Here is a 230686-nt window from a genome sequence, read left to right on the forward strand (position 1 = left end):
GCAGTTATATGGAGATGGGAAAATCACACATTCAACTTCAAGGAAAATAGCCTATCAAATAACCGCAAACTTAAACAAGCTACCTACAAAATGGAGAAGATATATGGAAGGTGTGCAAGTAAACAATGGTGTCGAAAGTGGTACATCTAAAGATGATCCAAAACCTTTCGCAATAGGATGGGAAGTAGAAAAAACCGGTGATCACAAAGAAATAATATGGTTCCTCTATTGTTTGGCTGAACCAATTCAACAGTCTGATAAGCAATCAGAAGATAATATAAATTATTCAACCGATAGTGTGACTATTACAGCATTAGAAGATGATTACCTAGGAAGATTCTATACTTTTATAGATTCAGAGGATGAAGAAGTAACCTCTGAAATGGTAGAAAACTTCTTCAAGAAAGTACAAACTACAGATGCGATAACAGCAGCTTAAAATTTCATATACCCCTTTCTTTCAATATACTGTATAATATTGGTAAAAGGGAGGGGAATACATGGAGAAGAACATTAAAACAAGTGATAAGGTATTTAAACTACTTGTTAGGATATTTATGGTACTAATAGTAATATCATTAATCTTATTTGGTGTTAACAAATACTTAGATAAACAAGAAAAAAAGCAATTAGAACAACAAGCTATAAAAAGTATACCAATTATAGAAGAGAGAATTAGCAAAATAATCGACGATAACACAGATATTTATGATATTAAAACACATTTTGAGTATGATGGTATTAATTTTATCGAATTATATGTCATGGACACTTGGTTTAATTCGACTGACATTCAAAAGAAAAGATTCGCTAATGATGTGAGAGATAATATCAAAGCTATATTGTTTGAAGAAGGATTTATAAAAGCTGACGATAGGGTAGGCATATATGTATATAGCGTAGATGGTATAAGTTTAGCAGAAGATGGAATAGGTGGAGAAATTAAATTAAAGGATTAGCACTCATTAAAGTGAGTGCTTTTTTTATTTATAAAAAAATAACGAGGTGATTTAATGGCAAGAGTATCAATTAAACCTATAGAGCCGTTGGAAATGGAATTTACAGACGGGACAGTTAAAGAAGCTTTGTTTAATAACGAGGCTTTTATTATTTATACAGAAGAATTTGGTAAATTAGATGTAAAAAAATTAGAAGAATTAAAAGATAAGCCTTATGATTTAATTTCAAGGTTTCTGTACTGTGGAATGAAAGTAGTAGACAAGTCTATAACATTAGATGAAGCTAGGTCAATTACAATCGGTGGTGGTGAACCATTGGCAACAGAAATATTAAATTCTGTAATAGATAATTTTATGGCAGTAGCTGATGAAGATTCAAAAAAAAAGTTCCTGAAGGAAGTGGAGAAGTTCAACAATGCTCTGCTATAGATAATGAATTTTGGGAAACTCTTCATTTTGCATATTGTATTAAATTAGGCAGAAGTGAAGAAGAGTTTTTTAGAAATAGCACAAGCAAGACAATTAGAATATTAGAAATAAATGCAAATGGAATAAAGAGAAAACCTCAAATAACTTACGTTAGCTCAATGAGGGACTTTCTAAAGTAAGGTGGTGATAAATTGGCATCATTTAAAGGATATTCAAGAAAAATAAAGTTGGAATTTGATTACGACCAGGTAAAAGAAGGAATACCAAATGTAAAAAAACAGATGGCAGTACTTAATGCCGAATTTAAAAGGTCTAGTGCTGAGGCAGAGGCAAGTGGAAAAGAGATTGATAAACTAGGCACTAGATACGATTATCTTGGCAATAAATTAAAGATACAAGAAAAAGAAGTAGAAAACTATAAAAAGAAGCTTGAAGATGCAACTAATGCTAAAGGTAATAATACTAAAGCTATAGAAAATAATACAGCTAGTTTACAAATTGCAGAAGCTAAACTAGCACAAACAAGAGCAGAACTAGACAAGGTTAGTCAGGAATTAGAAAAACAAAAAACAATATTAGGTAAAACTTCAGAAGAATGGAAAGATTTAAGTGAGAAAACTACTGAAATAGGTAAGAGCATGACGTTAAAGCTTACCACTCCAATTGTAGCAGCAGCTGGTGCAAGTTTTAAATTGGGAGCAGACTTTGAACAAGCTCTAGGTAAAATGGATGTAGTATTTGAAAATAATGCAAGGAATGTAGAGAAATGGGCGCAAAATTCTCTTAGGGATTTTGGACTTGCTAGAAGTACAGCAATTACAATGGCTGGTGACTTTGGAGCGTTATTCAAGGGAATGGGCATCAACATGCAAAAGACAGAAGAGTGGTCAAAGACATTAACTGAAAGGACAATGGATTTATCAAATTTCTACGATACTACTGTAGAAGAGACAACTAGAGCATTAAACGCAATAGTAACGGGGCAAACAGAGCCTTTAAGAAGATTTGGTATTAACATGACCCAGGCAACATTAGCAGAATATGCAAGGCAAAAAGGTATTAGAAAATCAATTCAGGATATGACAGAAGCTGAAAAAGTACAGCTTAGATACAATTTTGTAATAGAAAGAACTAATATAGCCGTTGGTACTACTGCAAGAGAATCTGATACCGCAACAGGACAATTAAATAGATTTAAAGAAGGGGTAAAGGAATTAGGAGAAGGTTTTTCTCAACATATATTACCTATGTTTGTTCCTGTAATAGATGGGTTAAACAATACAATAGAAAAGATTGCTGGATTAAGTGATGGAACAAAGAAGTTTATAGTTGTAGTAGGGGGGATTGTGGCAGCAGTTGGCCCTGTATTATTAGTGCTAGGAAAGGTCTTTGGAACAATAAGAGACATCAGTGAGGGTATGCAAGTTGCCAAAAGAGGAGTAGAGGCAGTAAGTAAAGTTGGTGGATTATTCAAAGGTGCTTTAGATAATACCCAATTTTTCGGTTTCTTGAAATGGGCTTTAATTATCGGAGGTATAGTAGCATTAATAGCTTTTTTAATAAATCAGCTAAATGTATTGCTTGGCAAAGGTAAAGAAGCAAATCAAGCATTAAATAACTTAGGAGATATTGCAGGAAATGTAACGGGCACAGCTAATAGAGGAAGGAATATAGCTTATCAATATATAGATGGAAGTCACAGAGATGGACTTGATTACGTTAAGAGGGATGGGTATATAGCTGAACTTCACGAAGGAGAAAGAGTATTGACCAAAGAAGAAAATCAAAGATATTCGCAAGGTGGTGGAGATACCTACATTCTCCAAGTAAATATGGATGAAGTAGATGAGGTATACAAACTAGTAGAAGTATTTAAAGACTTCAAGTCAACAAGAAGGGCAGGTGTCATATAAATGGCTAGACATACTATACAAATACCTATTACGAAAAGTAGCAATGATGATTTGAATATCTATATATATGAAAAAGAGGACACATATACTGGAAAGTTGTTGGATTATGAAAAATTAATTGTGGGGACAACGACTAATAAGTTATATTGTGCAAAGCCTTCAACATCACCAAATGCACCTCTATATGGAATGGGATTGGCATGGAATGGAGACTTGATTCCAAAAGACAAAAAGATAATAAGTGCAAGGTTATATTTATACTCACTGAAAGGGCATAGTAGAGATATTCGCCTTAGATATACCCCCTTTACTGAAGGAGGAAGAATACCTACTTACAATCCATTCAGAAGAATCAGTGGTGGAATGGCTACTGGATGGGATTATATTAATATTAGTCCTTTGTCGGATAATTCTGTTGTCATATATGCAGAATTACAATTTTCAGAGGAGATAGATAGGCAAAGAGAATTAGCTTATTACTATGGAGAGGTTTGGGAAATTTACTCGCATAGAAATGCTAACTATAAGCCTTATTTAGAAATAGTTTATGATGATATTCCTCCTGAACCACCAACATCACTTTACCCAGAGACAATAACCTTAAATCCTCGGGACACAATCAAGTTTTCTTGGCTACACAATAGTAAAGAAAATTTACAACAAAAAGGATTCACATTACAATACTCAACAAATGGTGGAAGTACATGGACTACTATAAGTAGAACAACTTCAAATCAATACTATGATATGCCATCTAATACATTACCTACAACTGGTACTGTATTGTGGAGAGTAAAAACTCTAGACAGCAATGATTCGGAGTCTGAATATTCGACAGCTAGTTTTACATTAGGGATAGTACCCCAAAAGGCTCCTATACCTATTTCTCCGATAAGTCAATATTTAGATGAAAACAAACCTATTCGATTTGAGTGGAGCTTCACAGGTGGATCGGCTACAGAAATTCAATCTAAATTCGACCTTCAATATAGTACAAATGGTGGAAATACGTGGATAACCAAAACAGTAACTACTCCAAATACATTTTACGAATTGCCTGAAAAGACATTTAGTGGGGGGAATGTTACTTGGAGAGTAAGAACCTATAACAACTGGAATGAGGTATCTCCTTGGAGTGAGAACAAATCCTTTACAGTGATAGGAAGTCCTCCAATACCTTTAATATCGAGTGTGAGTAATTCAGCTAGACCTATAGTGACATGGCAATCCACTAATCAACATCTTTATGAATTACAGATACTAAGAGATAATAAAATTATATTTGAAACTGGAACTATACCTAGTACAAGTGATAGAAACTTTAAACTTCCTATATATTTAGAAGATGGGAACTATCTTGTAAAACTTAGGATAGCAAATGAATATAATCTTTATTCAGCATGGGCAGAAAAAAGCTTCATAATCTCTACAGTAAAGCCTACCAAGCCTATTATGAGTGTTTATAGTAGTGACTATAGTGTTACTATTAAGACATTAAATACAAGCCTAAAAACCCTCGTTTATCGTGACAATATTTTAATAGGCGAGGTAATTAATAATAATTTTGCAGACTACACAGGAGAGAATAACAAAGAATATCAATACTTTATCAGAATAATAGATTCTAATGATAATTTCTCCGATAGTGATATTAAGTTAGCGAAATGCAAATTCAGTGGCAATACTTTAGCTTTAGTAAGTAAGCCTAGCGAATTTGTAAAATTAAAAAATGGATTAAATGCCAATCCTAAGAAAACGAATAGTTTTGGAGTTGTGGGAGATCTAGTCTATTATGATGGAAGAAAACTTCCTGTTGTAAATTATACAGAATTCAATAGCATATCAAAAACTCTATCATTCTATGTTAAGACTAGAAATGAGATTGATAAAATAATTGATATGATAAATGAGAGGGAAACTTTCCTATACAGGAATAATGACGGAACAAATATCTATGGAAGTATATTAAGTATAGATTATGATGATAATGAAACTTTTCGTGGTTATGAAATAGGATTTACTATCACTAAAACAGATTACAAAGGTGTTCAATATGATTAAGTTAGAAAAAGATATAATACATCAGCTACACAGCGACAGAGAGGTATCTTTTAGATATGACTTATTAAACTATAACGAAACTAAAATAGGTGAATTAACTTCCCTAGGTGGTAGTCTAGGATTAAACTCCTTGTCCCAAATGAAAAGAAAGGGTAGATTCAGTTTTAGAGAAGATGAACTGAAGGATATAGACTGGTTGAATGATAAAGTTCAGCCAGTTTTTATTTTAAATAATCAATATGAATTTAAACTAGGTGTATTTATGATTTCATCACCTACAAGAACACTAAAAAATAAAGAAATATTCAGAGAAGTAGAATGTTTTGATACTTCTTTAGTTTTATTAGAAGATAAATTCGATACCAGGTATAGGGTTATCAAAGGCACTAATTATATCACGGCCATAGAGCAAATTATAAGTTCGGCGGGGATATGGAAGATTAATATACCTTTCATAAACGCAAAGATAAAAACTGATAGAGAATTTGAGATAGGGACAAGCAAACTTGAAGCAGTAAATTATCTTTTAGATGAAATAAATTATACAAGTATATGGGTAGATGAACTAGGTAATTTTACAGCTAATCCTTATATACTACCTAATGACCGCATAGTCGAATACAGCTATAAAAATGATGATATGAGTATTATTCTTCCTGATTCATCAGTAGAAGAAATAGACTTGTTTTCAGTACCTAACAAATGGGTTGTGGTTGCTACTAATCCTGAAACTGATCCCTTAGTATCAAGATTCACGAATGAAAATGGTGGAAGTCCCACCAGTACTGTAAACAGGAGAAGAATTATTGTAGATTTTAGAGAGGTAGACGATATAGCAAGTCAATCAATCTTAGATGAATATGTGAGAAGGATTGCTTATGAAGCTTCAAATGTGTATGGAAAGTTTATATTTGATACAGCTATAATGCCACATCATTCATACATGGATGCTCTTTATTGCGAACATACTGACTTAGGTATTAAAAATAAGTATATAGAAACTTCATGGGAAATGGATCTAAAGGCAAATGGTAAGATGAGACATAATGCTAGGCATGTAATTCAACTCTAATTAATACAAGGATGGTGATTCAGTTGTGATAACAGCAGAAGAATTTGTACAAGAAATAGACGATAAGGAAGAAAATAAAAATTATAAGCTAGGCATAGTTGTAGATTTGTTTGAAAATGCAACTGCAAAGATTCAGTTTGATGGAGAAGATACTCCTTCAGAAAAACAATATGCCTATTTAGATTCATATATTCCCAAAAAAGATGACAGAATTTTACTTGGTGCAATGGGGGGAACTTATGTAATTTTAGGGAAAGTAAATTATAATGTATCTCCATCTACAGAGGAAGAAATAGACAGATATTTATTTGATTTAAAGAAAGTAATCATGCAGAAAGGATTAAATATTACTGATGGACTAGAAACTGACACCTTAACAGTTAACAATGGTGCTACTATAAATGGAGAAGTTACAGCTACTAAGTTTTCCTCGACAGGTGCCATAACTGGTACTAGGGTTGATGTAGCAGGTGAAGTTAAAGGAAACTCTTTAAATATTGCTAATTCTGTTAAAGTAAATGGATTGACTTCAAACGGAACGCTTTACGCAGAAAGCACCTTTCTGCACAGAGGTTCTCATTTAAGTTTTTTTGGCAAAAGTTCTGTAGCATCAAGACAAACAGTTTTTAGGTCATCGGGCACACCTACACCTGAGAACTTACAACTTAAAATAAATGAACTAATATCCGCATTAGAAATGTACGGATTAATTGGATAGGAGGTGGCTAATATTGCAGATAAAAGAATTTGATATTATTTTAGATATTAAGAAATATAAAAAAATAGAAGAAATAGAAGTAGTGCAAGGTGATTTAGATACCAATCAACTAAATATAACAATCTATGATGGGCTTAATCTATATTCGTTAGAAAACTTAAATATAGAAATTGCTTTTGCTAAATCAGATGGAACTACTGTATTACAAAGTAGTCAAGATGAAGATAATCCGATTATTATAGAAGGAGATAAAATAATATGTACCCTAAAGACGAATACTATAGCAAGTCCAGGTAAAGTCTTAGCAGAAGTAAGATTATTAGAAGATACTAGATTACTGACATCTACTAGATTTGAATTGTATGTAAGAAAAGCTATCGTAAATGATGAAACTATAGAATCTACTAATGAGTTTCCTATACTAAATAAACTTATAAATGATGTAGGGGACATAATAGAAGCAGTCCCTGTTATAGAAGGTAAGTTAGATGAAATAACCAATACTGAATCTGAACTAAACCAATCAATCTCAGAAGGAAATACCTTAAAAGGAGATTTAGATAGTTCGATTCAAGAAGGAAATATCTTAAAAGCAGGCTTAGACAATTCGATAGCAGAGGGAAACATAGTAAAGGGAGAACTTGATGACATTATAGCAGGTACTGACTTCGAGCAAGTGCTAATGAGATTGAATGACAAAGCTGATAAGACAGAATTAGAAAACCTTGCAGGAGAAGGAAGGACAACTGAAACCGTCAAAGATAATGCAGATAGAATTGGCATTTTAAACGGAAAGGTGAGTCCTGAAACCCCGTTAAACACTATATCGCAGAATTTAAGTGGTGCTGTAAATGAAGTAAAAAGTGATTTAACGACGCATGAGGCAAAAAAGGCGACGGATATAGCAAGGCCTCATGGCTTAGGTAGAATCGCCAGCCAAGAATATGAAGAAGGAACATGGAATCCAGTTTGGGGTACAGCAACATTTACATTAAGTTATGCAAGATATATTAGGCAAGGAAATATGGTACATTGTTGGTTGGCGCTACAAGTGACAAACAAAGGAGATGCAGTACAGACAATAACAGGTCTACCATTTGTGCCAAAACATCCATACACTGTTGGAACTATAGGACAGTACGGAAATATAGCATTTAATGCTGGTGAAATTTTATACGCAAGAGCATTTAAATCAAGTGCGGCTTTGCAGATATTAAAAACAAGACCAAATCAGGAAGTTACCGTAGTGAGTAATGCTGATTTAAAGGATAATAGCTACATTGGCATCTATGTAGCATATGAAATATAAGGGGAGATAAAAAGTGATAGAAAAAATAACATTAGACATGCTAACACAAGATAGCGTCAGCGTTAAAAAACAACAGTATGTAGTTCAAGAAGGCAAAGAATATGCCATAGGAGATATTTGGAGAAGAGCATATGTCAACTCTTTGCAAGGAAGACAGCAAATACAAGAAGAAGTTACGGAGCCTTACAAATCAGTAGTATTACTAATGTGGGGTGACAATCCTACAATAGTAGAGGAAATCAATTGACGAACATAAGGTTCATTATGCGACATAGATAATTAGAAATATATGTATTAACGTATTGAAGTACGTACAAATGTTTGGTATAATAGACATAAGAAAAGGACCTCACTCGATCAAAAGTAAAAGGCCCTTTTCAAATACACGACCCCACAAAGGAGATCAATTTAATTATACCAAATTTAATACTTCAATGCAATAACTTATTATGCATGATCTCTTATGCGAGGGCATAGGAGGAGTAAGGAATGAAAGGTCAAGAAGTTGCTATTAAGATTATCAGTAAGCTAGATGAGTTATATGGTGATGTATTCGACCAGGCAGTTGTTAGACAGGCTATAGAAGAAGTCCTCTATGACTATACTGTAGAAGACAAAGAAACATCTTTGGCAGTTATAGACAACATAGGAGATATGGCACTTCTTTATTTAGCTACTAGAAAAACAGAAGGGTTAGCGAAGTCAACCTTACAGAGTTATGGAAGAACTATAGGAAGATTTGCAAGACATATTAGAAAGAATGTAGAAGATATAACGGCAATGGATATAAGGATGTATATAGCACAAAGAAGTAAAGAGAATTTAAAAAACACTACATTGGCCAATGATACAGATATTTTAAGAGGATTTTTTAATTTTCTTGAAGATGAAGAATATATTAATAAAAGTCCAATGAGAAAAATAAAAACTCCTAAAGTTGAAAAAAGGCTTAGGGAAGCTTTGACTAAAGAACAGTTTGAAACTCTACGAACTGGTGCCAAAACATTAAGACAAAAAGCATTATTGGAAACTTTATACTCTACAGGATGCAGATTAGAGGAAGTAGAACAGATGAAGAAACATCATATAGACTGGCAAAGGCTCCAGGTAAGAGTTGTAGGTAAAGGCAATAAAGAAAGAGTAGTATATATAAATGCTACTTGCCAAGTACATTTAAGAAAATATCTAATGAGTAGATTAGATGAAAGTGAAGCAGTATTTGTTACTGAAAGAAAGCCTATAAAATTTATGGGTAAAAGAGCTATTCAAAGAGAAATAAATATGATAGCCCAACAATCAGGAATAGATATAAATATTTATCCTCATCTTATTAGGCATACCTTTGCTACTCATATGTTAAATTCAGGTATGAGCTTAAATATTCTTCAACAAATACTAGGTCATGATGACCCTTCTACAACTCTTGTATATGCAGAATTAGATAATCAGACAGTTGAAAGTGAATATAGGAAGTATAGTTAGAGGGCTTAGGCTCTCTTTTTTATGCAAAAATATCTTTTCAGGAGGTAAGGTATGGATGAAAAAATTTGTGAAATGAGACATCAGAGATTAGATGAAAAAATAGAAGTACATGACAAAAGGATAAACAATCATTCTGAAAGACTAGATGTAATCGAAAGAGTAAATGGAAGATTAGAGGAAAGATTAGATGGATTAATTAAGCAGTTATCAGTATTGAACTCTACAATGAAATGGTTCATGGGGTTGTTGTTAGGAGGAATTGTTTCCTTCTTTTTTTATGCGATTCAACAAGGAATATTAAAATAGAAAGGGGATTTAATAATGGAATATGGAGGAATAGCAATAATACCTTTATTGATAGGTATATTAGAGATGTTTAAAAAAGTAGGTTTAAACGAAAGATATATACCTGTAGTATCAGTAGTACTTGGAGTAGCAATAGGAATAGGATTATTTGGAAATGGGGACATGAAAACTGGATTAGTACAAGGTATATTCATAGGATTATCGGCGGTAGGACTATACTCAGGAACTAAAAACACATTAGAAAGATAAGGAGACGATTTTGTAATGAAAGTATTTTTAGATCCAGGGCATGGAGGAAAAGATCCAGGAGCATTAGGTAATGGATTAAGAGAAAAAGATATAGCATTATCAGTAACATTAAAAGTAGGAGAAATACTAAAAAGACATAATATAGAAGTGATATATTCAAGGACCACAGATGTATTCTTAGAACTATCAGAACGTACCAATTTAGCAAATAAAGCTAATGCAGATATATTTGTATCTATACATTGTAATGCTGCTGAAAACATAAATGCTAAAGGTGTAGAGACATTTAGCTATCCTAATAGCACTAAAGGTACTGCTTTAGCAAAATGTATCCAGGATAGTATAATTCAAAGTAAAGTTTATACATCAGACAGAGGAATAAAAACAGCTAATTTTGCAGTATTAAGACAAAGTAATATGCCAAGTGCTTTAGTAGAATTAGCTTTTATTACTAATGTTGATGATGGTAAAATCTTAAAAGATAGACAAGATGAATTAGCCTTAGCAGTAGCAAAAGGGATTCTCAATTACTTAGGAATTAAATATATTGAGAAAACTAAAGAACTAGATTGTAGTCCATGGGCAGTAGAAGCTATGGAATGGGGAATGAAAAATAATCTTACTGATGGAACTAATCCCAAAGAACCTATTTCATTAGAAAGATTTATTACAATATTATATAGATATGGCAAGGCTCTAGAGTAAATCTAGGGTCTTTTTTTATTTTTTGCAGAAACGTCCATTCGCTTAATTTTGACCGATTTATTGACGTACAGAGGATAGGAAATATACATAATAATAGAATAGGTGTCTTACATATATAAAACATCTATACAGAGGGATTAAAGGCTTAGAAGTAAGTTTTATGTAATAGAAGGATTTTTAAAAGATTTATAGAATTATATATTGAGGTGATTCTATGAAAGAGAAGATAATAGAGAATAAAAAGTATATAATAGCAATAATTATAGCATTTACGATAGGATATGCTGTAGGAATATTGATTACATATAATAGTCTTTCTAATTTATTAAAGAAATATAATTTAGAATTTATATTATAAGTAATTTAAGACTAGATTAATTCTAGTCTTTTTTATTTTTATTTGAAATATTTTTATAATAATTTACAATAAATCGACTAGGAATAGTGTTTTCAATGGTTGTGGCATTAAAAATAATTTCAAATAATTTATAAATAAGTGTTGACTATTGGTGTCCAATGGTATATAATATAATTAAGAAAAGGAAATAAAAATAAAAAAACGAGGAGGTAGCAGAATGAAAAAGATGTTTATAGAAGCTCATAAAATGACAAGAGAAATGGTAGAAAAATACGGAGTAGACTACCAAGCACAATTCGGATTAAGTTTAAGCTACCTCCTAGAAATGGAGGAAAAGGAAATGTTAAAAGAATTAACAGGAACACCAAAACAAATAGCTTGGGCAAACGACATCAGAAAAGACCTTATAGAAAAATTTGAAAAGTTAGAAGTAGCAGATAGGGGAGTATATATAGACATGAATACGAAACTTTCTCCAAATGCTAGAATATCATTATCAGACACAAACATTGCCATCACCCCGGAAATTGTGACAGAAATGAAAAACTATATGCTAGAAACAAAAACAGATGCAAAATGGTATATAGAAACTAGAAGTGAAGTTATACTTCCAATCATCAAGAAACTATACATTGACGAAATGATTAGAAACAGATTTGCTGAAACCGGCGAAAAAGTGCAAATTATAAAATAGAGGGAGAGATTAAGATGATTTGGAATAAAAACATAGACCAAATACAAACAAATTTATTCACGTACTACTATTATCATGAGGATGAGAAAATTCATTTAGATATAAAGACACTAGATGAACACAAAGATGAATCATATCTAGGAATGATATGTGAATCTCAGGATGATGATTGGGAGGCTAAAATAGAAAATTTCATCAGAGAATATGAAGCTGATGAAAGAAATGCTAAAATTGCTAAAAGCCTAAATACAGAGACTAGAATAGCAAAAATAAGCATAAACAAAAAAGGAGGTACAGCTTCTAGAGAGGCAGTAGGATATAGACTGATATTGCCTAATGCATGGATGAATAAATTAGGAATAACGGAAGAAAGTAGAGAAGTTATTTTATCATTTGATGGAGAAAAAATAACAATAGAAAAGGACCATTAAGGTCCTATTTCTTTTAATAAAATTTAATTATCTTTTTCTTATCATAATCAAACTCAATACCTCTGTTAAAGGGTAATCCGTTTTTTCTCCAATACTCATATTCTCCATCTTCAAAATTGATTATTATTCTTTTTTCTCCTGACATAATATAGATTCTGTATTCATTATAATCGTATACATCTCCAGTCATCTTTTATTCCTCCTTTGAAATATTTAGCCAAAAATTAGCCAATTTGAAATCGACTTGGTTAAACTATAAAAAACTATCTTAGACACACAATGTTGCAATATAGCCATTTTAAGACTATTAAAAACTATAAAAACCACTCTTTTAGTTCCATCAGGTCTCAAGTAGTACACAATAAAATAATATTTAAGATATTACATGATGAAGATACACTGGAATTTTTATCAGAGGAAGAAAGAAAATTTGTGAAGAATCATATACCTGTTACTGGACTATTTAAGGGAGATAATAAGGTCTATAATGAAGTCTTGAACAATAAAGATAAATATATAATGAAACCTTTAGATTTAAATGCTTCCCAAGGCGTATATGCAGGCAGAGATTTAACACAAGATGAGTGGAAGAAAAGACTAGATGACTCCTTTAATAAAGATTATTTATATCAAGAATTCTTTACACCTTTCACTAGAGAACATATTTTATTTGAAGATAATGAGATAAAAGTAGAGGAGTTTAGATCTATAGTTGGACTTTTTATGTATAAGGAAAAATTTGCAGGTATTTATACTAGAATAGGAAAAAATAATATAATATCTGGACTTACAGACTATTATACATTACCAAATATATTGGTGAAATAGGAAAGAAATCTTATTATATTGTTTTTTCAGTATAAAGGGTTACTTTTATAAAAAATAAGGTTTAAATTGATTATTAAATTTAATTGTGATATTATTTTCATATATTTGAAAACTAAATAAAAATTATTCACTGGGAGTGCTAGAAAGGCTAGCTGAGAAAAAGACCCTATAAAGTCTTTAATCCCTTAACCTGATCTGGGTAATACTAGCGTAGGGAAGTGTAAAGATTTAGCATTTATTTATATGTTTAATTCAGCGCAAGTCCTACATGGATTTGTGCTTTTTTTGTTTTCTATAAGGAGGTGATATCGTGAATTTGAGAAAGCTAACCCTATCTTCTTTACTAATAGGAATTGGAGTGGTAAGTTCCAATATTATTTATATTCCTTTAGGAATCGCAAAGGTATTTCCTGTACAACATGTGATAAACGTAATAATGGCAGTATTATTTGGACCTTGGTATGGAATTGCAGTTGCTTTTCTTATTTCATTAATAAGAAATCTATTAGGTACTGGTTCCTTACTAGCATTTCCTGGTAGTATGATTGGGGCATTTTTAGCTGGAATATTGTATAGAAACACTAATAAGTCAATCTATGCCATTATAGGTGAAGTAGTTGGAACTGGTATAATTGGTGCAGTAGTTTCTTACTCTATAGCCAAGTACTTTTTGGGAAAAGAGAGTACATTAATATTTTTTGTAGGTCCATTTATTCTAAGTTCTTTAGTTGGCGGAATTAGTGGATATTTTTTACTGAAATTGATTGCCAAAACCAATGTTTTGAAGGTTTATATTACTAATATAGATGATTTGAAATGAAAAGCCATTAACAAATATAGGAATTATGCTTTAATTTTTTTTAAAGTTAAATAATAAAAAGACAGAGGATTTTCTCTGTCTTTTTGATTAATTTAAAATTAGCTTATATTAATATTTAATAAATTTTGAACCAGCTACATTACAAATACTACATTTTTCTGGTACGAATTTTTCAATGTTTCCACAAACAGGACATAGATAGTAGAAAACTTCTTCTTCGCTGTCTAGATTATCTAAAGCTTCTTGATATAATTTTGCATGAACTCTTTCAGCTTCCATGGCATAAGTAAATGTTTGTACTGCTGCTTTATTACCTTCAGCTTCAGCAATTTCTACAAAAGGTGGATACATAGTTTCAAATTCAAAAGTTTCACCATTTACTCCATCTTCAAGGTTTTCAGCAGTTGTTCCAACATTACCTGCTACTTTGAAATGTCTAAGAGCATGAATAGTTTCAGCATCAGCTGCTGCCTTAAATAATTTTGCAGCATTTATTTTTCCTTCTGATTCAGCTTTTTCTGAATACGCTAAGTACTTTCTATTTGCTTGAGATTCTCCAGCAAATGCTTCCATAAGATTTTTAATAGTTTTGTTGTTTTCCATTTGTTTTTCCCCCTAATTTTATATTTTATATTTTTTTAAATATTAAACTAATTAACTTTACTACAATTTGAACATAGTCCTTTAAAATACATATCCTTATTATGGATTTTAAAATTATCCAATTCTTTTATTTCTAATGAATCGAAGTCTATTTGAAAATCAAATATCTTTTTACAAGAACTACATTTAAAATGTCCATGATCTTTAGTAGTACTATCATAACGAGCTTCATTATCCTCTATAGTTAAAACTTTTACTAAATCGCTGTCTACTAAGGCATTTAATGTATTATAAATAGTTGTTTTTGATAATGTGGGAATTTCCTTTTGTAAATCTTTAAAAATCTCATCAACAGTTGGATGGGTTCTATTATTGTTTAGATACTCTAAAACCTTTAACCTTTGGTGAGAAAGACGGATATTTTTATTCTTTAACTCATTTACTAAATCTTCAAAGGTTTCATTCATCTTTTCACATCCTTTAAATATATAATGCCATATAACAATAATTATTACTAAGTTGTAATGATTACAAATTAATTATAAATGTAAAGATAAATAATGTCAAGAAGAATTTTATAATATTTAGAAAAGATATTGACAAAAATTCAAAATACATATATACTTAGTTACATAACTAACTAACCAATCAACATATAAATAAGGAGGGGTTCAGTTGTTAGATTTAAATTCAGATAAATCTATTTATATACAAATAGCAGAAATAATAGAAAATGATATTTTAATGGGGCATCTAAATGAAGAAGAACAATCGCCTTCTACAAATCAATTTGCAAAGATTTATCAAATTAATCCAGCCACTGCTGGAAAGGGACTAAATATCTTAGTTGATGAAGGGATTTTGTACAAGAAAAGAGGTATTGGTATGTTTGTAGCAGAAGGTGCTAGGAAGAAGATAATTAAAAAGAGGCAAAGTTTGTTTTTTAAAGAAATATTACCAAATATAATGGAAGAAGCCAACAGGCTTGAAATAACTAAAGAAGAAATTGCAGAATTTGTTGAAGAATATAAAGGAGGGGAATAGTGTGATTGAGGTAAAGAAATTAAACAAGTCCTATGGAAAATCTAAAGTTCTTACAGATATTGATTTAAACATTGAGGAAAATAAGATTTATGGATTACTTGGAAGAAATGGAGTAGGTAAGACCACATTATTAAATCTAATATCTGGTCAAACATTAAAAGATAGTGGAGAGATAAATCTAGATGGTGAAGAAATTTTTGAAAACTCTCATGCTATGGGTGATATATGTTTAATCAAGGATTTTCCAGAGTCTATTAAGGAAAGAAAGGTAAAAGATGTATTGGCAATGGCCAGTATAATATATAAGAATTGGGATGAAGAATATAAAGATTATCTAATTAAGGAATTTAATTTAAATACAAAGAAAAAACTGATGAAGCTATCAACAGGAAATAAAACTATTGTGGGATTAATTATAGGTTTTGCTTCAAGAGCAAGGATTACCATGTTTGATGAACCCACATTAGGTTTAGATGCGGCTATGAGATATAAGTTTTATCAATTACTTTTAGAAGACTATGAAAAAAATCCAAGGACAATAATCATATCAACCCACTTAATAGACGAAGTTGCCAATATGTTTGAAGAGGTAATCATTTTGAATAATGAAAAGGTTGCATTAAAAGATGAAGTAAGTAAGCTTAAAGAAAAATCTTACTTCCTATCTGGTCGTAAAGATGTGATAGATCAAGTTACAGATAATAAAAAGGTAATTCACAAGGAAGAATTTGGCTCTACTAATATAGTAGGTATATATGGAGATTTCACTGAAGAAGAATTCAAATATATAAGAAATAATAATATTGAAATAAGTAATATACCACTTCAGAAACTATTTATATATCTTACTGAAAATATGATTAAGGAGGAAAATTCAAATGGATTCAATTAAAAGGATATTTAAATTTCAAAATCGTGATTTGAAAAAATCTATAGGCGTATTTTGGGGAATTATATTAATAGTTAATTTACTGTCCAGTATATTGTCTATATCCTATAACAGTAATATTATATATGGACTTAATTCAAAGGGTGGAGAGGCAATTTCATTTATAGGTGCAAATATGATGTCTATATTTATCTTTATAATAATATATGGGATTATTATGTATTATGAAGACTTTGCACTAGCTCTTAGTTTTGGAGTTACAAGAAAAGATTTTTATAGGTCTGCCATAGTAAATAATATGCTTGTGGCTATAATCTTTGGAATTATTCAAGGCGGATTACATCTTATTGAAGGATATTTCTTTAAAACTTCAGGATATAAGTTAATGACAGAATTCGGTATATTTAATACATCTACAGATAATATATTATTTATAATACTTTCTTTGTCAGTATTCTTTCTAGCATTACTTTCTATTTCTAACCTTCTAGGAGTCTTGCAATATAGATTTGGATATAAGCTTTGGATAGGAGTTGGAGTAGTGTTTTTATTGGTATTAAACTCAACAGGAGTTTCTTTTTCCATTAAGACAATTAAAATGCTTTCAAATATGTATTTATGGTTTTATTCAGTGTTTAATGCAGGGTCTGTCTTCATACTAGAAGTAATTTTAGCTGCTATTTGCTATTCTATAGGATATTTTTTTATAAGAAAGGCTAGTATTAAAAAATAAATAGACGTCACATACTTGACAATGATATTTTTCCCCTATATACTTGAGTTATGTAAATAGCAAGGAGTTGATGTGATATGATAATAATGATAATGGTGAGACTTCAATAAAATCAAATATGGGCCAAGGAACAAATAGTCAATACTATGTTTTTTTGTTATGCAATAAACCTTGTGCCGTAGAAATCAACCTTTCACATCTACTAAGAATTTAATAATTAAATAATATTGCCGTAGATAACTAGAAGTGGTTTTGTCTACGGCATTTTTATGCCCATTTTTAAGAAAATAAAGGAGTGGTGTTTTATGAAAAAGAATATAAGTTTAAACATTAAAAATATAGAAACTAAAAGAAAATCAATTAATTTGGAGGAGTTAAATGATAAATAATATAGAGTATTACGGATTTACAGATTACTTTAAAAACCAAATAGAATCAATTAATGGAGATAATAGTCTGATTCCAGCAAGAGTAACTCAAGTGCATAAAGAAATATACACAATAATTTATGAAAATGTAGAAAAGAGAGCAAGGCTTAAAGGTTCTATATTTTACAATGATAAAAATGTTATATACCCAGCTGTAGGGGATTTTGTTTTAGTTAAACCAAACCCTTATGGAGAGGATATAATTTACTATGTATTAGATAGAAAAAGTAAGTTTTCCAGATTTGATTCACATTATGAAAAGGAACAGATGGTTGCTGCAAATTTTGACCATGTATTTATAATTTCGTCTTTAAATCATGACTTTAATATAAAAAGAATTGAGAGGTATCTTGCCATTGCATGGGAAAGTGGAGCAAGTCCAGCAATTATTTTGACTAAAACAGATTTAGTTGATGATATTCAGGAATATGCTTTTCAATTAGATGATATTGCCATGGGTGTGCCAGTTTTCTATCTAAGCTCAGTAACAGGAGAAGGCATAGATGAATTGAAAAATTATTTAAAGCCAAGAGAAACCATAGTATTTCTAGGATCTTCAGGTGTAGGTAAATCTTCTTTAGTAAATGCTCTATCTGGAGAAGAGATAATGAAAGTCAATGATATTAGGGAAGAGGATAGTAAAGGCAGGCATACTACAACTCATAGGGAATTAATTATGTTAAGAAACGGAACTATGATAATAGATACTCCTGGAATGAGAGAACTTTCACTTTGGAACACTGAAGATGGACTAGATACTGCATTTTCAGAGATAGAGGAACTAGGAAGACTATGCAGATTTAAAGATTGCAGCCACAATAAGGAGCCAGGCTGTAGGATTAAATCAGCATTGGCAACAGGAGAGCTTAGTCATGATAGGTGGGATAACTATATAAAGCTTCAGAAAGAAGCTAAGTATGCTGCAAAAAAGGAACAATTGAATATTAAAAAGAAGGAAAGATTATTAAAGAAAAAGTCATAAAGTAAAGCCAGCTATTTAGCTGGTTTTATTTATAAAGAAATAGGTGAAAGTCGTTTTTTATAGTTATTTGTGATAAAATTATATATAATAATAACCCAAGTAGGTGATAAATTTGACTGAACATTATATTGGAGAAATAGAACTTCAACTAAGGCTTATACTAGGAAATCTTCATGAGGCAGTATGTGTAATAAATACATCTGGCATAGTTACATTTTGGAATGCCAGTTCTGAGAAATTATATGGTATAAAGGCTAAGGAAATTGTAGGACAAAGTATTGAAAAATTCTTTAAAGATCCAATACTTCTAAGGGCATTAAAGGAAAAAAAGACATTTCAAAATCTAAAACATAATCCAAAAGGAGAAACAGATGTAATCCTATCTGCTGTGCCTCTTATATATAAAGGGGAGCTAATAGGAGCAGTATCCACAGATAGAGACTTAAATGAAATAACCAATTTATATATGGAATTAGATAGAGAAAAAACAAAAGTAGAAATCCTAAAGCAACAGATGAAAGAAATAACTCAAGATAAGTATTTCTTTGGTAAGATTATTGGGAAATCTAAGGCATTAGTAGATGCAATGACTGTGGCTAAACAAGTGGCTAAGACTGATGCCAGTGTACTTATAACTGGAGAAAGTGGAACTGGGAAAGAGGTGTTTTCTAGGTCAATACATGAGGAAAGTGAAAGAAAAGGAGATTTTATTCCTGTTAATTGTAGTGCAATACCATCTAATTTATTGGAATCAGAATTATTTGGTTATATAGAAGGTGCATTTACGGGGGCATATAAAAAAGGAAGACCAGGTAAATTTGAGTTAGCAAATGGAGGAACTTTATTTTTAGATGAAATAGGAGATATGCCTTTATTAATGCAGGCAAAACTTTTAAGGGTTTTACAGGATGGTATAGTATATAGAGTAGGTAGCAGTAAACCTATAAAGGTAGATGTAAGGATAATAGCTGCAACCAATAAAGATTTACATAAGTTAATGGAGAATGGTGAATTTAGAGAAGATTTATATTATAGACTAAATGTGGTAACTATATCTATACCACCTCTTAGAGAAAGAAAAGAAGATATTCCAGAGCTTATAAAGGATTTCTTGCTGGAATTTTCAAAGAAAAACAATAAAAATAATATATATATGACTCCAGATGCAATGAAGATATTGACTGATTATCATTGGAAAGGAAATATAAGAGAACTGAAAAACACTATTGAAAGGCTAGTTATTTTATCTCAAGATAATGAAATAGGAATTAAGGATATTCCAATAGAAATAATAAATAGTACAAATGTAACATCCTTTATAGATTTAGATAGAGAAATTCCCTTTGATTTTAAAGAAGCAGTGGAGGAATTTGAAAAGAATATAATTATAAATGCTTTAGAAAAAACCAATGGAAATAAGGTACAGGCAGCAGAACTTCTAAATATAAAAAGAGCAACCTTATATTATAAATTAAATTTATATAATTTAACGAAATACCTTTAAAATCATAGGGAAGTGTCAAATAAATGACATGAATGTATGAAAAACTGACATTTACTATTTTTAAATCAGAAATCTAGTAATATCAAAGTTTTAAACCATAAAGCCTATAAATATTAGAGTATAATTAGATTTATCTATAATAAAAAAATAAGTATAAGACCTATTTATGTCAGGTTATTGACATAAATAGGTCTTAGGTTTATAATCATGATTATAAATGTTTAAATATTAACATAGAAATGAAAAATTAAATATTATTGCTATATAATTAAAGTGTTGAAAGACGCTGATTTATATTGGTTATAGTAATTCAAATAAGGAAAATCTTATAAGTCTCATAAAGTTGGTATAATAATTGCATATATAAACAATATATAATAATTTGCTATTAGGAGGTAGGAAGATGATAATTCCTTTAAAGCAACATATAGGTGCTCCTTGTACGCCTATAGTAAATATAGGTGATGAAGTAAAAAGAGGTCAGTGTATAGGAGAGCCTAATGGTCTTGGTGCTAAAATACATGCAAGTGTATCTGGAAAAGTTGTAAAGATAACAGAGGAATATATAGAAATTGAAGGAGCAGATTTAGATAATAAAGATTATATGAAAATAAAGAAATGTGATACCATAGCAGAAACTGCTTATGAGGCAGGTATAGTAGGCTCAGGTGGAGCAGGTTTTCCAACTCATATAAAATTGCAATCTGAAATTCCAGATGGATATATTATTGCAAACTGTGTGGAATGTGAACCTATTTTAAATCATAATATTAGACTTTTAGAAGAAAATCCTGAAATAGTTATAAAGGGTGTAAGATATGCCATGGAGGCTACAAAGGCACCTAAAGGATATATAGCAATAAAAGCAAAAAATAAAAAAGCCGTAGAATCATTGAGAAATGCCATTGGAGATAAAGATGACGTAGAAGTAAAAGAGTTAAGGGATATGTATCCAATGGGAGAAGAAAGAGCTATAATCTATGAAATATTTGGTACTTGGTTAGAACCTACTCAACTTCCAATAGAGGCAAAATGTGTAGTAATGAATGGTGAGACTTTAGCAAATTTAACAAGAGCTGTTGAAGATTTAAAGCCTGTAATAGATAAGGACATTACCATAGGTGGAAAACTTAAAAGTGGTAAAGAATCCAATGTGTTTTTCCAAATGCCCATAGGTACTGAAATAAATGAACTTATAGAACAATGTGGTGGAATTGATGGAGATTTTGGAGAAATAATAATTGGTGGTCCATATACAGGAAAACCAGGAGATATGGAAAAGTCAGTGGTTACAAAGACATCAGGCGGTGCTATTGTTACCATACCTTTACCAGAATTTGATGGACCTTTAGGGTTACTTGTATGTGCTTGTGGTGCAGATGAGACTAGACTTAGAGATATAGCAGGAAAAATGAAATCAGAAGTAGTTGCTGTTACAAAGTGTAAAAATCTTGTGGAAGTAAGAGGTATAAATAAATGCTTGACACCGGGACATTGTCCAGGACAAGTTCAAGGTATAATGGATTTAAAGAAAAGTGGAGCAAAAAGAGTTCTAATATCTAATTGTAGTGATTGTACAAATACTGTAATGGCTTGTGCACCTAAAATGGGAGTAGGAGTATATCACCATACAGACCATATATTTAGAACAGTAGACCATGAATTATCTAGAAGACTTCCAGTGGAAGAATAAAGATTAAGGAGGATTACAATGGCAATAAATGCTGAATTAGCAGAAAAACTAAAAAATGAAGTTGCAGTAGTATGTTGTAGAGTTGAAGCTGGAACTATAATATCAGCAAGTAACCTTGAAGATCCAGGAATATTTCCAGACCTTGAAGACTCTGGCTTGTTGACTATACCAGAAACATCAGTGAAAATTGGAGAAGCCATAGGAGCAAAACTATTAAAAACCATAGACTCACTAACACCATTAACTCCAGAGATACTAGAGGGAATGAAGGCTTTAGAATCAGAAGTTAAAAACGTAGAATTGGATAATGATAATGAAAAAGCAGTATTTAAAAACAATATGAAAGTTGGAGATATAATAACAGCAGAAGACTTAGAGAATCCCATGAACTTTGAAAAACTAGAAGATTCATTGCTTATTAAACTTGATGATAGTGTTCTTACTAGGGGAGAAGTCATAGGAAAGAAATTATCTAAGGATACTCCTGCTTTAACTCCAGTAACGAAGGAAGTCCTAGAAGGATTTAATATTCAACAATCTACACCAGCAATATCTACTGGAAATGGTGGAGTAATTAAAATTAAAATTGCAGAAGGTAAGGGCATAGATATTGAAGTTCCAATATTTGGACTATCTTCTACACCTGTAGTAGAGGCTAAAGAAACTATAAAGGATATAGTTGTAGAAGAACCTAAGAAAAAGCCTGAGAAAATGGTTAGAAAACTAGTTAAAAGACATTTCAATATAACAGAAGTAAAGTTTGGTGAAGAAACTAAAATTGAAGGAACAACTTTATATATTAGAGAAAATATTCATGAAGATGCAGTAAAGGTAGATAAATTAGTTAAGAATATTAAAGTTGAAATAATCACACCTGATAAATATAATACTTATTCTGAAACAATAATGGATATTCAGCCAATAGCCACTAAAGAAGAAGGACATAAGCTTGGACAAGGATTTACTAGAGTTCTTGATGGAGTAATTATGATGGTGACTGGTACTGATGAAAATGGAGTTCAAATAGGTGAATTTGGTTCATCAGAAGGAATTCTTGAAGAAAATATTATGTGGAATAGAGCAGGTGCTCCAGATAAAGGAGATATATTTATTAAAACTGAAGTTACAATAAAAGCTAATACAAATATGGAAAGACCAGGACCATTGGCAGCCCATAAGGCTTCTGATTTCATTACTCAAGAAATAAGAGAGGTACTCAAGACTTTAGATGAATCCTTAGTAGTAAATGAAGAGGAATTTGTTCAAATGAGACGACCAGACAAGAAAAAAATAGTAATAGTTAAGGAAATAATGGGGCAGGGAGCAATGCACGATAATTTAATTCTTCCTGTTGAACCTGTTGGAATATTAGGGGCTAAACCTAATGTTGACCTTGGAAATGTTCCAATAGTTTGTTCACCGCTTGAAATACTAGATGGAGCTATTCATGCACTTACTTGTATAGGACCTGCTACAAAAGAGTGTTCAAGACATTATTTCAGAGAGCCTCTTATAATAGAAGCCTTAAGAGATGAGGAAGTTGATTTATGTGGAGTTGTATTAGTTGGAAGTCCTCAAATTAACTCTGAAAAATTCTATGTATCAGAAAGAGTAGGTATGACAGTAGAGGCTATGGATGCTGATGGTGCAGTAGTTACTACAGAAGGCTTTGGAAATAATCATATTGACTTTGCTAGTCATATTGAGCAAATAGGTATGAGAGGAATCTCAGTAGTTGGAGCATCTTTCTGTGCTGTACAAGGTGCTTTAGTAGTTGGGAATCAGTATATGACTCATATGATAGACCTTAACAAAACAGAGGCAGGAATTGAAAACGAAATACTTTCCTGTAATACTTTAACTCATGATGATGGACTTAGAATATTAGCAATGTTAAAAGCAGCCATGGCAGGAGAAGAAGTTAAAGCTCCTGAAAGAAAATGGAACAAGGACATAAAAGAGAATAATCTGCAATTAATAGAAAAGGCAACAAATAAGAAAATTACAAGACCAGATAATGAAACTTCTTTACCTATGAGTGAGAAGAGAAGAAAGAAATATAGTTAATATAAATAAGGTGAAATTATGAGATATATTGACAATGCTAGATATATGGAAGGGATTATAGTTGAAATAAGTGATGGAGCTGTAAGTATAGACTTTAAAGGCAGAATGGGATTTTTAAAAATCCCAATGAGAATGTTAATTACAGACTATCCCTTACAAGTAGGGCAAGAAGTAGGTTTAAGCATGAGTTATGTAGAGGTTTTAAGGGAAGAACCTAATGAGAAATATGTAAGTAATTTAAGTAAAAAGAACGAGGAGGTCTAAAGTATGCCAGTAATAAAAGGATTACAGTCAGAAATATTTGTACCAATTACACCACCTCCAGTATGGACTCCTGTAACTAAGGAATTAAAGGATATGACCATAGCTTTGGTTACAGCAGCTGGTGTTCATGAAAAGACAGATGAAAGATTTAATTTAGCAGGAGACTTTACCTTTAGAGAAGTTAAAGACACTACTCCATCAAAGGAACTAATGGTATCCCATGGTGGATATGATAATGGAGATGTAAATAAGGATATTAACTGCATGTTTCCAATAGATAGATTACATGAACTTGCAAAGGATGGAGTTATAAAATCAGTAGCTCCAGTCCATATAGGATTCATGGGCGGTGGAGGAAATCAAGAGAAGTTTAAAAATGAAACAGGTCCAGAAATCGCTAAAATTCTAAAAGAAGAAGGTGTAGATGCTGTACTGTTAACTGCTGGATGAGGTACTTGCCACCGCTCTGCCGTGATTGTGCAGAGAGCGATTGAGGAAGCAGGTATACCAACTATTATAATAGCTGCTCTTCCTCCAGTAGTAAGACAAAATGGTACTCCAAGGGCAGTTGCACCATTGGTACCAATGGGAGCCAATGCAGGAGCACCTAATGATAGAGAAATGCAGTATAATATATGTAAAGAATCTCTACAAAAATTAATAGAAATAGATTCACCTGGTAAAATAGTTCCACTACCATATGAATATATTGCAAAGGTTTAAAGGCATTGCCTTTAAACCTTTCTAACCATAATCTCCAGGAGGGAAGAAAATGAAATTTTCAAAGAGTTTACAAGCTATAGATTCTCATACTATGGGAGAGGCAACTAGAATAGTAACTGGTGGGCTGCCTGTTATACCGGGAAAAACTATGTCAGATAAAAAGGAATACTTAGAAGAGAATTTAGATTACATAAGGACAGCCTTAATGCACGAACCAAGAGGACATAAGGATATGTTTGGTGCAATTATAACTGCACCTACCTTAGAAGAAGCAGATTTAGGTATAATATTTATGGATAGTGGCGGATATTTAAATATGTGTGGCCATGGAACCATGGGTACAGCCACAGTTGCAGTAGAAACAGGTATGGTAAATGTAACTGAGCCTACTACTGATATAGTACTGGAAGCTCCAGCTGGATTAGTTAAGGCTAAAGTAAAAGTAGAAAATGGAAAAGCTAAAGAGGTTTCAGTAGTAAATGTTCCTTCATTTTTGTACAAAGAAGATATTCAAGTTGAATTGCCAGAAGTAGGTAAAGTAACCTTTGATATTTCCTTTGGTGGTAGCTTTTTTGCCATAATAAAAGACAGTGAATTAGGTGTAAAAATAGATATGAAGGATATAAACTTATTAACTGAAAGAGCAATGAAGTTAAGAGAAATAATAAACAATGAAATAAAAATAGAGCATCCAACTAAAAAGCATATAAAAACTGTAGACTTAGTTGAAGTCTATGGAGAACCTAAAAGTGAAGATGCAGATTATCAAAATGTAGTTATATTTGGAACAGGGCAAGTGGACAGGTCTCCTTGCGGAACAGGAACAAGTGCAAAACTTGCTACATTATATGCAAAAGGTGAATTAGGGCTAAATGAGCCATTTGTATATGAAAGCATTATAAATACTAAATTTAAAGGAAGAGTTCTTGAGGAAACTACTGTGGGAGAATTTAAAGCCATTATTCCAGAAATAACAGGTTCTTCTTTTATAACAGGGTTTAATCACTTTGTAATAGATGAAGATGACCCAGTTAAATATGGTTTTCTTCTAAAATAATATAATAAAATACTACCCTATAATAAGTTTATTATAGGGTAGTATTTTGTTTATGTTTCACGTCTGAAATTTTTTCAGTTGGGATTAACTCTTTATAAGTGTAATCAAAATTGGTGAACTGTCCATCTTTTCTCATTACAGGATGAAAATTTTTTGATTTAATAGCTTCTATAAAATCTTTATCATCTCTTATGGTATCATAAAATCTAGTTGCATATTTACCGATTTTATCCATTACATGAGCATCACTAGCACCTAAAGATGGCAATCCTAATTCAGTAGCTGTTGCATAGGCATATAGATTATGGTAAGAATAAGTACTTCCATTAAAGGACTCAACACCATCTAATATAGTAGCTACATCATGAAGATGATTTTCTAATCCCCTATTATTATTTCTAAAAGGATGAGCAGCGATGGCTACTCCTTTATGTTTTTTCACCAAATTAAGAAGTTCCATAGCAGATATTTTCTCTTTAGGAATATCTGCTAAACCAAATACTAATATATCTCCCTGATGAGTTAAAACCTCAGCACCAACTATTACTAATATTCCATTAATCTTAGTATAATTACCCAGTTCATTTTTCAAACTGTTATTATCATGATTTGTTATACATATTCCATCTAACCCTATGAGTTTTGCATTATCAACAGCTTCTTTTAAATCAATAAAACTATCTGAAGAATATTTTTTTTCATGTATATGAGTATCTATTATCATAATTATTTTGCCTCCATTTTCTTGTTATTTCAATAATAACATATAAACTGTATGTATTAATCTAGTATAGATAAACCCTATATTAATATTATCATTATTATTAATATTTATAATGATTGACTTTGAAATTTTAAAATACTATCATTAAAAACGGAATAGAAGAACATTACATAAAATAGGCTTAAAGAAGCCTTTTTGAAACTTATGGGCAGAAGATTCCAAATTGAAAATAGAAAAAGCAGAATTTTTCTATTGATTATAAAATATTATGTGAAGGAGCAGAAATATGAAAAGAAAAGGTTTAGTGTTTTTATCTTTATTATTGATATTGACAATGGTTTTTACAGCTTGTGGACAAACTACTGATAAAAATCAAGAAATAATAGACTCAGAAAAAACAGAATCAGTAGATAAAGATACAGCAGAAAAAGATGAAGCAAAACTTGATTTTGAAGGAAGACAGATGAATGTAGTAACTACATCTGAAAAATATGTAGAACTATTTGATGAATTTGCAAAAGAAGTAAATGCAAAAGTAGACTTCTTATCTATGTCTAGTGGAGAAGTAATATCTAGAATACAGGCAGAAGGCGGAAAACCAATGGCAGACCTTTGGTTTGGCGGTGGAATTGACGCATTTATGGCAGCAAAAGACTCTGGATTATTAGAATCCTATATTCCAAAAGAAGCAGATAAAGTAGGCAGCGAATTTAGAGATGAAGAAGGATATTGGATTTCAAAAGGATTGACAGTAGTTGGATTTTTAGTGAATGAAGAGTTATTAAAAGAAAAAGGATTAGAAACTCCTAAAACTTGGAAGGAATTAGCAGATCCAAAATATAAAGATGAAATAATAATGGCAAATCCAGCTATTTCAGGAACAAATTATGGAGCAGTAAAAGGAATATTGGATATGTATGGTGAAGAGGAAGGCTGGGCATATTTAGAAAAATTAAATAAAAATATCCCATTCTATGGCAAAAGAGGTAAAGATCCAGAAGAAAAAACTGTAGCTGGAGAATTTGCCATAGGAATAATACCAGCAGATAAATCTTCTTTTGATGTAGGAGAAAAGAATAATTTCACTGTTATATATCCAGAAGATGGCATACCTTGGGTACCAGAAGGAGTAGCAATATTTAAAGATGGTGATGGAAGAGATATAGCAAAAGCTTTCTTAGACTTTATGCTAAGAGATGAAAATCAAGAAAAATTAGCAGAGCTTGATGGTAAAGATGGAGCACAAATGATTAAAATGGGCATCGGTGGTTATGATTTAGGTCTGCCAGAAGACAAACTAATAGATCAAGACATCTCAACTTTTGGAACTATGAGAGAAGACATACTAAAGAGATGGGAAGAACTAACAATAGGAAAATAGATATTAGGTGAAATGGTTAACCATTTCACCTTTCCATTTTCAAAAATAATCTATATAATTAGATTATAATATTTGAGAGGAAAAGAATATGAGAAAGAAACTTTTAGATTCATTGGATAAAATATTAATGATAACAATAATATTATCTGTACTAATTTTTATACTATATCCCTTCATTTCAGTATTTATAACTTCCTTAATGGAAAATGGAAGAATTGATTTATCGTATTTTTCATTTGTGAAGGATGAAGCCTATTTAATAAAGAATTCAATAACCACTGGAATATATAGTACAATTTTAAGTACCCTATTTTCTATAATGATTGCAGTATATTTTTATATATCTACAGATAGAGTTAAGAAGATAATCACTGCAATACTTATGCTAACTATTATTTCTCCTCCATTTGTCACATCACTTTCATACATAAGACTTTTTGGAAGAAGAGGGTTTATAACCTATGGATTATTGGGATTGTCCATATCTCCATATGGACAATTGGGAATAGTGTTGATGCAAAGCTTAGGATTTACTTCTATGAATGCAATCTTACTTATGGGATATTTAAAACAAATAGATAAGACCCTTATAGAATCAGCTCGTTCTTTAGGGGCTAAGACTACAGATATTATAAAAGATATTATTTTACCTCTTATGAAACCATCAATAACTGTAGTTATGCTGTTATCTTTCATAAGGTCATTGGCTGATTTTTCAACTCCAAGAATAATCGGAGGAGCCTTTAATGTATTGGCGACAGAAGCTTATTTATCTATAATAGCAAAGGGAGATATAAGAAGAGCAGCTACTATTTCAGTTATATTATTTATTCCTGCAATTATAGTGTTTATACTATATATGACAAAGTTTCAATCACTTGCCATGAGTCAACATGGAACTAATTCAGGTGAAGGTGTAAGTATAAAAAGAGAAGGCTACTTATATAATCTTATGAAAATAGGAGCCATATTTTTTTTAGTTTGGATTTTAATTCAATATGCTTCTATTATAATGTCAGCCTTTACAGATATTTACAAAGGAAAGATGTATTTTACACTGAATCACTTTAGAGAAAGCAAGATAAATGTATTAGATACGTTCCCAAGAACAATATTTGTAGCATTAATAGCTGGAATAGCAAGTTCTGTTATTGGACTTATATTGGAATACTATGGATTTATAAGAAATTATAAATCCATGAAGATAATAGATTTTATAGCCACAATGCCATATATAGTACCTGGAACATTTTTCGGAATTGGATATATATTGGCTTTTAATAAACCACCATTGGAATTAACAGGAACTCTTTTAATAGTAATCTTAAATGTTACCTTTAGACAATTGCCTTTTGCTTCAAAAGTAGGATATTCTACATTAACTCAAATAAATAGAGATACTATAAACTCTGTAAAAGATTTAGGGGGGCATGACTGTCATGTAATAAAAGATATTATTCTTCCATTAAGTAAATCTGGATTATATATTTCATTTGTCAATGGATTTACTTCAACTATGACAACTATTGGTTCAATAATATTTTTAATATATCCAAAACAAAAACTTGCAACAATGGTAATGTTTGATGTTATAGAATCAGGGAAATATGGAGTAGGCTCGGTTATAGCATTTCTAATTATATTGGTGTGTCTTATGGTAAATGGACTATATTATCTTTTATTATCAAGGAAGGAGAAGAAAAAGGATGTTTCTTACAGTATCGGGCTTAACTAAAATATATGGAGATAAAAAAGTAGTAGATAATGTTTCATTTGAGGCAGAAAAAGGAAGTATTATCTGTATTCTTGGTCCAAGTGGCTCTGGAAAGACTACTATATTAAGATGTTTAGGAGGATTTGAAAATCCAGAGTCAGGAAATGTGATTATTGATAATAGACAAATATTAAGTTTAAGTCCAGAGGAAAGACCTATATCAACAGTATTTCAATCCTATGGTCTATTTCCACATAAATCAGTAATAGAAAATACAATCTATGGATTAAAGTTTAAAAAAGTTACTAGAAAGGAAGCAATAAAAGAAGGACAAGAGATTTTAGAAATTGTTGGCTTAAAGGGTTATGATAATAGAAGGATAAATCAACTTTCTGGAGGAGAACAGCAAAGAGTAGCTTTAGCAAGGTCATTAGTAGTGAAACCAAATTTATTATTATTAGATGAGCCTTTTTCAAATTTAGATGCTAAATTAAAATTGGTTATGAGAGAAGAAATCCAAAGAATACAAAAAACATTTAATATAACAACAATCTTTGTAACTCATGACCAAGAAGATGCTTTTTCAGTAGCAGACCAGATTATTTTGATGAATAAAGGAAAAATAGAACAAATATCTTCCCCTATGGATATATACAATTATCCAAAGGGAGAGTTTCCATTGCAATTTATAGGTCGTTCAAATATAAAAAGTACAAATGAAAAAGTAGAATTTGTAAGACCAGAAGAAATAAAACTACATGATAACCCAAAGGAAAACACTATGGAAGGAATAATAGAGAAAAGAGTCTTTAAAGGGGCAATAGTAGAATATCATATATCAACAAAAGATGCTAATTTAATAGCCATAGAACTTTCAAAAGACAAAGTTTACAATGAGGGTAGTATAGTCTATTTAGAGTTTGAATATAAATTGATTATGTAAATTTAAAATATAATGAAAATGTTTTTTCTATGTACTATTAAGTTGTAGAAAGAACATTTTTTATTTGTGAAAACCTATATATAAATATGGTTATTTCTGATACAATAAATTGGAAGAAGGAGGTATACAGATGTATAGATTTTATGCAATTTTTATAGGTATTTTGATTACCATAATGGTAACATTTAATGGAACTCTAGATGGCTATTTAGGTAATTATTTATCTATATTGGTAATTCATTTAGTTGGGCTTACGGCAATTGCAGGTATTTTGATATTTAAAAAAATTAAGCCTGTATTTAAGAAGGATGTACCTTTATATTTATATAGTGGTGGAGCTATTGGAGTGTTGTTAGTATTGGCAAACAATATAAGCTTTTCTACTCTAGGAGCTTCCTTGACTTTGGCACTGGGAGTCTTTGGACAATTAATATTATCATCAGCCATTGACCATTATGGATTAATGGGTATGGATACTTATAAATTTCACAAGAAAAAAATTATAGGGTTTGGAATTATATTAGTCGGAATCATTATAATGACCATATATTAAGGAGATTAAAAATATGATATATATAATATTAGCAATAGCTGGAGGATTTCTCACTATATTGTCAATGGTAGTAAATGCCAGTTTGGCAAAGAGAATAGGAGTATTCCAAGGAGCATTTATTAACTATATAGGAGGATTAATAATTATTCTTCTTATAACCATGGGATTAAGGGAATATTTACATATGGAAGCCTTAGTTAACATACCTTTTTATGCCTTTTTAGGTGGTGCCTTGGGAGTTGTCATTGTGGCCAGTTCAAATGTTATAATTCCTAAGATACCAACTATATATAGCACTTTATTAATCTTTATAGGACAAATATTTACAGGAGTAATTATAGATTATCTAAGATTAAGCCATGTCTCAAAGGGGAAGATAATAGGTGGATTAATTGTGGTATTAGGTATACTATATAATTCCAATGTGGACAAAAAACAATTAGTAGATGAAAACTAGATAAATAAGAGGTGAAAATTATGAAGATAATGGTAATAGGGGCAGGGAAACTTGGATATAAATTGGCAGAAACCATGGTACTAGAAGATATAGACGTTACAGTAATTGATTATAATCCGAGGGTAATAGATTTTGTAAATGAACATTTAGATGTTCTGACTGTTTTAGGAAATGGTATTGATATAAATATTCTAAAAGAATTGGGCATAGAAACATATAATATTTTAGTAGCTTCAACAGATAGTGATGAAACCAATACTTTAATATGTTCATTAGGAAAAAAGTTGGGATGTGAAAGAACCATAGCACGTATTAGGAATCCAGAGTATATGGAGCAGATAGACTTTATAAAGAAGGAAATGGGAATTGATAATATTATTAATCCAGATTTTTCTACGGCTCAAGTCATAGAAAAATATTTACTAAAAAATTATAATTTTTATTCAGGAGACTTTGCCAGCGGAAAGGTTCAAATGATTGATTTTAATATTGAACATATGAAGGACTTTGTAGGCAAAAAACTAATGGAATTAGAGAATTTTGAAGGATTACTTATTACAGCCATATCTAGAGATGGTAGCATAATTATTCCAGACGGAGCAACAAGATTGATTGATAATGATATAATTCATGTTATAGGAAAAAGTACTGATATAAATAATTTAAATGATAGATTTACTAAGGATATAACTAAAAAGGAAATAGAAAATGTAATGATACTTGGGGGAAGTAATATTGGATATTATCTTGCAGAAAGACTATCTAAGGCTAATATATCTGTTACATTGATAGAAAAGGATAAGGAAAGATGTCAGGAATTATCAGAAGTTTTAGGAGATGTACTAATTATTCATGGAGATGGTGCAGACATACATTTATTGGAGGAAGAAAGAATATCTTCTATGGATGCCTTTGTAGGGGCTACAGGCTATGATGAAGAAAACTTACTTATGGCATTAATGGCTAAGCAAGCAGGAGTACCTAAAACCATATCAAAGATTAGTAGAGAAAACTATACTAAAATAATAGATAGACTGGGAGTAGATGCTGCATTTAATCCAATCTATATTACTGCAAGTAATATATTAAAATATATTCGTGGTGGTAAAATAGTATCTGTATCACTACTAATTGGAGGAGATGGAGAAGTAACAGAAATAATTGTAGGTAGAGATCTTCCTATAGTAGGTAAGACTTTAGAAGAGTTGAAATTACCTAAGGGTATAATAATTGGGGCCATAGTTCATGGAGGAAAGGTTATAATACCTAATGGAAAAACTGTAATAAATGCCAATGACAGAATAGTAGTATTTTGTTTAACAGAAGACTTACCAACCTTGAAGATGTTCTTTAAGACCCATAAGGGAGGCGTATTAAGTGAATTATGGAATCGTACTAAGGGTATTAGGTAGTATATTAATATTAGAGTCTGCACTTATGGTGCCATCTTTACTTATATCCTTATATACAAATCAGTGGGATAAAATGCCTTTTCTAATAACAATACTAATAACATCCATAATTGGATTTATTTTATTGAGAAAGAAAAATCAAAATAAACATATTAGTGCTAGGGAAGGCTTGGCAATTGTGTCTTTAGGATGGTTTTTAATATCATTATTTGGTGCATTGCCTCTATATCTATCGGAAAGCACTCCAACTTATATAGACGCATTTTTTGAAATAGTATCTGGATTTACAACAACTGGTGCTACAGTAATAGCAGATGTAGAAGTATTACCTATGGGGATTTTATTCTGGCGTTCTTTTACTCACTGGATAGGTGGTATGGGAATACTGGTATTTACTTTGGCATTGTTACCAGCTTTAGGTATAGGAGCATTTCAAATATTTAAGGCAGAAAGTCCAGGACCTATTGCAGGAAAAATAGCACCAAGAATAAGAGATACCGCTAAAATTCTTTACGGCACTTATTTTGCCATTACAATAATTCAGGTGGTATTTTTAAAATTGGGAGGTATGTCCCTATTTGATTCTTTAGTATATACCTTTGGTACAGTAGGTACAGGTGGATTCGCTACTAAAAATGCCAGTGTAGGAGCTTATAATAGTACCTATATTCATTTAGTAATAGGAAGCTTCATGGTACTTTCAGGTGTGAATTTTTCTCTATATTATTCCTTATTTAAAGGCAAATGGAGAGATGTTCTAAAAGATGAGGAATTAAGACTTTATTTTATAATTGTAGGGGTAGCAGTATTATCTATTGCCATTAATTTATATAGTACAGTTTACTCAAACCTGGGATTGGCATTTAGAGACTCCTTTTTTCAAGTAGGCTCTATTATGACTACAACAGGATATTCCACAGCTAATTTTGATATTTGGCCAACCTTTAGTAAGGCTATTTTACTCTTACTTATGTTTACAGGAGCCAGTGCAGGTTCTACTGCTGGTGGTATGAAGGTCATTAGAATACTTATTATGTTAAAGTTAATTAAACGAGAGATATTGAAAATATTCCATCCTAGGGCTATGAAACCAGTTAAATTAAATGATAAGATACTTCCCAATGAAACCATAGCAGGTATCAATAGTTTTGTAGGATTATATATTATCATATTTGCATTATCTACTATTTTAGTATCCCTAGAAGGTGTAGATTTGGAAAGTGCGGCTAGTTCAGTGGCTGCCACTTTAGGAAATATTGGACCAGGTCTAGGATTTGTAGGACCTACTAGTACATTTTTTGGATATAGTCAAATTTCAAAGGTATTTTTCTCTTTTCTTATGCTCTTAGGTAGACTCGAACTATTTACCATAATAGCATTACTTGCACCAAGGAACTGGAGAAGGGAAATATAAATAAAAATAAAAGGTGAAAATATGAAGAAAGAATTGCTAAAGGTGAAATGTATAGGCATAAATGAAGATGGCAAGGGTATTGTAAGTATAAATGGAAAGGAATATTACTTGCCCAATCTAATAGAAGGAGAAATGGCTACTGTTGAAATTTCTCAAAACAAGGGAGTAACAACTGCAAAGCTAATAAAAATAGAAGAAGAATCTAAGGATAGAGTGAAACCCAAATGTCCATATTATAGTAAATGTGGAGGCTGCCAAATACAACATTTATCCTATGAGGGGCAAAGTAGATTTAAGCAAAGAAATGTAGAGGACTTACTAGGTTCGTTTTGTAAGGTAAACGATATTTTGGTTATGAAAGACCCCTATAATTACAGGAATAAAATACATTCCACCTTCTCATATAATAAAAAAAGAGAGATTATATCTGGGATATATGAAGAAAATACCCATGATGTAATAAATATAGATAGATGTATGATTCAAGATAATAAGGCAGATGAGATTATAGAAACCATAAAAGGCCTTATGAAATCCTTCAAGATGAAACCCTATGATGAGGATACCCGTGATGGATTTTTAAGACATGTACTTATAAAACGAGGCTTTGCTACAAATGAGGTAATGGTAGTATTAGTAGTATCTACTAAGATTTTTCCAGGAAAAAATAATTATATAAAAGCCTTAAGAAAAAAACATCCAGAAATATCTACAATAATAATGAATATAAATAACCGAAATACATCTGTAGTTCTTGGAAATGAGGAAATAGTAATCTACGGAAAAGGATATATAGAAGATATTCTGTGTGACATAAGGTTCCAGATTTCTGCAAAATCCTTTTATCAAGTAAATCCTATCCAAACAGAAGTATTATATAATAAAGCTATTGAAATGGCTAAATTTAAAGGAAATGAAACGGTGCTAGATGCCTATTGTGGAATTGGTACCATAGGACTAATAGTAAGTAAAAAAGTAAAAAACGTAATAGGAGTAGAACTAAATAAAGATGCTGTAAAAGATGCAATTAAAAATGCAAAACAAAATAATATTAAAAATGTATATTTTTATAATGATGATGCTGGAAATTTTATGGTAAAACTAGCAAATGAAAATAAAAATGTAGATGTGGTTATAATGGATCCCCCTAGAGCTGGAAGTGATGAAAGATTCTTATCCTCTTTAGTTAAACTATCTCCTGAAAAGATAGTTTATATATCTTGCAACCCAATAACTCAGGAAAGAGATTTGAGGTATTTAGTAAGGTATGGATATAAGGCAACGGAGATTCAGCCAGTAGATATGTTTCCACATACTGGGCACATAGAGTGCGTGGTAGGAATACAGAAAACTTAATAATAGACATAGATAGTAGAATGCCTAATTATCAACAAAAACGATATGTTCTTATGAAGTTTTTTCATAGAGACAAACATATCGTTTTTTCTGATGTAGGGAAAGGAAGAAGAAGGAAGGAAGTTTTTGATGGAGTTGAGGTTATTATGGGAATGGTTATGTAGCATGAGATACGGAGTAAAAAAGTAATCTTTGTATTGACATATATAGATTGTCTATATATACTATATATAGGCAATCTATATACGAAAGGAGATGTCTTATGAGCATAAATAAGAATTTAATTACGGGTAGTACAGCTATGCTTATATTGAAATTGTTGGATGGCGAAGATATGTATGGTTATCAGATGATTGATACATTATCCAAAAGATCTGATGATACATTTTCATTAAAAGCAGGTACACTTTATCCGCTTCTACATGATCTAGAAGAAAAAAACATGGTTAATTCCTATGAAAAAAGTGCAGATAATGGTAGGTTGCGAAAGTATTATACCATTACAAAAAAAGGAAAAGGAATGTTATCAGAAAAGGAAGATGAATGGAAGGCTTATGTAAGGGCAATTAATCAGGTCCTAAGGGGAGGGGAAAGTTATGCAATATTCTGCTAAACTAAATGAATTCATAGAAACCATTTGTGAACAAATAAGATGGAAAAAGGCTCATAATACCGTTTCTGAGGAAATAAGAAACCATGTTATAGATCAAAAAAATGCATTCATGGATAAGGGATTAGATGAGGAGACTGCCATGGAAAAGGCAATAAAAGAAATGGGGGATCCTGTTTTAATTGGAACTGAGCTGGATAGAACCCATAGACCTAAGATGGAATGGAATATATTTCTCTTAACAGGGATTATGATTATACTTGGCTTTGGAATTAGATATATTGCAAGCTTTGAGCCAGATACACCCTTTATGCTGGAAAGAAGTTTGATGGCCACCTTAATAGGTATAGCATGTATGATAGGTGCATATTTTATTGATTTTACATTTATAGGCAGATATCCTAAGTCTATTTTTGCAGGATTAACTGTTTTATCCATACTTTCGATACTCTTATCACCTGTTATTAGGGGGAAGCATTTATATGTTCAATTTATTTTACTTGCATTTCCAACGGTTATGGCTGGGATAATTTATAATATGAGAAGTAAGGGATATTTGGGAATAATCTTAAGTGGAGTATTTTTCATTATCCCCGTATTGATAGGACTTAGAATACCAAGCATGTCAGTTGTAGCTTTAATATCCTTATGCTTTTTAATCCTTATAACCATGGCAATAATAAAGGGATGGTTCAACGTAAATAAGTTTTATGGAATGCTTCATGTATACATACCAACTCTAGCCATAGTTATTACGGGATTTATAAAGCTAATGTTCTATAGTCATAAGAGAGAACGATTTTTAAATATAATAAATCCATTTAAGGATCCATTAGGTGATGGTTATATTAGTGCAAGAATGAGAGAAATGCTAGCAGCTACAAAGTTTATGGGTAGAGGGGATTTAGGATCAAATCCCTATATGATACCTACAATTAACACAGATTATATACTGACATACTTAATTCATAGATTAGGTTGGCTGTCATTTATTGTAGTAATGGGGATAATATCTTTTTTTATAATCCGTTCATTTAAGCTATGCTATAAACAAAAAAGTATTCTAGGGAAATTAGTCTCCATGGCAGTGTTAGTTACATTTACAATGGAAGTTATCTTTTATACCATAACAAATTTAGGTTTGCCTATAATGGGTTCTCTAACATTGCCTTTTATTTCATATAGCGGAATGTCTACAATAGTAAATATGACCTTAATCGGCATAATGCTCTCGGTATTTAAATCTGGAGATATAGTGAAAGACAGTTTATTATTACCAAATGATGAATAAGAATACCAAAATATTATGTTAATTCTTTGTGCATCTTGCTACCAGAAAATACCCTTCTACTTTAATTTATCTGGTAATATGAGTAAGAAGACGGGGAAAGTTAAAAATTATTATAACACAAGTTAAATTAAATATATAGAGTGGTTGTGAGAAGGGCATGTAGTTTCAAAATCAATCTAAAAAATTAGATATACAGAAAATAACCTTGATGAAAATATCAAGGTTATTTTTCTGCCTATTTTGAAATCTAGACTTCGTAAATACCCCTCTTAATGTGGAAACATATAGAGGGGTATTTTTTATTTAAAATGTTTTATATTTAGACTTCAAAATCAGGGCTTAAGTGTGGAAACTTATGAAGAGATAATTTTCAAATAAAATATTTTTCCAATTAGACTTGAAAAATCGACTTCAAATGTGGAAACAAGTAAGGGGGTGAAAATAAATGACAAAAAGATTTAATACTATTGATGGTGAAACTTTAATGACTATGCCACTTAAACCAATTAATTTTATTATTGAAAATCTACTATCAGAGGGGCTTCATATTCTGGCAGGATCACCAAAGGTAGGAAAGTCTTGGCTTGCTTTATGGTTGTCAGTAGCAGTAGCTAAAGGAGAGGAGGTTTGGGGAAATAAGGTTAAAGAAGGGACTACTCTTTATCTTTGCTTTGAAGATGGTCAAATAAGAATCCAAAATAGACTATTTGATATTACAGATGAAGCAACGGATAAGGTAAACTTCTGTACAGAAAATGCAAGGTTAGGGGGTGACTTAGAAGAAAGGATAGTAAGCTTCATAAAAGAGAATCCAGATACAGTCTTAATTATTATTGATACCCTACAGATGATAAGAAATACATCTAAGGATCATAACTATGCCAATGACTATAGTGATCTAACCATATTAAAAAATCTAGCAGATAAATATGGAATAGCTATTTTACTCATCCATCACTTAAGAAAGGAATATGATAAGGATCCCTTTAATCGTATTTCTGGTACAACAGGAATACAAGGAGCAGTAGACAGTAGCTTTATTCTGGTAGAAGAATCTAGAGGAAGTAAGATGGCGACTCTTTCCTGTGTAGGTAGAGATATAGACTATAGAGAAATTAAATTAGAAAGGAATGAAGACAATATTTGGCAAGTAGTAACAGACAGCTTTGTAAACAAAGATGTCCTACTAGATGATGTAGTGCTGCTTCTTTCTGACTTTATGGAAGATAAAGAGTATCATAAATCTACTCCTACAGAATTAGCAGGGAAACTTTCTAAAAACAGGGACGATAATATTTCTCCAAAGACCCTTAGTAAAAAGATAATACAAAATACAAAAGAACTTGAAGAACGTTCAATCTCTGTTGTTTTACGGAAGAGTAATGGCAAAAGATTGATTGAAATTTTCAAAATAGGGCATTAGGGACGATAAAATGACTACCCCCTAAGTCTTCAAACTAATGTCCCTCTTGACCCTGAAAGTCTAGGCACAGTTCCCCCTGTGTGGCCTTTGAATAGGATAAGAGAGTAATTGGTCGAAGAGGGAGATGAAAATCAAATTTAGGCAGATGTAGGGGAATGGCTGAAAATGTGTTGATAACTGTTCTTGGAAATATTAGAGATAAAAGGATAGCTTAAAAAAGCAAAATATGGACTGAACTACCCTGTAGATTTTAGTGCAGGATAAAGGAAGGTGGTCAAAAGATTCCACCTTCCAGACACATCCCCCGGCAGTGCCGTGGTTTGAAAGAATAAAGATGGGTGGTCGGAAACTGGGGTTTGTGCTGTCTTAGGTGGTCAGAAATGATAAAAATCCCGATAAACAGGCATTTGTTGGTGTCACCTATAGGTGGTCAAAGAAAATGTAAGGGAAATTATATAAAAGTTATAAATAAGATTGGAGGTTTTTAATGAAAAAGAAGTTAAGATCACTTTGGAAGAAAATAAGGATAATTTTAAAAGATATAAGAGGAGAAGGGGATATAGGAACAGTAGCAAATATTCTTTTTACTCCAATTGGATATAAATTTCTAAAGAATAATATAGAAAAATATAGTTTACAAATAGGAATGTTAAATCGATTATTAAAAGAGGAATTAATTTCAGAAAAAGAACATTCAACTATAAGAAATAGTATAAAGAAAAGATACGAAGTAAAAGAGTAGGAAGAAATAAGAAAATAGGAGAATAACAATAAAATATATTAGGGCTGGCTTACCTTTACTATTTTATTTTCTGTGTTTATTCTTGTGAATTTCTAGAATAAATGCAGAGATGAAGACCCTGAAACACTGATAATTAGCTTGACTAAGAAGAATCTTCTATCTATAATCCTTGTAATCCCTGGCAGGAATATGAGGATTATAGATTAAAAGAAAGGTTGGTGAGAAAATGAGTAAGGTACAAGTAATTGAAGCCCAGAAAGAGAAAATTGATAGAAATACTGGAAAGACAATAAACAAAGCTAGAGTAGCAGCCTACTGTAGAGTAAGTACGGATTCAGATGAACAAATGAATAGCTATCAATCCCAAGTAAACCATTATACAGATTTAATTAAGAAGAATAAGGAATGGGAATTTGTAGATATCTATGCTGATTCAGGAATATCAGGTACTCAGTCAGATAATAGAGATGAGTTTCAAAGAATGATATCTGATGCCAATAATGGTTTAATAGATATTATAATTACTAAATCCATATCTAGATTTGCTCGCAATACCATGGACACTTTGAAGTATGTTAGAATGTTAAAAGATGAAAATATAGCAATAATCTTTGAAAAAGAGAATATAAATACCTTAACAATGAATGGAGAAATGTTATTAACTATCCTAAGTTCTTTAGCACAACAGGAAAGTGAATCTCTTTCTGCCAATACTAAAATGGGTCTTAAAATGAAGATGAAAAGAGGAGAATTAGTAGGACAAGCTTCCTGTTTAGGTTATGATTATGACAAGGAAAAGAAAAAGTTAATTATAAATGAAGAAGAATCTAAGATAGTAAAATATATATTTAATAGGTATACCAGTGGCATAGGATGCTTTGTACTAGCAAGGGAGCTTACAGAAAAAGGTTATAAGACCAAGAAAGGAAATACCACATGGTCAGACTCCTCTGTCAGAGGAATTATTAAAAATGAAAAATATGTAGGGGATATCCTAATGGGAAAGACCTTTACTCTAGATCCAATAAGTAAAAGAAGATTAGATAACTTTGGAGAAGAAGAAAAGTATTATATAAAAAATAACCATGAACCTATTATATCAAGGGAACAATTTAATAAAGCAAAAGAAATATTAGAAAAAAGAAGTAGAAATCATAATCAGGGAAGAATGAAAAAACATAGCTTAAAATATGCCTTTTCCAGCATGATGAAATGTGCCTACTGTGGTGGGAATATTACCAGGAGAAGATGGCATAGTGGAACTGATAAACAAAAGGATGTCTGGTTCTGCACAACTGCAATCAGGAAGGGAAAGAAATCCTGTCCTGAATGTAAGGCAGTAGAAGAAAAGATAATAGAGAATGCCTTTGTAAAAGCCTTTAATATCCTATGTAGAGATAAAAAAACCATAGTAGAAGAATTCCTAGAAAACATAGAGAAGGAATTACAGTCCAAGGATAATAAAAAACTATTAAAGCAAATAGATGGAGATATAAGAAATGTAGAGAATAAGATAAGTAAACTCATAGATCTACATCTAGAAGACCAAATAGATAAAGAAACCTATGAAGAAAAATATACCGAATTAAAGAAAGAACTCCAAGAATTAAAAACAGAAAAGAAAGAGTTAGATGTAGTAGAAGATGAAGAAAAGACTATCAAAGAAAGAATAGCATCCTTCAGGAAACTATTCGAAAGCAAAGAACCACTAGTAGAATTTGATAGGGAAGTATTTAAAACTGTAGTGGAAGAAGTTATCATAGGTGGGTATAAAGAAGATGGAAGTATAGATCCTTATATGTTGACATTCATATTTAAAACAGGATTAACTAGTAAAATTGATGGACATAAACAAACTTCTAAAAGTGAGCAAAATGCAGGTTTACAAAAATGCACCTATCAAGAGGACGAGCCACGTTGAGAGTATAATAATGATGACGTATTGTGGTTCAGAGAGAAAATAATACAGTTTGACCACAACATATAGTGGTTTTGAGATGAAAAGTGAGCAAAAAACTGGGTCAAAAAGTGCAATTTTGGCCTCTTTTTTTGGGCGATTTTATAGATGACATAGTAGATTTTCGAAGAAGACACCTTAAAAATGCAAATTGAATAGAGAAAAATTTAAAGGAATCAGGATAATGATGAAGAAATCTTTGTGCTTTTAATTTCACATGAACTAGGATGGTTACACATGAAAAAATTTAAAATTAGATAAGATTTTTAAAGTTAATTCACTATATCTTGAAAATATTGGTTTAACAGAATATAATTGTGGCATAGACAAAACAATTTGAAGTGACACAATATAATGAACTATATACTAACAAAATAAGCAGCAGAAAGGTTAAAGAATACTAGAGTGTAGTGTTCAGAAGCTTTAAAGAAAGCTGTATAAAGGCTGTAATCCATCTCGGTGGATTAAAAGACGTACTGAAAGCCAAAACTTCCTGTAGAGAGAGGCGTGAAGTAACTTGCTAACTTTATATTTATCAATGCTTGATAAAGAGCAGTATATTTGAAAGTATCGATGATATTAGTATTTTTGAAGCTCTTAATTTCCAATTTGGAATCAACAGTACAAAATTTCAGATTGAGTGGTTTATAAATCTAAAGCTTGAAATGGAGTCTAAGGAGATTTTGTATAGATTGAAATTTAATCATCTATTAGTATAACTAGCTAAGAGCAGTAACGATTATGAAGGGAAAAAGATTAAAAATGAAAGGAGGAACATATGAATAAAGCAATAGAATTTTTATTAGACAATGCTTGTTCATCCATAAAGTATAGAATAAAAAAAGAAATTCTAAATGATATAGATTCATATGAAGAAGAAAAACTGCAAAGTCAAATTTTAGAGGATAAACTGATTCGGGAGTTTATAGCAAAACAAAATTCAGATGGTTGGATAGATGAGGATTTCCATAGTGAGAAGGGAATTGAAACTGCAATAAGAGTATTATCGGAAAAAGGCGTTTTATCAGAACAATTTCCAATTCAAAAAATGTTGAATGAATTAGAAAGAAGAGAGGATACCTTTGATAAAGGATGTTTATTTAATGTTGGTAAGATATTAGATGAAAAAGGGTTTGGAGGTTCACAGTTAATTAGATCCACTATCTTTGCTTATGCAGGTATAGAAAATAAAGATTTCATCAAAGAACAAATAGAAAATGCACTAGATAAATTTAAGTTCATACTTTCTGTAGACAAAATACAAGACATTACAGAAGAGTATAAAAGTAAATTGATTTTTAAGAATGAAGTGAAATGGCCAAGTATATATGACCTTAGACTTCTTGCCTTTACAAAGACATGGAGAAGTAAAGAAAACGAAAAAATAATTACTTCGTCAATAGGTCAATTAATAAAGTTATCACCTATTTCAGATATACTTGTACTAAAAGGACACCAATTAATTGCACCAGCTTCCTTTTGCATGCATGATTTTTATCAAGACATGAATACATTTAAAGATAAAGATTGGATGATGTGGTTTCATAGAATGGAATTACTATCTAGACTTGGAGTAGTGAAGCATATAGAAGAGCTAAAGGTTCAAGTTGATTTTCTTGTTAATAATTTAGATGAAAATGATGGAATATTCAAAAAGAAATTAAATCATTATTATTTTACAAAATGGGGTACTTATACTGGTTTAGCATTGGAAAAAGACTGGAGGACAGAAGAAAGACGTATGTGTGATTTGACATTTAGAAGTTTACTAATATTGTATTATTCTGAAATATACTAAGTAACATTTCATAAATTAGAATAGCTTTTAACAAAGAAAAGGGTTGGTGATTCATATATTTTATCTAAAGGAAATATCAGAAATCCTATTATCTCATAATCCTTCTGATGTTGTAAAATATAAGATTTTAACTAATTTCAGCAGTTATGATTCAAACTCAGAAGTAATGATTGATCTTAGAAGAAAACTAAACTGTAGTAAATGGGTACAAAGTATAAAAAATGAGCAGCATTGTGATGGTAGCTGGGGAAGATTTCATAGTCAAGATTTTAGGGTAAAGCAAAAATACAAGACCACAGAATCAGTATTGCTCTATTTATATGCACTTGGTTTAAAACGTGGTGATGAGATTATTGATAAGGCATGCATTCATATGGAAAATATGCTCAGCGATTTATCACTATGGCCTGATGCCTGGGAAGGAAACAAATGGTTTAAGCCAGCAGTGCCTCTGTTTATTACATCAAGATTAGCATTGTTTAATTCTGAAAACCCTCACTATATAGAAAACTGTTTAAAATGGATATATATATTACAGAATAGTTTTCAAAATGGTTTATATGATAGTTCTCAGATAGATAATATTTCAAAAAAGGTGCTTGGAGTAAATATCCATGGCAAGTATATAGGACTTAATAGTATCAATAATATTATTTTATTTGCTCATATTAAAGATAAAATACCAGTAGATATACAAAGACAATATCTGCATTGGCTACATTCCTATCCAGAGACTATTTTTTATACCAATACAAGGTTATATGAAAAACCTGAACTTATTAGAAATACTAAGGAATTATCCAGTTGGATACATACTATGAGTGTTCTATCATTATTTGATGGCTTCTATGATGAATTTAATGATGAGATAGAATGGCTTATAAATAGACGAGGTGAGGATGGGCTTTGGGATTTTGGTGCAGCATTGAGTTCATGTAAGCTATCTGATAATTGGAGGACTAACCTAAATAGGAAAATAGATCATACAACTTATGTACTAGAAATATTATATAATGCTTCAAAGTAGAGTAAATGTTTTAAAAATATTTATATAAGGGGGCTCTACAAATTGAAGAGTATAGATAAAAGAAACAAACTTAAAGAAGAAGCTTTCTCATATAGAGTATCGAAAGATAATAGGGTATTTATTTCTTGGCATGGGAAACAAGTTATGATATTAAAAGGTAAAGAAAGTGAAAAATTTTTATCGAAAGTATCAAAGGCAAATACAATAGAAGCACAATTGATAATGGCTAAGATTACTGGTAATTTCAAACGTGGGAATGAAAAAACAAGTAAAATAAGTAAGAAATAAGAGATATTATTAGAGAAAAATATTTTTTAAAGGTGATTTGGAGGTCTGATTTTAGATTATCTATATGGAGGAAGTACTGAAGAAATGCAAAGTCAATAAGGGTCAAATATAGGGGGAAGTGACTATGACAATTATTAAAACGAAGAGATTTGAAAAAGTTTTTAATAAATATGCAAGCTCAAAAAAAATAAATGAGGGAATTTTGTTGATAGAAAATACAAGTGGGGAGTTCTCACTTATGAAAAGATATGGAGAAAAAGAATTAAATTCTCCATTGCTTATGGCAAGTATTACTAAGTTATTTACTACCACTTGTATTTTGATATTGTTAGAGCAGAATAAATTATCCTTGGAAGATAAAATTGTAAATTATTTTGATATAAATATTTTAAAGGGAATTCATGTTTATAAGGGTAGAGAGTACTCTTTTGAATTAACAGTATCTGATCTATTGTTTCAAACAAGCGGGCTGCCTGATGTGTACTTAGAAGGGGAAAATAGCTTAATAAATAGAATTATACAAGAGGATTTTCATATTAATTTTTGCGACACCATAAGTAGTGTTAAGAAGTTAAAACCTCATTTTAAACCTAGAAAGAAAGGAAAAGCTTACTATGCAGATATAAACTTTGATATATTGGGTCAAATCGTGGAAAAAGAAAGTGGTTTAACATTATCCAAAGCATATGAAAAGTATATCTTTGAACCACTTCGGTTAGTGAATACGTATCTTCCTGAGGATAGATATAATGAGATACCTAAAATCTATTATATGAATCAAATTATCCACCGTCCTAAGTTTGTGATTAGTAGCGGCGCAAGTGGAGGCTGTATAACTACTGCTCAAGAATTAATGATATTTATAAAGGCATTCTTTAGAGGAAAACTGTTGTATTTGTCAACTGAAAAGTGTACCATATAATAATCGAAAACTGTACCACTTGGTAATGTAAACTAATTGGTTTCTTCTAACCATTCCCTAGTTTCTTTAATCCTATAAGAATCACCATTCATATTTATTACATAAGATTTATGGGTTAATCTATCAATTAATGCAGCTGTCAAAACTGGGTCATTGAATATCTCATTCCATCTATCAAATGATAAATTAGTAGTTATTATTGTAGACTTTCTCTCTGCCCGGAGGGAGAGAAATGTAAAAAGTAATTCACTTCCTTCTTTGTCAAAAGAAATATATCCTAATTCATCTGCCACGATTAAATCATACTTTTCAAATCTTTTTTCAAAAGTATATAATTTCTTGTCACTTCTGGATTCTTTCAATTCATTTATTAGGGATGCTACTGTTGTAAAGTACACTTTATAGCCCGTATTGCAGGCTTCTATGCCCAGTCCTATTGAAAGATGGGTCTTACCCGTTCCTGGATTTCCTGCTAGTATTATATTCCTACCTTCCTCTATGAAATTAAGTGTTTTAAGCTCTTTAAGCCTCTTTCTACAGTCTTCTGGTAAATATTCTACCCTTAGTTCATCTAGATACTTTTTGTAGGGAAATCTAGCATTCTTAATTCTGTTTTTCTTGCCATTTTCCTTTCTCATATCATAGGCTTCTATTAAGATATCTCTTAAGAATTCTTCATAGGGTTTATCAAATTTGTATGCTTCTTCAATGCTCATCTTTAACCCTTGATTCACACCTGGAATCTTCAGTTCTGATACATATTTTTTAATTTCTTGTAATATTTCATTCAATTTTCATACCTCCCTATTGGTTTTAAGTTAAACAAATCATTTAATATTGAGATTTGCTTTAATGATGCATTTTGTATTGATATATCCTTAGTTTCTAAGGATTCTTTATCCATTGGAAGTTTGAAAATTATATTTTTAATATTATCTGTTGTTACTAATTCTTTCTTTATTTTCCTTAATTCTTCTACTGCTTTTAATACGCTGTCTAAATCTTTTTCCTTTATTAATTCCAAAAGTTCTATGAAATCTCTTGGATTACTGGTATAATATTCTTGATATGTTTCTTGAAGCTCTGGGCTAAGCTGGTGTCTACCAACACTTGCGTGTAATGCTCCAGGCTTCTTTTTTAATGTATGAATAAAATGATTTATATCTATACTCCAATAATGGGCTTGATATGACCTCTTATGTTCAGCTATCTTATTATCTTTGTAATATATTTCTATTATCTCTGGATATATTTTTACATTTACAAATTTACCTACTAGATAATCTGGTACTGAGTATTTATTTTGATCTATGGTTATTACACTATACTTATTAACCCTTGCTTCAACTCTTCTAGAGGCATCATAGGGTGGCTTTAACGGTATTAGATAAGCCATTTCTTGATTTAATATATCTAAGGGACTTTGATTTTGTAACCAGTTTCTTTTTTTAGAATTAAGTTCTAATAGTTTCTCACCAAGGTAAGTATTTGCTTCTTCTATAGACTCAAAGTCAGTTTGACTTGAAAATGCTTTTCTTCTAACATATTCAATCCCTTTTTCTACATGACCTTTTTCATTTCCTTTAGCCACATTGCAGAACCTGTATTTAAACCCATAGTAAATTGATATTTTAATTAAATCCTCTGTAGCTTCTTTCTCATTTCTTCCAACAAACCTTCTTACGGCCTGCTTTAGATTATCATAAACTAATTCTCTATGGACCCCACCCATACGATTAAAGGCCCTAACATGAATATCTAAAAAGTTTTCCATCTTCTGATTTTGGTAAAGTCTTGCATAGTGATGTGAACCACAGGCTGTAGTTAAAAGACCCATTTGAAAAGTTGTAGGCTTACCACCTATTGTAATTTTAACTTCACCCCAATCAAATTCTAGTGTTTCCCCTAAATCATATTCCTGTCTGATAAAAGCTTCCTTTTTCTCATGATTATCCCTTATGTAATTACAAACTGTAGGATAGCTAATATCAAATCCTAGTTCAATCAATTTTTCATGTATGTCAATTTTCTTCATTAATTGCTTATGTCTACCGAGTAACCGGTTTCTCTCATTTTCTTTTATTAATTCATTTATCTTTTCTATTATTTCATCTGTTAATTTAATTCTAGTCCTTTTACTAGTATCATATTTAGGTGCTGATACCATTTCTGAAACAAGATTTAAAGTATCACTATTAGTAATATTATTATCCTTAGCTAGTTCTTCTATTTCTTCACACTTAGATTCATAATTATTAATATATTTTCTTACTGTAGTTCTAGAAACCTTCATCTCTCTAGCTATTGCTCTTTGAGACATATTTTCTCTAAAATATTTCATTAGTATTTCTGCTTTCTGATCCAGCTTTATCACCTCTTGTCCCCCCTCAAAAGATATCTTCAAGGGGTATTATATTTTAAGGTGGACCAGTTTTCAATTATTATGGTGGTCTACTTTTAGATTAACATAAACATGTGTTTCTAACGGTTTGCAATTTAGTTAGATTTTATGGACGATTAGAAACACGCTAGACTCATCCACCTCTTGCACCTCATATGGGTATCCCAGATTTTTGCCAATTTTCTCAAAATCCTCTGTGGAATGGATAGTTGCTTTAAAGCCATCTTTGCAGATAATCACATCATTTTTGGTTTGGGTATAGTCAATTTCCCCCAAAAGCCCTTTGGAGGTCTGCTCCTCAAACCATTTTAGACGAAAATCCCAAAATCTAGTACTGTAACTGCTGAAATAAGCTACTCCACCTGGTGCCACTTTATCAAGAATTTTGTGAATGACAGTGGAATCAGCACCCATGGCAGACAATCCATTTTGCAGGCACAAAATAACATCAAAAGATTTAGGGAAATTTATCTGGTGAACATTCATTGCAACTATACTCGCGTTGGGATAGCCTTTGAGATACTCCTTGCCTAATTCAACGCTTTCCACTGAGATATCTATCCCGACAATAGATTTGCAGTAGGGAGCCAATTCCCTAATAATTCGACCGTATCCGGCTCCAAGCTCCAAAACACTTTGTGTGTTTGATAGATTTTTCTTGACAAAATCTATTTCTGATTGTAAATACTGCTTGACACGTGGAATTTGGGTATTGTACACTTGAAACAACTTTTTGGAATTTAATTTTTCGGCATAGTAATTGTCCATATTTCTTATCCTTTCTCATCATGGTAAATTAGAGCTAGATAGATATAATTCTTTGAGTTAAAAATGAACTGTGACTATCTCAGAGATAACAATCTGTAGCTTCTATGGTTTAGCTTATTATCAATGAATTATGCTGAAATAAAGTTTTATAAATCCTAACAAAAAAACAAATATAGCTTTAAAGGTTGCTTAATATAGTATAATCATGTTAATTTTAGTTGTTCATATTAGTATAATATAAATTATATAAAGTTTTTATAAATATTACAATGGTGGTTTAAGAAAGTTAGATGGAAAGAGTTTTGTTGTATGGAGTTATCAACGTTTTCAAAAGGTTTGGTATAAACTATTAACCTGCAATTACACTGTTCTTTTCCATAAGCTTGAGTAAATGCTTTAATTACAAGGGTATCTTTCATTCTATTTACCATCCACCAGCCAACTACCTTTGAGAAAACATATCAATAAATATTGCAAGATAGGGGGTTCCTTTAGGACATAGATTCATTTTACGCATTAATCTAGATATTCGATTATGGTTTATATGAATTCCACGTTGCCCTAGTACTTTTACTATACGAATAGATCCATATTTACCTTTATTTTCATCAAAATTTTTTTGATTATTTCTTTCAATTTTTCATTTTCCAGGTCACCTTTGAATGGTTTAAGATTTTAATATTTATAATATCCAGCTCTTGAAACGTCCAGTGTTTTGCAAACATTTTTAGTATATTCAAATTTTTCTCTTATTTTTGTGTCTACTTTATTATGCTAAGTCCACCTCCACGGTTATGGTTTTGTCCATAATTTCATTTGAATTACTTCTTAACTATGACAAATTTATTGATTATTATAGAGCAAATAGAACCAAGGTAGAGCAGGTATTGTTCCCAGTCTGTTGCTATTACTGAAGAAAGTATAAGATTAGCACAAAGTCTTTTGGGTAAATACAATATAAAAGACTGGAAACAGTTCATCTTTTTATTCTTTATTTTTTCCTATATTAATTTCAATTTATTACTTAAACTTTTTATGTATATTTCATATTATTAATTCAGAAATTTTGACCTGAATTTGAGGAATAAAATAGGCAAAAAGAGAGAGAAAGCAAAACTTTATTCAAATTTTGACGATGGAATTAGGGTTTGAGATGTGGTTATATTGATGTAGAGAGTGTGAATTAAGCAAGAATGAAATTCATATTAAGGGGGCAATGATATGATAGTGTACAAGATAGTTGACCAAAAATTTCTTCAACAATACGATATGGTTCCCATGCGTGTTCATGTTTATAGTTATTATCGTGTTGATAAAATTGAGCGTGGTCTAGGAGGGTTTCATCTTATTGAAACACCTATCCAACCGTATGTTAAGGATTTCTGCGTTGACGAAGACAAGAGTGTAACAAGGTGGGGAAGGCAATGGGATATTTCAAATTGGACTTTCTTTATGGCTTTTGATGAAAAGCGACCTGTTGGAGGTGCAACAGTCGTTTCACGTACGGAAGGGGTTAACATGCTTTCAGGTAGAGATGACCTAGCTGTGCTATGGGATATTCGGGTCGATGATGAATACAAGAATCAAGGTGTTGGTCAGGTTTTGTTTGATATGGCTGCAAATTGGGCACGTGAGCAAGGATTTACGCAAATCAAAATTGAGTGCCAAAATAACAACGTTCCAGCTATAAGATTTTATCATAAACAAGGTGCTGTCCTATCCGCAATAGACGAGTATGCTTATTACAATGAGCAGGAATATAGAAATGAAGTACAGCTTATTTGGTTTTATAATTTGGATTAGTAAAATAACATACTGCAGGAGAAGGGGTGCAGATTTTAATTGACAGGTCGCACATTATTAAAATATACCAAAGATGTAGATTGTGCTGAATTTAGAAATAATAGTATGATGGTTGAAGCTAATTAATTAGCTTCTTTTTATATTCCTGGAATTAAGAAACATACCCTTTTGAACAGGATGGATCATAATGGAATTCAGTAAAGCAGAAATAGAAAAAGCAATATCCAGCTATCTTCTGATATTATTAATTGCGAAAAAATTCAACTTAAGTTCTGAGAGGGAAATATCCATGATTGAAATGGTATTAAGAAATAATGATTATGATATGTAAATGATAAAATGAGATGTCTATTTTTTAGGTATTGAAAGGATGTGACAATACAAAATATATAGTGATAAAGAACCAGATATTTGAGAAGTCATGTTGTTAATCTGTAGAGAGATCAAGAAATGGCGACCATTTTGGCCACCATTAATTTTACATAGATAATTATTAATCCCTTGGATTATGATGCCTGCGAATTGTAAAGAGAAGAATATATACCATGGTAACGAATCAACTCATCATGGGTTCCTATTTCTGCAATTCCTGTTCCATCTAGTACTACAATTTTATCTGCATTTCTTATGGTAGATAGTCTATGTGCAATTACAATAGTAGTACGATCTTTTGATATTCTGTCTAGAGCAGCCTGAATCTCTCTTTCTGTTTTTGTATCTAGGGCAGAGGTAGCTTCGTCTAAAATAAGGATAGGAGAATTACGTAAGATAGCACGTGCTATTGATAGTCTTTGCTTTTGTCCACCTGATAGACGTATCCCACGTTCACCTATTATTGTATCGTATCCATTTTCAAGTTCTTGAATAAATTCATGTGCATTTGCAGCTTTTGTAGCTTGTATTACTTGCTCTTTGCTTGCATCTTTCCATCCATAAACTATATTTTCATATACTGTACCATTGAAAAGAAATGTATCCTGCAATACCATACTTATATTATCTCTAAGACTTTTTAAGGTAACATTTTTAATATCGATTTCGTCAATAAAGATACTTCCCTTATGTGGGTCATAAAATCGGTTAAGAAGGCTTGCAATAGTAGTTTTTCCAACTCCTGTAGTGCCAACAAGAGCTACAGTTTGTCCAGGCTCTATTATAAGATTGATATTTTCTAGTACAGTTATTTCAGGTGTATAGTTAAAAGAAAGATTTCTAAATTCGATTTTACCATGAACTTGTGATAATTTTTTGGCATTAGGTACTTCTTTTACATCTGGACTTTCATCCATTACTTCAAATACACGTCTGCAACCAGCCACTGCATTTCCAGCCATTTCTGCTATACTAGAAAAACTTTTAACAGGTTCATAGAACATATTAAGGTACATTATAAAGGCTACAATATCCCCTATGGTAGCTTCTTGTCTTTCAACAAGAAGGCCTCCGTAGATTATGACAGCAACAGAGCCTAAAGCAGTAAAAAATGCCAAAAGAGGATAAGTAGTTTCAAAAAAGAAACTAGCTTTTAAATATGCCTTAGTATGCTTAAGAGAAAGGGAGGAAATCTTTCTTTTTTCTGTATCCTGTTGGTTAAATATTTGTATTTCTCGTATTCCCGAAAAATTATCCTGTACTGTACCTGAAAGCTCACCTCTTACTTTGGAGTTTTGATTCCATATTGGTGATAGATATTTACTTTGCCATAGAGTAATTGCTATAAGAAATGGTATGGTAACCAGGCTCAGTAATGCTAGTTTCACATTAATTGTAAATAGGAGAATACCAACACCTATGAAGGTTAATATATTTACAACAAGGTCAGGAATTACATGAGCTAATAAAATTTCTGCTTCCATTGAATCATTAATTACTCTGCTGGTTAAATCACCTGTTCGATTTTTATTAAAAAACTTAAGCCCCATATGTTGAAGTTTGGTATATAGTTCAGTTCTTAGGTCAGCCACATAATGGAGAGCAGCATGATGATTTAAGTATCCTGAAATAGATGCCCCACCAGATTGTAATGCTGTAGTTAAAAGCAGCAATAGTCCTATACTAAAGGCCTTAGAGGCAAAATCAGGATGTCCTTCCATGGCAATACTTGTAAGCTCCCTTAGAGCCCAAGGAGCATAGAAGCCTGCTATAGTAGAAATAATTAATGCTACTAAAGCCATTATTAGATAAAACCAATATTTCTTTGCTTCTAAAAATACTCTTAGCATAACTTTCATAGTGCAAATGCCCTCATTTCAGAGTTTGGTATAATTGGTACAGTTTTTAAAATATCATAAGTAAGACAAACAGGTCTCCCACTTTTAGGCTCATTTACAATTTCTGCATCGATATGAAAAGTTTTTTTAAGGACTTCCCTAGTCATAACTTTTTGAGGAGAGCCATGCTCTATGATAGTTCCTTTATGTATAGCTATCATATAATCAGAAAACCTTGATGCAAGATTTAAATCATGTAATACCATGACTATAGTACAACCTTGATTGCGATTCAAATCAAATAAGAGCTTTAAAACTTCTAATTGATGAGCCAAGTCAAGATAAGTAGTCGGTTCATCTAACAATATTAAATCTGTCTGCTGGGCTAATGCCATAGCAATCCATACTCTTTGTCTTTGTCCACCAGATAAAGTATCAACCTCTCTGTTTTCAAACTCAGTAAGCTTTGTTACTGAAAGAGCCCAGCTAATTATTTTCTTATCTTCTGGTGTAAGATTACCAAAACCTCTCTGATGAGGGAAGCGTCCATATGCTACTAATTCACCTACAGTTAAACCATTGGGAGCAGTTGGGGTTTGGGGTAAAATAGCCATTTTTTTAGCAATATCCTTAGTAGATAATTTACTGATATCTTCTCCACTAAGATATACTAGTCCACTTTTTGGTTTTAGAATACGTCCAATGGCTTTTAAAATAGTAGATTTACCACACCCATTAGCCCCTATAATAGAAGTTATTTTTCCTTTGGGAATCCCCATATTTAAAGACTTAACAATTAATGTATCATCATAAGCAATGTCTAGCTTTTCAGCTTTAATACTATTCATATAAATAAAACCTCCTTAATTTGCCTTAGCCAATAAATACAAGAAATAAGGCGTACTTAAAACAGTAATAATAATTCCAGTAGGAACATCCGTACCTAGACTTATGGTTCTAGTAATAGTGTCTGCCAATAAAATAATTATAGCTGCAGATAGAGATGCTGCAGGCAATAAAAGTTTATGGTTAGGGCCTACAAGCTTTTTTGCCATATGGGGAGAAATCATACCTACGAAAAAGAAATTTCCACCTAAAGCAACACTGCCAGAAGATAGAGCTACAGCAGCAATAGATAAGCCTAAGAATTCTGGTTTTACAGATACTCCTAATCCGGTTGCAGTTTGATTTCCTAGATTTAAGGTATTTAAAATTCTTGATTTATAAAAAGTATATATAAAAAGAACAATTACCCATGGAGCAAGAATAGAAAGGTAATTCCAGTTATCGCCCCAGAGACTTCCAGCACTCCAACGCTGTATAAAATCCATTTGATGGTCGTCAAGCTTTAGAGTAAGCAAAGTAGTAAGAGCACCGTAACCACTACTAAGAGCAACTCCAGTTAAGATAAGACCAGTATGAGAAATATCTCTTCCACGCCTATAAGATAAAAGGAAAATCAATGCAGCAGCAGTCATACCTCCTACAAAAGCTAGAAGGGGAAGAGCAATAGCAGAAGATATTCCTTGAGTATTAAACATAACAACAAACATTAAAACAAAAAGTCCAGAACCAGAACTTATACCAAGAGTACCGGGACTAGCCATATCATTTCTAAGTAAACTCTGCATAATACATCCAGACGTTCCCATACCGATACCAACTAAAATAGATAGAATAATACGAGGAAGACGAAACTCAAAAATAATGAGGTTCTCTCTAGCAGTACCGTTACCCATGATTACATTAAAAACTTCTGAAGGAGAAAGATTCATCTTGCCAGAATTAATACTTATTACCGCTATAATAAAAAGAATAAATAACATAATAATGTTAATAATAATGCCGCGAGAAACAGAATAACGTTGTTTTATCACTCAAACTCCCTCCTCTGTTTTCTTGAAATATAAAGAAAATAGGGAACACCTATTATAGCAAAAATAATACCAATAGGAGTCTCGTAGGGCTTATTAATAAGCCTTCCTACTAAATCCGCAGTTACAGTAAATAAAGAACCATACAGGCCTGCCGTAGGTATAATATACCTATAATCAACTCCAACCAAATATCTCGTTATATGAGGAACAATAAGACCTACAAATCCAACGGGTCCAACTACAATGACAGAAAGTCCTGTTAAAATCAATATAACAATTGTAGATATAGCTTTAACGGTTTTAGTTTTAAGACCTAATCCTATTGCCACATCATCACCTAGATTAAGCATAGTAATAGAAGGAGAAAGGGCAATAGAAATAATAACACCTAAAACAAAAAAAGGAAGAACAATTATAAGTTCACTCCATTTAGCACCAGCAGTACCACCAGCAGTCCAATAAGCAAGAGACTGACCTAACCTGTATTTAATAGATAAATACTGACTAAAGGCACCAAAAAGCATTGAAATAGAAACTCCAGATAAAACAAGTCTTTGAGGTGTCATACCTCCTTTACCGAAAGAAGCAATGAAATAAGTCATAAAAGTAGCAATAGCAGCTCCAACAAAGGCAAAAAGCATCATTTGTCCATAGGAACTACTGGGTAAAAAAGCCATACAAAGGGCAATGGCGAAAGTGGCTCCGCTGCTAATACCCATTAAACCAGAATCTGCAAGTGGATTTCGTGTAGTTCCCTGCATTATAGCACCACATATAGCAAGGCTACAACCAACAATAATATTGGCAGCAGTTCTGGGAATACGCAAAGTTTGAATAATTTGGTGTTCAGTTAAATCTGGATTAAATTTAAAAATAGCTCCCCAGGCAGTAGACAAACTCATATCAGCAGCACCAAAAGAAATAGATGCTACTGACATAAGAATAAGAAGCCCAAGGCCTATAAACATGTACATTGTGAAACTAGCCATGCCATATCGATGTTTTTTAAGCTGTAAGTTATCCATGTGTATATTCCTTTCAGTTGTAAATTACTTTGTTAATGAATTAAGTGCATCAACCATATAGTCAAGCTGTGCAGTCAAGCTCATAACATCTGAGTAAAAAAATAGTCCTTGATATTTTCCTGGTATTTCGACTAAACGACCTTCAGCAACAGCAGGAATACTTTTCCATATGTCTGTTTTGGCATATTCAGATTCCTTTCCTTCTTGTCGGCACCATAGTATGTAGTCTCCAAAATACTCATGGGCAACTTCATAACTTAAATGACCACGACCTTCCCCTGTTTTTTGAATAAGCGCTGCCAATTTATCAGGATATTTAAGTCCAAGATATTCATAAACTAGAGTTCCACCTCTAGAACCTGTTTCATAATACACTCCACTCCAATCTCCAGAAGGGCCCCAATCCTCCATGATACTAAAAGTTTTTCCTTCAAAATCACCACTGTTAAAAGTTTTTTTCGCATCTTCTAGCTTTGTCTCAAACTTTTTCACTGCAGCCTCTGCTTCAGCACTTTTTCCTGTAGCTTCACCAATGATTTTAACTCGTTTAATGGAGCTTATACCAGATTCTGGTATAACCAGTACTGGAGCTATTTTATTGAATTTTTCGAAATCGTCTTCACTGTAAGTAATGATTAAATCTGGTTCAAGGGTCATAACATCTTCACGTTCCCAACTTTCAATTTTTGTAGAACTGGCAAATTTATCGTAGAAAGGCATGGTTTCTTGATCCCACGCATAATGACCCACAACATTTAGTCCAAGGGCAAAAGCGTCTCCAATATACCAGTTTACAACAACTCTTTCAGGGTTAGCAGGAACTTCAATATCTCCCATTACAGTATTAACAACACGAGTAGTATTTTCCTCAAGGTTTTTACTAGATGCTGGGGACTCATTATTAGTATTTGAGCATCCCACAACAAATATTAGGGTTGAAAATATGGCTAAACATAAGGTTATAAGTTTTTTCATATAGAATTCTCCTTTATATATATTTATTATGAATCTTAAAAATAACATAAGCGCTTATGTCATATTTTTGATATAATTAAGTAAGCCAAGGCTAACTCATGAAAATGATAACATTTATCTTTTTCACTGTCAATGCTGCAAGAAAGGCTATATCATATGTTGAGAGATATTAGGATTCAAATTATATGTATATATATGAGCTATTATAATGAGTATGAGAAAAAGCTTAATATAGTTCTACAAAATATAGGAGTATAACTTACTCAAAATGGAGTACTAATATATTCAGAAAGTAAAGATATAATTTTAATTATGAAGGATTTGGAGGCTAAAGGATATGAATGAGTACGAAAAACTATCTTGGGGTCATATGACAAATAACTACAATTTTGCAAACAGTCCTTATGGCAAGGGAAGAAAGTATGATTTTCCTCCTCATTGGTCCAACGGATGGATATCGGAAATGAATCCCTCAGAGGGATTATTTGTTGCAAGCGCATGGTTTACACCAGATAAAAAGATAACACATAAAATCAATACTGATAAAGCATGTTTATGGATTTTTTGTGTAGATTGTGGAGAAATAATATATACACAACAAGGGAAACAAGCCCGAAAACTTTCTCCAATTACTCATATAATAATTAATCCTCAGAAACCATTTAGTTTTACATTTTCTAAAAATGAACATTATTGTTTTACAAGTGTTTTGGTATATGATGAGTTCATACAATCTTTTATAAAAAGTCGTGAAGATGCTCCTAAAATTGGAGTGGAAGATGCTAAGCTATGGGAAACACAACATTTAAACACACCTAATATAATGTTAATTTTAGAGCAGATAAGATGGGCTGTTAGAAATTCTGATATATCACTATTGGCATACGAAGGCATGGTTTTACATCTTTTATCTTCAATTGCAAGGAACTTTCCTGAGATTCCAAAAAGAAGATCCAGTAGACGTAATTATGTCACTTGGGAAAACGAGCAAAAGATATATAAAGTCAAAGAATTAATTGATAAAGATATATTAAATATTCCTAGTATAAACCAGTTATGTAAAGCTGCAGAAATGAGCGAAAGTAGACTTAGGGAGTCTTTTAAAAATATTTATGGAATTCCTCTATATAAATATATTCGTATTGAAATAATGAAAAGGGGAATGCAGCTTCTATCAGCTGATCATTTAAGTATACGAGATATTTCCGAACTTTGTGGTTATGAAAATGCGTCCAAATTTTCAGCTGCATTTAAAGCAGTACATGGCATAACCCCTAGTGAATTTAGAAAATCATTTAACTTATAAAATCTTAATATAATTTTCAGGAATAGGCTCCTTAAATATGCAAATTTTATTAGATATGGTATAATAAATCAAGTTAGCACAGACTAACTATATTTGATAAATTGTTATTTAGGAGCTGTTTTTATGGAGAATAATAAGGAAGAAAAAATAAAATTCAGCAAAGAAAACTTTGCAGATGATTTACGACTTTGGGAGCAATCAGCAATTACTTTAGTTGATATACGTCATAAGCTTATAAGTTCAGAGGAAGCCATTAAGAATTATCTCATACCTACCAGTATGTTTCTTTATACCAACGGGGGCAAGGCAGAGATAATTTTAAACGACATTTCTTATACAGTGGAACGTTTTGGAGTTTTTCATGCTGGAAAAGGAACGGAACTTTCTATATATCCTAAATGTAATTGGCTTGAATACTACATAATACTATATAAAGCAGGAGAACCACCTTTTTATAAAAGAGAATTTATTAGACTGTTAGAGAAAACTAATCTATTTAATCAACAGTATGGTTATTCTCCAGCTAATCCGATATTTTTTGGAGGACAGTTTCGTAAAATGTATGAAGCTTGGATAAATCCTTGTCCTTTAGGGTTATTTTATGGTAAGACAGAATTCTACCAATTAGTTTATCAGATTTATAATGAACTGTTAAACGAAAAGGCTGATAATTTTAAGCCAGATGTTGTGTCCATGGTGCAAAGATATATGGACAAACATTTTAGCGAAGCTATTTCTATAGGGTTATTGTCAGATTCATTTGGTATTAGTATAAGTCAATTAAATCGTTTGTTTAAGAAACGTTTTTCTTGTAGCCCACAGGCATATTTAAAAGAAATAAGGTTAAATGCTGTACAAAGTTATCTTCAAAACAGTAATGTTACCTTTAGAGAAATAGCAAACTCAACAGGGTTTTATGATGAATTTTATATGAGCAAAGAATTTAAAAAGAGATTTGGACAAACTCCTAGTGATTTTAGACAAAATACTACATGGACAATGGGAAATTTATCAATGGAGAATATATTGTCCATCCCATATAATGAAAAAAGCTTAGTTAGCGTAAGCAAACACAATATGGAAGGAGAATTCTCTATGTTTAAACAAATAAAAAGCAAAGCAGTAATTGGGGTAGCTTTAAGTCTTATATTTTTGTTAACTGCCTGTACCAATGTTCCTGCAAACACATCTAATCAAGATAAGGAAGGATTAATTACAAAACAAGAGCAGGTAATCGATACAGAGGAAGGAACAAGAATTGTTAGTACATCTATGGGCGAAGTAGAAGTTCCGGTAAATCCTAAAAGAGTTGTTGTAGATTATGTAATTGGAGATGTTATAGCATTAGGGGTTTTACCAGTAGGCGTACGTTCTGCTTTTGGAGGAAGTGCATTTGGTGATGTTATTCATGATGCAACATTAATCGAGAAGTGGGACCCAGAAGAAGTTATGGAGTTAGAACCTGATTTAATTATTTCAGTAGTAAAGGATGAATTTGAAGCATCCTCTAAAATTGCGCCTACTGTTTTCATTCCTTTTACTGAAATGTCTATGGAAGAACGAGTAACTTTTCTTGGGGAGGTATTGAACAGGCAGACAGAAGCTGAAAGTGCCATCAGAGAATATTATAAAAAAGTAGAAGAATCTAAAGTAGTTTTAGAGAAGCAAGGTATACTGGATAAAACAATTAGTATTTTTTTTGGTGATCCTATAGATGTTGCAGTAGCAGGAGATAAATGGGGACGAGGAGGCGATATTATATATAACGATCTTGGTTTTAGGGCTCCTGATGTTATTCAAAGTGAAATTATAGGAGGAGATCAACATAGAAATCTGTCCTTAGAGGTTTTACCTCAATATGTAGGTGATTATATTGTTTTTGATTGGGATCCAAAGCTATTTGAACAAACCACTATATGGAATTCCATACCAGCCTATGCTGACGGCAGAACCATTGCCTTAGATTTTGCTTTTTTCTATTATAATGATTTATATTCCCAAAGTAGACAATTAGATTTTATAGTAGATAATTTACTCTCAATTACAGGAGAAGACTAATTTATGGTAGAGTAGAAAGTTTTTAAATAAAATTAAAATATATAAATGTTTAATTGTTAAGAATTAATTACATGAAAAATAAAAGGTTTTTTAAAGAGAAACAGTCTTTAGAAAACCTTTTATAGTTTTAAAGAGAGAATAATATTTATGAAGTTGATTCCACTTCGAAATTAGCAAGTCCCCTACTGGTGAAAAAGTATAGGATGGAGAACATTACTGTTGAAATAATCCACGACACGGGATAACCAAGTATGGCCATCATGACTGTAGATGACTTAGGCAGTATATAGACAATCCATATTATTCTAAATCCACATGTTCCAATCAAAGTCAGAACCATGGGTTTAAATGTATCACCGATTCCCTTGATTGCTCCAGAAAGCACTTCGCTAATAATAAAAATTACATAAAAGGGAGAAATCATACGAAACATCTGTACACTCAAGTCAATCACATGATTATCGGCTGTGAACATACTGGATAAATATTCGACACTATAATAGATGCCAATACTCAGTAACCCTACCATGGTAATCCCCATGAACATACTCAACCTTGTTGAAGATTTCATTCGCTTACTTTGGTTTGCACCATAATTTTGTGCAACGAAAGTAGTTGTTGTAATCCCAATGGTGTCGATAATCAACCAGATTATAAAGTCAAGTTTACCATTAATTGCCCAAGCTGCAATGCTAGTTGTACCAAAAGAATTAATTCCTCTCTGCATATAGATGTTAGAAATGGAATAGAGTGCTGACTGTATACCAAGAGGAATGCCAAGCTTTAGCATAGGTAGTAGAATAGTCATTTTGATGCCCAGACCCTTGAGAGATAGCTGAACAGGACTCTTTCCACTGGAAAGGCGTAGGAGAATCATGATACTTGAAAAGCCCTGAGCGAATATAGTTGAATAGGCCGCCCCTTGAATACCCCATCCAAATCCTATAATGAATAATAAATCTAAAAAAATGTTCATGATTGATGAAATTAGAAGCAGGTAGAAGGGAAATTTAGTATCTCCAACTGCTCTAAGTATACCAGAACCTATATTGAGTACAAAGACGAACATAGTACCTAATAAGTAGATGCTCAAGTAGGAAGTGGCAAATTCATAAATATCTTCAGGTACATTCATCAATGATACAAAATAGGGAGAACAGATATAACCCACACCAGAGATAATAAAGCCTCCGATAATAGCGAACAGCATCAAAGTATGCACAGTGTCATCCACTTCTTTAAACTTTTTTGCACCATAATATTGAGAGATTAAGACGGTTCCACCAAGGGAAAGTGTGATAAAAACGTTGATAAGAAGTTTTACATATCCGTATGTCGCGTCGATGGCTGCCAGACTTGATATACCAGCGTATCGTCCAATTATTAAAGCATCAGCAAAACTGTAGGATTGTTGTATGAGGCTTCCAAAAAATATGGGTATAAAATATATGAAAAGAGCGCTCACCAATGGACCTTCTGTAATTGAATTTTTTACTTTCATTTCATATCATCTCCTATAATTTACACTGACAATTTGTGATATAATAGTGATAATGATTTTCAATTGTCAGGATTAATTAAAGTATAATATATGGATATTCTATTGTGCAAACGCTATAAATTAATGATGGGAATCGAAAATTTCGATAGGAGGTAAAAATGAATACTGAATTCTTGAGAACTTTTTTGTCTGTAGTACAGACAAAAAATTTTACACATACTGCACAAATATCACACTTGTCACAGTCTACAGTGAGTAATCGCATTATGGAGCTTGAAAAGATTTTTGATTGTCAACTCTTTATTCGAGGAAATGGTACATTGGAACTGACCGAATCAGGTAAGCAATTGATAGCATATGCTGAAGAAATGCTAACTGTAGAGACTACTGCCCAGTTGCTTTTAAACCAGGTCAAAATGAAAGCACCTTACTTTATGGTTAGTGCTGTTCACGCTTACTATGATTCTTACCTTCAAAGCATTATCAGTGAGAGCATACACCAGAGACTTCCTTATACATTAAGGTTGTTTCTAAAACATTCACATGAAGTAATTCAAGGTGTGGTAACGGGTAAATATGACTGTGGAATTGCACACCATCCGAGTTATTATAGTCGATTTGATTCAATTCTTTTGTGTACCGATGAGTTGGTACTTGTTGGAGCTGATAGGAAGAGGAAATATGAAGATGGCATATCCTTTGGACAGTTGAAATCACTTGATATATTTCATTCAAGTCTTTTCGCAAGTCATGTTGAGGATTTACTTTACCAACAGAATACATATAGGCTTTCTATTGATATTGCATCTAGAGTTGTGCCGTTGGTGATTCAGCATGGAGCATATACATTCCTGCCTTTCACCTACGCAAGACCTTTAGTTGAAAAGGGGGAGCTTTATCCTATAACAATTGAAGATTATGAATTACCACCACTTGAGTATTATTTTGTATATCCTAAGGATCATCCTTATTTGGACCGAATAGAAACACTGAAAAATAAACTATTATCTTTTGTATAATTTAAGATGGATTCACATCTAGGAGATATGGAAGAATAAATCATTGTATTTGAGTTAACAATTTTATTAAAGAATAGTTAGTGGTTTAATATAAGATAATTGTATGGTTGACATATTATTAATTTAATTGTATGCTATGTATACAAATATAATTAGCGAAAGCTAATAAAGGAAAGAGGGTGTTGAATTGGGTACAGAGATTACTCCAAATATCTATTATCAAGTTCTTAATCAATATCAAGCTGCACAGCTTTTGTTTGAATCCATAAAATTAGATATTTTTTCTTACTTGGATAAACCAACAACAGCAGTAGAAATTGCTAATGAAACAGGATATGATGAACAAAATGTAGAATTGCTTTTACTTGCACTTCTATCATGTAACTATATTGGTAAAGAGAACAACAGTTATTGTAATACAAAGATTGGAGCAGAATATTTATCAAAGAAAAGTCCCTATTATATGGGGGAAACAATTCTATTTCGTGAAACCATGACTTCGCTTTATGATATTGGAAACAAAGTTAAGTATGGTTCTGAAAAACAAGCTGGAATTGGATATGATTTTGCAACTTTAGCAGAAGTTACTGTTCCTGAAATGTACGCTACCGGTCGAGTAGATAGTTTTGTTTCAGAAATTAAGACTATTTTTACGGACATGAACAAGAAGTATAAAATACTTGATTTAGGCGGAGGTTCTGGAATACTGGCAATTGAATTTGCTAAAAACTATCTCAACAGCAAAGCTTATGTATTCGAATTTCCCAATGTAGCAGTTACAACTGAGAAGATTATTAGCCAACACAATATGGAGGACAGAGTTTCAATTTTGGTGGGGGATTTCAATACTGATGAGATTGGAAACTCTTATGATATGGTTATAGCTTCTGGTATATTGGACTTTGCCACAGGTGATTTAGATAGTTTTATATCAAAAATCTCAGACGCTCTACTGGATAACGGATATCTCCTTTTAATAGGACGATATTCAGATAAAGAAGGTTATACTCAGGATAATATATTAGGTTGGCTTTCAGGCTATATGAATGGGATTAAGCCTCCTCCAACAAGAAATCGAGTTGAAACTGCATTGAACAAGGGACGACTTCAACTTGTTCATTCAATCCAATCTGGGAGATTTCAAGGTTATCTTTATAAGAAGGCGATGGTGTAGTATGTATGGAAGGATTAGGAAATGAGGTTATAAATGCTTTTATTACCCTTACAGAGAATATTGCAAATAGCAGAACAAATGTATTGGATTTTGGAAGCGAGGACATGATCTTTTATCGAGGTGAAATCCATATTATAAAGATGATTGGTGATTATCCAGGTATTTTTAGTTCAGAGATTGCCAGACGTTTTGGTATTACCCGTGCTGTTGTTCATAAAACCCTACTTAAATTAGAGGAGCGGGAATTTGTAATAAAAGAGCAGGATGATGAAGATAGAAAACGTCATAAATTATTTTTGACAGAAAAGGGGCAACTAGCCTATGAGTATCATGAAAAATATCACAATCTGCATGATAAAGCCTTATTTGACTATGTAGAAGGATTACCTAGTGATCAATTAGAGGCAATTAAGGGATTTTTAGAACATGCAAATAATTTAATTCAAAATCATGCGTAAAATATGTATAAAAAAGGGACTGTACGAGATTTAAAGTCAGGCATACTTTAAAGGACTTGATAATAAAATTAAAGAGGTGGAAAAAAGAGGAGTTATCTGGAGGTGAGAATCAGTAGTAGGTACTATGAAAGGAGCATATATATGTCTTTTGATGGAGTAATCATAGGTGTAGGAGCATTTTTAATAATTGGGATTTTGCATCCAGTTGTAATAAAAACTGAATATTATATCGGTGTAAAAGCCTGGCCTTTATTTTTAATAGGAGGGTTAGTTTTCATTTGTTTTTCCCTATTTTCAGAGAATACAATTATATCATCTCTTTTAGCTGTACTTGGATTTTCCCTACTATGGAGCATTCATGAAATTTTTGAACAGGTAAAGAGGGTAGAAAAGGGATGGTTTCCAAGTAATCCTAAAAAGATTAAATGATCCCCGAAACATTAGGCACGGTTACTTTTGTTTCCATGGCAGAATAGTTGGAATCCTACAAACTACTAATGACATCTTATTCGATACCGTAAAAGTAGAGGTGCTGGGATTAAAGTTTGAGATATTATCATTTAAATCTTTATGAGATGATGGTGTTGATAGATAAGTAATAGGTAAAATAACAAAGTTGAAGGGGCTTTGAGTTAAAGGTGACTTCATGGAAATCTACTAATTTCCATGAAGTCATCTTATCTCAATACTTTCTCGTGTTTTTATTCCCCCACATTCCACATGGAATAGTATTTTTCCTTGTTTTCCAGTAGTTCTTCATGAGTTCCCTGCTCTACTACTTGACCATTATCAATTACAATAATGTTATCTGCATTTTTGATTACTGAAAGGGTGTGAGCAATCATAATTACAGTTCTTTCCGCATTTAAAAGGTTTACTATTGCTTGTTTTACAGCAAGCTCATTTTCAATATCAAGAGATGCTGTGGCCTCATCAAGTAAAATTATGGGGCTATTCTTGAGTATTGCTCTACTTATGGAAAGACGCTGACGCTCTCCCCCTGAAAGGCGATTACCGTTTTCCCCCACAGGTGTATCATATCCTTGAGGCATATTCATAATAAAGTCATGACAGTTTGCAAGTTTGCAAGCTTCTATTATTTCATCATCAGTTGCTGTTGGTCTTGCATATCGTATATTATTTTTAACTGAATCATTAAACAAAAATACATCTTGGTCTACTTGTGATATATAAGAAAGTACTTTTTCAGAAGCTATGCTATCTATTGGCAGACCTCCAATTTTTATACTTCCATTGTGAGGAGTATAGTATTTGGAAAGCAAATTCAAAATTGTAGATTTTCCCGATCCTGATGCTCCAACAATTGCAGTAAGCTTTTTGTCCTTTGCCACAAAGCTAATATTTTTTAATACAGACTCTCCCTCTACATAGGAAAAATTAACACCATCAAACTCTATTTCATAGGATGTAGGAGAAAAGTCATTATTATTTGCAATTTCTTCCTTCTCTTCAATAATATCTGCAATACGTTTTTTTGAAATCATAAGATTTTTATAGGAAGTCAAATCGATAAACAATGTACCATTCAGTCTACATATAAACAGGGGAATAAGAGAAAGCATCACAAAGTCGGCAACTGGAATAACTCCCTGAAGACAAGCTCTTCCCGAAAGCAAAATAACTAAAGGAAATGTAAGCCATTGAAGGATATTAAATCCTACACCTATGGGAATTACAACTAATTCATATACAAAGCTAATATCACTGTAATCCTTCATAGCATTAGTAACTGTTTTATTTTTCTCTCCTCCAAAGCCATAAGCACGCATGGTTTGTATTCCTGTAATATATTCTGTAATACTGCTGACGTTTTCAACAGAAATAATGTTCTTTTTATTCCCATAGATACGGACACATAAAAATGACAAAGCCAATGCAGGAATAAGCAATAAAAATGCAGCCAGTAAAACCATGCCTGAGGGCAGATGCTTGGTACTTATATATACAATAACCATAAGCATAAGTACAATATTCTTCAAAATATCACCTATTTTATGGGTAAGAATATTTTCATAGTTGTTTACATCGGCAGTTGTACCATTGATATAGGTTCCTGTCTGAGTTTTTGTAAATCGTGAAAGAGGTATTCTTTTTAATTTATCTCCTAAAAATAGTCGAATATTTTTACTTACCATAGCACCACCTATTTGTCCCTTTGTGTAACCAACACTATAAATAATCAAACGAAGAATAAATATTCCAGCTACAAAAGCTGTTAGAATAAGTATTGATTTGAAATCCATACTATCTGACCAGAGAAGTTGTATAGCTCCATAAATAGCAATAAAATTACAGCCAGAAATCAGTCCTTCTATAAGATTCAGCAAAATAGATAATCTGAAACTTGGGTTCTTCTTCATTACTGCCTTAGTTTGCATGGGCTTTGCCTCCCTTCATTGTGTAAGAAATATTTCTTGCAGCATTATAATCTTTCCATGCCTTAGAATAGTATTCACTATTTTTAAGTACCTCATCATGGGTACCTATGGAAGAAACTGTATGGTTGTCAACTATAGCTACTCTATGGCAGTCCTTTACAATACTCAAGCGATGGGCAATGATAATGACCGTTTTCCCTTTACATAGATTTTTTATTGCCATATCTATTTCTGCTTGATTTTCTGGATCGGCTGCAGAAGTTGCCTCATCTAAAATAAGAATAGGTGCATTTTTAAGGATTGCTCTTGCTATGGCAATACGCTGTTTTTCACCACCAGAAAAACGGGAACCATAGCTTCCAACAAGAGTATCATAGCCTATAGGCAGACTCATGATAAAATCATCAATCTGTGCCTTTCTTGCTGCCTCTCGTACCTCCTCAATACTTGCCTTTTCTCCCATGCGAATATTTTCCAAAACACTTCCCCTAGTTAAAAAGCTTTTTTGAAATACAATTGATATTTTCTGGAGAAGCTCTTCATAATCAATATCCTTTATATTCTTACCCCCTATAAAAATATCACCCTTTGTCACATCATAAAAACGAGCAATAAGCTGAACAAGAGAGGTTTTTCCTGCACCTGAAGGACCTACAACTGCAAGACTTTCTCCATCTGCAATTTCTATACTGCAATTTTGAAGTACATCTGTCTCTCCATCGTAGGAAAATGATACATTTCTGATTTCAATATTATGTTTTTTGGGAAATGAGCTTCCTCCTGAAAATATAGGCTCCTTCAAAATCTTATCTACCTGATGAACTGCATTTAACACCTGTGCAAAACTGGAACCAAGCTCTTGTAAAGGTCTGATTTCCGTTAAATAAAGTGAGCCTACAAAGGCAAAGAGTATAAATACACTTGCACTAATAGAACCTTTCAAGAACCAAAATCCACCCATAGGTACCATAAAAAGAATTCCACACTCCAGAATAACAACAAAGGAGGCATAAGGCGGTCCCATTTTCTTAGACATTATAGTCCATACCTCATGTTCATCTGATACGGCTTTTGAATATTTCTTAAATGAACTGCTTCCCATATTATATGCCTTAACCAGCTTCATACCTCCTATGTACTCAATAACTGCAGCATTTAAAGAAGCAATGGCTTTATTCCCTTTATCCATAAGAGACGAAGCATTACTAAACATTACACCCATAATTACAAAGGCAAGTACCATTGGTACAAGGCTCATAAGTGCAAGAGGCAGGTTTATAGTACATAAGTAGATGAAAATAGCAATAGGACCAGTAATATAGAATATAAACTCTGGAAGATTATGGGCTAGAAACAGCTCTAATTTTTCTATATTTTCATTAAGTATAGTCTTAATCTCTCCTGTATTCCTCTCATTTAGTACACCTAAGGGCATTTTAGCCATATGTTCTGACACCATACACCTTACTCTGAATAAAGCATTATAGGCTCCACGGTGGGATAATATACCAGATATGCCAAATAGCATAAATCGTCCAGCAATACCTACAGTAATGATTACTCCATAATGGACAAGTGTCTCTGCTGTACAGGTATTCATATATACTGCTTCTATTAAGCGATAAATTCCATAGTATGGAATTATGGTACAAAGTCCGCTTAGGAAGGAAGATAAAACTGCTGCAAACAAATACACTTTATTTTTACCAGACCATTTCATCAATAAAGAAATAGGATTCTGTTTGTTATTTTTCATAGTTTTAAGCCTCACTTTCTAAAGAATTGCAAATAAAATGTCTTGCAATTTCATTTTTATTGTTTATATTTAAAGGTAGATCAAAAGATAGGGTTCCTTCATCAATACGAACAACCCTAGTACATACCTCTGTAATAAATTCATAATCATGGGTAATGACGAAAATAACCTTACCCATCTCAGCCAACTTTTTTAAAAGATCTGTTACTTTTATCATACCTTCAAGGTCAAGTCCACTGGTAGGTTCATCAAAGATAAGAATTTTCTTTTGACAGATCATACTGACTGCCACAGCAAGGCGCTGCTTTTGTCCTCCTGATAGAGTTCCAGGATGTTTTTCTCTAAATTCCAATAGATTTAAGGTTTTAAGGGTATTTAATACCTTTTCTATTTCCACATTATCCATCCCATAGGTACACTCATTTTCTACACTATCTGCAAAAAGCTGGTAATCTACATCCTGCATAACCATATAAGATAGCTTTAGCAGTTGTTTTTCACTAATAGGTTTTCCCTTCCACATAAGTTGTCCAGAAATAGGTTTTCTTAGACCACAGATAGTTTCTGCCAATGTGGATTTACCTGCACCGTTATGTCCTGTAATTCCAATGATTTCTCCTTGTGATGCTCCAATTGTCATATCTTGAATAACTACTTTTTTTCCATATCCTGTACTGATATTTTGAAGTTCAAATATAGTTTCTTTAGATAATAAATTATTCTGTATATCTATCAGTGAAAAATCAAAACCCCGAAGCCCTAATCTTTTTCTTTTTTCCTCACTTTGAGAAAAAAATTCCTTAGATGTAAAGCAGTTTTCAATTTTTCCTTTATTCATATAAACAACACGATCTACAATATCTTGCAGATAATATAACCGATGCTCCGTTATGACTATGGTTTTCCCCTGCTTTTTTAGAAGTTTAAGTCGCTGACGCAGCTGTTCTGTACATTTGGTATCTAAATTTGCCGATGGCTCGTCTAAGAGATAGATTTCAGGTTCCATAGCATATATAGAGCCAAAGGCAACCTTTTGCTTTTCACCACCAGATAATTCAAATATTCCGCGTCCCATAATATTCTGTAATCCAATATCTTTGATTGTCTTATCTACACGTCTCAAAAGCTCATTTCTAGGATAAGATAAATTTTCTATTCCAAAGGCAATTTCACTGTCCGTATCGATATTAAAAAATTGACTCCTTGGATTTTGATAAACCATACCTATTTTTTCAGCTATTTTATATGAAGGTGATACAGATATATCCATATTGCAAGCCATTATACTACCTGATAGCTTTCCCATATAGAAATTAGGTATAAGCCCGTTTATAAGCCTAAGAATTGTGGTCTTCCCACATCCGCTTTTACCACTTATTAAAACACATTCACCTTTTTTAATATGAAGGTTTATATCGTATAAATTATTACCATCAGAGCCTTGATAGGTGAAAGATACATCTTTAAGTTTAATCATTTTAGATCCTCCAAATAAATATTAAATATAATAGAGCAGCAAGGACGCAAATTGCATCTACAGTACGAAAACGAATTTCTTGTATGCTTGTTCTCTTTAGTGGGTTCTCTATTCCACGACTTACAGAGGCAGCAGAAAGTTCATCTGCACGGCGAGATGCAGACATCATAATAGGCACATATATGCACTCTATTGTACGAGCAGGGTTCTTTATAAATCCCAAAAATCCTGGTGTAACATTACGCATTTTCATGGCATTTTTTATTTTCTTTGTATCTTCACCAATTGCAGGAAAGTAACGAAGCATTACCGTTAAAGGTATTAAAACAGATTTTGGTATATTCATTCTAGAGAGAGCCGCCATAAATTCATTGACACGAGTCGTACCTATAAGTATTCCTCCCAGCATCCCGCAGGGCAGTACCTTCCTTATAAACCTTACAAATAATGCAATATAATTTGAAAGATGGGAATTAAATACAGTCATACATATATAATCAATTCCTAAAAATGCAAAATATATTAAAGCAAGTTTAAATGAAAAACCATAAACACCACATAATAATCCAAGAATTAATATCATAACTGTAAGTAAAATTTCCCCTTTAACGGAAGGCATAATAAATACTGCCAGATTGCCCATAACAAGGAGTAATAACATTGTGCGTGGATCAAGGTGTAAAAGTCCTTTATTTTTAGCTCCTATTTTCAGCATAGATTTCATGCAATCATACCTGCTTTTTTAAATTGTTTCTTGAGAAGTTTTTTACCTACCAAGCAGCTAATAAGTCCACAAATGATAATGGAAATAATCATAGCAGGGAGCATCCATCCCTGTGCAGTGGCACCCATAATCTCCACATAGGATTGTTCAGTACCTTTACCCAGCATATAGGAAAAATACGATTCCCGATTTATCCATAGCATCATATAAGATCCAATGGGATTCATAGAGAATATGAGGAAGCTCAATATGTTCAACTTATTGCTTTTAAACCTTCCTGCCCCTGCAATTAAATCTGCTGCAATCCCCAGAAGAATATAAAATACTGCCCACATCCAATACATTCCTGTAATAAATATCATGAAGCCCATAATAGTTCCAAGAATTATAGTAGGTCCGTGTTTTGGAACCTTTCCTAGAAGTAGTAAATATATGGGACCTGTAAGCAATGCTAAAGCACTGGGCATCAAGAATGTCAGTATAGGATTAGGAGCAAAGAACATGCCTCCTACCATAGTAAAAACGAAAAATAGTGCAGTAAAAATACCACAGGTTACAAGATCTTTTACTGTAAGGCTTTTTTTAATTGATTTGTGATTCATAAAATAACTCCTTTGCTTGAAATTTTTAGTTAGTCATGACTAACTAAAAATCATTGTAATTCAAAGGAAGCTATTATACAATAGTTATAGAATGTATTAGTCTTTTCGTGATATATTTTCGTCCAATCGTGATAGGAGGAATAATAGAAATGAAAAATATAATAAATGAATATTATGACCCTTTACTTACAAATAGAGGTTTTTTACCTGTTGAAAACAAAGGTGATTTTTGTGTTATGGGGAAATGTTGGGAGCTGTCAGATTCTATAGGAACAGGGCAATACTGGATATATGAGCAGAAAAATTTATATTGTATAAAGATTCATGATTTTTCTTTTCATGAGGATAAGATTGTTGAGATGAGTGTCCCCAGATGTTTAAGTATAACATATTATGAATCTATTTCAGGGGAAGAACTGATACCATATAATAGACTGGAAGCAAATTGTGTGAAGACCTTTATTGGTGGGGATAAGCCCTTTAAGGCTAATATACATAAACGAATCCCCATTTACAGTACAGGAATAGAAATCTTTCCTTCATATTATGAGGAATATCTGGAAAAACATTATCTTGGAGAATATAAAAGTCCATATGATGCCTTTCAGAGCATAGATGAAACAGATGATTTCCCTGAAATGGTAATGCTTCTTATGCAGATAAAAAATTATCGAGGAGAGGGCATTGCAGCAAAACTATTTTATGATGCAAAGGTGACTGAGGCAGTAGCACTTGTGGTAGAACGTCAAAGAAAACAGGATAGTCAAAAGCAAATTACTTTATCTGCAAAGGACAAGGAGCTTCTCTTATCTGTTACTGCATATATAGACGACCATTATGCTTTTGATATTACATTAGATCAACTTTCAAAAATTGCCTGTATGGGAACAACAAAGCTGAAAACTTCTTTTAAACTACTTCATGGATGTACTATTACTAAATATATTCAGCATCGGCGTATGAGTAAGGCAGAATATCTTCTAAGCTGTACAGATTTAACTATAAATCAAATAGCACAGACCGTAGGCTATAATAGTGCCAGTAGATTTTCAGAATTATTTCGTAAGAGTACGGGAATACTGCCAAATGAGTATAGAATAATTGCATCAGGAAACAGATAAGGTATTATATTTTGTTGAAACTACACAATATATGGAATTGATACACTGATATTGTACCTAGTCTTTTTTATAAATCTTTGATATGATTATTGTATAAAAGTAGTATGGAGGTAAAAAATATGTATGAATCAGGAGAAATGTATTTAGAGACCATTTTAGTTTTAAGGAAGCGTAATGGTCAAGTTAGATCTATAGATATAGCAAGGGAATTAAACTTTAGTAAACCTAGTGTAAGTCGTGCAATAGGAATTTTAAAGGATGATGGCTATATATTAGTAGATGACAGTGGTTATATTGAATTAACAGAGAAGGGTACTAGGGTTGCTAAAGATATCTATGAAAAACACAAAGTTTTAACAGAATTCTTTACCACCATAGTTAAAGTATCGCATGAAATTGCAGAAGAAGATGCATGTAAAATAGAACATGTAATCAGTGATGAAACTTTCCAAGGTTTAAAAAGAATTTTGGAAGATAATAGTGATAATTTATAGATAAGATACTATTTTTATTTTATTAGAGAATAGGTAGTAATTTTATAAAACAATTGTATGCTTGACATACGATTGTTTTTATTGTATGCTATGTATACAAATATAGTTAGCGAGAACTAACTTAGGAAAGAAGGTGTTAAATTGCATGCACAGATTACCCTAAATATCTATTATCAAGTTCTTAATCAATATCAAGCTGCACAGCTTTTGTTTGAATCCATAAAATTAGATATTTTTTCTTACTTGGATAAACCAACAACGGTAGCAGAAATTGCTAATGAAACAGGATATGATGAACAAAATGTAGAGTTGTTTTTACTTGCGCTTTCATCATGCAATTATATTGATAAGGATAATAATAGTTATGAATGGGATTAAGCCTTCTCCAACAAGAAATCGAGTTGAAACTGCACTGAACAAGGGAAGACTTCAACTTGTTCATTCAATCCAATCTGAGAGATTTCAAGGTTATCTTTATAAGAAAGTGATGGTGTAGTATGTATGGAAGGATTAGGAAATGAGGTTATAAATGCTTTTATTACCCTTACAGAGAATATTGCAAATAGCAGAACAAATGTATTGGATTTTGGAAGCGAGGACATGATCTTTTATCGAGGTGAAATCCATATTATAAAGATGATTGGTGATTATCCAGGTATTTTTAGTTCAGAGATTGCCAGACGTTTTGGTATTACCCGTGCTGTTGTTCATAAAACCCTACTTAAATTAGAGGAGCGGGAATTTGTAATAAAAGAGCAGGATGATGAAGATAGAAAACGTCATAAATTATTTTTGACAGAAAAGGGGCAACTAGCCTATGAGTATCATGAAAAATATCACAATCTGCATGATAAAGCCTTATTTGACTATGTAGAAGGATTACCTAGTGATCAATTAGAGGCAATTAAGGGATTTTTAGAACATGCAAATAATTTAATTCAAAATCATGCGTAAAATATGTATAAAATAGGAGGGGGAAATGAAAAGACAAATTATTATTTTACTGCTGGCTATTGTAATGTTATACTCGTTGACTGGATGTGGCAGTGATACACAGCAAGAAATCAATCAAACTGAAACAATTGCGAAAGCCACGAACAATAAATCAGATGAAGATACACAATCTCACACAAGGACAATAATAGACTTGGGAGGCAATGAAGTAGAAATTCCTCCAGTATCGGAAATTGAGCATGTTGTTGTTATTACACCGCCAGTTACTTCAGTTTTGCTTGAAGTTATACCTGATACAGATATGATTGTAGGCCTTAGCCCAAAAGCTTTTGTATATTCTAACGAAGATGTTATGAAAAAGTTATTTCCCAATTATAAAGATATTGAAACAACTTTTGTAGGGGATGATTTTTCTATCAATACTGAAGCACTTTTGGCACTAAATCCGGATATTATTCTTTATTATGGTGAAAATCAGAGGAAAGGTCTTGAAAATATTGGACTTCCTATTATCAATTTCTTTTCTCCTAAATTAATCGACCCTAAAGATGTAACGGTTGCTTGGGATAATTTATTACGAGAGATATTTGAAACGGATGGCGGTGAAAGCCTTGAAACAGAATGGGAGTATTTTGACACAAAAGTTGAAGAAATCTTGGTAGGACAGACTAAAGAACCAAAACGCGGTTTGTGGGTGTTTAGCAATGTTGGTGGTAGTTTAGTTGCGGCTGGCAGCAGCTCCTTTGATTCTTATGCAGAAAGTTTTTTTGAAAAGGCTGGTATAGTAAATGTAGCAACCAGTATAGAGGGAACCGCCGAGGTGGATATGGAACAAATTTATGAGTGGGATCCAGATATTATTTTTGTATTCCACAATGTACCAGCACAGAGGTATTTGAACAATAGCATAGAAGGACAAGATTGGTCACTTTTAGAGGCTTGGGAAAATCAAGCTATCTATGATATTCCGCAGACAGCTTATTCATGGGGTGCACCTTGTGCAGATTCTCCATTAATGCCTTTATGGTTGATTTCGAAGGCATATCCTGAACTATATGGCGAAGAAGAGTTTCGTAGTGAATTATCTGGATATTATAGAAGACTACATAATGTCACTTTGACAGAGGAAAATATGGACATGATTTTGAATTTAAGGGACATTAAATAGCTATGGATAGAACTGTCAGAAATCAATATTTAATAATTATAACTTTTCTTTGCATTTTGCTGGTACTGGTAATAGTTGGTTCTATGGTTTTTGGAAGATATAAAATTAGCTTAGTAGATATTGGTAATGTAATTAAAAATCGAATAAATGGAACCTATGACGATACGCTTAAAATTATGGATCATGTATTAATCAATGTACGTCTGCCGAGAATATTATTAGCTGGATTGGTGGGTGCCGGATTTGGTGCGGCTTTAGGAATACTACTTTTTTCTGACGACAGTGTGATTTCGTCTTTACTTCCTTTTGTTTTTGGTATTTCCAGTATCCTGCTGGTGTTCTTTCTTGCAGGTGGACAAGGTCGTACAGAAACGTTATCCCTTGTATTATCTGGTATTATAGTATCATCAATTTTCAATGCACTTACATCACTTGTAAAGTATGTGGCTGATACTGGAGATAAACTACCTGCAATAACATTTTGGCTTATGGGGAGTTTCTCTAATACCACATACACCCATATAAAGATTTCAATTATTCCCGCATCAATAGGTATTATAGGCTTGTTGGCTCTACGCTGGAAAATCAACTTATTATCCCTTGGAGATGAGGATGCTTATACAATGGGTATCAATCCAAACCGTACACGCTGGAATATAATTTTTTTCTCCACATTGGTAACTGCAGCTTGTGTGACGGTATCAGGCATAATTGGTTGGATCGGTCTTGTTATTCCTCATATATGCAGACGAATTGTAGGTGGTAATCATGGCAGACTACTTCCGGCATCTTGTTTAATGGGTGCGGTATTTATGATACTGGTTGACAGCATAGCAAGGAATCTAACACTAGCAGAAATACCTATTGGAATTTTAACTGCATTAATTGGAGCCCCTTTCTTTGCAGTAATTTATAGGCAATCCAAAGGAGGAATGTAGATATTGTTAGAGGTCAAAGATGGAACATTTTATTATAATCAAAAGACACCTATATTGGAAAACGTCAATTTTAAAATGGACCCAGGTGAAATCATGGCTGTCATGGGTCGTAATGGAGTTGGAAAAACAACATTGATTAAATGTATTGCTGGGATATTGAAATGGAAAAGCGGTTATTCTATCGTTGCCGGGCAAAAAAGCGGCAACAACAAACCCATTGCTGAGATTGGATATGTTCCACAAGCACATAAATCCTCATTTTCATATTCTGTTCGGGATATGGTTGTATTTGGAAAAGTAGGACACAATTCATATTTTGCAGTTCCACAGAATAAAGATTATCAAAAAGCGGATGATATTTTAGAGCGTATAGGTATTAAGGATTTGAGAGATAAACCCTGTAATGAATTAAGTGGTGGACAATTACAGCTTGTTTTTGTCGCAAGGGCATTGGTAAATTCACCACAGCTTCTGATATTAGATGAGCCAGAAGCCCATTTAGATTTTCGCAATCAATTAAGGTTATTGAAGCTGATAAAGAATGTTGTTTCTGAGCAAAATATATCCTGCATCATCAATACCCACTATCCTAATCATGCAATTAGGATAGCTAACAAGTGTTTTTTATTAGGGGATAATGATTACCAAGAAGGAGCTGTACAGGAGGTAATGATAGACACAAATATCAAAAAGTATTTTTCCGTTCGTTCTCAAACACTATATACTACTTACGAAGGTATACAGATTCCCACTTTCGTTTTCTTAGATGAGGTATAGCATATATTTCATTTGAACTGCATGGTCAAAAGGGTAGCTTTAGTTTTATTTCAAAGCTACCCTTTACTTTACATATAGTTGAGATTTTCCTATTTGCATAAATCCCGTGGAGTAATTCCAAATCTTTCTTTGAATGTTTTTGAAAAATGGCTTACATTTGAATATCCTATAGCAAAAGCTGTTTCGCTCACATTATGTTTTCCACCTTCAAGTAGAGAGAAAGCTTTTTCAAACCGTTGTTCACGGATGAACTCATATACTGTTTTTCCAAAGTATTGTTTAAATGAACGTTTTAACTTACAATCATTCATGTGAATTATGCGGGATAATTCTAGTAATGTGGGAGGATATTCTAATCTATTTAATAAAATTTCACGGGCATACATCAAACACTCCATATCAGTTTTTGACAGTTGATTATGGAGATTCTTAGAACAATCTTCACAAAGTAATCTTTTGATATTTATGGACATCAGCTCTAAAATATAGCTTTCAAGTAACAGTTTGTTGAGATTGTCTGATCCATTAGCAAAACATAAATCTAGCTTTCTTAAAATGCTTTCCTCTCGTACATCACTTTTAAAATCGTAGCAATAGTATGTACCCTTTTGAAATGAGCTAAAACCGATATTGTTTTTGCCGCAAACCGATTCACAGAAGTGGTCAAAGGCACTGGAGCTAACCCAAATAGAGTATAAATTTATTTCCTCATCCCTATCATACTTAGAATGACAATTAGTTTGTCCTAGAAAACCTAAAGATGAATAACCTGGTCGAAGTTCAACAGGGGTGTTATTTACTTCTCCAAAAATATGATTTTTTCTGCTATAACTTAATTCAAATATAGGCGATGTAGTTCCGGATTTTCTCTCTGCTTTATCTGGTAATATGCCTGAGGAAATCATGATATTTACATCTGGTCTTACAGTAATGATTTTTCTTGCAAATATATTGGAAGATTCAAATTTTAAGGGTAAATACGACATTTTATCACTCCTACATCTTTTCATCATCTACTAAAAAGTAAAATAGACGACACACTATCTATTTCCATTATAGTTAGTCATTGCTAACTAGTCAAGAGTTAGATTTTATGCTAGTAAAGTCAAATTTGATTGTGACTGATGGTAATCTGTATAAAAATTTAAAGCTTTTATAATAGTAGAATTCCGTCTAGAGATAAAGAAAATCCCTCTAGGGGCAGAAAGAAAGATGTTTTTTTAATATACTAATTAATGTTAGCCTAGACTAACTAAGATATGATAACAAAGAGGAGGATTTAAATGAATAAAAAATTTATTATACCAATTTGTCTTATTTTGGTGATTTTAATGACAGCATGCTCTACAGAGAATAATAATTCACAGACATCAGGCAAACCTACAGATCCTGTCAACCAAGGTAGAGAGACTATTATAGTAAAGGATATGAAGGGTGATGTTGAAATCCCTGTTAATCCAGAGCGTATAGTGGATGTTTCGGGATCAGCAGATGAGCTTATTATTTTGGAAATGCCATTTATTGCCTCAGCAAATACCAGCATGTTTGATAGTGTAACGGTGCCAGACTACCTTCAGAAATATTTTATGGAAAATAAGGTAGAAACAGTAGGAAATTATTCTGGAGCATCAGGAGATCTCAATCTTGAGAAAATTGCAGAGCTTAAACCAGACCTGATTATCATGAACATTCGCCATGAAAAGGTATATGAACAGCTGAAAGCTATTTCACCTACGGTTATGCTTAGTGATGATATGAGTTTCGTTAACTGGAAGGGGCGCTTTAAGCAGTTGGGAGAGTGGTTTGGTAAAGAGGAAATTGTAGACAACTGGCTTGAAAATTATGATGAAAAGGCTATAGAATTTGCCATAATGGTAAAGGAAGTAGTAGGAGATGAAACTTTTGCAGTCATAGAAGCTAATTCAGTGCATTTCGGGTCCTATTATGTTTATAGAACAGGTGGTCCAGGAGAACTCATATTTGATGCAATGAAGCTTCCTGCTTCTGCCGGCATCCCTGAGGGTGTTTGGGGAGAAGTGGTGGATGCAGAATATTTCTCAAAAATTGATGCAGATCATATTTTTTTCTTCAGTGATGATGGGAAGGTTGGAGATACGGTGAATAGTCCCACTTGGCAAAACCAGAAAGCTGTGAGAAATGGGAATATATACTATGGTTTGAACAATGAACAGTATGACATGGCTTATACACCTAATGGTAAACTAATTTATATGGAGAAAATGGCTAATGCCATCATTAATCATACAAATGTGGAATAATAGAAAACAAAAAAATTCTAGAAAAGTATCAACAGTACCAATAGAGTGGATACGCACGAGAACAGGATATTCATTATTTTTATTGATATTGGTTTTCATATTACTGATATCCATTCTGCTATCTGTAAGTGTTGGAGTTGCTGGAGGAAATCTTAACATACTGTTACATACTCTTGCTTATAGAGGCAGTCCTTCTGAAATAGGAAGGGTAATGCTGGAAATGCGTATGCCCAGAGCATTGGCTGGCTGCTTTACTGGGGCGGCCTTTGCTCTTGCAGGTGCTGTTATGCAGGGGATGACAAGGAATCCATTAGCTGATGCTGGTCTATTGGGAATAAATGCAGGAGCAGGTTTTCTCGTTTCCCTTACTGCTGTATTTTTTCCATCAATATCGGCTCTTAGTATGATGTTTGCAGCATTTCTAGGTGCAGTCCTTGCAGCACTGATGGTATATGGTTTAGGCATGGGTAAGGGAAAATCTGGCTCAATTCAGTTGATTTTAGCAGGTTCAGCTGTTTCAGCTCTGTTAACTGCCTTGAGTCAGGGGGTTTCTCTGGTTTTTGGTCTTTCAAAATCTTTATCCTTTTGGACTGCCGGAAGCTTGTCAGGAATTACGTGGCAACAGCTTATTATAACAATTCCTTGGATTGTTGGAGCTGCACTTTTAAGTCAGTTCCTTTCTTACCAATTATCAATATTGGCTTTAGGTGAGGAAAGTGCTGTGGGTCTTGGAATAAATGTACAATTAGTTCGTGTAATAGGTATGGCTGCAGTTTTGGTAATGGCAGGTGCCAGTGTTTCTTTGGTAGGGGGAATTTCCTTTATAGGATTAATTGTGCCACATTCAGTGCGTTTTATTGTTGGGACAGATTATAGAAGGCTTTTGCCTGTGTGTGCTCTGTTAGGTGCAGTATTATTGGTGCTTGCTGATATAGTGGCTCGTACTATTAATGCTCCTTTTGACACTCCTGTAGGGGCACTGGTTTCAGCAATAGGTGTTCCCATCTTTCTAGGGTTGACCTATAGGAAGAAAGGAGGGATTATATGATGAAGCGAGGCAGACAGTGGCTAGTGCTATGGTTTCTTTTAATGTTAGTTTTTATTGTTATACTTTTATCCGTGAATATGGGATATTCCAAAATTCCTTATGGATATGTCATTGAGAGTTTACTTAACTCGCAAGGGGTGGACTCATCTACCGTGCTTTTGCAGATTCGCCTTCCTCGTATTATCCTGGCTTTCCTATGTGGAATGGGGTTAGCATTATCAGGATGTATACTACAGGCTGTGACAGGAAACCAACTGGCTGATCCGGGGATTTTAGGAATAAATGCTGGAGCTGGGTTTATGGTTATGCTATTTCTAACTCTTTTTCCTTCTTTGCATATCAGTACTATGGTATATCAACCTATTTTTGCCATGATTGGAGGGCTTTTAGTAGCATGGATTTTATACGTTTTTTCCAATCGAAACGGGAAAGTAAGACCTTCTTACTTTTTACTAGGAGGGATTGGAGTTTCAGCAGGTTTTACTGCAATTATGACTATTATGGCTTCCGATATGGATAACAGCAGCTATCAATTGGTGGCTAGATGGTTGTCAGGAAATATATGGGGAACCAGTTGGTATCAAGTCAAAGCGCTGATTCCTTATCTTTCAGTCCTTATTCCAATTCTTTTTACTAAGGTTAATGTTTTGGATTTACTTCTCCTGAGTGAGGAAGCTTCCTTAGCATTGGGTGTTAAGGTAGAGAGGGAAAGAAGAATCTTGTTGATTGTTTCCGTCGCTTTGGCTGCAAGCTGTGTTTCTGTCACTGGGGGGATTAGCTTTATTGGTTTAGTAGGACCTCATATTGCAAGAAGGTATATAGGAGCAAGACATCGTATGCTTATTCCTGCTTCGATGCTAATAGGAGGTTTGCTACTACTCATGGCTGATACTATTGGACGTTCTCTATTTCAGCCAATTGAAATACCAGTTGGAATTGTTATTTCTGTTTTGGCTGCGCCATATTTTTTGTATTTGCTTCGAAAGCAAATAGGAGGTGAAATATAGTGGAATGTTGCATAAAAGCCAGCAAACTATCTGCTGGATATAATGGAATTTTAGTTTTTGCTGATTTTAATATAGAGATTCCTAAGGGGAAAATTACAACGCTGATTGGCTCCAATGGTTCGGGAAAATCTACTATTCTTAAAACCATGTCCCGATTAATTGCTCCTACTGAAGGCGTAGTATGTTTAGGGGGAAAGTCAATTCATAGTATGCCAACTAAGTTAGTAGCACAAAATCTGGCTCTTCTTCCTCAAGGGACACAAACCCCCTCTGGTATTACTGTGGCTGACTTAGTAGAGTACGGAAGATTTCCATACCGAAGTAAGATGTCAGGGCTTAGCTTAGAAGATAAGAAAATTATTAAATGGGCGTTAGCTTGTACAAATATGAAAGAGCTTGCTGATAGGAAGATGGATCAACTTTCAGGAGGGCAGAGACAGCGTGCCTGGATTGCCATGGCATTGGCACAGAAAACTAATATTCTATTTCTTGATGAGCCTACTACTTATTTGGATATCTCTCATCAATTGGAAACATTGTATCTATTACAGCAATTAAATATAGAGCAGGGAGTGACTATTGTTATGGTTCTCCATGATTTAAATCATGCCATAATGTTCTCTGATTATCTTATAGCTATTAAAGAGGGGAAAGTACATAGCACTGGTTCCCCAGAAGATGTAATTATACCTCAAACCCTCCGAGAGGTTTTTAATGTAGAGGCAGAGGTGATCCGCCATCCTATTTTAGATGTACCAGTATGTCTTCCCTATGGTATAGGTGGTCAAGTATTAGATAAAGGAAAGGAGAGAAAAACTTAGTGAATACCTATAAGAGATTATTCAAATACATTCCAGAAAAAATGAATTACTTACTCCTTTCGGTGGCTTTCTCTGTAGCTACAGCGGTATTGACCATTGTCCCGTATTATTATTTATGGAATTTTTTAAGGGAATTCTTTGTAGTCCAGAGTTTAGGAAAGGCTATGGATTATGCAGTTACAATAGTAGCTCTGCTTATAGTATATGTGGTAGTATATCTTGTAGCATTATGGATGTCTCATTTGTTGGGATTTAGATTGGAAACTAATTTAAGAAAAGTAGGTGCTGAGTATCTTATGAATGCATCTTGGAACTTTTTTGATATGAATTCGTCAGGTAAAATTAGAAAAATAATTGATGATAATGCAAGCAGGACTCATATGGTGGTCGCACACCTCATTCCCGATACTACAGTAGCTATACTTGTTCCTATATTGATGTTTATCACATTAATTGTTATTGATTATAAATTGGTAATACTATTACTTGTTATTACAATTTTAGGAGTATTGCAGTTTAAGGGAATGTACGGAGATCCACAATTTATAAAATATTACACTACAGCATTAGAAAAAATGAATGCTGAAAGCGTGGAATATGTTAGAGGTATTCAAGTATTGAAAGTGTTCAATGGTACAGTATATACTTTAAAATCCTTATATAACTCTATCAACGATTATTCAGAATTTGCTTTGAACTATTCTATGAGTTGTAGATTTCCATATGTTTCATTTCAGACTTTGTTTAATCTGTGTATAACATTTACTATTCCTTTTGCGATTTTCTTTATAAATCGTGGGACAAGTGCTATGACAATATTAGCTGAAATAATATTTTTTGCAGTATTTGTTAGTATTCTATTTGCATCTCTAATGAAGGTTATGTATGTAGGTATGTATAATATGCAAGCAAAAGATGTTGTAGATAAATTAGAAGAAATGTTTAATGAAATGAATAGAAAAAAGATATTACATGGCAGCAGAGGGGAATTTAAGAATTTCAATATTGAATTTAAAAATGTTTCTTTTAAATATGAAGAAGAATACGTACTAGAGAATCTCAGCTTAAAGCTAGAAGGGGGTAAGACCTACGCCTTTGTAGGTTCTTCTGGAAGCGGCAAAAGCACCATTGCAAAACTTATAAGTGGATTTTATAAGATTGATGATGGAGAAGTCCTTATCGGTGGGGAAAATATCACTGATTATTCTGAAAAGGCCATATGTGAGAATATCACAAATGTATTTCAAAATGCACAATTGTTCAAGACGAGTATCTATGAAAATGTGAAGGTTGGAAACCAAAATGCCAGTTATTCTGAAGTTATGAGAGCCCTTAAACTTGCTAATTGTAATGATATATTAGATAAATTTGAAACTAGGGAAAATACCATAATCGGATCAGAAGGAGTCCACCTATCAGGTGGAGAAAAACAAAGGATAGCTATTGCAAGGGCAATACTTAAAGATGCGAATATCATTATTCTAGATGAGGCATCTGCTGCAGCAGATCCAGAAAATGAATATGAAATTCAAAGAGCGTTTTCTAATTTGATGGAAGGAAAGACTGTCATTATGATTGCCCATAGACTATCTTCCATCAGAAATGTAGATGAAATCTTGGTATTAGATGATGGGAAAATAATTGAACGAGGAACTGATAAAGAATTGATGAGTATAGATTCAAGATATAGATATCTTCAAGAACTATTTTCTAAGACCAATGAATGGAGGATTTATGATGAAATGGCTTCAAGATAGATTTTCCCTAAGTGAAACAGGAGCAAAAGGATTAATTAAGGCATCTATAACTTCTTTTTTCTCATATGTTGCTTATGCTTTACCAGTAATTATTATTTTGATGTTTGTAAATGAGATACTAAATGGAGAACTCAAAAGTGCTGTTTTTTATGTAATTACGATTATTATTACTGGGGTAATAATGCATATAGTCTTAGATGTTAATTATGTTAATTTATATAACCAAACATACAAAGAAGCAGCTAATTTAAGGATTGATATAGCGAATATATTGAAGGATTTACCACTATCATATTTCTCAAAACACAATGTATCGGATTTGTCTCAGACCATAATGCAAGATGCAGCTGATATTGAACATGCATTAAGTCATGCAATACCTCAAGCCTTAGGGTTTTGTTTATATTTTATAATTTCTGTAGTGTTTCTTTTGGAAAATAATATTAAGTTGGGCTTAGGGGTATTAGTACCATTATTTGCAAGTATAATTTCAACATATGTATCTAAAAGAGCACAAATTGAAGCTTCAGCAGAGTATTATTATAAACTCAGGGAGAATTCTGATAAATTTCAAGAAGCCATAGAAATGCATCAAGAGATAAGGTCATATTCATTAAAGGATGATGTGCTGAAAGACTTAAAAAAATCTGTAGAAGAAGGAGAGAAGCTTCATATAAGAACTGAATTCAAGCAGGCTATTCCAATTAATCTAGCCTCAGCATTAGTGAAGGTATCCTTGGGAACTACAATTATTACAGGAGCTACTTTGATTATAAATAATGAAATATCTATCGTTTATTTTATAGCTTATTTGTTGGTTGCTACTAAGATAATGTCAGCAATGGATAATCTTCATCAAAATATGGCTGAAATACTGTATCTAGATGCAAGAATTTCTAGAATCAAAGAACTTAGAGAGACTTCAATTCAAGAAGGAGTAACAATTGCTCTAAACTCATTTAATATTGAGTTTAGAGATGTGAACTTTTCATATACTGATAAAAAGCGTATTATAGATGATGTTTCTTTTATAGCAGAACAAGGAAAAGTAACTGCACTAGTTGGACCATCGGGTTGTGGAAAGACCACTATTCTAAGACTAATGGCTAGGTTATACGATTATGATACGGGAAGTATTTTAATAGACGGTAAAGATGTTAAGAAAATTAACACAGGAAGTTTATATGAAAAGATTTCTATTGTATTTCAAGATGTTACGCTATTTAATTCATCAGTAATGGAAAACATCAGAATTGGAAACAAAGATGCAACTGATGAACAGGTAAAAGAAGCCGCAAGATTAGCTCACTGTGAGGAATTTGTCCTAAAATTATCTGATGGTTATGATACTTTAATAGGAGAAAATGGAAGCAAATTATCAGGTGGTGAAAGACAAAGAATTTCCATTGCCAGGGCTTTCCTAAAGGACGCACCAATAATTCTATTAGATGAGATTTCCTCATCCTTAGATGTGGAAAATGAGATGAAAATTCAAGAGAGTTTGAATAAGTTAATCAAAAATAAAACAGTTGTAATCATTTCCCATAGACTTAAATCAATTGAAAATGCAGACAAGATTATTGTAATGAATTCGGGAAAAGTGGATGCTGTAGGAACACATAAGGAAGTGCTGGAGATATCCAATTTATATAGGAATATGATTCATAAGTCTAGATTGACAGAAGAATATATATATTAAAAGAGTTAATATAGAAGCTAATTCACCTTATGGTCCAGTGGTATTTTAAAGTAGCCAACATTCTAAGAATAATAAAGTATGCCCACAATGAATAGTATACTTTATTATTATAAAATAGTTTTAAATTTAGTACTACATAGTAGGTAGTATATACTAACTAGTGTTTATTTTTGATTCGGAGGTGGTATCTTTCAGCATAAATATTAATCTATCTCATTCTATCGGTGATTCAGCACTAACAAACATAAGGTATTAACAACATTTTTAACAGATATAATCAAGGTATCTCCTGAAATAGCTGAAGAGGATGCCTGCAGAATTGAACACGTTATTAGTGATGAAACATTTAGAGGGCTAAAAAAATTTCTAGAAGATAACTAAATGAATAATAATACATTTCATAAAGAGATAAAAAGCCATAGAAATATTTGATAATATTTCTATGGCTTTTTATTTTTTCCATTTCTAATTTCAATCCCCAATTTAGCCAAGATTTTAAAATTAAGATTCATATCCAAAAAGTGTAATTTGATTTTTTCCTGTCATACAGATTTCAATCTCTATTGCATCTAGTTGTACTACATTTCCAAGACCTAATCCAGTATGAATTCCAACAAAGGATGTTTGGAGACCATTGATTACTTCCCAAGGGTTGGAGGCTCCCAATACTGTGTCTGTTATATCATATTCTATAGGAGTAGTTAAATAGTTAACAGTTCCTATTAGAGAAAGGTCTATTCTTTGTAATTGAATCCAATTTCCCTGAGAATTAGGCCGCCAATAGAGTATCATTGAACTAACTCCTACTGCAAGAGTTAGACTAAGGCGACAATAATATTTAATAATAACTTGTTTGATTTCTAAGAATTCATATTCTGATGGTAACATAGTATATCCTAAAATAATTCTTCCGCTACTTTGATTAAGTAAGGCTGAGTTTAGGATAGCAAGACTTCCGTTATGAAGTCCTATTGCATTATTGATATTACTGAAATCACTTCTACCATTAAAAGCAGCTTGAGTAGCATTGGCAGCACCAAAGGTGTTGCATTCCATATTCTCATCAGATGTACTTACCATAATAGAGTTATTCGTTCCAAGTTTATAAGGGGAAGGAAAGCGTTGGCTCATACTGCTAAGGGGTTCAGTTATTCTTATGGTAAGAAAATCATTGTCATTATCGCTCAAAATAATAGACACTGGCAGTGGAGCTGACACTTGTACTGCAGTGAGGAAAATGCTTTTTTGTGCTTCTGGTGTCCACAGATTTTGTTTTTCAGTTAAAATTCCAAAACTATTATATTTAACTATATTGGAATTTTCTTCTAATGCTAAGAAAGGCTGCTGATTATCCTGTAGAATACCACTATTTTGAATGCTTTTTTTCATCATATAGCTCTCTCCTTTGCCTCAAAATTCATAGCCTAAAAGGGTGATATTTACTGTACCTACAGCATTTGTTGAAATGGATATAACTTCATCTGGATTAAATTTAATAGGAGAGGGAAAGCTTTCACTATAGGTGGCAAGGGTACTGGTAATGATGATAGACATAAAGGTTGCATTATTCTCTCTATTTAATTTAATAACCAGCGGAACAGAAGCAGAAACCTGCAATGCTGTAAGAAATATACTTTTATCAAAGGCAGGTGTCCAAATCGGTGTATTGGTTTGAATTGAAGAAAAAGTTTGAAACATGATAATATCAGAGGGATACTCTCTTGTAAACAAGGGATTCTCCTCTAAATTAAAAACTATGCTCATTAGTTTAGTATTATTATCCATTAAAAAAACTCCCATACCATATATTTTTATAACAATAGAAAAGCCTTATTTAATAGTTTTATATAAGAAATCTTTCCTCAATGGGTTTCAATAAAGGTTACATTTAATCCTTTGATAAAAATAAAGAAATAAATTGTATAGAAATAGGAACTCCTTTAATAGGGGGATATTCTACTTCTAATACAAGAAGACCAGACCCTTTTTAATTATATAATTGATACTTGGTTGGATGACTCCGTTTATAAAAAGATTTTCATAAGAAGTGTGCTGGGGGTCAAGAATTCCTTTGTTTCCATATATAGTTAATTCATCTTCATTTGTATAAATTTTCTCTCCGTTGGAAATGGTGTTATACTGATAAAGTTCTGCTTTTAAAAGTTGCTCATTTGCATCATTTATTATTAAATATTCAAGAATAATAGGCACTCCATTTTCAGGAGGTTCTAGTAGTGTTAAAGTTAAAAGACCTGTTTCTACTATATAATTGGTTTCTGGTTGTAATACTCCATTAATATAAAGATTATAGAAGGAGACTTCATCTGGATTAGGTATGCCACTGTTACCATAGATTATTAGTTCATCATAGTTTGTAAATTCTTTTTTAATTCCATCGGAAACCGTATTATATTGATACCTTTCTCCTTTAAGAATCCCACTTCCTTTGTTACTGAGAGAACCGGTGATTTCTGCAATCATTACAACATTACCATTAGAATTTAAGGTTCCAACATCCCATATAATTTGTTTGTTCTCCTGTGATATAGTGCCTTGAGTAAGGGTGATAATATTAAAATCAACTAAATCATCTAGTAGTAAAGTATCAGTCACAAAAACATTACTAACTGGTCCATATCCATTATTGACTATTTTAATTTCTATTCTCCAAGTATTTACAGTATTGGAGTTGACTGCTACGGGTCCTGATGTAATATATTTTTCAATAGTTAGATTGCCGAATATATTGGGACATTGATTATTTTTACTGCTTTCTATTTGCTTACTTTGAACAAGGGGCTTATTTTGTAATGGGAAAAAATTAGGGAAATTCTTAAATTTAAAAATATCATAAACATAATCCTCATTGAACTCTTGGCAGATGCAAGGTTCAGGAAGCGATTTAAAGCTAGGGATTAATGTCTGTACCTTTCCTACTGCCTTAATAATAATAAATACACCTACTGGAAAGTTTAATTGATTATCTAACTTAACAGGTTCTTTTAAAAGTTTGGAGCTGGTTTCCACCATAATATTAAATGTAAACTCATCTCTTGATTCTGGCATAAACATGACAATATCTTTAGATATATCAGGAAGATAGCCTTTAATTATAGTATTGTTTGTAGTGATTATCTCAAATTGGATTTTTAAGAGAAATCTAACTCTTTTAAAGTTTGGTTTATTTACTAAATTAGTAATTATTAGACTGTCTTCTATAATAAATCCTGATTTAAATAAAATGTTTTTGAAACTGCTGTCATTGATACCTATCTCAATATTTTCAAAGCAAACTCTTTGTTTATATTGAGAAAAAACTTTGTGGACAATGGCACAGGTATTTTCTAAATCATTGATATAGTCAATAACTTTAATAGATGCTCCTGAAGATATATCTGATAATATGCAGGAATTTGGACTTAAACCTGAAGCAATAGCCCTACTAAGAGAATGTAATCCAGTAGTATTAAAAAAGCCTTCGATTTCCAAAATAGCAGTTAAGGTTTCCCCAGGAGAGAGTTTTTCAATATTCCATATAATAGAGTTATGAGATATGGAAATTTGACCAGAATCCACAAATAAGGTGTAGATATAGTTAATTTTATCAAGCAGAACATAGTCTATTACAACAATATTTTCCAAAATATCATTTGTTAGATTAGTAATTTTAAGAGAAAATTTCCACTTTCTAAAATTGCCTAAAAATCCGATTAATGGTTTACTTAATAGAATATTTTGTAGCAACAATTGTTTTTTCACTGGATTTGTAACTGGATACACGATGATTTGAAAATCCCGTGAAGGATTTGTATATATTTTATGGGAATTTATATTCCCAACTCCTATAACAGTATCTAAGCTTCTAAATCCATCTATAGCAAATGGACCAGTTATATCCATTACAAGAATAGAGCTTTCTGATTTTTTTAGTATATCAATTTCCCAAAGAACCTCGTTATTCTTTAAATAAGCAGTTCCATGGGATATATTTATGATTTTAACATTATGAATAGTATCAATAAGTAATGTATCTGTTACCAGAACATTAAATATATTATCATCACTAAGATTAGATAGTTTTATTTCTACTCTCCATGTGTTAGTTTCTTTAATATTTACTTTTGTAGGACCTGATGTAATTGTTGTGATAATATCTAATCCTTTACCAACATCTATTGAGCTTCCGCCGACAATATCCGTTGTTATGGGACCTAAAATAGTATTTCCAGTTGCGAGACTGCTACTGATGAAACGGGTACCATCAGCATTGAAGGAACCTTCTACCCTAAAAATTGCAGTAGCAGATTCATCTATATTTAAAGCATCTATATTCCAAGTAATAACATTATTTTCTATAAGGATATTACCATGAGAGGGGAAGAAACTTTCTATATTTAATATATAGTCTAGAAGAATATTATCTGTTACAACAATATTGTTAATAGGCATATTGCTTATATTAACTATTGTCAATCTGAATTCCCAAACAGCTGTAAGACCTGTGGGTATAGACTTAGGTCCAGATATAATAGCTTTTTCTAGTTTTAAATAAGAATCTACAGTATTTTCAATACTAATATCCATATCTGTTACAGGACCTATAGATATATGTCCTGAAGGTACGACACCTTCAGCTATGGCAGAATTAAGATTAGTAGACATCTTATCTCTAAAGGTAACAAAAGTAATAATTATAGTAGAATCCTTTAAAGGAACATCTTCAGTTTTAAGAGTGAGAAGACCTTTTTCAATTTCATAGTTAATCCTTGGCTGCAATAATCCATTGATAAACAAGCTATAATAAGAGACCTCATTAGGGTCAAGGATACCCTTGTCTCCATATTCCACTAACTCATCATTATTGGTATAAATTTTCTTTATACCATCAGATAGGGCATTATATTGATAAACATCTGCTTTAAACATGATCATCACTCCAAAGATAAATATATTTTTAGCTTTCCATCAATGAGTTTGGAAAATGGGTATCCTAATTAGAAGCCGTTCTTATTATTCTATGTATGTAATAAGAAATGAGTTCCTTATTATAGGTATAAAATTTTAAAGATAAAGGATGTGCAAGTTATGGCACATCCTCAGTATGATGATTAAGTTGTTACTGTAGTGTCAGAATCGGATACTGGAGCGAAGTTAGTTACAACTAAGGTAATTGGTGCACCTACAGGAATTGTAGCTGCATCAGTAATAACAACTTGAGATCCATCACCACTAACTGTATATAGACTGGATTGCTGTAATACGCCATTTATAAATAGCATATAATATCCATTGTCTGCAGTTGCAGTAGTAAGATCACCTGTCATTACATTACCAGTATCATCTGTAAATTGAGTAGCTGGAATAGTAACTGTATCAGCAGTTCTTTCGTCTTCTCTTAGCTCATAAAAGTATTTATCAATTTCTGGATTTATATCAGTATCAGTTGTAGTAACAGCATCTATTACAAGTTTGAATAATTTAGTAGCCATTGATTATTCTCTCCTCTATTATATTTTAAATCTGCTTACATTTTAGTATATTAGACAAGTTGTTAATTTGTTACTAATATCTGTTCTTTTCATAGAGTATATTTCATTATCTGAAATGTAAAAATCTAAGTATAATGGATAAATTTTATTCTTATTATATAGATACTCTACTTCTAAACTCTGTAATATCTAGATTATTCATGATATAATAATAGAAGAATTAATTATAATTTAAAAGGATAGGAGAAGTAGTGAATATTTATTAGATTATAATATCCTTATGGTTTATAATATAAGAAAAAGAAAGATAATAAAGAGAGGTATTAAGCAAATGAGAAAGGGAATGGAGGGGAATAAAATATGAATAGACGGAGTAATTCAAACTTAGGAGACGAAATTAAAAATATAGTACAGAATGCACTAAATAACAAAGATTTTAATAGACTAAATAAAGACATTGAAAATATTGTTAAAGGTGCACTTGATGAAGTTAGAAAGTCTATTGATTGGAAGCAGGATAAAAGTAAAAGTTGGAGTAATCAAAATTATAATGGACAGACTAAAGATAATTACTCTTATACTATTAGGAAAGAAAAAAAATATAATGGCAGTATCATGAATAGTAATAATAATGTTCAGTGGCAAGGAAATCGTAATAGTAAATCAGCTTTGAAACCCACTAAGTTTACTGTTCCAATGGGACAAGTGTCAAATATATTGTTTACTGTATTTGGATCCATCGGAAGTATTATATTTGGAGTACCAGTACTTGGGTTGATATTAACATTTATGTTTAATGGAGAGAGGGGATTGCTTAATGGTGCCATCGGAATTTTTCCATTATTTGCTTTAAGTGCAATCTTGTTTATGAATGGAAGAAAGATTCGTAAAAGGCTGAAAAGATTTCAAAGATATATAATACAGTTACGAGGACGCAATTATTGTTTAATTAATGAGCTTTCTTCAGCAACGGGATTAAGTAACAAAGCTGTAGTCAAAGACTTACGTAAGATGATTACCATAGGTATGTTTCCGGAGGGACATATAGATGATAAAAATACTTGCTTTATGTTAAATAACGAATGTTATGAACAATATCTTCAGTTACAGAAGCATATAGAAATAAAGAATTTTGAAGATCAGGAAAAACAACTATATAAAACAACGGACGAAAGCTTGAAACAGGAAGAAAGTAATACAAAAGATGAATTAAAACCAGAGATTAGAAAAGCAATAGATGAAGGGCGCAAATTTGTTGCAGAAATCAAAGATGCCAATATTGCAATTCCAGGAGAGGAAATCTCACAAAAATTAGATAGATTAGAAAACATAACTGGAAGAATTTATGATTATGTAGAAATTCATCCTGAAAAGTTTTCTGAAATAAAGAAATTTACAGAGTACTTTTTGCCAACAACATTAAAATTAGTAGATGCCTATAGGAAATTAGATTACCAGCCTATAGAGGGAGAAAATATTTCAAGTGCCAAGAAAGAAATAGAGGATACAATGGATACTATTAATCTTGCCTTTGAAAATTTATTAGATAGTTTGTTTGAAGATGTGGCAATGGATATATCCACGGATATATCTGTACTGCAAACCATGTTTGCACAAGAAGGACTAACAGAGAAAAATATGAAAGTTAAAAAATAAAACTATGGAGGATAAAAAATGAATAATGAGATTCCAACATTGACTTTTGAACCTTTTGATGATGATAGTTCTACTGAAGGAGGACTAAGTAAAGATATATTAATTAAAGAGGATGTGCAAATTCAAAAACCAGTGCTTGATGAAAGTATGCTTTCTCCAGAGGAGAAAAAAATGGTGGATGATTTTGCAAATCAGATTGATTTAAATAAATCCAATCAGGTTTTACAATATGGAGTAGGAGCTCAAAAAAAGATAGCAGATTTCTCAGAGACTGCCTTAAATAATGTAAGAACCAAGGACTTAGGAGAAATTGGAGAGATGCTTTCTGGTGTTGTAACAGAATTAAAAAGTTTTGAGGTAGAAGAAGAGGAGAAGGGATTTTTAGGATTTTTTAAAAAGTCGTCTAACAAACTTACGGCAATGAAAGCAAAATATGATAAAGCAGAAGTTAATATAAACAAAATTTGTGAAGCTTTAGAAAAAAATCAAATACAGTTATTGAAAGATATAGCAATGCTTGACAAAATGTATGAACTTAATAAGATTTATTTTAAAGAGCTTTCCATGTATATTTTAGCAGGTAAAAAGAAACTTGCTAAAGTTCAGGCTGAGGAATTACCTGCTCTAATAGAGAAATCAACTATCAGTGGTCTGCCAGAAGATGCACAGGCTGTTAATGATTTAACTGCTCTTTGTAACCGTTTTGAGAAAAAAATTCATGATTTAGAATTAACTAGAATGATTTCAATTCAAATGGCACCACAAATTCGCCTAGTTCAGGGAAATGATACTATAATGGCTGAAAAGATTCAATCAACTATTGTAAATACAATTCCACTATGGAAAAGTCAGATGGTTTTAGCTTTAGGAGTTACTCATTCATCTCAGGCTGCAAAGGCTCAAAAAGAAGTTACAGATATGACCAATCAACTATTGAGAAAAAATGCAGAAACACTTAAAATGGCAACTATTGAAACAGCGAAAGAATCAGAAAGAGGAATTGTGGATATTGAGACACTTCGAATTACCAATGAATCATTAATATCTACTCTTGATGAAGTTATGCGTATTCAAGTAGAAGGTCGTCAGAAGAGAAAAGAAGCAGAAATTGAGCTAAATAGAATTGAAGAAGAATTGAAAACTAAACTTTTAGAAATAAGAGGTTAATAAATAGCGTTTAATGATGATATGCCAGTAGTCTTTGAAGATTTTGAAGTAGTATACAAATTGTAGAAAATAAGCCAAGAAGTCTAGAAGTTAAATCCATGAATATATAACTAAATACGGATAATTGCAGATAAAATACAACTATGTTATAATTTCAGACATAATACAAAAAGGTAAATGGGATAAAATATATCTTTAGGAGGAAAAATTAAGTAACTAGGGGTGACTGTCTTGGTAAAGCAATATACTAGAGAAATTATTCGAGAGAAATTTATAGAGATGTTAAATGAGCGTCCACTTAATAAAATCACAGTTAAGGATATTGCTATAGCATGTGAGATCAATAGAAATACTTTTTACTACTACTACACAGATGTATATGCACTTTTGTCAGAGATATTCCAAAGGGAGCTTCAGACAGTAATTGATGAATATAATGATACAGTTTCCTGGGAGGAGAGCTTTATTGTGGCTGCTAAATTTGCTTTAGAAAACAGAGCGGCTGTTTATCATGTGTATAATTCCATGCAGAGAGAAGAATTAGTGAATTATATATACAATGTATCGGGGAATGTCATGATGCGGTATGTTGAAAAAGTAAGTGATGGTATCTCAGCTTCTTCAGAAGATAGAAAACTGATTGCTTCTTTTTATCAGTGTGCCCTCACTGAAATGGTGCTACGCTGGATTGCTTCTGGAATGAAGGGAGACCCTGATATTATAATCAGACGAATCGGGTATCTCTTTGATGGAAACATAGAGTTATCACTTAAACGAAGTGCTGGTTTAAATGATGTTTAGTAAAAAATAATAAGAGAATCCTCCCACATCAGACATTTTAACTTTAATGCCTAAAAATTAGACAAATTAACCGCAGTGTTCGAATTTCGAACACTGCGGTTTGTTTATCTAATGAAAAAGATATAAAAAACCTATATTATAGATTTATACAAACTTTATAAATAATAAGTATTCATAATTCAAAAGGAGGACTTATTATTTATTACACCATATTGGCATGCTAATGGAGTGAACAGAGAAGAACTGCAAATTGATAATAGGATTTAGAAGAATATCAAAAAAATTAAGAAAGAGGGAGATACAATGAAATTAAAGACATATGATGATAGACTTAAACTTACAAATGGAACTTATCATACTTTAGTAAATGCAAGAAAACCTAAAGGAATTGAAGACAAAAAAGCCTATTTAATTGGTACAGGAATTGGAGCATTGGCTGCTGGTTGTTTTTTAATTCGTGATGCTCATATGGATGGCAGCAAGATCACATTTTTAGAACAATTAGACATTCCAGGAGGTTCTTTAGATGGAGCAGTTCGTCAAAATGCAGGTTATGTAGCACGTGGCGGACGTGAGATGGGACATTATTTTGAAGTTTTATGGAATCTATTTAGTTCATTACCATCTACAGAAGACCCTAATATGACTGTGTTAGATCACTTCTATTATACAAATTATGATGACCCAAATTCTAGCAATTGTCGTATTACTAAAAACCAAGGTGAACGCTATGACAATGGAAAATTTAATTTAGGTCAAGAATTAGCAAAAGAATTAGCTACTTTTACCATGATGTCAGATGATAGTCTTCAAGATAAGTCTATTGAGGATATTTTTTCTGATGAACTATTAAATAGTGATTTCTGGACATATTGGAGAACTATGTTTGCTTTTGAAAACTGGCATAGTGCTTTAGAGATGAAACTATATATGAACCGTTTTATTCATCATGTTGGGGGACTTCCAGACCTTTCAGCTTTACAATTCTCACGTCATGACCAATATACTTCATTTGTAAAACCAATGGTTAAATATTTAGAAGACCATGGTGCTAAATTTAAATATGGAATTACCGTTGATAATGTGGAGTTCCTAATTTCAGAGGATAAAAAAGTTGCAAAGAAAATAGTGGCAAAAGATAAAGATGGAAAAGACGTATCTATTGATTTAACAGAAAATGATTTAGTATTTATTACTAATGGTTCTATGACTGAAGGATCTGGATATGGTGATGATAACACTCCTGCTCCATTTAATAAAGAAATAGGTGGATGTTGGAAGTTATGGAGAAATATAGCAGCTCAATCAGATGAATTTGGAAGGCCAGATAAATTCTGTACAGATCCAGAAAAGTCTAACTGGGAGTCTTGTACAGTAACTTGTCATGATGAACGTGTTCCTGCATATATTGAAAAAATTACAAAACGTTCTCCATATGGCGGACGTACTGTAACAGGTGGTATAGTAACAGCCCTTGATTCTTCATGGTTAATGAGCTGGACAATAAATCGTCAAGAACAATATTATGGACAGCCTGAAAAGGATGTTGTTGTTTGGGTATATGGTTTATTCTCCGATACTCCTGGAGACTATATTAAGAAACCTATGAGAGATTGTACTGGTAAGGAAATCACAAAAGAGTGGTTATATCATATAGGAGTTCCTACAGAGGAAATAGAAGAGTTAGCAGGATCTTGTACTGCAGTTCCTGTTATGATGCCATATATCACATCTCAATTTATGCCTCGTGAATTTGGAGATCGTCCATATGTTGTACCAAAGAATGCAGTAAACTTTGCTTTCCTTGGACAATTTGCTGAAACTCTAGATGATCCAGGACGTGATACAGTATTTACTATTGAATACTCAGGACGTACAGCTATGGAGGCAGTATATGTTTTAACTGGAGTTGAAAAAGGAGTTCCTGAAGTTTATGCTTCAAGATATGATATACGTTATTTATTAAATGCAGGCAAATGTTTATTAGATGGTGAGAAACCAGAAGTGAATCTATCACCAATGACTAAACAGATGATTGCACAACAAATAGCAGGAACAGAAATTGAAGTGTTATTGAAAGAATATGGAATTCTTTAATCACATTTAAACTTAATAATTTAATTAAAATCCCGAATTTTCAAAGTCGGGATTTTAATTTATATTTATTTACTACTGAAGGAGGAAACTTTTGTGAATAAAGAGAAGAGTCTTAAAAAAGATTATGTTCCTACCATAGGTGAAATGGAAAACTGGTATGAAGAAGATTTGCGAAAGGAAGCTTTAAGATTATGGGAATACGAAAATAATAAAAAGATAGAAGAAGAAGGATTATTTTTTAAAACATTTAGAAGGCTGGAGGAAATCGATGATAAAATCTCCTTTGATTCTAAAAAGGACAATGTATATTATGAAAGATATAAAAAATATGTAGAAGAAGAGACAGGGAATAAAGCAAGGGAAATAGAGGAAATTCAAAATTTAATTGAATATGAAAAGTTCTTTCTTCGTTGGGAAAGAAGAGTCAATAAAGAAAAAAATGGCTCTGGTCATTATGGAAGTAACTCAGCTACAAGGTATCGAGTTGATTCTATAAAAAGATTAGAAAAAGAGTTGGAAAACATACTAGATACTTCTCCAGAAGGGTGGGAGTACTATTATAAAAATCAATTAATAGGAGATATAGAAAACAAACAACAACAGCGATTAGTAAATGTTCCATATGTAGCCAAAGCAAAACAAAAAGTAATGGAATCTTTGAATTTGGGAACTCCTGTATATATTGTGGGACATTTAGGAAGTGGAAAAACACAATTAGCAACTGAAGCAGCTTTGGATTTTACTATTGAAAATAAGGTGCAAAGTGAATTAGAGGATAAAATGGAGAATTGGTTTTATCTAAATCCAAATGCAACAGAAAAAGATGCCATTGAGAAGTTTAGAGAGTTCAATGAAGAAAGAAAAAATTACTATAAAAATATTTTGATAAATGGAAGTAAAGAGGAAATAGAAGCATTACAGCCATTATTCATATCCGGATCTCATAATTTAACTTATGAAGATATGTTTGTAGAAAAAACCTTATCTCTTAACCATAGTTTTTCTCAAGGCTCCTTTTCAGATTATCTCAATATGATTATAGAAGATTTTTATGAGTGGATGGATAAGCATAAAGAAAGATTAGATAAGATGACTGACGAAGAGCAATTACAGCTTAAAATTCAGATATGGAAAAGTTTCTCTGATTTGTTGGTGGCAAGAAATAGTGCTTTTGGTACTGAAATCAAAAAAATAGAAAGAGAAATTTTAATTGCAGTAAAGGAAGGGCGTACTGTAATTGTAGATGAATTAAATACAATTGCAATGCAAAACTTAATCGGATTAAATGATATATTACAGCGTCATGCAGGAAGTACAGCTTATATTACAGGAGTTGGTCCAGTAGTAATTAAACATGGCTTTGGATTTATAGGTACAGGGAATCTATCAACTCAAATGGTTAACTATGAAGGAACAAATGAATTAAATCCAGCTTTTAAATCACGATTTGTAACTATTGAATACAATTATATACCTCAAAGTGTAATTGGGTCTTTAGAAGACCAAGAACTCCTAGAAATAAACCAACTTTTTAGAGTGATAATTACAGGATTAGCTGATAAAAATGGGAATATTCATATTCCAAATCCTAAAAGAACATTAGAAGAATTATTTAGATTTTCTCAATTATGTAAAGTGACACAAAACGTCTTTATGGGCAAATGGAATGACAATGAAGATCATAGTGATTCTGGAATAGAAGATTTAGAGTTAAGAGAATCTGTATTATCTGTTCGTAATATTCTGCATGTTTTAGATAATTGGAATCAAGGAGAAGAGAAGGATTTAAGCAAAGCTTTATGGGATGGATTTATAAGTTCAATTACTTATGCTGATGACCAAAACTATATTTTATCACAAGCAGTTCGTTTTGGATTTTTTCCTATAAATGAAGGATGGAATGTTAAAACAAAAGCCATAGGAGGAGGTACAACTACCTATGAAGAAATTCGTACCCGTCCATACAACTATATTCGCCCTAAAATAGAAACCTTGAGCTATTTAGATGTAATTTACCTTATATTTGGCAAAGGACCTATCAGAAAAACTTTACCAAAAGAGTTAATAAAAAGCTTTGAAGATAATATAGATAATTTAAAACAGATTGATGTAAAAAAATATCAAGAATTAGACCAGCAATTATTTCATTTAGAACATTCAAAGAACCTACTGGAATATTTAGAGGATAATGGAGGTAAAAAATGAAAGTAAATTTGTCTATAGATGAAGAGTTTTTTAAGAATGAAGTCAAAAATTTAAGAAATAAGCTGGAGGAATGTAAAAAAACAGGTATTTTAGATAATGATTTTGAAGATAGATTAAAAAGACTCTTACAAATGGAGGATAGTCTATTAAGTGATTTAATTCCATATTACCGAACTTATGTAGATAATATTAAAAAAACTTCTATGAAGGTAATTCCCATAAAAGAATTAGGGTCTTTCAGTTCTTATGGATTTCCACAAAATATATTAAGAATTAATAAAAATCTTTTTATTACCAGTAGTATAAATAGTAAAGTACAATTTTTTTATATAGATATTCCCAAAAAAACATCTGAAGAAAAAGAAATAGCAGTAGAATGGAGTCTACCTATAAAGGAAATAAAAGAAAGAATTTCATCTATATATAAACTAAATAATAAAGAAATCCTCCTTTTAGGCGTAAAAGGAGGATGTTATATACTTTCAAGTGATGATTTTGATAAACTGCCAGATATTAACGAAGAGATTAAAGTTAAAAAAATCCAAAAAGATTGTGATTTTAAAGGATTTGGAAGAACTTTAGAGATTGGAGATAATTTATTTGTAACAGGTAATGAAGAAGATACATTAACTTTATTTGAAATAGTGAAGAAAAAGGATGAATATTCCTTAAATATTCATACAGATATATCTTGTATTATTCCAAATTGGACTGCTATGGAAAAAGTAAGTAAGGACTATTTTGTAGTTGGAACAAAAGATGGAATAATGTATTTTGTTAAATATGAAAGTGATCAGCTTAGAGTCTTAGGAGAAACTGATGTATTTCATAATAGAATAAGAAAAATCAAGTATTTAGAGGATGAAAAAGGTAGTAAGAAATCTCTTATGGTAATTGGAAACAAAGGACAATGTAAAATATTTTCTTTATATGAAGATACAATATTAGAAAATCATGACTTAACAGGAAATTTATTTGACCTTCAATCTGAAAAAGGTACTGCTGTAGTTTTAAGTGAAGATGGAATTATATACTTATTTGAAGAGAATTTTGGGAATTGGTATTTAAATGAAGAGGCAACCATTAAAGATATGTTCTTTACAAATATATTTAAATTAAGTATTTCAAAATATTTGCTTATGGATATAGGAGGTAAATTAAACATTTTGAACATTGACGGAATTCATACATCTCAGGATTTATGGAATATGGCTCTATATCAGTAGGAGGTAAACTATGGTTGATGAACAAGCTTTAATTGAGGAATCTACAAAACACTGTGAAAAATTTTTACAAAAACAACAACGATCACTGGCTACATTTACAAAAGATTCTAGTCTAATATATATTCCTGATGAAAAGCTAGAGAGATTTAGATTAGATTCTGCCAAAGGAATTTTGTATTTGCCTTTGGCTAGATTTTTAGATAAAAATTTAGATGAAAATCAAATGATGTGGCATATCTATTATGAATTAGCCTTATATCCTGATTGGAGAAAAGAAACTAGAATGTATTTAAATAGAAAAAAATATTGGCAGAAAGAAATTGACAGTATGACAAATTATATTCTAGATAGAATAAAAAAAGAAGGACTGGAAAAAGACTCTGCATATGAGTCTAAGATTATTTCAAATTATGTAAGAAAAGAAGTTCTTGATTTATTATATTCCTTGGATAAGTATGTGTCTTTCTTGAGGGTTTTACAGTTATGTCCCATATACAGAGATGAGGAAAATTTTGAAAAAATCATTTTATATATGAAGGAAATAGGTAAGACTGTTGAATGGATTTCAGAAATGCCTAAACATAGGGCTTTTATAAACAGTTTTTTAATTATTGAACTATATAAAATTCAGCCTAAATTTGAAGAATGTGTCGAAAATCCATTTCATAGGAAGATTTTCAATGAACCTTTTTTTGACTTTGTTCGTTATCAGTTAATGAGACAGATAAATAATGAGCAAGGAATTATGGAAAGGGACCCATTTATTAAATCTTTTATATTTCCCGCTTTTAAAGAATTATGGAAACAAGAAATTGATGAAATGATATTTTATAAATCAAAGGAAGGTAAAGAGGAAAGTATAAAAGGAGGAGAAAACCCCTTTAAACAGGATGATATAGATGAAGTACAAGAGTCTTTGGAATTTACCTATGAAGAAGTAGAAAGGATTCTAGAGGAAATGTTGGAACAGCAAGATCAGATGGTTTCCAGCGTAGAAAATATGATGAATAATAAAATGGATTTAGAATGCTATGGAATCAGCCAAGGGGATCAACAGTTATTTCAGTTTTATTCAAATAAGATGAAAAAAGAAAGAGAAGAAATGCGTCAATTTTGGAAAAAATTAATAGGAGATGCTAAGGAAGAAATAAGTGTAAAAAAAGACCATGAAATAAAGGGAAAACTGGATATAGGTAATTTGATTAATTTTTATCCAGATTTTATTGAAGCAGAGAAAAAGGGAAACTATAAAAACCTCCCGATTTTCAATAGATACCTTCTAGAATCTCAAACAAATATATTGCCTGAAAGAATAGAGATTTCTTTTGTTATAGATAATTCAGGCTCAATGGATTCTAGGAAAATTGAGGCAGCAAGGAAGGCATTGGCAGTAACACTATTATCAATAGATGATTTCAATAGATATTTAAAAGATAACTCAGAACAGTTGAATCAAAAAATTGAAGTTTTAAGTGAAACTTGGTTTTTTGGAAGTAAATATTATACTGTTAAAGAATTTAATCATAAAAATTTACAGGAAAAGGAAAAAAGTGAAATAATTCATTCCATTGTAAGATTAGATGGAACAGATGGAGCAACTGATGATGGAAGTTGTCTAAAAGAAATATCCAATAGGATTACACCTAGACAGGCAAGAGAACTTAAAAAGGGAAATCAAATAAAGATAGTCTTTCAAGTTACAGACGGTGCATCTAGTTTTCCGGGATTAGCAAAGGAAGCTGTGGAGGAATTATTATCTAAGAATGTGGAAGTATATGGATTTCAAATAGGGAAAAATAATCAAGTAAATGAAAAGGTATTTAACTTTGTATGGAATGAAGGATATAAAGAACCACATGGAGTAATAATCGGTGAAGAAGTAGAAAAATTACCCAGAGAACTGCTAAAAGCTGTAGGAAAAAACATGAAGTCTATTTTTAATAATTAGTTGGGTAAGTGTTAGAGTGGTATTGCCAAACATAATGAGTATAACTGAGGTACATTAGTATTAATACCAAACCATCAAGAAGTTTTTGGAATTATAGCATATGATAGTGATGAAAAAATCATATCGGCAGAAAAGTTATTTAAAGGTGCAACAGACTCTTCATTGGTAGATTTATGAATAATGATGGAGTAAATCTGATTAATGATTATTTTGATGATGTATTATATAATTTGGAGCATTAAAATACTGTTAGTGAGGTAATTGATATAAATGTTTTAGTAGAGAAACCTATGTTAAAAGCTAATACTAAGCTATTAAATAGACATAAGTATGAAATAGGCAATAAAAGATATGAAGTATAATTGTAGATATATCCCATGGTAAGCCTGGTAGACCTTATCATGGGCATTTTTTTGTTTTATGGGTAGGTAACTTTATCAAGAAAGAACTTTCAAAAATTAAGACAAATAATCATATAACTGATATAATAAAGAATAAAGTGGACCATTTAAAAGGAGTGATGGTAAATTATGTTACAATATACTTCAATATTGAAGTCTAGACCGTATTTATATTTAGAATTGAAAAAGGCTATAGAGTTGGTAATTAAGGGATTTACTATAGATCATATAAAAAACAAAGCAATAGAAGAAAATATATTTTCAGTAAATACAGAAGCCCGAAAAAGAGAAATTGCTTCAACAGTGACAAATAGAATTAGTGTATTAGACGATTTTACAATGGATAAAATCGTAAATGGTAGTTTGCAGACCAGTAAGCAGTTGGCTTTATATAGTATTCTTAAAACAGATAGATTATTCTTTGAGTTTATGAGAGAAGTTTATAAGGAGAAGATTTTGCTAAATGATATGAACCTAACTGATAAGGATTTCAATATATTTTTTAGAAGAAAAGCAGAGCAGAGTGAAAAGATTGCATCATGGAAAGATTATACATTTTATAAATTAGGTCAGGTATACAAAAGGATATTAACAGAAGCAGGATTTATTAGAAACAGCAAAAAAGAAATTGAAATCCTTCTCCAAATTATAGAAGAGGAAGTTATGGAACATCTAAAAAATATAGGGGATTTATCTTATTTAGAAGCAATGTTAGGAGAGATATAAATGGATATTTACAAGAGATTAGATAAAATTCTTCCAAGATTACAAGAAAAGAGTTTCAGGGAAAATAAAGGCTTAGGAAATGAAATAGGATTTCATATTTTTGATTATGAGCCATCCGACGAATTTATTGTAAGAGAACATATTAAATTCTTAAAAAATAAAATTAATACTGGAGGCACGGGATTATATATCAAAGAATTTGATTTGTATGAAATTATGCTCGAAATATTAGAAAGCAAAAACTACTTGATTAAAACTTTTGAAATGGAAGAAGAAAAAGGGACAGAATACAGTATTAACGCTATAAAAAAAACCCTTAGATTGACCCAAAAGAATGATTTAGTTGTTGAATATATTAGAGGTAAGATAAAGGAAGGTAATATTATATTTTTAACAGGAGTAGGAAAAGTCTGGCCAATCATTCGTTCTCATACAGTATTAAATACCTTACATTCAGTAGTAGAGGATGTACCGTTGATTATGTTTTTCCCAGGAGTATATGATGGTCTTGAGTTAAAATTATTTGATGAAATAAAGGATGATAATTACTATAGAGCATTTAAACTGATTGAAAGCTAAAGGGGATGAGCTTAAATATGGAAATTAGAAAAATGTTTTACAAGGAAATTGATAGAGACATCAAGGGAGTAATTAAGATTGGACAAGAAGATGATACTAATGTTAAACAAGAACTAGAAGAGTATGTAGTTACCAGGGAACTAAGCAAGCATTTAGATACATTTTTTGAGGCTTACAAAAAGGGACTAAATGACTACACTGATAAAATGGGTATATGGATTTCAGGTTTTTTTGGTTCGGGTAAGAGTCACTTGCTTAAGATAGCATCTTATCTATTGGAAAACAAAGAGATAGATGGAAAAAGAGCAACATCTTATTTTGATGATAAGATAGATGATTCAATAGCATTAGCAGATATGAAAAAGGTTGGTGATATGGGAGAACAAACAGATGTTATTCTATTCAATATAGATTCTAAGGCAGACTCTACTTCCAAATCAAATAAAGATGCGATTGTACAAGTTTTTATGAAGGTATTTAATGAAATGCAAGGATTTTGTGCTTCTTTACCTTGGCTAGCAGATCTAGAAAGACAAATGGTAAAGGATGGGACTTACGAAGCTTTCCAAAATAAGTTCGAAGAACTATCAGGAAGTAAATGGATTGATGCTAGGGAAGACTTCTACTTTGAGGAAGATAATATTATAGGTGCATTATCAACTACCACAAAAATGAGTGAAGAATCAGCAAGAAATTGGTTCAATAAAGCAGAAGAAAATTATTCCCTAAGTATAGAAAAATTTGCTCAGAGAGTGAATGAATACATAGAGTCAAAAGGGAATAACCATCATGTAGTATTTTTAGTAGATGAAATCGGACAATATATTGGTGATGATGTTGGATTAATGTTAAATCTACAAACCGTTGTTGAAGATTTAGGCACTTATTGTGGAGGAAAGGCATGGGTTATTGTGACTTCTCAACAAGACATAGATTCTATAACCAAAATAAAAGGCAATGACTTTTCAAAAATCCAAGGAAGATTTAATACTAGACTTAATTTATCATCTGCTAATGTAGACGAAGTTATAAAGAAAAGAATACTTAGAAAGACTGATGTAGCAAAAGATACCTTAAGACTAAAATATCAGGACAAAGAATCTATACTAAAAAACCTAATTACATTTTCTACGGATACTGCAGAGATGAAAACCTATAAAAATGAAGAGGATTTTGCAGAAGTATATCCATTTGTCCCATATCAGTTCAATCTATTACAATCAGTATTTACTGGTATCAGACTTCATGGAGCAAGTGGAAAACATTTATCTGAAGGGGAGAGATCTTTACTTAGTGCTTTTCAAGAGTCAGCAGTTAAATATATGAAAGAAGATATAGGAGTTCTTGTACCTTTTTCAGCATTTTATGAAACTGTAGAAGCATTCCTAGATTCTAATATTCGAAGTGTTATCCTAAAAGCAGAAGATAATGAGCGTTTAATTAAAGAAGACATAGAAGTATTAAAACTGCTATTTTTAATTAAATATGTAAAGGAGATTCCTTCAAATATAGAAAATATAGCCACATTAATGGTTAATAATATTGATGAGGATAAGATAGAACTTAAAAAGAAAATTGAAGAATCCTTAAAGAGATTACTAAAAGAAACCTTAATTCAAAAGAATGGTAATGAATATATATTCCTTACTCATGAAGAACAGGATGTAAATAAAGAGATACAGCATATTGTAATTGATATGGGCGATACAATTTTAAAAATTGGTGAAGAAATTTTTGATGGTATCTACAATGAAAAAAAGTATAGATATAACGTCAGATATCATTTTGACTTTAATAAGATTATAGATGATAGATTACTATCATCTCAAAAATTTGAAATGGGTCTGAAAATAATTACTCCTTACTATGATACAGGAGTTGAATTAACAGAACAAGAGTTAAAGATGATGTCTGCTAGAGAAAATAATTTAATTGTAAAACTTCCTATGGATACCACATTTTTAGAAGAAATGGAAGATATATTAAAGATACAAACCTATCTATTAAGAAAGGGAGGATCTACTTCTACTTTAGAAATAGAGGAAATAAGAATAAGAAAATCCAGAGAAGTTACAGAAAGAAAAGAGAGAGTAACGAATTTATTAATTGAAGCACTAAGGTCAGCTGAGCTTTATGCAAACTCACAAAAACTTGAAATAAGGTCAAAAAATCCGGCAGAACGAATCAATGAAGGCTTTAAACTTCTTATAGAGAGTATGTATAGTAAGTTAAACTATATAACTACTTTTATAGAAAGTAACAAAGATTTAAATGATATTTTATTAGAAGATAATATTCAGGTAAAACTTACCGATGATACTCCTAATAAATTGGCGGTAGATGAAGTAGACAACTATATAGAAAGAAATACGGAAAGAAATATTCCTATGACACTAAAATCTATTGTGAACCTATATGAAAAAGCACCCTATGGTTGGAAAGACATGGATATCAAGGGAATAGTACTAAGATTATTTAAAGAACAAGAGGTAAGGCTTGAATTAGGTAGCGAATACCTAAATTGGGCAGATAAAAATATAATAGATTATTTAACGAAAAGAGAATATCAAGATAGATTAGTTATTAAAAAGAGAATAAAAACCCCTCCTATATATATTAATAATGCTAGAGATTTAGCCAAAGAATTATTTGGAATCACAGCACTACCTAGTGATGAAGATGGATTAATGAAAAGATTTAAAGATTTATGTACAAATGAACTAAAAATGAGAAATGTAGACACAAATGATTATGGTATTCAATTTTTAGTTGAGCAATATAAAAATAATAAATATTATCCTGGAAAAGATGTACTAGAAAATGGAGAAAAACTATTTGAGGAAATAATTAGGATAAAAGACGTAAAAGAGTTTTATGAAAGAGTATATGAACTAAAGGACAATCTATTAGACTATGAAGAAAAAGTATTTGATGTAAAGAAATTCTTTAAAAATCAAAAAGAAGAATTTGATAAAGCAGTACACCAACTAAACATATATGAAAAAAATAGAACCTATGTTGTAGATGCCGAAACTAGAGAAGTGATAGGGCAGATTGAGGGAATAATAAAATCTAAAGAACCTTACTCCCAAATCCACAGATTACCAAATTTAGTAGATGAATTTATAAACCATTTTATTGAATTATTAGAAGTAGAATGTAAGCCAATTCGCCTTGTAATAGAAAGTGATAGAAAAATAGTATTAGATGAGATTGAACTTTATAATTTCAATGAAGAATTAGGGCATAAATTTAAAGCAAAATTTGATGATTTGCTAGAGCGTTTAGATACTGCAAACAATTTCTATGAAGCAATAGCCATGAAAGAAGAATCAGATAGAATAAAAATTCGTTGTTTTGATGAAATAGAAAAAGAAAAGGAAAAAAGAAAGCCTAAATCAAAAGAACAAGCACCTGAAGTATTTCATGATGATGGAACAACAGAAGAATATAAAGCAAAGACAGTAAAGAATATTAGTATAACTAATATTCTTCATGGTGCCAAGGTAATAGAGACTATAGAGGATATTGATGAAGTTCTAGAGCAGATAAGAAAGGCATTACAAGAGCAATTAAATGACGGGACAAAATTAAAACTCATCTAAAATATAGGGGGAATACAAAGTGGATAAATCGGCAATAAAAAACTTTGCAGTGAGAGCAAGGAATAAACTTATTGAAGATATAACTCAAAAAGCCTACGAGATTGGGATTACAAAAAAAGAAATAAAAGATATAGAGACATTTGAAGGTGGATTTAAAGTCAAAGGGCTTGAGAATAGTAGAATTTATAAAGGATATGAGATAAAACAAAGAGAAAAATTAATCGTTAATATAAAAGATAAAGGATTTGAGCAAATAGTAGAAGAAGTAGCCTATACATGGTTTAACCGTTTTATAGCCCTTAGATTTATGGAGGTAAATGAATATCTTCCTACAGGAGTTAGGGTGCTTTCATCTGTAGAAAAAGGTAAAATTGAGCCAGATATAATAAAAGAAGCTTCAAATATAGATTTTGATTTAAAAGATAAAGATTACGATGAATACAAAGAAATAGTGTATAGACTCATAGACTCCAATGATACAGATGATTTATATAGATATTTATTAGTAAAACAATGTAATCAATTAGGTAGTATTATGCCAATGGTTTTTGAAGAAATATCAGACTATACAGAACTACTGCTTCCAGACCATTTACTAGAAGATGGATCTGTAATCAGAGACTTAGTAGATTCGATCAAAGAAGATGACTATAAAGATCAAGTGGAGATTATAGGCTGGATGTATCAATATTATATCTCAGAAAAGAAGGATGAAGTATTTTCAGGACTAAAGAAAAACCAAAAAATTACTAAGGAAAATATACCTGCTGCTACACAACTTTTTACGCCAAAATGGATTGTAAAATATATGGTAGAAAACTCATTAGGTAGACTATGGTTAGAATCTCATCCAGATGAAGAATTACAATCAAAATGGAAGTATTACTTAGAAGATGCTGAACAGGATCGAGAAGTACAAAAAAAACTAGATGAACTAAAAGACCCTAACCTAAGCCCAGAAGATATCAAGGTACTAGATCCTAGTATGGGATCTGGCCATATCTTAGTTTATGGCTTTGATGTACTTTATGATATTTACTTAAAAGCCAATTACTCTGAAAGAGATATACCTAGGTTAATTCTAGAAAAAAATCTATATGGACTAGATATAGACGACAGAGCAGGACAATTAGCATCTTTTGCCCTAATGATGAAGGCAAGGAGTAAAAATAAAAGGATATTTAGAAGAAAGATAGAATTAAATATTTGTTCCATACAAGAAAGTAATGGTATTCAAAAGGAAACAATAGAGCTTTTTGCTAGTGTAGATAAAAAATTAAAGCAAGATATAGAATATTTAGTTGAAGTTTTCCATGATGCAAAGGAATATGGATCTATATTAGATGTAAAAAAGATTGATTTTGATGCTCTTGAAAATATTATGGAGGAAATTAGAAATAAAGAAACAGTAGATATGTTTGAGTCTGATATATTAGAGAAGTTACCTAATCTCATTAAGCAGGGAAGGATAATGAGTGATAAATATGATGTAGTTTGTACTAATCCACCTTATATGGGCAGAAAGGGTATGAACTCGGATTTAACTAAATATGTAGATGAGAATTATTCTGATAGTAAATCTGATTTATTTGCAGTATTTATGGAGTTAAAAACATTAAAGCCAAGTGGATATTTAGCTATGATAAATCAACATTCATGGATGTTTCTATCTAGTTTTGAAAGGTTAAGAGTAAAGTTAATTAATAATCAAACTATATATAATATGTTGCATTTAGGTCCAAGAACATTTGCAGAAATAGGTGGAGAAGTGGTCCAGTCCACAACTTTTGTATTTAAAAATGTAAGAATTAACTCTTATAAAGGAAATTATATAAGATTGGTAGACTTTAATAATGCAGAAGGAAAGGAAATGGAAGCATTAGAAATAATAGAAAATCGTGAAAGTAAATATTATTATGAAACATATCAAGATAATTTTGAAAAGATACCAGGAGTGCCTATAGCATACTGGGTGTCAGAGAATATAAAAAATACATTTTTATCGAATGATAATATAGCTTATGAATTTATTCCAAAATTCGGAATGTCGACTGGAGATGGTAATCAATATATTCGTAATTGGTACGAAGTAAATCATAATAATATATGTTTTAATGCAGTATCTGAAGATGAGTTTACCAAAAGGAAAGTAAAATGGAATGTACTTGACAAAGGTGGAGAATACAGAAAATGGTATGGGAATAAAAATAATATAGTGAATTGGGAGAATAGAGGATTTGAAATTAGAAACAATCCGAAGTCAGCAGTTAGAAGTCCACAATATTTTTTCAAACCTCATATATCGTGGACATTAATAAATTCAAGCAATTTTTCAGTAAGGTTTTTTTCGCATGGATTTATTCTAGATACTGCATCTAATTGTATTTATTTTAAAGATGATACTAAAAAGTATTATGCATTAGCATTATTAAATTCTAAGGTAGCCCAAGAATTATTAGATATAATTAACCCAACTTTAAATATTAGTTGTGGTGTTATTGGACTTATACCTTTCATACAAAGAAAAAAGTATTATGAAAGAATAGAAGATTTTGTTAAATATAATTTGAGTATCTCAAAAACTGATTGGGATTCCTTCGAAACTTCATGGGATTTCCAATATCACCCATTACTAAACTATTCAGCATTTAAAAATGACTTTGATGCCAATAAAATTGAAACGGCTTTTGATAGATGGACAGATTTCACTAATGAACAATTTGCCCAACTAAAATACAACGAAGAAGAACTAAACCGAATTTTTATTGATATCTACGGACTTCAGGATGAGCTTACTCCAGAAGTAGAGGATAAAGATATAACCATAAGTAAAGCAAATAGAGAAAGAGATATTAAATCCTTTATTTCCTATGCAGTAGGTTGCATGTTTGGACGATACTCCCTAGATGAAGAAGGGCTAGTTTATGCAGGTGGAGAATTTGATATAGATAGATATAAAACTTTTATTCCCACAAAAGATAATATTCTAGTTATAGCAGATGATGATTATTTTGAAGATGATATTGTCAATAGATTTGTAGACTTTGTAGATATAACATTTGGAAAAGAAACACTAGAGGAAAACTTAAGCTTTATTGCAGAAACATTAGGACAAAAGACTACGGAAACTTCTAGACAAACAATTAGAAGATATTTCCTAAAGGATTTCTATAAAGACCATGTGAGAACCTACCAGAAGCGACCTATTTATTGGCTATTTGACAGTGGTAAACAAGATGGATTTAAGGCTCTTATATATATGCATAGATATGATATATCTACTGTAGCTAGAGTTAGGACTGATTATCTTCATAGATTACAGAAAATGTATGAGTTTGAAATAGATAGACTAGATTTTATAATTGATTCAGAACTACCTGCAAGAGACAAGGCTACTGCAAAGAAGAAAAAAGATAAAATAAATAAACAGGTAGAAGAATGTTTAATCTATGACCAAATAATAGCACATATTGCCCATCAAAGAATAAAAATAGATTTAGATGATGGAGTAAAGCATAACTATGATTTATTCCAAGGGGTAGAAGTACCTCAAGGGGAAGGTAGAAAGCCTCTAAAGGCAGATTTACTTTCTAAGATATAGAAGAGAAGGTGAAAAGATGAATCTATCAGAAATAAAAAAAATACTAGAAGAAAACTTAAATCAGGAACCTTCAAATGGAAAGGTAAGAAACATTGTTTTTTGGTATGATGGAGAAGGGGAATTCGTAGAAGACATCAAGAGTTTAGAATTAGAGAATGCAAAAATTCTTCACCTTACTGACAACAACAAATTATATATAAAGTATTTACTAGAAAAAAAGGATATAGAATCAAACTATTTAATTTATTCTCCTAATCCTAAACCAATTCCTAAGGAAAATTGGCTTTTGGACATAGAGAAGTATAGTGAAGAATTTTCTACAGATAAGGCAACTGTTATTATGAGAGATTTAGGTGTTAAAGATGAATCTTTAAGAAATATATTTAAAAAGTATATAAAATTCTTTGGCAATAAAGAAAGGTACAGTAGATTTGTCTCTTATAATATAGAAGATTATACTGAAGAAAAGATAGATATTGCAGTTTTGTCCACTCTTTGTAAATTGGTTATAGCTGATTTTGAATTAGTGGTAAAGACTTTATTAATAGATAAAATAGAAGAAAATAAGATAATGGAGGAAATAGTAAAGTTTGGAGATATAACAGCTCTTTGGAATTTATTAGAAAAACAATATGGTTATCATTTTGAAGAAAATAGCCTAGATCAGTTGATGATAATGCTTTTAGTAACAAGTTTAAGTTATAAACTTGAAACAAAAGTCCCTAATACCTGGGAAAAATTTATTTCATCCAAAGTAGCTGATTCCATAGTATTTATTGACCATTTTATGAGCCACTCTATTGATAGTAAATCTTACAACAAAATATCAAATCATATAGGACAGAAGTTGAATATTCGAGACTATATTTCAAAATGGGATATTGAAGAATATTTAGAATGTGACACATTTAAAGATTTTGATGATGAAATTATAACTAGACTTATTACTAATCTAGTTGAAAATGTAGGAGAATATGAAAAGTATAGAAAGATTATCAATAAAAGGAGAACTACCCATTGGTTCAGTCGATTGAGTAATGAATATGATACCATTTATTACGCAATGGAGATTTTAAGATTAGAAAAAGAATTAGAGAAAAATATCAAAGGGGCCACTGCTTATGAAATGGTAGATAACTATACTAAGTCATATTATTTATTTGATACTTTCTATAGAAAATTCTATATATCTTTCGACAGAATTGATGATAAAGAAAAGTTTTATAAACTTATGGAAGTAGTTGAAAATACTTATACTAATTGGTATTTGGAGGAGGTGTCCATTAAATGGTCAGGGTTGGTTGAAGATGAATTAAAAAATGATATCAGAATTAGTGGGCTTACAAAACAAGAAGAATTCTATGAAACCTATATAGCACCTCATATGCGAAAGGATGAGAGGGTCTTTGTTATTATATCAGATGCTCTAAGATATGAAGCCGCAAAGGAATTTAGTGATATCATAAATAGAGATAGACAAGGAAAATCAGAAATATTCTTTATGCAAGGGGTTATACCATCTTATACTAAATTAGGAATGGCATCCTTATTGCCACATAAAAAGATAGAGATAAGTGATAAAGGGGATATTCTAGTAGATGGTATAAATTCTTCTGGTACCATAAATAGAGGGAAAATACTATCTAATCATATAAATAAATCAGTGGCTATTCAATATAATGATGTTAAGGACATGAAACGACCAGAATATAAAGAGGTCTTTGGAGGAAAAAATTTAATCTATATCTATCATGATGTAATAGATGCCATAGGTGATAAGGCTAGTACAGAACGAGATGTATTTGAAGCAGTAGAAAAGACTATTGATGATTTAAATAATTTAATTAAAAACCTTGTAAATAATGTAAGTGCTACTAATATTTATATTACAGCAGATCATGGTTTTATTTATAGAAGGTCACCTCTTCAGGAATTCGATAAGATGACTAGGCTAGGTGTGAAAACAATAGACCAAGGAAGAAGGTATATATTGACCGAAGAAAAGCCTGAAGAACAAGGTATATTATCCCTATCTATGAAATATTTACTTGGAGAAGGTACAAACTTAAATGCCCTTATACCTAAAGGTGTCACAAGATTTAAAATGCAGGGAGCAGGAGATAACTATGTTCATGGTGGAGTAGCCTTACAGGAAATAATGATACCTGTTATAAAGTATAAAAACATTAGAAAAGAAGAGTTTAAATCCTCTAAAGTAGAAGTCAAACTTACCAATATTTCTAGAAAGATTACAAATAGAATAACCTATTTAGAATTTTTCCAAAGTTCAAAGGTAGAAGATAAGAAGATACCTATAACTCTTAAACTTTATTTCGTAGATGAAGAAGGCAATAGAATATCAAATGAAAATATTATCATTGCAGACAGTAGATCATCTAAGCCTGAAGATCGTACCTTTAGAGAAAAGTTCACCTTAAAAGATCAGACATATGATAAATCGAAAAAATATTATTTGATTATGGAAGATGAGAATGAAACTGTAGAAAAAATCTATGATAGAGTACCATTCATAATTGATTTAGCTATTACTAATGACTTTGGATTTTAAAAAAGATAAGTAGGTGAAACTATGGAAAGAATGGATAATGAGATAAGTCTAAATGAAAAATTAAATACCTATTTTGCTGGTAGAGTAGTTAGAAAAGACTTAACTAAGAAGATAAAAGAGGGTGCCAATGTCCCAATATATGTTTTAGAATATTTATTAGGCATGTACTGTGCTACAGATGATGAGGATAGTATTAATGATGGGGTTGAAAGAGTCAAGAAAATCCTATCTGATAACTTTGTTAGGCCAGATGAAGCGGAGAAGATAAAGTCTAAAATTAAAGAGTTGGGACAATATACTGTAATAGATAATATTACTGTTAAATTAAATGAAAAGAAAGACATTTATGAGGCAGAGTTTTCTAATTTAGGATTAAAAGGAGTACTGATTTCCTCTCATTATGTTAAAGATTATGAGAAACTTTTAGGTGGGGGAATTTGGTGTATCTTGAAGATGAATTATTTCTATGATGAAGAAATAAGAGATGTAAGTCCATTTAACATAGGAAACCTTACACCTATACAAATGCCTAATTTAGATTTGGAGGAAATATTTACTGGGAGAAATCAGTTCACAAAGGATGAATGGATTGATGTGCTTCTTAGATCTGTAGGTATGGAACCTACACAATTAGAATATAAGGTTAAATGGCATCTACTAACAAGAATGATTCCTTTAGTAGAAAACAATTATAATTTATGTGAATTAGGCCCAAGAGGGACAGGTAAAAGTCATATTTATAAGGAGATATCTCCAAATTCTATATTAGTATCTGGAGGGCAAACAACTGTAGCCAATCTATTTTATAATATGGCCAGTAGGCAAATTGGTTTAGTAGGACTTTGGGATTGTGTAGCTTTTGATGAAGTTGCAGGTATTACATTTAAGGATAAAGATGGTATACAAATAATGAAGGATTATATGGCCTCAGGTTCCTTTGCTAGAGGAAGGGAACAAAAGGCTGCTTCAGCATCTATGGTATTTGTGGGAAATATTAATCAGAGTGTAGATGTATTACTTAAGACTTCTCATTTATTTGATCCATTTCCAGATGCCATGGCCTATGATTCCGCATTTTTTGATAGGGTGCATTTTTATTTACCAGGATGGGAAATACCAAAGTATAGGCCTGAATTTTTTACCAACGAATATGGATTTATTACAGATTATTTAGCTGAATTTTTTAGGGAAATGAGAAAGAGAAACTTTTCTGATGCTATGGACAAGTACTTTAATCTTGGAAATAATCTTAACCAAAGAGATGTAATAGCAGTCCGAAGAACTGTATCGGGAATGGTGAAATTAATTTATCCAAATGGAGAGTATACAAAGGAAAATATAGAAGAAATATTACAATATGCCCTAGTTGGTAGAAGACGAGTCAAGGAACAATTAAAGAAAATTGGAGGAATGGAATTTTATGACGTTCATTTCTCTTATATTGACAAAGAAAACTTTAATGAAGAATTTGTGTCTGTACCTGAACAAGGTGGGGGAAAATTAATACCTGAAGGAACAGGTAAACCAGGACATATTTATGTAGTAGGCCATGGACAAACAGGGATGATTGGAACATTTAAAATAGAAACAGAAGTTGTACCCGGTTCAGGAAAGTTTGAAAGAACGGGTCTTGGCTCAAACCGTGAGACTAAGGAAAGTATCAATATAGCATACAATTATTTTAGGGCTAATAAGAAAAATATAAGTGGAACTATTTCTACCCATGATTTTGATTATTTAATGCATGTACAAGACCTGCAGGGAATAGGGGTTACTTCAGAGTTATCTCTAGCAGCTTTTATTGGAATGTGCTCAGGTGCATTGAAAAAACCGATACAATCTCAGATGGTAATCTTAGGAACCATGAGTATAGGTGGAACCATTACAAAGGTACAGGAATTAGCAGATACTCTACAGGTCTGTTTTGATGCAGGAGCAAAGAAAATCCTACTCCCTATGGCTTCGGCAGTAGATATAGGAACTATACCACCAGAGTTATTTGCTAAGTTTCAGATTTCCTTCTATCAAAGTCCAGAGGATGCTGTCTTTAAGGCTTTAGGAGTGGAGTGATGGTAAATCTATACTTTAAGTACAATGATGTAAATAAGATCAAGAATATAACTATACTATTACTTTGATTGAGATTTTAATAAATGTTTATGAAATGGAAATAAATTAGATTTGGAGGATTATAATTCATATTTTTGATTAATTTTAGATTCCAAGTATTATATATGTCTAAAAATTTGAAGTTATGAGAGGGGGATTAATTTGAGTAGCTATTTTTCTAGAAATTATAATAAATTAAAATATCCTAAAGCAGATAATAAAAACAAAGGATTAAGAAATGCACAGTTAGGTGCTATTCATTCAATTTCATCATTTTTTACTTTGAATAAATTTAAAGCATCAGTTGTTGTTATGCCTACTGGGGAACGTGTCATAATAGTGACAGGGTGCATAAATGCTTTAGTATCAAGGGTTTCAGAAACCTTTATTAAAAATAATTCATGCATTGCTTAGAGAAGTTAGTATTTCTATTTAATTAAAGAAAGAAAATTAACACTTGATATTTATGTTAGGTTTGTTTTTTACCTAACATAAATATCAAGTAGCAAGGGTTTGAGAAGAATATTTTATTATTGAGTAAAAATATGTCATAAAAAGGGTTGACATACCCATATACAAGAATCTATTCATTTCCTTATTCTGGTATATAAGGGTTCTTCCATGTTTCTAATTAAGTTTTGCGCCGCAGGCTCCACAAAAGCCAGCGCCTAGAATTATTTCCTTTCCACATTTAGAGCAAAATTTAATTTGCGAAGCAGTCTGAAGTGTGGTGGGTAAATCCTCATCTGTACTGGAGCCTGTCAGAAACAGCCAGTATATATCCTCGCCATCCTCGCATAAACCGATGGCTCCGGCGGGGGATACCACATAAAAGCTGTCCTCGTCCATAGGATTTTCACTGTCGCTTGTCTCGGCAAGCACCAGCAAGCCTTTTACGTCGTAGTTATCATTGGAAGTGGCAAAACTCCAGCTATTACAGCGTGTTACGGCGAATTCCACCGCCTCTAGCAATGTATTGAATTTTTTCATTAAAAATCTCCCTCCTTTTTTATTTGAACAGCAGATTATTACACCGCTTGCAGCGATCATTCTGTATGGGATTCATCATGGAGCATAAGTTGCAGTAGATGATACGGTCTTTCGACTTATCATATTTTTCATACGTACCGAACTTTGGATGAAAACGCACCCTGTCACCAACTGATAGATAATCGTACATATGCCGTCCGCTGTCCTTTTCCACGATGGTCTTTTTCTTGCCTGCGTCGGTGTTTATGACCGTGGTGTATTCCGTATAGGTTCGCCAGTTGTCGTCCTCGCCGCCCCTATGCTCACTTTTCTCCTTGCTGTACTTATTGACCACCACGCCTTCCCACATAGGCTTCTTGGTCCTTTGCAGCGCCAGTAAATTAACGACCAGCATGATAAGAGCAATGCCAACGCCGATAACAAGAGCTTCTCCAAAGGGGAAGTCGTCCATCAGCAGACCTGCGACGGGAAAGCCCATGAGGGGTACGAAAACCAATATCCACATACAGCCTATGGAGAATTTTTTGTTTTTCTCCGCGGCGGCCAGTATCTCCGGCGAATGACACCTGTCGGAGAAACCCACCAGCCCCGTGCCTCCCTGTATGGGTGGGGAAGGTGTCCCTTGGGTCGGTATCTCCGCTTCCGGCCCTGTCCGGCTCACAGCTTTACCACAGCCGATGCAAAATTCAACACCGTCTGGCAGTTCCATGCCACAGGCAGTGCAGACCTTAGGGGCACTGGCCTGGATTTTCGCACCGCAGCCCCCACAGAAAGCAGCGCCCTCTGGCAGCTTGTTTCCGCAGTTATGACAAAACATATTTATATCACTCCTTATTTGGATTATTTGAGGCGTATCTGGTTTCCTCGCCTCTTTTTTTTTCTTTTTCCCAGCTCTGGCTGTTCGTATGACAAGTAGCAGCAAAAGTAGATGACCGATAGGGGCCAGGATATGATAAATAATCGCGAATTCACCCATCTCATCAAATTCGCTCAGCATGGCGGGCTTGTTGACGTAGGGGAAAAGGTCAAGGTATCGTATGCGCTCGGAGCGTGTTTCGCCCTCATCTAAGCTCGGCCATGCCTCGTCGCTGCTATAGATCACATAACCCCGGTATTCCTTGCCATTTGCTATAAACCAATATCCCTTGGAAACGGTTCGTGAGCGATTTGGCTCCGCATTCGTGTCATCCAGTCTAGATTCGTAGCTGTCTACCGTACCCATGACGGTATCGCCCCAAATTGCCAGCACCAGCGTACTGAGGCTACTGTACATGGCAAACACCAGCGCGGCGCAAATCAAGATGAGAATAGGCAGGGGGATGTTTTTGCTCTTTTTATTCTTTGCCATATGGACACTCCTTTCATTGTTGTTCGTAATCCCGCTTTTTGCGCCAGCCCACGCCAAACAGATACAGAACAGTAAGCAGGAAAAGCGGCGGCAGTACCGGCTACTGAGGCAGCAGCGAATAATTACCTTACCTTTACTTATTTCATGCGAATTACATCTTCAAATGCTATATATTGGTATCCTTCACCGTTTCTTGCTTTTATATAATCCGCTCCATAATCGCCTTCAGACTTGTCGCGTGCCATTAGCATAACACCACCCGGCCGTCCGTAAAAGTTTTCAATGATTAATGTTCGTGCTGCCGAATCAAATATATAGCTGCTTGTGTAGTAATCTTCCTCGTCAAGTTCCATTTTTCTATTCGCGAGACCGATAAAAAATGCACAATTTTTCCCGTCCAATATCTTGATGCCTACATCCGGATACGAGTTATATTCTGGGTCCGTAGACCAGTAACCTTCAAACCATTTAACATCAAATTCTGGTTCTTTTTCCGCTGCAATCACAAGTTCCATTGTCTTTGCACGATCCGTAGTGTTTACCACTAACACCAGATAGCGATATTTCTTTTCCAATGAATTTGAAAATGCCGGGACGGAAACAGTTGTATCTTGCTGAGTCGTCGTCTCTTTTGAAAGCGACTTCAAAAGCACCATGGTGTTAGTATAATATTGTAGACACGATTTTCCGAATACTATAAAATATAGAAAAGGAAGGAAGTGTCTAGAATGTCAAAAAGATATACAGATGAATATAAAAATACCATTGTAGAACTTTATAATTCCGGTAAAACACTTGCTGAGCTTAATAGTGAATATGGCCTACCAAGATCTACAATACTAACATGGGTAAATAAGGCAAAACCAATAGCAGTAGATGATAATAAAATAATTACTCAAGCTGATTATCAAGCCATGCTTAAGAAGATGGCTAGAATAGAAGAGGAAAATGAAATACTAAAAAAAGCCATGGCCATATTTGCAAAGAAGTAAGCTCAATATATAAGTTTATTACTGATAATAAAGATACTCATGATATAAAGCTAATGTGTAAAGTTTTAAATGTATCTAGAAGCTCATATTATAAGCATATTAATAAAAAAGAGAGCAAAAGAAACATTGAAAATAGATTTCTAGAAAAAGAAATTCTAAATATATATAAAGCTAGTAAATGTCGATATGGAGCTCCTAAAATATATGAAAAATTAAAGTCTAATAATATACCTATAAGCCTTAAAAGAACTCAAAGGCTTATGAATAAGCTAGGCATAAAATCAATAGTATGCAAGAAATTCAGACCATTTTCATCAAGAAGTAAAGTCGAGAGTAGAGAGAATATAATTAACAGGGACTTCACTACAACTGGCATTAATCAGAAATGGGTAACTGATATTACTTATATTCATACAATTAAAGATGGCTGGTGCTATCTTGCTTCTGTTATGGATCTTAACAGCAGGAAGATAGTTGGATACTCTATGTCTAAAAATATAGATACTACATTGGCTATAAAGGCTTTAGATAATGCCTATATACTTCAGAAACCCGCTGAAGGTCTAATTCTACATAGTGACTTAGGAAGTCAATATACAAGTTATGAATTTGGAGAATATGTTAAAAAGCATAAAATAACTCATTCCTTTAGTGGTAAAGGGAATCCCTATGACAATGCTTGCATAGAATCCTTTCATTCAGTATTGAAAAAAGAAGAAGTTAACTTAGTTAAATACTTTGACTTTGATGCCGCTAGACTTGCAATATTTGAATATATAGAGTCATGGTATAACAGTGAGAGAATACATAGCTCTTTGGGCTATATCACTCCTCAAGAGTGGGAAGATAAATCTAAAAATATTGCATAAAAATTGTTCGAGAAAATGTGTCTACTATATTGACATAGGTCCACCAGCTCCTCGCCATTTTTGGTGCTAATGCTGACTGCAGCATCCTTATCCAGCTTTTCCCGTTCCTTTTCCGTCATATCAAGTGCAACGACTCTCGCACCGTAGGCGGGAACGTTAAGCTCAAATTTCTGCCCATCCTCACTGATGAGCTTATCGGCTTTCAGTGAAAGCACCGATGTAAAAAGTGATACGGCATAGTTGGGGTCAAGCTTTGAAGAAAAGTCTTTTGCGGATTTTCCTGCATTTTCTACGATGATCTGGTGGAGGGTATACGGTTGATAGGCATATTCCGCCCAGACGCTCTTATTCCCCTGCAGGAGCTTCGTGAAGAAATCTATTGCATATTTCGAGGGCGCACCCACACAGTCGTCTATCCAATTTTGCCATTTGCTCACCTGCAAATATCCGCCGGTGGAATAGAGGTCAATTAGTCCCGACATCTTATCCTTGCCGGAAAGGGCGTCCGCGCCGTCATACCAGCCACCCAGACTCGCCCAATAAGCAACCAGTGCGCCACGGGCGTATCCGGCGCTCGCGGAGTCAGAGGCAGGGTATATACCGTCGTAAAGCTCGTATTGGCGGGCGCTGTGGTCGCCCTGACCGCCGAAATATTTTTCAAGAAATACCGCCGTCCCTTCGTCCAGCCAAGCGAGGCGTTTATACTGGGTCGTAACATAGCACTCCTGCACAAAGTGCATCAGCTCATGGGCAAAGATGCTTGTAGCCTCATCAAGGTTGAAATTTGTAAACAGCAGGCGGCTGAAATTCATGTAACCGCTGTCAATGCCCCACCAGCTTGAAACATATTGCGCGTAGGTGGGCGTAGTGGCATCGGCGTTTTTAAGCGTTGTCACATGAATATTCATGGGCCATTGGGTGCGCCTTGACATATCGAAGCCGAACTCTTGGTACTTCGCGTAGACCTGCTCCATATTCGAGAGCAGCGCCTCCACGTTGCTAGGCTCCACCGTGGTCGCCATAAACCGTGAACGGTCAAAGATGAGATTGAAGCGTTGGCTTTGCGAGGCGCTTACGAGTTTGGCCTTGAACTGGACGTTAAAACGCATTTTATCGCTGTAGGTTGGGGAAACGAAGCCCTCGCCCTTCAAATAGACGTTGCTCGACAGCTCACTATAGCCTGACGGCGTTATTCGCGCTATCATTCGTCCCGCTTGTTCTGAGGCCTCGATATGGTCGTAAACCATGACCTTCTCGCTCGTCTCGTCCTGCATGGAAAAACCGATATCGAGATACAAACGCTCATTTTCCGCAAGGGTCAGATCATCCGGCATTGGCGCGGACAGCGTCACTTCGCCTTCGGGTATGTCCGCAAACGCTAGCTCATAACCGACGGAGACAGCCCCTTCATCTAAGTCGATAGGGGCGGTTTTGGCATTTTCAAGTGTCACCCCGCCGTATACGCCGCCGAAATTCACGCTCATTCCGGGAAGCTCCGCCACGCCGTTTTCAATTTGTGTGTTGGCCAGCCTTTGTGTTCTGTCCTTGACCAAAAAACCCGGCCAGCCGTAGAGAGCCACCGCCACAATTTGTATGACAAGTAGCACGGAAAGCATGATACATAGCGTATTGCGCCCGTTGTTTCTTTTTGGTGCTTTGTTACTTTTTATTTTTGGTATCTCAAGGGGTGGAGTATATTCTTTAGGCTGTACCTCGCTTGTAGTCTGCGTATGTGCCATAGGTTTCGGCTGTTCTTCGGGAACAGGACTCACGGACCCATCAAGAACCGGCGCGCCGCATTTGGCGCAGAAGCGAGCGCCGGTATGAAGCTCTTTTCCACAATTAGTACAAAATTTTTCCATAATTACACCTCCTTATGGTCGTACCAGCGCCATCAGTGCCGGTGTCCCGTCTGGCGTATCCATCGTACCAACAGCGTATTGCTTTCCATTAAGCTCGTAGAACTGCGCCAGATGTATGGTTCCCGGACCAGACGCCCATAGGTCGCCATTTTCCCACTTGCCCATGAATACGCTGTCTTCCATATCCGTTTCATCGACGCTTTCTCCCTCGTTTGCCAAAAAAATTTGATACCAGTCGAGAGTTAGAGTCAGACTCTCCGCAGTACCTGTAAGGGAGACATTTAAAAACTCCATAGCACCTGCGTCGTATTCGTTATTGGGGTCATAAATAATCAGTGCTTTCCAACTCCCGGTCAGCGATCCGATATTGTCGATAATATTCGCATCCGATGGAAGACCGTCATAAGCCACCTCTTCTGTGTACCAGAGAAAGTCCGCTAAATCGGGGCGTTTCTCTGTGGACAAGCTGGCGTATGTTTCTTCCATGGATAAATTGGTGTCTTTTTCCTCAATGGATAAGCTGGAATCTGTTTCCTCCGGTTTGACAACACTGCCGCTTTCCGTAGCGACGGGTGGAAATTCTTCCTCCTGAGGCGGTGTGGCGGGTACTGTTTGCTCAGCCTTCGTCACAGGAGGTTTCTTTGTCGTTGCTCCTGACCGCAGATTGGGTGGTATAGTGATGATGCCTATCATAAGCATGAATATATTTGCCACGATAAGTATTGCGGGCAAGATTTTATTGCCTCTGCCCAAAGATGGAATGTTACCTCTCATGGTTATACCTCCAGTTTGTTTGATCTGATTATTGTTTGCTATTTTCAAATTACTGTTCCTTACAGATTGATTGTACCTATGCTATATTTACCTACTGAAGTAGCTTTGTTATGGTTGTTTCTTCGTCCTCGCTCGTCGCAACACTATGGCTATGCCTAGCAGAATTACAATGACATACAGCAGTGGGTAAACGACGGTTTTGATAATATCGGGATAAGTCAAGGCGCGTAGGGGCAGCACGGCCAGTCTTACGGCTGAAAACCACGCGGTATAAAGAAGAAAGCTCGCCCCCTGCTGCAGGTGCAGACGCTTGACCAGCCAGAATACCAGTGGAAGGCCCAGGGCAGCCCCGGCCAGCTCATAGAGCTGGGTGGGATGAACGGCGCGGGATGCGGAGAGGAATGGCATCCATTCGCTCAGCACCTGCTGATAGCCGGCCTTGGATGGGAACACCACACCCAGCGGACCAGAAGTAGCTCGTCCTGCACAGCAACCGTTCAGGAAGCAGCCCAACCGGGCCAGACAGAAAGCAACACCGCCGGGGACTGTCATGGCGTCCAGACCGGCCCACGGGGATAGGTCCCATTGCCACGCCGCGATGATCAGTGCCGTTCCGGCGCCCAGTGCGCCGCCGTAGAAGGACAGTCCTGCCCAGCGCAGGCTGTGCCATTTCAGCCCACCCAAATAATTTCCCGGATTTACCACCACATTCCACAGCCGCGATCCGATGAGAAAGGCGGGGATCATGATCAGCAGCAAAGCTATGGCCTGCGCCCGCCCCAACCCCGCACGGCGTAAAGCGGGCAGAGCCAAGGCGCAGCCAATTATAGCGGCCAGCAGGGCACAGAAATTATAAGCTGGTATCTGCCAGCCCCCTATTTCCAGTAGCGGGCACATTATGGTTTAAGAGACTTTGAACCGTCCAGCTTAAGCATAACGTAGAAGTCGCTCTCCGGGAATAGGGCGGTCATCTTCAACTCTCCGGAGAGGACAACGCCACTCTTATCCCCATTGTATCCGGCGCGCAGTTCTCCGCTCATGCTGGATTTTAGTTCAGCGTCGTTCATGTTAAATTTAAGTATACCGGAAGTCGGGTCATAGGTCACATTACCGGGGCTGTCGTTCAAAGGCAAAATACCGACGTTTTCTCCGGTTTTACTAAGGGTAAAAGGAGATTCCTTGGCTACGCCGATCTGTTCCTCTAACCCCAGCAAAACGTCTGCTATATCGCAGCCCGCATATTGCTCATTGAGTTCGTCAGTGATTGAGTCTAAAAAGCCGTCGCCTCCACTACTTTTTCCACTGTCCTCCGATGAGGCGGGCTTCTCCAGCTCCGCCCGGAGCGTGTCGGAAATGAACACGCTGGTGATGGTCATAGTTCCATCCTCATAGCTGCCCACCAGTTCATCAAAGGTGGGTGCGCCGCCAATCTTTACCTCCGTCACCGGCGTGGAGAGCTTAAAACCCACAGCCAGCTCTGGCTCATCACTTTCGGGGTCGTCGCCGGGTTTGAACAGTCGAAGTTCCTTAGGACAACCTGCCTGCACATAGCCCAGCAGAGTAAAATTGGTAGAAGCCCCTCCCATGCCCTTCATCGTACCACTCCAACTCTCCTTCACCGCGTTTTCGGAAAGCGGGGCGAAGCGCAGGGCGTAGCCGTCATACTGTGACTTCTCGCCATCGGGAATATTTTCCACAATGTTGAAGGTGATTGTTTGGTTAAAGAAGGCTTTGACCTCGTTCAGAGCAGCTAGATACACAGCCTCGGCCTTGCGCTGCATATACACCTTGACGGACTGCGTTACCGGGTAGAGGCGTTCATAAAGCTGCGCCTTGTAAGCGCCCACTAAGGTTTCTATTTCCGCTTGTGTCGGGTTGGGAACGGTAACCGAGCCTTTGTTGCTCTTATCCTTAATATCCGTAACGACGACGGCCTTTTCCATATCACCCAGCGTCCAGAAATAGCGGGCATAGTGGTCTATCTCCTTTTCAATGGCGGCCTTGGCATCGGTTTCGTTGGGGTTGGCCTCGACGATATCGATTAGCACCTGTCGCCAATCTTTCAGGCTGCGGGCCTTCCAGCCGTTCCCTACATCCAGTGTGCCGGAGAATTGGTCGTTGAAATAGACATAGACTTGGTCTATCTTATCCATCTTCATAGCCATACTTTGTTCAAACATATTGCTGATGGTGTAGTCAAAAATGAATAGACCGCTAGCGGCAAGTCCCCACACTGCGGATTCTGCATAGGAGAGTGCCAGCATCGCCGTGTCTTTATATAATCCAAGAGTATCGGCGTCTGTTTTTTCCGTATTCAGCATTACCGCACCGATCTTCACCGCTGCTGCTACTTTGCCCAGCTTATTCATCTTTTTGTAGGCTGAATCAGCCAGGGAGGTGTCAAAGGTCGGGCTGCCGAGGGATGCCATGTTCAGAATCGTACCAGTGAAGTCGGTGGCAAAGCCCACATCACCGGTTGCTCCCGCCATGCCGCTCATAAATCCGTTATGGCCGGTGATAAGCCGCGCTGCGAGTCCTGCCGCTTCTTCTCCGTCTGCGCCGCCACCTGCCACGTATTTTCGTAGTGTTTCCGTAGCTTCCTGCTGGTCAATGCCGGAAATGTCTGCATAAATGTTGGTGATTTTGGCACTGCGTTGACCCTCATTTTTGACATGGAACACGCCGAAGGTGGAGAGATGGTCGGTGTAGATGATAAGCTCATTCGCAGTTGCATCCACCTCGAACAGCACATCCTCCCATTTGCCAGTGGTTTCGTTTTTGTACATTGCGCCCACGCATTTTGCCGGATCCTGCCCATCCTCGCAGTATGCGGTATCGTAAGGGATACGAAGGGTAATGAAGTCCGAAAGCTCGGTCATATCGCTCAGCTTAAAGTCATAGGCTTCTATTTTATACCCTTCATCTTTATTTTCTTCCACAGCTTGCTTGGTTACGGTAAGTTCTTCTTCACCGTCCAGCACATAGACACCTAGATCTATGCTGACACCGTTTGACAAGGTGACGCTGGTGGTCTCTGGTGAAAGTGTTGCCCCGTCGTTTTTGCCTCTTCCACCGTCGCATCCGGTAAGATTGCCTAAAAGCAGCACTGTCACAAGTAAAATAGATACTGTCTTTTTCATTTCGCATTCCTCCTTTTCATTTCTAATTTATAATTTTTGCTGTTACGCCGGTTTCACAAAGTAGCTTTTGTGCTGCATCCAGTATAGCCTGCTTCCCTGGCATTCCGTGCAGCAACTCTACCCGCATGGTCTTGGACGCGTCGCCAAAGGTTAGGTACATCCGCTCCTTATCAATTTGAACTGCGCTCAGCCGCACACCATGCACCCCGTCGAGGCCCCACCGGTAAATTTTACTGCCGATGAGAATACCAAAAGTAGATACTACAGTTTCCTCAGTGTCTTTTTTCATTTGGCGGCCTGGCATGGAGATGAGAGCAGATGGCACCGCAAGGATGGGATTATCGCAAATAAGTCTTGCAGCATAGAGTAGACGGTTCTGCCTCACCAATAACAGGAGAGAGATAAGGCTGGTGGCTCCAAAGGCGAAAACCGCTTCTAACATAAATGCCTTGCCCAACCAAACCGTCAAACAAATACTTGCTGCCAATAATAAGGCATATCCATTCCGTCGTTTTCGGATTAATTTCATTTGCACCAACCCTCCTCTAATATAGATTTTAAGGAAAAATTCTTTTAAAATCATCCTTCGAAAGGATGATTTTGCAGAAAAAAGCCCCTCATACTTTAGTATGAGGGGACGGTTAAACCCTGTATTTATATGATTTTATGAATTATTCAACCCTTTGATTCTTCAGCAGGGTGCTGATGAGTTCTGCCCGACTACCGACATCATATTTTGAAAAAATGTTCCTTACATGTGTTTTTACAGTACTCTCACTGATAAACAAAGCCCCAGCAATTTCTCGGTTAGATTTGCCTGAAAGGATTAGCTGTAATACCTCCTGCTCCCGGGGAGTCAGTGGGTCAAGAGTTTTAATTTGACAAACAATGTCCCTTTGCCGTGACTGATTCATATTGTCATAGGCAGTAAGATAGGTATGGTTTTTCAGTAGTAAAACAAGTTGGCGGTTCAGTGGTGGTAGCATAACCAGTGTAAGGCAAACCACAGTAAGGGCAATCACCGCAACCTCCGCACTGGGAAGCCCAATGGATGTTAGGGTCATTCCCAAGACGCCTCCGCAAAGCACGCCAAATACATTGGCGGAAAGCCCAATGCCAAAGGTTTGTGCTGGGTTGTCGCTATAATCCAGCATTTCTCCAAGGATGCTCCACCAAAACAGATCAAAAATACCACAAGCACCGAGCATCAGCGTATCCACAATCAGATAGTCGGAAGTGTTTCGCCCTAACAGCATAAAGCTGATGAATGCTCCTATAATCATTGCCATTCCCATATACAAAATTCTAGATCGCTTTGCTTTCATAGGTAGGTTGCGCATAATAGCAAGTGCCACAATATAAGGCACGGCCCAATACCAGCTCACCAGCCTCGTCAGGTGTTCAAAAGCGGGGTTGATGACCTCATACATTAGTCCTGAATTAATTGTTATAATGAAGACAAAAAGGCACAGCAATATTAGCGGGGTTTTAATGCCGCCATGGGTCTTATTTTTAAATGCTTTGTTCTGCTCATTCTCCTGCTCCAACGGCAGCATCCAAATGAAGACCATGCCAATCACAAGGCAAAGCATAGAGAAGCCAAGCCCGATAAAGGTTGACCTGTTCATGGCCACCACATTAACTGCAATCATCAGCAAATTGGAATAAATCAGAACGTCAGCACAGGATTTAATGTACTCGTTCTTAGGAGTATAGGCTCTAAGGAAAAATCCCCATGCTGCCACCGCGCAGCCGCTAAAGTATCCGCTGACAATCAGTCCCACCAACCATAGAGAGGAGGGAGGAAAAAAGAAGGGAATAGTAGCAGCTAAGCATAAGCCCATAGCTCCGAGCATCATGTTTTTTGCGACCGTCTGTGATTTAACAAACAGGCCGCAAGTAAAAAGCCCCATAAAATGCGCGACAATTGCAGTCATTATGTAAGGGTTGGCATCTGTTCCACGAAGATTCAGCAGGCTGTAAAGTACCTGCCCTTCAAACTGAAATGACAGAATATAGGCAAAGAGAAATGAAAATCCGGCAACAGAAAGCCTTCGGGCATTTAAAGTTTTAAATCTGTTCATTTTATAACCTCCCGCTCTATATCAGCGGTTTTGAAGCGCCAGAACTTTCCCACCTTGGATGCAGGCATAGAAACCACCTCATTTTAGTAAATTTGAACAAATATCCTAATTGATTGTTATTAAATAATTATAGCACAATAATGTCAAAATGATAGTTAACATTTGTTGTTTTAAATAATATTGCCTAGTATTTATTTATGGTATAATTGAAAAATAAGTTAATAAAGATGGAACATTTATTGTTGAAGACTATGCTGCACAGCAGAGAATTATCCAGATAGACTCTGGAGTTAGCAGTAAGCTGTTTTAGGAAAAAGAAGGTATATTAGAAAATATTAGAAATATACAATTATAAAATATACTTGAGCAATTCTTAGTATAAAAAACTTGATTTTACTATAGATATGGAAACAGGGGAACGTGTCATAATAGTGATGGGTGCAGTTTGTGTTATCAAATCAAGGGTTTCAGGAACTTTAGATAAATATATTTCATGCATTGCTTTGAGTAATTGGGATATGATTGTTGTGAGTAGTGCATGAGAAACAGAGAATCAGTTTTTTAAAAATTTACAAATATTTAGTATACTTGTATCAGGATTATAGTTAATGAACATAAGTATATTTATGTGCAATAAGGATATTTAATAATGGAGTGATAAACATTGAGCGTATTCATGTTTCTAGCAAGTGATAAACCATTGAAAGAAGTTAAGAGTTCTTATGAAGGAGATTTAAATAAAATTGAAATTAGTAATAATATGTATTATTCAACCTCATACGCAAAGGATTATTCAGATAAAAAATATTTTTCCGGATTACACTGGATTTCTGCAAAGTTAAGTGCAGGACAGTTTATTAACTACTTAAAGGAACAATTGGAAGTATTAAATGAAATAGAAATCTGGAACATGTGGTTAGAATCATATGGACTAGCAAGTATAAAATCTGTTCATATATCAGAAGTAAACATTAATGATTTTGAATTCCTAGATGGTAGTGCAGATACACCAATTTGTCTAATAGTTAAGAAATAGATAATTACTCTCAGAAATAACGACACATCATTTATTTTATGCGTCGCTAAATAATTTATAATCTACAAAATCCAGTTTGTCACAATGTTAATTATGCGAAACTAGGGTGTATTCAATGATTAAGTTTGTTTGAGTTCCAAGTTCCATTATTATATAAACACAAATTAGGGGGTTAGAAAGATATGTACTGATTAGATATAAATTTGGATTATAGTACTACTAAAGAATATAGGTTTAGATATAAAAGCAAATGTGATTGTGCTTATTGCAGAAATTATTATAAAACTTTTAAAATTAAATATCTTAAAACGTCCAAATTATTGGAGAATTTTGGTTTATGTATAGATTTCCCCTTAGAAACTATGCCATTGGAATATGATGAAATGAACAAGGAAATAGAATATATATCATATTATCCAGTTAAAGGTACGATAGATGAGGATAGCTTAATATTAAACTTAGAAGAACTTGAAGTAAGAATTTTAAAAGGGAGTGACTTAAACAATCCTTGTCCTAATCCCAAAATGGAAGCACCTTATTTATTAATAGAAATATCTGGAATCAAGTTACCTTGGATTTTGGATGAAGAGATAGAATAGAAAATAACATAGTGATCATTTGTGGGTGATGAGGTGGAATTCAGAGCTTAATAAAAATAACAGGTATTTAACTGATAAATTATTAAAGGGTGTTTCAGATACTTCTGGGATAGCAGTGTATTCCCACGGAAATGAGATAGTTAAAGCAGCACTTTGGGCAATGTCTACAGTAATTATAATTGACTTAGTTGTACCTATGGATTTAATACCTATTCTTCCATTTTTAAATGATGATTTAATTATTCAATAATAATACTATAGTGGTAGTATTTGTGTTCTATAAAAGACAACTACTAGCACCCATTTAATATAGTAAGTGAGGTGAAAGATTATGAAAAGAATAAGTCTTAATGTAATTGATTATGGAATTAATGATATAAACACAAAATGGTGGAAACAAATTATGTCTGTATTTTTAAAACCAGGTAGTGATTTTGAAATTCGATGCTGGAAAGATGAAAAAGAGGAAATAGAAAAAGCTTTGAGATTTGGAAAACTTAATGAGGCTGAAAAAAGCAAAAATGAAATATCAATTAATGGAAATTTGACAGAAAAAATGATACAGGAAATTCTTGCTGAACCCAAACCAAATGATTATGATAAATGGATTGATTTTTTTACAATCAATATTCAAGATAATTTTTGTAGCGCTCATTACGGAACTGAAATCTATATATATGATTTAACAGACCGTGATGTTGAAATTATCAAACAAATTATATTACCGATACATGATTTTTTTAGTTTTGGTGTGTTTGATATTGATAAAGATTAAAATGTTTGCACAGATTTTAAGAGATATCTAGTGATGGAATCCTTGAAGAAATTAAGCAATTATAAAGTAAAAGAAAGAAACTATAAAATAAATCTAATGGATAGGTTCCACTTAATATGAAGAACTAATTATCACTATGAACTAAAAGGATTAGTAAAATATGGAGACTTTAGACTATTAGAAAATAAAGATCCTCATGAAAAAAAATATATTCACAATTTTAACGGACCATAGATATAAAAAATAATATAGGGAGGGAAAAATAATAACTTACAATAAATTAGTTAGAGATAAGATAATTGATATAATCCAGGCAGATGTGAAAAGCTAGAATATGGAATAATGGATAGGAAAGAATATTTAGTCTATCTTAATCAAAAGTTAGAAGAGAAATTGGAAGAATATCTAGAATCTTTAGTGAACTTGAGAACTTTAAATTACAGAGGATTTTTTACCCAAGCAAAAAGGGAAAATTATTGAGCTTAGGGATTATCAAGAAGAAGCTCTAGCTAATTTAGAAGAAATGAGACATAACAATGAAACTATTGGTTTATTGTATCATGCAGCAGAGGAATGTGTCATAATAGTGATGGGTGCAATAAATGCTTTGAAATCAAGGGTTTCAGGAACTTTAACCAAATATAATTCATGCATTGCTTAGAGTAATTAGGATCTAATTGCTGTAAGCAATGTATGAGAGGTAAAGAGTTTGGTTCTTTAATAGTCTACAATTATTTAGTATAATTATATTTAAAATGATAATAGCTACGTAAATGTAATAAAACATGTCATAATCGAGGAGGAAATTATGAAGAAAATTCAGATTGTAATATATCCTTTTTGGATTATTTTATCTTTTCTTACTTCTATTTTTATAATGATAAAATTATATCCCAATTATATAAATAATGAATTCCCTCCATTTTTTATTTTTTCATATTCAATAATACATTTATTCGGCAGGATATTGAGTAGTATAGTAGCGATAAGTAACAAATGGATATTATTAATACAAGCCTTTTTAATTTTCATGGCTTTTATTATTTCCCTTAACTTTATGGAATTTAGTTTAGGCATTAGAATTATGATTTCAATTATTTTTATAATAATTAGTAGTTTACATTTTATCATAACAAATATTTTATATAGAAAATATTCAGACCGAATTTAGATTTACATTCTTTGCATTTAGCGACACAAGCTTAGATAAAAGCCTGTAAAATTTTTTATAATTAATGAAGTTGGTATTATATTGTATCTTTGAAATAAAAGTTCTGGAGGTAAAGCTGTGAGTGAAATATCAAATCAAAATAATAATATTTTTTCAGAAATAAAACAAGTTATGCTTGAGGCAAGAAACAATGTTGCAAGCGTAGTTAATGTTGAACTACTTAAAGCTTATTGGCAGATAGGAAAAATAATAGTAGAACATGAGCAGGATTCTCAGGAACGTGCAGCATATGGTAGAGGATTAATAAATGAGCTTTCTAAAGAGTTGACAACAGAATTTGGCAGAGGTTTTTCAGTGTCTAATTTGCAGTTCATGAGAAGATTTTATCAAGACTATCCAATTCAACAGACACTGTCTGTTAAATTGAGTTGGTCTCATTATTGTGAACTTTTAAGTGTTTCTGATTTAAGCAAAAGATCTTTTTATGAAAAAGAAGCTATAAATTCTAAGTGGTCAGTTAGAGAATTAAAAAGACAAATAAATACATCCCTCTTTGAGAGAATCCTATTATCAGAGGGAAAAGCAAATAAAGAAACTGTTCTCAACTTATCTAAGAAAGGGATTGAGCTCTTAAATGCTGAAGATGTCTTGAAAGACCCATATGTTTTTGAATTCTTAGGAATACCACAAAACAAACCAATGATGGAAAGTGACTTAGAAAAAGCCCTAGTAGAGCATATAGAAAAATTTCTATTAGAGCTTGGCAGAGGATTTATGTTTGTTGGAACCCAGCAGAGAGTTACTTTAAATAATACTCACTACTATGTGGATATGGTGTTTTACAACAAAATATTGCGTTCATATATTTTAATAGAATTAAAAACAAGTAAATTAATGCCTGAAGCAGTGGGACAACTTAACATGTATTTAAATTACTATCAGTCAGAAATCAATGATGAAATAGATAATCCTCCTATTGGAATAATCCTATGCACAGATAAGGATAATGTAGCGGCAGAATATGCATTGGGGGGTCTATCAAATCAAATATTTGCTTCTAAATATACACTTTATATTCCAGATAAGCAAAGATTAATAAAAGAAGTAGAGGCTATTGTAGAGGAATGGCATGAAGAACAATAAATTATAAATATTGGAAGAATGAAAAGACAAGAAAAAAGTGAAATATATTAAATTGAAGAAGCACTAATAACAAGCCATAGCTAATTAGGAAGGAATAAAGCCCATAAGGAGAAATATAGCACTTTTATATCATGCTACAGGATCTGGTAAAACAGCTGTATTAATGATGACCCCATATGTTTTAGAAACTAACAAAGCCTTAATAATAACTCCAAGTAGGTTAGTGCGTAGTCAGATTTATGAAGAGTATTCAAATTTAAAGACATTAACAAAAGTTAATGTTCTCTCTGACAATATTAAAAAACCTAAGGTATATGAGATGAAAGGACTTTATAAAGAAGAGCAAGATAATTTGATAGAAAATGCAGATGTTATAGTAGCTACAGATAGAGGTGGTTTAAGTTTATCTAGGGTGGAGGCAATTAAAAGGAAATTTGATTTGGTTTTGATAGACGAAGCACATCATGTTCCTGCGAAAACTTGGACTGAGATATTAGGAAATATTAATAAAGCAAAACATGTTTTATTTACTGCAACTCCCTTTCGTATGGACAAGAAAATGATTAAAGGAGTTACTGTTTATAACTACCCCCTATCTCAAGCATATAAGGATGGTATTTTCGGAGAAATTCAATACATCCCAATACCTAGTGCACAAAATAAGGACTATTTAATTGCAAGGAAAGCTGAATCAATATTATTATTAGATAGAGAAAAAGGATATGAACATTTTTTAATGGTAAGAGCTAATAGCAAAAATAGAGCCAAAGAGTTGGAAGACTTATATAAATCTGAAACGAAACTAAATTTAAAAAGAATTGATAGTTCTATGGACTCAAAGAAAGTGTATCAAATTATAGATGAGCTACGCAGTAAAGAACTAGATGGGATAATATGTGTTAATATGCTTGGAGAGGGGTTTGATTTTCCAAATCTAAAAATTGCAGCTATACATGATCCACATAAATCTTTAGCAAATACCCTACAATTTATAGGAAGATTCGCGCGTACAAATGCCGAAAACATCGATGTAGCGAAATTTATAGCAATGAATGATGAAGAATTAGTAATTGAGAATAAAGAGTTATATAAAAGTGATATGATTTGGCAAGAAATTATAATTGACTTAAGCGAAAACAAGATAAATAAAGAAGAAATGGATAAGGTATATATAGACGAATATTCAATTGATAATAAAGACCAAATTGACTCTGACTCGAATTTATCATTACATACTATTAGACTCAATTGTCATGCAAAGCTATATAAGGTAGTTGGGTTTGATATTCATGGGAAATTTCCTGAGTTCTGTAATATCTCATACGGGCCATTTTTAAACCACGATGACAATACGGTGGTTGCTATAGGTAAGGGGTATGAAAATCCGAAATGGTATACTGGTGATAATGTGAAAGATGAAGAAAACCTCTTATATATAGTACATTACCAGGAACAGACTAAAATCTTATATATATACTCGCAAGTAAAAAGTGAATTCATTTATGAGCAAATAGTAGAATCCTTTTCTAAGTCTTATGAGAAAATACCGAAGCATGAAATGCATAGGGTATTAGGCAATTTAAGAGAGTTTGAAATATTTAATTCTGGTATGCAAAATAGGTTTAATGAATCGGGAGAATCTTATAGAATATCTGCTGGATCGGATGTTAGTCAAGCCATTGATCCAAGTACAGGTAGACTATACTCTGCAGGGCATGTGTTTTGTAAGGCAATATCAGAAGAACAACAAATCACAATTGGTTATAGTAGTGGTTCAAAGATCTGGAGTAGTGCATATACAAATCTAAAGGATTTTATATCATGGTGCGATTATAATGGAGCGAAGATCTTTAATTCTGAAATGGTGGTTAAAACTAATACTAACTTTGATTATTTACCTATTCCCAAGCGACTTGATAAGTATCCAAAGAATATTTATTTTGCAGATCTCTCAGGAGAGTCATATAACAACCCTTCATTAGTATATTATAAAAATAACGAAAATGAGATCGGTATCGTGACTGATCTGGATATAAGTATAATAAAAATAGAAAGTGAATTAATAACAATACAAGCTTCCATCAGAGAATATGAACAAACCATAACTTGTGATTTGAATGGGAATTATCAATCATTTGAAGATGAAATATTGGTTTTTGAAGGGAGACAAAATATTGGACTTGCTACTTATTTTTCAAGTTATCCCCTAACATTTCGTACAACTGATGATGCAATGATTCAAGGTATTGAGATTAGTGTAGGGGATCCAGAAGCTATTGTATTTAGCAATCAGAATATTAAATCTATTCCTTGGAAAGAAAAATATGGAACAAATGTTAGTTTGGAATTTAGAACAAAAAGAACCTGTAAAAAAGGTAAATCAATTCAGGATACCCTTTATGAACTGTTAATGGAGAATCAAGAAATAGACTATATTATATATGATCATGGTACTGGGGAAATGGCTGATTTTATAACAATTCACAATAAGGAATTGGAATATGAGATTACCTTATATCATGTTAAGGCAATGAGTGCAAAAAATTATAACTCTAGTGTAGGGGATGTTTATGAAGTTGTAGGACAGGCTATAAAATCAACAATATGGCTTAAATCTAAGTCAATATTACTTCAAAAAATTAAAAGTCGAAGGAAATCTGGGCATTGTGAATTTAAGAAAGGTGAGTATGATAAGTTCCTACGGGATATGAAACAGCAGGATAAAGTGTTACGGGGAAAGATAATAGTAGTTCAGCCTTCAATTTGTAAAAACATCAATATGCCAGATAAGATTCAGGAGGTATTAGCAGCAACAAGTTACTATATTAGTAATTCAGGGAAAGTAAAATCTTTTGAAATATGGGGCAGTTAAAATAAAATTGGCTAAAGTTATTTTAAATAAACAGAAGAATTCGTTTGTTAAAGATGTATAGGGACTAATATACAATATATATTTTAATTTGATTTCAATTATTTTAAGGATTATTTTAAGATAATCAATAAAATTAGAAATATTTACAACCATATTTTAAACAAATATCATGGAGGTATAACCTATGAAAAATCCGACGGTTTTTATTAGCTATAGCTGGGATAATCCAAGTCACAAAGATTGGGTTATAGCATTAACAAATGAATTAAGAAGGAATGGAATTGATGCTACATTAGATGAATTTATTACCCAAAAAGGTACTGTGAATTTAAATAGAATGATGATAGAAAATATTATGAGAAGTGACTATACTTTGGTTATCTTAACTGATAAATATGCAGATAAGTCAAATGAGTTCAATGGTGGGGTAGGATATGAAACATCATTGTTAATTAATAATATAATGGAGAATGTTGAGAAGATAATACCTATTATGCGATATAAGGGTGATAGGAGTAAAGCTGTTCCATTTTATTTAAAAGGGATATCATATATTGATTTCTCTAATGATAGTGATTTTGGTGAAAAGTTTGAAGAACTAAAATATAAAATATTAAAAATAGATAGAATAGCAATGGAGCCCTTAGGAACAATTCCTACTCTTAAATCTAGGATGATCGGAAGGGAGACATTATATAAAGAGGCAAGAAAGGAAGATGTATTAATACCTGATTTTAGGGAGATAACGGATAAAGATAAAAACAAATTTATAAAAGATAGTTATTCTGAAATTATTCATTATTTAACTGAGCTAGTAGAACAAACTAAACAAAAAAATCATAATTTTGATTATGATATTGACTTAGTAACAAATAAAAAACATATCATAAAATTTTATATTAATGGTATGGAAAAACAAACAGTAAAGATATGGTTGGATAATAAGTTTTCAAAACAAGAAAATATATTATTATCATATGGTAGATTTGGGATTAACAGTGATAACTCTTGGAATGAAATGATAGTTTGCGAAGTAAATAAAAAAAAGGAATTAATATTAAAAATGACTATGAATATGTTCGGAAATGGAGAACCTAAGAATTCAAAGGAAATTTCAATTGAAATATGGAAGTATATCTTACAATTTTTCAAATAATTGATTTGGGAGGTATAGAATTGTTATGATTGACTATTTAGGGGTCAGAGGGCATTTTTAAGGTCATAAATATGAAGGTAAAAAATCAAGAAAACAGTGGGCAATTTTTTATAATATAGAAAAATTTATTAATCCAAATAAAATAAATGTTTTCTATCCTAAAAATATGTTTGTCCAAGATGAAAATCTAGAAATATACATATTTCTAGAGAGTAAGATCTTGAGAGGTAGAATTATAGATGATACCATAATAGAAATAAAGGTTTTATCTTTTAGAGATATTAAAGGTTTTACATGTGAATGTATTAATGATGGGGAATTTTGTAATAAATTAACATTGGAATTTATCAACAAGATTCTGCAGTAGAACTAGATTTAACAGAACTCGTAGGGCTGTACACTCAGTCATTGATGAAATTCGTAAGGAGCTTACTAAAATTCTAGGATACCGTGATAAATCAGTTAGAATTGTAGAGAGCACTCCTATTCCTGTATGCAAGTTTGGTAGAGCACATTTTCATAAAACCTTTAAGGTGGATGCAGCTTATGGATATTGTGCCTCCAAGAAAGAGACTTACTATGGATTTAAGCTACATGTTTTTACTACAGTTGATGGTTATGTTACAGATTTCGTCCTTACTCCAGCTAATATTGATGATAGAGAGGCTGTATGGGAGTTGGTTGAAACCTATGAACATATAACTATTCTAGGTGATAAGGGCTATGCCAATAAGCACTTATCTTCAAATTTAGAGACTGAAAAAGGAATTCAGCTGCTATTTATGAAAAGAGATAATGCTAAAAATCCTCATCCAAAATGGCTTCGTCAACATATTTTTAAGCTCAGGAGGAGAATTGAAACCACTTTGTCACAACTAGCTGGGCAGCTAAATAGCAACAAGGTTCTGACCAAATCTATGCTGGGTCTTATTGCAAGACTTAAAACAAAGATTTTAGCCCATAATCTTTGTTAGAGCATCAATCAAATGTTAGGAAATAACATAAATCTAGGGCACATTAAATAACTCATATTTTGATAATATTCCCAAATTGCTTTCTTAAGAGGTATCTTTTTTCAAAAAAATAATTGGTAAGTTTATCTAATCTCAAATTTACTAGCACAACAAGTTAATTAGTATATCTATTTAAAATTCTGCTTTAAGATTATAAAAAAGCTTCTATGAAGACAATTTCCTTATAAAAATTAGTTAAAGAACCATCTAATAAATATTTATTAGATGGTTCTTTAATAAAAAAATGGGAAAACTCTATTTAAATCAGTAAATATTTTATAAGGAATAGGAAATCTCTACTTTACTACTCCTATATATAGATTTTATTATAGTTGCAAATTATATTATTATTGATATTTACTAATAAATGTTATAATATAGTGAATTATGGTAGAGAGAGCTTTATTTGTTGTAGTAGGAGGAAAATAAATTGGAAAAGAGTTTAAAGAAAGCCTTTAAAGATATATTTAAATGGACTTTAGTATTGTGTATAATTTTAAGTATGCCTATTTCTAAATCATTTGCTGCTTCTTCTAATATTGAAGATAGAAAGGCAATTATACTGATATTGGATAAAGTTAGTATTGAAGAAATTTTTAATAGCAATACTCCTAATATGGATATATTGTTGGAAAATGGTGCCATGGGATTTATGAATATACGAGCAAAGTCAAGTTTGGCTAATAGAGGAAGTACATACCTTAGTTTAGGAATGGGTGTAAGAACTTTAGCTCCAAGTGAAGGAGCTTTAGCTTTTCAGACTTCAGATGGGAAAATTGTAAATACAGGAATTAAAGACATAGAAGAAACAGCTTTAGATGTTACGCCAAACAACCAAGTTGGACTTTTGGGTAAAATAGCCAAGGAAAATGGCATTGTAGTTGGACTCATAGGAAGCAGTGATTTAGATACACTAGCTAGAGAAGCTACTATGTTAGCTATGGATGAAAATGGTGTAATCCCTTTTGGTTATATAGATTCTGATTTGTTAATTTCTGATGATGATGTTTTAGAAGGAAGCAGATTAAATCAAGAGAGGCTATTGGAAGAAGCAGAAAGTATCTTACCTGATATAGATATATTATTTATAGAATATGGAGATACAGTAAGAATAGAAACAACAGATGAAATAACTACCAAAGAAATTAGAGAAGAGCAAAAAATTAAGGTTATTGAAGGAGCAGATTTATTTTTGGGTCAGGTCATGGAAAAAGTAGATTTAGAAAAAACTTTATTTATGGTCATAACTCCCAACCCTTCATCAGAAACCATTAGCCGAGGAAACTTTGGTCTGACTCCTATAATTATGTCAGGACCCAATACTCAAAGGGGATTATTGACTTCAAGTACAACTCGCAGGGAAGGATTGGTTACTAATTTTGATTTTGGACCTACTGTTCTTGGATTTTTCGGGGTTTCTGAACCTAGAAGTTTTATTGGAGAATCAATGACAGTAGTAGATAATAATAATCCTGAGAAGGTTTTACTTAAAAATCAAGATCAAAATTTATATCTAAGGAAATATCGAAGTTATTTTCATAAATCCTTTATAATCCTTATAGGTATCACTTTAATTGGATTTTATTTGCCTAGACTTACAGGATGGAATAAGCTTCCAAATGATATTCTTCATTATTTAAGTATAACAGTAATGATAGTTCCTTTAATGATGATGACAGTCTCACTGACTGGATATAAATCTATAATTTTTGATCTCATCTATGTATTTGGAGGCTCTTTAATTATATCTTATATTTTAAATAAAATTTTCAATGAAAAATTGGTAATCATAGCCATATTGGCATTGGTAACCAGTGGTTTACTGCTAATAGACATTTTCTTTGTTAAGAAGTTGATGATTATATCTCCATTAGGCTCTGATGCTATTGCAGGAGGGAGATTTTACGGCATAGGTAATGATTATATGGGGATATTGTTAGGTTCTACCATATTAAGTTTTTTTGTACTATTCCATCTATGTAATAGTACAAAATATATAATGACAATTTCTATAACTTCATATATGATTTTAGTAACAATAGGTCTTAGTCCTTTTTTTGGAGCTAATATGGGTGGAACATTAGCATCTATACTATCTATTTTAATGATAGTACTTGTTATATTTGATAAAAGACTTTCTTTAAAGAAAATAGCTTTTATAGTTGTTGGGGCTATTTTGGGAATTTTATTATTAGCAAAACTAGATTCTCTGTTTAATCCAAATCCTACCCATGCAGGGAAGGCATTGGAAGCTCTGATGATAGGTGGCTGGAGTAAATTTTTTGAAATAATCGGTTCTAAGTTGAGACAAGTACTTTGGAATTTAATTAATTCTTCATGGAATATTATTTTATTCTCAGAAGTAATTTTATGTGGTTTATTATATAGATATAAAAATATGTTAATGGAATTAAAAGAAAGGTATTCAAATTTATATAAAGGATTTGTTACGATTCTTTTATGCAGCATAGCTATATTTTCATTTAATGATACAGGAACCATAGGTACAGCCTTGGCATTGACCTATTTATTTGTACCTTTAGGGGTAGTTATAAATGATAATAGTATACTATAGTAAAATATATATTTAAAAAGGAGCTTTTTACAAATGAAAAATGAAAGCAATATATATAACCCGAGAAACAGTGGCAGAGTAAAGGTACGGTCAAGAAAAAGGAAAATCCTTTTTTTAAAAACTTTATTCATCTTAACTATTTTAACATTTTTCTGTATTATTATTGTTAAAAATATAATAAAACCACCTGCTATTCCAGATTTAAGTGAAGATAATCTTGCAACCTATGGCGATACAGCTTTTATTATCCCAGAAGTAAATGATGATGATATGCTTATTGGGAACAATCTAGATATACCTGAAGGTTTTACAATGGAAGATAGAAAGGAACAGTTTTATACCTTTTTAATTTTAGGCTTGGATAAAGGTGTAAATACAGATACAATTATGGTTGCTTCCTATGACGGAATAAATAAAGAAGCAAATATTATAAGTGTCCCACGAGATAGTTTAGTAAATGTTAAGAGAAAAGTAAAAAAAATAAATGCTGCTTATCCAGCAGGAAATTTAAATGGTGGGGGAAAAGAAGGTGGCATCAATCAATTAAAGAGAGAACTGAAAACCATAATAGGATTTGTACCTGATTTCTATATTGGTATAGACTTAGATGGTTTTGAAAGAATAGTAGATGCTGTGGGAGGAATAGACATTAACGTACCAATAGATATGAAATATGATGACCCTACACAAGATTTACATACTAATATAAAAAAAGGACAGCAGGTTTTAAATGGGGAAGATGCTTTAAAATTTGCACGTTATAGAAAAGGTAATAATAGCAAAAATACTATTAGTGATTATGAACGTATGGAAAATCAGCAGATTGTAATTAAAGCTATACTTACTAAGCTGTTGAAACCAGCTAATATACTGAAGATTCCTGAATTTATAGATATATTTAATGAGAATATATATAGTGATATAAAGACTGAAAATATGTTGTGGTTTGCAGATCAACTTAATAGAATTAAGGGAACAGAAGCATTATCCACATATACAATGCCAACAACAGGAACTAGTGGAGTACCTATGTATTATGAATACTTAGATAAAGATGGAATTCTTCAACTTGTGAATGACACCATTAATCCATATAAAAAGGCTATAGAAGATATTCACTTAGATATTATTGGAGGAAACTAAGAAAAGTTGTAAATAAAAACCTATTTAAACTTTAAGTTTAAATAGGTTTCTCTATTTTTTATCAGTAAGTCCTTTTTTACGCCAATTACCTTTTCTATAGAAAATAAAAGTTATAATTGCTCCTAAAGTCCAAGAAAGCAATAGGGATATGAAAGTAGACTCAGGTCGTCCTGTAGGATAAGCATCGCTTCTAGTGAAATAAGCAATACCATAAGCTATAGGTACACGAATAAGCACTGTAGTAATTAGTGAAATCCACATAGGAGTTACAGTATCTCCTGCACCACGCATAACTCCAGATAAACTTTGAGTTATAGCCATGGCAATATAACCTACTGCTAAAATTTTCATCATGTGCATACTTAAATCAACTAGTTCCTGCGTATCAGTAAATACACCCATAAGTTGTCTGCCAAAGAGTAAAATTATAATTGTTATTACAGTAGACACTCCAACTGCAATCATAGTACCATCTTTAGTACCCTTTTCAACTCTTTCCATTTTCTTTGCACCTATATTTTGTCCAGCATAAGTAGTCATAGCACTTCCAAAGGAAAAGTTTGGCATCATAGCAAATCCATCTACACGCATGACAATTACGTTACAAGCTATTACCATTTCTCCAAAGCTATTAGTCAAGGATTGCACAACTATCATTGCAAGAGAGAATATTGCCTGTGTTAAACCTGACGGTAATCCAAGTTTTATTAATCTATAGGAAAATTCTTTATCTAATTTTAAAGTTTTTAGGCTTAAATCAAAGTTATCCTTCATTTTCATTAGCTTAATGATACAAAGTATTGCCGAGATTCCCTGTGCAATTACAGTAGCCAATGCAACTCCAGGTACTCCCATATTAAATCCTGCAACAAACCAAATATCTAGCACTACATTTAAAAATGTGGAAATAAGCAAGAATACAAGTGCAGAAATGGAATCTCCAAGGCCACGAAGAACTCCAGCTAAAATATTATAATAGGCAAAACCTGCAATACCAACAAAGTAAATAATGAGATAATCTGTACACCATTCTATTATTGTATCAGGTGTATTAAGAAAAGAAAGTAATGGGCGTGTAACCATAGGACCAACAACCATGATTATTATAGATGCTAAAGCAGTAAGACTTATACATATACCAATTGTTTTAGAAAGCCGTTCTCGATCCTTAGCTCCAAAATATTGAGATACCATTATACCTGCACCTACTGAAATTCCAACAAAGAGTACAAGTAAAAGATTTAATATAGGAGATGCACTACCAACGGCAGCAAGAGCATTATCGCCTACATATTTACCAACTATAATGGAATCCGCAGTATTATAAAACTGCTGGGCTATATTACCAATTAACATGGGAATAGCAAATTGGGTAATTCTTTTCCAAGGAGTACCCTCTGTTAAATCTTTAGGAGCAAATAGTTCTTTTAAATTTGCCATATTTCAACCTCCTTAATTAACTTTATTTTATTACGTAAGAACTAGTGTATAATAATAAAATTGCTTTGTCAATGAACTCATGAGCTTATAATAAAAAGTAATTGTATATTTCTAAAATAGGACTATCTAAAAGTGGAATAACCAATACGATTATGATAAAATGTATTTTATATTCATATAATTAAAATATAAGTCAAATCAAAAGTTTGACAATATATGCAAAGGAGATGTAGAAAATGGACACCATATTCTTGGCACTAAAATCTATAATACTAGGTATTATAGAAGGATTAACAGAGTTTTTACCAGTATCTTCTACAGGTCATTTAGTTATTTTTCAAAATTTAATTGGATTTAATGGAACAAATCCTAAGTACGTGGAGATGTATACATATGTAATACAATTAGGGGCAATATTAGCAGTAGTTATTCTCTATTGGAATAAAATAAAAGATACCCTTTTGAATTTTTTTCCACAAAAAGTTGGATATGAGAAATCAGGATTTAGATTTTGGTTTATGATATTTATAGCTTGTATTCCGGGAGGAGTTTTTGGAATATTATTGGATGATTTAGCAGACAAATATTTATTTAACCCAATATCCATAGCAATTACACTATTTGTAGGTGGAATACTTATGATATATGCAGAAAATAAGTTTAGGAATAAAAGGGTTAAAACAAAGGAGTTAAATGTAACAGTAAAACAGGCTATTACAGTTGGGTTATTTCAATGTCTTGCCATTGTTCCAGGAATGTCTCGTTCTGCCTCTACTATTATAGGTGGTTGGGTATCAGGACTTTCTACAGTTGCGGCAGCAGAGTTTTCATTTTTCTTAGCAATTCCAGTTATGGTAGGAATGAGTACATTAAAGATATATAAAATTGGAGGAATATTGGCACTTAGCGCAGCAGAGCTAATTTCTTTAGCAGTAGGATTTTTTGTATCATTTATAGTGGCTTTAGTAGTTATAAATAAGTTTATTTCATATCTGAAGAAGAGACCTATGAGAATATTTGCCATATATAGAATGGTATTTGCAGTTATAGTTTTAATAGCAGGAGCTAAAGGATTATTTTAGCAAATAAATATTAACAAGAGTTCAAACATACGTTTGAACTCTTGTTCTTTATATGATATAATTTTTCTAAGAATATTCAGTGACGGGGTGTTAGTATGGAAGTTTTAGAAAAATTAAGGATATTATCTGATGCGGCTAAATATGATGTATCCTGTTCCTCAAGTGGAAGCAATAGAAAAAATAAAAATGGAGGATTGGGAGTAGCAGAGAACAGTGGAATATGCCATAGCTGGTCTGATGATGGTAGGTGTATTTCTCTATTAAAGATTCTAATGACTAATTATTGTATTTATGATTGTGCATATTGTGTTAATAGGTTTTCCAATGATTTACCAAGAGCGACATTTACGCCAGATGAAATAGTTGATTTGACTATAAACTTCTATAAGAGGAATTATATAGAAGGGTTATTCCTAAGTTCTGCTGTATTTAAATCTCCTAACCATACGATGGAAATGATTTTTCAAGTAGTAAAAAAACTTAGGGAAGAAGAAAAATTCAATGGATATATTCATACAAAGGCAATACCTGGAGCAGATAAAGAAATTGTTGAAAAAGTAGGGAAATATGTGGATAGAATGAGTGTAAATATTGAGTTACCCACAGAAGAAGGTCTAAAGCTTTTAGCACCAAAGAAGAATAAGGAAAGTATTCTAAAACCTATGAAATTAATTAAAGCTGGAATTACTCAATCCCTTGAAGAAACGAAGAAATTTCGATTTAGTCCCAAATTTGTACCTGCAGGACAAACTACACAGTTAATAGTAGGTGCTACAGCAGATAGTGATTTAAAGGTACTTAGACTATCGGAGGGATTGTATAATTCCTATGGACTTAAAAGAGTATATTATTCAGCTTTTATTCCCGTATCTACTAATCCTAAATTACCAGCAATTAAATCACCGCCTCTTGTAAGAGAAAACAGACTTTATCAAGCAGACTGGCTTCTTAGATTTTACGGATTTCAGTCAGGGGAGCTATTAGATGAAAATAAACCAGATTTTGATTTAGCCTTAGATCCTAAATGTGATTGGGCACTTAGAAATATTAATTTGTTTCCAGTGGAGATTAATAGAGCAGACTATAATATGCTTTTAAGGGTTCCAGGTATTGGGGTAAAATCAGCTATGCGAATAATTCAGGCAAGAAGGTTTTCAGCTATAGATTTTTATGATTTAAAGAAATTAGGAATAGTTCTTAAAAGAGCCCAGTATTTCATTACTTGTAAGGGAAAACATTATGGGGTAAAATCCATGGATGGTGAAATAATACGAAATTATTTAACTGAAAAACCCACAAGATTTAGTAATTATCAACAGCTATCCTTATTTGACCAAGTATCCATTGAAGATAAATATATTGAAATAGGGGGACAATTTTAATGATTCATTATATTTATGATGGCAGTTTTGATGGATTACTTACAGCAGTTTATGAGGCTTATTATAGAAAGGACAATGTTTATGATATAGTTCCAGAAGATAATATAGAAGAGAATTTTTTGGTACAAAATATATTTATTCCAACAGATGGGGAAAAATCTAGGACAGTATATAAATCTATAGAAAATAAGATTTCTAGGGAAGCTTTAAGGAGAATCTTCTATGTTTATTTATCTGAATTACCTAAACATGGCATAATAATACTTAAATATATACAATTAGGATTCAAGCTTGGGGCACAAGTAGATTTAAATCTATCTAATGATATTGTTCTTATGATGAATAACATATATGCTAAAGTATCTAGGGAACGGCACGGAATGTTAGGACTTCTTAGATTTAAAGAGTTGGAAAATGGGATATTCTATGGGGCAATTGAGCCAGATTATAATATTATAGGACTTATTGCACCACATTTTGAATCTAGAATGATGAATGAAAATTGGATAATTCATGATGTAAAACGGGGAGTAGGAGTGTTTTATAATAAGAAAGAATGGGTCATTAGAAATATAAAACCTACAGATTCCTTAGTGATGAAAGAAGAGGAAGAAGAGTATCAAGAGCTATGGAAGCAATATTTTAAGTCCATAGCCATAGAAAATAAAATCAATCCAAAGCTTCAGAAAAGAAATATGCCTATGAGGTATTGGAAGTATTTAGTGGAAAAGCTTTAGAAGATTTACAATATTTACTGGCAATGTTCTATTAACTTTGTTTATCTTCATACATATTATATACTAAAATATATAAAGGTGGAGATTAAATGGAGTATATTAATAGAAAGGAACTGGAATTAATCAATGAAGTACGTATGTTGTGGATCCAGCATAGTGAGTGGACTAGAATGGTATTTGTAAGTATAATATTTAAAACTCCAGATAAAGAGGCAGTAATATTTAGACTTCTTAGAAACCTAGCAGATTTTGCTTACTTTTTGAGAGTTTTTTATGAAGATAATGTAGCTTTTAGATTTAGTGATCTATTGACAGAGAATTTAAGCCTTGCAAGAAATCTAGTGGAATATACAATGCTAGGAGATACTAAATTAGCTGAAAAAACAAATGAAAAGCTATATAAGAATGCAGATGAAATTTCACTTTTACTTTCTTCTATTAATCCAAATTGGCACTATGAAAGTTGGAGGGCTATGTTATATATTTACTTAGATATGGTTAAGAATATGGCAGGAGAAATGCTTGATGGAAACTATAGAGAAAGCATAAACATTTATGATAAATTTGAAAGGGAAGTAATGGTTATGGCAGAAATTATGTATAATGGAATACTTAAACAACTTCCTTGTAAATTTTGTAAATAAAAATTGCTAGGATAACCTAGCAATTTATTTTTTCCTTAATCCAATCTGCCAACATTAATTCCATATCAGCTTCTCCTTTTATTGGATATTTATCAGCTAATTTGTATATCTTCTTATAATATTCCATTGCTTTATGTTTATCATCATTATAAAAAGCCTCATATGCCATAAGAATTCTCGTTTTATTAATCATAAATTTTGCTATCTTTATATATTTTTTAAGATTTTTATTATATAAATTATCAATAAAATCTTTATCACAATCTTCCACAAGTTCTAAAAAGATTCTTTCACAATTTATTTCATTTCTATATACAGGAATGATTTTATCAAGATATGGTAAAAGAGTATCTAAGGATTTCTTTCCATTTTCAAAATCCATATTGTCTAAATGCCAGTTAAATTCCATTAGTCTAAGAGCTGTATTTAAAGGATTGGAAAGATCAGAGCTATCCTTTACTTCAAAAGTATCTAAAGGCATATCCTTAATCCTTATACCTTGACTTTGCAGTCCATTTACTCTTAATTGAATATAAAAACCTTGTCTAGTATCTTTGTCCTTCAACATAGATAATATATTATAAGCATCATTTGCAATTCCACCGATTTTCATTGGAATACCATTGGTTAAGACACCAAATATACCACTTATACTAAAAACGAACCATATAAAATTAAATGGAGAATTTACATTTCTTGCTATTAGTATCCCAAGTATAGATGCTACTAGATTCACTATAACTCCACCAAGATTATAAAGGATAAAAGGAAATGTTCCATTCTTTAATTCTGGTGGCATCATAAGGCATTGACCTCCCGTGCCTGGTATATTAAATTTCTTACGTTTAAGCTTTCCATTATCATTTATTATAGTAAAAGAACCAACTCTAAAGGATACAAAGGAATATCCTGATATAAGACCAAATATAAGATGTCCCCCTTCATGGATAATTATTTGTATTAAATATCCTATAATAAACAATAAAAAGAAAGAAGGTAATGCAAATAAGTTAGTTTTTTCCATATATGTATTTATGGCATCATTAAAAAAGACATCTGAAATAAATCCTATAAAAAATCCAATACACAGACAAACCATAAGAAATATTATGGCTTTAAAAAATTTCTTTTTCTTTTTCAATCTATCACCCCTAATCAATACTATTCTATAAATTCCCATTCATTATATACTAAAATTAAATAAATTGCACTTCTCTTTTTACCTAAAAAAATATATACTAAGTATTAAGCTAGTTTTATAGTAGCTTAATACTTTTATATGGAGGAGAATATGGAGTTACCTAAATTAAAAATAGGAAATCTAGTGGCAAAGATACCCATTATACAGGGTGGTATGGGAGTTGGAATTTCTTTATCAAACCTAGCAGGCAATGTGGCTTTAAATGGAGGAATTGGGGTATTATCTGGTGTAGAAATAGGATTTAATGAACCCGATTATTATAAAAATAAGAAAGAGGCTAATTTAAGGGCTTTAAAATTCCATATCAGGAAGTCTAAGGAAATATCAAAAGGTGGTATTATAGGTATCAATATAATGGCAGTATTAAATAATTTTGAAGAAATAGTTATAGAATCAGTCAGGGAAAAAATAGATATAATCTTTTCAGGAGCAGGTCTTCCGTTAACACTACCTAGCTTTACTAAAGGAACCGATACAAAGGTTGTACCTATTGTTTCATCTGACCGAGCAGCTACTTTAATATGTAAAACTTGGGATAAAAGATATAATGTTATTCCAGATGCCATTGTACTAGAAGGTCCAAAGGCAGGAGGACATCTTGGATTTTCTAAGGAAGAACTGGAAGATCCCTCTAAGAATTTGGATAATTTATTAATAGAAGTATTAGAAGCTATTAGACCTTTTGAGGAAAAGTATGGTAGACAAATTCCTGTTATAGCAGCTGGAGGAATAACAGAAGGAAAAGATATAGCTGAATTAATTAAACTAGGAGCATCAGGAGTACAAATGGGAAGTAGATTTGCAGCAACTTATGAATGTGATGCTGAAGATGGATTTAAAGAAGCCTATGTAAATGCAAAGGAAGAAGATATAATTTTAATCAATAGTCCTGTTGGCTTAATAGGAAGAGCTATAAATAATAAATTTATAGAAGATGCAAAAAGTGGACTAAGAAGGCCAATTAAATGTATTACAAATTGTTTAAAACCATGTAAACCTACAGAGGTGGATTATTGTATAGCCAATGCTTTAATTAATGGACAAAAGGGAAATCTTAATTCAGGATTTGTATTTGCTGGTTCTAATTCATATAAAATAGAGAAAATAATGTCAGTTAAAGATTTAATGGAAGAATTAGTTGAAGAAACTCAATTATATCTTAAATAGAAATAAAGCTAAGTCAAAAAGACTTAGCTTTATTTCTATTTTGGGGTAGAATAATTATATAATATTCTAGTAAGGAGTGTAGAAATGAAAAAAATATTTAACAACGATTGGCAAGAATTATTAGAAGGTGAAATGGAGAAGGAGTATTATCAAAAACTTAGATCATTTCTAATTAATGAATATAATACCAAGGTAATATATCCTCATATGAATGATATATTTAATGCCCTACATTTAACTTCATATAAGGATACTAAAGTGGTAATCTTAGGTCAAGACCCATATCATGGGCCAAATCAAGCCTATGGGTTAGCATTTTCTGTAAAAGCTGGAGTGAGAATACCACCTTCTTTAGTAAATATGTATAAGGAATTAAAGGATGATTTAGGTTGCTATATACCCAACAATGGAGTTTTAACAAAATGGGCAGAAGAAGGAGTCCTTCTGTTAAATACATCTTTAACAGTTAGAGCAGGGGATGCTAATTCTCACAGTAAAATTGGATGGCAGATTTTCACAGACCATATAATAAAACTATTAAATGAAAGGGATGACCCCATAGTTTTCATACTTTGGGGAAACAATGCCATAAAGAAAAGGATGTTAATTACAAATCCTAAACATTATATAATAACATCAGTTCATCCAAGTCCATTATCTGCCAGTAGAGGTTTCTTTGGTTCTAAGCCATTTTCAAAGACAAATAAGTTTTTAGAATCCATAGGAAAGAAGCCTATAGACTGGCAAATAGAAAATATATAAAATTTCTATGAAAATGATAAAAGTTTAACTTGAAATTAATTTAAAACATGGTATTATATATAAGATTATATTAAATTTAAGGAGGACTTTATGGAAAAAGTTCATACAGAAAATGTAAAAATTGTCAACGCAGATCCATCTGCAATAGGTCTATTTGGACTAGCCATGGTAACATTAGTAGCATCATCACAAAAGTTGGGAATTACAACAGGATTATCTTTTGTAATACCTTGGGCAATATTCTTAGGTGCTTTTGCTCAGTTATTTGCCTGTATCAATGACTCTAAGAGAAATAATACTTTTGGTACAACTGCTTTTGGAGCATATGGATTCTTTTGGATGGGTGTTGCATTATCTTGGATGATGCAAATGGGAGTATTTGGTGAAAAATTAGCAGCAAATGTAGATCCAAAACAATTAGGTTTTGCATTTTTAGGTTATCTAATTTTTACAGTATTTATGACTATAGGTGCTATGGAGACTCATAAGGTATTATTTTTAATTTTCTTCTTTATAGACCTATTATTTATTGGTTTAACACTTGATTCTTTTGGAATCATGGGAGAATTTCCACATAAACTGGCAGCATATTCTGAACTAATAATATCATTATTATCATTCTATGGTTCAGGTGCTTCAGTATTAAATGAACATTTTGGAAAGGTATTTTTACCAGTGGGAAAACCATTTGGAATATTTAAATAAATCTTTATAAAATAAAAATATGATAGGATTAATCCTATCATATTTTTTATTTTATACCATTAAATACAATTAACTCCATTATTTTATTAACTAGAATAAATAAAGGAATACCAATATAAAACTTCTTTTTAGATAGTTTATGTTTAAATAAAACCATAGCCATTAGAGAACCTATGGAACCACCTAAAAAAGATATAATGAGTAAATAAAGTTCTGGTATCCTCCATTGTTTTTTTTGAGCCTTATTTTTATCTATCCAAAACATTAAAAATGATGAGAAATTTATAAGACCTAAATAAATTAAGAACAAGGATTCTTTATTATTGAAGTTTAGAATATCTTTCATTTTATAATTATTTTACACCAAGATATTTTGCAATATTAGCATCTTCTGTTTTTATTCCCTTTATTTTAGAAGTTTTACAGCTAATAAGTCCTGTAACTCCAGGGCCATGTCCAGCTAATATACAATTACTGTGTACTACTACTCCAACAGTTACAGAACCTTTTAAATATTGGCGACCATAAGTATTATCACAGTCTTTCAATAGTACTAAGTCTCCAAATCTAAGTTTATCTATACCATATTCTTTTACAGCTTCTTCATCACCAGTGGTTATATCATAGTCTCCAGATAAACTAGTAGAACTGCCTATACCTGAACCCATTAAATGAGCTGGTATTTCAGTTACTATAGGAACCTCCAGTTCTCCATTTTCATTTTCCTTGATTTCTAATTTTTCAAATAAATTAGGGTCTAAATTCATAACTAAAACATCTTCATGACCTTCAATTCTTAAGCCTTGACCATTTGCTTTAATTAAAATAGTGTCATTTATAGCCATCTTTTCCAAATCCTGTTGTGGAAAATATACTAAAACATGTTCAATTCCACCGTGCATTCCTGTAACAAATCCCTTTGCACCCTTTGCATCTCCTGATACTACTTTGGCTTCATTACCAACACAGGATAAAACCATTAATGCTTGATTTTCCATTTTATCTTCATTTCTCATACTTACTCCTGGTTCCACATGATCACCTATAAGATCCATACAGGAATCACCAATTTGGAAATTATAAGTAATTCCACCAACACCATGCAGTATCATAGGTTTGCCATCATGACTTATTCTATAGGGGCTTGGTCCCATGGCAGGACTATGAATTTTCCCTTGAACCGATTGAATTACTAATTTGTCTTTATTAGTTTTTAACAAAATCATCACTCCTTTATCAATATATATAGATTATACTACATAAAAGATGGAAATGTTTCTATAGATTTAAAAGTACCTTAAACCTTTGATATACCCGAAGATTGTTAAAATAATCATAATGTTGACAAAATTTATTGATTATTATAAAATTAATATGCTTATTAGATTAAAGTATAACAAAAATCCATAAAAGATGTTGATAAATGACATACAAATAAGATACTGCTTATATGATAACTACATATGAAAATAGACAGCAACTTAGTTGCTGTCTATTTTCAAATAATATTTAAGAGGAGGCTATTATGGAATTTAAATTTAATTTAGAAGAAAATAAAGAAAAGATTCAAGAATTTAGAGATTTCATCAAAGAAAATAGGGACAAGCAAGGAGTTTTAATGCCTGTATTACAAGAAGCCCAGGTAAAATTTGGATACCTTCCTAATGAAATCTTAGAAATTATATCTAAAGATTTAAATATACCATTATCTGAAATATATGGTGTAGCTACATTCTATTCCCAATTTACATTTATTCCAAAGGGAGAAAACAATATTTCAGTATGCTTAGGAACAGCTTGTTATGTTAAAGGAGCAGAAAAAGTACTTGCAGAGATTGAAAATGTTTTAGGAATAAAATGTGGTGGAACTACACCAGACCTTAAATTCTCTATTACACCTACTAGATGTATAGGAGCTTGTGGATTAGCACCAGTTATAAACATAAATGATGATACACATGGTAAGTTAAAGCCAGAAGACATTAAAGCTATAATAGAAAAATATAGATAATTCGGAGGTAAGAACTATGATGACTTTAGAAAAGTTGCAGGAGTTAAAAGAAAAATCTAGACTAGTCTTAGAAGAAAGATTAAAAGAAGAAGATAATACAGAAGTAAAAGATGGCAATTTTATATTAAAGGGTGACTATTATAGAAAACAAACCAGAATAGCCTTGAGAAACTGTGAAATAATTAGACCAGAAAGTATTGATGAGTACATAGCACTTGACGGTTATACATCTTTAGGAAAAATTCTTACTGAAATGAAGCCAGAAGACGTTATTAATACTATGGTTGAATCAAATTTAAGAGGTAGAGGTGGAGCAGGTTTCCCAGCAGGTAGAAAATGGGCTGAGGCTTTTAAATATGATTCAGATAAAAAATATGTAATATGTAATGCAGACGAAGGAGACCCAGGTGCATTTATGGACAGGTCTATTCTTGAGGGGGATCCTCATTCCGTACTTGAAGGTATGGCAATAGCAGGATATGCTATAGGTGCTGATCAAGGATTTATCTATGTTAGGGCAGAGTATCCATTGGCTGTTAAAAGACTTAAACAAGCCATAGAACAAGCTAAAGAATATGGATTGTTAGGAAACAATATATTGGGAACAGGTTTTAATTTTGATATAGAACTAAGACTTGGAGCAGGAGCATTCGTATGTGGTGAAGGTACAGCTCTAATGGAATCCATTGAAGGTAAGAGAGGTATGCCAAGAACTAAGATATATAGAACAGCTCAAAAAGGTTTATGGCAAAAACCAACTGTTATTAACAATGTAGAAACCTTAGCAAATGTACCTGTAATATTCCAAAGAGGAACAGAGTGGTTTAGAAGTATAGGAACTGAAAAGTCTCCAGGAACTAAGGTATTTGCATTAGTAGGAAAAGTAAAGAATGCAGGACTTGTGGAAGTGCCAATGGGAATGCCTTTAAGAGAGATAGTTTTTGATATTGGTGGGGGAGTAGCAGATGATAAGGCCATTAAAGCTGTACAAACTGGTGGACCATCAGGAGGATGTATTCCAGCTGATTTACTAGATACTCCAGTAGACTTTGAATCCTTGGCTAAAATTGGCTCAATAATGGGTTCAGGTGGAATGGTTGTAATGGATGAAACAGATTGTATGGTAGATATTGCTAGATTCTTCCTTGACTTTACAGTAGAAGAATCCTGTGGTAAATGCGTACCATGTAGAGAAGGTACAAAAAGAATGTTGGAATTATTGGAAAAAATAACTTCAGGAGAAGGTACAGAAGAATATATTGCAAGAATGGAATCCTTAGCAGATACAATTAGTTCAGCTTCACTTTGTGGATTGGGACAAACTGCTGCAAATCCTGTAACTAGTACATTACACTACTTTAGAGAAGAATATGAGGCTCATGTAAATGAGAAGAAATGTCCAGCAGGTGCCTGTCAAGCACTTCTAGAATTCTATATTACAGATAAATGTATAGGATGTACTAAATGTGCTAGAAACTGTCCTACATCTTGTATCGATGGAAAATTAAAAGAAAGACATGTAATAGACACTGATAGATGTATTAAATGTGGCAATTGTGCTTCAGTATGTCCAGTTGGAGCAGTAATTAAGAGATAGAAAGGAAGGTAATGTCATGAAAAATGTAACACTCACAATAGATGGGAAACAGATTACAGTACCTGAAGACTACTCTATAATTCAAGCTGCTAAAGAACTTGGTATAGAAATTCCAGCCCTTTGCTATGATCCAAATCTAGAAGTTGTATCAGCCTGTAGATTATGTGTAGTTGAAATAGAGGGAAGTAAAAAATTAGAGACATCTTGCTCTGTAAAGGTTAGAGAGGGAATGGTTGTAAACTCTGAAACTGAAAAAGTAATCAAAGCAAGACAAGACATTTTACAACTATTATTAGATAGTCATCCAAATGATTGTTTAACTTGTCAAAAAGCAGGTGAATGTTTACTACAAAAATATTCATATAAATATGGTGTTAAATTTAGAAAACATGATGGAGCCATGAGACCAGAACTTATGGATACTTCAAGTCCATATATATTGAAGGACAATAGTAAATGTATTTTATGTGGAAAATGTGTAAGAACTTGTTCTCAAATAAAAGGAGAAAGAGAAGTTTTAGCATTTGCTGAAAGAGGATATGATACCAAGATAGTTTTAGACTCTGATAAAACATTTGCTGCTTCTAAATGTGTATCTTGTAATAGATGTGTAACAGTATGTCCTGTTGGTGCTCTAGTTGATAAAAGATTAATAGGAAAGACAAGAGCATGGGAAGCAGATATTAAGACTATAAATTGTAAAGTATGTGATTATGGCTGTGAGTTTGAAGTCTTGTCTAAGGATAATGAGAAAGTTGCTGTAAGAGCAAAAGCACCATCTAATGGCAGACCATTATGCTTAAAAGGAAGACTGACTACAGAATTGTTAAATGTAGATAATCCAGATACACCTTATAGAAAAATAGGTGGAAAGTTTAATGAAACTACTTGGACTAAAGCTTTGGGATTATCCAATGTAATTGATAAAATAGAAAAATTAGAAAAGAAGGATGAAGAGTAATCTTTAGTATACAAACCCATAAGGAGGGTCAATGATGGACAAGCATGAATTTAAATCAATTATAGAATTTGCTGTAAATAATGAAGTAGAAGCATATGAATTCTATAGAGATGCTGCTATAAAAGTTAAAGACCATCATCTAAAAAAGACTTTTGAAGAATTAGCTGAAGAAGAATTGGATCATAAGAAGTTTTTAGAAGATTTTTTAAAAAGTGGAGCTAAGGAAATAAGAATAGATGAAACTAGTGACTATAAACTAGCAGAAACCATAGATAAGCCAAAATTAACTGTAGAAATACAATTTACAGATGCTATTGCCTTGGCAATAAAAAATGAAGAAGAAGCAATGGATATGTATAAGAACTTATCTGAAATATCCTTAGATGATGAACAAAAGAAGCTTTTTATTGGGCTTATGAAAATGGAACAAATGCACAAAACTAGACTGGAAGATGTCTATGTTAATATTGCATATAACGAAGTTTGGTAGTTCGAGAAATTTGAATATAATTAAAATAGCCAATTAAATTTAAAAATGTATTAGTAGCGTATGGAGGCGAAAATATGATTAGGTTTATTATGAATGGGAAAACCATTGAGGCAAAAGAAGGAATGTCCATATTAGAAGCTGCTCGAGAGAATGGAGTAAATATTCCAACTTTATGCCATGACAAAGAACTTACACCCTTTGGTGGATGCAGATTATGTGTAGTAGAAGTGGAAGGGTCTAAGAACCTTGTAGCATCTTGTTCAGCTAAAGTAAGAGAAGGAATGGTTGTAAATACAGAGTCTGAAAAGGTAGTTAAAACTCGTAGAGATATTTTGGACCTTCTGTATTCAAACCATCCCCAGGATTGTTTAACTTGTGAAAAGTCTGGAGAATGTGGACTTCAAGACTTATGCTATAAATATGGAATAAAAGAAGGTTCTTTTAAAGGTGAAGTAAAAAAATATGCAATAGATAGTTTGAACCCAGTTATGGAAAGAGACCAAAGTAAATGTATACTTTGTGGAAAATGTGTTAGAGTATGTAGCGAAATTCAAGTAACTTCAACTATTGATTTCACAGGAAGAGGATTTAACTCAAAAGTTACAACAGGGTTTGATAATCCTATTGACTATAAGAATTGTAGAATGTGCGGTCAATGTATAACTGCCTGTCCTACAGGAGCTCTTATAAACAAACAATTAAAAGGGGTTAGACCTTGGGAAGTAACGAAAGTTCGTACTACTTGTCCTTTCTGTGGTACGGGATGTAATTTTGACTTAAATGTTAAAGATGGAAAAGTAGTAGGAGTAACTCCAAATCCAGAGTCACCAGTAAATGGAAAGTCCCTTTGTGTTAAAGGAAGGTATCATATAGACTTTATAAATAGTCCAGATAGAATTACTAAGCCATTGATTAAAAAAGATGGAGAATTTGTAGAATCTAGTTGGGATGAAGCCATAAACTTAGTAGTTGAAAATCTTAAAAACACAAGAGATCAATTTGGAGGAGATGCAATAGCAGGATTAAGTTCTGCACGTTGTACAAATGAAGATAACTTTGTGTTCCAAAAGATGATGAGAGTTGCCATAGGAACTAACAACGTAGATCACTGCGCTCGAACCTGACATGCCCCTACAGTTGCAGGTCTTGCAACTACATTGGGAAGTGGAGCTATGTCTAACTCCATTGGAGAAGTAGAAGGAAATGAAGTATTATTTATTATTGGATCAAATGCTACAGAGGCTCATCCAATAATTGGAAATAAGATGAAAAAAGCAGCTAAAAATGGGTCAAAACTCATAGTAATAGATCCACGTCGTACAGAATTAGCGGAAATGGCTGCTTTATGGTTGCCTTTGAATTCAGGTACAGATGCGGCCTTAATAAATGGATTGATGCACATAATTGTTAAAGAAGGATGGCATGACAAAGAATTTATAGAAAGTCGTTGTACGGGATTTGAAAGTGTATTAGAAACCATAGAGAACTATTCGCCAGAAGTAGTGGCTAGAATTACAGGAATACCAGAGGATATTTTATATGAAACTGCGAAACTATATACAAGTACTAAAAAAGCAGGTATATTCTATACACTGGGAATAACAGAGCATACAACAGGAACAGCAAACGTTATGAACCTTGCAAATCTTGCTATGTTAACAGGACACCTTGGATTAGAGAATGCAGGAATAAATCCTTTACGTGGACAGAATAACGTTCAAGGGGCTTGTGATATGGCCGCTCTTCCTAATACATTGCCAGGATACCAAAGCTTATCTGAAGAAAAGAATATAAAATTCTTTGAAGAATACTGGAATACAAAAATAAACAGTAAAAACGGTCTTAGAATACCAGAGATGTTAGATGAGGCTCTTTTAGGAAATGTTAAGGCAATGTACATTATGGGAGAGGATCCTGTACTTACAGATCCAGATGCAAATCATGTTAAAAAGTCCTTAGAGAATCTAGACTTCTTAGTAGTACAAGACTTATTCTTAACAGAAACAGCTAAGTTTGCAGATGTAATATTTCCAGCAACTTGTTATGCTGAAAAAGATGGTACATTTACAAATACAGAAAGAAGAGTTCAAAGAGTAAGAAAAGCTGTAGAAGCACCAGGAGAAGCTAGACTTGATTGGAAAGTTTTAAGTGAAGTAGCTACAAGGCTAGGGGCAGAAGGTTTTGATTACAAGACTTCTGAAGATATATTCAATGAAATAAGAGAAACTACTCCTAGTTATAGAGGTATAACCTATGCTAGAATAGATAAAATAGGATTACAATGGCCATGTCCAACAGAGGAACATCCAGGTACACCTTATCTTCATAAGGGAACATTCCCAAGAGGACAAGGACTTATGGTTCCAGTAGAATATGAAGCACCAGCAGAGTTAGTATGTGATGATTATCCAATACTTCTTTCAACTGGAAGAATGTTATATCATTACAATATAATGACTAGACATTCTAAGAAATTAAACGATATAAGACCTCATGAACTTGCAGAGATGAACCCTATAGACGCAGCAAAATTAGATGTAAAAGAAGAAGACGTAATAAGGGTAACATCAAGAAGAGGCTCCATATTGACAAAAGTAACCATAACTGATAAAGTGAAACCAGGAATGATGTTTATGACATTCCACTACAAAGAATCACCAGTAAATGAATTGACTAATGCAGCTTTTGACCCTGTTACTAAGACTGCTGAATATAAGATTTCAGCAGTAAAAGTAGAAAAGGCGAAAGAAGGAGAATTACCTAAATAATAAACAATATTCAATAGATGGTTTCTATAACCAGAAACCATCTATTGAAATAAATTTATATTAAGGCTATCCACAAGCCTTGTATATAGTAAAAATAGTAATCGCCATGGAGGCGATAAAAAAATATTTTCGTTACTCTCAAAAAAGAGTATTGGCTATTTATAATAACTATAGTTTAAATCTAGAAAAGATTCTAGATAATATAAATAAGGAGGACAAAAATGAAAATTAAAAAATTTTTAGCATTTATGTTAGTAGGGATTATTTCCATAAGTCTACTAGGAGGATGTAGCAAGAAACCAGCCCAGCAAGAACAAGGAGATGTAGAACCAGTTGACCAAGTTGAACAACAACCAAAAGAACAAGTTGAATTATTAATTTCAGCAGCAGCAAGTTTAACAGATGTTTTAGAGGAGTTAAGAGAAACTTATAAAGCCATGGAACCTGAAACTACAATAGAATTTACCTTTGGAAGTTCAGGAGCTTTACAAGCACAAATAGAGGAAGGTGCACCAGTTGATATATTCATGTCAGCAGCACAAAAACAAATGAAGGCATTAGAAGATGCTGATCTTATGTTAAATGAATCCATAAAGACTTTATTGGTAAATAAAGTAGTACTTATTACTCCAAAAGACAGTAATTTAGACATTAAATCCTTTGAAGATTTAACTAAGGATGATGTTAAAAAAATCGCTGTAGGAGATCCTAGTAATGTTCCAGTAGGACAATATAGTGAAGAGATATTTGAGAATATCAATATAAAAGATAAAGTAGAACCAAAACTTATACTAGGTAGTGATGTAAGAACAGTACTTACTTGGGTAGAAAGTGGAGAAGTTGATTGTGGTATTGTTTATGCAACAGATGCTTATACATCAGATAGTATAAATATTATTACAGAAGCACCAGAGGAAAGCCATAAAGAAGTTAGTTATCCAGTTGGAGTAGTTAAGGAAAGTAAGAATCCCGATAGAGCACAGGCGTTTTTAGATTTCTTGTCTACTGATGAATCCAAAAAAACTTTTGAAAAATATGGTTTCTCAATTAAATAGAAACTGAGGAAATAATATGAATTATTCTCCATTATTAATATCTTTAAAGGCAGCCGTAATAGCAACTATGATAACATTTGTCTTTGGAATCTATGCCGCTTATTTTACTACAAAGTTAGATAAAACAAAGGGACTAGTGGATGGTATTTTGACCATTCCACTAGTTCTACCTCCTACTGTACTGGGTTTTTTCCTTTTAGTATTGTTAGGGAAAAATAGTATCATAGGAAAGTTTTTAAGTTCCTATGATATATCCATAGTTTTTTCAGAAGCTGCAACTATAATAGCTTCTGCTGTAGTATCTTTTCCATTGATGTATAGAACTGTTAGGGGAGCCTTTGAACAACTGGATAGAAATATGATTTATGTTGCTAAGACCTTGGGATTATCTAATCATAAGATATTTTTAAAGATAATGTTACCTAATAGTTTTTCTAGCATAATGGCAGGAACCATATTGGCATTTGCTAGGGCATTGGGAGAATTTGGAGCTACCATAATGCTTGCTGGAAATATTCCTGGAAAGACTCAGACCATGGCAGTAGCAGTTTATAGTGCTGTTCAGGCAGGGAATAGAACTTTAGCATATAAATGGGTAGCAATAATGGTTGGGATTTCACTTGTATCTATGATAGTAATGAATAAATTTGAAAGGATGCAAGTAATAAAAGTTGGGAAAGGAGGTAATTAAGATTCTTTATGTTAATATAAAAAAAGAGTTTGATAATTTTAAGTTGGATATAGAGTTTGAAACCAACGGTGAAACCATGGCTCTTTTAGGTGCATCTGGATGTGGCAAGAGTATGACATTAAAATGTATAGCTGGAATAGAAAAGCCAGATGAAGGAGAGATTATATTAAATAATAGAATATTATTTAATAGCAAAAAGAAGATTAACCTATTACCTCAGAATAGGAAAGTAGGATTATTATTTCAAAGCTATGCTCTTTTTCCCAATATGACTTTAAGACAAAACATTGCTATAGCAGTACCTAAAGGTCGCAACAATAAAAATGAAATAATAAATGAAAAAATAGAAGCCTTTTCATTGAAAGGCTTGGAAAATAATTATCCCCATCAACTATCAGGTGGACAGCAGCAAAGAGTAGCTTTAGCCCGAATGTTAGTCAATGAACCAGAAATACTCATGCTAGATGAACCCTTTTCTGCTTTAGATGAACATTTAAGATGGCAAATGGAACAAGAGATAATATCCATACTTAGAACCTATGGTGGAAATACTTTGTATGTTTCTCATAATAAAGATGAGGTTTTTAGAATATGTGAAAAAGTAGCAGTATTTAATAAAGGGAAAATAGAAGAAATAAACTCTAGGGAAGAAATATTTAATCGTCCTACTACTTATGCAGCAGCAGTTTTAACAGGATGCAAAAACATTTCAAAAGCAAAGAAGATTTCCGAGAACAAGGTATGCGCTGTTGACTTAGGTTTGGAATTAAATTGTAATGAAGTGGATGATGATGTAAAATATGTAGGTATTTACACTGAGCATCTAAAAGTCAGTGAAGATAATAAAGAAGAGAATACCTTTGAATTTAATATACTCAATGTAATTGATAATTTATTCTCACATACTTTAGTTCTTTCACCAAGGATAAAAGATTATGAAACTCAAAAAATTTATATGGAGGTTTCAGAAAGTCAATTTAAGGGTATAGAAAATAAAAAGTCAATATATTTGCATTTTAATAAAAAAAATCTATTATTGTTAAATAAGTAAAACCCAAGAAAACAGCCACTATTTTGGCTGTTTTAAAACATTTATATTGGTTTTAGCAAGATATTGTTGAAATAGTCAGACAAAATTTATATAATTTAACCATAAATATTTAATCATATTGGAGTGATACTAATGAATGTTATAAGAACAGAAGATGCAGTTGGTATGGTATTAGGTCATGATATAACAGAAATAGTTCCTGGAGAATTTAAAGGAGTAGCATTTAAAAAAGGTCATATTATTACTGAAAATGATATAGAAAGACTTTTAAGAATAGGAAAAGAGCATATTTATGTTTTTGATTTAAGTGAAGATGAGTTTCATGAAGATGAAGCTGCTGTAAGATTAGGAGAATTATTTGCAGGTTCAGGAATTTCTTTTTCTGAACCAAAAGAAGGAAAAATAAATATAAACCCTGAATATAAAGGTCTTTTGAAAATCAATAGAGATTTACTAGATGAAGTCAACGATATTGGAGATATTTGTGTGGCTACAATACATGGAGATAGATATGTAAATAAGGGAGATTTACTAGGTGGATGCAGAATAATTCCCTTAACTACGAAGAAGGAGAATATATATAAGATAGAAGAATTAGCAAAGGATAAAGAGCCCATGTTTCAAGTTAAACCCTTTAAAAAATTTAAGACTGCACTAATAGTAACAGGTTCTGAAGTCTATAAAGGGAGAATTGAAGATAAATTTGGTCCAGTAATTGAGAAAAAGTTAAAATTCTTTGGTTCAGAAATATTTTATAAAGAAATAGTTCCAGATGAATTAGAAATCATTAAAGAAAAGATATTAGATGTAAAGGAAAAAGGAGCAGAACTTATTATAGTTACAGGAGGAATGTCTGTAGATCCAGACGACAAGACTCCAGGGGCTATAAAAGCTACAGGTGCAAATGTTATTACCTATGGAACTCCAATTTTACCAGGAGCCATGCTTTTATTTGCCTATTTAGATGATATACCAGTATTTGGACTGCCAGGTTGCGTAATGTTTGCAAAGACTACAGCATTCGACTTGTTATTACCTAGAGTAATGGCTGGAGAAAAGATTTACAGAAAGGATATTTCTAGAATGGGATATGGAGGACAGTGTATATCTTGTGAAGTATGTACATTCCCTAATTGTCATTTTGGAAAACACTAAGGAGGAAAAATGAAAACAAATATTTCAATAGAAGAGGCAAATAGAATATTGGAGGAACAATATATAGAGACTTCCATTATAGAAATTTCTTTATTGGAAAGTCAAGGTTATGTTTTGGCTGAAAACATTAAATCTAATATAAATATACCACCATTTAATAGATCGCCTCTTGACGGATACGCTTATAAATCAGAAGATACATTAAATGCAGCTAAAGATTTCCCCACAACATTAAAGGTTATAGATTCCATACAAGCAGGTTATGTAAGTACAAAGTCCATTGGAAATGGTGAAGCCATAAGGATAATGACAGGGGCAAAGATACCAGAAGGTGCAAATGTAGTTATGAAATATGAGGACACAGAATTTACAGACAAAGATGTAAAAATATTTCATCATTTAGAGCCAGAATCCAATATTGTCAAAAAAGGAGAGGACATAAAAGTAGGAGATGTAGTTCTTTCTAAAGGAGTAATAATTGATTCAGCAGAAATAGGCATATTGGCTTCATTAGGTATAAGTAGAATAAAGGTATATGCTAAACCTAAGGTGGCTATTTTGGCTACAGGTGATGAATTGGTAGACATTTATGAAGAATTAAAAGAAGGAAAAATTAGAAATAGTAATTCTTATACCATAGCAGCCCAAGCCAAAAGATGGGGTGGCGATGCTAGAATATTAGGAATTTGTAAAGATAATATAGAGGAAGCAAAAAAAATATTGGAAGAAGCTTTAAAGTGGGCTAATATTGTAGTTACAACAGGAGGGGCATCTGTAGGAGATGCAGATATTATAAAAGAAGTATTTCATGAAATAGGGGGAAACATCTTATTTTGGAAAACTCAAATGAAACCAGGCTCGCCTATAGTTGTAGGGAAACACGGAAATAAATTTTTATTTGGATTATCAGGTAATCCAGCAGCAGCTTTTATTACTTTTGAACAATTTGTAAGACCAATAATACTTAGACTAGCTGGAAAAGAGAAATATGACCTAATGGAAATAGACTCCATATTAGAAGATGATTTTATTAAAATCAGCAATCAAGATAGATATGTTAGGGGCTACACATATAAAAAGAATGGACAATATTATACAAGTCTACCTAATAAACATAGTTCAGGAGTATTATCCAGTTTATCAGGAAAGAATTCTCTATTTCTTGTAAAGGCAAATACAGGGCCTTATAAAAAAGGTGATAAAATAAAAGTAGAATTAATAAATTATTTAGAGGTGGAATAATGATTCCTGTATTTTCAGTTGTTGGAAGTAAATCAAATGTCGGTAAAACCACAGTCTTGTGTAAAATCATAAGTGAATTAAGAAATAGAGGCTATAGAGTTGGAACCATAAAACACGATGTTCATGGTTTTGAAATAGATAAACCTGGAAAAGATACATGGCTTCATGCTGAGGCAGGGGCAAATGTTGTCAGTATATCGTCTCCAAGGAAGATGGCAATAATTGAACAAGTAGAAGAAGAATATACTTTAGATGCTGTAATAGAGAAGATTGATAATGTAGATATTATAATAACAGAAGGATATAAAAATGAGAATAAACCTAAATTAGAAGTTTTTAGAAAAGAAGTAGCAGAAAAACTACATTCTAAGGATGAGGAATTATTTGGCATTATAACAGACAAAACTTTTCATAAGAATATACCTCAGTTTGATTTTACAGAGATTAAAGAAGTAGTTGATTTAATAGAAGAAAGGTTTTTAAGAAATAAGATAAATTAATTGGAGTGATTTCTATGTTTAAAGTTGGAATAATAACTGCAAGTGACAAAGGAGCATTAGGAGAAAGAGAAGATAAATCAGGAAGCCTAATTGCTGAAATAGTAGAAGTGAAGGACTATAAAGTTGAAAGAAAAACTATAGTACCAGATGAAGAAAAGCTAATTTTAGAAGAAATCATATTTATGTCCGATGAATTGAAGGTAGATTTAATATTAACAACTGGTGGAACAGGATTTAGTCCTAGAGATGTAACTCCAGAAGCTACTATAAAGGCTTGCAATAGAATGGCAAATGGTATATCTGAAGCCATAAGACAGTATAGTCTCCAAATCACACCAAGGGCAATGTTATCTAGAGGAGTATCAGGTATAAGAAATCAAACTCTAATAATAAATTTACCTGGAAGCCCTAAGGCTGTAAAGGAATCTTTAGACTATATATTAGACTCAGTTCATCATGGATTAGAAATACTAAAGGGCGAAGCCTCTGAATGTGCTAGAAAATAAAGATAATAAATAAAACCAATTCCAGCTGGAATTGGTTTTATTTATTATTTAAGAAGATTTCCTTAAAAAGTTTATCTCCTTCTATATTTAATTTAGATATAAAGGTTTCATATTTGTTTAGTAATTCTTCACCTTCTTTGGAAAGTTGAGATTTACCTCCTCCACTGCCGCCTCTAGTAGTTATAAATAAAGGAAACCCTAAACTTTCCTCTGCTTTCTTTATAATCTTCCAACCTTTACTAGAAGATAATCCCATAATTCTATATGCTTCTGACAGACTATTAGTATCTTTGACTAACTCCATAATTTTAGCAATGCCAGGACCAAATATTGAATCATTTAAAAATATTGTAACCTTAATATGATAATCTAGTTTATCGTTGAAATTGTTGGACATATTACCAACTCCCATTACAATTAGATAATTAATTATATATAATTATAGATTATAGTAAAGGCATTTGCAAATATAATATAGTAAAGGACACTACATATCTATAAATATATATGATATTATAATTAAAGAACAAATATTATATCAAAAGGTGATAAAATGAAAAGCTTTGGAACAGCCATAATATTAGCTGGAGGTAAAAGTTCCAGAATGGGTTTTGATAAACAGTTTATAGAAGTCAATCAAGATAGATTAATGGATATAGTAATAAATAAGCTAAAGGAAGAATTTAAAGAAATAATTATAGTCACTAATAAGCCAGAAGGATATTATAAAAATCAGTATATAGTAACTAAAGATATAATAGAAGGCAAAGGTCCTCTAAGCGGAATACATGCAGGTTTAAAACTTTCCTCATCAAGATATGCCTTTGTAGTTGCCTGTGATATGCCTCATATTAATTTGGACTATATTAGATATATGAAAGAATTTATAGGAAATGAAAATATAGATGGAAGTGTTACTAAATATGGAGAATTAGTAGAACCTTTTAATGGTTTCTACTCTAAAGGAATTATAGAAAATATTGAAAAACATCTGCTAAATCAACGAAGGTCCATTAATTCTCTATTAAAAGAATTAAATATTAAATATGTAGAAGGAAGTAAAGCAAGGGAGTTTAGTCCAAATTGGGATATGTTTATTAATTTAAATACTCAAGAGGATTTAATAGGTTATTTAAAAAAGATAGATTAAAATAAAAATATGTAATAAGGATTTTAGAGGTAAGGGGTTGTTTCATAATTGATAAATCAGTTATGAAACGCCTCTTTTTCTATGTCAAAGTTGACAACTAAGTTATATAAATTTCTATAAATATTAAATATACTTTTGTAGATTAATTTAGAGTACAGAAAATAAAGCTTAGACTTTTCTAAACTTTTTTATTTAGAAACTATATTTTGAAACAGCCCCGTTATTTTACCATTGGTACAAAAATACATACTATTGGTACAATAATTAACAAATCTTTAGAAAATTGTGCTAATATAATTTTAAATAAAATCAATGTTGTATTAAATTTTAGAAAGATTGTATCACCAGCAGAAGGTAAAATCTAAATTTAACAATAACCCAATAAGTCCAAATTCTAATAAATTTGGACATTTGGTTACTAACAATTAATATTTAAATAATTCATAATAGGGCAAAAAAACACAAATGTCGAAAAGTGTCGTACTAAATTCATTGAGTGAGAATTATAAGTTTGATATCATGTTATGTAACCTTATTATGGAATGAACAGTAAATATAATACTATTGGGAGAAATAATATGAGTAATAATAGGTCTAAAAGAACTAAAGAATCAATAAAAAGAATAATAAAATATGTATATAATGTATCACCATTAGACTTTATCATGATTTTAGCATTTACAATATTAACAGGATTTACATCCGCCATGTCTATATGGGCAACAAAAATATTAATTAATGGAATAGTTGAATCAAGTACAGGTAAAGGTAATAATTTTCTAAGTACATTATTTATTTATGCTTTAATCAATATTTTGATACTATTGATACAATCTATAAGTAATTATGTAAATTCAAGACATCAGTTGAAGATAGACTATAATATGAGTATGGATATTTTAGGAAAATGTGAGAAATTAGAGTTACAGGACTTTGAAAATTCTGAAATTTATAATATATTAGCAAGAGCTGAAATGGAAGGGAAGTTTAAAGTTTATACTACATATAAAAACATACTTTCTGTAATAATACAAATATCTTCAATAGTGTCAATAGCCACAATAATTATTTCTTGGAATTCATATATATTCTTGTTAATATTTATTACACCAATAATATCTACCATAATAAATACAAAAATAGGATATAAAAATTATAAGATGAGAATGGGAAGGATAAATGAGGAACGTAAGACTACATATATAAGTTATTTACTTACTAATGACATAGCTTGTAAAGAGGTAAAGGTATATAATATAGGGTCGTATTTAACAAGTATGTTCTCTGATATAAAGAGAAAAATACAACATCAAGATTTAAATATTACTAAGATAAGGACATTGTGGCTATTAGGATTGAGTCTAATAGAGGAGCTAATCAGTTTATTTATTATATTTAAAGTTGTAGCAATGGCAGTCATAGGAAAAATCCTAGTAGGAGACACAGTATCTTATATAGATAGTTTGAGTACTATACAATCAAATATAGGAGGATTTCTAAATAGTATCTCAGAAATATATAATGATATTTTATATGTAGAGGAGTTTTATAAATTATTAGATTTAGAGATAGAAAGAGATAATAGGGAGACAATAGAAATAGAAGAAATCAAAGAAATTGAATTTAAAAATGTTTATTATAAATATGAAGGTTCAAGTAGCTTTACAATTTCAAATATAAACGTCAAGATAAAAAAAGGCGAACTTATAGGCATAGTTGGTGAAAATGGTTCAGGAAAAACTACATTTATTAAACTCTTATGTGGATTCTATGATAACTATGAAGGGGAAATATTAGTAAATGGAATAGAACTAAGAAAAATAAATCTAGAGAGTTTGAGACAAAGAATGGGAATTATATTTCAAGATTTTAATAAATATGAAATGACCCTAAGAGAAAATATTGGATTTGGAAACATAAAAGAATTGTACAATGATGAAAAAATAATGCAAGTTTTAGAAGAAATAAAGTTACGAAACAAAATTGATATGTTTTCAGAGAAAATAGATACCCAAATGGGAAGGTGGTTTGAAGGTGAGGAATTATCTAAGGGACAGTGGCAAAGAATAGCCATAGGCAGAGCATTTATAAAAGATGCAGATATTTATGTGTTAGATGAACCTACAGCTTCTTTAGACCCAATAACTGAAAAGGAGGTATTTTCATTAGTAAATCAAAGGAGTAAAAATAAAATAGGAATATTTATTACTCATAGAGTTGAAAACATTGCAATACTAAATCCTCGAGTTATTGTCTTTTCTAAAGGTGTAATAATAGATGACAATAGTCATGAAAGGCTTATGAACACTTGTGAGGAGTATATTGAACTATTGGGAATCCAGAAACAATATAGTTAATCAACTATTTTATTTAAGAAACAAAGTGAAATTAGATAAAAGGTTATTTAAGTCCAGCTAAGAATTGTCAATAGATAATTAAAAGATATTTGATATAATTGGTAGGACTAAAAATGGGTAACTTTAATAAGCCTTTTGAAAGGTTATCAAAAAACTGAAGTTTAAAATATAGAATTACATTATGCAGCGATGTCGCATCTCGCTTTTAAGTAATTCATCTGATGGTCCTCAGGTGTGATAATTTCAAACTCTTTTTCGTCACGAAGTATTGCAAATACAATATTGCAAACCTTATGCATAATGGCACCAAGGGCAACCATTTTAGGTTTTGATTGACATTTCTTCAAGTAATAATCACGCAATACTGGATTTTTGGCAGTTCCATCCTTGTTCCTGCTAATATTGATCAGGGCCATTGTATGAAGGACCCTTCTGGCAACACGAGAACCACGTTTTGACATAGATATTTTAGTACCTTCAAAGTTGCCCGATTGATTAACCGATGGGTCTAAACCGAAATAAGCAAAAAGTTGTTTAGGAGATTTAAATGCAGAGAAATCACCAATTTCGCACATTAAACTCACAGCTGAAAGAAACCCTGCGCCTTTAAAGGATTCGATAAGATGTATTTGTTTTACAAATTCAGTATCTTCATTGGCTTCCACTAATGTATGCATATCAGTAAGTATAGATTGAATTTCCTCATCATACTGACGGATAAAGCGGATATATAAAAGAATACGTTTAAAATTACTATCTACAGCATAACCAAAAGCTTTAGCCTCATTAGCTGCTTTAATAATTGCGTTATACTTTTTTTCAGCATAAGCGATGCCAAAACGAGCAGTAGAGCGTATAAAAGTAATAATTTCATCTTTAGAAGCATTTAGAAATGCATCAGGAGAAGTAAAATTCTCTAATAAAGTTAAAGCTGTATTTACAGTGATTTTAGAGAAAATTTTAAGATACTGTGGGAATACCATTCGAAGTTCTCCTTGAAGCTTGCTGATATAAGCAGAACGGTTATCCATTAAATCATAATACTCTCTTGAAAGATTTCTTAAATCAAGAACAAGATCTGATGGAATAAGAGAAACCTTTAAATCTGGTTTCAATCCAAGTAAAGCAATTTTTTGTGAATCAAATTTATCATTATGGACTTTCCTAATATTAATATTTGTGCTATTCTTAGTGATGATAGGATTAATGATGGATACCAAAAATCCCTTATCACGAAGATAGCAGAAGAGTGGGTAATGATAAATTCCCGTGGATTCAAGGAAAATGCGACTTTCCAAAGAATACATCTCTTCTGCTTCTTTGATTTTAGAAACAGCCATAGATAGGGAATTTAAATCAGAATGTATGATTTTAAAAGGTTTACCCATAAGTGTTTGGTTAGGAAGTGCAATAGACATAAAGCTAAAATCTGCACCAACATCAATACCAACAGAAATAAATAAATTGTTAAATAAAATGTTTGACATGAGCACCAGCTCCTTTCTAATAGGAATCCATTTCCATCTAATGAGTACACAACCTTGCGAGTTATACAGGTATAGCCTGAGGCTCCCAACCAGCCGAATCATAAAACCTCATTGAATGGACTAATTGACTAAATTACGGGTATAGTATAAATGTCAATATTAAAATGTAACTTTTTGATCATTTAAGAATGTAGCTTTTACTCATCTTCTTCTTTAATATGATCTTTTAAACGATATGATTTTCCATTGATAGGAATTACATGGGCATGATGTAAAATTCTATCTAAGATAGCGTTAGCTATGACAGGGTCATAAAAGATATCATCCCATGCATTGAAATTTATATTTGTTGTTAAAATTGTGCTTTTTTTCTCATATCTCATATCGATGAGCTGAAAAAATAATTTAGAATCTTCCTTATCTATCGGTAGATAGCCTAATTCATCTATTATTAAAAGTTTATATTTACTAAAATGTTTAAGCCTGGCATCTAATCGATTTTCTAAATTTGCACGTTTTAATTGTTGCAATAAATCATGGCACTTAATAAAATACGTGCTATACCTACGTTTTGCTGCCGCAATTCCTATGGATGTTGCAAGATGGGTTTTCCCAACTCCACTAGAGCCTAAAAAAACGATATTTTCTTGAGTATTTAAAAAACGTAATGTTAGAAAATCTAGTATTTGATCTTTATTAATGCTAGGCTGAAAGTCAAAATCAAAATCTTTAATTTCTTTTTTATGAGGAAATGCTCCTACTTTAACCATAGATTTAATCATATTTGTTTCCTTAAAGTCTATCTCATAAGTTGTAAGCTTAATAAGAGCATCAACAAATGATAAGTTATTTTTAGTTGAGAAATCAATAACTTCATCTAAATGATTAATCATTTGTTTCATTTTTAAGTATTCTAAGTTTTTTATAAGTTGTGTATATGTACTATTCATTTTTATATACTTCTCCTATCAAATTTAAATTTTCTTTAGCTTTTTCAATCATTTCGTATGAACTTCTGTTAAAGGTTAAAGCGCTAATTTCAGCATAATGTTCAGTATGATAATTTAATTTTTGATTCTGTATTGCATGAATAGTAATTAAATTTGTGTTATAATACAAATGTATTTGACCATCATATACTTGAAGTTTTAGTCTCTTACCTATGTATTCTGGTGGTACAGAATATTGGTTTGATTTATACGAAATCATGCTTTGACTATTTACTTTAACAGATGTGGTGGATATTTTGTAATGATTTCTTATCTGTTCTTTAGGGAGTACTGATAAGAAATCTTTTTCTTTGTTTAAATGTAATATTGGTATTTTCCCTGTGGATGTATGACATCTACTATTAATTCTGTTATTTAAATCTGAGACAAGTTTATGTAGTTGTTCGTAATTTAATGTACCATTATATGCTCTTATTTCATCGAGCAATTTCATTGGAGCCTCTACTTTAGCTTTGGTATTTGGCCTGCCTGCTACGCAGGGATGAACTTCAAAACCATAATCCTTCGCAAATTGTTGAAATTTATTATTTACTTTACCTTTAGAATAATTAGTTCTAGGCTCGTCCATAACAGTTTTCATATTGTCCGTTAATAGTTCCTTCGGAACTCCTCCAAAGGCTTCAAATGACTCATCTAAAAAAGAAAATAATATGTCTTGAGTTTTATCAAGAGATAATCTATATACTCTAAATCTTGAATACGAAAGTATCAATACAAAAATATTTATATTTATAATCTCTCCTGTATTTAAAACAAATTCTATATTTTCCTTCCAATCTAACTGTGCTTGTTTACCTTTATCTGTTTCATATCTCATACTCGGCGCAGCCTTCGATAAATGTCCTTTTTTTCTACTACTAAAATATTGATTGAATTCTGGATGATTAGAAATATATCTTCTAAAAGAAGATTGAGCACAATCTAATCCATAATTGTCTTTAAGATATTGCCATAAAATACGTTTATAATAAAATATTTGAATAGAATCTTTGCTAAGAAGCTTTTTAATAATAGGTTCAAAAGAGTCTATTTTAGATTTACGATTTCTAGTAGTAGATTTCACATATCCTTTCAAATATTTATCCACAGTACGTGGATCAACTCCAAGTTCTCTTGCTATTTGACTTTTGTTCACTTTCAAATTGTTTTCCTCCATAATAAACTTTAATTTATGAAGCTCTTCTAAGTTATCTATTTCTATTTCTGAATGAATATCTAGTTGTATAATCATAATTACCTCCAATTTTAATATTGGTAATTATACTATACATAGTCATAATTAGTACATTCTTAAATGATCATTTTCTTACATTTCTATATTATCATTTATATATAGGTCAGTTTAACTGACATCCCAAGGGGGAATACATTATTTGTCCTATCCTTAAGGATTATATATTATGATCAGTCGGGAATCTACTAGGAACCGTCAGACATGTTAAATAAGTTAGATAATATCTGATGAAGGAAGGACACCTTCTTCTATTATCGGATATGAAAAGATATTGATAAAAAAGATGAGTAAAAGATGAATAGTCTTATTGACTATATCATCATTATACAAGGGGGAATTTGTATGAAACCATTTATTCATCTTTTTGAGACACCTAAGAATTATTATTTCTATGATGTAAATAAAAATCAAAGTATAATGATTGAACCTAATCTACATACATATTTAGATACCATGATATATGATTATGAAAACTTTATTATTAATGAAAAGTATGAAGAGGAGATAAAAGAGCTTAAAGACAGGGGATACTTGTCGGATAATAGAGTAGAAAAAATAAAACATCCATCTACAGACAATTTAGATTTATATTTGAAGAGAAAATTAAGTATGTTAACCATTCAGTTAACCCATGGGTGCAACTTAAGGTGTTCATATTGTCCATATACATCCAACGATGGTACTTATAGACTTCATGGAAATAAGAAAATTGATATTGAAACAATTAAAAAAGGATTACTTATTTTAAGAGATAATTCAGTGGATAGTAGTAGAGTTTCTGTAGGATTTTATGGTGGAGAACCCTTGGTAGAGTTTGATTTAATAAAAGAGGCTGTAAATTACTGTAAAGAAATTTTCCGAGGAAAAGAAGTAAATTACACAATTACAACTAATGGAACTTTAATATCTAATGAAATATTAGAATTTTTTGACAAGGAAGATTTCCAAATTGTAATGAGTTTAGATGGTCCAAAAGAGTTAAATGATAAAAATAGAAAGTTTATAGATAGTAATAAAAGTGTATTCGATATAGTAATAGAAAACATCATATATATAGAAGAAAATTATAAAAGACTTTCTAAAAAAATGACTATAAATATGGTAATAGATCCTACCCAGGATTTTGAAAAGTATAAATTACTTTTTGAAGAATATCCAATATTAAACAATATTACAATTAGGTCTTCCTTAGTAGAAGATGACTATAAGGAAGAGAAGTATATGTCCACGGAGAAGTTTAGCAATGATTATAATTATGCCAAGTTTTTGTTACATTTATATTATTTAGGAGAGATAGACATTAATAATAAGCTATATAGAAGTATGTTTACTCAATCAATTAATGATTTATGGGAACAACCTGTGGAACAATCTACATTGGGTAATATAAATTGTCCCTCAGGACCATGTATTCCAGGAAATACTAGATTAATGGTAAATGTAGATGGATTATTATTTCCTTGTGAAAGAGTCAGTGAAAATATTGAGTCTAATTGTATAGGGAATGTACAAGATGGGTTTAATTTGGCAAAAACAGAAAAAATAATAAATATAGCAGATTCCATTATTGAAAATTGTAGAAATTGCTTTGCATTTAGATACTGTACATTATGTGTTCAATCCCATGGTTCTAAGTCTTCTAACGATGAGCAAATAAAAAGCAAATGTAGAAATGTTAGATATAATTTTCATAAAAATCTAATAGGAAGAGAAATAATCAGTGAAATAATTATGGAATGAGGAGATAAATATGATAGATAAGAAAAGATATTTGTTTTACCCATATAGCCATAAAGATTATGGATTAGTTAAAGTACTACTATTATACAGTGAAGATATAGATATTACTGCGCCTTATGGTACAGGACTTGTTAATAAAGATATTTCATATGTAGTAAATAGAGGAGAATTGGGAAAAGTAGTACAAGCAATAGAACCAATTGAATATAGTAATTATGATACATTAATTATATCATCTCATATAAATTTAGAACTATGTAAAGACGAACTGCTTCTAATTATAGATAGATGTAAAAAAGAAAAAATAGAGATAGTATACTTGGGAAAAAATGAAGAGATAAAAACGATACTAAGAGAATATGAATTATATATATCATATGATTTAGAAGATATAAATCATATAGAAAAAGTAACAGCTAGGTATAAAGAATTAAACCTTCCTATATATATTCCAAAAGTACCTGTAGTATATGTTGGAGGATTGATAGAAACCATAGATAGCTTTGATATATCCCTGCGCCTCAAATTAGAGTTGGAAAAACTTGATTATAATGTAGCATTAATTACAAAAGAAGCAGATGGAAAATTATTTGGCTCTCACTTTTATCCAGATGGATTTATGGGAAATAATGAATTTCCAGAAAATCAAATCATGTTACTTAACAGATTAGTACAAGCTATTGATTATGTTGAAAAGCCAGATATTATAATCATGGATATTCCAAAAGGCATGATGAGATACAGTGATAGTTTCTATAATAGCTTCGGCATCTATACATATATGATAGCCCAAACTCTTCCACCAGATTACTTCATACTAACTATACCTTATATAATGGCAGATAGAGAATATATAGATAATATTAATCAATATTTTAAGAATTTAGTAGGAAAGAATATTGATACAATAAATATAACTAACTCTATACATGATACTGGCAGTGATGATGATGCCAGTGATATTCCATTATATACATCAGAGAATAATATTGAACAAATAATATTTAAAAATAGAGATAATGATGGCATCAATCTGACTAATTTAAATCAAAAAGAAAATGTAAATATTTTAATAAATAATATAATTGAAAGATTTTCATAAGGAGTGAATGATTTGGAGGAATTAAAAGTAAGATTGTGTAATGATATAGCCATGTTTTTTAAGAAAGATATAGATTTAGTTTTGAGAAATACAGATAAATCTCTGTTTTCTGAACCATTTTATTTAACAGCTGAAGAATTGTTATACTTATATTTTCATATAAAGAAAAACTATAATTCATCTTTAACAGAAGAAGAGATATTAAAAGGCTCATTTCAAAATATAAATAGTATATATACTTTAATATTATAATAGATTTGGTTATAGAATCGACGCAAAAAACACTAAAAATAAACGGGGGTATATAAATGAGAAAATTAACTATTAAAGAGAAAGATATAAGAAATTCAGTACAGAAGGCAGCAGCTTCCTGTAGTTGTAAGTACAGTTGTAGTCCAGGTGAGAATGTTTATGTGGTGGAGTCTCATCTATATCAAGGGTCTACCAAAGGCGGTGGATTAATAACTAGAGTAGAACAAGATGTTTAATAATAAGTATAAAAATAATTTAAATATGAATTAAATCAATTTTGCGTCGATTTTATATAGATTCATATATCAAAAATATCTAAAGGAGGAATACTTATGCTTACACTAATAAAGATGGATTTAAAGCAAAAGCTAAGAAGTCCATTGACCTACTTTATCATATTGGCATTGTGCATTATGTCTATATTACATATATCAGAAACAAAAAAAGTTAGAGAGAGTAGGTTCTTTAAAGGACATAATCCCTATTATTATTTATTGCAAGGTGCTACAAATATAAATTCTTTTGAAGACTGGAAAACTCTTTATCCTAAAGCATATCAAGCAACGATTACTTTAATAGAAACAGAAGAAGATATAATTAATGCTGATAGGGAAAATAATATAGAAGAACTAAATAGATTGAGTGCATTTTATAATCTTTTGATGTCAAAAGCTTATTCTGTACGTCAGGACTATATTTTAAATAATATCTTTTATAAAAAAGTAATAGATATGTGGGATGATGTTAGTGATGGAATAGTTTATGAAGATGTAGATTTTACTCCTGTTAAGCAAATTGATAAAATTGGAGATACCTTTCTATTGGTATCAAAATATTATTATCAATTATATAAAAATGATTTAGAGCCAATCTACTTAGATGATACCAATAATATTACATATCTTTATGAATATCTTTTTAAAATTATCCCCACAGTAATAATCCTTATACCTATACTATTTATTTATAATAGTATAAATAAGGAGAAAAATACTGGTAGCTTAAAATTAGTCATTACTCAGTCCATCAGCAGATGGAAGTATTATATAAGCAAGTGGATAAGTGGGGTTATTCATGTGTTATTTGTAATTTTTACTCCTGGAATACTTATAAGTACCATATTAGGATTTACAAATGGTTTTGTATCTATGAAATATCCTGCCATTTATTTTAAGGGTATTATGAGTAGTTTTATACCAGTACCTAACTATTTTGACACTTTAAAGAAAGAAATAGGAATCGGAAACCTTAGACTTGAGTTTCATAATTTTAACTATGTTGCACCAATTCATAAACATAATGCTATACAGGTATATGAGCATAAGAATATGGATGTAATTGAATTCTATAAATACTTGTTTATGGTTCTATTACTAACCATATTATTTGTAGGATTTTGCGTAGCTTTAGTACAGCTTATATCTGCCATAATAAATAAAGAAATTATAAGCTTTGCTATAGGAACAGTTATATTTGCCATAGGAATATCAGTAAGTAGTCCTTTTAAATATGATAAAAATTTAAATCTAAGTCCTTTTACCATGGAAAATGCTTCAAGAATTATTATAGGAACCTATAATGTTACAGGGCTTGTAAGTGTTATTGTCCTATTTGTCACCACAGCCATATTATTAATATTAGGTTGTAGATATTTTAGAAGAAAGGAAATTTAATAAAAGGTGGTAAATTCAATGAAAAGGAAGAATTTAATATTTGTTATTTTAATATTAACTACGATATTGAGTAGTTGTAAGAAAGATAATACAGGACAAATAGTAAATGGATATACACAGATTGGAGAATTAAAATTAGAACAACTTCAAATGCCAGAAGTAGGAGAAGAAATAGCTGTAATTACAACCAATATGGGAGTTATGAAACTAAGGTTATTTCCAGATGTGGCACCTATGGCAGTTGAAAATTTTACAACTTTAGCCAAAGAAGGGTTTTATGATGGCATAAAAATTACTAGAATAATTCTTGATAACCTTATTCAGTCTGGGAAGCATAAGGACTATGGAAAAGGTAAGAGTATCTTTGGAGATTTTTTTGAAGATGAATTTGACGAAAATTATGTTCATATAACAGGTGCAGTGGGACTTACTAAATTTGGAGGTAGTAGTAGACATGGTAGTACCTTCTATATTATATCACAAGGTGGGCTAAAACAAGATTATATAGAAATGATGAGGCAAATGGACGAAGGTGGACAGTCTAAAGACAGAATAGATGCCTATGAAGTACTGGGAGGGATACCTCGACTAGATGGAAATTATACAATCTTTGCACAGGTGTTTTATGGAATAGATACTTTAATGGAAATAAACAAAGTAGAAATGGACCCTCTAAACGATGCACCAATAAAAGATGTAATCATTGAAACTATAGAGATTGTACCATTTGAAGGAGTAAAATAGAAGGAAGTAAATTTAATGGAGGGATAAATATGGGGGCAAATTATGTAGTAGAAGTGAAAAACCTAAATAAAACTTATGGTAAAAAGAAGGTACTAGATGATGTTTCATTATATGTAAAACCAAATGAAATAGTAGGATTTATAGGACCAAATGGTGCAGGAAAGTCTACTACTATGAAATGTATATGTAATTTAATTTATCCAGATAGTGGTGAAATAAAAATTAATGGATATGATTTATTTAAAAACAGAGAAAAGGCATTGGAATCACAAGCAGCCTTAATAGAAAATCCTGGACTTTATCAAGATATGACAGGAAGAGAAAATATAAATATGATAGCAAAGTTGAGAAATATTTCAAAGGAAAGAGTAGAAGAAATTTATGAATTTACAGAAATAGGAGAGGCACTAGATAGAAAGGTTTCTGGATATTCTATGGGTATGAAGCAAAGATTGGGTTTAGGAATAGCCATTATGAGTAAACCTAGATTCATTATATTAGATGAACCAACAAGTGGGTTAGATCCAACAGGAATTATACATCTAAGAAATACAATACAAAAATTGATTAAAGAAGAGGATATGTCCATATTATTTTCTTCTCACCAATTGGGAGAAGTGGAAAAACTAGCAGATAGAATCATATGTATAAATAAAGGAAAAATCATTGAGACACCTAAAAGTTTAGAACAAAGATATAGATATATATTTCAAGTAAATGACAATGATAGGGCATATAAGATACTAACTGAAGAAATTAAAATAGGTAAGGCAGAAAAAATATCTACTGATACCATAAAAGTAGAATTAGATAATCAAGAAGAACTGGATATTATTTTGCAAGAATTTATAAAAGTAAAGATTAAGATATTAGATATACATAAGGAGAGTATTGATGTAGAAGCAGTATATAAGGAAGTGTATGGAGATGAATAAGATAATAAGAAATGAAATATATAAGTTCTTTAAGAGCAGAAAGAATATCCTTATTATAATTCTATTGTTCGCATATTTATTAGGTATTAATTATTATAATTCAAAACAATATGATATATACATGAGAGACACTGCAAAATTTTATGAAGGAAAATATAAAAGAGCAGGTTCAATTCTGGCATCTAATCAGTTGATGTTAGAAAAGTTTGAAGATTTAAGTCTGCAGAAGCGAGAAGAATTAGAAAGAGAAATAAAATTTTATTCAGGAGAAAGGCTAAAACTAATTCTTATATCATCTGTATATGAGGAAGATAATCCAAAAACTTATGAAAGAATAGTATCTACACAGAACTCAAGATACAGAGATATAATAAAAAACATAGAAGAAAATAATATTAAAGAAGAGTTTTTGAATGAAAACAATTTTACCATGGATGATCTACATAAGGGGATATATATTAACCAGTATATATTAGATAATGAAATACAGCCAATTATCAATCCATATACTATGACTGGAGCAAATTCATTAGTAAGGTTTTTAGATGGAAATAATCTTATTATTATAATGATAATTATAGTTTTATTATCTATGGATATTTATCTATCAGAGGTTGAAGAGGGAAGTTATAAGTTATCATATACTCAACCGTATAAAAGAAATCAAATATTTTTCGGTAAAGTAGTTTCAATAATCATTATATCTACAATACTTGTTGTAGTAGGGGCTATATTTAATTTTGCCATGGTAAGTATTATCCATGGAGTAGGAAATATGAATTATCCATTTGTTACAACAGAAGCCATAAATAAATTAGCTTTCAATAATCAAGGTCAATATATGATATTATCCTTAGTAAACTATGTAATAAGAGGCTTTATATTACTATTTCCAATTTTACTTTTTACCATAGTGCTGACTTTAGGAATATCTATTATAACCGATTCAAGCGGGAAAACTTTAGGTTTTTCCACTATGATCATAGGATTAGCTTTTATACTAAAAAACTTTGTTTCAAGACATTCCATAATTAATCTAATCTACCCTTATTCATATTTATATATTAAAGATGTCATAGAAGTAAATAATAATTCCAATTATTTATTAGGAATAATGTTAAATAGTATAATGGCAATAGTATTATTTGTAATAAGCTACAAAAAATTTATTCATAAGGACTTTTTAGGTTCAAGAGAATAATAAAAGGTGGTAAAGTCAATGAAAAGGAAGAATTTAATATTTATTATTTTAATATTAACTATGATATTAAGTAGCTGCAAGAAAGATAATACAGGACAGGTAGTAAATGGTTATACAGAGATTGGAGAATTAAAGCTAGAACAGGTTCAAATGCCAGAGGTAGGAGAAGAAATAGCTGTAATTACAACAAATATGGGAGTTATGAAAATAAGGTTATTTCCAGATATAGCACCTATGGCAGTTGGAAATTTTACAACTTTAGCCAAAGAAGGGTTTTATGATGGCATAAAAATTACTAGAATAGAACCAAACTATCTTATTCAATCAGGAAAACATAAGGACTATGAAAAGGGAAAAAGCATATTTGGAGATCCTTTTGATGATGAATTTGACGAAAATTATGTTCATATTACAGGGGCAGTGGGACTAGCGAAAGTTGAGCCAAATAAAAACAGAAGTACTTTTTATATTGTATATAGGAAGGGACTAGAAGAAGAATATTTTGAAATGATGAGAGAAATGGATGAAGATGGACAGTCTAAAGATATAATCGATGCCTATGAGGCACTGGGAGGAATATCTGCTTTAGATGGAGAATATACAATCTTTGCACAAGTATTTTATGGAATAGACACTGTAATGGAAATCAACAACTTAGAAATAGACCCTCTAAATATGGAGCCAATAAAAGATGTAGTCATTGAAACCATAGAGATAGTACCTTTTGAAGGAAAATAATACTAATGTACTAATAGACTCATTTTTATAATCATATATAGATATACTTTTGATTAAGTAGTATAATATTATTGAATCCAACTTTAATGTGGGATTTTTAAATTAGAAACTGGATTAAGGAGAGAAATAGATGAACGAATTTTCAAGAACAGAACTTTTACTTGGAACTGAAGGTGTAGATAAACTAAGAAACTCATCTATTGCAGTATTTGGAGTAGGTGGAGTAGGCTCATTTACTGTAGAAGCTTTAGTGAGAAGTGGAGTAGGCAATATTTCTATAATAGATGATGATAAAGTATGTTTAACAAATATAAATAGACAATTAATAGCCACAAGAAAAACCATAGGAAAAAATAAAGTTGAAGTCATGAGAGATAGAATATTGGAAATAAATCCAAAGGTAAATGTAGAAATACATCAGACCTTTTATGGAAAAGACAATGCAGATGAATTTGATTTATCTAAGTATGATTATATAGTAGATGCTATAGATACTGTATCATCTAAGTTGATGTTAATAGAAAGAGCAAAGAAATGTAATACCCATATTATTAGTTCCATGGGTGCAGGAAACAAACTTGACCCAACTAAGTTTCAAGTGACAGATATATATAAGACAAGTATATGTCCTTTAGCTCGTGCCATGCGTTCTGAATTAAGAAAAAGAGGAATAGATTCTTTAAAGGTAGTCTATTCACAGGAACCAGCACTAAAACCCATAGAAAATGAAGAAGATAATTGTAATACTAAATGTGTTTGCCCTTCAGGTACACAGCGAAAATGTACTGCAAGACGACAAATTCCAGGAAGTGTAGCATTTGTCCCATCAGTAGTAGGACTTATTATTGCTGGAGAAGTTATAAAGGATATAATAGAATTTTAATATAGGATACTGAGACTTGCAGTTGAATATTATCCTGTGAAGATATAAAATAAGTAAGGAAGTTAAAAATTTTAATGAAAAGGGGATTAATATGAATATAGCATTTTTCCTAACGCCCAAAAGCGAAATAGTTTATGAGACAATAAATGCTACAATGCGTCAAGCCTTAGAAAAAATGGAACATCATAGGTATACAGCAATACCCCTTATTGACAAAAAAGGTAAATATGTTGGTGTTATTACTGAAGGTGATTTACTTTGGAAAATTAAAAATACAGATGACCTCACAGTTGATGGCACAAGTAAAATACCAATTAAAGATGTTCAAAGACGTACAGAGAGTCATACAGTTTCCATAAGTGCAAATATGGAAGATTTGATTTTACTTGCAAAGAATCAAAACTTTGTTCCAGTAGTAGATGATCAGGGAATATTTATAGGAATTATAAAGAGAAGCGATATAATCAACTATTGTGCAGATTTATTATTGAAACAGAAGGAAGATAATTTAGATTAAGTTATATAAAAAAAACTCTATCATATAATTATAAGTATCATAGGTAGTAAATACTAATGATGGAGGTATAGAATGATAGAGTTGATATTCGGCATTATTGGAGGAACGGCTCTTTTAATGTATGGCGTTGATATGATGAGTGATGGAATTGAAAAAAATGCAGGAAAAACTATGAAAAAGATTCTTACATCTTTAACTGGAAATGTATGGAGTGCTTTTTTAGTAGGGACCATAGTGACAGGTATAGTCCAAAGTAGTACAGCCATTACAGTTCTAACAGTTGGATTTGTAAACTCTGGAGTATTGAATCTTTCCCAGGCCATAGGAATTATTTATGGTGCAAATATAGGAACCACAGTATCAGCACAACTTATGGCATTTAGCTTTAAGTTTGAACTAACGGATTTGGCATTACCTATACTTGGAATAGGATTTGCGATAAATCAATCTGTGAAAAATAAGAGTATAAAAAATATAGGTCAATCCTTAATGGGGTTTGGAATGTTATTTTTAGGTCTTAAGATTTTAAATGATGGAATCCCATATATGCAGAATAATGAATTTTTGAAGTATTTCTTTACTGATTATGCGACAAATCCCATAGTAGGTATTCTTTTAGGAGTTTTGACTACAGCCATGGTTCATAGCAGTACAGGGACAATTGGACTAGTAATGGTACTAGGACAAGGAGGACTTCTAGATTTGAAGACTGCTATCTATATAGTATTGGGAGATAATATAGGAACTTGTATTACAGCACAAGTATCAAGTTTGACAGGTAATATAAATGCTAGAAGAACTGCTTGGGCTCATACATTATATAATATAGTTGGAGTAGTATTTGTTTTAATTATGCTGCCTTTGTTTATGAAGATTATTGTAAGTGGAACAGAGTATTTTCAGCCTAATGCAAATATATCAGCTTATATAGCCAATTCCCATTCCTTGTTTAATATAATAAATGCCATAATCTTTCTGCCTTTTACAAAGTATTATGTTGAGTTTTTAAACAGGGTCATAAGTCCCAAAAATAAGATATATAAAAGTAAAACCTCGTAATTTACGGGGTTTTATTTCTTGCCATTATTAAGATACTGGAAAGAAACCTTTAATAGAGTTATAATATAATTAGCACATGGAAATCTAAAGAAAAGGTGATTAAATGAAGGACTCTTTTGGAAGGGAAATAAATTATCTTAGGATTTCACTAACTGATAGATGTAATCTAAGATGCAAGTATTGTATGCCTGAAGACGGAATTTCTAAATTTTCCCATGATGAAATTTTGACATTAGAAGAACTATATGAAATAATAGAAATATTTGTAGAACTAGGTATAAATAAAATAAGATTTACAGGAGGAGAGCCTCTTGTAAGAAAGGGAATAGTAGAGCTTATATCTAAAGTATCGAAGCTTTATGGAGTTAAAGATATTGCTATGACTACTAATGGTATTCTCTTAAAAGAATATGCAAAGGATTTAAAAGATGCAGGATTAAATAGAGTAAATATTAGTCTGGATACATTAGATGAGGACAAGTATAGAACCATAACTAGAGGAGGAAATCTTCATAGGATATTAGAAGGCATAGAAGAGGCTAAGAAAGTAGGCCTAACTCCCATAAAAATAAATACTGTTTTAATAGGTGGATTTAATGATGATGAAATAGAGTCCTTAGTTGGATTAACAGAAAGAGAAAATATAGATTTAAGATTTATTGAGTTGATGCCCATAGGTGAAGCTGCAAGCTGGGCTAAAGAAAACTTTATTTCTAACAATAGAGTATTGGAAAAGGTAGGTAGTCTTCTACCAGTTCCAAGGGAAGATATATCTTCTCCTGCTGTTTATTATAAACTTCCAAATGGAAAAGGCAAGGTAGGTATAATAAATCCAATATCCTGTAAGTTTTGTGAAAACTGTAATAGAGTTAGACTGACTTCCCAAGGACGACTAAAGCTATGTCTACATTCAGATATTGAAATAGATATAAGAGAAGCCTTAAATAGTGGACAAGATATAAAGAAGCTAATAATAGAGTCCATAGGAAAAAAAGAAGAGTCCCATCATTTAGAAGATGGAGAATATATAAAAAGAAATATGAACCAAATAGGAGGGTAAGTATGGAATTTACTCATTTTAATGAATATGGCAGAGCCCATATGGTAGAAGTAGGAGATAAGGAAGATACTAAGAGAACGGCTGTGGCTCGAGGCAAAATCAAGATGAAAATAGACACAATACAAAAAATAAGAGAAGGCCTTATAAAAAAAGGTGATGTTTTGTCTGTGGCTCAAATTGGCGGAATAATGGGAGCTAAAAGGACAAGTGAATTAATTCCTATGTGTCATAGTATACTTTTAACTGGTGCAGATATTAGATTTGATATAATGGATGATTGTATAGAAATAGAGGCAGAAACCCGAACTACAGGAAAAACTGGGGTGGAAATGGAAGCTTTGACAGCAGTATCCATTACTTGTTTAACCATATATGATATGTGTAAAGCCATAGATAAAAGCATGATAATTAGTGATATAAGATTAGTTAAAAAAACTGGTGGAAAGTCGGGGGTTTATATGTCAAACGAATTAAAAGGAAAAGTATTGTCTATAAATATTTCAAATGAAAAAGGAGTAGTTAAAACTCCAATAAAAGAAGGAATATTTGTGGAAGATTTTGGCTTAGAAAATGATGCCCATGGAGGAAATTGGCATAGACAAGTAAGTTTATTGGGTATAGAAAGCTTTGAAAAAATGACAAAACAAGGTGTAGAAGGTTTAGTACCTGGAATATTTGCAGAAAACATAACTACCGAAGGAATAATTCTATATGAATTACCAGTGGGAACAAAATTAGTCATAGGAGAGACTATTCAAGAAGTAACACAAATAGGTAAAGAGTGTCATACAGGATGTGAGATTGCTCAAAAAGTAGGCAAGTGTGTAATGCCAAAGGAAGGGATATTTACAAAAGTTATAAAAGGGGGTCTTATAAAAGAAGGAGACATCATAGAAATAATAAAGTGTAAAAAATAGGCTCCTTAGGAGCCTATTAAATTTTCAACGACTTCTTCCATTGCCAATGCCCTAGAAGCTTTTGTTAAAATTAAGGAATTCGGTTTTATAACCTCTTTAATTTTTTCTATTAACTTGTTCTTATGGTCAAGGGATTCAAAGGAATATACCTTATCTTTTCCAAAATTTAAAACTGCTGATTCTGCAATATGTTTGGAAAGAGGACCATAAGTAAATACATAGTCAATTTTACCTGAATCAATTTTAAGTCCAATTTCCTTGTGCATATTGATTTCGTCATCACCTAAACCCTGCATGTCTCCAAGTACAACGATTTTTTGGTCATATCCTTTCATAAAGTACATGGTACTTAAAGCTACTAAAACAGAAGAAGGATTTGATTTATAAGAATCATTTAAGATTGTAATGTTATTTCCTTTTATCAATTCGTTTCTCATTCCAGTTTTTTCGATATTTAATAATCCTTTTTCAATATTTTCATAAGAAATACCAAAATATCTTGCTACAGCTATGGCAGCAGTTGCATTAAGTACTTGATGTTCTCCTAACATTGGTATAAAGAACTCTGGAGATTTAGGCTCCTTTAAGTAAAAAGAGTCTCCAGTTTCATTTACAAATAATATTTCAGGCTGATAATCATTAGATGAATCATTGCCAAATGTCTTTATATTATAATCTATAGAAATATTATTCATTTCCTTCTTTAGAAGGGACTCATCACCATAGTATAGAAAAAAATCATTAGGTTTTAATCCTTTTAAAATTTCAAGCTTTGCCTTAGCAATATTTTCTCTAGTTTTTAAATCCTCTAGGTGGGCTTCACCTATATTGGTAATAACTGCTGCATCAGGTCTAGCAATAGAAGTTAAAAGCTCTATTTGCCCAAAGTTATCCATACCCATTTCAAGTACAGCCATTTCAGTGTCTTCATCCATAGATAAAATAGTTAAAGGAAGTCCAATATAATTGTTGAAGTTTCCTAAGGTTTTATGAGTCTTATATTGAGTCTTTAAAAGACCTGCTAATATGTCCTTAGTAGAAGTCTTTCCATTACTTCCAGTAATACCAATTACTTTTGTATTTAGCTGACTACGATAAGACTTTGCTAATTCCTGTAAAGCCTTTGTAGTGTCTTCAACTAATATAAAAGGAAAATCCAAATCAGGCATGGTCTCATCTTTGCTCCATATACAAGCAACAGCACCTTTTCCTATTGCCATAGTAATGAAATCATGGCCGTTGAAGTTTTCCCCTATTAAGGGAATAAATAGCTGACCATGGGTTATATTTCTTGAATCAGTGCAAACTCCCTTAATTACAATATCATTGTATTTATCTTTTAATCCTGTTCCACTACACATAGTTTCTATTTCTTTTAAACTTCTTGTTATCACTTTATTCACCTCTTATTTACTAAGACTTTTCTCTCGTTATATCTCTCAAGACCTAATCTAATTAATCTTTCTACTAATTCTCCATAAGTAGTACCATCAGTAGCTTTCCATAGAACAGGAGTCATACTTACAGCTGTAAATCCAGGCATAGTATTTATTTCGTTTACAAAGATTTCATTATTATCTGTAACAAATATATCTACACGAGCTAAACCGCTACAATTTAAAACCTTAAAGGTTTTTTCAGCAGTTCTGCAAACTAGGTCTGTTATTTCTGGTGTAAGTCTTGCAGGGACTACAGGTATAAGTTTCCCATCTATATATTTAGCATTATAGTCAAAAAAAGGTCTTTCCATAATAAATTCACCAGGAACTGATGCTTTAGGATTATGATTTCCCACTACAGAAACCTGCATTTCTCGAGCTACTATTTCTGCTTCAATGATTATTTTAGAGTCATAAAGAAAAGCTTCTTTAAAAGAGTTTACAAGTTCTTCACGGTTTCTTGCCACGCTAATTCCTACACTAGACCCACCATTAGATGGTTTTATATAACAAGGATAACCAATTTCTTTTTCTACTTCTTCATAGGATTTTTCTTCATTTTCCTTCCAACTATGTAGTTTAAAAGAAGTGTATTTTACTTGAGGAATATTATATTTTGTTAATAAGTCCTTTGTCACTACTTTATCCATAGCAACTGAAGAAGATAAAACTCCATTTCCTACATATGGAATATTTAATAGTTCTAAGAATCCTTGGACAGTACCATCTTCTCCATTAGGACCATGAAGAGCTGGAAAAACTAAATTGTCTTCATCTGCCTTTAATATATTGGTTAAAAACTCTCCCATGGACAAGGATACTGTAGATGAACTTATACTTCTTAATTCATCTGGACTTTCAATTTTATTTTCCCACAATCCTAAATTACACCATACGCCTCCGTTAGTAATGTAGATTGGATAAACATTATATTTTTCTCTATCTATAGCATTAATTATAGCTGATGCAGATCTTAAAGATATATCGTGTTCAACGGATTTTCCGCCACATAGTACATAAATATTTGTTTTCATAAATTTCCTCCTATATTACATAAGTTTACTATATGATTATATCATAATGATAAGTTAAATAAGTAAAATTAATACAGATTAATTAACTTATATTTAGTATAGTATAGTTAAGAATAGGACTATAAAATAGAAATGGTGATAAAGTGATGATATATAATATACTAAAACTAGATTTAAACAATGGAGAAGTAATTTCAGTTGTAGGTGGTGGTGGTAAGACTACGACTATATTTCAGTTGGCAAAAGAATTAAAATCATTAAATAAAAAAGTGCTTATTACAACAACAACGGCCATATATAATCCAGATGAAAAAGAATATGATTGTTTTTTCCTAGAAGATATAAAGGACTTCCAACCAACTGATGGAACCATAACCATATTTGGACAGAAAATAGTAGGAGAAAAGCTAATAGGAGTATCTTTAGAAAAGTTAGATGAAATAATAGAAAAAAGAGTATTTGATTTTATATTAATAGAGGCAGATGGTGCCAAGAAGAAGCCTATTAAGGCTCCAGAGACATATGAGCCAGTAATCACAAAAAATACCACAAAAACCATAGGAGTCATAGGACTAGATTCTTTAGGAAGAGCTATAAATGAAGAAAATGTCCATAGACCTGAAATCTTTACCAAGATTACAAATACAAAATTATCTGATATAATCAAAGCAGATATTATAATAAGATTGGTTTTAGAGAAAGAGGGGATATTTAAATCAGCTAAGGGTGAAAAAATTCTTTTACTAAATAAAGCCAATAAAGAAAATTTAATAAAAGAAGCAATAGAAATAAGAGCAAATCTATTGAATAGAGGAATAGAAAATATAGTTATTTCAAATATAAAGAGTAAGATGTTTTATTAGTAGGAGGAGATTTATGGCTTCATTATTAGAAAGAATTAAAGAGGATGTACGAAAATATGCAGAGATAATATCTAATGCAATAAAAGTAGATGTGGAAATTGTAGATGAAAATATGAAAAGAGTTGCAGGAACGGGTATATTGAAGGATCAAATAGGTGTACTAAATGAGGGTTCGGTATATAGGAAGGTAATAGAAACAGGGAAACCTCAAATAATAGAGAACCCTCGAGAAAATCAGATATGTATAGATTGTGTTCAAAAAGAAACTTGTATAGAGAAACTTGAAATCTCAACTCCTCTTATTTATGAAGAGAATATAATAGGAGTAATTGGTTTAGTATGTTCCACTGATGAGCAGAAAGCACATATCCTAGAGGATTTAGAGACTCAAATGAAATTTTTGTATCAAATAGGTGACTTTATATCCTCTAAGGTGTATCAATATAATGAGTCCATAATGCGGGAAGAAAGAACTGAGGTCTTGGGAAAGGTACTAAACAATATAGATAAAGGAGTTATTGTATTAGATGAGCAAAATAAAATGACTATGTTAAATAATAGTGCCATGAGAGAACTAGGACTTTCTCCAAAAGATTTAGGGGAACAAATTAGAATCATGGACAAATATGAATATATAATGGGTGGAGAGCTTTACGAGCTGAAAATAAATAGGAAAAGTTTTTTCTTAGTAGGTAATATTATACCTATTCACTCAATATCTAAGGAATATTCTAAAGTATTTATATTCAACAATATGGAGAAAATTAGTTCAGATATTAATAAAATAACTACCAGTGAGAAAAGAATAGATTTAAACTCCATAATCGGAGAGTCTCCAGCTATGACAATACTAAAAGAAAAGATAAAGAGAATAGCACCATCTCAATCTACAGTATTAATAAGTGGAGAAAGTGGCACTGGAAAAGAATTAGTGGCAAGGGCAATTCACGACCTAAGTGATAGGAGACACAAACCCTTTGTAGCTGTAAACTGTAGTGCTATGCCTGAAGCTTTAATGGAATCAGAATTATTTGGATATGTGAAGGGAGCCTTTACTGGAGCAAACCCAAATGGTAAAATAGGAAAGTTTGAATTGGCAAATGGAGGCGTAATACTTTTAGATGAAATAGGGGATATGCCTTTATATATGCAGGTAAAGCTTTTAAGGGTTCTTCAAGAAAGAACAGTAACAAGAATAGGTTCTAATCAAGCCATAGATTTAGATATACGAGTTATTGCAGCAACTAATCTTAATTTAGAAGAAAGAATTAAGGAAAATAAATTTAGAGAAGATTTATTTTATAGATTAAATGTAATTCCCATAGAAGTCCCTCCTTTAAGAGAAAGACAGGGAGATGTGGAATTAATATTGAATAAATTAGTAGATAAATATAATGTTCTATTTGACAAGTATATTCATGATATAGATAAGGAATGCAAAGAGATTCTATTGAATTATCCTTGGCCTGGAAATGTAAGAGAACTTCAAAATACTATTGAGTATATGGTAAATATAGCCAGTGGTATTGGAACTTTGACTAAGGATTTGTTACCGGAAAATATCTTAAATAATGAATCCTTACCTCATGTAAATGAAGAAAATATAAAAACACTTAGAGAAATAGAAAAGGATTATATAGAAAAAGCTTTGAGGATATACGGAGAAACTACAGAAGGAAAGAAATTGGCAGCAAAAAAACTAGGAATAGGAATAGCAACTCTTTATAGAAAACTAGATTCCTAGTTATCATATTGATAATTACGGAGAAAATCTTTGTGAAATATGTAATTAAATAGGGATGGAACAATTATCAATATGATAAAAATGATTATCATATTGATAATTACATGAGTCGTAAGTGGTTTTTATAAATAAGAAGGAAAAAACCAAAGAAGCTAGAGGCATTGATAATACTTGATTGTATAAAAGATGGAAAAAAGAAATAAATTGCCATAAATAAAGTTTAATCCAAAAGGCTACTGATTTTATTCAGTAGCTTTTTTAATTGAAAATATTTTATTTGAAAAAATTATTTAATTCCTATATTAAAGCCATTTGTAGATTGAAAATAAACTTTAAAATCTTATTTGAAAATAAATCTGGCATAGGATTTGCAAATATATAATGAATAATATAATAATTTTTGAAAGGAGCAACAAAATGACGGAGTCAATATTAATCAAAGAAGAAGTGGAGGTAATGGACCATTTTATAAAATGGAAAGAAAATCAATTGCCTAAATCAGATATAGAAGGTTGTATTGAGATTTTAAAAGAAGAAGAAATAAAAAAAGCTAGGACTTTTCATGAAAGTTTTAAAGAGTATTCAAAAACACCTTTACAAGATTTACAAGGATTAGCACAAGAAATAGGACTTGGTGGAATTTATTTAAAGGATGAATCCTACAGATTTGGATTAAATGCTTTTAAAGTTCTTGGCGGATCCTTTGCAATTGCAAAATATATGGCTAAAAAATTAGGAAAAGACATATCAGAACTAGGATATAAGACATTAATTTCAGATGAAACAAGGAAACAACTGGGAGATATGTTGTTTGTAACAGCAACAGATGGAAATCATGGTAGAGGAGTTGCATGGACTGCCAATCAGTTGAAGCAAAAATCAGTAGTATATATGCCAAAGGGTTCAGTAGATATTAGAGTTGAAAACATTAGAAAAGAAGGGGCTACAGTTAGTGTAGAGGATATGAACTACGATGATGCCGTAAGACTGGCGGCAAAATATGCTGAAGAAAATAATGGTTTAGTAGTTCAAGACACAGCATGGGATGGATATGAAGATATACCTACTTGGATTATGCAAGGATATGGAACAATGGCTTTAGAAGCTGTGGAGCAACTAAGAGAATTAGGAGTAGATAGACCAACCCATATATTCTTACAAGCAGGTGTAGGTTCATTGGCTGCAGGGGTGCAAGGAGTATTTGCCAATATTTATAAGGACAACTGCCCTACTACTACAATTGTAGAATCAAATTTAGCAGATTGCTTATATAGGTCAGCAGTGGCTGGAGATGGAGAGGCAAGAGCTGTTGGTGGAGATATGCAGACAATAATGGCAGGTTTAGCCTGTGGAGAGGTTAATACCATAGGCTGGGAAATATTAAAAAATCATAGTAGTATGTTTGTATCCTGTCCTGATTGGGTGGCTGCTAATGGTATGAGAATACTAGGAAGTCCTTTGAAAAATGATCCTCATGTAATATCAGGAGAATCAGGAGCAGTAACTGCTGGATTATTGGTGGAAATCATGAGAAATGATGAGTATAAGGAATTAAGAGAAAAATTAAATCTCAATAAAGATTCTAAAGTGTTATTATTTAGTACAGAGGGAGATACAGATCCAGATAAGTATAGAAGTATTGTATGGAATGGAGAATGTACAAAGTAATAGAATTAAAATAAATTAAGGAGGATGGAAATGTTAAACGAAGTAAGAAAAGAACAACTAATTAAATTATGCCAAGAACTAATAAGATGTCCTAGTGTTTCTGGTCAAGAAGATAAAGTAGTAGAAGCAATAAAAAAGAACTTTGAAGCTTTAGGATATGATGATTGTTATGTTGATTGCTATGGAAATGTAATAGGTCATATAAAAGGTACAGGAAAAGGAAAGGCTATTTTATTTGATGGTCATATAGATACTGTTCCTGTAACAGAGGAAACAAAGTGGAAGTTTGGTCCTTTCTGTGGAGAAATTTCAGAAGGAAGAATATATGGTCGTGGAGCATCTGATATGAAAGGTCAAGTTAGTGCTATGATATCAGCTGCTGCTTATTTTGCAGAGGATACAAATAAAGAGTTTGATGGTGATATATATGTTGCAGGAGTAGTTCATGAGGAAATATTTGAAGGAGTAGCTGCAAGAAAAATAAGTGATGCCATAAATCCTAACTATGTTGTAATAGGAGAATCTTCAGAGTTAAACTTAAAGATTGGTCAAAGAGGCAGAGCAGAAATTGTAGTAGAAGTATTTGGAAAACCAGCTCACTCAGCTAATCCAGAAAAGGGAATTAACTCAGTTTATAAAATGGCTAAGATAATAGATAGAATTCAAGAACTAAAGCCAACTACTCATGAGGAGTTAGGAGATGGAATTTTAGTTCTTACAGACATTAAATCATCACCATATCCCGGTGCGTCTGTAGTGCCAGAATATTGTAGGGCTACTTTTGACAGAAGATTATTAGTTGGTGAAACAAAGGAATCAGTAATAGCACCAATACAAGAACTTCTTGATGAGATGATGAAGGAAGATGATGAATTAAATGCAAAGGTAAGTTATGCTGTAGGTTCTGAAATATGCTATACAGGTGAAACCATTACAGGAGAAAGATTTTTCCCAGGCTGGTTATTTGATAAAGAAGATGAATTTATTCAAGCAGCATATAAAGGGCTTAAAGAAGCAGGGCTTAATCCAGAAATAACTAATTATTCATTTTGTACTAATGGAAGCCACTATGCAGGAGAAAAAGGAATAAAAACCATAGGTTTTGGTCCATCTCAAGAAAACTTAGCCCATACAATTAATGAGTATATTGAGATTGAACAATTAGAAAAAGGTGCAGAAGGATATTACGGCATATTAAAGTCTGTATATAATAAGTAGAAATCAAACTAAAGTGTGTGTATGGTAAAGTGTGTCATAGAGATAATCTAAGGAGGAAATAAGATGATAAATATATTGATAAAAAACGCTACCATTGTAACGGTCAATAATGAGAGAGAAGTATTCTTTGATGGTGCCATAGCCATAAAAGATAATAAAATTGTGGCAGTTGGATCTACAGAAGATATTTTAAAAGAGTATAGTGATGCTGAAAAAGTAATTGATGCAGAAGGTAAAGTTATTTTCCCGGGATTCATAAATACTCACAATCATTTATTCCAAACTTTACTTAAAGGTTTAGGAGATGACATGGTATTAAAGGATTGGTTAGCAACAATGACATTCCCAGCAGCAAAATTCATCACAAGGGAAGATACATACTATGCAGCAATGCAAGGCTGTATCGAAGGACTTCGTAGTGGAATTACTACAATGGTAGATTATATGTATCCTCACAATAGAGAAAATCTTTCCGATGGAATCATAGACGCTTTTAAAGAACTTGGAATAAGAGGAATTCTTGGTAGAGGATGTATGAACACAGGTACTCAATTTGGAGTTCCTACAGAAATAATGCAGGATGTAGAGACAGTAGAAAAAGATGTAAGAAGACTATTTGAAGAACACCATAACTCAGAAAATGGAAGAATTAAAATATGGGTAGCACCTGCTGCCATGTGGTCAAATACAAAAGAAATGCTTCAAATGTTATGGAAAGTAACTAATGAATATAATTCACATTTTACAGTTCATATTTCAGAAACACCTTTTGATAGGGAAGCAACAGAAGAATTACATGGAAAAGTAGATATTGAACTATTAGAGGAATTAGGAATAGTTGGTCCAAATGTAGTAATGGTGCACTGTGTATATTTAACTGAAGAAGATATGGAACTTACTAAAAAATACGATATGAAGGTTTCACATAATACTGCAAGTAATATGTATTTATCTTCAGGAGTAGCACCAGTTCCCCAAATGTTAAAGAAAGGCATAACTGTAAGCTTAGGAGTAGATGGAGCAGCAAGTAACAACTCTCAAGATATGATTGAACTAATGAAACTTACAGCACTTCAGCATAAGGTAGCCAATTTAGACCCATTGGCAATATCAGCAGAGAAAGTATTGGAATTAGCAACTATAGATGGTGCAAGGGCAGTAGGAATGGAAGATGAAATAGGTTCTTTAGAAGTAGGTAAGAAAGCCGATTTAGTAATATTTAATCCATTATTAAATCCAAAGGCAATACCTCTTCACAATCCAGTATCTACATTAGTATATTCTTCATCAATGCAAAATATTGAAGGTGTAATAGTAGATGGAAATATGATTATGGAGGACAGTAAAATATTAACTGTAGAAGATGAAAAAGCAGTTCTTAAAAAAGTACAAGAAATAGCAGATAACCTATGTGAAAGAGGAGAAATCACCAATAAAGGACCTGGACATAAGTGGAATAGTCTGTATTAATATAAAAAATAAATAGAAGTTTACTTAAACGTTTCATAAGGTACAGAACATTGGGAAAGATATCTTTCCCTGTTCTACCCTAAGATTTATTAAAGCAATCGAAACTTTAATTGTAAAACCTTAAAATTAAGAGGGGGAAGATTTTATGAGAGACAGAAGTAATACATCAAAATTTGATATTGACGGTATTCCACCGTTAAAAGAGTCATTACCATTAGGGTTACAGCATCTTTTAGCAATGATAGTTGGCAATATGGTTCCAGCCATATTAATAGCAGGTATTGTAGGACTTTCAGGTTCCATGTCAACTATGTTGATACAAGGCTCAATGCTAGTAGCAGGTATAGCAACACTTATTCAATTATATCCAATTCCTTTATTTGGAGGATTTAAAACAGGTTCTAAACTACCTGTAATTATGGGAGCTAATTATGTGTTTTTAGGAGCCTGTCTATCTGTTGTGGGACAACATGGAATAGGGACTCTTGTAGGGGCACAAATTATAGGTGCCATAGCAATGATATTCTTTGGGATACTTTCAAAAAAGTTTAGAAAGTTCTTTACACCAGTTGTATCAGGGACTGTAGTTACTTGTATGGGTCTTGGTCTATTTCCAGCAGCAGTTAATAACTTAGCTGGAGGTCAAGGTTCTCCAACCTTTGGAAATCCTGTGAACTTTTTAGTAGGAATTATTGTAGCAACTATAATAATGATGTTAATGAAGTTTGGAAAAGGATTATTAAAGGATACAGCAATTTTAGTAGGAATTTTAGTAGGATATATTATTGCACTAGGTTTTAATATGGTAGATTTTACAGCAGTTAGTGGTGCTGCTTGGTTTGCATTACCACAACCATTGGCTTTTGGTATAGAGTTTAAATTAGATGTTATTATAACTTTTATACTAATTTATATTATAGCAATAGCTGATATTATGGGAGCTTATACAGTGGCAACCATAGGAGGATTAGGCAGAGAAGTAACAGATGAAGAACTTTCATCTGGAGTAATAGGAATCGGTATAGGTTCTATTATATCATCTTTATTTGGTTCTATTCCTTCAGGAGCATTTAGCCAAAATGCAGCAATAGTGGCTATGAATAAGGTTATAAGTAGATTTGTCGTGGCAATTGCAGCAATTATTTTATTGGTATTAGGAGTTTCTCCAAAATTAGGAGCATTAGTTACAACTATTCCTTCACCAGTAATTGGGGGAGCTACTTTAGTAATATTCTCTCAAATTGCAATGGCAGGTATAGGAATATTAGCTATGGACCTTACAAATGACAATAGAATAATAGCGGGTGTTGCCATAGCTGCAGGTATAGGATTAACTTCTGTACCTGGAATTCTTAATGGTTTTCCACCTATGGTTCAAACATTAATTGGAGATTCATCTGTAGTATTGGGAGCTATAATAGCATTTATATTGCAAATAGTTTTTAACATGAAATCTGAAGATACTGGTAATGCTGTAGAACCACAGTCTTAAGATTAATAGAAATGATGAAAAAGATTTACTTAAACGTTTCATAAATAAACAATAGTGTTAACTAGAGTATGAAAACTAGATTAAAAGAATTTAGCCTAAATAAAATTAAATTTACTAAAAAATATAGAACTTTAAAGAAAAAAAGCATAAAAAACAAGAGATATTTTAAGGATTTTTCCATCCAACCTCTTTATGAGCATAACAATACAGATTTAATGTCAGTCAAGAGGTCAGAAACTTTGGGGTCGAGCCATTTGACAGCCATTAAACCGATTGTTTAAAAAGCTTTGAGGTTGAAGGAAAAGTTTGCAAAAGTCTTTAAGAAGCTTGATTTGCTAAAATGTGTCTTTGTGATAATTCAATAAGCTTCTGCCACTTTCCAGGCATATTAGGAATAGCCTCAAGCTCTTTAATAGAGTTTAAAGGCTCCCAATAAGTATAGGAATGAGGTCTAAGAAAGTTGTAATAAGCAACAAACAAGCCTACATGGGCATCTGAACCTTCACCGCTACCATAGCCATTAGTAACTTGGTAAGAGAACTTAAATGTTCTGTTCAGACGTTCAATAATTTGTTTTAGCCAACGATATTCTTTTGAAATAGGGTCATCGTTAGTAAGCCCAATGACTTGGATTAAGTTAAAATCTTTATCATTAAGCAAAAATTGTTGCTTTGCTAGATTGTAAACTGAGTAACCATCAGAAATAAAATTAAGTTTAAGTCCTGGAAACTCTTTAAATTTATCAAAGGCCATACGCATAGCTAAAATACAAGGACCTATACTTCTAGTGTTAGATACTTGATAACCTAGAATAGACTTTTTAAGAGCATCCATAACAAACCAAACATAGTGGGTAACACCTTTTATCTTGACATAAGTTTCATCAGCAGCAAGATAATTCGTTGGTTTGTAATCAAAATCATCAACAAATGGTTTAACAATTGTGGCAGCAGTTTTAGCATATTTACTAACCATAACATGAGAAATTTTGACTTGATGAATTTCCCATAAAGCTCTTGCAGTAGCTCTAGTAGATAAACCAAGGTTAACATGGTAAGTAAGGCAAAGTCCCATTACATGAGGAGAAAACTTTCTGAAATCAAGGCTAAAAGAACCTTTAGGCATAGAAGATAAATCCACTTTAAAAAAATCAATCGTGAATTCACGGTAGATATAGTGAAGCTTAAATTTCTGTTTATCTTCCTTAAATTCTTCAAGATCCTTAGGAGATAACTTTTTAAGAGAATCAAGATAAAATGAGCATTTAGGGTTAACACACTTATGTATATTAAAAAACTTACGACTTTTCTTCTTAGCAAGGGCACGGCCACAATAAGGGCAAACAAGAGTATTAGAACTGAAATCATCCTTATCCTTGTTGAATCTAAAGTCACAAACCTTGCAAAGAAGCTGACCGCGTCCACCATTGTTATCGTAAAGATAATTATGAGGAGCACCACAGCGAGGGCATATAGCATCAGAAGACACAGACTTACCACCACGTGACTTAATAGGTTTTAACTCTTTTCCATTCTCAGTTTTGTATTCAGATAAAAGAGTTTTGTAGTCAAGAGTTTCAAGTTTTTTAATAATTGGTACAGTATCAACAGTAAACTTTTGATATTTAGGGCTAAAATGATTATCTTTAAAATCTTGTAAAGGAATATTTCTAACAATAAATAAAACTAAATGGCGAATAGTCGAAATTAAAAATTGATTATATAAAAGTAAATATGATATAATTGAGTCCACAATGACACACCTTTCGTTGGATATTTGTTTGTTTAGCGACTCAATTATACCAAAAAAAGGGGGGTCATTGTTTTTTGTTTTAAAAAAACTTTGAAACCCTTGATAATACAGAGTATAGATCTATTAATTATATAAATAGGTTTACACTAACCTAAATAGGGAAGGGGGAAGAAAATGATTACCATAAAAGAATATGTTGCACCTGAAAGTTTAGAAGAAGCATATGAAATACTAATGTCTGGAAGAACTAACTTGATTTTAGGTGGTTTTGGATTTATTAAAATGGGTTCAAGAGCAGTAAATAAGGCAATAGATTTATGTAATTTATCCTTAGATTATATTACTGAAACTGAAGATGAAATACTAATAGGAGCAGAAACTTCTTTAAGAGCTTTAGAAATTAATGATATAATTAAAAATTACTGTGGTGGAGTAATTAGTCAAGGTGTTTCAAATATTGTGGGAGTACAGTTTAGAAATATGGCTAAGGTTGGGGCAAGTGTATTTTCTAGATATGGATTTTCCGATTTATTACCATCCCTATTGGTTTTAGATGCAAAGGTAAGACTTTATAAAGGTGGAGTAATGAACTTAGATGGGTTTTTAGAAAGAGACTTTGAAAGAGATATATTAGTAGAAGTTATATTACCTAAGAAAAAAGGTATGGCAGTATATGATTGCATTAGAAAATCAACTGGAGATTTTCCCATTATAAATGGAGCAATCTTTAAAGGAGAAAACGGGCAATACAGAATTGCTATTGGTTCAAGACCTCAAAGAGCTAAGTTAGCCATAAAAGCTGCAAAGGCATTGGAAAATGGTGAGGATATAGAAACAGTTGTAGAAATTATACCAGAAGAACTACATTTTGGTACTAATATTCGTGGAAGCAAAGAATATAGGGAAGATATGAGTAAAGCTCTGTTAGGCAGAATGTACAGTAAGGTAGGTGTCTAATTTGGTAAATAAAAGTGTAAGGAAAAAAGACAGTGAATCTTTATTAAGTGGTAAACCTGTGTATATGGAAGATATGATTTTTCATAAAGATGTTTTGACATTAAAGGCTTTGAGAAGTCCCTATGCTTTCGCTAAAATAAGAAATATAGATGTAGAAACTGCAAAAAAAGTACCTGAAGTAGTAGATATATATACTTATAAAGATGTTCCTTACAATAGATTTACAGAATGCTGTGAATCCTATACTGAAGCATCACCATATGACAGATGCTTATTAGAACCATTACTTAGATATGTAGGAGATGAAGTTGCAATAGTTGCTGCTGAAACTGAAGAAGCTGCTGAGAAAGCCTTGAAATTAATAAAAGTTGATTATGAAGTTTTAGAACCTATATTAGATCCAAGAATTGCAGAGGGTCATAGTTCAATAATTCATCCTGAAGAAGATATTTTCTGTTCATTTCCCTATGGACACAATCATCTCAAAAATATAGTTTCTGAATTTAATTATGGCAAAGGTGATGTAGATGAAGAATTTAAAAACTGTGATGTAATCATAGAGAGAACATATAAAACTCAAGCTCAGTCCCATTGTATGTTAGAAACTCACAGGGCTTATACTTATATAGATGCAAATGGAAGAATAGTAATTATTTCTCCTACCCAAACTCCTTATCACATGAGAAGACAAGTTTGCAGAGCCATAGGAATTCCTGCATCAAAGGTAAGACTTATAAAACCTAGAGTTGGTGGAGGCTTTGGAGGAAAGAAAATAGCATTAGTAGAACCATTTGCAGCCTTTGTTACTTGGAAAACAGGAAGACCTTGTAAATTTATATATACAAGAAATGAAACATTCACCTCAACAAATACAAGACATCCCATAATATTTGATGTAAAAATTGGAGCAGATAAGGAAGGTAATATTAAAGCCATTGAAGTAAATTCTTTGAATAATGCAGGGGCTCATGGTGGAGATTCAGTTATAATCACCATGGAAGCAGCACAAAACTCATTACCAACCTATAATAAGGTTCCTGCCATAAAGTATACTGGTAAAACTGTATATACAAATTTACAGCCTGGAGGTGCTCTTAGAGGATATGGTGCCACTCAAGGAACTTTTGCTTTAGATTCAGCAATAAATGAGTTATCTGTTGCCCTTGATATGGATCCTGTAGAAGTTAAACTGAAAAATACAATTCGTGCAGGGGAAGTAGGAGGAATTGTTCACAATACCATTAGAAGTTTCAATATAGAAAGATGTATAGAAAGAGGAAAAGAATTAATAGGATGGGATGAAAAATATCCAAGAAAAGAAGTAGGATACAACAAGGTCAGAGGTATAGGAATGGCATTAGGTACTCATGTTTCTGGAGTTGCGGGTATAGATAAATCAGGAGTTAGCATTAGATTAGTTGAAGATGGAACTTATATGATGCTAACTAGTTCAGGGGATACAGGAACAGGGTCAGATACAATATTATCTCAGATTGCAGCAGAAGCTTTAAACACAAGTGTAGATAATATTCAAATATTAGCAGGAGATACAGATGCCTGTCCTTATGATACAGGAGCATTTGCTTCCTCAACAACTTATGTTTCTGGAAATGCTGTTATAAGAGCAGCTAAGGAAATGGAAACTTTAGTTTTAAAGTCAGCAGAGAAGAAGTTAAATATTCCTGCTGCTACGCTAGAACTAAAGGAAGATAGGGTTTGTTTAAGAGGAAATGAAGATGTGTTTGTAACACTACAAACATTGGCTGAAGATTCCCAAGCAGGACCAGATTATCCAATTTTAATAGCCAGTGCAAGTTCGGGAATAACTGAAAGTCCTAGACCAATAATGGCTGGATTTGCTGAAGTGGAAGTTGACAAAATCACAGGAGAAGTAAAACTTGTAGATTATGTGGCAGTTATTGATTGTGGAACCGTTATAAATCCTAATTTGGCAAAGATTCAGGCGGAAGGGGGATTGACTCAAGGTATAGGTATGGCAATGTTTGAGGAGGTAATTCATTCAGATACTGGAAAACTTATGACCAATAATTTTATGAACTATAATGTGCCAAATAGAAAAGATATAGGAAATATAACAGTAGAATTCCAACCGCAATATGAACCAACAGGGCCGTTTGGTGCTAAATCCCTTGGAGAAATAGTAACTCATACTCCATCACCAGCAATAGCAAGTGCTATTTACAATGCAGTAGGAGTACAAATAAGAGATTTACCAATAACACCAGAGAAGGTTTATAAAGCAATGAAGGAAAAAGAACTAAATAATGTTGTTAATAAAGCTATTTAACTTTTAAAAATAAGTCTATAGTCATTTTCCAATGGCTTAGAAAATGACTATAGAATATTAAATAAAAACTATTGAGCTTTATTCAATGATAGGCTGGGGGTTCTTGAGATTTTAAGGGACTCGTAGGTTTAGAATGTGTATATAATATTATACCATAAAACTGAAAGGAGATATCATTATGAAAAGTAAGGGTAATTATTTAGGGAATAAGAGAAATTTTGTATTTAAAGAATGTATTTCAAAACCAATCGACTTTTGCACATGAAATTATACTTTGATACAAAAACTAACTATTTATAATTTAAAGATTTATAAATAGAATTCATAATAAGATAGGTGATTATCATGATAGGTAAAGGAATAAGAAAAACAGACAGCGAAGCCCTTTTAAGCGGGAAGCCTGTATATACAGATGATTTAGTTTTTCATAGAGATGTTTTGACAATAAAACTGTTAAGAAGTCCCTACGCATTTGCTAGGATAAAAAATATAAATGTAGATATTGCTAAAAAAGTACCTGGAGTAGTAGATATTTTTACTTATAAAGATGTTCCACAGACAAGATACTCAGAATGTGGAGAATCTTTACCAGAGGCTTCACCCTATGATAGATTGATTTTAGAAGAAGTTGTAAGATATGTAGGAGATGAAGTTGCAATAATAGTAGCAGAGGATGAAAAAACAGCAGAAAAGGCAAAGAAGCTAATAAAAGTAGAATATGAAGTATTTGAACCAATATTAGATCCAGAGAAAGCCGAAAATAGTACAATCAGAATCCATGAAGATGATAGTGTTATTTCTCCCTTCGACTTTGGATATAACAATAAGAAAAATATAGTATCTGAATTTGACTATGGTCACGGAGATATAGAAGAGGAATTTAAAAATTGTGAAGTTATAATGGAAAGAACTTATCGAACACAGGCTCAGGCTCACTGTATGATGGAAACCCTCAGGGCTTATTCTTATCTTGATGAGAGAGGAAGAATAAATGTAATATCAGCAAATCAATCTGTCTATCATATGAGAAGACAAACAGCTAGAGCTATAGGATTGCCTTTATCAAAAGTTAGAGTTATAAAACCAAGGATAGGTGGAGGTTTTGGTGGAAAGAATGTGGCAATTACAGAACCCTTTGTAGCCTTTGCCACATTAAAGACTGGAAGACCTTGTAAATTAATACTAAGCAGAAAAGAAACCTTTAGTGCAACCAGTGTTCGTCATCCAATAAAAGTAAGTGTAAAAATAGGTTCTGACAAGGAAGGAAATATAAAAGCTATTCATATGAAGGCATTAAATAATACAGGTGCATATGGTTCAAATGGTCCAGCCGTAACTATGGAAGTAGGACAAAATTCATTACCCCTATATGCCAAAGTACCTGCTATAAAATTTGAGGGAAAAACTGTTTATACAAACATGGTAGCATCAGGAGCTTTAAGAGGATATGGCGCAACTCAAGGTAGCTTTGCCATGGATTCAGCCATAAACGAATTGGCTATTGAATTGGGAATGGACCCTATAGAACTAAAATTAAAAAATACCATAAGAAAAGGTGCTGTAGGAGGAATTATTCCTCAAACTATTAAAAGTTTCAATATAGAAAAATGTATAGAAAGAGGAAAAAAATTAATAGGATGGGATGAAAAATATCCTAGGAAAGAAATATCACCTAATAAGGTTAGAGGAATAGGTATGGCTACTGCCATTCATAGTTCAGGAATTTCGGGAATAGATGCGGCTTCTGTACTTATGAGATTAGAAGAAGATGGAACATATAGACTATTTACTGCTTCTTCAGATTTAGGCACAGGATCAGATACCATACTTTGTCAAATAGCGGCTCATGCCTTAAATACAGATATGGATAGAGTAAATATTCATGTGGGAGATACAGATGCTTGTCCTTATGATACAGGGGCATATGCTTCATCTACGACTTATGTAACTGGAAATGCAGTAGTAAGAGCAGCAGAAAAATTAAAGTCAAAAATAATAGACAAGGCATCTAAAAAACTTAATATGGCAAGTATAGATTTGGTTCTTGAAAAGGACAGAGTAAGACATAGAGAAGATGAAAGTATGTTTATACTTTTAAGGACAATAGGTGAAGAAGCTGTAGTAGGTCAAGATGCAGAGGTTTTAATGGCAGATGCCACTTATGGAACTGATTATACTCCAAGACCTTTTTTAGCAGGATTTGCCGAGGTAGAGGTGGATACATTTACTGGAGAAGTAGAACTTGTTAATTATGTAGTAGTAGCAGACTGTGGAACAGTAATTAATCCAGCTTTGGCAAAAATTCAGTTGGAAGGCGGATTAACTCAAGGTATAGGTTTAGCAATGTTTGAGGATGTGAAATATACCGATGAAGGAAAACTAATAACAGACAGTTTCCTTCAATACAATGTTCCTACTAAGAAAGATATAGGCAATATAACTGTAGAATTTCAGTGTGACTATGAACCAACAGGACCTTTTGGAGCAAAATCCATTGCTGAATCAGCAGTTCATACACCACCACCAGCTATATCCAATGCTATTTATAATGCTGTAGGTGTGTATATAAGAGATTTGCCTATAACTTCAGAAAAAGTTTATAAGGGTATGAAAGAATTAAGAAACCAAAGGGGTTAGGAGGTTCTCAATGTTAATTATTAAAAGTAAATACTTAATAGCTTCAGCAGAAGATATTTATATAGATTATTCTCTAGTGATAGAGGGAGAAAATATAGTAGAATTATTACCAAATAATGAAGTAGAAAGCAAATATCCCAATGTAAGAGTCATAGATAAATCCGATTCTATTATTATGTCAGGATTTATAAATGGACATATGCACCAATATGGTGTTCTTTCAAGGGGAATACCTGCCAATGTGGAGTTCAAAGACTTTGAAGGATTTTTATGGGATTATTGGTGGCCTTTTATAGAGAATAGAATCGGATTAAAGGAAGTAAAGGCAACGACTAAGGCTTCAGCAATTGAACTTATAGAATCGGGAGTAATAGGGTTTTGCGATACATTAGAAGCACCAAATACTGAAGAAGGTACTTTAATAGAACAAGGAAAGATTCTAGAGGAAATAGGAATGAAGGCTGTACTTTCCTTAGAAAGCTGCGAAAGAATAAGTTATGATAATGGAGTTAAATGCTTAGAGGAAAATGAATCATTAATAAAATGGAGTAGAGAAAATAGTAAAAATATTAGTGGAATTATGTGTACACATACTACTTTCACTTGCTCAGATACGTTTTTAAAACTAGCTCAAGAAAAGGCAAATAGTCTAGAAGCACCATGGCAATTTCATTTATCTGAAAGTATATACGAGGTAAACCATTGTTTAAAAGATTATGGGAAAAGACCAGTGAATTATTTAAATGATTTAGGACTATTGAATGAAAATGTTTTAGCATCTCAATGTGTAAAGTTAGATAAAGATGAAATCAAGATTTTAAAGGAAAAAGGTGTTAAGGTAGTTCATATGCCTTTAAGTAATTGTGAGGTAGAAGGAGGGTTTGCTCCAATACCAGATTTATTAGAGGCTGGAGTAGAAGTGGCCCTTGGAACTGATGGATATATAAATGACTTTTTCACTGTAATGAAATCAGCATTTTTACTTCATAAGGCAAGCAAAGAGGATGCTTCTGTAATGCCAGCCAATAAGGTTTTTCAAATGGCAACAGAATATGGTGCTAAAGTACTTGGATGGAATAATACAGGGAAGTTAGTTAAAGGAAATAAAGCAGATTTCATAATTCTTGAAGACAGATTTAAGACTCCCGTTACAATAGATAATATATTTGACCAAATAGTAGTACATGGACAAAAGGAATTTATCCATAGTGTTTATATAGATGGAAATCCAGTATTGGAAGATAGAAAACTGAAAGGTATAGATAAGGAAGAAATAAGAAAAGAAATGAGAACAGTAGCAGAAGAATTCTGGAAGTTCTAGAATCGTGTAAATTAAAGGAGGAAACTAAATGTACAATTTATTAGGCATTGAGCTAAAATCACCAATTATAATAGGGTCAGGTCCTTTATCATATAATGCAGAATCTATGAAAAGATTATTAGACGCAGGGGCAGGGGCAGTAGTTACAAAGACAATTAGAAAAGAAAGAGCAATAAACCCAGCACCTCATATGGTAAGAAGTACAAATAATTCTCTTATAAATAATGAGAAATGGACAGATTTTGAGCCAGAGAGATGGATAAATGAAGAACTTCCAAAACTAAAGGAAATGGGAGTTGTGACAATAGCATCAGTTGGCCATACACTGGAAGAGAGTAGTGAATTAGTAGAAAAAGTAGAAAGGGCAGGAGCAGATATAATCGAGTTAGTATCCTATGATTATACAGACCTTATTCCAATGGTTAAGGATACAAAGAAAAGAGTTAATATTCCAGTTATAGCAAAACTACCACCTATGATTGATAATATAGGAGACTTCTGTAAGGAGTTAGAAGAGGCAGGAGTAGATGCTATTACTGCTTGTGATTCAGTAGGGCCAGCTTTTAGAATAGATATAGAAACTGGCAAACCATTACTTGGAGGAAATGGATTCGGATGGTTAACAGGTGAAGTTATAAAGCCAATTACTCTTCACAAAATCTATGAGATCAGAAGAAAGGTAAATGTGCCAATCATTGGATTAGGTGGCTGTATGACAGGTAGTGATGCAGTGGAAATGGTAATGGCAGGAGCTAATTTCATAGGAGTGTGTACTCTACCTATATTAAAGGGAGAAGCTTCACTAGGGAAATTATTTAACGACTTCAAAAGTCACCTTCATAGATTAGGATACAACTCCATAGAAGAAGCTTGTGGCATAGTTCACAAGCATATGGGTGATATAAATGAAAGAACTAAGTTTGAATTTATATATAATGAAGAAAAATGTACAAGATGTAATCTTTGTGTAAAAGTGTGTGCATATAAAGCAAGAACTTTAAATGAGACTATGGAGTTAGATGAAGAAGAATGCAGATATTGTGGACTTTGTGCTTCAGTATGTCCTACTAAAGCTCTAGAAGTTTGTGAATTACAAAAAGCATATAATTAATATAAAGCTGGTGAATAGATGAAAATTTTAATAAAAAATGGATTAATTGCAGATGGAAGTTTAAATAAACCCTTTATGGGAGATATTTTAATAGAAGATAATAGAATCAAAAAGATTGGAAATATAGATGAAGATGCTGATAAGGTAATTGATGCTAAGGAGAGAGTAATCTCTCCTGGCTTCATAGATACTCATAGTCACTCAGATACTCAAATACTTGTAAATCCATATAATGAAATAAAAATCAGACAAGGTATAACTACTGAAATATTGGGACAAGACGGACTTTCCATGGCTCCACTACCTAAGAAATATATTAATCAGTGGAGAAAAATCAATGTTGCCTTTAATGGAGATAGTGATGAAATAGATTGGACTTATGAAACTACAGAAAACTATTTAAAGATGATGGAAGAAAAAGGTATAGGATTAAATCAAGGATATTTAGTGCCCCATGGAAATATTAGGCTAGAAGTTATTGGATTAGAAAATAGAAAGGCAAGTTCCAATGATTTAGAAAAAATGAAAGAAATCACAAGGAGAGAAATGGACGGTGGAGCCATGGGACTTTCCACTGGACTTATTTATGCTCCTTGTGTTTATGGTGATACAGAAGAGTTAATTGAAATATGCAAAGTAGTAGCTGAGTTTGATGGAATCTTTGCAGTACATCAAAGGTCAGAAGCCGATACCATTATTGATTCTATGAAGGAAGTAATTAGAATAGGCAGAGAATCTGGAGTGAAAATTCACTTCTCTCATTTTAAGGTATGTGGAAAGAATAATTGGAAGTATTTAGATAAGGCTTTTGAATTATTGGAAGAAGCTAAAGAAGAAGGCATTAGAGTTTCCTTTGACCAATATCCCTATGTGGCAGGAAGCACTAGTCTAGGAGTCATACTACCACCTTGGGTTCACGAAGGGGGAACAGAGAAGCTCTTAGAAAGATTAGAAAGTATGGAAAATAGGGAAAGAATAATAAGGGATATAGAAAATGGTATTTTGGGATGGGATAATTTTGTTGATTTTGCAGGACTAGACCAAATCTTTATTACTTCAGTAAATAAGGATAGAAATAAGTATCTAATAGGTAAAAATCTTATTGAATTAGGAAAGATAATGGATAAAGATCCTTATAATGCAACCTTTGACCTTATTTATGATGAGGGGAATTCTGTAAATATGGTTGATTTTTATGGATTGGAAGAACATATTATAAAGATATTAAAAAGACCAGAACATAATCTTTGTACAGATGGAATGCCATCAGATAACCCTCATCCAAGATTATATGGTTCCTTTCCAAGGGTACTAGGTAAATATGTAAGGGAAGAAAAAACTCTAACTTTAGAAGAAGCCATATATAAAATGACTAAAAAACCAGCAGAAACTTTAAAGCTTAAAGATAGAGGAGAAATAAAAGAAGGTTATTTTGCAGATATTGTAATTTTTAATCTAGAGGAAATAATAGATAAGGGAACTTATGTAGAATCTAAACAATATCCAGTAGGAATAGATTATGTTATAATAAACGGAAATATAGTAATAGATAATGGAAAGTATCATAAAATTTTAGCTGGCAGTATATTAAGGAGTTGAAACCATGGGGATTATAATAACTAATGGAAAAATAGTAAGCTCAAAAGGTATACTAGAAAAAGACATTCGTATAGTGGGAGAAAAAATAGTAGAAATAGGACTTGATATATCTAAAGCTGAAGATGAAATAATAGATGCTAAAGGCTCCTATGTAATGCCAGGAGCCATAGATGTTCATACACATTTTGATGCAGATGCTTGTGGAATTGTGGCAGATAGCTTCTATACAGGAACTAAGGCTGCTATTTCAGGAGGAACAACTACTATTATTGATTTTGCTGAACAGGTGAAAGATTCCACATTAAGAGAAGCTTTAAATCAGTGGAATGAGAAAACTAAAGATAATACATATACCGATTATGGATACCATATGACCATATCTGATTGGAATAAAGAAACAGAAAAGGAAATGGAGTACATGGTGAAAGAGGGTATAACTTCCTTTAAAATGTTTTTTGCATATAAGGATTTACAAGTTGATGATAGAGCTATATATGAAGCCTTAAAAAAGTCTAAAGAACTGGGAACTTTAATATCCTTTCATTGTGAAAATGGAAATTTAATAGATAAACTTAGGGAAGAAGCCATATTAAACGGAAATACAGAACCCATATTTCATATGGAGACAAGACCCCCATCCTTAGAAAGAGAAGCTATATCAAGACTTACTTCCATTGCAGAAATAGTAGACACTCCTGTATATATTGTTCATTTAAGCTCAAAAGAAGGATATAAGGAAATAGAAAGAGCTAAGGAAAGAGGGCAAAAGATAATAGTAGAAACCTGCCCACAGTATTTATTACTAAATAAAGATTATTATTTACCTAAAGGGAAAGACTCTTTTGAAGGAGCAAAGTATGTAATGTCACCTCCCCTAAGGGATATGGAAAGCAATGAAGTCCTGTGGAATGGAATCAAACTAGGAGAAATAGATGTAGTAGCCACAGACCATTGTGCTTTCAATTACAAGGTGCAAAAGGAATTAGGTATAGATGATTTTACTAAAATTCCCAATGGGGCACCTGGTGTAGAAAATAGATTTAAGCTCATATACACATATGGTGTCAGAAAAAATAAAATTACAATTGAGAAACTAGTGGAAGTTCTTTCAGAAAATCCTGCAAAGATATTTGGATTATATCCTAATAAAGGTGTAATTAAAGAAGGAAGTGACGCTGATATTGTAATATTTAATCCAGAGTATAAATCCATTATAAATGCAGAAGAACAAGTTCAAAATGTAGATTACAATCTATATGAGGGATTTACACAATATGGAAGATTTGAATATATATTTTTAAGAGGACAGTTAATAGTCGAAAAAGAAAAAATAGTAAATTCTACACCTACTGGAAAATATCAAAAAAGAGATAAGGGCAATATCTTATAATAGAAGGTGATAATAATGAATACCATAGTCATAAGAGGTGGTGGAGATTTAGCCACTGGAATTGCATACAGATTATTTAAATCAGGATATAAGGTTATAATTTTAGATATAGATAGACCTTTGGCCATTAGACGAACTGTAGCCTTTAGTGAAGCTGTATATAATGGAGAAATAACAGTAGAAGGAGTTAAGGCTATATTGGGAAGGGATATAGAAGATATTTATGAAATCTTAAATAGAAATTGTATTCCTGTATATATAGACGAAAAGGGAGATATTATAAAAGAAATAAGGCCTTTAGCAGTAGTAGATGCTATTATTGCCAAGAAAAATTTGGGAACCAATAGGGCAATGGCTCCCATAACCATAGGAGTAGGTCCAGGATTTGAAGCAGGAGTAGATGTTGATTTAGTAGTAGAAAGTAAAAGAGGACATTATTTGGGAAAAGTTATATATAAGGGAAAAGCAATAGAGAATACAGGAATACCAGGAGAAACAATGGGATATAGGGAAGAAAGAATAGTTAGAGCGCTGGATAGTGGAATGGTAGAAACATTTTGTAACATAGGAGATACTGTAGAAGTAGGAGATATAATTTGCAAAGTAGGAAATGTCCATGTAAAGGCTCAGATACCAGGTATACTTAGAGGAATGATAAAGGAAGGTCTAAAGGTACCAAAGGGATTAAAAATAGGAGATATTGATCCTAGGGGAATAAGAGACTATGCCTTTACCATTTCAGATAAGGCTATGGCTATTGCCGGTGGAGTATTAGAAGGAATACAGTATTTGAAAATGGAAAGGGGAATTTAATATGGCGGATTTGTTTGTAATGAAAAAGGCTTTAGAGTATATAGAAAATGGAAAAGACTTAGCTATAGCAACTATTACTAAAGCCGAAGGCTCTGCTCCAAGGAGAGAGGGAACAAATATGGCAGTATTAGAGGATGGAACTATTCATGGTACTATTGGTGGTGGAAAACTGGAAAAAAAGATTATAGAATTATGCATTGAAGCCATAAAAGAAGGAAAGAGTTATGGTATAAATCTTCCATTAAATTCAGAAGGGTTAGGAATGATTTGTGGTGGAGAAGTAGATGTATTTATAGACGTATATAAACAAAAACCAAAGCTATTAATTGCTGGTGGAGGTCATGTGGGATATTCTATATATGACCTTGCTAATTTTTTAGGTTTTAATACAGTAATATTTGATGACAGGGAAGAATTTCTAAATGAAGAAAGATTTCCTTTAGCCCATGAATTGGTTTTAGGTGATATAAAAGAAAACTTAAAGAAATACCCTATAGATGATAATACCTATATTGTTATAGTTACTAGAGGTCATGCTTATGATGAAGAAGCCATAGAAGCAGTAGCAAATAGTAATGCAAAATATATTGGAGCCATGGGTTCTAAGAAAAAGGTAATAACTATGATGAAGAGTTTAGAAGAAAAGGGAATATCTAAAGAAGACTTAGATAAAATATATGCCCCCATAGGCCTAAAAATATCTGGTGGAAGTCCAGAAGATATAGCAATGAGTATAATGGCTGAAATCCAACTAATAAGAAATAATGGAGAAGCAGTACATATGAAATACAGATAAATAACTCCGATTTTTGGTACTAGTTACTGAAAATCGGAGTTATTTAGTTTTTCTATACTAAAACATCTATTATAAGAAACTCTTATTTGATTATATCTCCATTACTCTTATATAATAATATGAGAAATTATAGAGGAGTGACCTTATGTTAAAATTACCAGAGAATTTCGAGAATTATGAAGAGGCAAGGAGAGAGGGATTTTTAAAGGTAAAGGCTCTAAAGGAGAAGGGAACACCAGTAGTTGGAGTGTTTTGTACATATACACCTATTGAACTTATTCATGCTGCAGGAGCTGTAGCAGTTAGTCTATGTGGTACTTCTGATGTACCAATACATCATGCAGAAAAACATTTACCTAAAAATCTTTGTCCACTTATAAAATCTAGTTATGGATTTGCAGTATCAGACACCTGTCCATATTTTTATTTCTCAGACTTAATAGTTGGAGAGACAACCTGTGATGGTAAGAAAAAGATGTACGAGCTATTAAATGAGCTAAGGCCTACCCATGTTATGCACTTGCCTCAAGGACAAGATAAAGAACATGGATTTAGGTATTGGAGAGAGGAATTGGTTAGGCTAAAGGAAGTACTAGAGGAAAAATTTAATATAGAAATTACAGATGAAATATTAAGAGAAGAAATAAAGGAAAGAAATAGGGAGAGGAAAGTATTATTGGATTTTTATGAATTAGGTAAATTAAATCCATCTCCAATATCAGGTCGTGAAGTAAATGAAACCATGGAAGCCTTAGGTTTTCAATTTGATAGAAAAGCTCAATGTGATTTTATAGAAGAAAGAACAAAAGAGTTAAGAGATAAATATGAAAATCAGCTAAAGGGAACAAAGTCCAGCAGACCAAGAATACTTATTACTGGATGTCCCGTAGGAGGAGTAAGAGAAAAAGTTTTAAAAACCATAGAAGATTCGGGAGCAGATATAGTTGCTTTTGAAAACTGTAGTGGAGTAAGAGAAAAAGCTACCTTAGTTGATGAAACCATAGACCCAATAGACGCCTTAACGGAAAAATACTTAAATGTAAGCTGTTCTGTTATGACTCCAAATCCAAGAAGATTTGAAGCCTTAGATGAAATGATAGACGAATATGAAATTGATGGAGTAATAGAAGTAGTCCTTCAAGCCTGTCATACTTTTAATGTAGAGTCATATAATGTGAAAAGATTTGTAACAGAGAAGAAGGATAAACCATATCTATATATTGAAACAGACTATTCAAAACTAGATGTTGGTCAGATAAATACAAGAATAAATGCCTTTTTGGAAATGATATAATAACTCCGATTTTTGGTGCTATGCACTGAAAATCGGAGTTGTTAATGTTGTTTATCTATAGTTGCTATTTTATTATAGATATTTTTAATTTCACAGTATTTAAATAAGTAGATATAATTGGTATGGTTGATAAATAACAAACTAAAGTCAAGGAGGAAACAAAGGATGAAAAAAATAATTGTACTTGTTTTATCTTTAGTATTAGTCATGTCTTTAACTGCATGTCAAACTAAAGATGTAGATAAAGAAGTAGTACAAGATGTAGCAGGAAATGTTGAACAAGCTGCCAATAATGAAGAAAGTAATAAGGCCTTTAAAATTGGAATTGTAACACCAACATTATCAACTTCTGAAGATGAATTTAGAGCAGGAGCTGAAATGGTAGAAAAGTATCCAGATATGGTAAAACATATTACTTTACCAGAAAATTTCAATGCAGAATTAGAAACAGGTATTTCTCAAATTTTAAGTTTAGCTGATGATCCAGATATGAAGGCTATAATTGTAAACTCAGGTCAGTCAGGGTTATTACCAGCCTTTGAAAAAATTAAGGAAAAAAGATCAGATATACTTACCATAGCTACTATGATGGATGAACCAGAATTAATGGCAAAATATATAGATTTAAACTTTTCGACGGATTGGGAAAGACGTGGTGTAACTATACCGACTAAGGCTAAGGAAATGGGAGCAAAAACATTTATACACTATTCATTCCCAACACATTTGGCTAAGGAAGCTGTTGCAGCAAGAAAAGAAGCCATGGAAAAGACCTGTAAAGAATTAGGATTAGAATTTGTAGAAATAATTACTCCAGATCCACAAACTGGAGATGGGCCAGCTGCCATGCAACAATTTTTAAGGGAAGACATACCAAGACAAATAGGAAAATATGGTGCAGATACAAATATTTTTGGTAGTAATTGTCCAATGTATGATGTAATTTTAGATGAGGCACTAAAATTAAAGTTTACTGTAGCTGAACAATGTTGTCCTACACCTACACAGGCATATCCTACAGTAATGAATTTAGAAATAGAAGCTGAAGACTTAGGAAACTATGATAAGATAAATGCTATGATAACTGAAAAGGCTGCAGAAGCTGAAATGACAGGTAGATTATCTGGTTGGGCGATGCCTTCCCAAATTTATGTACCTAAGTTTGAAATTGAGTTGGCTAAATATATAATAGAAAATGATTTAGAATTAAATAAAGATATATTAAATAAACAATTCTTAGATGATTTTTCAGAAAAAGCCATGGGAATAAGGGCAGATTTTGAACCAATAGATTCAAATACTGATAATTACTTTATGTTAATATTAGAATCAATTTACTATTAAGTTATATGCAGGGTAATTATATCCTGCATATAATTGTTTTTGAAAGAGGTGTACTATGGAAATTTTAAGGGTAGAAAATCTTTCTAAAGATTTTAATGGAATTATGGCATTAAATAATATTAACTTTAACCTTAAAGAAGGGGAAATCCATGGGATAATTGGTTCCAATGGATCTGGAAAAAGCACCCTAATGAACATACTATTTGGTAGTAAACACATTAGACAAACTGGGGGATATGAAGGCAATATATTTATTTATAACAAAAAAGTAGAAATAAAGAATACATATGATGCTATAAAGCTGGGCATAGGAATGGTACATCAAGAATTAGCATTATTAGGTGAACTGGATATAAGTAGCAATATAAAAATAAATCGAGAGAATATAATAGACAGTACAAAGATATTGGGGAATTTTGCCATAGTAGATGTAGACAAAAATAATGATGATGCAAGAGTTTCTCTATCGAAGGTTGGAATAGATATTGATTCAAGAATAAAAGTAAAAGATATATCTTCTAATCTTAAACAATTCATAGAAATAGCTAGGGAAATAGATAATACTAGCCTTAAGATTCTTATTCTTGATGAACCTACTTCCTCATTAAATACCCGAGAAACTAAAATGCTTTTATCTCATTTAAAGGAAATAGCTAAAAGTGGAATCTCCGTTATCTTTATATCTCATAGATTAGAGGAAGTTACCCAAATATGTCATAGAGTAACTGTATTAAGAGATGGAGAAATTATTGGACAGTATGAAAAAGAGGATTATGATATTAATAAATTAGCACTAGATATGATAGGAAAAGAAGTAGTACAAACATTAAAAAAGAAAAATAAATCTACTAGTAATCCAATATTATCATTCAACAATATAGAAGTATCCTATAGAAATAATATATATACTGATATTTCATTAGACATTAATGAAGGAGAAGTTCTTGGAATAACAGGATTAGCAGGACATGGGCAAGAGCTATTTGGATATGGATTGATGGGGCTATATCATATGGATGGAGATGTACGATATAAAGGAGAAAAACTGAATATAAAAGACTCAAATGCAATGATAAAAAAAGGAATATATCTTTTACCTAATGAAAGAAAGGAAATGGGTTTACTTTTAAATCATAGTATTTGGGAAAACTTAGTCTTTGAATCCTATGATAAGCAAAATAAATTTATGAAATATCCTAGATTAAAACATCTATCTCCTTTAAACTATAAAGCCATATATAGATATTCAAATAATATGATTGAAGAATTAAATATTAAGGTTAGAGATATAGAGCAAGAAATACGAGAATTAAGTGGTGGAAATCAACAAAAAGTCTGTATCGGAAGAGCTATTACTATAAATCCAGAAATTCTATTTGTAGGAGAGCCTACTAGAGGAATCGACATATACTCTAAGGAAATTATACTGGATATGTTGTTGAAGTTAAATGAAGAAAAGAATACAACAATTATTATATCCTCAGGAGAAGTGTCAGAATTAAAAAGGGTTTGTGACCGTATAGCTGTTATGTATGAGAATAAGGTATTTAAAATATTTCATAAGGACTTTGATAGTGAGGAGTTTAGTTTAGCAATATCAGGAAGGAGATTGAATGAGGATGAAGAAGCTTAAATTTAAAATAGAGCCACCACAACTAATTATAATAACCTATTTACTTATTCTAACAATTAGTCTTAAATTCATCCATATATCATATATTGATATGATAAACGACTCTTTAATAAAGTGGGTAATGAATGGGGTTTTAGTACTATCTCTAGTACCAATGATAAATGTAGGAGCAGGTAGAAACTTTGGACTACCCATAGGAATATCAGCAGGATTAGTTGGAATGTGTATAGCCATTGAATTCAGATTAACTGGATGGATTGGCTTTATTACTTCCATATTCTTTGGAGTTGTTGTATCCATATTATTTGGATATATTTATTCATTTATACTAAATAAACTAAAAGGAAATGAGGAAATAGTAGGTACATTTGTAGGCTTTTCCTTTATACCTATAATGAGTTTGTTTTGGTCTTTAGCACCTTTTAAAAACAGACAAATGCTTTATCCTGTAGGTGGACAAGGATTAAGACCTAAGATTAATTTAGAAAATTATTTCAGTAAGATTTTAGATAGTTTCCTTGAAATAAATATAGGAGACCTTGTTATTCCATTAGGGTTAATATTATTCTTCCTATTATTATGCCTTATAGTTTATTTATTTGGAAAAACAAGAATGGGAATAACCATGGCAGCTATTGCTGAAAATGAAGTGTTTGTTAAATTATCAGGAGTAAATATAAACAAATATAGAACCTATGGAATTATATTCTCTACTATTTTAGCTGCAATAGGAATAATTGTATATTCTCAAAGCTATGGATTTGTTCATTTGTATGATGGTCCTTTTATGATGGCTTTTCCCGCAGTATCAGCAATATTAATTGGAGGAGCATCTAAAAAAAAGGCAACTGTATTTCAAGTTATGCTAGGTACTTATTTGTATCAAACTACATTTTTACTTTCAGTTCCAGTAGCCAACGTACTATTAATACCTGAAATGTCAGAGGTCATAAGGATGATAGTTACCAATGGAATTATTTTATATGCGTTCCTATATGAAGGGGTGAAGAAGACAAATGAAAAAATATAAGAATTATTATGTACCGTCATTTTTCTTGATTTTATCTATTTTAGGTATTATGGCAGCTAAAGTAAGCAGCAATTTCATACTGGGAGAGTTATATAATAGATTTGTTAGAAACGGAATATTTCTATTGGCTCTTATTCTTCCTATTATGGCAGGAATGGGAATCAATTTTTCCATTACAATAGGGGCAATAGCTGGACAGATAGGAATGTTACTTGTAATAGATATGGGATTAGAACCTAAATTAGGATTTGTTGTAGCAATAATATTTAGTATAATACTATCTATTATCTTTGGAAATATAATTGGAACTATATTAAATAAAGCTAAGGGAAAAGAAATGATAGCAAGTATGGTAATAGGATTTTTAGGAACAAATTTATATCAGCTTATATTTATGGTAGGTTATGGTACTGTAATTAAGCCATTTAATCCAGATATACTACTTACAAGAGGTATAGGCGTAAAAAGTATGTTAGATGCAGGAAACTATAGAAATCTATATAGAAATATACTCCCTATAAAAATAGGAGATGCAGAAGGCTCATTAATACCCATAATAATCATTGTACTAGTAGGAGTTATAGTATATCTAATAACTAAGTCGAAAATAGGATACCATATTAAGGCAGTAGGTGAAAATATGGTATTATCAGAGAAATTAGGTATTAATGTAGATAGGACTAGAAGAACATCAATTGTCTTGTCCACACTGTTGGCTTCTTTAGCCCAATTAATGTATATACAAAACCTTGGAGTTTTAAATGTATATACAGGACATTTAAACTTAGATATATTTTCAGCAGCAGCTTTACTAGCAGGAGGAGCTACCTTTAGAAAGGCAAATATAAGAAATGCTTTTATAGGAATATTTTTGTTCCATACCTTATTTATTGTATCACCTTTAGCAGGACAAAATATATTTAAAAACCCAGCATTAGGAGAATATTTTAGATCCTTTATAGCCTATGGAACTATTGTATTTGCATTGATGATAAACTTAAAGCAGACTGAAAATTAAATAATTCTGATTTCGAGACTTAAATTCAAAAATCAAAAAACACAGATAAAAAGCTATTTATAAAGAACGTATGGCAGTTGACAGTTAAAATTAATTATGATATAAAAACTATTAGCATTTCAGTTGAGATTGCTAATAGTTTTATTATTTTAGGAATATATATAAAATGAAATTAATAATTGTAATTAAAGAGGGTGAAAAAATTGGATAAAAAAACACATCTAAAAACAATTTCTAAAAAGATTTTTAATATCTACTTAATATATATATTTATATTTTCCATATTGATATTTGCCATTCATAAACCTAAAGAAAAACAATATGGAGAGTTTACCAACTTAAATGAATCATCTATAGAGGCTTCAGGACAAGATAGAGTAGTCCTTGTAGAAGAAAGAACTGATGCCTATTTGACTAGGCTAAACATTGTGGGAAATGCTAAAAATTCCTTGGACATTTCTTATTATTTTTTATCCGATGGGGTATCAACAGAAACTTTTTTAGGAGGTATTTTAGACGCAGCAGATAGAGGAATAGAAGTACGGATTTTATTAGATGGATTATTTCATAATTTAAGAGGAGATCTTGGTGATACCATATATACATTTAAAGAACATCCTAATATTCAATTAAAACTTTATGAGCCTTTTAATTTTTTCACACCTTGGGCATGGAACAATAGACTACATGATAAGTTTATAATTGCAGACAGTGAAATTGCCATTATAGGAGGTCGAAATATAGGAGATAAATATTTCTTACAGGATTCTACAGAAATTGAATTAGTAGATGATAGGGATGTACTTATATTTAATGATAATCCTTCTAACAATGACAACAGTGTTATATATAAGATGGAGAAATATTATAACGATTTATGGAATTATGATTATTCAAAGCCATCAGTAAAGAAAATGACAAATAAACGAAAAAATAGAGGACAAGAATTTGGTGAGAAATTAAGAGACAGATTTAATAGTTTCGAAGATGAAAATCCTGAAATTTTAAATGGTGTAGATTGGTATAATGAAACTATACCAACTAAAAATATAGACTTTGTCCATAATCCCATAGGTAGATTAAACACAGATCCAAATTGCTTAAAAGAATTACTAAGACTAGGTTCAAATGCAGAAGATTCAATATTTGTTCAAAGTCCATATATAATACCTTCAAGAAATATGAGGAATAAACTAAATATGTATGATATAGATTTAGAGAAAGTAAATATATTGACTAATTCTTTTGCATTAAGTCCAAATCCCTTGGCAGTTTCAGGATACGCAAATCATAGGAATAAAATAATAGATTCTAAGATAAAACTCTATGAATTTCAAGGAGAGGAATCTCTGCATACTAAAACTTATGTATTTGATAATAATATAAGTGTTATAGGTTCATTTAATTTCGACCATAGAAGCTCTTATATCAATACTGAATCTATGGTAATCATCCATAGTGAGGATTTTACAGAACAGTTAAAAGACACAATATCTGTGGACATAAATGGTAGTCTTCAAGTAGGTGAGGACTATAACTATATTTATGATGAATCGGTTGATGAGAAAAATATGTCGTTGATTAAAAAATCCCTTATAACTATGTTATCAAAAGTTGTATTCTTTATAGAATATCTATTATAAATAATAGCTCCGATTTTTGGTACATAATACCCAAAATTGGAGCTATTATTATTTCACGAATTATTTACTTGCTAATTCTATAAACTTTTCTATGTCTTTTTCTATTAGTCTTAGTGAATTTCTAAAGAATTCAGGGTCATGAACATCTATATTCATTCTTAGAGCCACGTCTTTAATATTATTCTTACCTGTAGCATTTAGTAGTTCATCATATTCTTTTATAAATTCTTCTCCACGTTTTAGATACTCTGCATACAGTCCCTTAGAGAATAACAGTCCAAAAGCATATGGGAAGTTATAGAAATTAAGTCCTGCTGAATAGTAGTGAGGTTTATTTAACCACATATATGGATGAAGAATACTGTGGTCTAAGCCATTACCATAAGCTTCTTTTTGAGCATCCATCATTATTTCTTTAAGTTCATTTACTGAAAGAGCATGAGTCTTTCTTCTTTCAAACAATTCAGATTCAAATAAGAATCTACTATATATATCTACAATAACTTGACCTGCGTCAGATATGGAAGATTCTAATATACTTAAAGCTTCCTCATCACTGGCTTCTTTTAAAGCTGCATTTACAACTATGGTTTCACAGAATATAGAAGCCGTTTCTGCTATTGGCATAGGGTATCTGCTGTTTAGTATACTCTCATCTTTTAAATTAAGTCCATGATAACCATGACCTAGCTCATGAGCTAAAGTAGTCATATTTGAGAAACTGCCATTGAAGTTAGAAAGTATTCTACTTTCCTTTATAGGATGTAAGTTAGAGCAAAATGCGCCTCCTCTTTTTCCTTCCCTTGGTTCTACATCTAGCCAATTATTTTTATGAGCATTTTCAACGAAATCAGCCAATTTATCGGAGAAAGTTCTAAAGTTTTTGATTATATAATCCATAGCCTCATCATAAGTAAAGGTTCTATTAACTTCTCCCATAGGTGCAAACATTTCATAGAATGGAAGTCCATCAGAATAACCTAATAATTCTGCTTTCTTTCTATAGTATTTATGGAATACTGGAAGAAATTCTCTCATAGCTGTAAGCATAGCATTTAGAGTTTCTTCATCCATTCTAGATTTAACCAAAGTTTCTTCTAAAGGAGAATTATATCCTCTAAGGGCTGAAGTAGTGATTACCTCACCTTTGATACCATTTAATGCAGCGGCAGAAGATTCTTCGATTTTTTTATAAGCCTTCAACTCAGCTTCATATCCAGCTTTTCTCTTTGCAGGGTCTTTGTCGTATGCTAGATTTCTTGCAGCAGGGAATGGCAATTGTTTATTTTCCCCATCTATATTTATGTCTACCATAAGAGTTGACGATACCATGTTTTGAAGATTAGACCATGCAGAAGAACCTGTATTTGACATCTTTGATATAAGTACTTCTTCTTTCTCACTAAGCATATATTTTGTTTTATCTTTAATCTGTTCTAAATAAAATTTATGTTCCTTTAATAATTCTGATGAATTTATTATTTCCTCTAGATTATCTATATCCTTCACAAAGTTTTGGAACTGTACATCAGGTTTAGTTAAATCTGAACCTTTTACTCTTAATCTATCAAGATATTTAAGGGCATCTTCATTTTTGGCCTCTACTGTATTTGTAAGATGAGCGAAAGCAGAAAGCTTTGAAAACAATGAATTTAACTCTCGAGAATACTCAATATATTTTTCCGTTTTTTCCACTGTATTATCACTAGAGCCTAAGTTTTCATCAGCCCATTTACTATATTCTACTATTAAACAATCAAGTTTCTCCAAATCAGAAATAAATTCTTTAGAATCAAAAGATGTATATAATTCCTTTAAACTCCAACGCATGTTATCCCGCCTTTCGAAATATTTAGTCAATTCTATTATAACACAAATTTCCAAATATTAAAGATATATTTTGAGAGTCGAAATAAAAATATAAAACTTAGAGTGAACAGCTCTTTGTAATGATTTTCTATGTTGAATAGTCAGGTAGAAACAGATTTATCATTGTTTACATTGTAAAAATTTGTTATTATATAAATAACTGATTTGAGTCGATATTCTAAATCTTAGAGAACTTCTTCCATGGAGGTGATTATTTTAGGATATTGAATGTTCTGACTTATAAGGGCAGTAGATGACATAAATAATAAAAGGAGGAATAGAAATGAGAATAATAAGAAATGCTTCAATAAAATTTAAACTAATATTTAGTTTTGCTATTATTCTAGTATTATTATTTGCAATGGGAGCATTTGGAACATTAGCTATTGAAAGAATCAATAATAGTTCATCTGAAATGTATGATGATTATTTACAAGGTATAGATGAATTACATATAATAAAAGAAAATATATTGGATGTTGTTCTAATTCTTCAATATATGGGTACTACAGAATATAGAGTCGTAGTGGAAGATTACGCTAAGGAGATAGATGATATAGTGGCAAATACTGCCAGCATAATAGAATCATACGGTTCTAGAGATCTAGTAGAAACTGAATCAGAGGCATGGGAAAGGTTCAATAAAAATTTGATGAAATATAGAGAAGAACGTAATGGAATAGTAAGTAAACTTAAAACTGAGAAATTTGATAGACTTCAGGAGATTAAAAGATTAGATCCATATGTTGATGTTGTAATCAATGATATTAATAAATTAATAGAAATAAATCAAGAATTGGGACAAGCCCAAAATGAAAGCAACAATTTGATATATAGAAATACAATGATTTTTATGTATAGTATAATTACAATAGGAATTTTAGTAGCTTTATTATTTGGATATTTACTATCTAATTATATATCCAAGTCTGTGAAAAAAGGTTTAAAATTTGCAGAAGCTTTAGGCCAAGGAGATTTAGGGTTTGAAATGGAAGAGTCTAAATCCAAGGATGAATTAGGTCAGCTTATAATAGCATTAAAAGAGGCCCAAAATAAGATAAAATCTACAATAATGGAAATATCTCAAGAATCTCAAGAGGTGTCTGCATCGTCACAACAACTTTCTGCAACAATAGAAGAAGTCAATTTCAGATTCGAGTCAATATCCAATAATACTTTAAGTATAGTAGATGATATACAAGAGATAAATGCAGCTACAGAAGAGTTAACAGCCACAATACAAGAGGTAAACTCTGGAGTTACTCAACTTGCATCTAGTTCTTCTGAAGGAAGTGTAGAATCAACCAAGATTAAAGAAAGAGCGGAAAAAATAAAGATTCAAGGTCAAGAATCTAAAACAGTTACAGCAAAACTTTTAGATGAAAAAGAACAGGCCATATTAAATGCAATAGAACAAGGAAAAGTAGTTGATGAGATTACAATAATAGCAGAATCCATAGCATCCATAGCATCTCAAACTAATTTACTAGCACTAAATGCGGCAATAGAAGCAGCTAGAGCAGGTGAAGCAGGTAGAGGATTTGCAGTAGTAGCAGATGAAATAAGGAAATTAGCAGAGGAATCCAATAACTATGTAGGGGCTATACAAAAAGTCGTGGAAGATGTAAGTTTAGCATTTAACAATTTATCTGATAATTCCAGAGAAACTTTAACATTTATAAATGATAAGGTAACTAAGGATTATGAGTTACTAATAGATACAGGAATTAGTTATGAAAATGATTCAGTATTTGTAAATAATTTATCTCAAGAAATAGCAGCCATGTCTGAAGAACTAAATGCTTCAACTGAAGAAATAGCATCAGTAATCCAAAATGTTGCAAGTAATATGGAGAATACATCTTCAAATTCAGAAGAAATAATGGGTGGAATGAAAGAGACCTTATTGTCTTTAGAACAAATAGCTTCTGCTGCTGAAAGTCAAGCAACCAGCGCTACTAGATTAAGCGATTTAGTACAATTATTTAAACTATAAAAATGAGTGGGAGTGTAAAAGATGAATAAAGAGGAAAAAGTTTTAAATTATTTAGAATATATACTAGGAGCTGTTATATACACTCTTTATTCCTTTGGTGTAATATTTTCAAATAAGATATTAAGATATCTTACTATCTTTGTTATAGCTATTTTCTTCATTTTCATATATTATAAGACTCGCAATAAAAAATATAACGATAAGCCTTTTCTTGGTAAGTTTTATCAAAGGTTTGTAGTGATTATTATATTGTATACTTATATATCAATTATTGACAGTAATTTAAGTATCAATATGAAGTTAATGGCTTATGGAGCAGGGTTAGTTGCATTTACAATCACACATATTTTCAGTAAAAAATAAACGACCTTGGATTTATGAAGTCTATACTTCATAAATCCAAGGTTGTTTTATTAAAATATTTTAGTTGTCCAAGTTTCACAATTCCATATATCTGTAGCCACATCTTTATAAAAATCAGGCTCGTGAGATATAAGTAGGATACTTCCTTTATAAGCTTTCAATGCTCTTTTTAATTCTTCCTTCGCATCTACATCTAAGTGGTTAGTAGGCTCATCTAGAATCAGAACATTGGTTTCTTTATTGATTAACTTACAAAGTCGTACCTTTGCTTGTTCTCCTCCGCTTAACACCATTACTTTTGATTCTATATGTTTAGTAGTCAGTCCACATTTTGCCAGAGCTGCTCTAACTTCATATTGAGTAAGTCCTGGAAATACCTGCCAAATCTCATCTATGCAGGAATTATTATTTTTATCTTTGATTTCTTGTTCAAAATATCCTATTTCAAGGTTATCGCCCAATTCTACTTCTCCAGATACAGATTTAATTTCACCTAATATACTTTTTAGCAAAGTAGTTTTTCCAAGACCATTAGCACCAATTAAAGCTATCTTTTGTCCTCTTTCCATTCTCAGATTAAGTGGTTTTGATAAAGGTTCATCATATCCTATGACTAAATCCTTAGTTTGGAATATTAATTTGCCAGCAGTTCTTCCTTCTTTAAAATTAAACTCTGGTTTTGGTTTTTCACGAGCCAGTTCGATTAATTCCATTTTGTCTAATTTTTTTTGTCTAGACATAGCCATATTTCTTGTGGAAACCCTAGCCTTATTTCTAGCAACAAAATCTTCTAAATCAGCTATTTCTTGTTGTTGCTTTTTGTAGGCTGCCTCTAATTGAGCTTTTTTAGCTTCATAGACTTTTTGGAAATTATCATAGTCTCCTACATATCTGGTTAGTTCCTTATCTTCCATATGGTAGATTAAGTTAATAACAGAGTTTAAGAAAGGAATATCATGAGATATAAGGATGAAAGCATTTTCATATTCCTGTAAATATCTCTTTAACCAAATAATATGAGGTTCATCTAAGTAGTTAGTAGGCTCATCAAGTAACAAAATATCTGGTTTTTCTAGAAGGAGTTTAGCCAGGAGTATTTTAGTTCTTTGTCCTCCAGATAAATCATTTACATCTCTATCTAAACCTATATCATCAAGACCAAGTCCTCTTGCAATATCTTCAACTTTAGCATCTATGATATAAAAATCATTATGGTCTAATATATCCTGTATAGTTCCTACTTCTTCAAGTAAAGCTGTAAGTTCGTCTTCTGACACTTCACCCATTTTCAAATACATTTCCTGCATTTCCTGCTCTAAATCAAAGAGATATTTAAAAGCTCCTTTTAGGGCATCTCTTATGGTTTGACCTTTTTCAAGGGATGTATGCTGATCTAAATATCCTACTCTTACTCTTTTTGCCCATTCTACTTGACCCTCATCAGGCTCTAGTTTTCCAGTTATTATATTCATAAAAGAGGATTTTCCTTCTCCATTGGCACCAATTAATCCTACGTGTTCACCCTTTAATAATCTAAAGGATACATTTTTTAATATTTCTCTATCGCCAAAACCATGGCTTAAATTTGTTACGGTTAAAATACTCATGTGTATCTCCCTTCATTAAATAAAATCATCTCTAAAAATTATACAAAAAAGCTAGATTATAGTCTAGTTTTTTATTTAATCATTAATTTATCCAATATTTCAGCAGCTTTTAAGATTATATCAAAACATCCTATATCCTCTTTACTATGAACTGCTCTAAGATGGGAACAGTTAATGTTATCCATTTCGTCTATAAATTCTCTAAAGAATCTTTGATTTATTTCTTGGATTTTATCGCTTTCTTGTCCTATACCTTCCACATATTTATGGCTTAATACCATAATCCCAGCAGTAAGTGCACCACATACAGATTCTATAGCCATACCTCCACCAAATCCAGATGATAGTTTTAAAGATTCAGAACTTAAATTTAAATTATAAGCAATATTGGCACCAGATAATATTTTTTCAGCACAATTGAAATTTTCTTCTTCTCCAAATCCACTTTGAATTAAATCCTTTAACATTCCATTCCTCCCCAATAGTTTACTATAATTAGTATAGCATTTATCACATTAATTTTATAGAATAAAATTAATGATTTAATTAGGTAAATAAATACATAAGGTTAATGTAAATAGAAGTAGGAAATCATAATTAATAGGGTATACTAACATATACAACAAGCAGATAAAATTTAATATTTGATATGAGACAATACATTTGTGACAAGTAAATATGAAAAAAGGAAAGACCTCTGATATAATGTTGTTTACCATAACAAACAAAAATCGGAGGGATCTTTCCTTATGAAAACAATTATAACAGAAGAGATGAGATTTCGTCAAAGGGTAGTTAAATATGCAATTAAACATGATAATAATGCTAAAGCAGCTAGAAGATACCACACTAGCCGTCAGCAAGTCCAACGTTGGAGAAAAAGATATGATGGAGATGTAAGATCTTTGGCAAATAAAAGCAGAAGACCACAATTTCATCCTAACCAACATACTCAAGAAGAGTTGGACTTAATAAAGCATAAACATAGATACCATCAGCATGAAGGATATGCACAAGTGTATCGGAAGTTAAGGGATGCAGGGTATAAAAGAACTTATGACTCTATGTGTAGACAGCTAAGAAAAATGAAATTAAACGTAGCCAAGAAAAGAGCTAGTTATCCTAAATCTAATTATCGTAAAGATGCTACTACTTATCCTGGAGAAAGAGTGCAAATAGATGTAAAATATGTTCCAAATGAATGTATTGGTTTTGCAAGTAATCATAGTAGATACTACCAAATAACAGCTATTGATGAATATTCAAGAAAGAGATATTTAGAATTAGTTAATGAACTTAGCACATATAGTACATCTAACTTTTTAACACGATTAGAAGATAAATTAGGATTTAAAGTTGAATTGGTTCAAACTGATAATGGAATCGAATTTGTTAATGATCAAGATATTACAAATAAGAAAACTAGATTTGAAAAGTATTTAGAAAAGCTAGATATAAAACACAAACGTATTCGTCCATATTCACCATGGCAAAATGGTATAGTAGAGCGTAGTCATAGGATAGATAATGAATTATTCTACAGCAGAAGACGGTTTAGTAGCTATAAAGAAATGGAGAAGTCATTTAGAAGATATAGTAACAAATACAATAACATAGCAAGGAAAATTCTTAACTTTAAGACGCCAAATGAAATAGTTGAGGAGTACTTCTCTAAAAATGCTGCTTAAGATGGTATTACTAATAATTATTTAATCAAGGATCGCTATCGCTTTCCTCCTTGACAAAATAATTACTAGCAATTTAAGAAAACCACAGCATTATTCAGAGAAAATTTTTCAGAGGTCTGTGTCACATATGTTTGACTTCTCTAGACAACAAGCAGATAAAATTTAATATTTTCCTTGCAATTATGGAATATTATATGTATACTTAATAGGTTATAGATTAAGGAGGACGAAAATATATATATGGAAAAATTAAGATTTGAAGAGATTAACTTATCAGAGGAAATACAAAGGGGAATTAGGGATATGGGGTTTGAAGAAATGTCCCCAATTCAATCACAGGCTATTCCAATAGTTTTAGCGGGAAATGATATTATTGGTCAAGCACAGACAGGAACAGGCAAAACGGCGGCCTTTGGTATTCCTATTATTGAAAGATGTAATCCAGACGAAAAACATGTTCAAGCATTGGTTTTATGCCCAACTAGGGAACTTTCAATACAGGTAGCAGAAGAAATCGGAAAACTAGCAAAGTATAAAAAAGGAATATCTGTAGTGCCTATTTACGGTGGTCAGCCTATAGATAGACAAATTAAAGCACTTAAAAAAGGGGCTAATATTGTAATTGGTACACCTGGAAGAGTAATAGACCATATTAAAAGGAAGACTCTAAAGGTAGACAATGTAAATATGATGGTATTAGACGAAGCAGATGAGATGTTTGATATGGGATTTAGAGATGACATAGCTCTTGTAATGAATCAATTAGGAGAAGATAGACAGACAATATTTTTCTCAGCAACTATGCCCCCAGAAATCATGAAATTTGCAGGACAGTACCAAACTAATCCTGAAATAATTAAAGTAGTTCATAAGGAACTTACAGTACCAAAGGTAGAACAGGCTTATTTTGAATTAAAGCAACATATGAAAACTGAAATATTATCTAGACTTATAGATATGTATAATCCAAAATTGACTATAGTGTTCTGTAATACAAAGAAAAAAGTAGACGAATTAATAGAGGAACTTCAAAGCAGAGGATATTTTGCAGATGGACTTCATGGAGACTTGAAACAAACTCAAAGAGACACAGTAATGAACAAGTTTAGAAAAGGTACTATAGATATTTTAGTTGCTACAGATGTAGCAGCAAGAGGTATAGATGTAGATGATATAGACTTGGTTATTAACTATGATATGCCACAGGATGAAGAATACTATGTTCATAGAATAGGAAGAACGGCAAGGGCAGGCAGAGAGGGAAAAGCCTTTAGTTTTGTATCTGGAAGAGACATCTATAAATTAAGAGATATTCAAAGATATACTAAGACTAAAATAGCAAGAAAAGATTTGCCAACACTTAAAGATATACAAGAAAACTATACATCTATTATGTTAGAAAAGATAAAAGAACAAATAGATAATGAAGATTTAAGTAAATATGAGAAAATCATAGAAACATTACTTGAAGAAGATTATACTTCTTTTGATATTGCAGCGGCATTATTAAAATCCTATATGGCTAATAATAAATTAGACGGTCATGAAGAATTAGATATGGTAGACTTTGACAGTAAGCCTAAATCTAAAGGAAAAGGTTCTGGTTCTTCCTCATCTATGGTAAGAATGCACATAAACATTGGAAAGAGAAAAGGTGTAAGTCCAAGACATATCTTATCTGCATTACTAGAAGTAACTGGACTTCCTAAGAAATCCGTAGGGGATATAGATGTATACGACAAATTTACATTTATAGAAGTGCCAAGTGAGTATGAAGACGAAGTATTAGATGGATTAAATGGTTCAAGGATAAAAGGCACAAGAGTAAAAGCTGAAATAGCAAATCCAAAAAGAAAATAATTAGAATATAAAGTTATTAATTATAAAACAATATAAGGTCTTCCCATGGGAAGACCTTATATTGTTTTTGCTTTCTTTTTTAAAACACCTCGTAGTCCTTTTTCTTCTTTAATTAATATTCTTTTTATATTTGGCATATGAAGGTAAATGGCTATGAAGAAAAGGATTAAAGATATAAGCACAGAATTCATACCATAATACAAGTAAGCACTTAAAGCTAAAAAAAGGTTTAATCCCAATGTTCCAAGGGCTATATAGTCAGTCACAAGAGTTATGATTAAAATAATAAAGAACCCTAATATTCCTAGTTTATAATCTATGCCGATTAACATTCCTAAAAGAGATGCTGCACCTTTTCCACCTTTAAATTTCATAAAGAAAGGAAAATCATGTCCTAGTATAACAAAGAGTCCGTTTAAATATAGGAGAAAGTAGTTTTCTTCTATAAAGGAAATTTTAAATAAATGTTTTATAATAAAAATAGAAATAATTGCTTTTAATATATCTAAAATTGCAACTAAAACTCCCAGTTTCCAGCCTATGGAAATGACTGTATTAGATGCTCCAGCATTACCTGCTCCAAGAGTTCTAATATCCACATTTAGAAATGTTTTACTTAATATATAAGACCACTGTAAACACCCAAATAAATACCCTATAATTATGACAGTAAAATAAGTCTTCAAAATATCACCTCCTAATATTAGATTATATCATATGAAGTGTATTTATTATAATACATAATTAACCAGATATTTATTTAAAATAACTGTCGAATATAGTATAATTATGTTAAAATTAGGTAATTTCATAATATATAATGGCGCATATAAAATTAAATCTTGCACAATTCAGCAATGGAAGCAATATAATATTATATAGCAAAAGTATAATAAATAATGAAACTTAGAGGAAGGATAACTATGAATCCAAAGATTAAGAAAAAAACAATTGTAATACTATTAATATTACTAGTAGTTTCGTTTCCAAATATATTTGCAGAAGCTAATGATACTAATACTATAAAATATACCAATACTATTAAATTAAGTGGGGACAAGGATCATCCTCCTTATCAATATACAGATAAAGATGGAAAGCCTACAGGATTTAGTGTTGATGTAATAAATGCAATTGCTGAAGAGATGAATTTGAATATAGAACTTACTCTTATGGAGTGGAGTGACGCAGTAAAGACTTTTGAAAATGGACAAGTTGATGGTGTGATATATATGGCTCAAAGAGAAGATTGGCAGAGAACATATAAATTCGTACCTCCAATAATTATAGACAGACAAGTAATATTTGTTAATAGGGAAACGGTAAATATAAATAATTTAGAGGATTTAGCAGGACTTAGGGTAAGCTATCAAGAAAGTGATTATAGCGAACCCTATATAAAAGAGATACCTTATGTAGAAATTTTTCCAAAGTCAAATTTACAAGAAGCTATGCTAGACCTTAAAATGAAGAATGTAGATGCAGTAGTTGGAAATAAATTAGTAGGTATATATTACTTACAAAAATATAAACTTACAGACTCCATTAAAATTGCAGGGGAACCTGTTCTTACGGTGACTTATGGGACAGCCATATCTAAAGATAATGAAGAGCTTAGTATTGTATTGGAGGAGGGTTTCAATACAATTAAAGAAAATAAGGTTTATGAACAAATATATAGAAAATGGTTTGGAGAAGATGTAGGAAGCATTAAAACTATTTATACAAAATATAGAAATTCAATAATAATTATTGTAACATTTATAATTGTAATTATTTTTATTTTATATATCTATAATAAAAAACTTCAAAGAGAAGTAAAAAGGAGAACTCAAGAATTGGAGTTAGCCAATAAAGAGTTGATTGAACACCAGAAGGAGATATATAATTTAGCTTATTTTGATTCAATCACATCTCTGCCTAATAGAGTTTATTTTATCAAAGCATTAAACAGTATATTTGAGAATATACAAGAGCAGGAAGGTATATTTGGAGTATTGCTTTTAGATATAGATAGATTTAAACATATAAATGATACTTTGGGACACAATGTAGGAGATTATATATTGAGATTATTGGGGACAAGAATTCGCAAAATTTTAAGAGAAGAAGATATAATTGCTAGAACAGGGGGAGATGAGTATTATATATTAATAAATAATGTTGAAAGTGTATGTGATATAGTAGAAATAAGTAAATTGATTTTAGAAGATTTTAAAAAACCATATCATATAAGGGATTACGAACTATATTTAACTACTAGCATTGGTATATCCACATATCCTGAAGATGGTTTGGATTCTAACTCCATAATGAAAAATGCAGACCTTGCTCTATATAAGGCTAAAGAGTTAGGTGGAAATTCCTATTATGTTTATGGAGATGAAATTAAGTCTAAGGGCTTAGAAAAGATGATGTTAGTCAGTCAGCTAAGACAAGGTATAAAAAACAATGAGTTAGTTCTTCATTATCAACCTCAAGTAGATATATTGACAGGAGAGATTAGTGGGTTAGAAGCTTTAGTAAGATGGCAACATCCAGAACTAGGATTATTATATCCAGATAAGTTTATACCCTTAGCAGAGGAAACAGGACTAATAGTTCAAATAGGAGAATGGGTACTGAAAGAAGCTTGCAAACAGGTTAAATATTGGACTGATTTAGATCAGAATATTATGATGTCTGTAAATATTTCTGCAAGACAGTTTCAACGTAGGGATTTTATAAAAGAAATAATTGATATATTAAATGAAGTAGGACTAAGTTCTAAAAATTTAACTTTGGAGATTACAGAGACCATAGCTATATCTGATATAGAGCATACATTGAAGATATTAGATAGATTAAACGTCCTTGGGATTGCTGTTGCTATA

General features: G+C 32.1%; 202 protein-coding genes, 4 pseudogenes and 1 riboswitch (2 of these 207 running past the window's edge). Of the genes and pseudogenes, 158 read left to right on the forward strand and 48 right to left on the reverse strand.

From position 1 onward, the window contains the following. The 16 genes from KQI41_RS01215 to KQI41_RS01290 form a co-directional block, all read left to right on the forward strand. Positions 1–439 carry the 3' portion of a major tail protein gene (locus KQI41_RS01215; protein WP_216584651.1) on the forward strand. The gene continues 137 nt to the left of window position 1, outside the view, so 439 of the gene's 576 nt are visible here — the last part of the coding sequence; its start codon lies beyond the left edge, outside the window; the stop codon is at positions 437–439. 61 nt (positions 440–500) lie between these two features. Further along, positions 501–959, forward strand: a complete 459-nt coding sequence (locus tag KQI41_RS01220) for a hypothetical protein (RefSeq protein WP_216584652.1) — start codon at positions 501–503, stop codon at positions 957–959. Between the two features lie 54 nt (positions 960–1013). After that, entirely contained in the window at positions 1014–1388 is a 375-nt protein-coding gene (locus KQI41_RS01225; protein WP_216584653.1) for a hypothetical protein, read from the forward strand. A gap of 191 nt (positions 1389–1579) precedes the next feature. Further along, on the forward strand, positions 1580–3301 hold the full coding sequence (locus KQI41_RS01230) for a hypothetical protein (protein ID WP_216584654.1): 1722 nt from the start codon (positions 1580–1582) through the stop codon (positions 3299–3301). After that, positions 3302–5362 carry a glycoside hydrolase family 78 protein gene (locus KQI41_RS01235; protein WP_216584655.1) on the forward strand — a complete coding sequence of 687 codons (2061 nt, stop codon included), beginning with the start codon at positions 3302–3304 and terminating at the stop codon, positions 5360–5362. Then, positions 5355–6434, forward strand: coding sequence for a hypothetical protein (locus KQI41_RS01240; RefSeq protein ID WP_216584656.1), 1080 nt, complete (start codon positions 5355–5357; stop codon positions 6432–6434). Before KQI41_RS01235 ends, KQI41_RS01240 begins: the two co-directional genes overlap by 8 nt. A gap of 25 nt (positions 6435–6459) precedes the next feature. After that, positions 6460–7152, forward strand: a complete 693-nt coding sequence (locus tag KQI41_RS01245) for a hypothetical protein (RefSeq protein ID WP_216584657.1) — start codon at positions 6460–6462, stop codon at positions 7150–7152. 13 nt (positions 7153–7165) lie between these two features. Continuing rightward, complete coding sequence (locus KQI41_RS01250; RefSeq protein WP_216584658.1) at positions 7166–8461, forward strand: BppU family phage baseplate upper protein; 1296 nt, start codon at positions 7166–7168, stop codon at positions 8459–8461. Between the two features lie 13 nt (positions 8462–8474). After that, entirely contained in the window at positions 8475–8708 is a 234-nt protein-coding gene (locus tag KQI41_RS01255; RefSeq protein ID WP_216584659.1) for a hypothetical protein, read from the forward strand. A gap of 242 nt (positions 8709–8950) precedes the next feature. Next, positions 8951–9943 carry a site-specific tyrosine recombinase/integron integrase gene (gene xerA, locus KQI41_RS01260; RefSeq protein WP_216584660.1) on the forward strand — a complete coding sequence of 331 codons (993 nt, stop codon included), beginning with the start codon at positions 8951–8953 and terminating at the stop codon, positions 9941–9943. Between the two features lie 51 nt (positions 9944–9994). Next, positions 9995–10249 carry a hemolysin XhlA family protein gene (locus KQI41_RS01265; protein WP_216584661.1) on the forward strand — a complete coding sequence of 85 codons (255 nt, stop codon included), beginning with the start codon at positions 9995–9997 and terminating at the stop codon, positions 10247–10249. 15 nt (positions 10250–10264) lie between these two features. After that, complete coding sequence (locus KQI41_RS01270) at positions 10265–10498, forward strand: phage holin family protein (protein ID WP_216584662.1); 234 nt, start codon at positions 10265–10267, stop codon at positions 10496–10498. Positions 10499–10513: 15 nt separating this feature from the next. Continuing rightward, positions 10514–11203, forward strand: a complete 690-nt coding sequence (locus KQI41_RS01275) for an N-acetylmuramoyl-L-alanine amidase family protein (protein WP_216584663.1) — start codon at positions 10514–10516, stop codon at positions 11201–11203. A gap of 214 nt (positions 11204–11417) precedes the next feature. Beyond that, the gene (locus KQI41_RS01280) at positions 11418–11561 is read left to right on the forward strand and encodes a hypothetical protein (protein WP_216584664.1); all 144 of its coding nucleotides are present in this window, start codon (positions 11418–11420) and stop codon (positions 11559–11561) included. Between the two features lie 217 nt (positions 11562–11778). Further along, positions 11779–12255, forward strand: coding sequence for a hypothetical protein (locus KQI41_RS01285; protein ID WP_216584665.1), 477 nt, complete (start codon positions 11779–11781; stop codon positions 12253–12255). Positions 12256–12269: 14 nt separating this feature from the next. Continuing rightward, a complete protein-coding gene (locus tag KQI41_RS01290; protein ID WP_216584666.1) occupies positions 12270–12686 on the forward strand; it encodes a hypothetical protein in 417 nt (138 codons plus the stop codon). A 13-nt stretch (positions 12687–12699) separates the two neighbouring features. On the opposite strand, the gene KQI41_RS01295 is transcribed toward KQI41_RS01290, so the two are convergent. After that, the gene (locus tag KQI41_RS01295) at positions 12700–12876 is read right to left on the reverse strand and encodes a hypothetical protein (protein WP_216584667.1); all 177 of its coding nucleotides are present in this window, start codon (positions 12874–12876) and stop codon (positions 12700–12702) included. Positions 12877–13118: 242 nt separating this feature from the next. On the opposite strand from KQI41_RS01295, the gene KQI41_RS01300 reads away from it, so the two are divergent. Then, positions 13119–13514, forward strand: coding sequence for a hypothetical protein (locus KQI41_RS01300; protein ID WP_216584668.1), 396 nt, complete (start codon positions 13119–13121; stop codon positions 13512–13514). A gap of 122 nt (positions 13515–13636) precedes the next feature. Further along, a riboswitch (TPP riboswitch) is annotated at positions 13637–13748 on the forward strand. A 76-nt stretch (positions 13749–13824) separates the two neighbouring features. Next, entirely contained in the window at positions 13825–14334 is a 510-nt protein-coding gene (thiW, locus tag KQI41_RS01305; protein ID WP_216584669.1) for an energy coupling factor transporter S component ThiW, read from the forward strand. 108 nt (positions 14335–14442) lie between these two features. Here the strand turns inward: thiW and KQI41_RS01310 are convergent, their stop codons facing one another. Together KQI41_RS01310 and KQI41_RS01315 are read right to left on the reverse strand one after the other, a co-directional pair. Then, the gene (locus KQI41_RS01310) at positions 14443–14937 is read right to left on the reverse strand and encodes a rubrerythrin family protein (protein WP_154441496.1); all 495 of its coding nucleotides are present in this window, start codon (positions 14935–14937) and stop codon (positions 14443–14445) included. Between the two features lie 47 nt (positions 14938–14984). Further along, the gene (locus KQI41_RS01315) at positions 14985–15404 is read right to left on the reverse strand and encodes a Fur family transcriptional regulator (protein ID WP_154441498.1); all 420 of its coding nucleotides are present in this window, start codon (positions 15402–15404) and stop codon (positions 14985–14987) included. 208 nt (positions 15405–15612) lie between these two features. Between KQI41_RS01315 and KQI41_RS01320 the strand changes: the two genes are divergently transcribed. The 11 genes from KQI41_RS01320 to KQI41_RS01370 all read left to right on the forward strand — a co-directional run bounded on the left by KQI41_RS01320 (position 15613) and on the right by KQI41_RS01370 (position 26321). After that, positions 15613–15981 (forward strand): GntR family transcriptional regulator, encoded by a 369-nt coding sequence (locus KQI41_RS01320; protein ID WP_229768600.1) that lies wholly within the window; start codon positions 15613–15615, stop codon positions 15979–15981. Position 15982: 1 nt separating this feature from the next. Continuing rightward, the gene (locus tag KQI41_RS01325) at positions 15983–16873 is read left to right on the forward strand and encodes an ATP-binding cassette domain-containing protein (RefSeq protein ID WP_195838009.1); all 891 of its coding nucleotides are present in this window, start codon (positions 15983–15985) and stop codon (positions 16871–16873) included. Then, positions 16860–17603: a hypothetical protein gene (locus KQI41_RS01330; RefSeq protein ID WP_154441502.1), complete on the forward strand. Its 744-nt coding sequence runs from the start codon at positions 16860–16862 to the stop codon at positions 17601–17603. Before KQI41_RS01325 ends, KQI41_RS01330 begins: the two co-directional genes overlap by 14 nt. A gap of 378 nt (positions 17604–17981) precedes the next feature. After that, on the forward strand, positions 17982–19013 hold the full coding sequence (gene rsgA, locus KQI41_RS01335; RefSeq protein ID WP_154441504.1) for a ribosome small subunit-dependent GTPase A: 1032 nt from the start codon (positions 17982–17984) through the stop codon (positions 19011–19013). Positions 19014–19125: 112 nt separating this feature from the next. Next, a complete protein-coding gene (locus KQI41_RS01340) occupies positions 19126–20517 on the forward strand; it encodes a sigma 54-interacting transcriptional regulator (RefSeq protein WP_154441506.1) in 1392 nt (463 codons plus the stop codon). Positions 20518–20920: 403 nt separating this feature from the next. Next, positions 20921–22210, forward strand: a complete 1290-nt coding sequence (gene prdC, locus KQI41_RS01345) for a proline reductase-associated electron transfer protein PrdC (RefSeq protein ID WP_216584670.1) — start codon at positions 20921–20923, stop codon at positions 22208–22210. Positions 22211–22228: 18 nt separating this feature from the next. After that, positions 22229–24277, forward strand: a complete 2049-nt coding sequence (prdA, locus tag KQI41_RS01350) for a D-proline reductase (dithiol) proprotein PrdA (RefSeq protein WP_154441510.1) — start codon at positions 22229–22231, stop codon at positions 24275–24277. Between the two features lie 18 nt (positions 24278–24295). Next, positions 24296–24541, forward strand: coding sequence for a CBO2463/CBO2479 domain-containing protein (locus KQI41_RS01355; protein ID WP_154441512.1), 246 nt, complete (start codon positions 24296–24298; stop codon positions 24539–24541). A gap of 3 nt (positions 24542–24544) precedes the next feature. Next, a complete protein-coding gene (locus KQI41_RS19445; protein WP_216584671.1) occupies positions 24545–24991 on the forward strand; it encodes a glycine/sarcosine/betaine reductase selenoprotein B family protein in 447 nt (148 codons plus the stop codon). A gap of 27 nt (positions 24992–25018) precedes the next feature. Beyond that, positions 25019–25264: a hypothetical protein gene (locus KQI41_RS19450; protein ID WP_216584672.1), complete on the forward strand. Its 246-nt coding sequence runs from the start codon at positions 25019–25021 to the stop codon at positions 25262–25264. A 49-nt stretch (positions 25265–25313) separates the two neighbouring features. After that, positions 25314–26321 carry a proline racemase gene (locus KQI41_RS01370; protein WP_216584673.1) on the forward strand — a complete coding sequence of 336 codons (1008 nt, stop codon included), beginning with the start codon at positions 25314–25316 and terminating at the stop codon, positions 26319–26321. A 31-nt stretch (positions 26322–26352) separates the two neighbouring features. Here the strand turns inward: KQI41_RS01370 and KQI41_RS01375 are convergent, their stop codons facing one another. After that, positions 26353–27045, reverse strand: coding sequence for a PHP-associated domain-containing protein (locus KQI41_RS01375; RefSeq protein WP_216584674.1), 693 nt, complete (start codon positions 27043–27045; stop codon positions 26353–26355). A gap of 286 nt (positions 27046–27331) precedes the next feature. Between KQI41_RS01375 and KQI41_RS01380 the strand changes: the two genes are divergently transcribed. The 18 genes from KQI41_RS01380 (at position 27332) to KQI41_RS01465 (ending at position 46333) form a co-directional block, all read left to right on the forward strand. Continuing rightward, positions 27332–28426, forward strand: a complete 1095-nt coding sequence (locus tag KQI41_RS01380; RefSeq protein WP_216584675.1) for an ABC transporter substrate-binding protein — start codon at positions 27332–27334, stop codon at positions 28424–28426. A gap of 88 nt (positions 28427–28514) precedes the next feature. Further along, a complete protein-coding gene (locus KQI41_RS01385) occupies positions 28515–30161 on the forward strand; it encodes an ABC transporter permease (protein WP_216584676.1) in 1647 nt (548 codons plus the stop codon). Next, positions 30133–31083: an ABC transporter ATP-binding protein gene (locus tag KQI41_RS01390; RefSeq protein ID WP_216584677.1), complete on the forward strand. Its 951-nt coding sequence runs from the start codon at positions 30133–30135 to the stop codon at positions 31081–31083. The genes KQI41_RS01385 and KQI41_RS01390 overlap by 29 nt, the downstream gene beginning before the upstream one ends. A 130-nt stretch (positions 31084–31213) precedes the next feature. Then, positions 31214–31636 carry a DMT family transporter gene (locus KQI41_RS01395; protein ID WP_216584678.1) on the forward strand — a complete coding sequence of 141 codons (423 nt, stop codon included), beginning with the start codon at positions 31214–31216 and terminating at the stop codon, positions 31634–31636. Positions 31637–31649: 13 nt separating this feature from the next. Continuing rightward, the gene (locus KQI41_RS01400; RefSeq protein WP_154442345.1) at positions 31650–32093 is read left to right on the forward strand and encodes a DMT family transporter; all 444 of its coding nucleotides are present in this window, start codon (positions 31650–31652) and stop codon (positions 32091–32093) included. Between the two features lie 20 nt (positions 32094–32113). Then, complete coding sequence (gene trkA / locus KQI41_RS01405) at positions 32114–33505, forward strand: Trk system potassium transporter TrkA (RefSeq protein WP_216584679.1); 1392 nt, start codon at positions 32114–32116, stop codon at positions 33503–33505. Beyond that, the gene (locus KQI41_RS01410; protein ID WP_326828361.1) at positions 33471–34919 is read left to right on the forward strand and encodes a TrkH family potassium uptake protein; all 1449 of its coding nucleotides are present in this window, start codon (positions 33471–33473) and stop codon (positions 34917–34919) included. Before trkA ends, KQI41_RS01410 begins: the two co-directional genes overlap by 35 nt. A gap of 21 nt (positions 34920–34940) precedes the next feature. Then, complete coding sequence (gene rlmD / locus KQI41_RS01415; RefSeq protein ID WP_216584680.1) at positions 34941–36275, forward strand: 23S rRNA (uracil(1939)-C(5))-methyltransferase RlmD; 1335 nt, start codon at positions 34941–34943, stop codon at positions 36273–36275. Further along, positions 36248–36439: a hypothetical protein gene (locus tag KQI41_RS01420; protein ID WP_154442339.1), complete on the forward strand. Its 192-nt coding sequence runs from the start codon at positions 36248–36250 to the stop codon at positions 36437–36439. The genes rlmD and KQI41_RS01420 overlap by 28 nt, the downstream gene beginning before the upstream one ends. A gap of 98 nt (positions 36440–36537) precedes the next feature. Beyond that, positions 36538–36888: a PadR family transcriptional regulator gene (locus tag KQI41_RS01425; protein ID WP_154442337.1), complete on the forward strand. Its 351-nt coding sequence runs from the start codon at positions 36538–36540 to the stop codon at positions 36886–36888. Further along, entirely contained in the window at positions 36872–38176 is a 1305-nt protein-coding gene (locus KQI41_RS01430; RefSeq protein ID WP_154442335.1) for an FtsW/RodA/SpoVE family cell cycle protein, read from the forward strand. The genes KQI41_RS01425 and KQI41_RS01430 overlap by 17 nt, the downstream gene beginning before the upstream one ends. A 445-nt stretch (positions 38177–38621) precedes the next feature. Next, positions 38622–39599, forward strand: a complete 978-nt coding sequence (locus tag KQI41_RS01435; protein WP_154442333.1) for an AAA family ATPase — start codon at positions 38622–38624, stop codon at positions 39597–39599. Between the two features lie 487 nt (positions 39600–40086). Continuing rightward, complete coding sequence (locus tag KQI41_RS01440; RefSeq protein WP_154442331.1) at positions 40087–40341, forward strand: hypothetical protein; 255 nt, start codon at positions 40087–40089, stop codon at positions 40339–40341. A gap of 226 nt (positions 40342–40567) precedes the next feature. Continuing rightward, positions 40568–42262, forward strand: coding sequence for a recombinase family protein (locus KQI41_RS01445; RefSeq protein WP_154442329.1), 1695 nt, complete (start codon positions 40568–40570; stop codon positions 42260–42262). Between the two features lie 814 nt (positions 42263–43076). Beyond that, positions 43077–44096 carry a hypothetical protein gene (locus tag KQI41_RS01450; RefSeq protein ID WP_216584681.1) on the forward strand — a complete coding sequence of 340 codons (1020 nt, stop codon included), beginning with the start codon at positions 43077–43079 and terminating at the stop codon, positions 44094–44096. A 46-nt stretch (positions 44097–44142) separates the two neighbouring features. Further along, positions 44143–45123, forward strand: a complete 981-nt coding sequence (locus KQI41_RS01455) for a hypothetical protein (RefSeq protein WP_154443125.1) — start codon at positions 44143–44145, stop codon at positions 45121–45123. Between the two features lie 42 nt (positions 45124–45165). Next, entirely contained in the window at positions 45166–45411 is a 246-nt protein-coding gene (locus KQI41_RS01460; protein ID WP_154443126.1) for a hypothetical protein, read from the forward strand. Between the two features lie 124 nt (positions 45412–45535). Continuing rightward, positions 45536–46333 (forward strand): serine hydrolase domain-containing protein, encoded by a 798-nt coding sequence (locus KQI41_RS01465; protein WP_216584682.1) that lies wholly within the window; start codon positions 45536–45538, stop codon positions 46331–46333. A 32-nt stretch (positions 46334–46365) separates the two neighbouring features. Here KQI41_RS01465 and istB (KQI41_RS01470) read toward each other — a convergent pair whose 3' ends face one another. From istB (KQI41_RS01470) to KQI41_RS19360, 4 genes are all read right to left on the reverse strand, one after another. Further along, complete coding sequence (istB, locus tag KQI41_RS01470; protein WP_280634044.1) at positions 46366–47124, reverse strand: IS21-like element helper ATPase IstB; 759 nt, start codon at positions 47122–47124, stop codon at positions 46366–46368. After that, the gene (istA, locus tag KQI41_RS01475) at positions 47121–48707 is read right to left on the reverse strand and encodes an IS21 family transposase (RefSeq protein ID WP_216554205.1); all 1587 of its coding nucleotides are present in this window, start codon (positions 48705–48707) and stop codon (positions 47121–47123) included. The genes istB (KQI41_RS01470) and istA (KQI41_RS01475) overlap by 4 nt, the downstream gene beginning before the upstream one ends. Positions 48708–48833: 126 nt before the next feature. Next, positions 48834–49502: a class I SAM-dependent methyltransferase gene (locus KQI41_RS01480; protein WP_154440096.1), complete on the reverse strand. Its 669-nt coding sequence runs from the start codon at positions 49500–49502 to the stop codon at positions 48834–48836. 442 nt (positions 49503–49944) lie between these two features. Continuing rightward, complete coding sequence (locus tag KQI41_RS19360) at positions 49945–50139, reverse strand: IS3 family transposase (protein ID WP_216585893.1); 195 nt, start codon at positions 50137–50139, stop codon at positions 49945–49947. A gap of 584 nt (positions 50140–50723) precedes the next feature. On the opposite strand from KQI41_RS19360, the gene KQI41_RS01490 reads away from it, so the two are divergent. Together KQI41_RS01490 and KQI41_RS01495 are read left to right on the forward strand one after the other, a co-directional pair. Next, on the forward strand, positions 50724–51305 hold the full coding sequence (locus KQI41_RS01490; protein ID WP_154440097.1) for a GNAT family N-acetyltransferase: 582 nt from the start codon (positions 50724–50726) through the stop codon (positions 51303–51305). A gap of 187 nt (positions 51306–51492) precedes the next feature. Further along, positions 51493–51636: a hypothetical protein gene (locus KQI41_RS01495; protein ID WP_154440098.1), complete on the forward strand. Its 144-nt coding sequence runs from the start codon at positions 51493–51495 to the stop codon at positions 51634–51636. Positions 51637–51811: 175 nt separating this feature from the next. Here the strand turns inward: KQI41_RS01495 and KQI41_RS01500 are convergent, their stop codons facing one another. Genes KQI41_RS01500 through KQI41_RS01520 form a run of 5 tightly spaced genes read right to left on the reverse strand, consistent with a single transcriptional unit; the run spans position 51812 to position 57392 of the window. Then, positions 51812–53536 (reverse strand): ABC transporter ATP-binding protein, encoded by a 1725-nt coding sequence (locus tag KQI41_RS01500; protein ID WP_154440099.1) that lies wholly within the window; start codon positions 53534–53536, stop codon positions 51812–51814. After that, positions 53533–54363, reverse strand: a complete 831-nt coding sequence (locus KQI41_RS01505) for an ABC transporter ATP-binding protein (RefSeq protein ID WP_154440100.1) — start codon at positions 54361–54363, stop codon at positions 53533–53535. Before KQI41_RS01505 ends, KQI41_RS01500 begins: the two co-directional genes overlap by 4 nt. A 15-nt stretch (positions 54364–54378) precedes the next feature. Further along, positions 54379–55392 (reverse strand): FecCD family ABC transporter permease, encoded by a 1014-nt coding sequence (locus KQI41_RS01510; protein WP_216584683.1) that lies wholly within the window; start codon positions 55390–55392, stop codon positions 54379–54381. Further along, the gene (locus KQI41_RS01515; RefSeq protein WP_154440101.1) at positions 55389–56417 is read right to left on the reverse strand and encodes a FecCD family ABC transporter permease; all 1029 of its coding nucleotides are present in this window, start codon (positions 56415–56417) and stop codon (positions 55389–55391) included. The genes KQI41_RS01510 and KQI41_RS01515 overlap by 4 nt, the downstream gene beginning before the upstream one ends. Positions 56418–56441: 24 nt before the next feature. Beyond that, entirely contained in the window at positions 56442–57392 is a 951-nt protein-coding gene (locus tag KQI41_RS01520; protein WP_154440102.1) for an ABC transporter substrate-binding protein, read from the reverse strand. A gap of 337 nt (positions 57393–57729) precedes the next feature. Here KQI41_RS01520 and KQI41_RS01525 point away from each other — a divergent pair, with 337 nt between their 5' ends. After that, entirely contained in the window at positions 57730–58698 is a 969-nt protein-coding gene (locus KQI41_RS01525) for a helix-turn-helix domain-containing protein (protein WP_154440103.1), read from the forward strand. A 123-nt stretch (positions 58699–58821) separates the two neighbouring features. Beyond that, entirely contained in the window at positions 58822–60756 is a 1935-nt protein-coding gene (locus KQI41_RS01530) for an AraC family transcriptional regulator (RefSeq protein WP_154440104.1), read from the forward strand. 145 nt (positions 60757–60901) lie between these two features. Here the strand turns inward: KQI41_RS01530 and KQI41_RS01535 are convergent, their stop codons facing one another. Beyond that, positions 60902–62257: an MATE family efflux transporter gene (locus KQI41_RS01535; RefSeq protein WP_154440105.1), complete on the reverse strand. Its 1356-nt coding sequence runs from the start codon at positions 62255–62257 to the stop codon at positions 60902–60904. Between the two features lie 158 nt (positions 62258–62415). Here KQI41_RS01535 and KQI41_RS01540 point away from each other — a divergent pair, with 158 nt between their 5' ends. From KQI41_RS01540 to KQI41_RS01555, 4 genes are all read left to right on the forward strand, one after another. Then, entirely contained in the window at positions 62416–63276 is an 861-nt protein-coding gene (locus KQI41_RS01540; RefSeq protein WP_154440106.1) for a LysR family transcriptional regulator, read from the forward strand. Between the two features lie 187 nt (positions 63277–63463). Then, positions 63464–64450, forward strand: a complete 987-nt coding sequence (locus KQI41_RS01545) for a class I SAM-dependent methyltransferase (RefSeq protein ID WP_154440107.1) — start codon at positions 63464–63466, stop codon at positions 64448–64450. 5 nt (positions 64451–64455) lie between these two features. Next, complete coding sequence (locus tag KQI41_RS01550; RefSeq protein WP_154440108.1) at positions 64456–64908, forward strand: MarR family winged helix-turn-helix transcriptional regulator; 453 nt, start codon at positions 64456–64458, stop codon at positions 64906–64908. Between the two features lie 141 nt (positions 64909–65049). Beyond that, positions 65050–65337 (forward strand): DUF4491 family protein, encoded by a 288-nt coding sequence (locus tag KQI41_RS01555; RefSeq protein ID WP_154440109.1) that lies wholly within the window; start codon positions 65050–65052, stop codon positions 65335–65337. Between the two features lie 272 nt (positions 65338–65609). Here KQI41_RS01555 and KQI41_RS01560 read toward each other — a convergent pair whose 3' ends face one another. From KQI41_RS01560 to KQI41_RS01580, 5 genes are read right to left on the reverse strand one after another with little or no spacing between them, the layout of a single operon-like run. Continuing rightward, on the reverse strand, positions 65610–67307 hold the full coding sequence (locus KQI41_RS01560) for an ABC transporter ATP-binding protein (protein ID WP_154440110.1): 1698 nt from the start codon (positions 67305–67307) through the stop codon (positions 65610–65612). Next, positions 67297–69063, reverse strand: coding sequence for an ABC transporter ATP-binding protein (locus KQI41_RS01565; protein ID WP_154440111.1), 1767 nt, complete (start codon positions 69061–69063; stop codon positions 67297–67299). The genes KQI41_RS01560 and KQI41_RS01565 overlap by 11 nt, the downstream gene beginning before the upstream one ends. Positions 69064–69067: 4 nt before the next feature. After that, entirely contained in the window at positions 69068–70540 is a 1473-nt protein-coding gene (locus KQI41_RS01570; protein WP_154440112.1) for an ABC transporter ATP-binding protein, read from the reverse strand. A 1-nt stretch (position 70541) separates the two neighbouring features. Next, the gene (locus tag KQI41_RS01575; RefSeq protein WP_154440113.1) at positions 70542–71264 is read right to left on the reverse strand and encodes an energy-coupling factor transporter transmembrane component T family protein; all 723 of its coding nucleotides are present in this window, start codon (positions 71262–71264) and stop codon (positions 70542–70544) included. Next, positions 71261–71866 (reverse strand): MptD family putative ECF transporter S component, encoded by a 606-nt coding sequence (locus tag KQI41_RS01580; protein WP_154440114.1) that lies wholly within the window; start codon positions 71864–71866, stop codon positions 71261–71263. Before KQI41_RS01580 ends, KQI41_RS01575 begins: the two co-directional genes overlap by 4 nt. Before the next feature lie 149 nt (positions 71867–72015). Between KQI41_RS01580 and KQI41_RS01585 the strand changes: the two genes are divergently transcribed. The 7 genes from KQI41_RS01585 (at position 72016) to KQI41_RS01615 (ending at position 77318) form a co-directional block, all read left to right on the forward strand. Then, positions 72016–72987, forward strand: a complete 972-nt coding sequence (locus KQI41_RS01585) for a helix-turn-helix domain-containing protein (RefSeq protein ID WP_154440115.1) — start codon at positions 72016–72018, stop codon at positions 72985–72987. A 119-nt stretch (positions 72988–73106) separates the two neighbouring features. Next, positions 73107–73481, forward strand: coding sequence for a metal-dependent transcriptional regulator (locus KQI41_RS01590; protein WP_154440116.1), 375 nt, complete (start codon positions 73107–73109; stop codon positions 73479–73481). Positions 73482–73622: 141 nt separating this feature from the next. After that, complete coding sequence (locus tag KQI41_RS01595; protein ID WP_154440117.1) at positions 73623–73859, forward strand: methyltransferase family protein; 237 nt, start codon at positions 73623–73625, stop codon at positions 73857–73859. Positions 73860–73982: 123 nt separating this feature from the next. Next, positions 73983–74435, forward strand: a complete 453-nt coding sequence (locus KQI41_RS01600) for a MarR family winged helix-turn-helix transcriptional regulator (protein ID WP_154440108.1) — start codon at positions 73983–73985, stop codon at positions 74433–74435. Between the two features lie 25 nt (positions 74436–74460). Further along, positions 74461–75603 (forward strand): ABC transporter substrate-binding protein, encoded by a 1143-nt coding sequence (locus KQI41_RS01605; RefSeq protein ID WP_154440118.1) that lies wholly within the window; start codon positions 74461–74463, stop codon positions 75601–75603. Positions 75604–75605: 2 nt separating this feature from the next. Continuing rightward, positions 75606–76541 (forward strand): FecCD family ABC transporter permease, encoded by a 936-nt coding sequence (locus KQI41_RS01610; protein WP_216584684.1) that lies wholly within the window; start codon positions 75606–75608, stop codon positions 76539–76541. A 3-nt stretch (positions 76542–76544) separates the two neighbouring features. Continuing rightward, a complete protein-coding gene (locus KQI41_RS01615; protein ID WP_229768552.1) occupies positions 76545–77318 on the forward strand; it encodes an ABC transporter ATP-binding protein in 774 nt (257 codons plus the stop codon). Between the two features lie 89 nt (positions 77319–77407). Here the strand turns inward: KQI41_RS01615 and KQI41_RS01620 are convergent, their stop codons facing one another. Then, the gene (locus KQI41_RS01620) at positions 77408–78304 is read right to left on the reverse strand and encodes a helix-turn-helix domain-containing protein (protein ID WP_216584685.1); all 897 of its coding nucleotides are present in this window, start codon (positions 78302–78304) and stop codon (positions 77408–77410) included. A gap of 345 nt (positions 78305–78649) precedes the next feature. On the opposite strand from KQI41_RS01620, the gene KQI41_RS01625 reads away from it, so the two are divergent. From KQI41_RS01625 to KQI41_RS19365, 7 genes and pseudogenes are all read left to right on the forward strand, one after another. After that, complete coding sequence (locus tag KQI41_RS01625) at positions 78650–79597, forward strand: ABC transporter substrate-binding protein (protein WP_216584686.1); 948 nt, start codon at positions 78650–78652, stop codon at positions 79595–79597. Further along, positions 79566–80645 carry a FecCD family ABC transporter permease gene (locus KQI41_RS01630; RefSeq protein ID WP_216584687.1) on the forward strand — a complete coding sequence of 360 codons (1080 nt, stop codon included), beginning with the start codon at positions 79566–79568 and terminating at the stop codon, positions 80643–80645. Before KQI41_RS01625 ends, KQI41_RS01630 begins: the two co-directional genes overlap by 32 nt. Further along, positions 80642–81652, forward strand: coding sequence for a FecCD family ABC transporter permease (locus tag KQI41_RS01635; protein ID WP_154440123.1), 1011 nt, complete (start codon positions 80642–80644; stop codon positions 81650–81652). Before KQI41_RS01630 ends, KQI41_RS01635 begins: the two co-directional genes overlap by 4 nt. Then, positions 81652–82473 carry an ABC transporter ATP-binding protein gene (locus tag KQI41_RS01640; RefSeq protein ID WP_342366186.1) on the forward strand — a complete coding sequence of 274 codons (822 nt, stop codon included), beginning with the start codon at positions 81652–81654 and terminating at the stop codon, positions 82471–82473. The genes KQI41_RS01635 and KQI41_RS01640 overlap by 1 nt, the downstream gene beginning before the upstream one ends. Next, positions 82473–84230 carry an ABC transporter ATP-binding protein gene (locus KQI41_RS01645; RefSeq protein ID WP_216584688.1) on the forward strand — a complete coding sequence of 586 codons (1758 nt, stop codon included), beginning with the start codon at positions 82473–82475 and terminating at the stop codon, positions 84228–84230. The genes KQI41_RS01640 and KQI41_RS01645 overlap by 1 nt, the downstream gene beginning before the upstream one ends. After that, positions 84208–85929: an ABC transporter ATP-binding protein gene (locus KQI41_RS01650; RefSeq protein ID WP_216584689.1), complete on the forward strand. Its 1722-nt coding sequence runs from the start codon at positions 84208–84210 to the stop codon at positions 85927–85929. The genes KQI41_RS01645 and KQI41_RS01650 overlap by 23 nt, the downstream gene beginning before the upstream one ends. A 249-nt stretch (positions 85930–86178) precedes the next feature. After that, a pseudogene (locus KQI41_RS19365) lies at positions 86179–86310 on the forward strand (metal-dependent transcriptional regulator); the annotation flags it as partial. 120 nt (positions 86311–86430) lie between these two features. Here KQI41_RS19365 and KQI41_RS01660 read toward each other — a convergent pair. From KQI41_RS01660 to KQI41_RS01675, 4 genes are all read right to left on the reverse strand, one after another. Next, entirely contained in the window at positions 86431–87321 is an 891-nt protein-coding gene (locus tag KQI41_RS01660) for a hypothetical protein (RefSeq protein ID WP_216584690.1), read from the reverse strand. 18 nt (positions 87322–87339) lie between these two features. Next, on the reverse strand, positions 87340–87714 hold the full coding sequence (locus KQI41_RS01665; protein WP_216584691.1) for a hypothetical protein: 375 nt from the start codon (positions 87712–87714) through the stop codon (positions 87340–87342). Positions 87715–87891: 177 nt separating this feature from the next. Next, positions 87892–90855, reverse strand: a complete 2964-nt coding sequence (locus tag KQI41_RS01670; RefSeq protein WP_216584692.1) for a DUF4183 domain-containing protein — start codon at positions 90853–90855, stop codon at positions 87892–87894. 182 nt (positions 90856–91037) lie between these two features. After that, positions 91038–91418: a DUF4183 domain-containing protein gene (locus KQI41_RS01675; RefSeq protein WP_216584693.1), complete on the reverse strand. Its 381-nt coding sequence runs from the start codon at positions 91416–91418 to the stop codon at positions 91038–91040. A 360-nt stretch (positions 91419–91778) separates the two neighbouring features. On the opposite strand from KQI41_RS01675, the gene KQI41_RS01680 reads away from it, so the two are divergent. From KQI41_RS01680 to KQI41_RS01745, 14 genes are all read left to right on the forward strand, one after another. Next, positions 91779–93074, forward strand: a complete 1296-nt coding sequence (locus KQI41_RS01680; protein ID WP_216584694.1) for a 5-bromo-4-chloroindolyl phosphate hydrolysis family protein — start codon at positions 91779–91781, stop codon at positions 93072–93074. An 18-nt stretch (positions 93075–93092) separates the two neighbouring features. Next, positions 93093–94241, forward strand: coding sequence for a toxic anion resistance protein (locus KQI41_RS01685; protein ID WP_154440129.1), 1149 nt, complete (start codon positions 93093–93095; stop codon positions 94239–94241). A 231-nt stretch (positions 94242–94472) separates the two neighbouring features. Then, positions 94473–95042 carry a TetR/AcrR family transcriptional regulator C-terminal domain-containing protein gene (locus tag KQI41_RS01690; RefSeq protein WP_154440130.1) on the forward strand — a complete coding sequence of 190 codons (570 nt, stop codon included), beginning with the start codon at positions 94473–94475 and terminating at the stop codon, positions 95040–95042. Between the two features lie 303 nt (positions 95043–95345). After that, positions 95346–97139 carry an oleate hydratase gene (locus KQI41_RS01695; RefSeq protein ID WP_216584695.1) on the forward strand — a complete coding sequence of 598 codons (1794 nt, stop codon included), beginning with the start codon at positions 95346–95348 and terminating at the stop codon, positions 97137–97139. Between the two features lie 93 nt (positions 97140–97232). Continuing rightward, a complete protein-coding gene (locus KQI41_RS01700) occupies positions 97233–99344 on the forward strand; it encodes a hypothetical protein (protein ID WP_342366188.1) in 2112 nt (703 codons plus the stop codon). Then, entirely contained in the window at positions 99341–100570 is a 1230-nt protein-coding gene (locus KQI41_RS01705) for a hypothetical protein (protein ID WP_216584696.1), read from the forward strand. The genes KQI41_RS01700 and KQI41_RS01705 overlap by 4 nt, the downstream gene beginning before the upstream one ends. Positions 100571–100580: 10 nt before the next feature. Further along, positions 100581–102518, forward strand: coding sequence for a vWA domain-containing protein (locus tag KQI41_RS01710; protein ID WP_216584697.1), 1938 nt, complete (start codon positions 100581–100583; stop codon positions 102516–102518). Between the two features lie 530 nt (positions 102519–103048). Next, on the forward strand, positions 103049–103645 hold the full coding sequence (locus KQI41_RS01715; RefSeq protein ID WP_154440134.1) for a DUF1819 family protein: 597 nt from the start codon (positions 103049–103051) through the stop codon (positions 103643–103645). Next, a complete protein-coding gene (locus KQI41_RS01720) occupies positions 103646–104224 on the forward strand; it encodes a DUF1788 domain-containing protein (protein WP_154440135.1) in 579 nt (192 codons plus the stop codon). A gap of 17 nt (positions 104225–104241) precedes the next feature. Further along, positions 104242–107829: a BREX system P-loop protein BrxC gene (gene brxC, locus KQI41_RS01725; protein WP_216584698.1), complete on the forward strand. Its 3588-nt coding sequence runs from the start codon at positions 104242–104244 to the stop codon at positions 107827–107829. Positions 107830–107848: 19 nt separating this feature from the next. Continuing rightward, positions 107849–111430: a BREX-1 system adenine-specific DNA-methyltransferase PglX gene (pglX, locus tag KQI41_RS01730; protein ID WP_216584699.1), complete on the forward strand. Its 3582-nt coding sequence runs from the start codon at positions 107849–107851 to the stop codon at positions 111428–111430. A gap of 16 nt (positions 111431–111446) precedes the next feature. Then, on the forward strand, positions 111447–113999 hold the full coding sequence (gene pglZ, locus KQI41_RS01735) for a BREX-1 system phosphatase PglZ type A (RefSeq protein WP_154440137.1): 2553 nt from the start codon (positions 111447–111449) through the stop codon (positions 113997–113999). 21 nt (positions 114000–114020) lie between these two features. Beyond that, a complete protein-coding gene (brxL, locus tag KQI41_RS01740) occupies positions 114021–116069 on the forward strand; it encodes a protease Lon-related BREX system protein BrxL (protein WP_229768556.1) in 2049 nt (682 codons plus the stop codon). A 201-nt stretch (positions 116070–116270) separates the two neighbouring features. Beyond that, complete coding sequence (locus KQI41_RS01745) at positions 116271–116522, forward strand: hypothetical protein (protein ID WP_154440138.1); 252 nt, start codon at positions 116271–116273, stop codon at positions 116520–116522. Positions 116523–116735: 213 nt separating this feature from the next. Here KQI41_RS01745 and KQI41_RS01750 read toward each other — a convergent pair whose 3' ends face one another. The 3 genes from KQI41_RS01750 to KQI41_RS01760 form a co-directional block, all read right to left on the reverse strand. Next, positions 116736–117098 (reverse strand): zinc ribbon domain-containing protein, encoded by a 363-nt coding sequence (locus tag KQI41_RS01750; RefSeq protein WP_077369865.1) that lies wholly within the window; start codon positions 117096–117098, stop codon positions 116736–116738. Positions 117099–117117: 19 nt separating this feature from the next. Beyond that, positions 117118–118446 (reverse strand): zinc ribbon domain-containing protein, encoded by a 1329-nt coding sequence (locus KQI41_RS01755; RefSeq protein ID WP_154440139.1) that lies wholly within the window; start codon positions 118444–118446, stop codon positions 117118–117120. 137 nt (positions 118447–118583) lie between these two features. After that, positions 118584–119093 carry a hypothetical protein gene (locus KQI41_RS01760; protein ID WP_154440140.1) on the reverse strand — a complete coding sequence of 170 codons (510 nt, stop codon included), beginning with the start codon at positions 119091–119093 and terminating at the stop codon, positions 118584–118586. 81 nt (positions 119094–119174) lie between these two features. Here KQI41_RS01760 and KQI41_RS01765 point away from each other — a divergent pair. Then, a protein-coding gene (locus KQI41_RS01765; protein ID WP_216584700.1) for an IS3 family transposase occupies positions 119175–120307 on the forward strand; the annotation gives its coding sequence in 2 pieces (ribosomal slippage) (positions 119175–119412 and positions 119412–120307; 1134 coding nt in all). Here the strand turns inward: KQI41_RS01765 and KQI41_RS01770 are convergent. The 6 genes from KQI41_RS01770 to KQI41_RS19035 form a co-directional block, all read right to left on the reverse strand. Then, positions 120271–122169, reverse strand: coding sequence for a zinc ribbon domain-containing protein (locus KQI41_RS01770; RefSeq protein ID WP_154442263.1), 1899 nt, complete (start codon positions 122167–122169; stop codon positions 120271–120273). The two genes, KQI41_RS01765 and KQI41_RS01770, sit on opposite strands and share 37 nt — an antisense overlap. A 12-nt stretch (positions 122170–122181) precedes the next feature. Next, complete coding sequence (locus KQI41_RS01775) at positions 122182–122943, reverse strand: hypothetical protein (RefSeq protein ID WP_154442261.1); 762 nt, start codon at positions 122941–122943, stop codon at positions 122182–122184. 108 nt (positions 122944–123051) lie between these two features. After that, complete coding sequence (locus KQI41_RS01780) at positions 123052–123840, reverse strand: prolipoprotein diacylglyceryl transferase (protein ID WP_154442259.1); 789 nt, start codon at positions 123838–123840, stop codon at positions 123052–123054. Then, entirely contained in the window at positions 123840–126083 is a 2244-nt protein-coding gene (locus tag KQI41_RS01785) for a hypothetical protein (RefSeq protein WP_154442257.1), read from the reverse strand. Before KQI41_RS01785 ends, KQI41_RS01780 begins: the two co-directional genes overlap by 1 nt. A gap of 22 nt (positions 126084–126105) precedes the next feature. Then, on the reverse strand, positions 126106–126612 hold the full coding sequence (locus KQI41_RS01790; RefSeq protein ID WP_154442255.1) for a hypothetical protein: 507 nt from the start codon (positions 126610–126612) through the stop codon (positions 126106–126108). Positions 126613–126754: 142 nt separating this feature from the next. Continuing rightward, positions 126755–128167 carry a helix-turn-helix domain-containing protein gene (locus KQI41_RS19035; RefSeq protein WP_077369872.1) on the reverse strand — a complete coding sequence of 471 codons (1413 nt, stop codon included), beginning with the start codon at positions 128165–128167 and terminating at the stop codon, positions 126755–126757. A 664-nt stretch (positions 128168–128831) separates the two neighbouring features. Here KQI41_RS19035 and KQI41_RS01800 point away from each other — a divergent pair. The 11 genes and pseudogenes from KQI41_RS01800 to KQI41_RS01850 all read left to right on the forward strand — a co-directional run bounded on the left by KQI41_RS01800 (position 128832) and on the right by KQI41_RS01850 (position 141650). Continuing rightward, the gene (locus KQI41_RS01800) at positions 128832–129203 is read left to right on the forward strand and encodes a hypothetical protein (RefSeq protein ID WP_154442251.1); all 372 of its coding nucleotides are present in this window, start codon (positions 128832–128834) and stop codon (positions 129201–129203) included. A 383-nt stretch (positions 129204–129586) separates the two neighbouring features. Further along, positions 129587–129802, forward strand: a complete 216-nt coding sequence (locus KQI41_RS01805; protein WP_216584701.1) for a hypothetical protein — start codon at positions 129587–129589, stop codon at positions 129800–129802. A gap of 28 nt (positions 129803–129830) precedes the next feature. Continuing rightward, entirely contained in the window at positions 129831–130052 is a 222-nt protein-coding gene (locus tag KQI41_RS01810; RefSeq protein ID WP_154442247.1) for a hypothetical protein, read from the forward strand. An 81-nt stretch (positions 130053–130133) separates the two neighbouring features. Continuing rightward, a complete protein-coding gene (locus KQI41_RS01815) occupies positions 130134–130577 on the forward strand; it encodes a hypothetical protein (protein ID WP_154442245.1) in 444 nt (147 codons plus the stop codon). 1288 nt (positions 130578–131865) lie between these two features. Next, positions 131866–132891, forward strand: a complete 1026-nt coding sequence (locus tag KQI41_RS01820) for a PDDEXK nuclease domain-containing protein (RefSeq protein WP_425335884.1) — start codon at positions 131866–131868, stop codon at positions 132889–132891. Between the two features lie 115 nt (positions 132892–133006). Further along, on the forward strand, positions 133007–135763 hold the full coding sequence (locus KQI41_RS01825) for a DEAD/DEAH box helicase (protein ID WP_342366205.1): 2757 nt from the start codon (positions 133007–133009) through the stop codon (positions 135761–135763). Positions 135764–135947: 184 nt separating this feature from the next. After that, positions 135948–136919, forward strand: coding sequence for a toll/interleukin-1 receptor domain-containing protein (locus KQI41_RS01830; protein ID WP_216584703.1), 972 nt, complete (start codon positions 135948–135950; stop codon positions 136917–136919). Positions 136920–137061: 142 nt separating this feature from the next. Continuing rightward, complete coding sequence (locus KQI41_RS01835; RefSeq protein ID WP_425335893.1) at positions 137062–137286, forward strand: DUF3908 family protein; 225 nt, start codon at positions 137062–137064, stop codon at positions 137284–137286. Beyond that, positions 137261–137890, forward strand: a pseudogene (locus KQI41_RS01840) (IS982 family transposase); the annotation flags it as partial. The gene KQI41_RS01835 and the pseudogene KQI41_RS01840, both read left to right, overlap by 26 nt. A 472-nt stretch (positions 137891–138362) precedes the next feature. Then, entirely contained in the window at positions 138363–140507 is a 2145-nt protein-coding gene (locus tag KQI41_RS01845; protein WP_216584704.1) for an alkaline phosphatase family protein, read from the forward strand. A 33-nt stretch (positions 140508–140540) separates the two neighbouring features. Further along, positions 140541–141650 carry an LCP family protein gene (locus tag KQI41_RS01850; protein WP_216584705.1) on the forward strand — a complete coding sequence of 370 codons (1110 nt, stop codon included), beginning with the start codon at positions 140541–140543 and terminating at the stop codon, positions 141648–141650. Between the two features lie 51 nt (positions 141651–141701). On the opposite strand, the gene KQI41_RS01855 is transcribed toward KQI41_RS01850, so the two are convergent. Then, positions 141702–143090, reverse strand: coding sequence for an MATE family efflux transporter (locus tag KQI41_RS01855; protein ID WP_154442315.1), 1389 nt, complete (start codon positions 143088–143090; stop codon positions 141702–141704). A 236-nt stretch (positions 143091–143326) separates the two neighbouring features. Between KQI41_RS01855 and KQI41_RS01860 the strand changes: the two genes are divergently transcribed. From KQI41_RS01860 to KQI41_RS01875, 4 genes are all read left to right on the forward strand, one after another. Continuing rightward, complete coding sequence (locus KQI41_RS01860) at positions 143327–144172, forward strand: undecaprenyl-diphosphate phosphatase (RefSeq protein WP_216584706.1); 846 nt, start codon at positions 143327–143329, stop codon at positions 144170–144172. 95 nt (positions 144173–144267) lie between these two features. Further along, positions 144268–145554, forward strand: coding sequence for a putative DNA modification/repair radical SAM protein (locus KQI41_RS01865; RefSeq protein WP_216584707.1), 1287 nt, complete (start codon positions 144268–144270; stop codon positions 145552–145554). Next, positions 145554–146291 carry a TIGR03915 family putative DNA repair protein gene (locus KQI41_RS01870; RefSeq protein ID WP_216584708.1) on the forward strand — a complete coding sequence of 246 codons (738 nt, stop codon included), beginning with the start codon at positions 145554–145556 and terminating at the stop codon, positions 146289–146291. The genes KQI41_RS01865 and KQI41_RS01870 overlap by 1 nt, the downstream gene beginning before the upstream one ends. An 89-nt stretch (positions 146292–146380) precedes the next feature. Continuing rightward, positions 146381–146935, forward strand: coding sequence for a hypothetical protein (locus KQI41_RS01875; protein ID WP_216584709.1), 555 nt, complete (start codon positions 146381–146383; stop codon positions 146933–146935). A gap of 16 nt (positions 146936–146951) precedes the next feature. On the opposite strand, the gene KQI41_RS01880 is transcribed toward KQI41_RS01875, so the two are convergent. Then, entirely contained in the window at positions 146952–148076 is a 1125-nt protein-coding gene (locus KQI41_RS01880) for a hypothetical protein (RefSeq protein ID WP_216584710.1), read from the reverse strand. Between the two features lie 150 nt (positions 148077–148226). On the opposite strand from KQI41_RS01880, the gene KQI41_RS01885 reads away from it, so the two are divergent. From KQI41_RS01885 to KQI41_RS01895, 3 genes are all read left to right on the forward strand, one after another. After that, entirely contained in the window at positions 148227–149303 is a 1077-nt protein-coding gene (locus KQI41_RS01885; protein ID WP_216584711.1) for an NAD(P)H-dependent flavin oxidoreductase, read from the forward strand. A gap of 84 nt (positions 149304–149387) precedes the next feature. After that, positions 149388–150065, forward strand: coding sequence for a uracil-DNA glycosylase (locus tag KQI41_RS01890; protein ID WP_154442301.1), 678 nt, complete (start codon positions 149388–149390; stop codon positions 150063–150065). Between the two features lie 90 nt (positions 150066–150155). Next, on the forward strand, positions 150156–150770 hold the full coding sequence (locus KQI41_RS01895) for an acetate uptake transporter (protein ID WP_154442299.1): 615 nt from the start codon (positions 150156–150158) through the stop codon (positions 150768–150770). 46 nt (positions 150771–150816) lie between these two features. On the opposite strand, the gene KQI41_RS01900 is transcribed toward KQI41_RS01895, so the two are convergent. Further along, positions 150817–151116, reverse strand: coding sequence for a DUF1294 domain-containing protein (locus tag KQI41_RS01900; protein ID WP_216584712.1), 300 nt, complete (start codon positions 151114–151116; stop codon positions 150817–150819). Positions 151117–151123: 7 nt separating this feature from the next. Next, a complete protein-coding gene (locus KQI41_RS01905; RefSeq protein WP_216584713.1) occupies positions 151124–151990 on the reverse strand; it encodes a DUF4438 domain-containing protein in 867 nt (288 codons plus the stop codon). A 305-nt stretch (positions 151991–152295) separates the two neighbouring features. Here KQI41_RS01905 and nuoE point away from each other — a divergent pair, with 305 nt between their 5' ends. From nuoE to KQI41_RS01965, 12 genes are all read left to right on the forward strand, one after another. Further along, positions 152296–152781: an NADH-quinone oxidoreductase subunit NuoE gene (gene nuoE, locus KQI41_RS01910; RefSeq protein WP_216584714.1), complete on the forward strand. Its 486-nt coding sequence runs from the start codon at positions 152296–152298 to the stop codon at positions 152779–152781. Between the two features lie 19 nt (positions 152782–152800). Then, positions 152801–154378, forward strand: coding sequence for an NADH-ubiquinone oxidoreductase-F iron-sulfur binding region domain-containing protein (locus KQI41_RS01915; protein WP_216585900.1), 1578 nt, complete (start codon positions 152801–152803; stop codon positions 154376–154378). A gap of 16 nt (positions 154379–154394) precedes the next feature. Continuing rightward, positions 154395–155339, forward strand: a complete 945-nt coding sequence (locus KQI41_RS01920; protein ID WP_154442289.1) for an NADH-quinone oxidoreductase subunit G — start codon at positions 154395–154397, stop codon at positions 155337–155339. Between the two features lie 34 nt (positions 155340–155373). Beyond that, positions 155374–155829, forward strand: coding sequence for a ferritin-like domain-containing protein (locus KQI41_RS01925; RefSeq protein ID WP_216584715.1), 456 nt, complete (start codon positions 155374–155376; stop codon positions 155827–155829). Between the two features lie 74 nt (positions 155830–155903). Further along, entirely contained in the window at positions 155904–158597 is a 2694-nt protein-coding gene (gene fdhF, locus KQI41_RS01930) for a formate dehydrogenase subunit alpha (RefSeq protein ID WP_216584716.1), read from the forward strand. Between the two features lie 221 nt (positions 158598–158818). Further along, complete coding sequence (modA, locus tag KQI41_RS01935; RefSeq protein WP_216584717.1) at positions 158819–159652, forward strand: molybdate ABC transporter substrate-binding protein; 834 nt, start codon at positions 158819–158821, stop codon at positions 159650–159652. Positions 159653–159668: 16 nt separating this feature from the next. After that, the gene (gene modB / locus KQI41_RS01940) at positions 159669–160343 is read left to right on the forward strand and encodes a molybdate ABC transporter permease subunit (RefSeq protein WP_216584718.1); all 675 of its coding nucleotides are present in this window, start codon (positions 159669–159671) and stop codon (positions 160341–160343) included. Next, complete coding sequence (locus tag KQI41_RS01945; RefSeq protein WP_244971077.1) at positions 160324–161394, forward strand: sulfate/molybdate ABC transporter ATP-binding protein; 1071 nt, start codon at positions 160324–160326, stop codon at positions 161392–161394. The genes modB and KQI41_RS01945 overlap by 20 nt, the downstream gene beginning before the upstream one ends. A 132-nt stretch (positions 161395–161526) precedes the next feature. After that, a complete protein-coding gene (locus tag KQI41_RS01950; RefSeq protein WP_216584719.1) occupies positions 161527–162549 on the forward strand; it encodes a molybdopterin-binding protein in 1023 nt (340 codons plus the stop codon). A gap of 9 nt (positions 162550–162558) precedes the next feature. Further along, positions 162559–163791 (forward strand): molybdopterin molybdotransferase MoeA, encoded by a 1233-nt coding sequence (locus tag KQI41_RS01955; RefSeq protein ID WP_154442275.1) that lies wholly within the window; start codon positions 162559–162561, stop codon positions 163789–163791. Further along, positions 163791–164291, forward strand: a complete 501-nt coding sequence (gene mobB, locus KQI41_RS01960; protein ID WP_154442273.1) for a molybdopterin-guanine dinucleotide biosynthesis protein B — start codon at positions 163791–163793, stop codon at positions 164289–164291. The genes KQI41_RS01955 and mobB overlap by 1 nt, the downstream gene beginning before the upstream one ends. Positions 164292–164305: 14 nt before the next feature. Next, on the forward strand, positions 164306–164797 hold the full coding sequence (locus tag KQI41_RS01965; protein WP_154442271.1) for a MogA/MoaB family molybdenum cofactor biosynthesis protein: 492 nt from the start codon (positions 164306–164308) through the stop codon (positions 164795–164797). A gap of 37 nt (positions 164798–164834) precedes the next feature. On the opposite strand, the gene KQI41_RS01970 is transcribed toward KQI41_RS01965, so the two are convergent. Next, positions 164835–165194, reverse strand: a complete 360-nt coding sequence (locus KQI41_RS01970; protein ID WP_216584720.1) for a winged helix-turn-helix domain-containing protein — start codon at positions 165192–165194, stop codon at positions 164835–164837. Between the two features lie 156 nt (positions 165195–165350). Between KQI41_RS01970 and mobA the strand changes: the two genes are divergently transcribed. The 3 genes from mobA (at position 165351) to KQI41_RS01985 (ending at position 168304) form a co-directional block, all read left to right on the forward strand. After that, positions 165351–165947, forward strand: coding sequence for a molybdenum cofactor guanylyltransferase (gene mobA / locus KQI41_RS01975; protein WP_216584721.1), 597 nt, complete (start codon positions 165351–165353; stop codon positions 165945–165947). A gap of 206 nt (positions 165948–166153) precedes the next feature. Then, positions 166154–166312: a hypothetical protein gene (locus KQI41_RS01980; protein ID WP_216584722.1), complete on the forward strand. Its 159-nt coding sequence runs from the start codon at positions 166154–166156 to the stop codon at positions 166310–166312. A gap of 213 nt (positions 166313–166525) precedes the next feature. Continuing rightward, on the forward strand, positions 166526–168304 hold the full coding sequence (locus KQI41_RS01985; RefSeq protein ID WP_216584723.1) for an ABC transporter ATP-binding protein: 1779 nt from the start codon (positions 166526–166528) through the stop codon (positions 168302–168304). A 179-nt stretch (positions 168305–168483) separates the two neighbouring features. Here KQI41_RS01985 and KQI41_RS01990 read toward each other — a convergent pair whose 3' ends face one another. From KQI41_RS01990 to istA (KQI41_RS02000), 3 genes and pseudogenes are all read right to left on the reverse strand, one after another. Then, positions 168484–169791 carry an IS110 family RNA-guided transposase gene (locus KQI41_RS01990; RefSeq protein WP_216584724.1) on the reverse strand — a complete coding sequence of 436 codons (1308 nt, stop codon included), beginning with the start codon at positions 169789–169791 and terminating at the stop codon, positions 168484–168486. A gap of 197 nt (positions 169792–169988) precedes the next feature. Beyond that, positions 169989–170741 carry an IS21-like element helper ATPase IstB gene (istB, locus tag KQI41_RS01995; RefSeq protein WP_216584725.1) on the reverse strand — a complete coding sequence of 251 codons (753 nt, stop codon included), beginning with the start codon at positions 170739–170741 and terminating at the stop codon, positions 169989–169991. 2 nt (positions 170742–170743) lie between these two features. After that, positions 170744–172032: pseudogene (gene istA, locus KQI41_RS02000) on the reverse strand (IS21 family transposase). A gap of 345 nt (positions 172033–172377) precedes the next feature. Between istA (KQI41_RS02000) and KQI41_RS02005 the strand changes: the two are divergent. The 15 genes and pseudogenes from KQI41_RS02005 (at position 172378) to KQI41_RS18830 (ending at position 184856) form a co-directional block, all read left to right on the forward strand. Further along, the gene (locus KQI41_RS02005; protein WP_216584727.1) at positions 172378–173775 is read left to right on the forward strand and encodes a radical SAM protein; all 1398 of its coding nucleotides are present in this window, start codon (positions 172378–172380) and stop codon (positions 173773–173775) included. Positions 173776–173785: 10 nt separating this feature from the next. Further along, positions 173786–174877, forward strand: a complete 1092-nt coding sequence (locus tag KQI41_RS02010) for a P-loop NTPase family protein (RefSeq protein WP_216584728.1) — start codon at positions 173786–173788, stop codon at positions 174875–174877. A 12-nt stretch (positions 174878–174889) separates the two neighbouring features. Then, a complete protein-coding gene (locus tag KQI41_RS02015; RefSeq protein ID WP_216584729.1) occupies positions 174890–175129 on the forward strand; it encodes a hypothetical protein in 240 nt (79 codons plus the stop codon). Between the two features lie 56 nt (positions 175130–175185). Beyond that, positions 175186–175365, forward strand: coding sequence for a hypothetical protein (locus KQI41_RS02020; RefSeq protein WP_216584730.1), 180 nt, complete (start codon positions 175186–175188; stop codon positions 175363–175365). Between the two features lie 96 nt (positions 175366–175461). Beyond that, entirely contained in the window at positions 175462–176802 is a 1341-nt protein-coding gene (locus KQI41_RS02025) for an ABC transporter permease (RefSeq protein ID WP_216584731.1), read from the forward strand. 18 nt (positions 176803–176820) lie between these two features. After that, positions 176821–177546 carry a peptidylprolyl isomerase gene (locus KQI41_RS02030; RefSeq protein ID WP_216584732.1) on the forward strand — a complete coding sequence of 242 codons (726 nt, stop codon included), beginning with the start codon at positions 176821–176823 and terminating at the stop codon, positions 177544–177546. Positions 177547–177575: 29 nt separating this feature from the next. Further along, entirely contained in the window at positions 177576–178481 is a 906-nt protein-coding gene (locus KQI41_RS02035; RefSeq protein ID WP_216584733.1) for an ABC transporter ATP-binding protein, read from the forward strand. Further along, positions 178474–179682 (forward strand): ABC transporter permease subunit, encoded by a 1209-nt coding sequence (locus KQI41_RS02040; protein WP_216584734.1) that lies wholly within the window; start codon positions 178474–178476, stop codon positions 179680–179682. Before KQI41_RS02035 ends, KQI41_RS02040 begins: the two co-directional genes overlap by 8 nt. 18 nt (positions 179683–179700) lie before the next feature. Further along, positions 179701–180420 (forward strand): peptidylprolyl isomerase, encoded by a 720-nt coding sequence (locus KQI41_RS02045; RefSeq protein WP_216584735.1) that lies wholly within the window; start codon positions 179701–179703, stop codon positions 180418–180420. 130 nt (positions 180421–180550) lie between these two features. Beyond that, positions 180551–181303, forward strand: a complete 753-nt coding sequence (locus tag KQI41_RS02050) for a tRNA threonylcarbamoyladenosine dehydratase (RefSeq protein WP_216584736.1) — start codon at positions 180551–180553, stop codon at positions 181301–181303. Between the two features lie 91 nt (positions 181304–181394). Next, positions 181395–181820 (forward strand): CBS domain-containing protein, encoded by a 426-nt coding sequence (locus KQI41_RS02055; protein WP_154441876.1) that lies wholly within the window; start codon positions 181395–181397, stop codon positions 181818–181820. A 72-nt stretch (positions 181821–181892) separates the two neighbouring features. Then, a complete protein-coding gene (locus KQI41_RS02060) occupies positions 181893–182879 on the forward strand; it encodes a Na/Pi cotransporter family protein (protein WP_216584737.1) in 987 nt (328 codons plus the stop codon). Positions 182880–182982: 103 nt separating this feature from the next. Next, positions 182983–183939 (forward strand): GTP 3',8-cyclase MoaA, encoded by a 957-nt coding sequence (moaA, locus tag KQI41_RS02065; protein WP_216584738.1) that lies wholly within the window; start codon positions 182983–182985, stop codon positions 183937–183939. Positions 183940–183941: 2 nt separating this feature from the next. Then, positions 183942–184391, forward strand: a pseudogene (gene moaC, locus KQI41_RS18825) (cyclic pyranopterin monophosphate synthase MoaC); the annotation flags it as partial. A 6-nt stretch (positions 184392–184397) separates the two neighbouring features. After that, entirely contained in the window at positions 184398–184856 is a 459-nt protein-coding gene (locus tag KQI41_RS18830; RefSeq protein WP_244971128.1) for an MOSC domain-containing protein, read from the forward strand. A 5-nt stretch (positions 184857–184861) separates the two neighbouring features. Here the strand turns inward: KQI41_RS18830 and KQI41_RS02075 are convergent, their stop codons facing one another. Together KQI41_RS02075 and KQI41_RS02080 are read right to left on the reverse strand one after the other, a co-directional pair. Then, positions 184862–186250: a UDP-N-acetylmuramoyl-tripeptide--D-alanyl-D-alanine ligase gene (locus KQI41_RS02075; RefSeq protein ID WP_216584740.1), complete on the reverse strand. Its 1389-nt coding sequence runs from the start codon at positions 186248–186250 to the stop codon at positions 184862–184864. 5 nt (positions 186251–186255) lie between these two features. Then, positions 186256–187329: a D-alanine--D-alanine ligase family protein gene (locus tag KQI41_RS02080; RefSeq protein ID WP_216584741.1), complete on the reverse strand. Its 1074-nt coding sequence runs from the start codon at positions 187327–187329 to the stop codon at positions 186256–186258. A 146-nt stretch (positions 187330–187475) separates the two neighbouring features. Here KQI41_RS02080 and yqeC point away from each other — a divergent pair, with 146 nt between their 5' ends. The 6 genes from yqeC (at position 187476) to KQI41_RS02110 (ending at position 195784) form a co-directional block, all read left to right on the forward strand. After that, complete coding sequence (gene yqeC, locus KQI41_RS02085; protein WP_216584742.1) at positions 187476–188192, forward strand: selenium cofactor biosynthesis protein YqeC; 717 nt, start codon at positions 187476–187478, stop codon at positions 188190–188192. 13 nt (positions 188193–188205) lie between these two features. After that, the gene (locus tag KQI41_RS02090) at positions 188206–189936 is read left to right on the forward strand and encodes a sigma-54-dependent Fis family transcriptional regulator (protein WP_216584743.1); all 1731 of its coding nucleotides are present in this window, start codon (positions 188206–188208) and stop codon (positions 189934–189936) included. A gap of 417 nt (positions 189937–190353) precedes the next feature. After that, the gene (dpaL, locus tag KQI41_RS02095; protein ID WP_244971078.1) at positions 190354–191604 is read left to right on the forward strand and encodes a diaminopropionate ammonia-lyase; all 1251 of its coding nucleotides are present in this window, start codon (positions 190354–190356) and stop codon (positions 191602–191604) included. Between the two features lie 30 nt (positions 191605–191634). After that, positions 191635–192822, forward strand: coding sequence for a YgeY family selenium metabolism-linked hydrolase (locus KQI41_RS02100; protein ID WP_216584744.1), 1188 nt, complete (start codon positions 191635–191637; stop codon positions 192820–192822). 63 nt (positions 192823–192885) lie between these two features. Next, positions 192886–194292, forward strand: coding sequence for an amidohydrolase family protein (locus tag KQI41_RS02105; protein ID WP_216584745.1), 1407 nt, complete (start codon positions 192886–192888; stop codon positions 194290–194292). A gap of 145 nt (positions 194293–194437) precedes the next feature. Further along, positions 194438–195784 (forward strand): uracil-xanthine permease family protein, encoded by a 1347-nt coding sequence (locus KQI41_RS02110; RefSeq protein ID WP_216584746.1) that lies wholly within the window; start codon positions 194438–194440, stop codon positions 195782–195784. Positions 195785–196102: 318 nt separating this feature from the next. On the opposite strand, the gene KQI41_RS19240 is transcribed toward KQI41_RS02110, so the two are convergent. Beyond that, positions 196103–197536: a DDE-type integrase/transposase/recombinase gene (locus KQI41_RS19240; protein ID WP_216584747.1), complete on the reverse strand. Its 1434-nt coding sequence runs from the start codon at positions 197534–197536 to the stop codon at positions 196103–196105. A gap of 174 nt (positions 197537–197710) precedes the next feature. Between KQI41_RS19240 and KQI41_RS02120 the strand changes: the two genes are divergently transcribed. The 15 genes from KQI41_RS02120 to KQI41_RS02190 all read left to right on the forward strand — a co-directional run bounded on the left by KQI41_RS02120 (position 197711) and on the right by KQI41_RS02190 (position 218430). Next, positions 197711–198493: an FAD binding domain-containing protein gene (locus KQI41_RS02120; protein ID WP_216584748.1), complete on the forward strand. Its 783-nt coding sequence runs from the start codon at positions 197711–197713 to the stop codon at positions 198491–198493. A gap of 1 nt (position 198494) precedes the next feature. Continuing rightward, the gene (locus tag KQI41_RS02125) at positions 198495–200801 is read left to right on the forward strand and encodes a xanthine dehydrogenase family protein molybdopterin-binding subunit (RefSeq protein ID WP_216584749.1); all 2307 of its coding nucleotides are present in this window, start codon (positions 198495–198497) and stop codon (positions 200799–200801) included. Between the two features lie 345 nt (positions 200802–201146). Beyond that, complete coding sequence (locus tag KQI41_RS02130) at positions 201147–203438, forward strand: xanthine dehydrogenase family protein molybdopterin-binding subunit (RefSeq protein ID WP_216584750.1); 2292 nt, start codon at positions 201147–201149, stop codon at positions 203436–203438. A 10-nt stretch (positions 203439–203448) separates the two neighbouring features. Further along, positions 203449–204759: an amidohydrolase family protein gene (locus KQI41_RS02135; RefSeq protein ID WP_216584751.1), complete on the forward strand. Its 1311-nt coding sequence runs from the start codon at positions 203449–203451 to the stop codon at positions 204757–204759. A 28-nt stretch (positions 204760–204787) separates the two neighbouring features. Beyond that, positions 204788–205870 carry a 4Fe-4S binding protein gene (locus KQI41_RS02140; RefSeq protein ID WP_216584752.1) on the forward strand — a complete coding sequence of 361 codons (1083 nt, stop codon included), beginning with the start codon at positions 204788–204790 and terminating at the stop codon, positions 205868–205870. 18 nt (positions 205871–205888) lie between these two features. Next, positions 205889–207469, forward strand: coding sequence for an N-acyl-D-amino-acid deacylase family protein (locus KQI41_RS02145; RefSeq protein WP_216584753.1), 1581 nt, complete (start codon positions 205889–205891; stop codon positions 207467–207469). Positions 207470–207473: 4 nt separating this feature from the next. Further along, positions 207474–208859 carry a dihydropyrimidinase gene (gene hydA, locus KQI41_RS02150; protein WP_216584754.1) on the forward strand — a complete coding sequence of 462 codons (1386 nt, stop codon included), beginning with the start codon at positions 207474–207476 and terminating at the stop codon, positions 208857–208859. 15 nt (positions 208860–208874) lie between these two features. Then, the gene (gene yqeB, locus KQI41_RS02155; RefSeq protein WP_216584755.1) at positions 208875–209672 is read left to right on the forward strand and encodes a selenium-dependent molybdenum cofactor biosynthesis protein YqeB; all 798 of its coding nucleotides are present in this window, start codon (positions 208875–208877) and stop codon (positions 209670–209672) included. 1 nt (position 209673) lies between these two features. Beyond that, positions 209674–210468 (forward strand): XdhC family protein, encoded by a 795-nt coding sequence (locus KQI41_RS02160; RefSeq protein WP_216584756.1) that lies wholly within the window; start codon positions 209674–209676, stop codon positions 210466–210468. Between the two features lie 145 nt (positions 210469–210613). Continuing rightward, positions 210614–211762, forward strand: a complete 1149-nt coding sequence (locus tag KQI41_RS02165; RefSeq protein ID WP_154441890.1) for a double-cubane-cluster-containing anaerobic reductase — start codon at positions 210614–210616, stop codon at positions 211760–211762. A gap of 165 nt (positions 211763–211927) precedes the next feature. Continuing rightward, positions 211928–213106 carry a DUF3798 domain-containing protein gene (locus tag KQI41_RS02170; RefSeq protein ID WP_154441892.1) on the forward strand — a complete coding sequence of 393 codons (1179 nt, stop codon included), beginning with the start codon at positions 211928–211930 and terminating at the stop codon, positions 213104–213106. 55 nt (positions 213107–213161) lie between these two features. Continuing rightward, on the forward strand, positions 213162–214739 hold the full coding sequence (locus KQI41_RS02175; protein ID WP_154441894.1) for a sugar ABC transporter ATP-binding protein: 1578 nt from the start codon (positions 213162–213164) through the stop codon (positions 214737–214739). Further along, positions 214726–215769 (forward strand): ABC transporter permease subunit, encoded by a 1044-nt coding sequence (locus KQI41_RS02180; protein ID WP_154441896.1) that lies wholly within the window; start codon positions 214726–214728, stop codon positions 215767–215769. The genes KQI41_RS02175 and KQI41_RS02180 overlap by 14 nt, the downstream gene beginning before the upstream one ends. Further along, positions 215756–216787 carry an ABC transporter permease subunit gene (locus KQI41_RS02185; RefSeq protein ID WP_154441898.1) on the forward strand — a complete coding sequence of 344 codons (1032 nt, stop codon included), beginning with the start codon at positions 215756–215758 and terminating at the stop codon, positions 216785–216787. The genes KQI41_RS02180 and KQI41_RS02185 overlap by 14 nt, the downstream gene beginning before the upstream one ends. 203 nt (positions 216788–216990) lie before the next feature. Next, complete coding sequence (locus KQI41_RS02190) at positions 216991–218430, forward strand: phospholipase D-like domain-containing protein (protein ID WP_154441900.1); 1440 nt, start codon at positions 216991–216993, stop codon at positions 218428–218430. A 60-nt stretch (positions 218431–218490) separates the two neighbouring features. Here the strand turns inward: KQI41_RS02190 and KQI41_RS02195 are convergent, their stop codons facing one another. After that, the gene (locus KQI41_RS02195) at positions 218491–220260 is read right to left on the reverse strand and encodes a M3 family oligoendopeptidase (RefSeq protein WP_154441902.1); all 1770 of its coding nucleotides are present in this window, start codon (positions 220258–220260) and stop codon (positions 218491–218493) included. A gap of 322 nt (positions 220261–220582) precedes the next feature. On the opposite strand from KQI41_RS02195, the gene KQI41_RS02200 reads away from it, so the two are divergent. Next, positions 220583–222295, forward strand: coding sequence for a methyl-accepting chemotaxis protein (locus tag KQI41_RS02200; RefSeq protein WP_154441904.1), 1713 nt, complete (start codon positions 220583–220585; stop codon positions 222293–222295). A 21-nt stretch (positions 222296–222316) separates the two neighbouring features. After that, a complete protein-coding gene (locus KQI41_RS02205) occupies positions 222317–222658 on the forward strand; it encodes a hypothetical protein (RefSeq protein ID WP_154441906.1) in 342 nt (113 codons plus the stop codon). Positions 222659–222708: 50 nt separating this feature from the next. On the opposite strand, the gene KQI41_RS02210 is transcribed toward KQI41_RS02205, so the two are convergent. Together KQI41_RS02210 and KQI41_RS02215 are read right to left on the reverse strand one after the other, a co-directional pair. After that, the gene (locus KQI41_RS02210; RefSeq protein ID WP_154441908.1) at positions 222709–224265 is read right to left on the reverse strand and encodes an ABC-F family ATP-binding cassette domain-containing protein; all 1557 of its coding nucleotides are present in this window, start codon (positions 224263–224265) and stop codon (positions 222709–222711) included. 71 nt (positions 224266–224336) lie between these two features. Next, positions 224337–224732: a C-GCAxxG-C-C family (seleno)protein gene (locus KQI41_RS02215; protein ID WP_154441909.1), complete on the reverse strand. Its 396-nt coding sequence runs from the start codon at positions 224730–224732 to the stop codon at positions 224337–224339. A gap of 282 nt (positions 224733–225014) precedes the next feature. Between KQI41_RS02215 and KQI41_RS02220 the strand changes: the two genes are divergently transcribed. Continuing rightward, positions 225015–225953, forward strand: a complete 939-nt coding sequence (locus KQI41_RS02220) for a DDE-type integrase/transposase/recombinase (RefSeq protein WP_216584757.1) — start codon at positions 225015–225017, stop codon at positions 225951–225953. A 240-nt stretch (positions 225954–226193) separates the two neighbouring features. Continuing rightward, positions 226194–227813: a DEAD/DEAH box helicase gene (locus KQI41_RS02225; protein WP_154443092.1), complete on the forward strand. Its 1620-nt coding sequence runs from the start codon at positions 226194–226196 to the stop codon at positions 227811–227813. A 56-nt stretch (positions 227814–227869) separates the two neighbouring features. Here the strand turns inward: KQI41_RS02225 and KQI41_RS02230 are convergent, their stop codons facing one another. After that, positions 227870–228499, reverse strand: a complete 630-nt coding sequence (locus KQI41_RS02230) for a glycerol-3-phosphate acyltransferase (RefSeq protein ID WP_154443093.1) — start codon at positions 228497–228499, stop codon at positions 227870–227872. 237 nt (positions 228500–228736) lie between these two features. On the opposite strand from KQI41_RS02230, the gene KQI41_RS02235 reads away from it, so the two are divergent. After that, on the forward strand, positions 228737–230686 hold the 5' portion of the coding sequence (locus tag KQI41_RS02235) for an EAL domain-containing protein (RefSeq protein WP_195838074.1). The gene runs 306 nt beyond the window's last position; only the first 1950 of its 2256 coding nucleotides appear in the window; the start codon lies at positions 228737–228739; its stop codon lies off the right edge, out of view.

This window comes from Tissierella pigra (assembly GCF_018917845.1).
In the GTDB taxonomy this organism is placed as follows: Bacteria; Bacillota; Clostridia; order Tissierellales; family Tissierellaceae; genus Tissierella; species Tissierella pigra.

What these genes read in the sequence shown, in the direction of transcription:
- KQI41_RS01870 (WP_216584708.1), top strand. Translation starts at nt 145,554, where the DNA reads ATGATTCATTATATTTATGATGGCAGTTTTGATGGATTACTTACAGCA.
- KQI41_RS01710 (WP_216584697.1), top strand. Translation starts at nt 100,581, where the DNA reads ATGGTTGATGAACAAGCTTTAATTGAGGAATCTACAAAACACTGTGAA.
- KQI41_RS02175 (WP_154441894.1), top strand. Translation starts at nt 213,162, where the DNA reads ATGGAAATTTTAAGGGTAGAAAATCTTTCTAAAGATTTTAATGGAATT.
- KQI41_RS02200 (WP_154441904.1), top strand. Translation starts at nt 220,583, where the DNA reads ATGAGAATAATAAGAAATGCTTCAATAAAATTTAAACTAATATTTAGT.
- KQI41_RS01280 (WP_216584664.1), top strand. Translation starts at nt 11,418, where the DNA reads ATGAAAGAGAAGATAATAGAGAATAAAAAGTATATAATAGCAATAATT.
- KQI41_RS01955 (WP_154442275.1), top strand. Translation starts at nt 162,559, where the DNA reads ATGAAAACAAATATTTCAATAGAAGAGGCAAATAGAATATTGGAGGAA.
- KQI41_RS02160 (WP_216584756.1), top strand. Translation starts at nt 209,674, where the DNA reads ATGGCGGATTTGTTTGTAATGAAAAAGGCTTTAGAGTATATAGAAAAT.
- KQI41_RS01830 (WP_216584703.1), top strand. Translation starts at nt 135,948, where the DNA reads ATGAAAAATCCGACGGTTTTTATTAGCTATAGCTGGGATAATCCAAGT.
- KQI41_RS01370 (WP_216584673.1), top strand. Translation starts at nt 25,314, where the DNA reads ATGAAATTTTCAAAGAGTTTACAAGCTATAGATTCTCATACTATGGGA.
- KQI41_RS02120 (WP_216584748.1), top strand. Translation starts at nt 197,711, where the DNA reads ATGATTACCATAAAAGAATATGTTGCACCTGAAAGTTTAGAAGAAGCA.
- KQI41_RS01585 (WP_154440115.1), top strand. Translation starts at nt 72,016, where the DNA reads ATGAAAAATATAATAAATGAATATTATGACCCTTTACTTACAAATAGA.
- xerA (WP_216584660.1), top strand. Translation starts at nt 8,951, where the DNA reads ATGAAAGGTCAAGAAGTTGCTATTAAGATTATCAGTAAGCTAGATGAG.
- KQI41_RS01565 (WP_154440111.1), bottom strand. Translation starts at nt 69,063, where the DNA reads ATGAAAAATAACAAACAGAATCCTATTTCTTTATTGATGAAATGGTCT.
- hydA (WP_216584754.1), top strand. Translation starts at nt 207,474, where the DNA reads ATGGGGATTATAATAACTAATGGAAAAATAGTAAGCTCAAAAGGTATA.
- KQI41_RS01535 (WP_154440105.1), bottom strand. Translation starts at nt 62,257, where the DNA reads ATGAAAGTAAAAAATTCAATTACAGAAGGTCCATTGGTGAGCGCTCTT.
- KQI41_RS19035 (WP_077369872.1), bottom strand. Translation starts at nt 128,167, where the DNA reads ATGAACAGATTTAAAACTTTAAATGCCCGAAGGCTTTCTGTTGCCGGA.
- yqeC (WP_216584742.1), top strand. Translation starts at nt 187,476, where the DNA reads ATGATATATAATATACTAAAACTAGATTTAAACAATGGAGAAGTAATT.
- mobA (WP_216584721.1), top strand. Translation starts at nt 165,351, where the DNA reads ATGAAAAGCTTTGGAACAGCCATAATATTAGCTGGAGGTAAAAGTTCC.
- KQI41_RS01990 (WP_216584724.1), bottom strand. Translation starts at nt 169,791, where the DNA reads ATGTCAAACATTTTATTTAACAATTTATTTATTTCTGTTGGTATTGAT.
- KQI41_RS02090 (WP_216584743.1), top strand. Translation starts at nt 188,206, where the DNA reads ATGGCTTCATTATTAGAAAGAATTAAAGAGGATGTACGAAAATATGCA.
- KQI41_RS01540 (WP_154440106.1), top strand. Translation starts at nt 62,416, where the DNA reads ATGAATACTGAATTCTTGAGAACTTTTTTGTCTGTAGTACAGACAAAA.
- KQI41_RS19445 (WP_216584671.1), top strand. Translation starts at nt 24,545, where the DNA reads ATGCCAGTAATAAAAGGATTACAGTCAGAAATATTTGTACCAATTACA.
- KQI41_RS01560 (WP_154440110.1), bottom strand. Translation starts at nt 67,307, where the DNA reads ATGCAAACTAAGGCAGTAATGAAGAAGAACCCAAGTTTCAGATTATCT.
- KQI41_RS01575 (WP_154440113.1), bottom strand. Translation starts at nt 71,264, where the DNA reads ATGAAATCTATGCTGAAAATAGGAGCTAAAAATAAAGGACTTTTACAC.
- KQI41_RS01265 (WP_216584661.1), top strand. Translation starts at nt 9,995, where the DNA reads ATGGATGAAAAAATTTGTGAAATGAGACATCAGAGATTAGATGAAAAA.
- KQI41_RS01550 (WP_154440108.1), top strand. Translation starts at nt 64,456, where the DNA reads ATGGAAGGATTAGGAAATGAGGTTATAAATGCTTTTATTACCCTTACA.
- KQI41_RS02130 (WP_216584750.1), top strand. Translation starts at nt 201,147, where the DNA reads ATGATAGGTAAAGGAATAAGAAAAACAGACAGCGAAGCCCTTTTAAGC.
- KQI41_RS18830 (WP_244971128.1), top strand. Translation starts at nt 184,398, where the DNA reads ATGTCAAACGAATTAAAAGGAAAAGTATTGTCTATAAATATTTCAAAT.
- KQI41_RS02020 (WP_216584730.1), top strand. Translation starts at nt 175,186, where the DNA reads ATGAGAAAATTAACTATTAAAGAGAAAGATATAAGAAATTCAGTACAG.
- KQI41_RS01580 (WP_154440114.1), bottom strand. Translation starts at nt 71,866, where the DNA reads ATGAATCACAAATCAATTAAAAAAAGCCTTACAGTAAAAGATCTTGTA.
- KQI41_RS02225 (WP_154443092.1), top strand. Translation starts at nt 226,194, where the DNA reads ATGGAAAAATTAAGATTTGAAGAGATTAACTTATCAGAGGAAATACAA.
- KQI41_RS01220 (WP_216584652.1), top strand. Translation starts at nt 501, where the DNA reads ATGGAGAAGAACATTAAAACAAGTGATAAGGTATTTAAACTACTTGTT.
- KQI41_RS02220 (WP_216584757.1), top strand. Translation starts at nt 225,015, where the DNA reads ATGAAAACAATTATAACAGAAGAGATGAGATTTCGTCAAAGGGTAGTT.
- KQI41_RS01480 (WP_154440096.1), bottom strand. Translation starts at nt 49,502, where the DNA reads ATGGACAATTACTATGCCGAAAAATTAAATTCCAAAAAGTTGTTTCAA.
- KQI41_RS01465 (WP_216584682.1), top strand. Translation starts at nt 45,536, where the DNA reads ATGACAATTATTAAAACGAAGAGATTTGAAAAAGTTTTTAATAAATAT.
- KQI41_RS01285 (WP_216584665.1), top strand. Translation starts at nt 11,779, where the DNA reads ATGAAAAAGATGTTTATAGAAGCTCATAAAATGACAAGAGAAATGGTA.
- dpaL (WP_244971078.1), top strand. Translation starts at nt 190,354, where the DNA reads ATGACGGAGTCAATATTAATCAAAGAAGAAGTGGAGGTAATGGACCAT.
- KQI41_RS01430 (WP_154442335.1), top strand. Translation starts at nt 36,872, where the DNA reads ATGCAATATTCTGCTAAACTAAATGAATTCATAGAAACCATTTGTGAA.
- KQI41_RS01680 (WP_216584694.1), top strand. Translation starts at nt 91,779, where the DNA reads ATGAATAGACGGAGTAATTCAAACTTAGGAGACGAAATTAAAAATATA.
- KQI41_RS01895 (WP_154442299.1), top strand. Translation starts at nt 150,156, where the DNA reads ATGGAAAAAGTTCATACAGAAAATGTAAAAATTGTCAACGCAGATCCA.
- trkA (WP_216584679.1), top strand. Translation starts at nt 32,114, where the DNA reads ATGAAGATAATGGTAATAGGGGCAGGGAAACTTGGATATAAATTGGCA.
- rsgA (WP_154441504.1), top strand. Translation starts at nt 17,982, where the DNA reads ATGATAAATAATATAGAGTATTACGGATTTACAGATTACTTTAAAAAC.
- KQI41_RS02180 (WP_154441896.1), top strand. Translation starts at nt 214,726, where the DNA reads ATGAAGAAGCTTAAATTTAAAATAGAGCCACCACAACTAATTATAATA.
- KQI41_RS01395 (WP_216584678.1), top strand. Translation starts at nt 31,214, where the DNA reads ATGTATAGATTTTATGCAATTTTTATAGGTATTTTGATTACCATAATG.
- KQI41_RS01600 (WP_154440108.1), top strand. Translation starts at nt 73,983, where the DNA reads ATGGAAGGATTAGGAAATGAGGTTATAAATGCTTTTATTACCCTTACA.
- KQI41_RS01450 (WP_216584681.1), top strand. Translation starts at nt 43,077, where the DNA reads ATGAATAAAGCAATAGAATTTTTATTAGACAATGCTTGTTCATCCATA.
- KQI41_RS01695 (WP_216584695.1), top strand. Translation starts at nt 95,346, where the DNA reads ATGAAATTAAAGACATATGATGATAGACTTAAACTTACAAATGGAACT.
- KQI41_RS01780 (WP_154442259.1), bottom strand. Translation starts at nt 123,840, where the DNA reads ATGTGCCCGCTACTGGAAATAGGGGGCTGGCAGATACCAGCTTATAAT.
- KQI41_RS02185 (WP_154441898.1), top strand. Translation starts at nt 215,756, where the DNA reads ATGAAAAAATATAAGAATTATTATGTACCGTCATTTTTCTTGATTTTA.
- KQI41_RS01440 (WP_154442331.1), top strand. Translation starts at nt 40,087, where the DNA reads ATGAAAAAGAAGTTAAGATCACTTTGGAAGAAAATAAGGATAATTTTA.
- KQI41_RS02025 (WP_216584731.1), top strand. Translation starts at nt 175,462, where the DNA reads ATGCTTACACTAATAAAGATGGATTTAAAGCAAAAGCTAAGAAGTCCA.
- KQI41_RS01630 (WP_216584687.1), top strand. Translation starts at nt 79,566, where the DNA reads ATGCCATCATTAATCATACAAATGTGGAATAATAGAAAACAAAAAAAT.
- KQI41_RS01625 (WP_216584686.1), top strand. Translation starts at nt 78,650, where the DNA reads ATGACAGCATGCTCTACAGAGAATAATAATTCACAGACATCAGGCAAA.
- KQI41_RS01815 (WP_154442245.1), top strand. Translation starts at nt 130,134, where the DNA reads ATGAAAAGAATAAGTCTTAATGTAATTGATTATGGAATTAATGATATA.
- modB (WP_216584718.1), top strand. Translation starts at nt 159,669, where the DNA reads ATGAATTATTCTCCATTATTAATATCTTTAAAGGCAGCCGTAATAGCA.
- KQI41_RS01610 (WP_216584684.1), top strand. Translation starts at nt 75,606, where the DNA reads ATGGATAGAACTGTCAGAAATCAATATTTAATAATTATAACTTTTCTT.
- KQI41_RS02040 (WP_216584734.1), top strand. Translation starts at nt 178,474, where the DNA reads ATGAATAAGATAATAAGAAATGAAATATATAAGTTCTTTAAGAGCAGA.
- KQI41_RS01985 (WP_216584723.1), top strand. Translation starts at nt 166,526, where the DNA reads ATGAGTAATAATAGGTCTAAAAGAACTAAAGAATCAATAAAAAGAATA.
- moaA (WP_216584738.1), top strand. Translation starts at nt 182,983, where the DNA reads ATGAAGGACTCTTTTGGAAGGGAAATAAATTATCTTAGGATTTCACTA.
- KQI41_RS01425 (WP_154442337.1), top strand. Translation starts at nt 36,538, where the DNA reads ATGAGCATAAATAAGAATTTAATTACGGGTAGTACAGCTATGCTTATA.
- mobB (WP_154442273.1), top strand. Translation starts at nt 163,791, where the DNA reads ATGATTCCTGTATTTTCAGTTGTTGGAAGTAAATCAAATGTCGGTAAA.
- KQI41_RS02110 (WP_216584746.1), top strand. Translation starts at nt 194,438, where the DNA reads ATGAGAGACAGAAGTAATACATCAAAATTTGATATTGACGGTATTCCA.
- KQI41_RS01970 (WP_216584720.1), bottom strand. Translation starts at nt 165,194, where the DNA reads ATGTCCAACAATTTCAACGATAAACTAGATTATCATATTAAGGTTACA.
- KQI41_RS01500 (WP_154440099.1), bottom strand. Translation starts at nt 53,536, where the DNA reads ATGAAAGTTATGCTAAGAGTATTTTTAGAAGCAAAGAAATATTGGTTT.
- KQI41_RS02170 (WP_154441892.1), top strand. Translation starts at nt 211,928, where the DNA reads ATGAAAAAAATAATTGTACTTGTTTTATCTTTAGTATTAGTCATGTCT.
- KQI41_RS01605 (WP_154440118.1), top strand. Translation starts at nt 74,461, where the DNA reads ATGAAAAGACAAATTATTATTTTACTGCTGGCTATTGTAATGTTATAC.
- KQI41_RS02030 (WP_216584732.1), top strand. Translation starts at nt 176,821, where the DNA reads ATGAAAAGGAAGAATTTAATATTTGTTATTTTAATATTAACTACGATA.
- KQI41_RS01525 (WP_154440103.1), top strand. Translation starts at nt 57,730, where the DNA reads ATGAATGAGTACGAAAAACTATCTTGGGGTCATATGACAAATAACTAC.
- KQI41_RS01435 (WP_154442333.1), top strand. Translation starts at nt 38,622, where the DNA reads ATGACAAAAAGATTTAATACTATTGATGGTGAAACTTTAATGACTATG.
- KQI41_RS01715 (WP_154440134.1), top strand. Translation starts at nt 103,049, where the DNA reads ATGTTACAATATACTTCAATATTGAAGTCTAGACCGTATTTATATTTA.
- KQI41_RS01555 (WP_154440109.1), top strand. Translation starts at nt 65,050, where the DNA reads ATGTCTTTTGATGGAGTAATCATAGGTGTAGGAGCATTTTTAATAATT.
- KQI41_RS02010 (WP_216584728.1), top strand. Translation starts at nt 173,786, where the DNA reads ATGATAGATAAGAAAAGATATTTGTTTTACCCATATAGCCATAAAGAT.
- KQI41_RS01755 (WP_154440139.1), bottom strand. Translation starts at nt 118,446, where the DNA reads ATGGCAAAGAATAAAAAGAGCAAAAACATCCCCCTGCCTATTCTCATC.
- KQI41_RS01650 (WP_216584689.1), top strand. Translation starts at nt 84,208, where the DNA reads ATGATGAAATGGCTTCAAGATAGATTTTCCCTAAGTGAAACAGGAGCA.
- KQI41_RS02005 (WP_216584727.1), top strand. Translation starts at nt 172,378, where the DNA reads ATGAAACCATTTATTCATCTTTTTGAGACACCTAAGAATTATTATTTC.
- KQI41_RS01355 (WP_154441512.1), top strand. Translation starts at nt 24,296, where the DNA reads ATGAGATATATTGACAATGCTAGATATATGGAAGGGATTATAGTTGAA.
- yqeB (WP_216584755.1), top strand. Translation starts at nt 208,875, where the DNA reads ATGAATACCATAGTCATAAGAGGTGGTGGAGATTTAGCCACTGGAATT.
- KQI41_RS01850 (WP_216584705.1), top strand. Translation starts at nt 140,541, where the DNA reads ATGAAAAATGAAAGCAATATATATAACCCGAGAAACAGTGGCAGAGTA.
- KQI41_RS01235 (WP_216584655.1), top strand. Translation starts at nt 3,302, where the DNA reads ATGGCTAGACATACTATACAAATACCTATTACGAAAAGTAGCAATGAT.
- KQI41_RS01865 (WP_216584707.1), top strand. Translation starts at nt 144,268, where the DNA reads ATGGAAGTTTTAGAAAAATTAAGGATATTATCTGATGCGGCTAAATAT.
- KQI41_RS02035 (WP_216584733.1), top strand. Translation starts at nt 177,576, where the DNA reads ATGGGGGCAAATTATGTAGTAGAAGTGAAAAACCTAAATAAAACTTAT.
- KQI41_RS01770 (WP_154442263.1), bottom strand. Translation starts at nt 122,169, where the DNA reads ATGGAAAAATTTTGTACTAATTGTGGAAAAGAGCTTCATACCGGCGCT.
- KQI41_RS01570 (WP_154440112.1), bottom strand. Translation starts at nt 70,540, where the DNA reads ATGATTAAACTTAAAGATGTATCTTTCACCTATCAAGGCTCTGATGGT.
- KQI41_RS01275 (WP_216584663.1), top strand. Translation starts at nt 10,514, where the DNA reads ATGAAAGTATTTTTAGATCCAGGGCATGGAGGAAAAGATCCAGGAGCA.
- KQI41_RS01750 (WP_077369865.1), bottom strand. Translation starts at nt 117,098, where the DNA reads ATGAAAAAATTCAATACATTGCTAGAGGCGGTGGAATTCGCCGTAACA.
- KQI41_RS02050 (WP_216584736.1), top strand. Translation starts at nt 180,551, where the DNA reads ATGAACGAATTTTCAAGAACAGAACTTTTACTTGGAACTGAAGGTGTA.
- KQI41_RS01875 (WP_216584709.1), top strand. Translation starts at nt 146,381, where the DNA reads ATGGAGTATATTAATAGAAAGGAACTGGAATTAATCAATGAAGTACGT.
- KQI41_RS01885 (WP_216584711.1), top strand. Translation starts at nt 148,227, where the DNA reads ATGGAGTTACCTAAATTAAAAATAGGAAATCTAGTGGCAAAGATACCC.
- KQI41_RS01685 (WP_154440129.1), top strand. Translation starts at nt 93,093, where the DNA reads ATGAATAATGAGATTCCAACATTGACTTTTGAACCTTTTGATGATGAT.
- KQI41_RS01900 (WP_216584712.1), bottom strand. Translation starts at nt 151,116, where the DNA reads ATGAAAGATATTCTAAACTTCAATAATAAAGAATCCTTGTTCTTAATT.
- KQI41_RS01445 (WP_154442329.1), top strand. Translation starts at nt 40,568, where the DNA reads ATGAGTAAGGTACAAGTAATTGAAGCCCAGAAAGAGAAAATTGATAGA.
- KQI41_RS01530 (WP_154440104.1), top strand. Translation starts at nt 58,822, where the DNA reads ATGGAGAATAATAAGGAAGAAAAAATAAAATTCAGCAAAGAAAACTTT.
- KQI41_RS01520 (WP_154440102.1), bottom strand. Translation starts at nt 57,392, where the DNA reads ATGAAAAAACTTATAACCTTATGTTTAGCCATATTTTCAACCCTAATA.
- KQI41_RS02055 (WP_154441876.1), top strand. Translation starts at nt 181,395, where the DNA reads ATGAATATAGCATTTTTCCTAACGCCCAAAAGCGAAATAGTTTATGAG.
- brxL (WP_229768556.1), top strand. Translation starts at nt 114,021, where the DNA reads ATGGAAAGAATGGATAATGAGATAAGTCTAAATGAAAAATTAAATACC.
- KQI41_RS02080 (WP_216584741.1), bottom strand. Translation starts at nt 187,329, where the DNA reads ATGAAAACAAATATTTATGTACTATGTGGCGGAAAATCCGTTGAACAC.
- brxC (WP_216584698.1), top strand. Translation starts at nt 104,242, where the DNA reads ATGGAAATTAGAAAAATGTTTTACAAGGAAATTGATAGAGACATCAAG.
- KQI41_RS01705 (WP_216584696.1), top strand. Translation starts at nt 99,341, where the DNA reads ATGAAAGTAAATTTGTCTATAGATGAAGAGTTTTTTAAGAATGAAGTC.
- KQI41_RS02210 (WP_154441908.1), bottom strand. Translation starts at nt 224,265, where the DNA reads ATGAGTATTTTAACCGTAACAAATTTAAGCCATGGTTTTGGCGATAGA.
- KQI41_RS01720 (WP_154440135.1), top strand. Translation starts at nt 103,646, where the DNA reads ATGGATATTTACAAGAGATTAGATAAAATTCTTCCAAGATTACAAGAA.
- KQI41_RS01950 (WP_216584719.1), top strand. Translation starts at nt 161,527, where the DNA reads ATGAATGTTATAAGAACAGAAGATGCAGTTGGTATGGTATTAGGTCAT.
- KQI41_RS01495 (WP_154440098.1), top strand. Translation starts at nt 51,493, where the DNA reads ATGGAATTCAGTAAAGCAGAAATAGAAAAAGCAATATCCAGCTATCTT.
- KQI41_RS01805 (WP_216584701.1), top strand. Translation starts at nt 129,587, where the DNA reads ATGAACAAGGAAATAGAATATATATCATATTATCCAGTTAAAGGTACG.
- KQI41_RS02060 (WP_216584737.1), top strand. Translation starts at nt 181,893, where the DNA reads ATGATAGAGTTGATATTCGGCATTATTGGAGGAACGGCTCTTTTAATG.
- KQI41_RS01315 (WP_154441498.1), bottom strand. Translation starts at nt 15,404, where the DNA reads ATGAATGAAACCTTTGAAGATTTAGTAAATGAGTTAAAGAATAAAAAT.
- KQI41_RS01375 (WP_216584674.1), bottom strand. Translation starts at nt 27,045, where the DNA reads ATGATAATAGATACTCATATACATGAAAAAAAATATTCTTCAGATAGT.
- pglZ (WP_154440137.1), top strand. Translation starts at nt 111,447, where the DNA reads ATGAATCTATCAGAAATAAAAAAAATACTAGAAGAAAACTTAAATCAG.
- KQI41_RS01270 (WP_216584662.1), top strand. Translation starts at nt 10,265, where the DNA reads ATGGAATATGGAGGAATAGCAATAATACCTTTATTGATAGGTATATTA.
- KQI41_RS01330 (WP_154441502.1), top strand. Translation starts at nt 16,860, where the DNA reads ATGGATTCAATTAAAAGGATATTTAAATTTCAAAATCGTGATTTGAAA.
- KQI41_RS01965 (WP_154442271.1), top strand. Translation starts at nt 164,306, where the DNA reads ATGTTTAAAGTTGGAATAATAACTGCAAGTGACAAAGGAGCATTAGGA.
- nuoE (WP_216584714.1), top strand. Translation starts at nt 152,296, where the DNA reads ATGGAATTTAAATTTAATTTAGAAGAAAATAAAGAAAAGATTCAAGAA.
- KQI41_RS01665 (WP_216584691.1), bottom strand. Translation starts at nt 87,714, where the DNA reads ATGGATAATAATACTAAACTAATGAGCATAGTTTTTAATTTAGAGGAG.
- KQI41_RS01380 (WP_216584675.1), top strand. Translation starts at nt 27,332, where the DNA reads ATGAAAAGAAAAGGTTTAGTGTTTTTATCTTTATTATTGATATTGACA.
- KQI41_RS02135 (WP_216584751.1), top strand. Translation starts at nt 203,449, where the DNA reads ATGTTAATTATTAAAAGTAAATACTTAATAGCTTCAGCAGAAGATATT.
- prdA (WP_154441510.1), top strand. Translation starts at nt 22,229, where the DNA reads ATGGCAATAAATGCTGAATTAGCAGAAAAACTAAAAAATGAAGTTGCA.
- KQI41_RS02215 (WP_154441909.1), bottom strand. Translation starts at nt 224,732, where the DNA reads ATGTTAAAGGATTTAATTCAAAGTGGATTTGGAGAAGAAGAAAATTTC.
- KQI41_RS02100 (WP_216584744.1), top strand. Translation starts at nt 191,635, where the DNA reads ATGTTAAACGAAGTAAGAAAAGAACAACTAATTAAATTATGCCAAGAA.
- KQI41_RS02195 (WP_154441902.1), bottom strand. Translation starts at nt 220,260, where the DNA reads ATGCGTTGGAGTTTAAAGGAATTATATACATCTTTTGATTCTAAAGAA.
- KQI41_RS01635 (WP_154440123.1), top strand. Translation starts at nt 80,642, where the DNA reads ATGATGAAGCGAGGCAGACAGTGGCTAGTGCTATGGTTTCTTTTAATG.
- KQI41_RS01920 (WP_154442289.1), top strand. Translation starts at nt 154,395, where the DNA reads ATGAAAAATGTAACACTCACAATAGATGGGAAACAGATTACAGTACCT.
- KQI41_RS01675 (WP_216584693.1), bottom strand. Translation starts at nt 91,418, where the DNA reads ATGGCTACTAAATTATTCAAACTTGTAATAGATGCTGTTACTACAACT.
- KQI41_RS02045 (WP_216584735.1), top strand. Translation starts at nt 179,701, where the DNA reads ATGAAAAGGAAGAATTTAATATTTATTATTTTAATATTAACTATGATA.
- KQI41_RS01810 (WP_154442247.1), top strand. Translation starts at nt 129,831, where the DNA reads ATGAGGTGGAATTCAGAGCTTAATAAAAATAACAGGTATTTAACTGAT.
- KQI41_RS01295 (WP_216584667.1), bottom strand. Translation starts at nt 12,876, where the DNA reads ATGACTGGAGATGTATACGATTATAATGAATACAGAATCTATATTATG.
- KQI41_RS01860 (WP_216584706.1), top strand. Translation starts at nt 143,327, where the DNA reads ATGGACACCATATTCTTGGCACTAAAATCTATAATACTAGGTATTATA.
- KQI41_RS01390 (WP_216584677.1), top strand. Translation starts at nt 30,133, where the DNA reads ATGTTTCTTACAGTATCGGGCTTAACTAAAATATATGGAGATAAAAAA.
- KQI41_RS02140 (WP_216584752.1), top strand. Translation starts at nt 204,788, where the DNA reads ATGTACAATTTATTAGGCATTGAGCTAAAATCACCAATTATAATAGGG.
- KQI41_RS02205 (WP_154441906.1), top strand. Translation starts at nt 222,317, where the DNA reads ATGAATAAAGAGGAAAAAGTTTTAAATTATTTAGAATATATACTAGGA.
- KQI41_RS01785 (WP_154442257.1), bottom strand. Translation starts at nt 126,083, where the DNA reads ATGAAAAAGACAGTATCTATTTTACTTGTGACAGTGCTGCTTTTAGGC.
- prdC (WP_216584670.1), top strand. Translation starts at nt 20,921, where the DNA reads ATGATAATTCCTTTAAAGCAACATATAGGTGCTCCTTGTACGCCTATA.
- modA (WP_216584717.1), top strand. Translation starts at nt 158,819, where the DNA reads ATGAAAATTAAAAAATTTTTAGCATTTATGTTAGTAGGGATTATTTCC.
- KQI41_RS01515 (WP_154440101.1), bottom strand. Translation starts at nt 56,417, where the DNA reads ATGGATAACTTACAGCTTAAAAAACATCGATATGGCATGGCTAGTTTC.
- istB (WP_216584725.1), bottom strand. Translation starts at nt 170,741, where the DNA reads ATGAATAGTACATATACACAACTTATAAAAAACTTAGAATACTTAAAA.
- KQI41_RS01620 (WP_216584685.1), bottom strand. Translation starts at nt 78,304, where the DNA reads ATGTCGTATTTACCCTTAAAATTTGAATCTTCCAATATATTTGCAAGA.
- KQI41_RS01775 (WP_154442261.1), bottom strand. Translation starts at nt 122,943, where the DNA reads ATGAGAGGTAACATTCCATCTTTGGGCAGAGGCAATAAAATCTTGCCC.
- KQI41_RS01660 (WP_216584690.1), bottom strand. Translation starts at nt 87,321, where the DNA reads ATGATGAAAAAAAGCATTCAAAATAGTGGTATTCTACAGGATAATCAG.
- KQI41_RS02165 (WP_154441890.1), top strand. Translation starts at nt 210,614, where the DNA reads ATGTTAAAATTACCAGAGAATTTCGAGAATTATGAAGAGGCAAGGAGA.
- KQI41_RS01310 (WP_154441496.1), bottom strand. Translation starts at nt 14,937, where the DNA reads ATGGAAAACAACAAAACTATTAAAAATCTTATGGAAGCATTTGCTGGA.
- KQI41_RS01790 (WP_154442255.1), bottom strand. Translation starts at nt 126,612, where the DNA reads ATGAAATTAATCCGAAAACGACGGAATGGATATGCCTTATTATTGGCA.
- KQI41_RS02145 (WP_216584753.1), top strand. Translation starts at nt 205,889, where the DNA reads ATGAAAATTTTAATAAAAAATGGATTAATTGCAGATGGAAGTTTAAAT.
- KQI41_RS01490 (WP_154440097.1), top strand. Translation starts at nt 50,724, where the DNA reads ATGATAGTGTACAAGATAGTTGACCAAAAATTTCTTCAACAATACGAT.
- KQI41_RS01400 (WP_154442345.1), top strand. Translation starts at nt 31,650, where the DNA reads ATGATATATATAATATTAGCAATAGCTGGAGGATTTCTCACTATATTG.
- KQI41_RS01240 (WP_216584656.1), top strand. Translation starts at nt 5,355, where the DNA reads ATGATTAAGTTAGAAAAAGATATAATACATCAGCTACACAGCGACAGA.
- KQI41_RS02105 (WP_216584745.1), top strand. Translation starts at nt 192,886, where the DNA reads ATGATAAATATATTGATAAAAAACGCTACCATTGTAACGGTCAATAAT.
- rlmD (WP_216584680.1), top strand. Translation starts at nt 34,941, where the DNA reads ATGAAGAAAGAATTGCTAAAGGTGAAATGTATAGGCATAAATGAAGAT.
- KQI41_RS01385 (WP_216584676.1), top strand. Translation starts at nt 28,515, where the DNA reads ATGAGAAAGAAACTTTTAGATTCATTGGATAAAATATTAATGATAACA.
- KQI41_RS01915 (WP_216585900.1), top strand. Translation starts at nt 152,801, where the DNA reads ATGACTTTAGAAAAGTTGCAGGAGTTAAAAGAAAAATCTAGACTAGTC.
- KQI41_RS01590 (WP_154440116.1), top strand. Translation starts at nt 73,107, where the DNA reads ATGTATGAATCAGGAGAAATGTATTTAGAGACCATTTTAGTTTTAAGG.
- KQI41_RS01855 (WP_154442315.1), bottom strand. Translation starts at nt 143,090, where the DNA reads ATGGCAAATTTAAAAGAACTATTTGCTCCTAAAGATTTAACAGAGGGT.
- KQI41_RS01290 (WP_216584666.1), top strand. Translation starts at nt 12,270, where the DNA reads ATGATTTGGAATAAAAACATAGACCAAATACAAACAAATTTATTCACG.
- KQI41_RS01925 (WP_216584715.1), top strand. Translation starts at nt 155,374, where the DNA reads ATGGACAAGCATGAATTTAAATCAATTATAGAATTTGCTGTAAATAAT.
- KQI41_RS01225 (WP_216584653.1), top strand. Translation starts at nt 1,014, where the DNA reads ATGGCAAGAGTATCAATTAAACCTATAGAGCCGTTGGAAATGGAATTT.
- KQI41_RS01670 (WP_216584692.1), bottom strand. Translation starts at nt 90,855, where the DNA reads ATGTTTAAAGCAGATGTTTATCAATATAATGCCCTATCTGATGGTATA.
- KQI41_RS01505 (WP_154440100.1), bottom strand. Translation starts at nt 54,363, where the DNA reads ATGAATAGTATTAAAGCTGAAAAGCTAGACATTGCTTATGATGATACA.
- KQI41_RS01890 (WP_154442301.1), top strand. Translation starts at nt 149,388, where the DNA reads ATGAAAAAAATATTTAACAACGATTGGCAAGAATTATTAGAAGGTGAA.